The organism is Pseudomonas rhizoryzae (assembly GCF_005250615.1).
Taxonomy (GTDB): Bacteria; Pseudomonadota; Gammaproteobacteria; order Pseudomonadales; family Pseudomonadaceae; genus Chryseomonas; species Chryseomonas rhizoryzae.
Map to the genome: position 1 here is coordinate 1 of NZ_SULM01000007.1, position 230,686 is coordinate 230,686.

The 230,686-nt window shown below is 65.2% G+C and carries 201 protein-coding genes, 1 tRNA gene, 1 other RNA gene and 1 pseudogene (1 of these 204 cut by a window edge); 108 read left to right on the forward strand and 96 right to left on the reverse strand.

The genetic code is table 11. The features are described from left to right. Positions 1-359: 359 nt before the first annotated feature. The 4 genes from pssA to FAZ11_RS12400 all read right to left on the reverse strand — a co-directional run bounded on the left by pssA (position 360) and on the right by FAZ11_RS12400 (position 4,641). Positions 360-1,214, reverse strand: coding sequence for a CDP-diacylglycerol--serine O-phosphatidyltransferase (gene pssA, locus FAZ11_RS12385; protein WP_058763259.1), 855 nt, complete (start codon positions 1,212-1,214; stop codon positions 360-362). Positions 1,215-1,379: 165 nt separating this feature from the next. Continuing rightward, on the reverse strand, positions 1,380-2,396 hold the full coding sequence (gene ilvC / locus FAZ11_RS12390) for a ketol-acid reductoisomerase (protein ID WP_058769148.1): 1,017 nt from the start codon (positions 2,394-2,396) through the stop codon (positions 1,380-1,382). Between the two features lie 26 nt (positions 2,397-2,422). Next, a complete protein-coding gene (gene ilvN, locus FAZ11_RS12395) occupies positions 2,423-2,914 on the reverse strand; it encodes an acetolactate synthase small subunit (RefSeq protein WP_007159690.1) in 492 nt (163 codons plus the stop codon). 2 nt (positions 2,915-2,916) lie between these two features. Further along, positions 2,917-4,641, reverse strand: a complete 1,725-nt coding sequence (locus tag FAZ11_RS12400) for an acetolactate synthase 3 large subunit (protein WP_058763263.1) — start codon at positions 4,639-4,641, stop codon at positions 2,917-2,919. Positions 4,642-5,037: 396 nt separating this feature from the next. Here FAZ11_RS12400 and FAZ11_RS12405 point away from each other — a divergent pair, with 396 nt between their 5' ends. Continuing rightward, positions 5,038-5,502: a DUF4124 domain-containing protein gene (locus FAZ11_RS12405; protein ID WP_058772609.1), complete on the forward strand. Its 465-nt coding sequence runs from the start codon at positions 5,038-5,040 to the stop codon at positions 5,500-5,502. A 1-nt stretch (position 5,503) separates the two neighbouring features. Here FAZ11_RS12405 and FAZ11_RS12410 read toward each other — a convergent pair whose 3' ends face one another. Genes FAZ11_RS12410 through mrcB form a run of 3 tightly spaced genes read right to left on the reverse strand, consistent with a single transcriptional unit; the run spans position 5,504 to position 8,951 of the window. Then, entirely contained in the window at positions 5,504-5,830 is a 327-nt protein-coding gene (locus FAZ11_RS12410) for a YqcC family protein (protein ID WP_058763267.1), read from the reverse strand. Beyond that, positions 5,830-6,597 (reverse strand): hypothetical protein, encoded by a 768-nt coding sequence (locus FAZ11_RS12415; RefSeq protein WP_058772610.1) that lies wholly within the window; start codon positions 6,595-6,597, stop codon positions 5,830-5,832. Before FAZ11_RS12415 ends, FAZ11_RS12410 begins: the two co-directional genes overlap by 1 nt. 11 nt (positions 6,598-6,608) lie before the next feature. Then, positions 6,609-8,951, reverse strand: a complete 2,343-nt coding sequence (gene mrcB / locus FAZ11_RS12420) for a penicillin-binding protein 1B (protein ID WP_058772611.1) — start codon at positions 8,949-8,951, stop codon at positions 6,609-6,611. A 153-nt stretch (positions 8,952-9,104) separates the two neighbouring features. Here mrcB and FAZ11_RS12425 point away from each other — a divergent pair, with 153 nt between their 5' ends. After that, the gene (locus FAZ11_RS12425) at positions 9,105-10,652 is read left to right on the forward strand and encodes a bifunctional aminoglycoside phosphotransferase/ATP-binding protein (protein ID WP_058772612.1); all 1,548 of its coding nucleotides are present in this window, start codon (positions 9,105-9,107) and stop codon (positions 10,650-10,652) included. A gap of 131 nt (positions 10,653-10,783) precedes the next feature. Then, positions 10,784-11,596 (forward strand): cyclic nucleotide-binding domain-containing protein, encoded by an 813-nt coding sequence (locus tag FAZ11_RS12430; protein WP_058772613.1) that lies wholly within the window; start codon positions 10,784-10,786, stop codon positions 11,594-11,596. A 179-nt stretch (positions 11,597-11,775) separates the two neighbouring features. On the opposite strand, the gene deoA is transcribed toward FAZ11_RS12430, so the two are convergent. The 6 genes from deoA to FAZ11_RS12460 all read right to left on the reverse strand — a co-directional run bounded on the left by deoA (position 11,776) and on the right by FAZ11_RS12460 (position 17,911). After that, positions 11,776-13,086 carry a thymidine phosphorylase gene (deoA, locus tag FAZ11_RS12435; RefSeq protein WP_058772614.1) on the reverse strand — a complete coding sequence of 437 codons (1,311 nt, stop codon included), beginning with the start codon at positions 13,084-13,086 and terminating at the stop codon, positions 11,776-11,778. Between the two features lie 11 nt (positions 13,087-13,097). Beyond that, positions 13,098-13,511: a cytidine deaminase gene (locus FAZ11_RS12440; RefSeq protein ID WP_058772615.1), complete on the reverse strand. Its 414-nt coding sequence runs from the start codon at positions 13,509-13,511 to the stop codon at positions 13,098-13,100. A gap of 13 nt (positions 13,512-13,524) precedes the next feature. Next, a complete protein-coding gene (locus FAZ11_RS12445) occupies positions 13,525-14,448 on the reverse strand; it encodes a nucleoside-specific channel-forming protein Tsx (RefSeq protein WP_058772616.1) in 924 nt (307 codons plus the stop codon). Between the two features lie 213 nt (positions 14,449-14,661). Next, positions 14,662-15,924 (reverse strand): NupC/NupG family nucleoside CNT transporter, encoded by a 1,263-nt coding sequence (locus tag FAZ11_RS12450; protein ID WP_058772617.1) that lies wholly within the window; start codon positions 15,922-15,924, stop codon positions 14,662-14,664. 107 nt (positions 15,925-16,031) lie between these two features. After that, positions 16,032-16,739, reverse strand: coding sequence for a DNA/RNA nuclease SfsA (sfsA, locus tag FAZ11_RS12455; RefSeq protein WP_058772618.1), 708 nt, complete (start codon positions 16,737-16,739; stop codon positions 16,032-16,034). Beyond that, positions 16,736-17,911: a pyridoxal phosphate-dependent aminotransferase gene (locus FAZ11_RS12460; protein WP_058772619.1), complete on the reverse strand. Its 1,176-nt coding sequence runs from the start codon at positions 17,909-17,911 to the stop codon at positions 16,736-16,738. Before FAZ11_RS12460 ends, sfsA begins: the two co-directional genes overlap by 4 nt. Positions 17,912-18,201: 290 nt before the next feature. Here FAZ11_RS12460 and dksA point away from each other — a divergent pair, with 290 nt between their 5' ends. Together dksA and gluQRS are read left to right on the forward strand one after the other, a co-directional pair. Further along, the gene (dksA, locus tag FAZ11_RS12465) at positions 18,202-18,645 is read left to right on the forward strand and encodes an RNA polymerase-binding protein DksA (RefSeq protein ID WP_058763290.1); all 444 of its coding nucleotides are present in this window, start codon (positions 18,202-18,204) and stop codon (positions 18,643-18,645) included. A 68-nt stretch (positions 18,646-18,713) separates the two neighbouring features. Further along, entirely contained in the window at positions 18,714-19,604 is an 891-nt protein-coding gene (gluQRS, locus tag FAZ11_RS12470; protein ID WP_058772620.1) for a tRNA glutamyl-Q(34) synthetase GluQRS, read from the forward strand. Here gluQRS and FAZ11_RS12475 read toward each other — a convergent pair. Continuing rightward, complete coding sequence (locus FAZ11_RS12475; protein ID WP_058772621.1) at positions 19,601-20,017, reverse strand: VOC family protein; 417 nt, start codon at positions 20,015-20,017, stop codon at positions 19,601-19,603. The two genes, gluQRS and FAZ11_RS12475, sit on opposite strands and share 4 nt — an antisense overlap. A gap of 103 nt (positions 20,018-20,120) precedes the next feature. On the opposite strand from FAZ11_RS12475, the gene FAZ11_RS12480 reads away from it, so the two are divergent. The 9 genes from FAZ11_RS12480 (at position 20,121) to acs (ending at position 33,186) form a co-directional block, all read left to right on the forward strand. Continuing rightward, positions 20,121-20,297, forward strand: a complete 177-nt coding sequence (locus tag FAZ11_RS12480; RefSeq protein ID WP_007159707.1) for a hypothetical protein — start codon at positions 20,121-20,123, stop codon at positions 20,295-20,297. Then, a complete protein-coding gene (locus FAZ11_RS12485) occupies positions 20,281-23,229 on the forward strand; it encodes a sensor histidine kinase (RefSeq protein ID WP_058763297.1) in 2,949 nt (982 codons plus the stop codon). Before FAZ11_RS12480 ends, FAZ11_RS12485 begins: the two co-directional genes overlap by 17 nt. Before the next feature lie 115 nt (positions 23,230-23,344). Then, positions 23,345-24,760 (forward strand): sigma-54-dependent transcriptional regulator, encoded by a 1,416-nt coding sequence (locus FAZ11_RS12490; RefSeq protein ID WP_058769137.1) that lies wholly within the window; start codon positions 23,345-23,347, stop codon positions 24,758-24,760. Between the two features lie 844 nt (positions 24,761-25,604). Beyond that, a complete protein-coding gene (locus FAZ11_RS12495) occupies positions 25,605-26,996 on the forward strand; it encodes a polynucleotide adenylyltransferase PcnB (protein ID WP_058772622.1) in 1,392 nt (463 codons plus the stop codon). Then, the gene (gene folK, locus FAZ11_RS12500) at positions 26,993-27,496 is read left to right on the forward strand and encodes a 2-amino-4-hydroxy-6-hydroxymethyldihydropteridine diphosphokinase (RefSeq protein ID WP_058769135.1); all 504 of its coding nucleotides are present in this window, start codon (positions 26,993-26,995) and stop codon (positions 27,494-27,496) included. Before FAZ11_RS12495 ends, folK (FAZ11_RS12500) begins: the two co-directional genes overlap by 4 nt. Before the next feature lie 132 nt (positions 27,497-27,628). Next, positions 27,629-28,429 (forward strand): 3-methyl-2-oxobutanoate hydroxymethyltransferase, encoded by an 801-nt coding sequence (gene panB, locus FAZ11_RS12505; RefSeq protein WP_058772623.1) that lies wholly within the window; start codon positions 27,629-27,631, stop codon positions 28,427-28,429. Then, a complete protein-coding gene (gene panC / locus FAZ11_RS12510) occupies positions 28,426-29,277 on the forward strand; it encodes a pantoate--beta-alanine ligase (RefSeq protein WP_058772624.1) in 852 nt (283 codons plus the stop codon). Before panB ends, panC begins: the two co-directional genes overlap by 4 nt. A gap of 175 nt (positions 29,278-29,452) precedes the next feature. Then, positions 29,453-31,117: a glucose-6-phosphate isomerase gene (pgi, locus tag FAZ11_RS12515; RefSeq protein WP_058772625.1), complete on the forward strand. Its 1,665-nt coding sequence runs from the start codon at positions 29,453-29,455 to the stop codon at positions 31,115-31,117. A 125-nt stretch (positions 31,118-31,242) separates the two neighbouring features. Then, positions 31,243-33,186, forward strand: coding sequence for an acetate--CoA ligase (acs, locus tag FAZ11_RS12520; protein WP_058772626.1), 1,944 nt, complete (start codon positions 31,243-31,245; stop codon positions 33,184-33,186). Positions 33,187-33,239: 53 nt separating this feature from the next. On the opposite strand, the gene FAZ11_RS12525 is transcribed toward acs, so the two are convergent. Beyond that, the gene (locus FAZ11_RS12525; protein WP_058765422.1) at positions 33,240-33,692 is read right to left on the reverse strand and encodes a PA2169 family four-helix-bundle protein; all 453 of its coding nucleotides are present in this window, start codon (positions 33,690-33,692) and stop codon (positions 33,240-33,242) included. Between the two features lie 58 nt (positions 33,693-33,750). Next, positions 33,751-34,110 carry a BON domain-containing protein gene (locus FAZ11_RS12530; RefSeq protein WP_058765424.1) on the reverse strand — a complete coding sequence of 120 codons (360 nt, stop codon included), beginning with the start codon at positions 34,108-34,110 and terminating at the stop codon, positions 33,751-33,753. 370 nt (positions 34,111-34,480) lie between these two features. Between FAZ11_RS12530 and FAZ11_RS12535 the strand changes: the two genes are divergently transcribed. The 3 genes from FAZ11_RS12535 (at position 34,481) to FAZ11_RS12545 (ending at position 39,720) form a co-directional block, all read left to right on the forward strand. Then, a complete protein-coding gene (locus FAZ11_RS12535; RefSeq protein WP_058772627.1) occupies positions 34,481-37,987 on the forward strand; it encodes a bifunctional diguanylate cyclase/phosphodiesterase in 3,507 nt (1,168 codons plus the stop codon). Positions 37,988-38,073: 86 nt separating this feature from the next. Then, complete coding sequence (locus FAZ11_RS12540) at positions 38,074-38,265, forward strand: hypothetical protein (protein ID WP_058772628.1); 192 nt, start codon at positions 38,074-38,076, stop codon at positions 38,263-38,265. 195 nt (positions 38,266-38,460) lie between these two features. Continuing rightward, on the forward strand, positions 38,461-39,720 hold the full coding sequence (locus FAZ11_RS12545) for a cation:proton antiporter (RefSeq protein ID WP_058765431.1): 1,260 nt from the start codon (positions 38,461-38,463) through the stop codon (positions 39,718-39,720). Positions 39,721-39,774: 54 nt separating this feature from the next. Here FAZ11_RS12545 and speD read toward each other — a convergent pair whose 3' ends face one another. Then, positions 39,775-40,569 carry an adenosylmethionine decarboxylase gene (speD, locus tag FAZ11_RS12550; RefSeq protein ID WP_058769149.1) on the reverse strand — a complete coding sequence of 265 codons (795 nt, stop codon included), beginning with the start codon at positions 40,567-40,569 and terminating at the stop codon, positions 39,775-39,777. Positions 40,570-40,867: 298 nt separating this feature from the next. After that, positions 40,868-41,290 carry an OsmC family protein gene (locus tag FAZ11_RS12555; protein WP_058769129.1) on the reverse strand — a complete coding sequence of 141 codons (423 nt, stop codon included), beginning with the start codon at positions 41,288-41,290 and terminating at the stop codon, positions 40,868-40,870. 207 nt (positions 41,291-41,497) lie between these two features. Between FAZ11_RS12555 and crp the strand changes: the two genes are divergently transcribed. After that, on the forward strand, positions 41,498-42,142 hold the full coding sequence (gene crp, locus FAZ11_RS12560; protein ID WP_027597530.1) for a cAMP-activated global transcriptional regulator CRP: 645 nt from the start codon (positions 41,498-41,500) through the stop codon (positions 42,140-42,142). Between the two features lie 56 nt (positions 42,143-42,198). On the opposite strand, the gene FAZ11_RS12565 is transcribed toward crp, so the two are convergent. The 5 genes from FAZ11_RS12565 to FAZ11_RS12585 all read right to left on the reverse strand — a co-directional run bounded on the left by FAZ11_RS12565 (position 42,199) and on the right by FAZ11_RS12585 (position 47,618). Further along, positions 42,199-43,974, reverse strand: a complete 1,776-nt coding sequence (locus FAZ11_RS12565) for a BCCT family transporter (protein WP_058772629.1) — start codon at positions 43,972-43,974, stop codon at positions 42,199-42,201. A gap of 257 nt (positions 43,975-44,231) precedes the next feature. Then, on the reverse strand, positions 44,232-45,056 hold the full coding sequence (gene trpC / locus FAZ11_RS12570; RefSeq protein ID WP_058772630.1) for an indole-3-glycerol phosphate synthase TrpC: 825 nt from the start codon (positions 45,054-45,056) through the stop codon (positions 44,232-44,234). Then, entirely contained in the window at positions 45,053-46,102 is a 1,050-nt protein-coding gene (gene trpD / locus FAZ11_RS12575) for an anthranilate phosphoribosyltransferase (protein ID WP_058765439.1), read from the reverse strand. The genes trpC and trpD overlap by 4 nt, the downstream gene beginning before the upstream one ends. Beyond that, positions 46,103-46,696, reverse strand: coding sequence for an anthranilate synthase component II (locus tag FAZ11_RS12580; protein WP_058772631.1), 594 nt, complete (start codon positions 46,694-46,696; stop codon positions 46,103-46,105). 259 nt (positions 46,697-46,955) lie between these two features. Continuing rightward, complete coding sequence (locus FAZ11_RS12585; RefSeq protein ID WP_058772632.1) at positions 46,956-47,618, reverse strand: GntR family transcriptional regulator; 663 nt, start codon at positions 47,616-47,618, stop codon at positions 46,956-46,958. A 255-nt stretch (positions 47,619-47,873) separates the two neighbouring features. On the opposite strand from FAZ11_RS12585, the gene FAZ11_RS12590 reads away from it, so the two are divergent. The 5 genes from FAZ11_RS12590 to FAZ11_RS12610 are packed head-to-tail and all read left to right on the forward strand — an operon-like array spanning position 47,874 to position 54,044. Beyond that, positions 47,874-49,115: an NRAMP family divalent metal transporter gene (locus tag FAZ11_RS12590; protein ID WP_058769124.1), complete on the forward strand. Its 1,242-nt coding sequence runs from the start codon at positions 47,874-47,876 to the stop codon at positions 49,113-49,115. A gap of 20 nt (positions 49,116-49,135) precedes the next feature. Next, positions 49,136-49,906 (forward strand): LamB/YcsF family protein, encoded by a 771-nt coding sequence (locus tag FAZ11_RS12595; RefSeq protein ID WP_058772633.1) that lies wholly within the window; start codon positions 49,136-49,138, stop codon positions 49,904-49,906. Continuing rightward, complete coding sequence (locus FAZ11_RS12600; RefSeq protein WP_058772634.1) at positions 49,903-50,709, forward strand: putative hydro-lyase; 807 nt, start codon at positions 49,903-49,905, stop codon at positions 50,707-50,709. The genes FAZ11_RS12595 and FAZ11_RS12600 overlap by 4 nt, the downstream gene beginning before the upstream one ends. 9 nt (positions 50,710-50,718) lie before the next feature. Then, complete coding sequence (locus FAZ11_RS12605; RefSeq protein WP_058772635.1) at positions 50,719-52,323, forward strand: 5-oxoprolinase subunit B/C family protein; 1,605 nt, start codon at positions 50,719-50,721, stop codon at positions 52,321-52,323. After that, on the forward strand, positions 52,320-54,044 hold the full coding sequence (locus tag FAZ11_RS12610; protein WP_058772636.1) for an acetyl/propionyl/methylcrotonyl-CoA carboxylase subunit alpha: 1,725 nt from the start codon (positions 52,320-52,322) through the stop codon (positions 54,042-54,044). The genes FAZ11_RS12605 and FAZ11_RS12610 overlap by 4 nt, the downstream gene beginning before the upstream one ends. A gap of 124 nt (positions 54,045-54,168) precedes the next feature. Here FAZ11_RS12610 and FAZ11_RS12615 read toward each other — a convergent pair whose 3' ends face one another. From FAZ11_RS12615 to rpe, 4 genes are all read right to left on the reverse strand, one after another. Continuing rightward, positions 54,169-54,693, reverse strand: coding sequence for a hypothetical protein (locus FAZ11_RS12615; RefSeq protein ID WP_058772637.1), 525 nt, complete (start codon positions 54,691-54,693; stop codon positions 54,169-54,171). Between the two features lie 185 nt (positions 54,694-54,878). Then, on the reverse strand, positions 54,879-56,357 hold the full coding sequence (gene trpE, locus FAZ11_RS12620) for an anthranilate synthase component I (RefSeq protein WP_058765592.1): 1,479 nt from the start codon (positions 56,355-56,357) through the stop codon (positions 54,879-54,881). A gap of 234 nt (positions 56,358-56,591) precedes the next feature. Then, positions 56,592-57,272, reverse strand: a complete 681-nt coding sequence (locus tag FAZ11_RS12625; protein ID WP_058772638.1) for a phosphoglycolate phosphatase — start codon at positions 57,270-57,272, stop codon at positions 56,592-56,594. Continuing rightward, positions 57,269-57,946: a ribulose-phosphate 3-epimerase gene (gene rpe / locus FAZ11_RS12630; protein ID WP_058772639.1), complete on the reverse strand. Its 678-nt coding sequence runs from the start codon at positions 57,944-57,946 to the stop codon at positions 57,269-57,271. Before rpe ends, FAZ11_RS12625 begins: the two co-directional genes overlap by 4 nt. 154 nt (positions 57,947-58,100) lie before the next feature. On the opposite strand from rpe, the gene FAZ11_RS12635 reads away from it, so the two are divergent. Then, positions 58,101-59,129: a DUF3530 family protein gene (locus FAZ11_RS12635; RefSeq protein WP_137279286.1), complete on the forward strand. Its 1,029-nt coding sequence runs from the start codon at positions 58,101-58,103 to the stop codon at positions 59,127-59,129. Here the strand turns inward: FAZ11_RS12635 and FAZ11_RS12640 are convergent. From FAZ11_RS12640 to FAZ11_RS12650, 3 genes are read right to left on the reverse strand one after another with little or no spacing between them, the layout of a single operon-like run. Further along, entirely contained in the window at positions 59,104-59,868 is a 765-nt protein-coding gene (locus FAZ11_RS12640; protein WP_058774457.1) for a DnaJ domain-containing protein, read from the reverse strand. The two genes, FAZ11_RS12635 and FAZ11_RS12640, sit on opposite strands and share 26 nt — an antisense overlap. After that, the gene (gene murU, locus FAZ11_RS12645; RefSeq protein ID WP_058774458.1) at positions 59,865-60,530 is read right to left on the reverse strand and encodes an N-acetylmuramate alpha-1-phosphate uridylyltransferase MurU; all 666 of its coding nucleotides are present in this window, start codon (positions 60,528-60,530) and stop codon (positions 59,865-59,867) included. Before murU ends, FAZ11_RS12640 begins: the two co-directional genes overlap by 4 nt. Further along, complete coding sequence (locus FAZ11_RS12650) at positions 60,527-61,549, reverse strand: aminoglycoside phosphotransferase family protein (protein ID WP_058774459.1); 1,023 nt, start codon at positions 61,547-61,549, stop codon at positions 60,527-60,529. The genes murU and FAZ11_RS12650 overlap by 4 nt, the downstream gene beginning before the upstream one ends. 119 nt (positions 61,550-61,668) lie before the next feature. Between FAZ11_RS12650 and FAZ11_RS12655 the strand changes: the two genes are divergently transcribed. The 11 genes from FAZ11_RS12655 to FAZ11_RS12705 all read left to right on the forward strand — a co-directional run bounded on the left by FAZ11_RS12655 (position 61,669) and on the right by FAZ11_RS12705 (position 75,643). Further along, positions 61,669-64,473, forward strand: a complete 2,805-nt coding sequence (locus FAZ11_RS12655) for an LPS-assembly protein LptD (protein WP_058774460.1) — start codon at positions 61,669-61,671, stop codon at positions 64,471-64,473. After that, the gene (surA, locus tag FAZ11_RS12660) at positions 64,454-65,749 is read left to right on the forward strand and encodes a peptidylprolyl isomerase SurA (RefSeq protein ID WP_058768485.1); all 1,296 of its coding nucleotides are present in this window, start codon (positions 64,454-64,456) and stop codon (positions 65,747-65,749) included. The genes FAZ11_RS12655 and surA overlap by 20 nt, the downstream gene beginning before the upstream one ends. 50 nt (positions 65,750-65,799) lie before the next feature. Then, positions 65,800-66,795, forward strand: coding sequence for a 4-hydroxythreonine-4-phosphate dehydrogenase PdxA (gene pdxA / locus FAZ11_RS12665; RefSeq protein WP_058779389.1), 996 nt, complete (start codon positions 65,800-65,802; stop codon positions 66,793-66,795). Between the two features lie 87 nt (positions 66,796-66,882). Then, positions 66,883-67,674 carry a 16S rRNA (adenine(1518)-N(6)/adenine(1519)-N(6))-dimethyltransferase RsmA gene (rsmA, locus tag FAZ11_RS12670; RefSeq protein WP_058768483.1) on the forward strand — a complete coding sequence of 264 codons (792 nt, stop codon included), beginning with the start codon at positions 66,883-66,885 and terminating at the stop codon, positions 67,672-67,674. Between the two features lie 37 nt (positions 67,675-67,711). Further along, a complete protein-coding gene (apaG, locus tag FAZ11_RS12675; protein ID WP_058760257.1) occupies positions 67,712-68,098 on the forward strand; it encodes a Co2+/Mg2+ efflux protein ApaG in 387 nt (128 codons plus the stop codon). An 8-nt stretch (positions 68,099-68,106) separates the two neighbouring features. Next, the gene (locus tag FAZ11_RS12680) at positions 68,107-68,928 is read left to right on the forward strand and encodes a symmetrical bis(5'-nucleosyl)-tetraphosphatase (protein ID WP_137279287.1); all 822 of its coding nucleotides are present in this window, start codon (positions 68,107-68,109) and stop codon (positions 68,926-68,928) included. Beyond that, the gene (gene glpE / locus FAZ11_RS12685; protein WP_058768482.1) at positions 68,925-69,251 is read left to right on the forward strand and encodes a thiosulfate sulfurtransferase GlpE; all 327 of its coding nucleotides are present in this window, start codon (positions 68,925-68,927) and stop codon (positions 69,249-69,251) included. The genes FAZ11_RS12680 and glpE overlap by 4 nt, the downstream gene beginning before the upstream one ends. Positions 69,252-69,656: 405 nt before the next feature. Next, complete coding sequence (locus FAZ11_RS12690) at positions 69,657-71,579, forward strand: PrkA family serine protein kinase (RefSeq protein WP_058760260.1); 1,923 nt, start codon at positions 69,657-69,659, stop codon at positions 71,577-71,579. A gap of 76 nt (positions 71,580-71,655) precedes the next feature. After that, positions 71,656-72,927, forward strand: a complete 1,272-nt coding sequence (locus FAZ11_RS12695) for a YeaH/YhbH family protein (protein WP_058760261.1) — start codon at positions 71,656-71,658, stop codon at positions 72,925-72,927. Continuing rightward, positions 72,924-74,465, forward strand: coding sequence for a SpoVR family protein (locus tag FAZ11_RS12700; protein ID WP_058760262.1), 1,542 nt, complete (start codon positions 72,924-72,926; stop codon positions 74,463-74,465). The genes FAZ11_RS12695 and FAZ11_RS12700 overlap by 4 nt, the downstream gene beginning before the upstream one ends. Positions 74,466-74,515: 50 nt before the next feature. Then, on the forward strand, positions 74,516-75,643 hold the full coding sequence (locus FAZ11_RS12705; protein WP_058774464.1) for a multifunctional CCA addition/repair protein: 1,128 nt from the start codon (positions 74,516-74,518) through the stop codon (positions 75,641-75,643). Between the two features lie 211 nt (positions 75,644-75,854). On the opposite strand, the gene folK (FAZ11_RS12710) is transcribed toward FAZ11_RS12705, so the two are convergent. Further along, complete coding sequence (gene folK, locus FAZ11_RS12710) at positions 75,855-76,388, reverse strand: 2-amino-4-hydroxy-6-hydroxymethyldihydropteridine diphosphokinase (protein WP_058774465.1); 534 nt, start codon at positions 76,386-76,388, stop codon at positions 75,855-75,857. After that, positions 76,385-76,738 (reverse strand): dihydroneopterin aldolase, encoded by a 354-nt coding sequence (gene folB, locus FAZ11_RS12715; protein WP_058768023.1) that lies wholly within the window; start codon positions 76,736-76,738, stop codon positions 76,385-76,387. The genes folK (FAZ11_RS12710) and folB overlap by 4 nt, the downstream gene beginning before the upstream one ends. 102 nt (positions 76,739-76,840) lie before the next feature. On the opposite strand from folB, the gene plsY reads away from it, so the two are divergent. After that, positions 76,841-77,410, forward strand: a complete 570-nt coding sequence (plsY, locus tag FAZ11_RS12720; RefSeq protein ID WP_058774466.1) for a glycerol-3-phosphate 1-O-acyltransferase PlsY — start codon at positions 76,841-76,843, stop codon at positions 77,408-77,410. A gap of 45 nt (positions 77,411-77,455) precedes the next feature. On the opposite strand, the gene tsaD is transcribed toward plsY, so the two are convergent. Then, complete coding sequence (gene tsaD / locus FAZ11_RS12725) at positions 77,456-78,481, reverse strand: tRNA (adenosine(37)-N6)-threonylcarbamoyltransferase complex transferase subunit TsaD (RefSeq protein ID WP_058768025.1); 1,026 nt, start codon at positions 78,479-78,481, stop codon at positions 77,456-77,458. A gap of 206 nt (positions 78,482-78,687) precedes the next feature. Here tsaD and rpsU point away from each other — a divergent pair, with 206 nt between their 5' ends. From rpsU to FAZ11_RS12745, 4 genes are all read left to right on the forward strand, one after another. Then, a complete protein-coding gene (gene rpsU, locus FAZ11_RS12730) occupies positions 78,688-78,903 on the forward strand; it encodes a 30S ribosomal protein S21 (protein ID WP_007159750.1) in 216 nt (71 codons plus the stop codon). A 163-nt stretch (positions 78,904-79,066) separates the two neighbouring features. Beyond that, positions 79,067-80,980: a DNA primase gene (dnaG, locus tag FAZ11_RS12735; RefSeq protein ID WP_058774467.1), complete on the forward strand. Its 1,914-nt coding sequence runs from the start codon at positions 79,067-79,069 to the stop codon at positions 80,978-80,980. 76 nt (positions 80,981-81,056) lie between these two features. Then, positions 81,057-82,913 (forward strand): RNA polymerase sigma factor RpoD, encoded by a 1,857-nt coding sequence (gene rpoD / locus FAZ11_RS12740; RefSeq protein WP_058760269.1) that lies wholly within the window; start codon positions 81,057-81,059, stop codon positions 82,911-82,913. 104 nt (positions 82,914-83,017) lie between these two features. Continuing rightward, positions 83,018-83,094, forward strand: a tRNA-Ile gene (locus tag FAZ11_RS12745). 80 nt (positions 83,095-83,174) lie between these two features. Here the strand turns inward: FAZ11_RS12745 and FAZ11_RS12750 are convergent. The 15 genes from FAZ11_RS12750 to FAZ11_RS12825 form a co-directional block, all read right to left on the reverse strand. Beyond that, positions 83,175-84,362 carry a type II toxin-antitoxin system HipA family toxin gene (locus FAZ11_RS12750; RefSeq protein ID WP_058774468.1) on the reverse strand — a complete coding sequence of 396 codons (1,188 nt, stop codon included), beginning with the start codon at positions 84,360-84,362 and terminating at the stop codon, positions 83,175-83,177. Further along, positions 84,362-84,613 (reverse strand): helix-turn-helix transcriptional regulator, encoded by a 252-nt coding sequence (locus tag FAZ11_RS12755; RefSeq protein ID WP_058774469.1) that lies wholly within the window; start codon positions 84,611-84,613, stop codon positions 84,362-84,364. The genes FAZ11_RS12750 and FAZ11_RS12755 overlap by 1 nt, the downstream gene beginning before the upstream one ends. A gap of 137 nt (positions 84,614-84,750) precedes the next feature. Beyond that, a complete protein-coding gene (locus FAZ11_RS12760; protein WP_058774528.1) occupies positions 84,751-85,332 on the reverse strand; it encodes a DUF4337 domain-containing protein in 582 nt (193 codons plus the stop codon). Positions 85,333-85,541: 209 nt separating this feature from the next. After that, positions 85,542-86,714, reverse strand: a complete 1,173-nt coding sequence (locus FAZ11_RS12770) for a Fic family protein (protein WP_058772247.1) — start codon at positions 86,712-86,714, stop codon at positions 85,542-85,544. A 76-nt stretch (positions 86,715-86,790) separates the two neighbouring features. Continuing rightward, positions 86,791-88,050, reverse strand: a complete 1,260-nt coding sequence (locus tag FAZ11_RS12775) for an acyltransferase family protein (RefSeq protein WP_193557153.1) — start codon at positions 88,048-88,050, stop codon at positions 86,791-86,793. Positions 88,051-88,222: 172 nt separating this feature from the next. Further along, positions 88,223-89,101: an SMP-30/gluconolactonase/LRE family protein gene (locus FAZ11_RS12780; RefSeq protein WP_058772249.1), complete on the reverse strand. Its 879-nt coding sequence runs from the start codon at positions 89,099-89,101 to the stop codon at positions 88,223-88,225. A 10-nt stretch (positions 89,102-89,111) separates the two neighbouring features. Continuing rightward, positions 89,112-89,930: an NAD-dependent epimerase/dehydratase family protein gene (locus tag FAZ11_RS12785; RefSeq protein ID WP_058772250.1), complete on the reverse strand. Its 819-nt coding sequence runs from the start codon at positions 89,928-89,930 to the stop codon at positions 89,112-89,114. Positions 89,931-90,022: 92 nt separating this feature from the next. Continuing rightward, positions 90,023-91,219, reverse strand: coding sequence for a hybrid sensor histidine kinase/response regulator (locus FAZ11_RS12790; protein ID WP_058772251.1), 1,197 nt, complete (start codon positions 91,217-91,219; stop codon positions 90,023-90,025). Beyond that, positions 91,212-91,799, reverse strand: coding sequence for a chemotaxis protein CheB (locus FAZ11_RS12795; protein ID WP_058772252.1), 588 nt, complete (start codon positions 91,797-91,799; stop codon positions 91,212-91,214). Before FAZ11_RS12795 ends, FAZ11_RS12790 begins: the two co-directional genes overlap by 8 nt. A 1-nt stretch (position 91,800) precedes the next feature. Then, positions 91,801-92,619: a CheR family methyltransferase gene (locus tag FAZ11_RS12800; protein WP_058760278.1), complete on the reverse strand. Its 819-nt coding sequence runs from the start codon at positions 92,617-92,619 to the stop codon at positions 91,801-91,803. 3 nt (positions 92,620-92,622) lie between these two features. Further along, positions 92,623-96,159 carry a response regulator gene (locus FAZ11_RS12805; protein ID WP_058772253.1) on the reverse strand — a complete coding sequence of 1,179 codons (3,537 nt, stop codon included), beginning with the start codon at positions 96,157-96,159 and terminating at the stop codon, positions 92,623-92,625. A gap of 232 nt (positions 96,160-96,391) precedes the next feature. Further along, on the reverse strand, positions 96,392-96,550 hold the full coding sequence (locus FAZ11_RS12810) for a YqaE/Pmp3 family membrane protein (RefSeq protein WP_007159763.1): 159 nt from the start codon (positions 96,548-96,550) through the stop codon (positions 96,392-96,394). 359 nt (positions 96,551-96,909) lie between these two features. Continuing rightward, complete coding sequence (locus FAZ11_RS12815) at positions 96,910-98,679, reverse strand: acyl-CoA dehydrogenase C-terminal domain-containing protein (protein ID WP_058760280.1); 1,770 nt, start codon at positions 98,677-98,679, stop codon at positions 96,910-96,912. Between the two features lie 166 nt (positions 98,680-98,845). Beyond that, complete coding sequence (locus tag FAZ11_RS12820) at positions 98,846-100,651, reverse strand: phenylacyl-CoA dehydrogenase (RefSeq protein WP_058772254.1); 1,806 nt, start codon at positions 100,649-100,651, stop codon at positions 98,846-98,848. 133 nt (positions 100,652-100,784) lie between these two features. Continuing rightward, the gene (locus FAZ11_RS12825) at positions 100,785-101,108 is read right to left on the reverse strand and encodes a thioredoxin family protein (RefSeq protein ID WP_058772255.1); all 324 of its coding nucleotides are present in this window, start codon (positions 101,106-101,108) and stop codon (positions 100,785-100,787) included. Positions 101,109-101,271: 163 nt separating this feature from the next. Here FAZ11_RS12825 and FAZ11_RS12830 point away from each other — a divergent pair, with 163 nt between their 5' ends. Further along, complete coding sequence (locus FAZ11_RS12830) at positions 101,272-102,606, forward strand: MFS transporter (protein ID WP_058772256.1); 1,335 nt, start codon at positions 101,272-101,274, stop codon at positions 102,604-102,606. 71 nt (positions 102,607-102,677) lie between these two features. Then, positions 102,678-103,100, forward strand: a complete 423-nt coding sequence (locus FAZ11_RS12835; protein WP_058772257.1) for a DUF1810 domain-containing protein — start codon at positions 102,678-102,680, stop codon at positions 103,098-103,100. On the opposite strand, the gene FAZ11_RS12840 is transcribed toward FAZ11_RS12835, so the two are convergent. Then, the gene (locus FAZ11_RS12840; protein ID WP_081319968.1) at positions 103,097-103,684 is read right to left on the reverse strand and encodes a cupin domain-containing protein; all 588 of its coding nucleotides are present in this window, start codon (positions 103,682-103,684) and stop codon (positions 103,097-103,099) included. The two genes, FAZ11_RS12835 and FAZ11_RS12840, sit on opposite strands and share 4 nt — an antisense overlap. Positions 103,685-103,755: 71 nt before the next feature. Continuing rightward, the gene (locus tag FAZ11_RS12845; RefSeq protein WP_058772258.1) at positions 103,756-104,457 is read right to left on the reverse strand and encodes an alpha/beta fold hydrolase; all 702 of its coding nucleotides are present in this window, start codon (positions 104,455-104,457) and stop codon (positions 103,756-103,758) included. A 113-nt stretch (positions 104,458-104,570) separates the two neighbouring features. On the opposite strand from FAZ11_RS12845, the gene FAZ11_RS12850 reads away from it, so the two are divergent. The 4 genes from FAZ11_RS12850 (at position 104,571) to FAZ11_RS12865 (ending at position 108,703) form a co-directional block, all read left to right on the forward strand. Beyond that, a complete protein-coding gene (locus FAZ11_RS12850) occupies positions 104,571-104,867 on the forward strand; it encodes a hypothetical protein (protein ID WP_058760287.1) in 297 nt (98 codons plus the stop codon). 58 nt (positions 104,868-104,925) lie between these two features. After that, positions 104,926-105,663, forward strand: a complete 738-nt coding sequence (locus FAZ11_RS12855; RefSeq protein WP_058772259.1) for a ComF family protein — start codon at positions 104,926-104,928, stop codon at positions 105,661-105,663. A gap of 65 nt (positions 105,664-105,728) precedes the next feature. Then, complete coding sequence (locus FAZ11_RS12860) at positions 105,729-107,618, forward strand: PhoX family protein (protein WP_058772260.1); 1,890 nt, start codon at positions 105,729-105,731, stop codon at positions 107,616-107,618. A gap of 110 nt (positions 107,619-107,728) precedes the next feature. Beyond that, the gene (locus FAZ11_RS12865; RefSeq protein WP_058772261.1) at positions 107,729-108,703 is read left to right on the forward strand and encodes a serine/threonine protein kinase; all 975 of its coding nucleotides are present in this window, start codon (positions 107,729-107,731) and stop codon (positions 108,701-108,703) included. A gap of 196 nt (positions 108,704-108,899) precedes the next feature. Here the strand turns inward: FAZ11_RS12865 and putA are convergent, their stop codons facing one another. After that, positions 108,900-112,868: a trifunctional transcriptional regulator/proline dehydrogenase/L-glutamate gamma-semialdehyde dehydrogenase gene (gene putA / locus FAZ11_RS12870; RefSeq protein WP_058772262.1), complete on the reverse strand. Its 3,969-nt coding sequence runs from the start codon at positions 112,866-112,868 to the stop codon at positions 108,900-108,902. Between the two features lie 291 nt (positions 112,869-113,159). After that, positions 113,160-114,149, reverse strand: a complete 990-nt coding sequence (locus FAZ11_RS12875; protein WP_058772263.1) for an LLM class oxidoreductase — start codon at positions 114,147-114,149, stop codon at positions 113,160-113,162. Between the two features lie 427 nt (positions 114,150-114,576). Between FAZ11_RS12875 and FAZ11_RS25495 the strand changes: the two are divergent. Then, a pseudogene (locus FAZ11_RS25495) lies at positions 114,577-115,611 on the forward strand (methyl-accepting chemotaxis protein); the annotation flags it as partial. Positions 115,612-115,752: 141 nt separating this feature from the next. Continuing rightward, a complete protein-coding gene (locus tag FAZ11_RS25500) occupies positions 115,753-116,469 on the forward strand; it encodes a methyl-accepting chemotaxis protein (RefSeq protein ID WP_420849648.1) in 717 nt (238 codons plus the stop codon). A gap of 176 nt (positions 116,470-116,645) precedes the next feature. Here the strand turns inward: FAZ11_RS25500 and FAZ11_RS12885 are convergent, their stop codons facing one another. From FAZ11_RS12885 to yrfG, 4 genes are all read right to left on the reverse strand, one after another. After that, on the reverse strand, positions 116,646-118,970 hold the full coding sequence (locus FAZ11_RS12885) for an FdhF/YdeP family oxidoreductase (protein WP_058760297.1): 2,325 nt from the start codon (positions 118,968-118,970) through the stop codon (positions 116,646-116,648). A 16-nt stretch (positions 118,971-118,986) separates the two neighbouring features. Then, positions 118,987-119,802 carry a formate dehydrogenase accessory sulfurtransferase FdhD gene (fdhD, locus tag FAZ11_RS12890; protein WP_058772265.1) on the reverse strand — a complete coding sequence of 272 codons (816 nt, stop codon included), beginning with the start codon at positions 119,800-119,802 and terminating at the stop codon, positions 118,987-118,989. Positions 119,803-119,896: 94 nt separating this feature from the next. After that, on the reverse strand, positions 119,897-120,790 hold the full coding sequence (locus FAZ11_RS12895) for a LysR family transcriptional regulator (RefSeq protein ID WP_058772266.1): 894 nt from the start codon (positions 120,788-120,790) through the stop codon (positions 119,897-119,899). 69 nt (positions 120,791-120,859) lie between these two features. After that, positions 120,860-121,519 carry a GMP/IMP nucleotidase gene (gene yrfG / locus FAZ11_RS12900; RefSeq protein ID WP_058772267.1) on the reverse strand — a complete coding sequence of 220 codons (660 nt, stop codon included), beginning with the start codon at positions 121,517-121,519 and terminating at the stop codon, positions 120,860-120,862. Between the two features lie 63 nt (positions 121,520-121,582). Between yrfG and nudE the strand changes: the two genes are divergently transcribed. Then, the gene (gene nudE / locus FAZ11_RS12905) at positions 121,583-122,149 is read left to right on the forward strand and encodes an ADP compounds hydrolase NudE (RefSeq protein WP_058760301.1); all 567 of its coding nucleotides are present in this window, start codon (positions 121,583-121,585) and stop codon (positions 122,147-122,149) included. Further along, complete coding sequence (cysQ, locus tag FAZ11_RS12910; RefSeq protein ID WP_058760302.1) at positions 122,146-122,988, forward strand: 3'(2'),5'-bisphosphate nucleotidase CysQ; 843 nt, start codon at positions 122,146-122,148, stop codon at positions 122,986-122,988. Before nudE ends, cysQ begins: the two co-directional genes overlap by 4 nt. Before the next feature lie 5 nt (positions 122,989-122,993). Here the strand turns inward: cysQ and FAZ11_RS12915 are convergent, their stop codons facing one another. From FAZ11_RS12915 to FAZ11_RS12930, 4 genes are read right to left on the reverse strand one after another with little or no spacing between them, the layout of a single operon-like run. Next, positions 122,994-124,223: a 2-octaprenyl-3-methyl-6-methoxy-1,4-benzoquinol hydroxylase gene (locus FAZ11_RS12915; RefSeq protein ID WP_058768054.1), complete on the reverse strand. Its 1,230-nt coding sequence runs from the start codon at positions 124,221-124,223 to the stop codon at positions 122,994-122,996. Between the two features lie 19 nt (positions 124,224-124,242). Further along, positions 124,243-125,424 carry a 2-octaprenyl-6-methoxyphenyl hydroxylase gene (ubiH, locus tag FAZ11_RS12920; RefSeq protein WP_058772268.1) on the reverse strand — a complete coding sequence of 394 codons (1,182 nt, stop codon included), beginning with the start codon at positions 125,422-125,424 and terminating at the stop codon, positions 124,243-124,245. Continuing rightward, a complete protein-coding gene (gene pepP / locus FAZ11_RS12925) occupies positions 125,411-126,760 on the reverse strand; it encodes a Xaa-Pro aminopeptidase (protein ID WP_058760305.1) in 1,350 nt (449 codons plus the stop codon). Before pepP ends, ubiH begins: the two co-directional genes overlap by 14 nt. Before the next feature lie 6 nt (positions 126,761-126,766). After that, positions 126,767-127,321 (reverse strand): UPF0149 family protein, encoded by a 555-nt coding sequence (locus FAZ11_RS12930; RefSeq protein WP_058760306.1) that lies wholly within the window; start codon positions 127,319-127,321, stop codon positions 126,767-126,769. Between the two features lie 98 nt (positions 127,322-127,419). Between FAZ11_RS12930 and FAZ11_RS12935 the strand changes: the two genes are divergently transcribed. From FAZ11_RS12935 to FAZ11_RS12950, 4 genes are all read left to right on the forward strand, one after another. After that, positions 127,420-127,650, forward strand: coding sequence for a TIGR02449 family protein (locus FAZ11_RS12935; protein ID WP_058760307.1), 231 nt, complete (start codon positions 127,420-127,422; stop codon positions 127,648-127,650). Beyond that, positions 127,647-127,955 (forward strand): cell division protein ZapA, encoded by a 309-nt coding sequence (locus FAZ11_RS12940; protein ID WP_058760308.1) that lies wholly within the window; start codon positions 127,647-127,649, stop codon positions 127,953-127,955. Before FAZ11_RS12935 ends, FAZ11_RS12940 begins: the two co-directional genes overlap by 4 nt. Positions 127,956-128,034: 79 nt before the next feature. Further along, positions 128,035-128,212, forward strand: a non-coding RNA gene (ssrS, locus tag FAZ11_RS12945) — 6S RNA. A gap of 10 nt (positions 128,213-128,222) precedes the next feature. After that, positions 128,223-128,837 carry a 5-formyltetrahydrofolate cyclo-ligase gene (locus tag FAZ11_RS12950; protein ID WP_058760309.1) on the forward strand — a complete coding sequence of 205 codons (615 nt, stop codon included), beginning with the start codon at positions 128,223-128,225 and terminating at the stop codon, positions 128,835-128,837. 5 nt (positions 128,838-128,842) lie between these two features. Here FAZ11_RS12950 and FAZ11_RS24775 read toward each other — a convergent pair whose 3' ends face one another. Continuing rightward, entirely contained in the window at positions 128,843-128,992 is a 150-nt protein-coding gene (locus FAZ11_RS24775) for a hypothetical protein (protein ID WP_167371460.1), read from the reverse strand. Between the two features lie 182 nt (positions 128,993-129,174). Between FAZ11_RS24775 and FAZ11_RS12955 the strand changes: the two genes are divergently transcribed. After that, on the forward strand, positions 129,175-129,630 hold the full coding sequence (locus tag FAZ11_RS12955; RefSeq protein ID WP_058760310.1) for an EVE domain-containing protein: 456 nt from the start codon (positions 129,175-129,177) through the stop codon (positions 129,628-129,630). A 9-nt stretch (positions 129,631-129,639) separates the two neighbouring features. Here FAZ11_RS12955 and FAZ11_RS12960 read toward each other — a convergent pair whose 3' ends face one another. Continuing rightward, a complete protein-coding gene (locus FAZ11_RS12960) occupies positions 129,640-130,047 on the reverse strand; it encodes a flagellar basal body-associated protein FliL (RefSeq protein ID WP_058760311.1) in 408 nt (135 codons plus the stop codon). Between the two features lie 44 nt (positions 130,048-130,091). After that, the gene (locus FAZ11_RS12965) at positions 130,092-131,117 is read right to left on the reverse strand and encodes a DUF5924 family protein (protein WP_058772269.1); all 1,026 of its coding nucleotides are present in this window, start codon (positions 131,115-131,117) and stop codon (positions 130,092-130,094) included. Between the two features lie 193 nt (positions 131,118-131,310). Here FAZ11_RS12965 and glpT point away from each other — a divergent pair, with 193 nt between their 5' ends. Further along, positions 131,311-132,651 (forward strand): glycerol-3-phosphate transporter, encoded by a 1,341-nt coding sequence (gene glpT, locus FAZ11_RS12970; protein ID WP_058772270.1) that lies wholly within the window; start codon positions 131,311-131,313, stop codon positions 132,649-132,651. A 114-nt stretch (positions 132,652-132,765) separates the two neighbouring features. On the opposite strand, the gene FAZ11_RS12975 is transcribed toward glpT, so the two are convergent. From FAZ11_RS12975 to FAZ11_RS12995, 5 genes are all read right to left on the reverse strand, one after another. Beyond that, on the reverse strand, positions 132,766-133,734 hold the full coding sequence (locus FAZ11_RS12975; protein WP_058772271.1) for a CDP-6-deoxy-delta-3,4-glucoseen reductase: 969 nt from the start codon (positions 133,732-133,734) through the stop codon (positions 132,766-132,768). An 11-nt stretch (positions 133,735-133,745) separates the two neighbouring features. Then, complete coding sequence (ubiD, locus tag FAZ11_RS12980; protein WP_058765998.1) at positions 133,746-135,212, reverse strand: 4-hydroxy-3-polyprenylbenzoate decarboxylase; 1,467 nt, start codon at positions 135,210-135,212, stop codon at positions 133,746-133,748. Between the two features lie 119 nt (positions 135,213-135,331). After that, the gene (gene rho, locus FAZ11_RS12985; RefSeq protein WP_058760316.1) at positions 135,332-136,594 is read right to left on the reverse strand and encodes a transcription termination factor Rho; all 1,263 of its coding nucleotides are present in this window, start codon (positions 136,592-136,594) and stop codon (positions 135,332-135,334) included. Between the two features lie 226 nt (positions 136,595-136,820). Further along, on the reverse strand, positions 136,821-137,147 hold the full coding sequence (trxA, locus tag FAZ11_RS12990; protein ID WP_058760317.1) for a thioredoxin TrxA: 327 nt from the start codon (positions 137,145-137,147) through the stop codon (positions 136,821-136,823). 250 nt (positions 137,148-137,397) lie between these two features. Then, positions 137,398-138,093, reverse strand: coding sequence for a FadR/GntR family transcriptional regulator (locus FAZ11_RS12995; RefSeq protein ID WP_058760318.1), 696 nt, complete (start codon positions 138,091-138,093; stop codon positions 137,398-137,400). Between the two features lie 264 nt (positions 138,094-138,357). Between FAZ11_RS12995 and FAZ11_RS13000 the strand changes: the two genes are divergently transcribed. From FAZ11_RS13000 to ppx, 5 genes are all read left to right on the forward strand, one after another. After that, positions 138,358-139,140, forward strand: coding sequence for a transporter substrate-binding domain-containing protein (locus tag FAZ11_RS13000; protein ID WP_058765999.1), 783 nt, complete (start codon positions 138,358-138,360; stop codon positions 139,138-139,140). A gap of 13 nt (positions 139,141-139,153) precedes the next feature. Then, positions 139,154-139,819, forward strand: a complete 666-nt coding sequence (locus FAZ11_RS13005) for an amino acid ABC transporter permease (protein ID WP_058766000.1) — start codon at positions 139,154-139,156, stop codon at positions 139,817-139,819. Then, positions 139,816-140,466 (forward strand): amino acid ABC transporter permease, encoded by a 651-nt coding sequence (locus tag FAZ11_RS13010; protein WP_193557156.1) that lies wholly within the window; start codon positions 139,816-139,818, stop codon positions 140,464-140,466. Before FAZ11_RS13005 ends, FAZ11_RS13010 begins: the two co-directional genes overlap by 4 nt. After that, positions 140,453-141,184 (forward strand): amino acid ABC transporter ATP-binding protein, encoded by a 732-nt coding sequence (locus FAZ11_RS13015; RefSeq protein WP_058766001.1) that lies wholly within the window; start codon positions 140,453-140,455, stop codon positions 141,182-141,184. The genes FAZ11_RS13010 and FAZ11_RS13015 overlap by 14 nt, the downstream gene beginning before the upstream one ends. Before the next feature lie 112 nt (positions 141,185-141,296). Further along, positions 141,297-142,796 carry an exopolyphosphatase gene (gene ppx / locus FAZ11_RS13020; protein WP_058760456.1) on the forward strand — a complete coding sequence of 500 codons (1,500 nt, stop codon included), beginning with the start codon at positions 141,297-141,299 and terminating at the stop codon, positions 142,794-142,796. A gap of 864 nt (positions 142,797-143,660) precedes the next feature. Here ppx and ppk1 read toward each other — a convergent pair. Together ppk1 and hemB are read right to left on the reverse strand one after the other, a co-directional pair. After that, positions 143,661-145,889, reverse strand: coding sequence for a polyphosphate kinase 1 (gene ppk1, locus FAZ11_RS13025; protein WP_081049661.1), 2,229 nt, complete (start codon positions 145,887-145,889; stop codon positions 143,661-143,663). Positions 145,890-145,898: 9 nt separating this feature from the next. Next, entirely contained in the window at positions 145,899-146,921 is a 1,023-nt protein-coding gene (gene hemB / locus FAZ11_RS13030) for a porphobilinogen synthase (protein ID WP_058760323.1), read from the reverse strand. A 262-nt stretch (positions 146,922-147,183) separates the two neighbouring features. Here hemB and FAZ11_RS13035 point away from each other — a divergent pair, with 262 nt between their 5' ends. Together FAZ11_RS13035 and FAZ11_RS13040 are read left to right on the forward strand one after the other, a co-directional pair. Beyond that, positions 147,184-147,738 (forward strand): DedA family protein, encoded by a 555-nt coding sequence (locus FAZ11_RS13035; RefSeq protein ID WP_058772273.1) that lies wholly within the window; start codon positions 147,184-147,186, stop codon positions 147,736-147,738. A 294-nt stretch (positions 147,739-148,032) separates the two neighbouring features. After that, positions 148,033-150,156 carry a putative bifunctional diguanylate cyclase/phosphodiesterase gene (locus FAZ11_RS13040; protein ID WP_058760325.1) on the forward strand — a complete coding sequence of 708 codons (2,124 nt, stop codon included), beginning with the start codon at positions 148,033-148,035 and terminating at the stop codon, positions 150,154-150,156. Here FAZ11_RS13040 and FAZ11_RS13045 read toward each other — a convergent pair. Continuing rightward, a complete protein-coding gene (locus tag FAZ11_RS13045) occupies positions 150,144-150,614 on the reverse strand; it encodes a YaiI/YqxD family protein (RefSeq protein ID WP_058766003.1) in 471 nt (156 codons plus the stop codon). The two genes, FAZ11_RS13040 and FAZ11_RS13045, sit on opposite strands and share 13 nt — an antisense overlap. Before the next feature lie 100 nt (positions 150,615-150,714). On the opposite strand from FAZ11_RS13045, the gene FAZ11_RS13050 reads away from it, so the two are divergent. Continuing rightward, positions 150,715-151,479: an SDR family NAD(P)-dependent oxidoreductase gene (locus tag FAZ11_RS13050; RefSeq protein ID WP_058772274.1), complete on the forward strand. Its 765-nt coding sequence runs from the start codon at positions 150,715-150,717 to the stop codon at positions 151,477-151,479. Between the two features lie 5 nt (positions 151,480-151,484). Here FAZ11_RS13050 and FAZ11_RS13055 read toward each other — a convergent pair whose 3' ends face one another. Genes FAZ11_RS13055 through FAZ11_RS13065 form a run of 3 tightly spaced genes read right to left on the reverse strand, consistent with a single transcriptional unit; the run spans position 151,485 to position 154,616 of the window. Further along, positions 151,485-152,120 carry a LysE family transporter gene (locus FAZ11_RS13055; RefSeq protein WP_058772275.1) on the reverse strand — a complete coding sequence of 212 codons (636 nt, stop codon included), beginning with the start codon at positions 152,118-152,120 and terminating at the stop codon, positions 151,485-151,487. A 4-nt stretch (positions 152,121-152,124) separates the two neighbouring features. Next, positions 152,125-152,703: a mechanosensitive ion channel family protein gene (locus FAZ11_RS13060; RefSeq protein WP_058760329.1), complete on the reverse strand. Its 579-nt coding sequence runs from the start codon at positions 152,701-152,703 to the stop codon at positions 152,125-152,127. Beyond that, a complete protein-coding gene (locus tag FAZ11_RS13065; protein WP_058772276.1) occupies positions 152,703-154,616 on the reverse strand; it encodes an ATP-binding cassette domain-containing protein in 1,914 nt (637 codons plus the stop codon). Before FAZ11_RS13065 ends, FAZ11_RS13060 begins: the two co-directional genes overlap by 1 nt. 47 nt (positions 154,617-154,663) lie before the next feature. Between FAZ11_RS13065 and FAZ11_RS13070 the strand changes: the two genes are divergently transcribed. After that, the gene (locus FAZ11_RS13070) at positions 154,664-155,128 is read left to right on the forward strand and encodes a TIGR02444 family protein (protein ID WP_058772277.1); all 465 of its coding nucleotides are present in this window, start codon (positions 154,664-154,666) and stop codon (positions 155,126-155,128) included. On the opposite strand, the gene FAZ11_RS13075 is transcribed toward FAZ11_RS13070, so the two are convergent. The 8 genes from FAZ11_RS13075 to FAZ11_RS13110 form a co-directional block, all read right to left on the reverse strand. Then, positions 155,125-155,601, reverse strand: a complete 477-nt coding sequence (locus FAZ11_RS13075; protein WP_058760332.1) for an Rsd/AlgQ family anti-sigma factor — start codon at positions 155,599-155,601, stop codon at positions 155,125-155,127. The two genes, FAZ11_RS13070 and FAZ11_RS13075, sit on opposite strands and share 4 nt — an antisense overlap. Positions 155,602-155,874: 273 nt before the next feature. Then, positions 155,875-156,360: a disulfide bond formation protein B gene (locus tag FAZ11_RS13080; protein WP_074529120.1), complete on the reverse strand. Its 486-nt coding sequence runs from the start codon at positions 156,358-156,360 to the stop codon at positions 155,875-155,877. Positions 156,361-156,447: 87 nt separating this feature from the next. Beyond that, entirely contained in the window at positions 156,448-157,656 is a 1,209-nt protein-coding gene (locus FAZ11_RS13085; protein ID WP_058766008.1) for a heme biosynthesis HemY N-terminal domain-containing protein, read from the reverse strand. Next, entirely contained in the window at positions 157,653-158,828 is a 1,176-nt protein-coding gene (locus FAZ11_RS13090; RefSeq protein ID WP_058772278.1) for a uroporphyrinogen-III C-methyltransferase, read from the reverse strand. Before FAZ11_RS13090 ends, FAZ11_RS13085 begins: the two co-directional genes overlap by 4 nt. A gap of 17 nt (positions 158,829-158,845) precedes the next feature. Beyond that, positions 158,846-159,604, reverse strand: a complete 759-nt coding sequence (locus tag FAZ11_RS13095; protein ID WP_058772279.1) for a uroporphyrinogen-III synthase — start codon at positions 159,602-159,604, stop codon at positions 158,846-158,848. After that, a complete protein-coding gene (gene hemC / locus FAZ11_RS13100) occupies positions 159,601-160,539 on the reverse strand; it encodes a hydroxymethylbilane synthase (protein ID WP_058760336.1) in 939 nt (312 codons plus the stop codon). The genes FAZ11_RS13095 and hemC overlap by 4 nt, the downstream gene beginning before the upstream one ends. Before the next feature lie 93 nt (positions 160,540-160,632). Further along, positions 160,633-161,379: a LytR/AlgR family response regulator transcription factor gene (locus FAZ11_RS13105; RefSeq protein ID WP_007161369.1), complete on the reverse strand. Its 747-nt coding sequence runs from the start codon at positions 161,377-161,379 to the stop codon at positions 160,633-160,635. 4 nt (positions 161,380-161,383) lie between these two features. Beyond that, the gene (locus FAZ11_RS13110; protein WP_058760337.1) at positions 161,384-162,460 is read right to left on the reverse strand and encodes a sensor histidine kinase; all 1,077 of its coding nucleotides are present in this window, start codon (positions 162,458-162,460) and stop codon (positions 161,384-161,386) included. Between the two features lie 128 nt (positions 162,461-162,588). On the opposite strand from FAZ11_RS13110, the gene argH reads away from it, so the two are divergent. Both argH and FAZ11_RS13120 read left to right on the forward strand, forming a co-directional pair. Beyond that, positions 162,589-163,983 carry an argininosuccinate lyase gene (gene argH / locus FAZ11_RS13115; RefSeq protein ID WP_058772280.1) on the forward strand — a complete coding sequence of 465 codons (1,395 nt, stop codon included), beginning with the start codon at positions 162,589-162,591 and terminating at the stop codon, positions 163,981-163,983. Between the two features lie 342 nt (positions 163,984-164,325). Then, a complete protein-coding gene (locus tag FAZ11_RS13120; protein ID WP_240043584.1) occupies positions 164,326-165,090 on the forward strand; it encodes an endo alpha-1,4 polygalactosaminidase in 765 nt (254 codons plus the stop codon). Between the two features lie 36 nt (positions 165,091-165,126). On the opposite strand, the gene FAZ11_RS13125 is transcribed toward FAZ11_RS13120, so the two are convergent. Together FAZ11_RS13125 and FAZ11_RS13130 are read right to left on the reverse strand one after the other, a co-directional pair. Next, the gene (locus tag FAZ11_RS13125; protein ID WP_058772281.1) at positions 165,127-166,002 is read right to left on the reverse strand and encodes an NAD(P)-dependent oxidoreductase; all 876 of its coding nucleotides are present in this window, start codon (positions 166,000-166,002) and stop codon (positions 165,127-165,129) included. A gap of 36 nt (positions 166,003-166,038) precedes the next feature. Then, positions 166,039-167,025, reverse strand: a complete 987-nt coding sequence (locus FAZ11_RS13130) for a magnesium transporter CorA family protein (protein ID WP_058760340.1) — start codon at positions 167,023-167,025, stop codon at positions 166,039-166,041. Positions 167,026-167,222: 197 nt separating this feature from the next. On the opposite strand from FAZ11_RS13130, the gene FAZ11_RS13135 reads away from it, so the two are divergent. Beyond that, positions 167,223-167,510: a hypothetical protein gene (locus FAZ11_RS13135; protein WP_058760341.1), complete on the forward strand. Its 288-nt coding sequence runs from the start codon at positions 167,223-167,225 to the stop codon at positions 167,508-167,510. Here FAZ11_RS13135 and rnk read toward each other — a convergent pair. Together rnk and cyaY are read right to left on the reverse strand one after the other, a co-directional pair. Continuing rightward, a complete protein-coding gene (rnk, locus tag FAZ11_RS13140; protein ID WP_058760342.1) occupies positions 167,507-167,890 on the reverse strand; it encodes a nucleoside diphosphate kinase regulator in 384 nt (127 codons plus the stop codon). The two genes, FAZ11_RS13135 and rnk, sit on opposite strands and share 4 nt — an antisense overlap. 192 nt (positions 167,891-168,082) lie before the next feature. Next, a complete protein-coding gene (gene cyaY, locus FAZ11_RS13145; protein ID WP_058772282.1) occupies positions 168,083-168,412 on the reverse strand; it encodes an iron donor protein CyaY in 330 nt (109 codons plus the stop codon). A 171-nt stretch (positions 168,413-168,583) separates the two neighbouring features. Here cyaY and lptM point away from each other — a divergent pair, with 171 nt between their 5' ends. From lptM to FAZ11_RS13225, 16 genes are all read left to right on the forward strand, one after another. Then, positions 168,584-168,709: an LPS translocon maturation chaperone LptM gene (gene lptM / locus FAZ11_RS13150; protein WP_007161378.1), complete on the forward strand. Its 126-nt coding sequence runs from the start codon at positions 168,584-168,586 to the stop codon at positions 168,707-168,709. A 9-nt stretch (positions 168,710-168,718) separates the two neighbouring features. Then, positions 168,719-169,966 carry a diaminopimelate decarboxylase gene (gene lysA, locus FAZ11_RS13155; protein WP_058782849.1) on the forward strand — a complete coding sequence of 416 codons (1,248 nt, stop codon included), beginning with the start codon at positions 168,719-168,721 and terminating at the stop codon, positions 169,964-169,966. Between the two features lie 12 nt (positions 169,967-169,978). Next, the gene (gene dapF, locus FAZ11_RS13160; RefSeq protein ID WP_058782850.1) at positions 169,979-170,809 is read left to right on the forward strand and encodes a diaminopimelate epimerase; all 831 of its coding nucleotides are present in this window, start codon (positions 169,979-169,981) and stop codon (positions 170,807-170,809) included. Further along, positions 170,806-171,492, forward strand: a complete 687-nt coding sequence (locus FAZ11_RS13165) for a DUF484 family protein (RefSeq protein ID WP_058766016.1) — start codon at positions 170,806-170,808, stop codon at positions 171,490-171,492. Before dapF ends, FAZ11_RS13165 begins: the two co-directional genes overlap by 4 nt. Positions 171,493-171,507: 15 nt before the next feature. Further along, positions 171,508-172,401, forward strand: coding sequence for a tyrosine recombinase XerC (gene xerC / locus FAZ11_RS13170; RefSeq protein ID WP_058772285.1), 894 nt, complete (start codon positions 171,508-171,510; stop codon positions 172,399-172,401). Further along, a complete protein-coding gene (locus FAZ11_RS13175) occupies positions 172,398-173,108 on the forward strand; it encodes an HAD family hydrolase (RefSeq protein ID WP_058766018.1) in 711 nt (236 codons plus the stop codon). The genes xerC and FAZ11_RS13175 overlap by 4 nt, the downstream gene beginning before the upstream one ends. Positions 173,109-174,094: 986 nt before the next feature. Next, entirely contained in the window at positions 174,095-175,399 is a 1,305-nt protein-coding gene (locus FAZ11_RS13180; RefSeq protein ID WP_240043585.1) for a pyridine nucleotide-disulfide oxidoreductase, read from the forward strand. A gap of 44 nt (positions 175,400-175,443) precedes the next feature. Continuing rightward, the gene (locus FAZ11_RS13185) at positions 175,444-176,616 is read left to right on the forward strand and encodes a DegT/DnrJ/EryC1/StrS family aminotransferase (RefSeq protein ID WP_058782851.1); all 1,173 of its coding nucleotides are present in this window, start codon (positions 175,444-175,446) and stop codon (positions 176,614-176,616) included. A gap of 19 nt (positions 176,617-176,635) precedes the next feature. Further along, a complete protein-coding gene (locus FAZ11_RS13190) occupies positions 176,636-178,171 on the forward strand; it encodes a lipopolysaccharide biosynthesis protein (RefSeq protein WP_058782852.1) in 1,536 nt (511 codons plus the stop codon). A 1-nt stretch (position 178,172) separates the two neighbouring features. Next, on the forward strand, positions 178,173-179,108 hold the full coding sequence (locus FAZ11_RS13195) for a glycosyltransferase family 2 protein (protein WP_058782853.1): 936 nt from the start codon (positions 178,173-178,175) through the stop codon (positions 179,106-179,108). Positions 179,109-179,164: 56 nt separating this feature from the next. Then, positions 179,165-181,378, forward strand: coding sequence for a polysaccharide biosynthesis tyrosine autokinase (locus FAZ11_RS13200; RefSeq protein WP_058782854.1), 2,214 nt, complete (start codon positions 179,165-179,167; stop codon positions 181,376-181,378). A 44-nt stretch (positions 181,379-181,422) separates the two neighbouring features. After that, the gene (gene rfaH / locus FAZ11_RS13205; protein WP_058772289.1) at positions 181,423-181,953 is read left to right on the forward strand and encodes a transcription/translation regulatory transformer protein RfaH; all 531 of its coding nucleotides are present in this window, start codon (positions 181,423-181,425) and stop codon (positions 181,951-181,953) included. A 27-nt stretch (positions 181,954-181,980) separates the two neighbouring features. Further along, complete coding sequence (locus tag FAZ11_RS13210) at positions 181,981-182,979, forward strand: glycosyltransferase (protein ID WP_058772290.1); 999 nt, start codon at positions 181,981-181,983, stop codon at positions 182,977-182,979. Further along, positions 182,976-184,223 (forward strand): glycosyltransferase family 4 protein, encoded by a 1,248-nt coding sequence (locus tag FAZ11_RS13215; protein ID WP_058772291.1) that lies wholly within the window; start codon positions 182,976-182,978, stop codon positions 184,221-184,223. Before FAZ11_RS13210 ends, FAZ11_RS13215 begins: the two co-directional genes overlap by 4 nt. Positions 184,224-184,252: 29 nt before the next feature. After that, entirely contained in the window at positions 184,253-185,341 is a 1,089-nt protein-coding gene (locus FAZ11_RS13220; RefSeq protein WP_058772292.1) for a glycosyltransferase family 4 protein, read from the forward strand. 319 nt (positions 185,342-185,660) lie between these two features. Next, positions 185,661-186,860 carry a glycosyltransferase family 4 protein gene (locus FAZ11_RS13225; RefSeq protein WP_058760358.1) on the forward strand — a complete coding sequence of 400 codons (1,200 nt, stop codon included), beginning with the start codon at positions 185,661-185,663 and terminating at the stop codon, positions 186,858-186,860. A 3-nt stretch (positions 186,861-186,863) separates the two neighbouring features. On the opposite strand, the gene FAZ11_RS13230 is transcribed toward FAZ11_RS13225, so the two are convergent. Beyond that, on the reverse strand, positions 186,864-187,727 hold the full coding sequence (locus FAZ11_RS13230; RefSeq protein WP_058760359.1) for an isocitrate lyase/PEP mutase family protein: 864 nt from the start codon (positions 187,725-187,727) through the stop codon (positions 186,864-186,866). Between the two features lie 354 nt (positions 187,728-188,081). On the opposite strand from FAZ11_RS13230, the gene FAZ11_RS13235 reads away from it, so the two are divergent. From FAZ11_RS13235 to FAZ11_RS13330, 20 genes are all read left to right on the forward strand, one after another. Further along, positions 188,082-189,290 carry a methyltransferase gene (locus tag FAZ11_RS13235; RefSeq protein ID WP_058772293.1) on the forward strand — a complete coding sequence of 403 codons (1,209 nt, stop codon included), beginning with the start codon at positions 188,082-188,084 and terminating at the stop codon, positions 189,288-189,290. A gap of 136 nt (positions 189,291-189,426) precedes the next feature. Continuing rightward, positions 189,427-189,639: a hypothetical protein gene (locus tag FAZ11_RS13240; protein ID WP_058760361.1), complete on the forward strand. Its 213-nt coding sequence runs from the start codon at positions 189,427-189,429 to the stop codon at positions 189,637-189,639. Positions 189,640-190,106: 467 nt separating this feature from the next. Beyond that, positions 190,107-191,516 (forward strand): undecaprenyl-phosphate glucose phosphotransferase, encoded by a 1,410-nt coding sequence (locus FAZ11_RS13245; RefSeq protein WP_058760362.1) that lies wholly within the window; start codon positions 190,107-190,109, stop codon positions 191,514-191,516. Positions 191,517-191,673: 157 nt separating this feature from the next. Further along, a complete protein-coding gene (locus FAZ11_RS13250) occupies positions 191,674-192,111 on the forward strand; it encodes a low molecular weight protein-tyrosine-phosphatase (protein ID WP_074529110.1) in 438 nt (145 codons plus the stop codon). A gap of 15 nt (positions 192,112-192,126) precedes the next feature. After that, positions 192,127-194,343, forward strand: a complete 2,217-nt coding sequence (locus tag FAZ11_RS13255; RefSeq protein WP_058760364.1) for a polysaccharide biosynthesis tyrosine autokinase — start codon at positions 192,127-192,129, stop codon at positions 194,341-194,343. Between the two features lie 204 nt (positions 194,344-194,547). Continuing rightward, the gene (locus FAZ11_RS13260; protein WP_058766029.1) at positions 194,548-195,423 is read left to right on the forward strand and encodes a glycosyltransferase family 2 protein; all 876 of its coding nucleotides are present in this window, start codon (positions 194,548-194,550) and stop codon (positions 195,421-195,423) included. After that, entirely contained in the window at positions 195,416-196,156 is a 741-nt protein-coding gene (locus FAZ11_RS13265) for a WecB/TagA/CpsF family glycosyltransferase (RefSeq protein WP_058760366.1), read from the forward strand. Before FAZ11_RS13260 ends, FAZ11_RS13265 begins: the two co-directional genes overlap by 8 nt. An 84-nt stretch (positions 196,157-196,240) precedes the next feature. After that, positions 196,241-197,518, forward strand: a complete 1,278-nt coding sequence (locus FAZ11_RS13270) for a hypothetical protein (protein ID WP_058760367.1) — start codon at positions 196,241-196,243, stop codon at positions 197,516-197,518. A 70-nt stretch (positions 197,519-197,588) separates the two neighbouring features. Beyond that, positions 197,589-198,854: a flippase gene (locus tag FAZ11_RS13275; protein ID WP_240043586.1), complete on the forward strand. Its 1,266-nt coding sequence runs from the start codon at positions 197,589-197,591 to the stop codon at positions 198,852-198,854. Between the two features lie 28 nt (positions 198,855-198,882). Continuing rightward, on the forward strand, positions 198,883-199,917 hold the full coding sequence (locus FAZ11_RS13280) for a glycoside hydrolase family 5 protein (RefSeq protein ID WP_058772295.1): 1,035 nt from the start codon (positions 198,883-198,885) through the stop codon (positions 199,915-199,917). Between the two features lie 286 nt (positions 199,918-200,203). Next, entirely contained in the window at positions 200,204-201,316 is a 1,113-nt protein-coding gene (locus tag FAZ11_RS13285; RefSeq protein ID WP_058760370.1) for a polysaccharide biosynthesis/export family protein, read from the forward strand. Between the two features lie 363 nt (positions 201,317-201,679). Further along, positions 201,680-204,403, forward strand: coding sequence for a bifunctional glycoside hydrolase/polysaccharide deacetylase family protein (locus FAZ11_RS13290; protein WP_058772296.1), 2,724 nt, complete (start codon positions 201,680-201,682; stop codon positions 204,401-204,403). After that, the gene (locus FAZ11_RS13295) at positions 204,384-207,980 is read left to right on the forward strand and encodes a tetratricopeptide repeat protein (RefSeq protein WP_137279288.1); all 3,597 of its coding nucleotides are present in this window, start codon (positions 204,384-204,386) and stop codon (positions 207,978-207,980) included. The genes FAZ11_RS13290 and FAZ11_RS13295 overlap by 20 nt, the downstream gene beginning before the upstream one ends. Positions 207,981-208,002: 22 nt before the next feature. After that, entirely contained in the window at positions 208,003-208,518 is a 516-nt protein-coding gene (locus tag FAZ11_RS13300; protein ID WP_058772298.1) for a hypothetical protein, read from the forward strand. Next, positions 208,518-209,891 carry a PelD GGDEF domain-containing protein gene (locus FAZ11_RS13305; protein ID WP_058772299.1) on the forward strand — a complete coding sequence of 458 codons (1,374 nt, stop codon included), beginning with the start codon at positions 208,518-208,520 and terminating at the stop codon, positions 209,889-209,891. The genes FAZ11_RS13300 and FAZ11_RS13305 overlap by 1 nt, the downstream gene beginning before the upstream one ends. Then, positions 209,869-210,858, forward strand: coding sequence for a tetratricopeptide repeat protein (locus tag FAZ11_RS13310; RefSeq protein ID WP_058772300.1), 990 nt, complete (start codon positions 209,869-209,871; stop codon positions 210,856-210,858). Before FAZ11_RS13305 ends, FAZ11_RS13310 begins: the two co-directional genes overlap by 23 nt. After that, entirely contained in the window at positions 210,855-212,378 is a 1,524-nt protein-coding gene (gene pelF / locus FAZ11_RS13315; protein ID WP_058760376.1) for a GT4 family glycosyltransferase PelF, read from the forward strand. Before FAZ11_RS13310 ends, pelF begins: the two co-directional genes overlap by 4 nt. A gap of 1 nt (position 212,379) precedes the next feature. Then, positions 212,380-213,750 carry an exopolysaccharide Pel transporter PelG gene (gene pelG, locus FAZ11_RS13320; RefSeq protein ID WP_058760377.1) on the forward strand — a complete coding sequence of 457 codons (1,371 nt, stop codon included), beginning with the start codon at positions 212,380-212,382 and terminating at the stop codon, positions 213,748-213,750. 80 nt (positions 213,751-213,830) lie between these two features. Next, positions 213,831-214,427, forward strand: coding sequence for a hypothetical protein (locus FAZ11_RS13325; RefSeq protein ID WP_137279289.1), 597 nt, complete (start codon positions 213,831-213,833; stop codon positions 214,425-214,427). 120 nt (positions 214,428-214,547) lie between these two features. Continuing rightward, positions 214,548-216,041, forward strand: coding sequence for an aldehyde dehydrogenase (locus tag FAZ11_RS13330; protein ID WP_058772302.1), 1,494 nt, complete (start codon positions 214,548-214,550; stop codon positions 216,039-216,041). Positions 216,042-216,083: 42 nt separating this feature from the next. Here FAZ11_RS13330 and FAZ11_RS13335 read toward each other — a convergent pair whose 3' ends face one another. From FAZ11_RS13335 to FAZ11_RS13345, 3 genes are all read right to left on the reverse strand, one after another. Next, positions 216,084-217,136 carry a hypothetical protein gene (locus tag FAZ11_RS13335; protein WP_058772303.1) on the reverse strand — a complete coding sequence of 351 codons (1,053 nt, stop codon included), beginning with the start codon at positions 217,134-217,136 and terminating at the stop codon, positions 216,084-216,086. A gap of 195 nt (positions 217,137-217,331) precedes the next feature. Beyond that, positions 217,332-217,952: a guanylate kinase gene (gmk, locus tag FAZ11_RS13340; protein ID WP_058760382.1), complete on the reverse strand. Its 621-nt coding sequence runs from the start codon at positions 217,950-217,952 to the stop codon at positions 217,332-217,334. A 10-nt stretch (positions 217,953-217,962) separates the two neighbouring features. Then, positions 217,963-218,823 carry a YicC/YloC family endoribonuclease gene (locus FAZ11_RS13345; RefSeq protein ID WP_058772304.1) on the reverse strand — a complete coding sequence of 287 codons (861 nt, stop codon included), beginning with the start codon at positions 218,821-218,823 and terminating at the stop codon, positions 217,963-217,965. A gap of 171 nt (positions 218,824-218,994) precedes the next feature. On the opposite strand from FAZ11_RS13345, the gene rph reads away from it, so the two are divergent. The 3 genes from rph to FAZ11_RS13360 all read left to right on the forward strand — a co-directional run bounded on the left by rph (position 218,995) and on the right by FAZ11_RS13360 (position 221,815). Beyond that, positions 218,995-219,717 carry a ribonuclease PH gene (rph, locus tag FAZ11_RS13350; protein WP_058760384.1) on the forward strand — a complete coding sequence of 241 codons (723 nt, stop codon included), beginning with the start codon at positions 218,995-218,997 and terminating at the stop codon, positions 219,715-219,717. A 155-nt stretch (positions 219,718-219,872) separates the two neighbouring features. Beyond that, on the forward strand, positions 219,873-220,235 hold the full coding sequence (locus FAZ11_RS13355; protein ID WP_058760385.1) for a DUF4870 domain-containing protein: 363 nt from the start codon (positions 219,873-219,875) through the stop codon (positions 220,233-220,235). Between the two features lie 287 nt (positions 220,236-220,522). Continuing rightward, positions 220,523-221,815, forward strand: a complete 1,293-nt coding sequence (locus FAZ11_RS13360) for a hypothetical protein (RefSeq protein ID WP_058760460.1) — start codon at positions 220,523-220,525, stop codon at positions 221,813-221,815. Between the two features lie 68 nt (positions 221,816-221,883). Here the strand turns inward: FAZ11_RS13360 and garD are convergent, their stop codons facing one another. After that, the gene (garD, locus tag FAZ11_RS13365; RefSeq protein ID WP_058772305.1) at positions 221,884-223,440 is read right to left on the reverse strand and encodes a galactarate dehydratase; all 1,557 of its coding nucleotides are present in this window, start codon (positions 223,438-223,440) and stop codon (positions 221,884-221,886) included. A 403-nt stretch (positions 223,441-223,843) separates the two neighbouring features. Beyond that, the gene (locus tag FAZ11_RS13370) at positions 223,844-224,881 is read right to left on the reverse strand and encodes a LacI family DNA-binding transcriptional regulator (protein WP_058772306.1); all 1,038 of its coding nucleotides are present in this window, start codon (positions 224,879-224,881) and stop codon (positions 223,844-223,846) included. A gap of 412 nt (positions 224,882-225,293) precedes the next feature. Here FAZ11_RS13370 and FAZ11_RS13375 point away from each other — a divergent pair, with 412 nt between their 5' ends. Then, entirely contained in the window at positions 225,294-226,118 is an 825-nt protein-coding gene (locus FAZ11_RS13375; RefSeq protein ID WP_240043587.1) for a class I SAM-dependent methyltransferase, read from the forward strand. A 365-nt stretch (positions 226,119-226,483) separates the two neighbouring features. On the opposite strand, the gene FAZ11_RS13380 is transcribed toward FAZ11_RS13375, so the two are convergent. From FAZ11_RS13380 to FAZ11_RS13390, 4 genes are all read right to left on the reverse strand, one after another. After that, a complete protein-coding gene (locus FAZ11_RS13380; protein ID WP_058772307.1) occupies positions 226,484-227,524 on the reverse strand; it encodes a threonine aldolase family protein in 1,041 nt (346 codons plus the stop codon). Continuing rightward, entirely contained in the window at positions 227,521-229,332 is a 1,812-nt protein-coding gene (locus FAZ11_RS13385) for an aminopeptidase P family protein (protein ID WP_058772308.1), read from the reverse strand. The genes FAZ11_RS13380 and FAZ11_RS13385 overlap by 4 nt, the downstream gene beginning before the upstream one ends. Before the next feature lie 119 nt (positions 229,333-229,451). Further along, positions 229,452-229,616 (reverse strand): hypothetical protein, encoded by a 165-nt coding sequence (locus tag FAZ11_RS24780; RefSeq protein ID WP_167371459.1) that lies wholly within the window; start codon positions 229,614-229,616, stop codon positions 229,452-229,454. Between the two features lie 406 nt (positions 229,617-230,022). Further along, positions 230,023-230,686, reverse strand: partial view of a LysR family transcriptional regulator gene (locus FAZ11_RS13390; protein WP_058766051.1) — the 3' portion only. 278 nt of this gene lie beyond the right edge of the window; 664 of the gene's 942 nt are visible here — the last part of the coding sequence; its start codon lies beyond the right edge, outside the window; the stop codon is at positions 230,023-230,025.

Consider the following 230,686-nt stretch of genomic DNA (forward strand, 5'->3'; position numbering starts at 1 on the left):
ATTCTACGCTAGCCTCACATCCTGTCAAGCGTTGATTTGAACTTTTTCGTTTCAACTCAACCACTTGCACCGCCGTGACCAGATCAACCGATCGCGGCAGCGGGAGGCGAATCCTACAGCATCCTAAGACGCTGTCAACCCCTCCCCTTCACTTCATCATCGCCCTGAGGCGTTGACCAAGCAGCGAGGACTCCATAGACCCCTCGCCCGACTCAGACCTAAGTGCTTGATTTTCAAGCCCTTCAGCGTCTGCGCCGGAAGTGGGGCGCATTATAGGGGAGTTTCGGAGGGCGTCAACAGGTTATTTTTCAAAAAGGCAAAAAAGAAGGGGCTGCTCGCGCAGCCCCTTCTTTAGCTACTTAGGCTCGGCTAGTGCGACGGCCGCGCCAAAGGGTCATGACAGGGCCGGAGACGGCATAGGCCAGGAAGCCCAGCAGCAGGACGCGTGGCGGATCGGTGAAGATCACGGCGAAGATGAGTACGGCGATCAGGATGACCACAAAAGGTACCCGCCCTTTGAGACCGAGAGTCTTGAAGCTCCAATACTTGAAGTTGCTGACCATGAGCATGCCAGCAGCAGCCACCATCAGGGCAACGAGCAAGGACAGCTTGGAGCCCAGAATGCCGAAATCGCTGAAGCACCAGACGGTACCGGCTACCAGGGCCGCGGCCGAAGGACTGGCCAGGCCAATGAAGTAGCGCTTGTCCACCGAGCCGATCTGGGTATTGAAGCGCGCTAGACGCAGGGCAGCGCCAGCTACATAGATGAAGGCGACGGCCCAGCCGACATTGCCCAGGCCGCTGAGCGCCCATTGGTAGGCCAGGATCGCCGGAGCGACACCGAAGGCGACCATGTCAGACAGCGAATCGTATTGTTCGCCGAAGGCGCTCTGGGTGTTGGTCATACGGGCGACACGCCCATCCAGTCCATCCAGGACCATGGCGATGAAGATCGCGGCGGCGGCAGCCGAGAAGCTTGCCGAGGCGACTTCATATTGCCCCTGGGTAAAGGCGGTCTGGGCCGCCACACCCTTGATGATCGAATAGAGGCCGGCGAATAGTGCGGCTGTAGTGAAGAGATTGGGCAGCAGGTACACGCCACGGCGCCTGATCTTGCGCCCCTGGGCGTCTTGCGTCTCTTCGATGTGCTCATCCACGGGGAGGATGCCGTCGGTGGTGGTGTTGGACGGATTTTCTTCGGGATGCTCGCTCATGGATTTTCCTTGGGCATTACCTGACGGATTGGACTGACCCCATGCGGGCAGGGTTCAGCCTAACCTCCCATGCTAAGGCATTGCCGAGGGCATGGGCAGTGCAATAAAAAACGCGGCCGAGGCCGCGTCCTTTACCGTTCGTTACAGGGCAGGCGCCCTGCCCGATCAGTTCTTGGTCTTGTCGACGATCTTGTTCGACGCGATCCAAGGCATCATGGCGCGCAGCTTCTCGCCCACCTGCTCGATGGGGTGAGCAGCGTTGTTGCGGCGGTAGGCGGTCATGGAGGCGTAGTTGGAAGCGCCTTCAGCCACGAACATCTTGGCGTATTCGCCGTTCTGGATGCGCTTGAGCGCATTCTTCATGGCAGCGCGGGACTCGGCGTTGATGACTTCGGGGCCAGTCACGTACTCGCCGTACTCGGCGTTGTTGGAGATCGAGTAGTTCATGTTGGCGATGCCGCCTTCGTACATGAGGTCGACGATCAGCTTCAGCTCGTGCAGGCACTCGAAGTAGGCCATTTCCGGCGCGTAGCCAGCTTCGACCAGGGTTTCGAAACCGGCCTTGACCAGCTCGACCGCACCGCCGCACAGAACGGCCTGCTCACCGAACAGGTCGGTTTCGGTCTCGTCCTTGAAGGTGGTTTCGATGATGCCGGTACGGCCGCCGCCAACGCCACAGGCGTAGGACAGGGCCACGTTCTTGGCGTTGCCGGAAGCGTCCTGGTGAACGGCGACCAGATCAGGAATGCCGCCGCCTTTGACGAATTCGGAGCGCACGGTGTGGCCCGGGGCCTTGGGGGCGATCATGATGACGTCCAGGTCAGCGCGGGGCACGACCTGGTTGTAGTGGATGGCGAAACCGTGAGCGAAGGCCAGGGTGGCGCCCTGCTTCAGGTTCGGCTCGATCTCGTCCTTGTACAGCTTGGACTGGAATTCGTCGGGGGTCAGGATCATGACCACGTCGGCGGAGGCAACGGCATCCTTCACCGGCTTGACGGTCAGGCCATGGGCCTCGGCCTTGGCCACGGTGGCGGAGCCGGTGCGCAGACCGACGATGACGTCGACGCCGGAGTCCTTCAGGTTGCAGGCGTGGGCGTGGCCCTGGGAGCCGTAGCCGATGATGGCGACCTTCTTGCCCTGGATGATGGAAAGGTCACAGTCTTTATCGTAGTAAACGCGCATTGCAGGTTCTCCTGGAAAAGGGGGTATCAGATGCTCAGGGCTTTGTCGCCACGGGATATTCCGGTCACGCCGCTACGTACCACCTCGAGGATGGACGCGGCGCCGATCGCCTGGATGAAGCTGTCGATCTTCTCGCTGGTGCCGGCCAGCTGAATGGTATACACGCTGCTGCCGACGTCCACGATCTGGCCGCGGAAGATGTCGGTGGTGCGCTTGACCTCGGCGCGCTGGGCACCGGTGGCCTTGACCTTAATCAGCAGGAGTTCGCGCTCGATATGGGCGCTCTCGGACAGGTTGACCAGTTTCACCACCTCGATGAGCTTGTTGAGGTTCTTGGTGATCTGCTCGACCGTCTCTTCCTGGCCGATGGTGGTCAGGGTCAGGCGCGACAGGGTCGGGTCCTCGGTCGCGGCGACCGTGAGGCTTTCGATGTTGTAGTTGCGCTGGGAGAACAGGCCGACCACACGGGACAGGGCACCGGGCTCGTTTTCCAGCAGCAGGGAGATGATGTGTCTCATGTTCAGGTCCGCTCCGTCTTGCTCAGCCACATGTCGCGCATCGCGCCATCCTTGATCTGCATCGGGTAGACGTGTTCGGTGTTGTCCACGGCGATGTCGAGGAAGACCAGGCGATCCTTCATGGCGAAAGCCTCGGCCATCATCGGCTTGAGGTCTTCCAGACGCTGGATGCGCATGCCGACGTGGCCATAGGCCTCGGCCAGCTTGACGAAGTCCGGCAGGGATTCCATGTAGGAGTGGGAGTAACGGCTGCTGTACTGCATGTCCTGCCACTGGCGAACCATGCCCAGGGCACCGTTGTTGAGGCAGACGATCTTCACCGGCAGGTCGTACTGCATGCAGGTGGAGAGTTCCTGGATGTTCATCTGCACGCTGCCTTCGCCGGTGACGCAGGCGACGTCGGCATCGGGGAAGTTGAGCTTGACGCCCATGGCCGCCGGGAAGCCGAAGCCCATGGTGCCGAGACCACCGGAGTTGATCCAGCGATTGGGCTTGTCGTACAGGTAGTACTGGGCGGCGAACATCTGGTGCTGGCCGACATCGGAGGTGATGTAGGCATCGCCCGCAGTGACGTCGTACAGGGTCTCGATGACGGTCTGCGGCTTGATGATGCTGCCGTCGCCCTTGTTGTAGGGGAACAGGCCGCGATTGCCGCGCCACTCCTCGATCTGCTTCCACCAGGTGGCCTGGCTTTCGGCATGGGGCTTCTCGTTCAGCTCACGGACGACGGCGACCATCTCGGCGAGGACGCTGTCCACTGGACCGACGATGGGCACGTCGGCCTTGATGGTCTTGGAGATGGAGGCCGGATCGATGTCGACGTGGATGATCTTGGCGTTGGGGCAGAAGCGCTTGGCGCCGTTGATGACGCGGTCATCGAAGCGCGCACCCACGGCGAGGATGACGTCGCTGTGGTGCATGGCCAGGTTGGCCGGGTAGCTGCCGTGCATGCCGAGCATGCCGAGGAACTGGCGATCGCTGCCCGGATAGGCGCCGAGGCCCATCAGCGTATTGGTGACCGGCAGGTTGAGCAGGCGGGCCAGCTCGGTGAGAGCGCCCGAGGCACCGCCGAGGATGACGCCACCGCCCGCGTAGAGGATCGGGCGCTTGGCGGCCACGAGCATCTCGACGGCCTTGCGGATCTGGCCGGAATGGCCCCGTTGCGCCGGGTTATAGGAGCGCAGCTTGACCTTCTTCGGATAGACGTATTCGTACTTCTTGGTCGGATCGCCCATGTCCTTGGGAATGTCCACCACGACCGGGCCGGGACGACCGGATTCGGCGAGGTAGAAGGCCTTCTTGAGGACCTCGGGGATCTCGGAGGGATGCTTGATGATGAAGCTGTGTTTCACGATCGGCCGGGAGATACCGACCATGTCGGTTTCCTGGAAGGCGTCGGTACCCACCATGTTGCTCGGCACCTGGCCGGACAGGACCACCATGGGGATGGAGTCCATGTAGGCCGTGGCGATACCGGTAATGGCATTGGTCGCGCCGGGGCCGGAGGTCACCAGCACCACACCGGCCTTGCCGGTGGCGCGGGCATAGCCGTCAGCCATGTGGGTCGCGGCCTGCTCGTGGCGAACCAGGATGTGGTTGAGCGCCGGTTCCTTGAACAGGGCGTCGTAGATGTGCAGCAGGGCACCGCCCGGGTACCCGTAGATGTGTTTCACGCCCTCGTCGCGCAAGAAGCGGACGACCATCTCAGCGCCAGTTAATAGCTCCACGTATCACCTCATTCCACGCGTGGCGAACGCCCATCAGGGACGTTCAAGGTTCGGTTGACTGCAAGGCAGAGCACGGGCGACGGTGATCACCGACGATTCAGCTGCCTAGAAAGCCTTGTTGGAAGGTTCCGATGAATGCTGGAGCTTCCACCCGACGCGAGGTAACGCGGTGCAGGGTATTTGACTGTGGCGGCGCGGGTAGGCACCTCATGGTCTGCCGAGGAGTCAGCTTTGGGCCGATTCGCTACAGCGAACTTTGGATTGTTCGCATTCGACCGGCGCAAGTCAAGCCGAAAGGTGTGGCAGCACACAATCGGCTACGGGTAGTCGGCGCGGATGAAAAGGTCGACGCCACCTCTTATAGTGAGGTCTTGTCCTTTCGCCTCCAGGATTCCCATGCGTCCGATCTTCTGGCTTTCCGCCCTTGCCCTTGCCTGCGGCCTGTCCGTGCAGGCCGCTCAAGTCTACAAGTGGACCGACGACAAGGGCGTCACCCATTTCAGTGCCCAGCCGCCCGACGGCCAGAAGGCCAACGAGGTGGACGTGAAGGTGGCGCCGCAGATCAACGGCGGTGGCAGCGCGCCCACTTACAAGATGCCCAATGGCGCCCAGCAGCCGTCGGTCTCCAACGATGCCCAGCAGCAGGAGCTGGATCGCAAGGTCAAGGCCCAGGTGCGCGAAGATCAGGCCAAGCTCAAGGCGCAGTGTGATCAGGCGCGCCAGAATCTGGCGCAGCTGAGAAACAATCCGCGCATCCTGGTGCAGTCGGGACGTGGCGAGACCCGTCGCCTGACCGAGGAAGAACGCCAGCAGCGGCTGGCCGAGACCCAACTATCGATCGAGCAGAACTGCGGCAAGTAGCTCAGGCGCTCTCGATGATCCGGTCGAATTCGGCCAGGGTAGCGAGCAGCGGCAGCACGGGATCGAGGTTGCCTTGATAGACGACCTCGGCCATCGGCCTTATCCCCGAGCGCGCGGGCAGCGCCGCGTCGCTTTCGATGATCAGCTTCATCCGCGGCAGGAAGATCCACTGCAGCCATTGGGCGAAGCTCAGGGTATCCACGCAGAAGGGCTCCTGACTGGCCAGGGCTTCGGCGCTGGGGGCTTGCGCCGACCACCAGCCGAGCAGCCGCAGCTCACGCTCGATCTGCAGCAGTTGATCGGCCAGCGCCGGCAGGCGCCCGTCCATCAGGTGCCCACCTGGGCTTTCTGCCGGGCCAGGGCGGCACCTGATGCATCGCCCTGGGCCTCCCGGGCCTGGCCGATCAGTTGCCAGAGACTGGCCTGCAGTGCGGGCCGACCGCTGGCATAGGTCAGCGCACGGCGCGCCAGTTGCTCGCCCTGAGCGGGATCGTTCTGTGCCAGACGCACCTGGGCCAGGCGATAGAGCACCTGGGGCTCGCGTGGCGCGATGCGCATGGCCCGCTCCAGACTCGAGGAGGCGCCATTGAGGTCACCACCGGTCTGCTGTTGCTGCGCCGTGGTCAGCAGGGCCAGCACCGGACCGTCGAGCTGTTCGTCGGCCGCCAGACCACTACCGTTAGAGGTATTCGTCGACGGAATGCCGGTAGGCGCCGTGCTGGGCGCGGTGTAGCCACCCTGGTTGGCCGGCGGATAGACCGGCTGCGAATAGCTCGGCTGCACCGCTGCCTGGGTAGCGGGTGCGCTGGAGCTGGACGAGGTGATCAGGGGCGTGGAGGCGGCAGGAGCGGCATAGGTTTGCAGCGGCGCGGAATCGCCCTTCGGCACCATGACGGTCACGCCGGAGTCCGCCGGGGCGGTCGCCACGGCTGCCTGACGCTGGACCGGCACGGGACGATTGTTGCCCTGGCGATAGAGTTCGCCGTTGGAGACGGGAGCACCGGAATCGACCACGGGGATGGCACCACGCTGGGGCGCGGCGCAACCGGCGAGAAGAACGCCGGCGATGAGGACCGGCCAAACTGCTTTCGTCACCTTGCGACCTCTCAATTCAACCAACCCTTGACCCAATCCATGACCGGATTACCGCCCTTGCCATTGCCGTCGGCGGCCGGTGCGGCAGGCGCACCACAGGAGGCCCCCGGCGGGGGCTCACTGCCGCGAATATAAGGCATCTGTACGGCATTGGGACACGAGGGATCCGTGCCCCGACCCGTGGTGGCATCCACCCAGGCCTGGACCACGTTGTCGGGTACCGGCATGTCCAGCGAAACCGGATCGGCGCGACGCATGAAGTTGGTCCACACCTGCAGGGCGCCGGTGGCGCCGGTCAGGGGGGTCTTGCCGTTGTCGTCACGACCGAGCCAGACCACCGAGAGCAGATCCTGGCTGAAGCCGGCGAACCAGCTGTCGCGGGAGTCGTTGGTGGTACCGGTCTTGCCCGCCAGGTTGATGCTGGCCGGGATCTGGTTGTAGACCGAACGCCCGGTGCCCTCGCGCATGACCCGCTGCATGGCGTACTGCAGCAGGTAGATGGCGCCGGAATCGAAGCGTTGCTCGATCTGGAAGGGATAACGCTTGAGCGGCTCGCCATTGGCGGCGAGCACACTGCGGATGCTGCGCAGCGGGGTGTTGAAGCCGCCGTTGGCGATGGTCTGGTACATGGTGCTCACTTCCATCGGCGTGAGGGCACCGGCGCCGAGCAGCACGGCGGGATAGGGTGGCAGCTCGCGACTCACGCCCAGGCGCTGGACGGTCTTGAGCACCTCGGGCACACCCAGGTCCAGACCCAGCCGGGCGGTGGACAGGTTGTAGGAATGCGCCAGCCCCTGATAGAGGAAGATGGTGCCGTGGGCCTTGTGCTCGTAGTTCTGCGGTCGCCAGACCTGGCCGTCAGCGCCCTTGACCGAGAAGGGTTCGTCCTGGATTAGGGTGGTCAGGGTGTACTTGCTGGGTCGTTCCAGGGCGGTGAGGTACACCGCGGGCTTGATCAGCGAGCCGACTTGGCGGACCGCGTCGAGGGCCCGGTTGTAGCCGGCGAAGCGGGGATCGCGGCCACCGAGCAGGGCCTGGACCTCGCCGGTTTCCGGATTGCTCACCACCATGGCCGCCTCGACGTTCTCCGCACCCTTGCGCCCGTCGATGCGCTTCATGGCCTCGGCCATGGCCGCTTCGGCCTTGGTCTGCAGGATGGGATCGAAGCTGGTGAAGATGCGCAGGCCTTCTTCGGTGAGGTCTTCGTCGCGGTAGTCCTGCTTGAGCTGGCGCTTGACCAGATCGACGAAGGCCGGGAAGGAGCTGTTGGTCAGGCTGCCGGCCTTGGTGATGCCCAGCGGCTTGGCCTTGGCGGCCTCGGCCTCGGTGGGGGTGATGACACCCTGCTCGGCCATGACGTCGAGCACCAGGTTGCGGCGGGCCAGGGCGCGTTCGGGATAACGCCGCGGGTTGTAGTAGGACGGCCCCTTCACCAGGCCGACCAGCAGGGCGACCTGCTGCAGTTTCAGCTCACTGAAGGGCTGACCGAAGAAGTACTGGGCGGCCAGACCGAAGCCGTGGATGGCGCGCGAGCCATCCTGACCGAGGAACACCTCGTTGAGGTAGGCCTCGAGGATTTCCTGCTTGCTGTAGTGCAATTCCAGGAGCAACGCCATGAGGGCTTCGGTGCCCTTACGGGTGATGCTGCGCTCGTTGGTGAGATAGAAGTTCTTGACCAACTGCTGGGTCAGGGTACTGCCGCCCTGGCGCACCTGGCCGCTGGTGGCATTGACCCAGATGGCCCGGGCAATGGACTTGGGCGAGACGCCGTGGTGATGCCAGAACTCGCGATCCTCGACCGCGACCAGGCCATCGATCAGGTACGGGGGCGCCTGATCGAGTTTGATCAGAATGCGGTCTTCATTGTGCGCCGGGTAGATGCCGCCGATCATCAGGGGTTCGAGGCGGGCCACGGCGATGTTGTGGCCGTCCAGGGAGGTGACGCTGGAGACGGTGCTGCCGGCGAAGCGCACACGGATCGCCCGCGGCGGCTCCATGCCTTCATAGAACTGGAAACCCCGGGTATCCAGATCGACCGTGGACGCACCCACGGAGACGCTACCCGGACCATCCAGGGTCTTCTCGCGGCGATAGCCGAGGGCATCGAGTTCGGTGAGGAAGTCGTCACGGCTGAGCTTGACGCCGTTGAACAATTCCAGCGGTCGGGCATAGACCTTGGCCGGAATGGTCCAGCGCTTGCCGGAGAATTTTTCCTGGACCACGGCATCGAGATAGATGCACAGGCCTGCCAGGGCTACCAGCGCAACCAGACCGAGCTTGACTGCCCAGCCGGACAGGCGGCGCCAGTCGAAGGTCTTGCGCTTGCGGGAACGAGAGGATCGGGGTCGCTTCATGGCGGCGCATTATACGCAGGTTGCCCAGCGTCGACACCGGCCAACCAGCGCTTCGTCAGCGCTCATTCAACGCGGATTCAGCCCAGGATGGCCGCTTGCATGGGCAGCCCCGGCAGCGATAATGCCGGCATCCATTCCCTATAAGGATCGCCCGTGAGCCAGCTCCTGATTTCCGCCCTGCAGAACCCGGCGCTCTACCCCCATCCGACGTCGGCGATCAGGGTCATCGAAACCCATATTTCCTGGGTCGTGCTGACCGGCGACGTCGCCTACAAGATCAAGAAGCCGGTGAATTTCGGCTTCCTGGATTTCACCGATCTGGAAGCGCGTGGACATTTCTGCCGGGAGGAGCTGCGGCTCAATCAACGCCTGACGCGCGATCTCTATCAGGACGTGGTAGCCATCACGGGTAGCGAGAGCGCACCGCAACTGGGGGGCGAGGGACCGGTAATCGAGTACGCCCTGCGCATGCGTGAATTCCCGCAGAGCCAGTTGCTCAGCGAACTCCAGAAGCGCGGCGACTTGAGCGCCGCTCACATCGATGCCCTGGCCGAACAGATCGCGCGCTTCCATCTGGCGGCGCCACGGGTCGCCACCGATCATCCGCTGTGTACGCCGGATGCCGCCATGGCGCCGGTACGGCAGAACTTCGAACAGATCCGCGCCATGCTGAGCGAGCCAGCCGACTTCAAACAGTTGGCGCAACTCGAAGCCTGGGCCGAGGCCAGCTATGCCCGCCTGCTGCCGTTGTTCGAGGCACGCTGCCGCGACGGCTACATCCGCGAGTGCCACGGTGACATCCATCTGGCCAACGCCACCCTGCTCGACGGCGAGGTGGTGCTGTTCGATTGCATCGAATTCAACGAGCCCTTCCGCCTGACCGATACCCTGGGCGATGCCGGTTTCCTGGCCATGGATCTGGAGGATCGTGGCCTCAAGGCGCTGAGCCATAGATTCGTCAACGCCTACTTCGAGGCCACCGGCGACTACGCTGGACTCGCGCTGCTGGACTTCTACAAGGCCTACCGCGCCATGGTGCGGGCCAAGATCGCCCTCTTCCGCCTGGGCCAGGCCGAGGAGCCTGAGCTGCGTGCCGAGATCCTGGCGAGCTATCGCAGCTATACCGCCTTGGCCGAGGGCTATACCCAGGTCCCGCAGCCGTTCGTGGCGGTGATGCACGGGGTATCGGGCATCGGCAAGAGCACCGTGGCCTTGGAACTGGTCGAGGCGCTCGGCGCCATCCGCCTGAGGTCCGACGTCGAGCGCCAGCGACTCTATGCCGACAGCGACGAGGCGGTGCGCTACAGCGCTGCTGCGGGTGAGGCCACCTATGCCCGTCTGCATGAATTGGGTGCCCAGGTATTGGCGGCCGGCTATGCGCTGGCGCTCGATGCCACCTATCTCAAGCAGGCGCAGCGCCAGGCCGCCCTGGCCCTGGCCGAGGCCCAGGGCGCACCGCTGCTGATCATCGACTGCCAGGCGGATGACGAACTGATCGCCCAATGGCTGCAGGAGCGCCAGGCCCAGGGTACCGATCCGTCCGAGGCGACGCTTGCGGTGGTGGCGGCGCAGCGTCAGGCGCAGGACCCCTTGGAACCTGCCGAGCAGAATCGCGCGCTGATCGTAGAGCTGGGACGTGCCGGACAGCTCGAGGCGCTGCCCGCTCGAATCGCCCACCGCCTGGGTCGCCCGGCGAAATGACTCCCGACCTCTCGGGGTCAAGAACAAGCGTTCCGTCACAGCTCATGGCGTTGTGGATTTACGGTTGCCGACGAGCGGCTTATCGTGCGACCCACGTCACAACCTCTGCGTAACAAGAAGGAATTGGCACCATGTACCTCATCGGCGACCAGCCTCCCTATGTCGATCAGTTGCGCCAGGCGTTGCAGGCCATTCCCGCGCAATTGCTCAGTGGCGTATCGCCGAGCCGGCCATCGTTGCAGCTAAGCGCTGCAGAATTCTCGCAAAATTGGATGCGCGATGATGAGGTCTATCTGATCCAGCAGGGCCCGCTGCGGGTGGTGCTGGACCAGCGGGCGCTGTTCGTGCTCGGCGACGGCGATCTGATCGGCCTGGGCCAGGCGCTCGACCTGCCCCCGCTCGCCTATGAAGGCGATGCCGACATCCTGGTGCAGCCCTATGGCCGGGAAGCCTTCCTCAATGCGGCGACCGCCACCCCCGCCCTGCGCGATGCCCTGCTGCGCTATCTGCTCGGCCAGCAGGCCCTGCTGGCCGATGCCCTGACCCGCCTCAAGCCGCCGGTGACCCAGCCGGCGACCGGCTTCCAACGCTACGCCGCCGGCGAAGAGATCATTCGCCAGGGCGACTCCGCCGAGCATGTGTTCGTCATCACCGAGGGACATGCCGAAGCCTGGGTGGACGGCTGCAAGGTCGGCGAGGTCTGCCAGGACGAGATCGTCGGAGCGCTGGCGGTCTTCAGCCATACGCCCCGTACCGCCAGCGTGATCGCCAAGACCGCTTGCACGGTGCTGGTGATTCCGCAGGACCAGTTCGTGCAACTGATGGAGTCCACCCCGCGCATTGCCCATAGCCTGATCGAGAACATGGCCCGCCATATCGATTCGCTGAACAAGGAAGTCACCCGCTTGCGCGGGGCCCCGGAGCGCTCCCCAGCCAGTAATTAAGAAATATTCTCGAATACGCTTGACGATGGAATGAGAATTGTTATTATTCAACTCAGCCGGTCGCGAGACTGGTCGATAACTGAAGGTCCAGCAGTTGGTCTTTCGGGTTATCTCCTCATCAGGCTAATCACGGTTTTGGACCCGGCTCTGCCGGGTCTTTTTTTGTCCGGAATTCGGGCCTAACGCCACGCGACCACCGGCTCCGCACTAGCGTGGGCAATGCCATCACCGATCTCATAGGCCGCCCGTAGCGCTACCGCGGCCCACTCCGCCGCGGCGGCATCACGGGCATGGATCAGGCCCAGCGGCCGCAACTCGTCCACCCGCTCGCCCGGCAGCGCCAACCCGGCCAGCCCCACCGCAGGGTCTATGACGTCTTCCGGTCGTTGCCGACCGCCGCCCAGCCTGACCACCAGCAGGCCGAGCGCCCGGGTGTCGACACGCTGTACCCAGCCAGGCCTCAGCGGAGCGATGGCACGGACGACTGGCGCCCGCGGCAGATGCTGCCAGGGCTGGGCAGTCAGCTCGGCGGGACCGCCCAGCGCCTGGTTCATGGCGGCGAAGCGCTGCAGCGCCGCGCCACTGTGCCAGGCGTCCAGCACCAGGCCCCTGGCCGTGGCGGCATCGCAGGCCAAGCCGGCCAGTTGCAGCGCCTCTTCAGCCAGGGCCTGGACCACCTGCCAGAGGCGCTCGCTACGCACCTCGCCCGCCAGCAGGGCGATGGCCTCTTCCACCTCCAAGGCATTGCCGGCCGAACGCGCCAGGGGCTGGTCCATGTCGGTGACCAGGGCTCGCGTGCGCACGCCCGCGGCCTCGGCGACCTCGACGATGCTGTCGGCCAGGCGGAGGGCGTCCCCCTCCTCCGCCATGAAGGCACCACCGCCGGTCTTGACGTCCATGACCAGCACAGCGAGGCCAGCGGCGAGTTTCTTCGCCAGGATGGAGGCGGTGATCAGGTCCAGGGATTCCACCGTGGCGGTGACGTCACGGATGGCGTAGAGCCGGCGATCGGCCGGGGCGAGATCGGCGTCGGGACCGACGATGGCACACCCCACCTCGGCCACCACCTGGCGAAAGCGCGCCAGTCCGGGACGGATGCGATAGCCGGGAATGCTTTCCAGCTTGTCCAGGGTGCCGCCCGTGTGACCCAGGCCGCGACCGGAGATCATGGGTACATGGCAACCGCAGGCAGCGAGCAACGGCGCCAGCACCAGGCTGGTGAGGTCACCCACGCCACCGGTGGAGTGTTTGTCCACCACCGGCCCGGGCAGGTCCCAGTGCAGCACCTGGCCGCTGTCACGCATGGCCAGGGTCAGGGCGGTGCGTTCGGCGGGCGTCATGCCACGCAGCAGGGTGGCCATGGCGAAGGCGGCGATCTGGCCTTCACTGATGCTGTCGTCGGCGATGCCTTGGACGAAGCGCTGGAGATCCGCCGCCGACAGCTCCAGGCCATCGCGCTTCTGGCGGATCACTTCCTGGGCGAGCCACATGGGCGGACTCCTTAGAAGTCGTCGAAGGCGCCGGGCAGCAGTTCGGCGAGGGTCCAGGTGCGGGTCAGCCCCGGCTCGCTGCCGCTGCAGACGATGGTCGCGTCGGGCGCCATCAGCTCCAGCAGCACCTGGCGACAGGCGCCGCAGGGGCTGATCAGGGGCACGCCCGGCGCATGGATGGCCATGGCGGTGAAGCTGCGTGGTGGCAGGCCCTGGCTGATGGCAGCGAACAGGGCGCTGCGCTCGGCGCAGTTGGTCAGGCCGTAGGAGATGTTTTCCACGTTGCAGCCGTGGACGACCGCGCCCTCGGCGGTCAGCAGGGCAGCGCCCACGGGAAACTCGGAGTGCGGGCAGTAGGCGCGCTGGGCGGCGGCGACCGCTTCCGGAAGGAGCGCAGCGAGATGCGCGGGCAAATGGGTACTCATGACAATCTCCAGATCAGAATTGATAGCCCACCCCCGCATAGTAGCCCCAGCCGTTGGAGCGCCCCTCGAAGGAGCCCTCGCCGAAGTTCAGCTCGGTGCCGTCGCGCCAGTTGCCGCCATTGTGGAAGTGGCGCGCGGCGAACATGAAGCGCAGGTGGGTGAAGGCATACAGCAGCACGTTGGTGGACACGGTGGCGTTGGCCGTGCGACCCGGTTCGTCGCCCAGCTTGGAGCCGAAATCGAAGTTGGTGAAGCCAACGTAGGTCAGAGAGGCGCCATTGTCGAACTTGCCCAGCGGCCAGATGTACTTGAGCTGCGCCCGATAGCCATCCCAGGAGTCCTCGTTGGCGGCGCCATAGTTGTCCCACTGGCGGCGGCCGTAGAGGTTGGCCGAAAGCAATACCGGGGTATGGGTCTCGATATCGGTCCCGAAGCCGGCATAGAGGGTGTTCTGCCGGCTGGCCCGGCTGCTGCCATGGTCGTAGATCCAGTCGAAGGCCAGGTACCACTCCTTGAACGGCCCGAAGGCCAGCGAGCGGCCCGTTAGCTGATCGAGGGAAATCCGTGGCTCGTGCTCCATGAACAGCGGCGAGCCGCGATCCCAGACGCCGGAGTCATGGCTGTTGCCGATGCCCAGCACCTTGGGCACATCGACGTAGCCATAGAGTTCGAAGGGACCCTTGCGGCCGAAGTACTCGTATTCCAGATAGACGTCGTCCACCGGCTGCGGGCCGAAGCTGATGTCCTTGCTACCGATCAGCGTCAGGTCCTGGTTGTACCAGGACGATAGGTAAGGCGAGCGATTGGTCGTCGGCTGGGCGGCGGTACTGGCGGTTTCCCCCTGGGCGCTGTCTTCCGGCGGCGTGTCGGCAAAGCAGAGGTGGGCGGCGAGCAGGGCCAGGCAACCTGGGAGGCAACGGTAGAAAAACGAAGGCATGACAACTCCTGTTGATAGGGACGGCAGTGGGGCGGGAGCGGGTCAGCAGAGGTTGTGCCAACTGAAGCCCTGGGCGGGAATGGAGCGGTGCGCCGGTCGCAGAGCCCGCCATCGCGGTCTTTGCGGTATCCCTTTGGCGCACGCTGTGGATGATTTGCACCGAATCGGACCATTCACACCCGAGCAGACCGAATGGTTCGAAGATGCTCCCGACTACAGACTGATGAAGAAGCCCGCCAGGGCCGCGCTCATCAGATTGGCCAGGGTGCCGCCCAGCATGGCGCGCAGCCCCAGCTGGGCCAGCTCGTGACGGCGCTGGGGCGCGATACCGCCCAGGCCGCCGAGTTGAATGGCGATGGATGACAGGTTGGCGAAGCCACAGAGGGCGAAGGTGACGATGACCTGGGTATGCGCCGAGAGTGGCTGGACACCGGCGGCCGCCGCCTTGACGGGGTTTAGGTAGGCTGACAGATCGGCATAGGCGACGAATTCGTTGAGCACCAGCTTCTGGCCGATGAAGCCACCGGCCTGCACCGCCTCGCTCCAGGGCACGCCGATGAGGAAGGCGACCGGTGCCAGCAGGTAGCCCAGCACCAGTTGCATGCTCAGTTGCGGCATGCCGAACCAGGCGCCGCACCAGCCAAGGATGCCATTGAGCAAGGCGATCAGGGCGATGAAGGCCAGCAGCATGGCGCCGACCGCCAGGGCGATACGCAAGCCGACCTGGGCACCTTCGGCTGCGGCGTCTATGACGTTGGCCGGGCGTTCCTCGCCCTCTCCCAGGGTCTTCATGGCCTGGTCGCGCGGCTGCTCGGTTTCCGGCTCCATCAGCTTGGCCATCAGCAGGCCACCCGGGGCGGCCATGAAGCTGGCGGCGATCAGGTATTTCAGCTCCACGCCCATGCCGGCGTAGCCCAGCAGCACCGAACCGGCCACCGCCGCGAAACCGCCGACCATGATGGCGAACAGCTCCGAGCGGGTGAGATCGGCGATGAAGGGGCGCACCACCAGCGGCATTTCCGACTGGCCAAGGAACAGGGTAGCGGTCACCGTGGTGGACTCCACGCGGCTTGTGCCGAGCAAGGCGTGCAGCGCGCCGCCGACCAGGCGGATGATCCAGCCCATGATGCCCAGGTAATAGAGCACCGCGATCAGGCTGCCGAAGAAGACGATCAGGGGCAGCACCCGCACGGCGAAGACGAAGCCGCCGTTACCGAAGTACTCGAACATCTTCGGCCCGGCGAGGCCGCCGAAGAGGAATTCGATGCCCTTGTCGGCATAGAGCTGCAGCGAAGAGACGGCGCCGGAGACGCTGCCGAGCACCTGCTGGCCCCAAGGGATGTAGAGCACCAGCAGACCCAGGCCGGCCTGCAACAGGAAGGCCGCGAGCACGGTACGCACCCGAATGGCGCGCCGCTGACGCGAGAAGAGGATGGCGATCGCCACCAGAGACAGCATGCCCAGCACAGAGATCATCGACGGATTCCTCACAGGATCGCCTGATAGCGGCGACCAATGGGCGACAAGCGCAAGCAAAGCGCCTGCCAGATCCTGTCCGAACGATCAGCTTCAGGGATGACCCGTCAGTCAGCCAGGCGCAGCGGCCGGTCCAACTGCAATCCCGCAGGCGAGAGCCTGGCGCCGTAGGCCAGCACCTGCACCCCGTGCCGGCGTGCCTCGCCCAGGGCCAGGGCATAGGCGGCATCGATCTCCGTAGCGGGGCGCACCGCCTCGATTCCGTCGAGCAGCACGCAATAGAGCAGCACCGCCCGCTCACCCGCCGCGGCCAGGGCTGCCAGCTCACGCAGATGACGGGCGCCGCGGGTGGTGACCGCATCGGGGAAGGCGGCGACCGTGGTGCCGGCGAACCCAAGGGTGACGCTCTTCACCTCCAGGTACAGCGGCCCCTCTGGATACTCCAGACGGAAATCGGCACGGCTGTTTTCCAGGCCGTAGGCCACCTCCCGACGCAGGGCGGTGAAGCCCGCTAGTTCCTGGATGCCGCCAGCCAGCAGGGTTTCCTCCACCAGTCGATTGGCCCGGGCGGTATTGATGCAGGCCAGGCGTCCGTGATCCGTCTCCACCAACTCCCAGGTGCCGGGCAGCTTGCGCTTGGGCCCGCTGGCCCGGCTGAACCACACCCGCGCCCCGGCTGGCTGGCAGTTGAGCATGGACCCGGTGTTGGGGCAGTGCAGGGTCAGCACCTCGCCACTGGCGGTCTCGATGTCGGCGAGAAAGCGTTTATAGCGGCGCAGCAGCCGACCTTCTTCCAGCGGTGGATCAAATTTCACTGGGCACTCCAGCGCTGCAGGCCCTGGGCGATGCGGGCGACGGCCTCTTCCAGGCGCGGCAGCGACTGGGTATAGGCGAAGCGCACATGGGTGTCGGCACGGTGGCGACCGAAATCCAGCCCCGGGGTGATGGCCACGTGCTCGGTCTCCAGCAGGAACTGGCAGAAGGCGTAGGCGTCGCCACCAAAGGCCGAGATGTCGGCATACAGATAGAAGGCCCCCTGGGGCTCGACGGCGATCCCGAAGCCCAGCCCGCGCAGCGCTGGCAGCAGATAATCGCGGCGCCGGGCGAATTCGGCGCGACGCGCTTCGAAGATGGCCATGGCTTCCGGCGTGAAACAGGCCAGCGCAGCCTGCTGGGCCACGGTGGAGGCGCTGATGTAGAGATTCTGCGCCAGCTTTTCCAGCTCCGGCACGGCGGCGCGCGGCGCCACCAGCCAGCCGAGTCGCCAGCCGGTCATGCCGAAGTACTTGGAGAAGCTGTTGAGCACGAAAGCCGAGTCGTCCACCTCGAGCACGCTGGGGGCATTCAGGCCGTAGGTCAGGCCGTGGTAGATCTCATCCACCACCAGATGGCCGCCACGCGCCTGGAGGCTGGCCGACAGGGCCGCGAGTTCGTCGCGATCGAGCAGGGTCCCGGTCGGATTGGCCGGTGAGGCTACCAGGGCCCCCACGCTGGCCGGCTGCCAATGCCGCTCGATCAGATCCGGGGTGAGTTGGTAGCGGGTATCGGCACCGACCGGAATCAACTGGGCCGCCCCTTCCACCAGCCGCAGGAAATGACGATTACAGGGGTAGCCGGGATCGGCCAGCAACCAGTGGCGGCCGGGATCGACCAGCAGGGCACTGGCCAGCAACAGGGCGCCGGAGCCACCGGGGGTGATCAAGACGCGCTCCGGGTCCAGGTCGACACCATAGCGTTCGCCATAAAAGGACGCGATGGCGCGGCGCAGTTCCGGCAGGCCACGGGCGGCGGTGTAGCGGGTCTGGCCCGCGGCCAGCGCGGCCTGGCCAGCGGCGACCACGGGGGCGGCGGTGGTGAAGTCGGGCTCGCCGATTTCCAGGTGGATGACGTCGTGCCCGGCGGCCTGTAGCTGGTTGGCGCGCTCCAGCAGGGCCATCACATGGAAGGGCTCGATGGCTTGGCTGCGTGCGCTGTAGGAATTGGACATGGACGGGGTCCGAACTTGTGGCGAAGGCGGGATTCTAACCAAGGCTTCGCAGGCCGGCACCCGCCGTGTCCGACGGAGCGGGGGCCCGGTAGTAGCGCCCCCAGGAAGCTTCTGGTAAGTTCGCCGGCTTGCATCCGCAGGGCGACTGGCCAGTCGAGAACATATTCAGCCTGGCGTCGGCATTGCGCGGGACGCCATCGGCAGCCACAGACCCCGGGCGTTCCATCATGGAGAGGCCTGGAAACGCATCCAGCCTGTGGACAGGATCAGCGAAAGTGAGAGGGTCAATCATGCCCAGCGAAGCAAATCAGCAGAACAATCATCTGGCCCGTGGCTACGAACCCTATGAGCCCACCAAGGGCGAGGAATACATGAGTGAGCGCATGCGCGCCCACTTCACCGCCATCCTCAACAAGTGGAAGCAGGAACTGCGCGAAGAAGTCGATCGCACCGTGCACCACATGAAGGAAGAGGCAGCCAACTTCGCCGATCCGGCCGATCGCGCCACCCAGGAAGAGGAATTCAGCCTGGAACTGCGTGCCCGCGACCGCGAGCGCAAGCTGATCAAGAAGATCGACGAAACCCTGCAGCTGATCGAAGACAACGAATACGGCTGGTGCGACTCCTGCGGCGTGGAAATCGGTATCCGTCGCCTGGAAGCCCGCCCGACCGCCAGTCTGTGCATCGATTGCAAGACGCTGGCCGAGATCCGCGAAAAGCAGACCGGGACCTGAGTCCTACTGCCTCTTCGACGAGGGCGCTACGGCGCCCTTTGTTCTATCCGGCATTCACAGGATGAGCTATGTCCAGGCGCCCCTATGTCGGCCGTTTCGCCCCCACCCCCAGCGGCTATCTGCATTTCGGCTCCCTGGTCGCTGCCCTTGCCTCCTACCTGGACGCCCGCGCCGCGGGTGGCCGCTGGCTGGTGCGGATGGAAGACCTGGACCCGCCCCGTGAGGTGCCCGGCGCCCAGGCCGCCATCCTCCAGACCCTGGAAGCCTATGGCTTCGAGTGGGACGGCCCGGTGCTGCGCCAGAGCGAGCGCCTGGAGGCCTATCGAGCGATCATCGGGCAGTGGCTGGCCAGTGGCCTGGCCTACGCCTGCGATTGCTCGCGCAAACAGCTCGAAGGCAGCGGCGGTCTCTATCCTGGGCACTGTCGCAATCGCGGCTTGCCGGGTGACGACGCCGCCATCCGCATCCGGGTACCGGAGCTGGAATACCGCTTCGTCGACCGGGTACAGGGCGAATTCCGCCAGCACCTGGGCCGCGAGGTGGGCGATTTCGTCATCCAGCGGCGTGACGGCCTGATCGCCTATCAACTCGCCGTGGTGATGGACGATGCCCTGCAGGGCATGACCGACGTGGTGCGCGGCGCCGACCTGCTGGACTCGACGCCGCGCCAGCTCTATCTGCAGGAACTGCTCGGCTATCCGGCGCCACGCTATCTGCACGTGCCCCTGCTGATCCAACCCGACGGCCACAAACTGGGCAAGAGCTATCGCTCGCCACCGCTGCCGCCCGAGCAGGCCGGGGCGCTGCTGGTGCGCGCCCTGCGTACCCTGGGCCAGCCGATCCATCAGGAGCTGGCCCAAGAGCCTCCAGCCAGCGTCCTCGCCTGGGGCGTCGCCCACTGGGATGCCGCCTTGATCCCACGGGTGCTCCACCTGGCCGAGGCGCAGCTACCGGGCTAGTAGTTGGGCCACAGCCCCGGCGTGGCCAACTCCAGCAGATGCCCATCCGGATCGCGGAAATACAGACTGACCGCGCCGCGCGGCCACTGGGTACGCGCCTCGATGGGCACCCCGGCGTTGGCCAGATGCGTCGCCCATAGGTCCAGCTCAGCCGCCGTGATCGCCAGGGCCAGGTGCTGGCAGCCCTGGGCGCCATGGGCTGGAATGCTGCCGCCCGGCAGCCTGACCGGCTGCTCGGTAGTGCCCCGCTGGAACAACAACAGCACGCTGGCACCCACGTCGTAGGCGGCCAGGCGCGCGTCGGCGAACATCGGCGCAAGGCCCAGCACCTCCTCGTAGAAGCGCCTGGCCCTGCCCAGGTCGGCGACGTAGAGGGCGGTTTCCAGCACGGCAGCGAGGCGGGGCCTGGGCATCGGCGATCTCCAGCGGCGAGGAAGCCTTCACGGTAGGACCGTCGCCCTCCGAGGTACAGCGCTTTTGCTTTACCATGGCGCCATCGTCGCTCGGGAACCGCGCATGTACATCTACCGGTTGGTCCTGCTCCTCGTGGTAGGCATCTATCTGTTCTCCCCCGCCATCATGGATTGGTGGATCGCCCCCAGCGGCGCCTGGTATCGCCCCTACCTGCTGTGGCTCATCCTCATCGTGGTGACTTTCATCCTGCAGAGCCAACGCGATGCCGACGAGCTTTAGCCTGTCCCAACTGGTGCTGATCAGCGCCGGCTACCTGCTGATCTTCTTCGGCGTCGCCTGGATGACCGAGAAGGGCTGGGTGCCGCGCCGACTGGTACGCCATCCGCTGATCTACACCCTGTCGCTAGGGGTCTATGCCAGCGCCTGGGCCTTCTATGGCACCGTGGGCCTGGCCTACGACTACGGCTACGGTTTTCTTGCCTACTACCTGGGGCTGTGCGGTGCCTTCCTGCTGGCGCCGGTGCTGCTCTATCCCATCCTGCGGCTGACCCGCGCCTACCAGCTCGCGTCCCTGGCCGATCTGTTCGCCTTCCGCTTCCGTAGCACCTGGGCCGGCGCCCTTACCAGTCTGGGCATGCTGATCGCGGTGCTGCCGCTCCTGGCCTTGCAGATCCAGGCAGTGGCCACCAGCGCCGGCATCCTGGTACAGGCCCGCGCCCAGGATGCCCCGGCGCTGGGCTTCTGCCTGCTCATCACCCTGTTCGCCATGCTCTTCGGCGCACGCCAGATCAATTCCAAGGAGCGCCATGAAGGCCTGGTGGTAGCCATCGCCTTCGAGTCCCTGGTCAAGCTGCTGGCCCTGGGCATCGTCGGCGGCGTCACCCTCTATACGGTATTCGGCGGGCCCAATGGCCTGGAAACCTGGCTGCAACAGAACCAGAGCGCCCTCTCCACCCTGCACACCCCGTTGCAGGAAGGTCCGTGGCGAATCCTGCTGCTGGTGTTTTTCGCCGCGGCCATCGTCACCCCGCACATGTACCACATGGCCTTCACCGAGAACCTCAGCCCCCAGGCGCTGGTCAGCGCCAGCTGGGGGCTGCCGCTGTTCCTGCTGCTGATCAGCCTGGCGGTGCCACCGATCCTCTGGGGCGGCCTGGCGCTGGGCTCGCCGACGCCGCCGGAGTACTTCACCCTGGGCGTGGGTCTGGCGCTGGACAATCCGCTGCTGGCGCTGGTGGCCTTCGTCGGCGGCCTGTCGGCGGCCAGCGGCCTGATCATCGTGGTGACCATGGCCTTGTCGGGCATGCTGCTCAACCACATCGTGCTGCCGCTCTACCAGCCGCCCACCGACGGCAACATCTATCGCTGGCTGCGCACGACGCGGCGGATGCTGATCGCCGCCATCATCCTCGGCAGCTACGGTTTCTATCGCCTGCTGCATAGTCATGGCGACCTCTCCAGCCTGGGCATCGTCTCCTTCGTCGCCACCGTGCAGTTCCTGCCCGGCGCGCTCTCGGTGCTCTACTGGCAGACCGCCAACCGCAAGGGCTTCATCGCCGGCCTGCTCTGCGGCCTGGGCCTCTGGTTCCTGAGCATGCTGATGCCGCTGGTGGCCGACATCAATCCGCTGCAGATCGGCGCCTTCGGCTATCGCATCAGCGCCAGCAACTGGCACCTCGCCGCCGTGGCCTCGCTGACCGTCAACGTGCTGGTGTTCGCCCTGGTCTCGCTGTTCACCGAGGCCAGCGAAGAGGAAAAAAGCGCCGCCGAAGCTTGCGCCGTGGATAACGTGCGCCGACCGCAGCGTCGCGAACTGGCGGCGGCCTCGCCCCAGGACTTCGCCGCCCAGCTGTCCAAGCCGCTCGGCGCCAAGACCGCGCAGAAGGAGGTCGAACGCGCCCTGGCCGACCTGCTGTTGCCCTACGACGAGCGCCGGCCCTATGCCCTGCGCCGCTTGCGCGACCGCATCGAGGCCAACCTCTCCGGCCTGATGGGCCCGCGGGTCGCCCAGGACATCGTCGAGACCTTCCTGCCGTTCAAGGCGGAAAGCGAAGCCTATGCCACCGAAGACATCCACTTCATCGAGAACCGCCTGGAAGACTACCAGTCGCGCCTAACGGGTCTTGCCGCCGAGCTGGACGCCCTGCGCCGCTATCACCGGCAGACCTTGCAGGAGCTGCCCATGGGCGTCTGCTCCCTGGCCCGCGACCGCGAGATCCTGATGTGGAACCGCGCCATGGAGGAGCTCACCGGCATCGACGGCGCGCGGGTGGTAGGGTCGCGCCTCAATGCCCTGCCCGATCCCTGGCAGGACCTGTTCGAGCGCTTTCTCGCCGAGCCGGCGCAGCAGCACCTCTACAAGCAGCGCCTGCCCCAGGAACATGAGCAACGCTGGCTCAACCTGCACAAGGCGACCATCGACGAACCCCTGGCAGTGGGTAGCAACGGTACGGTACTGGTGGTGGAAGACATCAGCGAGACCCAGTTGCTGGAGGATCGCCTGATCCACTCCGAGCGCCTGGCCTCCATTGGTCGACTGGCCGCGGGCGTGGCCCACGAGATCGGCAATCCGGTCACCGGCATCGCCTGCCTGGCGCAGAATCTGCGCGAAGAACGCGAGGCGGATGAAGAGATCGACGAGATCAGCAGCCAGATCATCGAGCAGACCCGGCGCATCACCCGCATCGTCCAGTCGCTGATGAGCTTCGCCCACGCCGGCGGTCGCCAGCAGGCCCACGAGGCGGTGTGCGTTGCCGAGGCGGCACAGGAGGCCATCGCCCTGCTCTCGCTCAACCGCCAGAGCGTGGACGTCGATTTCTTCAACCTCTGCGATCCCGAGCACTTCGTCCAGGGCGATCCGCAGCGGCTGGTGCAGGTCATGATCAACCTGCTGTCCAACGCCCGCGATGCCTCGCCACCCGGCGCGCCGATCCGGGTCCGCAGCGAGGCCCAGGCGCAAACCGTGACCCTGAGCGTCGAGGACGAAGGCAGCGGCATCCCCAAGGCCATCGTCAGCCGCCTGTTCGAACCCTTCTTCACCACCAAGGACCCGGGCAAGGGGACGGGGCTCGGCTTGGCTCTGGTCTATTCGATCGTAGAAGAGCATTATGGTCAGATAATGATCGATAGTCCTACCGACCCCGTGACCGGCCAGGGTACCCGCATTCGGGTGCTGCTACCGCGCTATCTCGGGTTGTCGGAGGCGCCGTGACGGAGTCATCCGCCTGCTGGGTGACTCTGCTAAAGCATTCGGAAGCCCAGACGACCGCGACAAGACACGCTGCCTGGCGTGGGTCGGCCTGCCTTCCCGTAAGAGAGCGCACTTGATGGCCCATATTCTGATTGTCGAAGACGAGAAGATCATCCGCTCGGCGCTGCGCCGCCTGCTCGAGCGCAACCAGTTCCGCGTCAGTGAAGCCGGCTCCGTCCAGGAAGCCCAGGATCTCTACGACGTCGCGAGCTTCGATCTCGTCATCAGCGATCTCCGCCTGCCCGGTGCGCCCGGCACCGAGATGATCGATCTCGCCAAGGGCAAACCGGTGCTGATCATGACCAGCTACGCGAGCCTGAGATCGGCGGTCGACTCCATGAAGCAGGGCGCGGTGGATTACATCGCCAAGCCCTTCGACCACGACGAGATGCTGCAAGCCGTGGCCCGCATCCTGGTGGAGCGCGAACAGCGCGCGCCCGCTGCCGTCGAGGAAAGCGCCGCGCCGCCGCCCGCCACTGGCGAGATCGGCATCATCGGCAATTGCGCGCCGATGCAGGATCTGTTCGGCAAGATCCGCAAGGTGGCGCCCACCGATTCCACCGTGCTCATCCAGGGCGAATCGGGCACCGGCAAGGAGTTGGTGGCACGGGCGCTGCACAACCTGTCACGCCGGGCCAAGGCGCCGCTGATCTCGGTCAACTGCGCGGCCATTCCCGAAACCCTGATCGAATCCGAATTGTTCGGCCATGAGAAGGGCGCCTTCACCGGTGCCAGCGCCAGCCGTACCGGCCTGGTGGAAGCGGCCGATGGCGGCACCCTGTTCCTCGACGAGATCGGCGAATTGCCCCTGGAAGCCCAGGCGCGGCTCTTGCGCGTGCTGCAGGAAGGCGAGATCCGCCGGGTCGGCTCGGTGCAGTCGCAAAAGGTCGATGTACGCCTGATCGCGGCGACCCACCGCGATCTCAAGGGCTTGTCCAAGATTGGCCAGTTCCGCGAAGACCTGTTCTATCGCCTCAATGTCATTTCCCTGCGCCTGCCGGCCCTGCGCGAGCGCGGCGGTGACGTCATGGAGATCGCCCGGGTATTCCTCGCCCGGCAATCCGCGCGCATGAGTCGCCCGGGGCTCAAGTTCGGCGCCGAGGCCGAAGCCGCCATCCGTCACTACAGCTGGCCGGGCAACGTCCGCGAGCTGGAAAACGCCATCGAGCGCGCGGTCATCCTCAGTGAAGGCCAGGAAATCAATGCCGACCAACTGGGTATCGACGTCGAACTCGGCGAACTCGATCTGGCCGACAGCTACCTCGATCCCCTGCCCGCGACCGGCCTGGGTAACGGCAACGGTGCTCACGAGCCCACCGAGGATCTGTCCCTGGAAGACTACTTCCAGCACTTCGTCCTCGAGCACCAGGACCACATGACCGAAACCGAGCTCGCCCGCAAGCTTGGCGTCAGCCGCAAGTGCCTGTGGGAGCGCCGTCAGCGCCTAGGCATTCCACGCCGCAAGGCCAGTGCCAGCAGCGACGCCTCCTGAGGTCCTTAGAGCCTGTTCAAAATCTTGCGAGCTAGAGCCAAACAAGGCGAAAACGCCTGAGGAAGCGGAGTTTACGAGTGGTAAATGAGCATTCCGAAGGCGTTTTCAACGCAGTTTGACCGACGCGCAGCAGATTATGAACAGGCTCTTACAGGAGCGCGGGAACCTCTTCGCGCTCCTGCGGTAACCCCTCTCTCCCACCCGCCCCATCCTTTGCAATGTGTTACCGCCGTAACAGGAAGCGGGTTCAGCGGTAACGAAATCTTGCCTGTAGCCCCCTCACGAAAAGGCTACATTTTTCGTAAACCACTGAAATTAAAGGATTTTTAAAAACTGGCACGGCATCTGCTTTATGTTTTGGTACAAGAACAATAAAAACGTACCCACTCCATAACAAAAACAAGACGCAGCGGCTCCAGCACAATAAGAACAAGCAGGCGGAGGCGTAGCTAACTGATCATTTTGGAGAAGAGTCGTCTTGCGGGATGGTCCCGCGATGTCAGGACAGAGAACAACAAAACTGCCCCGAGGCAGCACCCGTACCAGGCAGAGCAGGAATGATCCTGACGGCATCAGCTTCCAAAGTAATCCGTTTGCTCTTGGCTCTAGACTTCAGAGCCTTCCCGGCGGCCGGTATCCGCACGGGACAGACCACACAAGAAAAACAAGAGGTCTGGATCAACAATAAAAACAAAGCACGTACCACTTTGGGGGGGAGCTTCGGCTCCCCCAGTGCCTTTGACAGCCTCCCCTCCCTCGTTCAAGATCCCCTCCTTATCTATTGCGCAATGGCCCAAGCTATGGTCCAGGTTGCGTATAGCCGTCTTCCCGAACAGAAACTCGCATGCTGAAGAAGCTGATCCAGACCCTGCGCTCGCCCCTGCGACGTACCCCGCCCGCCCCTGCCTTGCCCATTGAACTGCCGCGCAGTCAGCATGCTCTGGAACGAGAGCGGATCAGTCGCAACGCCCTCGGCGTGGTCGACCGGCTGGAGAAGGCCGGCTACCAGGCCTATCTGGTCGGCGGTTGCGTACGGGATCTGCTGCTGGGCTTCACCCCCAAGGATTTCGACGTGGCCACCAGCGCCACGCCTGAACAGGTCCGCGCCGAATTCCGTAATGCCCGCGTGATCGGCCGGCGCTTCAAGCTGGTCCATGTGCACTTCGGCCGCGAAATCATCGAGGTCGCCACCTTCCGCGCCAACCATCCGACGGGCGATGCCGAGGATGATGCCCAGGGTTCGCGCCACGAGAGCGGCCGGATCCTGCGTGACAACATCTACGGCAACCAGGAACAGGATGCCCAGCGCCGCGACTTCACCATCAACGCGCTCTACTACGATGCCAGTGGCGAACGCATCCTCGACTACGCCAATGGCGCCCAGGACATCCGCCTGCGGCAGATCCGCCTGATCGGCGATCCCGAGCAACGTTACCTGGAAGATCCGGTACGGATGCTGCGCGCCGTGCGCTTCGCCGCCAAGCTGGACTTCCAGATCGAAGCCGCCACCGCCGAACCCATCGTCCGTCTGGCGCCGCTGCTACGGGACATCCCGGCCCCCCGGCTGTTCGACGAAGTGATCAAGCTGCTGCTCGGCGGCAAGGCCGAGCGCACCTTCGAGTTGCTCTGCCAATACGGCCTGTTCGCGCCGCTGTTCCCCGCCAGTGGCGAGGCCCTGGAGCGCGATCCCGAGTACGCCGGTAGCCTGATCCGCCAGGCGCTGGCCAACACCGATGCGCGCATCCGCGAAGGCAAGCCGGTCACCCCGGCTTTCCTGTTCGCCGCGCTGCTCTGGCCGGCGCTGCCCGAGCGCGTTCGCTATCACCAGGAGCGTGGCCTGCCGCCCATTCCGGCCATGCAGGAAGCCGCCCATGACCTGACGCAGCAGCAGTGCCAACGGACCGCCGTACCCAAGCGCTTCACCCTGCCCATGCGGGAGATCTGGGACATGCAGGAGCGCCTGCCGCGCCGCCAGGGCAAGCGCGCCGATCAATTGCTGGAGAATCCGCGCTTTCGCGCCGGCTACGACTTCCTGCTGCTGCGCGAGAGCGCCGGCGAGGAAACCGGCGGCCTGGGTGAATGGTGGACCCGCTACCAGGAAGTCGGCGACAGCCAGCGGCGCGAGATGATCAAGAACCTGAGCCGCGAAGAAGGTGCCCCTGCCAAGCGTCGTCGCCGCGGCGGCAGCAGTCGCAAGCGGCGCACCTCCGATGCGCCCTCGTCCGGCGACGAATGATGGAGCGGGTCTATCTCGGGCTGGGCAGTAATCTGGCCGAGCCCCGGCGCCAATTGGACGCCGCCCTGGACGCCCTGGCCGCCCTGCCAGACAGCCGCCTGGTCGCGGTCTCCGCCTTCTACGCCAGCGATCCCCTGGGACCGCCCGACCAGCCGCGCTACGTCAATGCCGTGGCAGCCCTGGATACCGCCCTCGCCCCCCTGGACCTGCTCGACGCCACCCAGGCCATCGAGCAGCAGCAGGGCCGGGTGCGCAAGGACGAGCGCTGGGGGCCACGCACCCTGGACATCGACATCCTGCTGTTCGGCGAGCGGCTGATCGACGAGCCCCGCCTGCAGGTGCCGCATTACCACCTGCACGCCCGCGCCTTCGTGCTCTATCCGCTGGCCGACCTGGCACCCGAGCTGCGCCTGCCCGACGGTCGCAGCCTGCCCAACCTGCTATCCGCCTGCCCTTTCGAAGGGCTGGAGCGACTGGTACCGTCGTTACCCACCCGGTAACACGGCGGTAACAACGGTCATTGACTTGTGCCGGATGCGCCGGGACTATAGCAGCCGTTTTTTGCGCGGTGCGAAACCGCGCGCGCGGCGCCAGACAATAACCATAGCGCCGTCCCACGAGGACCCTTTTGCATGCCTGATATCAGCCTCACGACCCTTCAGGGCCTCAAGCAGCGTGGCGAGAAGATCGCCATGCTGACGGCCTACGATGCCACCTTCGCCCAGGCCGCCAGCCAGGCCGGCGTCGAGATGCTGCTCATCGGCGATTCGCTGGGCATGGTGCTGCAGGGCCATGACAGTACCCTGCCGGTGACCCTCGACGACATGGTCTACCACACCGCCTGCGTCAAACGCGGCCATGCCGGGGCCTTCATCGTCGCCGACCTCTCGTTCATGACCTACGCCACCCTGGAGCAGACCCTGACCAGCGCCGGCCGCCTGATGCAGGCGGGCGCGCAGATGGTCAAGCTCGAAGGCGATGGCTGGCTGGCCGAGCCGATCCGCCGCCTGGCGGCCAATGGCGTGCCGGTCTGCGCCCACCTGGGCCTGACGCCCCAATCGGTCAACGTCTTCGGCGGCTTCAAGGTGCAGGGGCGCGATCCGCTCCGCGCCCAGCAACTGCGCGAGGCAGCCAAGGAACTGGAAGACGCGGGCGCCGCCATGCTGTTGCTCGAATGCGTGCCCTCGGCGCTGGCCGAAGAGATCACTCGCGCCGCCCGGGTGCCGGTGATCGGCATCGGCGCCGGCGCCGCCACCGATGGCCAGGTACTGGTGCTGCACGACATGCTCGGCCTGGCGCTACGCGGCCGTACGCCCAAGTTCGTGCGTAACTTCATGGCCGGCCAGGACAGCATCCAGGCTGCCCTGGCCGCCTACGTGGCCGCCGTCAAGGACGGCAGTTTTCCCGCTCCCGAGCATGGATTTTCCGCATGAAGACGGTGCATACCGTACGTGAACTACGCGCCGCCGTGGCCGCCGCGCGCCGCCAGGGCCTGCGCATCGGCCTGGTGCCCACCATGGGCAATCTCCACGCTGGCCATATCGCCCTGGTGGAGACCGCCCGGCGTCACGCCGATTTCGTGGTGGCGAGCATCTTCGTCAACCCGCTGCAATTCGGCCCGAGCGAGGACCTGGACAAATATCCGCGCACCCTCGCCGAAGACAGCCGCCAGCTCAGTGAGGCCCATTGCGACCTGCTCTTCGCCCCTGCGGTAGCGGAGATGTATCCGCACGGCATGGACGGCCTGACCCGGGTCAACGTACCCCTGGTGTCCGAGGGTCTGTGCGGCGCTCGGCGCCCGGGCCATTTCGAGGGCGTGGCGACGGTGGTCACCAAGCTGTTCCAGATGGCGCAACCGGACGTGGCGGTCTTCGGCGAGAAGGACTATCAGCAGTTGGCAGTGATCCGCAAACTGGTCCAGGACCTGGACATGCCCATCGAGATCGTCGCCCAGCCCACGGTGCGGGCGACCGATGGCCTGGCGCTGTCGTCGCGCAATGGCTATCTGGACGACGGTCAACGCGCCAGCGCGCCCTGCTTGTACAGCCTGCTCAAGCGGCTCGCCGATCAACTCGGCACAGGCGCGGCGGCCGAGCCGACCCTGGCCGCCGGCGTCACCGAATTGCAAGCGCTTGGGCTTAAAGTCGACTATCTGGAGCTGCGTCGACAGTTTAGTCTGCAACCCGCCAGCGCGGAGGATCGCGACCTGGTCTTGCTGGTAGCCGCCTATCTGGGCCAGACCCGCCTGATCGACAATCTGAGCTTTCGCCGCAGGACGTGACTGTGACGCAACCGATGGTTAGCGCACCCCAGCCTGCTCGCACTCTGGAAGCCCGGAACATACCGGGCTTTTTCATGCTCGAAGCGCAGCGCTGCGCCACGTCCGATTTTCCCTTGCAAGCCGCCGGCTTGTGGGGCACAACAGCAAACAAGAGCCACCAAGGAAAAGCCGACCCATGGAGTACTATCAACAGCCTCTCGATGTGACCCAGCTCGCCTCCTGGAAAGCGCTGCAGGATCACCGCAAGGCCATGCAGAACTTCCGTATGCGCGATGCCTTCGCCGCCGATCCGCAGCGCTTCAAGCATTTCTCCCTGAGCACCAGCGGTCTGTTCCTCGACTACTCCAAGAACCTCATCACCGAGCAGACCCGTGAGCTGCTGGTAAATCTGGCCCGTGAAGCGGGTCTCGAAGGGGCCATCCACACCCTGTTCAGTGGCGCCTACGTCAACTCGTCCGAGCATCGTCCGGCCCTGCACACCGCACTGCGCCGTCCGGTGGGCGACAGCGTGCAGATCGATGGCCAGGACATCATGCCCGAGGTACACCGGGTCCTGAACCAGATGACCGAGCTGGTCACCCGCATCCATAACGGCCTCTGGCGCGGCTACACCGAGAAGCCCATCACCGACGTGGTCAACATCGGCATCGGTGGCTCCTTCCTCGGTCCGCAACTGGTGTCCGAGGCGCTGGTGCCCTTCACCCAGCGCGGCGTGCGTTGCCATTACCTGGCCAACATCGACGGCAGCGAATTCCGCGAGGTGACCTCCAAGCTGGCCGCCGACACCACCCTGTTCATCGTCTCCTCCAAGTCCTTCGGCACCCTGGAGACCCTGAAGAACGCCCAGGCCGCGCGCGCCTGGTGCCTGGCCCAGGGCTGCCCGGAGCCGGAGCTGCACAAGCACTTCATCGCCGTCTCCAGCAACGTCAAGATGGCGGTGGAATTCGGCATCGCCGAAGAGAACATCTTCCCCATGTGGGATTGGGTCGGCGGGCGCTATTCACTGTGGTCGGCCATCGGTCTGCCCATCGCCCTGGCCATCGGCATGTCCAACTTCAAGGACCTGCTGGCCGGCGCCTACGCCATGGACCAGCACTTCACCAGCGCCCCCTTCGAAGAGAACATGCCGGTGCTACTGGGCCTGCTCGGGGTCTGGTACGGCAACTTCTGGGGTGCCACCAGCCACGCGATCCTGCCCTACGACCACCACCTGCGTAACTTCGTGAAGCACCTGCAGCAGTTGGACATGGAGTCCAACGGCAAGAGCGTGCGCCAGGACGGCTCGCCGGTGAGTCTGGAGACCGGCCCGGTAATCTGGGGCGGCGTCGGCTGCAACGGTCAGCACGCCTACCACCAGTTGCTGCACCAGGGCACCCAGCTGATCCCCGGCGACTTCATCGTGCCGGTGGTGAGCCATAACCCGGTGGCCGATCACCAGCAGTGGCTCTATGCCAACTGCCTGTCGCAGAGCCAGGCGCTGATGCTGGGCAAGACCCGCGAGGAAGCCGAGGCCGAGCTGCGCGAGAAGGGCATGGGCGACGCCGAGATCGCCAAGCTGGCGCCGCACAAGGTGATCCCGGGCAACCGCCCGAGCAACACCCTGGTGCTGGAACGCATCTCGCCGCGGCGCCTGGGTGCGCTGGTGGCCCTGTACGAGCACAAGGTGTTCGTGCAGAGCGTCATCTGGGGCATCAACTGCTTCGACCAGTGGGGTGTGGAGTTGGGCAAGGAGCTGGGCAAGGACGTCTACCAGCACATCATCGGTCGCGCCGACGGCAAGGCCGACGATGGTTCCACCCAGGGGCTGATTGATTACTTCCGCGGTCGCCACCGCGGCTGATCGCCGTTCTCGCCCCCAAAAGCGCCGCTCTGCGGCGCTTTTTTCGTTTTGTTGCCCGACTGAACCCCGCTTCGGCTTTCACGGCCTAAACTGGTGAGCACAACAACACCAAGAAGGAGCCGGCCATGAGCCAACGCTACCCCGTGCCCGAGAGCCTGGGCGCCCGCGCCCATCTCGATGAAGCCCGTTATCGCGAACTCTATCAGCGCTCGGTGGAACAGCCGGAGCGCTTCTGGAGCGAACAGGCCAGTGCCCTGCTCGACTGGTTCCGCACCTGGGACGAGGTCCACAGCGGCGATATGCGCCAGGGCCGCACCCGTTGGTTCAGCGGTGGCCAGCTCAACGTCGCCTACAACTGCATCGATCGCCACCTGGGCGCGCGGGGCGACCAGACCGCCATCCTCTGGGAAGGCGACGATCCCGCCGACAGCCAGGCCATCACCTACCGGCAGTTGCACGAACAGGTCTGCCGGCTGGCCAATGTGCTCAAGGATCGCGGCGTGCAGAAGGGTGACCGCGTCTGCCTGTACCTGCCGATGATTCCCGAGGCGGCCTACGCCATGCTGGCCTGCGCGCGCATCGGCGCCGTGCATTCGGTGGTCTTTGGCGGCTTTTCGCCCGAGGCGCTACGTGATCGCATCCTCGACGCGGATTGCCGGGTGGTGATCACCGCCGACGAAGGCGTGCGCGGCGGCAAGCGCATCCCGCTCAAGGCCAATGTCGACAAGGCCCTGGCCAAGTGCCCGGACGTCCACACCGTGCTGCTGGTCGAGCGGACCGGCGCCGCCGTGGCCCGTCAGGAGGGACGTGACCTGCCCTACGCCCAGGCCGTGGCCGCCGCTTCGCCCGACTGCCCGGCGGAGCCCATGGACGCCGAGGACCCGCTGTTCATCCTCTACACCTCCGGCTCCACCGGCAAACCCAAGGGGGTGCTGCACACCACCGGCGGCTATCTGCTGGGCGCCACCCTGAGCTTCAAGTATCTGTTCGACTACCACGAAGGCCAGGTCTTCTGGTGTACCGCCGACGTTGGCTGGGTGACCGGGCACAGCTACATCGTCTACGGCCCGCTGGCCAACGGCGCCACCACCCTGATGTTCGAGGGGGTACCGAGCTATCCCGATGCCAGTCGCCTGTGGCAGGTGGTGGACAAGCACCAGGTCAATATCTTCTACACCGCCCCGACCGCCCTGCGCGCCCTGATGCGCGAAGGCGACGCCCCGGTGCAGCGGACCTCGCGGCAGAGCCTGCGCCTGCTGGGCAGCGTCGGCGAGCCGATCAACCCGGAGGCCTGGGAGTGGTATCACCGGGTGGTGGGCGAAGGGCGCTGCCCCATCGTCGACACCTGGTGGCAGACCGAGACCGGCAGCATCCTCATCGCCCCGCCGCCGGGCGCCCTGGCGCTGAAGCCCGGCTCGGCCACCCTGCCCTTCTTCGGCGTACAACCGGTACTGCTGGACGAACAGGGCCAGGAGATCGAGGGACCCGGCAGCGGCGTGCTGGCGATCAAGGCCAGCTGGCCCAGCCAGATCCGTACCGTCTATGGCGATCACCAGCGGCTGATCGATACTTATTTCAGTGCCTATCCGGGCTATTACTTCACCGGTGACGGCGCGCGCCGGGACGAGGACGGCTATTACTGGATCACCGGGCGGGTCGACGATGTGCTGAACGTCTCCGGTCATCGGATCGGTACCGCCGAGGTGGAAAGCGTGCTCACCGAGCACCCGGACGTGGCCGAAGCGGCGGTGGTGGGTTGCCCCCATGAGGTCAAGGGCCAGGCGGTCTATGCCTTCGTCACCACCAAGGGTGGGGTGACGCCGAGCGATGAACTCAAGGCGCAGCTGCGCCAGCAGGTAGCCGACCAGATCGGCAGCTTCGCCAAGCCGGAATTCCTGCAATGGGCACCGGCGCTGCCCAAGACCCGCTCGGGCAAGATCATGAGACGCATCCTGCGCAAGATCGCCTGCGACGAGCTGGATAGCCTGGGCGATACCTCGACCCTGGCCGACCCCTCGGTGGTCGACAGCCTGATCGAGGCCCGGCTCAATCGGGCGGCCAAGAGCTGAATCCGGGCTCATGAAAAAGCCCCGCTGAGCGGGGCTTTTTCTTACCGATCGCCTTAGTGGGCGGCCTGCATGCGATGCTTGAGATCACGCATGCGATCATGGGTCGCCCTGGCCTTTTCCAGCTGGCTGCGCAGAGTGGTCTGGGCATCCGGCGTCACGTGTTCGTTCACGGCGCGTTCCAGCGCGTGCAGCAGGCGGTCTTCCTGCTCTTCCAATTCGCTGACGTAGGTGACTTCTTCCTTCTCCTTGCTGGCGAAGGAGGTTTTGACGTCGGTGTAGTACTTGCGGAAGCTGCCGGCAAAGGTGCCTTGCTCGGCAGGCTTCTCGCCCGCAGCCTTTACCTGGCTGCTCAACGAGCTGATGATTTCCGCCTTGCTCTGGGCGATTTCGGTGAACAGCGCCTTCAGCTCGGGGTTCTTCACTTCGGTGAGGGCGTGTTCATAGAAATTCTTGCCATCACGGGCGATCTCGATCAGATCGTTGAGGGTTTCGGTCGTGTCGGTCATCAGAGTTCTCCGGGGTGAAGGGCGATGGCAGCGACTGGCGCTGCCATCGTGCTCAGGGTTACTGAGCCGCTTTCAGAGCATCGGCCGAGACGGCCTTGACGCCCTTGATGGCCTTGGCCTCTTTGATGGCCAGGTCGCGCTGGGCCTCGGTGGCCACGGTGCCGGACAGGGAGACGACGCCCTTGTTGGTCTCGACCTTGATGGCGGTGCCCTTGATGTGTTCGTCAGCCAGGAAGGACGCCTTCACCTTGCTGGTGATCCAGGTGTCGGACGCGGCTTCTTCGGTCTTGGCCATGGTGTCGTTGGCGGCCAGGGTCATGTTCTGGCTGGTGGCCGCGAAGGCGCCGCCGGCCAGCGGCAGGCTCAGTACGGAAGCGGTGACGGCAGCGAGGGCAAAGGTACCGAAAGTCTTTTTCATGAGATGACTCCTGTTTTCCTTGGTTGTACTGCGCCTAAGTCCTGGCAGCAGCGACTTTTATGTAGAGCGCAGCGCTCGCGCCGAATTCCAGAGCTTTTTAAATTCATTAAAAATCAATTACTTAAACTAAAATACCGGGCATGCGTAGCGGGCAAAATGCAATCTTCCGGCAAAAATGCTGGCAAATTGCACGAAGTCAGACAACAACACTGCCAGCCTCTGGAGCGGTGCTTTCACTGTTGCGGTGGCCCTCTCGCCGACGATGAGATTCCGTACTTTTCTCGCAGGTGAAACCAGAACTGCCGCACGTTTGGCGGGTCAATGCTGGATTGAACCCGACACCCAAGCTCGGGGCCCTTGAGGATCCGGGATGCGGCTTCCCTCACCTGCGCGCATTGCCCTGATATATCTGTTACTGAGCGCCCTTTGGGTGATCGGCAGCGACGCGCTATTGCAGGCGCTGGTTGGCGAGTCCGCCAGCCACTATCCCTGGCAGACCTTCAAGGGACTCGGCTTCGTCAGTCTGGTGGCGCTGGTCCTGTATGGCCTGATGCGGCGGCAGCTCAAGCACCGCGAAGACGTCATCAAAGCCCTGCAGGCACAACGCGCGACCCAGGATTTCGTCCAGCGGCTGACCAACACCGGTGACTGGCAATTGCTCTCCGATGGCCGCCTGCTCTGTTCCGAGCGCACGCTGGTGATGCTGCGCCAGCCCAACACCGGCGAGCCGCTGGAAGTCGCCACCATCGCCTCCTGCGCCCGGGCCGACGATCGCGACCATGTACGCAGCATGCTCGAGCGCCTGCAGCATATGCAGGGACCCTTGAATTTTTCGGCCCATTTCGACGATGGCGCGGGCAGCTGGCGTTGGCTCAACTGGCAGAGCGATTTCGACGAAGCCGGCATCACCCGCGGGGCCCTGGTCGACATCACCAGCCACAAGCTCGCCGAGCAGGCCCTGCAGGACAGCCAGCGGCGTTATCGCGAGTTGGTCCAGCATCTGCCGCTGGTGGTATTCGCCAGCGATCACCGTGGCCGTTGGAAATTCCTCAATCCGGCCTGGGAAAATCTGACCGGACAATCCCCGACCCAGTCGCTCAACCAGCCGTTGGATCAGGCCTTCCATCCACAGGACGGCGCCAAGCTGCGCCAATTGGTGGCGGACTTCGCCGCCGGCCAGCGGCTGCACTGGAGTGGCGTGGTCCGTTTGCGGCTGTCGGTGGAGAGCCATCGCTGGATGCAGATGGAATTGCGCGCAGGTCTGGACGGCGAGATCCAGGGCACCCTGACCGACATCCACCACGACTACCAGGCGCAACAGCTGCAGCAGGCCCGTAGCGACGTGCTCGACGACCTGCTCAGCGGCCTGCCCTTGGCGGAAATCCAGCTGGGCATCGCCCAACGGCTGGAACGCATCTATCCCGAGATGCGTGTGGCTCTGCTGCTGGACGACCAGGGCGAGCACCTGCGGGTGGCGGCCGCGCCCAGCCTGCCGCCCGCCTTCCAGGCCGCCTTGGAAAGCGTGCCCCGTCAGCGACACGACCAGGGCTGCTGCACCGCGGTCACCACCCGGGCGCCGGTATTCACCGTCGATATCGAACTGGACCCGGCCTGGCAGCCGCTACTGCACGCCGCCCTCGCGGCTGGTATTCGCGGTGCCTGGGCCTTACCCCTGCAGGATGAACAGCAGCGCGCCGTCGGCGCCCTGGGGATCTACTACGGCGAGGCGCGCCTGCCCGAGGCCGAGACCCAGGCGCTGATCACCGAATTCACCCGCCTGGCGGTGCTGGCCATCCGGCAACAGCGCGTCGTCCAGGCTCAGCGCGCCAGCGAGGCGCGCTATCGGGGCATCTTCGAGCAAGCCTACACCGGCATCATGCTCAGCGACCTGGATGGGCACTGGCTCAGCGCCAACCATCACTTCTGCCAGATGCTCGGCTATTCACAACCGGAATTGCTGCAGCGCGATACGGCCTCGGTCACCCATCCGGACGAGCGCGACCTGGGCGCCGCCCTGAGGCAGCAACTGGTCGACACCGGCCAGGACCGCTTTACCCTGGAAAAACGCTATCTGCACCGCAACGGCCAGTCGGTCTGGGCCAATGTCACCACCCGCCTGATTCGCGACGACCAAGGCGTGCCGCTGTACTTCATCAGTACCGCCCAGGACATCACCCTGCGCAAGCAGCAGGAAGAAAGCCTGCGCCAGGCCGCGGCCATGTTCCAGAACAGCCGCGATGGCCTGCTGCTGCTGGACGAACGCCGCTGGATCCTGGCGGTGAATCCGGCCTTCGCCCGACTGCTGGGTACCCAGGAAGCGACCCTGCTCGGCCAGCGCCTGGGTCTGCCCGGTGGTGGGCGGCAGGATCAGCGCTTCTATCGTGAGCTGTGGCGTACGGTCCGCCGCGAAGGACGCTGGGAAGGCGAACTGCTGTGGCCGCGGGTCGATGGCAACACCTTCCCCGCCTGGACCACCATCGACACCCTCTACCCGCAGGATCGCCGCCAGTACACCGTGACGGTCAGCGATACCACCCGCCTGCGGGAAAGCGAAGCGCGCCTGAGCCACCTGGCCCATCACGATCCGTTGACCGACCTGCCCAACCGGCTATTGGCCCGCACTCACCTCGAACACGCTTTGGCCTTGGCCGAACCCCAGGAATATCTGGTGGCGGTGCTGATCCTCGATTTCGACCACTTCCGCACCGTCAACGAAGGCCATGGCCATGCCCTGGGCGACGAGTTGCTGGTGGAGTTTTCCGCCCGCCTGCGTGCCCTGCTCAGCGAAGACATCACCCTGGCGCGCATCGGTGGTGACGAGTACCTGATCATCGTCGAGCGTATCGACCGCCCGGAATTCGCCGCCCAGATCGCCCAGGCGATGCTCGCCAAGCTCGAACAACCCTTTCATCTCGCTGACCATGACATCTATCTCAGCGCCAGCATCGGCATCAGCCTCTATCCCGACGACGGCACCAGCGCCGATGAACTCATCCGCAATGCCGACACGGCCATGCACCAGGCCAAGGACCAGGGGCGCGATACGTTCCGCTTCTATACCCAGGCGCTCACCGAGCAATCGCGGCGGCGCCTGAATCTCGAATCGCGCCTACGCACGGCGCTCAAGCGTGGCGACTTCGTGCTGCACTACCAGCCACTGATGAGCGTGAGCACGGCGCAGACGATCGGCGTGGAAGCCCTGGTCCGCTGGCAGGACCCGGAACTGGGCCTGATCCCACCCAACGAATTCATTCCCCTGGCCGAGGAAACCGGGCTGATCGTGCCCCTGGGCGACTGGATCATCGAGACCGCCTGCCAACAGATGCACAACTGGCTCGCCCTCGGACTGGAACTCCATACCCTGGCCATCAACATCTCGCCGCGGCAATTCGCCAAGCGCGATCTGGCCAGCACCATCTCCCGCGCCCTGGCCCGCAGCCGGTTGCCGGCCGAACACCTGGAGCTGGAGATCACCGAAGGCACCCTGATGAGCAATGTCGAAGAGGCACTGATGTCGCTGGCCACCCTCAAGACCCTGGGCGTGCGCATCGCGGTGGACGACTTCGGTACCGGTTATTCCTCGCTGGCCTACCTGCGCCGCTTTCCGCTGGACAAGCTCAAGATCGACCAGAGCTTCATGCACGAATTGCGCAGCGATAGCGGGACCCACAGCAGCCAGGCGATCGCCGCGGCCATCGTCGCCCTGGGCCAGGGCCTGGATCTGGACGTCCTCGCCGAAGGGGTGGAAACCACCGAGCAGTGGGACATCCTGCGCAAGCTGGGCTGCCAACAGTGCCAGGGTTTCCTGTTCAGTACCCCACTGCCGCCGCAGGAGTTCGAGGCCTGGTACGCCGAACGACAGCGGGAGCGCGCCTAGCACGGGCCGACGAACGTAATCTTTCGGTAAGCAAAACAGCTCTAGAATCGGACCTCCACCTTTCGTCTGTTCCCGAGGGCATCAGCATGAAGATCGTGGTCCGTCCGTTGCGCAAGTCCACTACCAGTGCCTGGCAAGTCTGTCTCGATAAGCAGGCCATCACCTTCCTCAACGAAGCCGACGCCCGCAGTTATGTGGCCACCTTGGAGGCGCGCATCGCCGCGCCGCATCCGCTGCCCATTCGCGACGCCATGCCTGCGGTAGCCACGCCGCTCTGACACCCGCCTGTTTCTCTCCCAGGTGCAGCCCTGTTCTGGCCTAGCAGCCATGGATCAGGGCTTGCGCCCTGGCCTCCTTTAGCCATTCGTTTAGATAGCTGACTATTAATTATGTAACTTTTACGGCTTTCGCCCCATCCTAGTTCTGGGTCCCGCCTTCGCGGGGGTCTCGTTGTCTGATGGATCTGGAACGCCATGCTCGAACTCGCCGCTGCCTTCATCTGCTTCACCTCCTTGCTCACCTATCTCAATTACCGCTTCGTCGGCCTGCCGCCCACCATCGGTGTCATGGTCATCGCACTGATCTTCTCGGTCGGCCTGCAAGGCCTCTCCTGGCTGGGTTTTCCCGACCTGGAACGGCACATCGGCGAACTGCTCGGGCAGGTCGACTTCAACGACCTGCTGATGAACTGGATGCTCGGCTTCCTGCTGTTCGCCGGCGCCCTGCACGTCAGCCTCAAGGATCTGCGCGACTACAAGTGGGCCATCGGCAGCCTGGCCACCTTCGGCGTGCTCGTTTCCACGGTGCTGATCGGCTACTTCACCTATTGGATCTTCGACTGGCTGGGCTGGCACGTCAGCCTGCTCTACTGCCTGATCTTCGGCGCCCTGATCTCGCCCACCGACCCCATCGCCGTGCTCGGCATCCTGCGCTCGGCCGGCGCGCCCAAGTCGCTGGAAACCACCATCGTCGGCGAGGCGCTGTTCAACGATGGCGTGGCCGTGGTGGTCTATTCGGTGCTGCTGGGGGTGATCCAGCTGGGCGAGGCGCCCACCGTCCATGCGGCGCTCTGGCTGTTCCTCGAAGAGGCCGGCGGCGGCATCCTGTTCGGTCTGCTGATCGGCTTCGTCTGCTACTGGCTGATGCTCAGCATCGAGCAGCACCAGATCGAGGTGATGCTGTCCCTGGCGCTGGTCATCGGTGGCTCGACCCTGGCCAGCCACCTGCATGTCTCGGGTCCCATCGCCATGGTGGTGGCCGGCCTGATCATCGGCAACCTGGGCCGCACCAAGGCCATGAACAACTTCACCCGGCGCTACCTGGATGGCTTCTGGGAGCTGATCGACGAGATCCTCAACGCCCTGCTGTTCGCCCTGATCGGCATGGAACTGCTGGTGCTGCCGTTCACCTGGACCCACCTGGGCGCCGCCCTGCTGGTGACCCTGGCGATCCTCTTCGCGCGCTGGATCAGCGTGGTCCCGGTGGTGCTGCTCAGCCCGCACTGGCGCAACATGACCCGCGGCACCGCGCGCATCCTCACCTGGGGCGCCCTGCGCGGTGGCGTCTCGGTGGCCCTGGCGCTGAGCCTGCCGCCCGGGCCGGAGCGCAACCTGATCCTGGCGCTGACCTACATCGTGGTACTGGTCTCCATCCTCGGTCAGGGTCTGACCATCGGCCGGGTGGTCAAGGGCGTCACCGGTGGCGCGCCGGTCGCCCCCAAGGACCCTCACTGAGCCCCCGAAACGCAAGAACCCCGCCGTGGCGGGGTTCTTGTCGTGGCGCAGTCTTCAGCGCGGCAGGTTGCGCCCGGAGAAGATCTCGCGCATCTCGTGCTTGAGACGCTGGGTGATCTGCTGGCGCTGTTCCGCCGAGAGGCTGCGGGAGGCGTCGCCGAACAGGTAGTTGTCCAGCTCGAACTCCTTGAGCAGCATCTTGGTGTGGAACAGGTTGTCCTGGTACACGTTCACGTCGGTCATCTGGTAGGCCGCGCGGGTGTCCTCGGACAGGTAGTTCTGGATCGAATTGATCTCGTGGTCGATGAAGTGCTTGCGCCCCTCGACGTCGCGGGTGAAGCCGCGCACCCGATAGTCCACGGTGACGATGTCCGAGTCGAACTGGTGGATCAGGTAGTTCAGCGCCTTGAGCGGGGAGATCACGCCACAGGTGGAGACGTCGATGTCGACGCGGAAGGTGGCGATGCCGTCGTCCGGATGGATCTCCGGATAGGTGTGCACCGTGATGTGACTCTTGTCCAGATGGCCGAGGATGGTCTCGCGCAGCGGGCCGGGCGACTCCTCGATCTGGCTCTCGGTCGGCTCGACCGGTTGCTCGGAGATCAGGATGGTCACGCTGGCACCCTGGGGATCGTAGTCCTGGCGGGCGATGTTGAGGATGTTGGCCCCGATGATGTCGACCACGTCGGTCAGGATCTGGGTCAGACGCTCGGCGTCGTATTCCTCGTCGATGTACTGGACATAGGCCTGTTGATCTTCCGACGTCTCGGCGTAGCAGATGTCGTAGATATTGAAGCTCAAGGTCTTGGTCAGGTTGTTGAACCCATGGAGCCTGAGTTTGCTTTTCACGGTGGTAAAGCTCCCGTCGTGCGGTCTCTGACCGCGGTCCTGAATGCCCGTCAGTTGCGGATTGCGCAAGCTGCGTAGGGCGGCGAACACCTCTTCGCGATGGCGATTGGCTGTACTTGTCGGGGGCTTGCCCCTTAAGAGCGGCGCATTATGCAGATCGGCAGCGGCTGGGGCCAGAGTCTGCCGGGCGCAGGTGATGAATTGATGTCGGCTGGGGACACGCCAATGGCGCTGGCACGGGCGCTGGGCCTTCCATCCGAGCTGGCGACGCCCGAACGGGCGTCGCGCGCAGGGCGACTCAGGCGAGTTCGACGAGCTCGTAGCTGTGGCTGATCTCGACCCCGGCCCGGCCGAGCATGATCGACGCCGAGCAATACTTTTCCGCCGACAATTCGATGGCGCGCTTGACCTGGGCGTCCTTGAGGCCACGGCCCTTGACCACGAACTTCAGGTGGATCTTGGTGAATACCTTGGGCTCGGTCTCGGCGCGCTCGGCCTCGAGGAAGGCCTCGCAGCTCTCCACCGGCTGCCGCGCCTTGCGCAGGATGCTGACCACGTCGTAGCTCGCGCAGCCACCCAGGCCGATCAACACGGTTTCCATCGGGCGGACGCCGAGGTTGCGACCACCGCTTTCCGGCGGGCCATCCATGACTACCACATGGCCGCTGCCGGATTCACCGAGGAACATGGCCTCGCCGGCCCACTGAATACGCGCTTTCATCGATTTTGTCCTACTTAATATGCAAATGGTGATCAGCTTAACATGTTGGATGTCATAAACTGGCTGGCGGTGCGGGGTTATTCAGCTCGCATTTAAGCTACGCATGTTCTTATCCGGTCCTTGAATCGGAACCGGCGCAGCTTATGCATGTACCGGTTCGGACATCGGTGCCCCGACTCAGGTTAGCTTTCAACCTCAGGAATCAGCATGGCCGCTATCATCCCTCCCGCGAAGTTACAGCACATCGACAAGTTGCTCGCGCACTGCTCGCGTCGCCGCTACACGGCAAAAACCACCATCATCTACGCTGGCGACAACAGCGAAAGCCTGTTCTTCATCCTCAAGGGATCGGTCACCATCCTCATCGAGGACGATGAAGGCCGCGAAATGATCATCGCCTATCTCAATGCCGGCGACTTCTTCGGCGAGATGGGTCTGTTTTCCAAGGAAGGCAGCGAGCCCGAGCGCAGTGCCTGGGTCCGTGCCCGCACCGAATGCGAAGTCGCCGAGATCAGCTACAGCCAGTTCCGCGAACTGAGCCAGCAGGACCCGGACATGTTGTTCTCCCTGGGCCGCCAGATGGCCGAGCGGCTGCGCCAGACCACCCGCAAGGTCGGCGACCTGGCCTTCCTCGACGTCACCGGCCGCGTGGCCCGCACCCTGCTCGACCTGTGCAAGCAGCCCGACGCCATGACCCACCCGGATGGCATGCAGATCAAGATCACCCGCCAAGAAATCGGCCGCATCGTCGGCTGCTCGCGCGAGATGGTCGGCCGCGTACTGAAGTCGCTCGAAGAGCAGGGTCTGGTCCACGTCAAGGGCAAGACCATGGTGGTGTTCGGCACCCGCTGACGCCGCCCTCGCCCTCCCCTGCCAGACGGCGGGGGAGCGCGCTCCCCACCGCGGTCTCAGACCCCGGTTCTCTGCTCCAGGGTCTTCTTCTCGACCCGCACCCTGTCGCTGGTGCCCTCGCCCTTCGCCGACTTCGGCTCGCCCACCACGAAATGGAATTCTTCGCCGTGCTTGGCCGCGCCATAGAGCACCGCCTTCTCGATCAACTCGGTCCCGCGCAGGTGGCGCAGCATCAGCGGATCGCTGCGCAGATCGCGGTAGAGCGCCAGGCACAGCAGGGCCATCACCACCACGAAGGGCAAGGCGACGACGATGGTCAGATTCTGCAGGCCGTTGAGCGCCTCGCCCGGATTGCTCGGATCGCCGATGGCCAGCATGATCGCCGCCACGGCGCCGGTCAGGGCGCCCCAGAAGATCACCGTGCGCCGGGAGGGCTCGGTGGTGCCGCGCTCGGACAGCGTACCCATCACCAGGGAGGCGGCGTCCGCACCGGAGACGAAGAAGATCGCCACCAGCACCATCACCAGCACCGAGGTCACCGCGGCCCAGGGATAGCTGGCCAGCAGGTCATAGAGGGCGAAGTTGCTGTTCACCGTGCCATCGACCAGGGTGAAGGCGCCGACCCGCACGGCATCGATCGCCGCGCCACCGAAGATGACGAACCAGACCACGCTGACCAGGCTGGGCACCAGCAGTACGCCGGTGACGAACTGGCGGATGGTGCGACCGCGACTGATGCGGGCGATGAACATGCCGACGAAGGGCGTCCAGGAGATCCACCAGGCCCAGTAGAACACCGTCCAGCTGGCCAACCAGTTGCCCATGGCCTCACCGCCGCTGGCACTGGTGCGCGCCATCATCTCCGGCAGCAGGTTGATGTAGTCGCCGATGGCGGTGGGCAGCAGGTTGAGCATCAGCAGGGTCGGACCGACGATGAAGACGAACAGCGCCAGGGCCACCGCCAGCACCATGTTGGTGTTGGACAGCCACTGGATACCCTTCTCCACGCCGGACACCGCCGAGATGACGAAGGCGACGGTCAGCACCGTGATGATGCCGATGTAGAGCAGCTTGCCGGGATGCTCGATCCAGCCGTTGTGCTCGAGGCCACCGGCGATCTGCAGGGCGCCCAGGCCTAGGGAGGCCGCCGAGCCGAACAGGGTGGCGAAGATCGCCATCATGTCGATGACCCGGCCGAGGGGGCCGTTGGCGTGCCTGCCGATCAACGGGCGGAAGGCCACCGAGATCAGCTGGCAACGGCCACGGCGATAGGTGCCATAGGCGATGGCCAGGCCGACCACGGCGTAGGTGGCCCAGGGATGCAGCGTCCAGTGGAACAGCGTGGTGGCCATGGCCACCTGCAGCGCGGCGCTGGTCTGCCCCGCTGCGCCGCCCGGCGGCGGGTTGAGATAGTGCGACAGCGGCTCGGCCACGCCGAAGAACATCAGGCCGATGCCCATGCCGGCGCTGAACATCATCGCCACCCAGGACAGGGTACGGAATTCCGGTTGCTCATCGTCCCGGCCCAGGGGAATCCGCCCATAGCGACTGGCGGCCAGCCAGATGACGAAGACCACGAAACCGGTGGACGTCAGGACGAACAGCCAGCCGAAGCGCGTGATGACCCAGTTCTGGGCGATGGAGGCGCTGGTGGCGAGACTCGCCTGGCTGACGAAGCCCCAGATCACGAAGGCGAGCGCGGCGATGCTGGTGACGCCGAAGACGACCCAGTCGGTGGTACCGGCCAGGCGCCGATCGCGCCGGGCCTCCTCGGTGCAGGAGGGATCGGTGATGCTGATGTCGAGCGTTGCGCTCTTTTCTTCCGTTGCCATGGTTCTACCTTGCCCCAGTCTTGGATGGCTGCTGCGCGGGAGCGACAGCCAAACTGCTCCGTATTCGCCACGGTTCAGCGAATCGGATGCCATTAACCGGGTTTAGGCATACGGAAAAAAACCCCTGCGTCGGCTGTGGACACACCGAGGTCGCTCCCGCCGTGCGGCATGCGCAGGAGTCGACCTGGGTCACGGCAGCACCAAGCAAAAGGCCCCGGTGTCATCCACCGGGGCCTGGTGCACCTCGCCGCTGAGGCTTAGGCATCGAGCGGGAAGCTGCGCCCCGGAAAGAACAGCCGCTGCAGCTCCTGGCCGGGCTCGTCGGCACGCATGAAGGCCTCGCCGACCAGGAAGGCGCGCACCTCGTTGGCCTCCATCACTTCCACGTCGGCGCGCTTGAGGATGCCGCTCTCGGTGATCACCAGGCGGTCCGCCGGAATCCGTGGCAAGAGCTCCAGGGTGTGGTCCAGACTCACTTCGAAGGTGTGCAGGTTGCGGTTGTTGATACCCACCAGCGGGGTATCCAGCACCTTGAGCGCGCGCTCGAGTTCGTCACCATCGTGCACCTCGACCAGCACGTCCAGGCCGACGTCCTTGGCCACGGCGGCCAACTCGCCCATCTGGCCGTCTTCCAGGGCCGCGACGATCAGCAGGATGCAGTCGGCCCCGATGGCGCGGGCCTCCACCACCTGGTGGGGATCGATGAGGAAGTCCTTGCGGATCACCGGCAACTGGCAGGCGGCGCGCGCCTGCTGCAGATAGGCGTTGCCGCCCTGGAAGAAGTCCACGTCGGTGAGCACGCTCAGGCAGGTGGCCCCGCCCTGGGCATAGCTGTGGGCGATCTCGGCCGGCACGAAGTGTTCGCGGATCACGCCCTTGCTCGGCGACGCCTTCTTCACCTCGGCGATGACCGCCGCTTGTTTACGCGCCACCTGGGCCTGCAGGGCGCGGGCGAAGCCACGTGGGGCATCGGCGGCGCGGGCCAGCGCCTCGAGTTCGGCCAGGGTGGTACGGGCCTTGAGTTGGGTGATTTCCTCGGCCTTGCGGGCCAGGATCTTCTGCAACACGGTGGGCACGGTCACGCGCGATTCTCCTCTCGATAGACGGACGTGAAATGGGCCAGCTCCTCGAGTTTTTCCCGAGCCAGACCACTGTAGAGCGCATCGTGGGCGAGTAGAACCCCTTCATGCAGGCTGTGGGCGAGATCGGCGGCGTAGAGCGCGGCACCGGCGTTGAGCACGATCATGTCGGCGGCCTTCTGCCCGGCCTCGGTCTTGCGCCGGCCCAGGGCGTCGCGGATCAGCGCCAGGGAGGCCTCGGGGCCATCCACGCTGAGGCCGACCAGGGTCTGGCTCTTGATCCCCAGGTCCTCGGGCAGCACCTCGTACTCGCTGATGCTGCCGTCCTTGAGTTCGGCGACCTGGGTCGCGGCCGCCAGGCTGAATTCGTCCAGGCCATCGCGGGAATGCACCACCAGCACATGCTGGCTACCCAGGCGCTGCAACACCTCGGCCAACGGCCGGCAGAGGGCGGCGTTGAACACCCCGACCACCTGGTGCCGCACACCGGCCGGGTTGGTCAGCGGACCGAGCATGTTGAACAGGGTGCGCAGCCCCAGCGAGCGCCGCGGACCAGCGGCGTGGCGCATGGCGCTGTGGTGCGCCTGGGCGAACATGAAGCCGACGCCCACCTGCTCGACACAGCGGGCGATCTGCTCGGGAGTCAGTTGCAGGTAGATACCGGCGGCTTCCAGCAGATCGGCGCTGCCGCTCTTGCCGGATACCGCACGATTACCGTGCTTGGCGACCTTGCCACCGGCCGCCGCCACCACGAACACCGAGGCCGAGGAGACGTTGAAGATATTGGCGCCGTCGCCCCCGGTACCGACCACGTCGACGACGTGGTCAAGATTGGGCAGCACCACCGGCGTCGCCAGTTCACGCATCACGCTCACCGCGCCGCAGATCTCATCGATGGTCTCGCTCTTGATGCGCATGCCCATGAGGAAGGCGCCGATCTGCGCCTCGTCGGCACCGCCGGTCATGATCTGGCGCATCACCGCCTGCATCTCGGCCACGCTCAGGTCGAGTTGCCCACTGATGCGGTTCAAGGCCTGCTTGATGTCCATCTAGCGGCGCCCTCCCTGCTGCTTGAGGAAGTTGGCCAGCAGGTCGTGGCCATGCTCGGTGAGGATGGACTCGGGGTGGAATTGCACGCCCTCGATCATGAATTCTCGGTGCCGCAGCCCCATGATCTCGTCGATGCTGCCGTCCGGATGCTGGGTCCAGGCGGTGATCTCCAGGCAGTCGGGCAGGGTCTCGCGCTTGACCACCAGCGAGTGGTAGCGGGTCACGGTGAAGGGATTGGGCAGGCCGGCGAAGACGCCTTCGCCATTGTGGTAGACCGGACTGGTCTTGCCGTGCATCGGCTCGCGCGCCCGCACCACCTCGCCACCGAAGGCCTGGCCCAGGCTCTGGTGACCCAGGCAGACGCCCAGCACCGGCAGCTTGCCGGCGAAGCGCTCCAGGGTGGCGAGGGAGATGCCCGCCTCGTTGGGCGTGCAGGGACCGGGGGAGACGACGATGCGCTCCGGCGCCAGGTCTTCGAGCGCCTCGACCGGCACCTCGTCGTTGCGGACCACCTTGACCTCGGCGCCCAGTTCACCCAGGTACTGGACCAGGTTGTAGGTAAAGGAATCGTAGTTATCGAGCATCAGCAGCATGGCGGATCACCCTTGGAATCGATTGCGGCTGTTGAAAAGGACTCAGCTTCGCCACGGCACCGAGAGCAGTGACCGGGGGCTGGAACAAGCAAGGCGGGCCGGACGTACCGGCAGGGGGATGTCAGGCGCGCCAGCGCCAACGGGCGTGGGCCTTGAAGAGAGGCATCGAGAGGGCGGCGCTGCGGGTCACGGGATGGATTCCGACGTGGTTCTCTCCGCACAGTAGCCCAGCCCGCCGCCCGGCGCAACCGCTGGCGGCTCAGGGCTTGAGTCGACCGTAGGCCGCCAGCACCGTCCGCTCGGACTGCACCAGGTAGCTTTCCAGGGCGGCCGTGGCCTCGGCGGGCTTGCCTTCCTCCAGCAGCTCGACGATGGCGACGTTCATCTCCAGGTAAGGAGCATGGAGGAATTCCGGATCGTTGAGCAGGCCGAAGGCCAGGCGCAACTCGGCGGAAAGCTGGTCATAGAAGGCCGACAGCCGCGGGCTGTCGGCCAGTTCGACGATGGCGGTGTGGAAGGCCATGTTGCCGGTGCCCACCGCCACCCAGTCCTGGGCCGCGCGGGCGCGCTGCGCCGCCGTCACCGCTTCGCGCATGCGCAGCGCGCCCGGATGCCGCGGATAGGCCTTGGCCAGGGCCTGGCATTCGATGAAGCGCCGCACCCGGTAGATGTCGATGATCGAGGCCATGTCGGGCACGCAGACGAACACCCCGCGATTGGGCTCGTGCTTGAGCAGACCCTCCTGGGTCAGCACCCGGAAGGCCTCGCGCAGGGTATTGCGGGAGATCTCCAGGCGCTCCGCCAGCGCCGCCTCGGACAGGCGCTGGCCGGGCTTGAGCTCGCCCTCCACCAATTGACGGCGGATCTCGGCGGTCACGGATTCACCGAGGGTACGGGCATTGTCGAGCACGGGGTTCTTCATGGATGTTCCAGAGCAGGCAGTCGCGCTGCCGATGGTGTCCGAGGGCGCGGGCTTAGGCAAGGAAACCCGGCAACTGTGCACCAGCAGGTAGCACCCCTGAGTAGATGAGTAACAAAATGGTGCAAATGAAAGAACTGTGACTATATTTTTGTTGAACAATAAGTTTCGGTAAAACCTACAAATAATGATTTTTGGTCGATAGTGGCACAGAGGTTGCGTTAGCCGGGCCATGCCTTCCCCACCAGGACCGCCACCGTGACCCAGACCGCTACTGCCGCCAACGCTTTTGCCAAGGACCGCCGAGCTTCACTGATCGCCGCCATCTTCCTGATGGCTACCTCGGCCATCGGCCCCGCCTTCCTCACCCAGACCGCTACCTTCACCGCCACCCTGGGCGCCGCCTTCGCCTTCGGCATCCTCGCCTCCATCCTCATCGACTTCGTGGTGCAGCTGAATGTCTGGCGCATCGTCGCCCTGACCCGCATGCGCGCCTCGGATATCGCCAACGCCGCCGTTCCCGGTAGCGGTTATCTGCTCGCCCTATTGGTGATCTCCGGCGGCCTGGTGTTCAGCCTGGGCAATATCGCCGGCGCCGGCCTGGGCCTGAACGCCCTGCTCGGCCTGGACCCGGCCTGGGGCGGTGCCCTCAGCGCCCTGATAGCGATCGGGATCTTCCTGTCGCACCGCGCCGGGGTGGCCATGGATCGCATCATGGTGGTGCTCGGCGTGCTCAAGGTGACGCTGATCGTGATCGCCTGCTTCGCCTCTCACCCGCCGCTGGGCGAGGCGCTGCGCCAGACGGTTTTCCCCGACGTCATCAGCTTCGCCGCCATCACCACCATCGTCGGTGGCACCGTGGGTGGCTATATCACCTATGCTGGTGCCCACCGTCTGCTGGATCGCGGCACCGTCGGGGTGGAAAACCTCGAGGCCGTGTCCAAGGCCGCACTCAGCGGCATCCTGGTCACCGGGATCGCCCGCTACGTGCTGTTCCTGGCCATCCTCGGGGTGGTCGCCAGCGGGGTGGTGATCGACGTCTCCGGCCAGGCCGCCAACCCGGCGGCCCAGGCCTTCGACGCCAGTCTCGGCGAATACGGCCTGCGGGTGTTCGGCCTGATCCTCTGGGCCGCCGGCATCAGCAGCACCATCGGCGCCGCCTACACCTCCACCACCTTCATCACGGTATTCTCGCAACGAATCAGCGAGCGCGGACGCAACCTCTTCACCGTAGTCTTCGTGCTGATCGCCCTGGCCATCTATCTATTGATCGGCAAACCGCCGGCCGCCCTGCTGGTGTTCGCCGGTGGCTTCAACGGCTTGATCCTGCCGCTCGGCCTGACGCTGTTCATGTACGTGGGCTGGCGCCGCTCCGACCTCATGGAGGGCTACCATTACCCCCGTTGGCTGCTGGTGCTCGGCGGGCTCACCTGCCTGCTGTCGTGGTACCTGGCGGTCAAGTCCGCCGGTCCCATCTTCCACCTGCTCAACGCCGCCTGATCACCTCACGGGAGCCCCCTATGCCAACCATCGATCTGAACAGCGACCTGGGCGAAAGCTTCGGCCAGTGGCGGATGGGTGACGATGCCGCCATGCTCGACATCGTCACCAGTGCCAACGTCGCCTGCGGTTTCCACGCCGGCGATCCGGCCGGCATCCTGCGTACCCTGCAGGCCGCCGCCGCCAAGGGCGTGGCGGTGGGCGCCCACGTCGCCTACCCCGACCTGGTGGGCTTCGGCCGGCGCAACCTGGACATCGCCAGCGACGAGCTGACCGCCGATGTGCTCTACCAGATCGGCGCCCTGCAGGCCCTGGCCCGCGCCGCCGGGACGCGGGTGACCTACGTCAAGCCGCACGGTGCCCTGTACAACACCATCGCCCAGGACCCCCGCCAGGCGCAGGCGGTGATCGCCGCCCTGCGCCAGCTGGACCAAGGCCTGGTGCTGGTCTGCCTGGCCGGCTCGCCGCTGCTCGGCTGGGCACGGGAGGCCGGCCTGAGCTGCGTCGCCGAGGCCTTCGCCGATCGCGCCTACACGCCCGAGGGCACCCTGGTCTCGCGGCGCCTACCCGGCGCGGTGCTGCACGATGCCGAACTCGTCGCCCAACGCATGCTGCGCCTGGTGCAGGACGGCGTGGTGGAAGCCATCGACGGCAGCCTGACACCCATCGAGGCCGAGTCCATCTGCGTGCACGGCGACAGCCCCGGCGCGGTGGACATGGCCCGTGCCCTACGGCGCCATCTCGAACTCGCCGGGGTGACGCCTCGCGCCTTCACGGAGGTCCCCACATGAATCCGCTCAAAGCCGCCCAGGACGCCGCCATCGCCGCCGCCCGCGAGGCCCGCGCCCGCTACCGCGACGGCCTGCTCGCCCCCAGTGCCGGGGTCGCTCCCGGCATGACCCAGGCCAATCTCATCGCCCTGCCGCGCGACTGGGCCTACGACTTCCTGCTCTATGCCCAGCGCAACCCCCAGGCCTGCCCGGTGCTGGACGTCACCGACGCCGGCAGCTACGCCACGCCGCTGGCCGAGGGCGCTGACCTGCGCACCGACCTGCCGCTGTATCGCGTCTGGCGCGATGGCGTGCTGGCGGAAGAAGTGGCCGATGGCCGCGCCGCCTGGGCCGAGCATGCGGACCTGGTGACCTTCCTGATCGGCTGCAGCTTCACCTTCGAGACCGGCCTGCTGGAAGCCGGCATCGAGATCCGCCACATCACCGACGGCTGCAACGTGCCCATGTACCGCACCAACCGCGCCTGCCGTCCGGCGGGCCGCCTGCATGGCGAGATGGTGGTGTCCATGCGCCCCATTCCCGCCGAGCGGGTCGCCGAGGCGGCCACCATCACCGCGCGCTATCCGGCGGTGCATGGCGCCCCGGTACATATCGGCGAGCCGGCGCGGCTGGGCATCGCCGACCTGGCGCGGCCGGACTTCGGTGATGCGGTGCGCGTCGAGCCGGGCGAGATCCCGGTGTTCTGGGGCTGCGGCGTCACCCCCCAGGCGGCGGTCATGGCCTCCAAGGTGCCCTTCGCCATCACCCATGCGCCCGGCCACATGTTCATCACCGACGTGCCCGATCGCACCTATCACGTCTAGGAGAAGCCCTTGCGTTTTCTGCCCGTCAACCTGGATGCGCTGCTGGTGGAGCTGGCCGATCTCGACGAGACCCTGGCCCTGTTCGACGCCATGCAGGCGCGGCCGCTGCCCGGGATCGAGGAGATCGTCCCGGCGGCCCGCACCCTGCTGGTCCAGTTCCGCCCCAGTGCCCTGAAAGCGGCCGACCTGGTCGACCATATCGCCGCCCTGCCCCTCGACGGCGGTGGCCGTGAAGCCGGCAAATTGGTCGAGATCCCGGTGCACTACAACGGCGAAGACCTGGACGAGGTGGCCCGGCTGCTCGGCCTGAGCGTGGCCGAGGTGATCCGTCGCCATACCGGCAGCGACTACCAGGTGGCCTTCTGCGGCTTCGCCCCGGGCTTCGGCTATCTCAGCGGCGGACCGGGCTTCCAGGTGCCGCGGCGCAGTTCACCGCGTACCCGGGTGCCGGCCGGCTCGGTGGCCATCGCCGGGGGGTTCGCCGCCGTCTATCCCCAGGCCAGTCCCGGTGGTTGGCAACTGCTGGGGGTAACGCCCCTGCATCTCTGGGACCTGACGCGCCCGGAGCCGGCGCTGCTGCGCCCCGGCTACCGGGTACGCTTCCGCGATGCCGGCCCGCTGCCGGCAGGCGGCCTACCCGAGGCGCCGGTCTCGGCGCCTGCCGCTCCGGCCACGGCCGACTATCTGGAAATCCTCAGCCCCGGCCTGCGTACCCTGCTGCAGGACCTCGGCCGCCCGGGCCAGACCGGCCAGGGCGTCTCCGCCTCCGGCGCCCTGGACCGCGGCGCGCTGCGCGCGGCCAATCGCGCGGTGGGCAATGCGCCTGACAGCGGCTGCCTGGAAATCCTCCTGGGCGGCTTCAACTGCGTCTGCCACGGCCAGGCCCTGGTCGCCGTCACCGGCGCCCCGGCGCCGCTGGAGGTGCTGACCCGCGCCGGACGGCGGTTGCAGCCCGCGCCCTACCAGCCCTTCCTCCTGGAAGACGGCGACCGCCTGAGCCTGGGCAGTCCGCCCACCGGCCTGCGCAGCTACCTGGCACTGCGTGGCGGCTTCGCCGTGGCCCCGGTGCTGGGCAGCCTGGCGTTCGATACCCTGGCCAACGTCGGCCCGGCGCCCCTGGCCACTGGCGACCGCCTGGGCTTTTACCCCGCGGTCGGTGGCGCTGCCGTGTCCTGCAGCGAAGCCGCTCCCCTGGCGCTGCCCAGCGCCGACCAGGAGGTGGTGCTCGACGTGGTCCTCGGCCCGCGCAGCGACTGGTTCACCGCCGCCGCCCTGGAGACCTTGGCCGCACAGACTTGGCGCGTCACCCCCCAGTCCGACCGGGTCGGTATCCGCCTGGCCGGCGAGACGCCACTGGAACGCCAGGTGGCCGGCGAGCTGCCCAGCGAAGGCACCGCCCTGGGCGCCATCCAGGTACCGCCCAACGGCCAGCCGGTGCTGTTCCTCGCCGACCATCCGCTCACCGGCGGCTATCCGGTGATCGGCGCCGTCGCCAGCCACCACCTGGACCTGGCCGGGCAGATTCCGGTCGGTGCCCGTATCCGCTTCAATCCGCTGGGCCCCTTCGCTGAACTGCGCCCCAGCGCTTCTCCTGCTGCCGAGAACACCCCATGAAAAAAGTCCTGATCGCCAACCGCGGCGAGATCGCCGTCCGTATCGTCCGCGCCTGCCGTGACTACGGTGTGGCCTCGGTAGCCGTCTACGCCGACGCCGACTTCGATGCCCTGCACGTGCACCTGGCCGACGAGGCCTATGGCCTGGATGGCCAGCGCCCAGCCGAGACCTACCTGGACATCGCCAAGTTGCTGGACGTGGCCCGCCGCGCCGGTGCCGATGCCGTCCACCCCGGCTACGGCTTCCTCTCCGAGCGCGCCGACTTCGCCCGGGCGGTGCAGGCGGCCGGCCTGACCTGGATCGGCCCGAACCCGGACACCATCGATGCCCTGGGCGACAAGGTGCAGGCCCGGCGCATCGCCCTCGGCGTCGGTGCACCGCTGGTGGCCGGCACCGAGGACCCGGTCAGCGGCGCCGCCGAGGTGCTGGCCTTCGCCGAGGAGCACGGCCTGCCCATCGCCATCAAGGCGGCCTTCGGCGGCGGCGGACGTGGCCTCAAGGTGGCCTGGCGCCTGGACGAGGTGGCCGAGTTGTACGAATCGGCGGTCCGCGAGGCCACTGCCGCCTTCGGCCGCGGCGAATGCTTCGTCGAGCGCTTCCTCGACCGTCCGCGGCACATCGAAGCCCAGGTCCTGGCCGACCGCCATGGCCGGGTCGAGGTGGTGGGTACCCGCGACTGCTCGCTGCAGCGGCGCAACCAGAAACTGGTGGAAGAGGCGCCCGCGCCCTTCCTCGACGACGCCCTGCGCCAGCGCATCCACGCCGCCGCCCGCGACATCTGCGCCGCCGCCGGCTACGTCGGTGCCGGCACCGTGGAATTCCTGCTGAGCCAGGATGGCACCCTGTCCTTCCTGGAGGTCAACACCCGCCTGCAGGTGGAGCATCCGGTCACCGAGGAAACCAGCGGCCTGGACCTGGTGGTCGAGCAATTGCGCATCGCCGACGGCCTGCCGCTGTCCTTCAGCGAGGTCCCGGCGCCGCGCGGGCACAGCTTCGAATTCCGCATCAACGCCGAGGACCCTGGTCGCGGCTTCCTGCCCACCCCGGGGCCCATCACCGCCTTCCGCGCCCCCAGCGGTCCCGGTATCCGCCTGGACAGCGGCGTGGCAGCCGGCTCCCAGGTGGCGCCCAATTTCGACTCCATGGTCGCCAAGCTGATCGTCACCGGCGCCACCCGCGAGCAGGCCATCGCCCGCGCCCGCCGTGCCCTGGCCGAATTCAGTGTGGAAGGCGTGGCCACGGTGCTGCCCTTCCACCAGGCGGTAATGGCCCATGCCGACTTCACCGGCACGGCCTTCGCCGTGCACACCCGCTGGATCGAGACGGTATTCGCCGAGCAGATCGCCCTGGCGCCACGCAGCGAGCCGACGGACGACGGCGTGCTACGCACCTTCGTCGAGATCGACGGCCGCCGCCACGCCCTCGGCCTGCCCAGCGCCCTGCTGCGCGGCCTGGCGGTGAGCGCCCCGGCCGGCGAAGCGGTAGCGCCCGCACCTGCGGCGGACGCCAATGCCCTCACCACCCCGGTGGCGGGCAACCTGCACGCCTGGACGGTCGAGGACGGCGCCACGGTCGCAGCCGGTCAGGTGGTCGCGGTGATGGAAGCGATGAAGATGGAAACCCAGGTCCTCGCCCCCCGCGGCGGACGTCTGGCAATCACCCAGGCGGCCGGAGACTACCTGGCGGCCGGGACGGTTCTGGGGCGGATCGAGGACGTTTAGGCGGAAGTGTCTTTATCGCGTGGCCATGGCGGGTCACCGTAGGTTGGGTTGAGCGCAGCGAAGCCCAACATTGCGCCGGGGCTGGCCATGTTGGGCTTCGACGACAGAACCGTCTCAACCCAACCTAGGATCTGATCGCGCTCTTGCCGGGACCGATGGAGATGAACACCTGCTCGGCCAGTTCCCTCTCCCCACGGGAGAGGGTTGGGGTGAGGGGCCCGGCGCCACGAAGCCCAGTGGAAAAGGCTGCGCCGTTTTCCACGCTACGGCGCTTGCCAGGACTGATAGAGATGAACGCCTGCTCGGCTAGCCCCCTCTCCCCACGGGAGAGCGTTGGGGTGAGGGGCCCGGCGCTACGAAGTCCAGTGGAAAAGGCTGCGCCGTTTTCCACGCTACGGCGCTTGCCGGGACTGATAGAGATGAGCGCCTGCTCGATCAGCCCCCTCTCCCTAAGGGAGAGGGTTGGGGTGAGGGGCCCGGCGCCACGAAGTCCAGTGGAAAAGGCTGCGCCGTTTTCCACGCTACGGCGCTTGCCGGGACTGATAGAGATGAGCACCTGCTCGATCAGCCCCCTCTCCCTAAGGGAGAGGGTTGGGGTGACGAGCCCGGCCTCACGAAGTCCAGTGGAAAAGGCTGCGCCGTTTTCCACGCTACGGCGCTTGCCGGGACTGATAGAGAGGAGCGCCTGCTCGATCAGCCCCCTCTCCCTAAGGGAGAGGGTTGGGGTGAGGGTGGCCTCGCGCCACGAAGTCCAGTGGAAAAGGCTGCGCCGTTTTCCACGCTACGGCGCTATCGCGGCCATGGCTGCGATCACCCGAGGCAGGCTTGAAAGGCCTAAACCTTCCCTTCCGCCAACTTCACCGCGCGGAACATGGCGCGTCTCTTGTTGAGGGTCTCTTCCCACTCCGCGGCCGGCTGGGAATCGGCGACGATGCCGCCGCCCGCCTGGACGTGCAGCTCGCCGTCCTTGATCACCGCGGTGCGGATGGCGATGGCGGTATCCATGTTGCCGTTCCAGGCCAGGTAGCCCACGGCGCCGCCATAGATACCGCGCTTGACCGGCTCCAGTTCGTCGATGATCTCCATGGCGCGGATCTTCGGCGCGCCGGACAGGGTGCCGGCCGGCAGGATAGCGCGCAGGGCGTCCATGGCGGAGAGCTCGGGCTTGAGCCGGCCGGTGACGTTGCTGACGATGTGCATCACGTTGGAATAGCGCTCGATGACCATCTTCTCGGTCAGGGTCACGCTGCCGGTGGCGGAGACCCGACCGACGTCGTTGCGGCCCAGGTCGATCAGCATCAGGTGCTCGGCCAGCTCCTTGGCGTCGGCCAGCAGGTCGCGTTCCAGCGCCAGATCGGCCTCTTCGGTGGCCCCGCGCGGGCGGGTACCGGCGATGGGGCGGACGGTGATCTCGCCGTCCTCCACCCGTACCAGTACCTCGGGCGAGCTGCCGACCACATGGAAGTCACCGAAGTTGAAGAAGTACATGTAGGGCGTGGGGTTGAAGCAGCGCAGCGCCCGGTAGAGATCGATGGGCGCGGCCTTAAAATCGATGGTCATGCGTTGCGAAGGCACCACCTGCATGCAGTCGCCGGCCAGGATGTAGTCCTTGATCCGGCCTACGGCATTCTCGTAGTCGTCACGGCTGTAGCTGGAGCGGAACGCCGGCTCGCCGGGCACCTGCATGGCATTGAAGTCCAAGCCCAGACGCGGGGCGATGGGTTGGCGGATGCGCTCGCGCAACGCGGCCAGACGCGCCTGGCCCTGTTCATAGGCCTCCGGCTGGGCGGGGTCCACCAGCACGATGCAGTGCAGCTTGCCGGCGAGGTTGTCGAACACCACCACCTCGTCCGACACCATCAGCAGGATGTCCGGCGTGCCCAGCGGATCGGGATTGGGCGAGGCACCCAGGCGCTTTTCCACGTAACGCACGCAGTCATAGCCGAAGTAACCCACCAGACCGCCATCGAACTTGGGCAGGTTGGGCACCGCTGGCACGCGATAGCGGGTCTTGAACGCCTCGACGAAGGCCAGCGGGTCCTCGACGGTGCAGGCTTCGAGCTGCTGCTCGCCCTCATGCACGGTAACCTCGTAGCCATGCACCCGTAGCAGCGTCCGGCACGGCAGCCCGATGATCGAATAGCGCCCCCACTTCTCGCCGCCCTGCACCGACTCCAGCAGATAGGAGTTGGGCGCATCGGCCAGCTTCAGATAAAGGGAGAGGGGGGTGTCGAAGTCGGCCAGGGTTTCGAAGGCCAGGGGAATGCGGTTATAGCCTTGAGCGGCCAGGCGCAGAAAGTCGTCGCGGGTCATGATCAGCCTCGTGGCGAGGAAAACGAAAGGTCGGGTGCACAGCGCGCCGGTCTACTACCGGCCAAGACGAAATCAGGCGCGCCAGCGCCAACGGGCCAGGGCCTTGATGACTTTCATCCATGCTCGCGAGGAGCCTGTGCGGGTGACCACCACGATGCGATCTCTTGCTCTTGGGGTGAAGGGCCACGTTAGCCTAGCCGGCGCGGCAAGGCAACCGGCCGGCCATGCCTGACGCTAGATGAACAGCTCGCGCAGATCGTCGACCACCAGGTCGGGTTGCTCGTTGGCGATGGGCTCTCCGTGGTTGTAGCCGTAGCTCAGCGCCACGCAGCGTACCCCAGCGGCGCGGGCCGCCCGAATGTCGTTGCGCGAGTCGCCAATGAACAGGGCCTGCTCGGCAGACACGCCGGCCTTGTCCATCACCAGCAACAGGCCCGCCGGATCGGGCTTCTGCTGCGGCAGGGTATCGCCGCCGACGATCCAGTCGAAGTCACCCAGGCCCATGTCGGCCAGCAGCGGCGCGACGAAGCGCTCCGGCTTGTTGGTGATCACCGCCAGGCGCACGCCCAGGGTGCGCAGCAGCGCCAGGCTGTCCAGCACGCCCGGATAGACCCGGGTCAGGGCGTGGCTGCCGCCATAGAGTTCCATGAACAGCGCCAGGGCGCGGTCGGCCGCGGCATCGTCCACGGCGTCGTGCTGCATGTCATCGGCCAGGGCACGGCGTACCAACACCCGGGCGCCGTTGCCGATCCACAGGCGCACCTTGTCCAGCCCCGCCGGCGCGCGGCCCAGCCGTTCGAGCATGGCGTCCACCGCCGCGGCGAGGTCCGGCGCGGAATCCAGCAGGGTGCCATCGAGGTCGAACATCACCAGTTCGGGCGGATGCCCGCCGCCGAGCCGCACCAGGGCACTCATACCGACTGGGCCTTGGCCAGCTCGGCGCGCATCGCCTGGATCACCGCGGCGTAGTCCGCCTGGCCGAAGATGGCCGAGCCGGCGACGAAGGTATCGGCACCGGCGCGGGCGATCTCGCAGATGTTCTTGACGTTGACGCCGCCATCGATCTCCAGGCGGATCGGCCGCCCCGAGGCGTCGATCAGGGCGCGCGCCTCGCGCAGCTTGTCGAGGGTGCCGGGGATGAACTTCTGGCCACCGAAGCCGGGGTTGACGCTCATCAGCAGCACCATGTCGATCTTGTCCATCACGTACTTGAGGGCGTCCAGCGAGGTGGCCGGGTTGAACACCAGGCCGGCGCGGCAGCCGCCGTCCTTGATCAGTTGCAGCGAGCGATCGATATGCTCGGAGGCTTCCGGGTGGAAGGTGATGTCGGTGGCGCCAGCCTCGATGAAGTCGCCGATGATGCGATCCACCGGCTTGACCATCAAGTGCACGTCGATGGGGGCGGTCACCCCATAGTTGCGCAGCGCCTTGCAGACCATGGGCCCGATGGTGAGATTGGGCACATAGTGGTTGTCCATCACGTCGAAATGGACCATGTCGGCACCGGCGGCGAGGACCTTGTCGACTTCCTCGCCGAGACGGGCGAAATCGGCGGACAGGATCGAAGGAGCGATGGCGAAGGGTTGCATGAGGAAGAGCCTCGGCTGGGGTGAGTGGCGGCATTGTAACGAAGATCCGCGGGATGCCGCCGCGTTCCCGCTGCCCAGCCGGCCTGAACGGCGGTAGGCTCCTCGGGGTCCATCGCTGACCCCTGCCGTCCATCCGTTCGAGGAAGTCCATTCGATGTCATCGTCATCCCCGCGGCTGCGCGCCGGAGCCTTGCTCCTGCTCGCCCTGGCCGCCTCCGTGCAGGCCGAAGAGGCGCCGCCGGCTGCGGAAGCCGCCCCGCCCGCCCAGACGGCCACCCTCGCCCCCGCCCCGACGCGCAGCGCCGAACAGCAGCAGGCCTTGGCACGCGAGCTGCCGGCCGAGCAGCAGAAGCAACTGCGCGCCGGCGACGAGAGCTTTCTGGCGCTGCTGCGCCCGTCGGTCCCGGCCAAGGCCCGCGGCATGCTGATCCTGATACCGGGCGACGGCGAATCCGCCGATTGGCCGAATGTGGTGGCGCCGCTGCGCAACGACCTGCCCACCTATGGCTGGGACACCCTCAGCCTCAGCCTGCCCGATCCCTACGACCCCCTGGCCGCGCTACGTCGCACCACCGCCCCGGCGGACAGCGACGCCCAGGCCAATGCCGAGCAGACGGCGCCGCCGGTGACTGGCGGCAGCGGTGCGGCGCCGACACCCCAGACCCAGGCCGAAGCCGGTTCCGGCGAACCGGCCCAGGCGGCCACCGCGCCGGTCGATCCGGAAGCCCTGGCCAACGCCCATGCCGAGCAGGTCCTGGCCCGCGTTGCCGCCGGCATCGATTTCGCCCTGCAACAGGGCGTCAAGCCCATCATCCTGGTCGGCCACGGCACCGGCGCCTACTGGGCCGCGCGTTACCTGGCGGAAAAGGAACCGAGCGAGGTCCGTCAACTGGTGCTCATCGACGGTAGCGAGCCACAGGGCATGCCGCCGCGCCTGGTCGCCACCATGGGCAAGAAAGATCTGCAGATCGCCGACCTGGTGCGCCATCCGGACGTGGCGGCCGCCGTGAATCGCAAGGACCGCGCCTCGCAGAAGGCCAACAAGAACTACCGCCAGATCGAACTGCCAGTGCACTTCGGTGACCGCGCCGACGAACAGCAGCAGATCATGCGCCGCCTGCGTGGCTGGCTCGACCACCTGCCTGCCGCCCCCGCGGCTAGCGAAAGCCCCGCCGGGTCTTGATCAACTGGTAGGCGGCGTGCAGCTCGGCGGTACGCTGGGCCGCGGCATAGACCGCCGACTGGCCCGCCCCGGCTCCGGCCTTCTTGTCGGGATGGTGACGGCTGAGCAGTCGCCGATAGGCCTGCTTCACCGTGGCCGCATCGGCATCGTCGGTGACGCCGAGCAGTTGCAGGGCCTGGCGATAGCTTTCCTCCTTGCTGGGCTGCCGCGGGGCGGTCTGTGCCGGTGGCTGCAGGGCCAGCACCTGGGCTTCGGCGAAACCCATCGCCTGGCCCCAGCCAAGAATCTCGTCGCGATCACCGGGTCTGACGCTGCCGCTGATCCAGACCATGCGCCAGCAGGCTCTCAGGATGTTCTCGCCACGCTCGCTGAGTCGCTGCAATTCGTCCGTCGATGGCAGCGTGCCGCCCTTGCCCTGCTCGAAGGCGGCGATGGCGCGCTTGCGGTCGTCTGCACTCAGGCCCAGGCGCTCGATTTCCCCCTCGGCCTGGCGGATATGCGCGGTGAGCACCCGGCCACCACGTTTGGCCAGCCGCCCGAGCAGCTGGAATTGCGCCTGGTGCTCGAACCGGCCGGGGCGGCGCTGCCAACGCGCCTTCCAGCCGGCCAGAGAGGTCAGCCCCAGCTTGCGCTCCGCCGCATGGGCGAGCAGCGCCACCAGCAGCGCCCCGGGAATGCTGGCCACCGTCCAGCCAGCCAGGAAACCCAGCAGCGTCAGCGGCCAGAACCAGAGTCTCACGGGGCGGTCCCGAACAGCAGCTCCGCCTCGGCCAGGCGCTCCAGGGTGCCCACGTCCACCCAACGCCCGTGCAGTCGCTCACCGGATACCCGCCCGGCCGCGATGGCCGGCCGCAGCACGTCGACCAATTTGAAGGCTCCGGCCGTATAGCCTTCGAATAACTGCGGATGCAGCACGGCGATACCGCTGTAGGTGAGCTTGGTCGTGGCCTCCGAGGTGATCCGGCCACCCACCAGACCAAAATCGCCGACCGGGTGATGGACGGGATTGTCGACCAGCACCAGATGCGCCAGGCAGCCAGCTGGCAGGGCCAGGTCGGCGAAGTCGAAATCGGTGCGGATATCGCCATTGACCAGCACGAAGGGCTCGCTGCCGAGCAACGGTAACGCCTGGAAAATGCCCCCACCGGTCTCCAGCGGCTCCCCCTCGGCGGAGAAACGGATGCTAACCCCGAACCGGCTGCCATCGCCCAGGGCGGCTTCCAGTTGCGCACCTAGCCAGGCATGGTTGATCACCAACTCGGTAATACCCACCGCGGCCAGCGCCTGGATGTGATGCTCGATGAGCGGGCGACCGTTCACCTCGATCAGCGGCTTGGGCAGGCTCAGGGTTAGCGGCCGCATCCGCTCGCCCTTGCCCGCCGCCAGGATCATGGCCTTCATGGCTCAACTCGCTCGGCGTGCAATTCGTCGAGCAGCCGGCCCAGGTCGGCCAGCTCCGGCCGCCGCGCCACCACGGTGCGGATATAGACGAGAAAGCGCGGGGTATCGGCGACATAGCGTGGCTTGCCATCGCGATGCCAGATACGGGCGAAGATGCCCATCACCTTGAGATGGCGCTGCACGCCCATCAGATCCGAGGCGCGCTGGAAGTCGGCGAAGTCGGCCTGTACCGGCACCCCGGCATTACGCGCCTGCTCCCAGTAACCCAGCAACCAGCGCTGCACCAGCGGTTCCGGCCAGCTCAGGAAGGCATCCTTGAACAGGCTGGTGATGTCGTAGGTCACCGGGCCGATGACCGCGTCCTGGAAGTCCAGCACGCCCGGATTGGGCGTGCTCAGCATCAGATTGCGCGGCATGAAGTCCCGATGGACCAGCACCTGCGGCTGCGCCAACGCACTGTCGATCAATAGCTCGCAGATGGCCTGCCAACGCTCGAGTTGCGTGGCACTGAAGGTCCGCTCCAATTCACGACCGACATACCACTCCGGAAACAGGCTCAACTCACGTGCCAGCAAAGGCCTATCGTAGAGCGGCAGACTGCCGTTCGTCGGTTGTTTGGTCTGAAAGGCCAGCAGCGCCTCGATGGCGGCCTGGAAGTAATCGTCGGCGTTCGTCGCGTTGATCACCTCCAGGTAGGTCAGGGTGCCCAGGTCACTCAGGAGCAGGAACCCGCGCTCCAGATCCTGCGCCAGGATGCGCGGCACATGCACCCCGGCAGCCGCCAGCAGACCGGCCACCTGCACGAACGGACGGCAGTCCTCCTGCGGCGGCGGGGCATCCATCACGATCAGGCTGCGTCCCTCCCCCGCCCAGCGGAAATAGCGGCGAAAGCTGGCATCGCTACTGGCCGCGGTCAGGCTGCCGACCGGCACCTCGCCCCAGGCCTGCTCTCGGAAAATTTCCGGCAAAACGCTGGTCAGCCAGTCTTCTATCTGGTTTAAGCGAACATCTTCAGTCATTTACAGCGGATCCCCCGGCCCTAGCCGATGCGCAGGTCATGTTTTATTATCCGCTATCTTTTTGAGCCCATCGAGAGGCCGCGGCCCCTTAATGGCCGGCGTGCAGGACGACTTTAAGGATGGCCGTGAAAACCCCCGCGTTTCGCAGAAAATTTCCCCTCTTGGTAACCGGCAGCCTGCTCGCCATGCAGCCCGTCACCGCCCTCATCGCCGCGCCCGCCGAACAGTTCAACTGTACTGCCGGTGCCGGTGGTGGCTGGTCATGCGGCACCCTGGCGCCGACGACGGCTCTGCCGCCCCGTCCCAGCAAGGGCGAGACCCAAGGTGTCGCGGCTCAGCCGGCCGCTCGCAAGGGCGACGACGCCGTGCTGGTCACCGAGAGCAAGGGCCGCGCCCTGAAGTCCCGCAGCGCCGACTACAGCCATCTGGACTGGGTCCCGCGTGACCAGCTCACGCCGGCCCAGCTGGCCGAGACCGCTCCCTACTGCAGCGGCGCCTATGTCGAGCCGCAGCGCCCGGGCATGTACGACAACACCCCGACCTCCAAGGCCCCGACCTACATCTCCGCCAAGGCCTCACGCTACGAGCAGGAGCAGCAGGTCGCCACCCTCGCCGGTGACGTGGTGCTGCGTCAGGGCGGCATGCAGGTGGAATCCCAGGAAGCCAACCTGCATCAGCTGGAAAATCGCGGCGAGCTCAAGGGCAACGTCAAATTCCGCGACAACGGCGTACTGATGGTGGGCGACAAGGCCGACCTGCAGCTGGACAACGGCCAGGTCCAGATCGACAACGCCGAATTCGTCATGCACCAGAACCATGCCCGTGGCAGCGCGCTCTACGCCAAGCGCGGCGACGACGCCATCATCCGCCTCAAGGATGGTACCTACACCACCTGCGAACCGGGCAGCAACGCCTGGCAGCTCAAGGGCAACACCGTTACGCTGAACCCGGCGACGGGCCTGGGCTATGCGACCAATGCCACCCTGAGAGTCAAGGACATCCCGGTCCTCTATACGCCGTTCATCTATTTCCCCATCGATGACCGCCGCCAGTCCGGTTTCCTAGCGCCCTCGATCAGCACCTCCAGCGACACCGGCTTCGCGATCACCACGCCCTACTACTTCAACCTAGCGCCCAACTACGACGCCACCCTCTATCCGCGCTACATGGCCAAGCACGGCCTGCAGACCGAGGGTGAGTTCCGCTACCTGACCCACAGCAGCGAAGGCCAGGTGTACGGCTCCTACCTCAAGGACAGCGATCCCGAGCACCAGGGCGAACCGGAAGCCACCGACAACCGCTGGCTGTACGGCTGGAAGAACCGCAGTGGCCTGGATTCGCGCCTGATGGCCGAGGTGGACTACACCCGCATCAGCGATCCCTACTACTTCCAGGACCTGGACACCGACCTCGGCATCAACAAGCCGACCTACGTGAACCAGCAGGGTCGCCTGACCTATCGTGGCGATAACTTCGTGGCCGGCCTCAACGCCCAGGCCTATCAACTGGCGACCGTCTCCGACGTGACACCCTACGACCGCCTACCGCAGCTAACCCTGACCGGCGCCCTGCCCTACAACCCGGGCGGCCTGGACTTCACCTACGATACCGAGGCGGTGCGCTTCACCCGCAGCTTCGACGACAACACCTATTTCGACCTGGACGACAACGGCAACCGCACCAATGTCCGCAACCGTCCCGACGTCAACCTGTTCGGTCTAACCCGAGCCGAAGGCGAGCGCTACCACGTCGAGCCGGGTATTTCGCGACCCATGACCGAGTCCTGGGGCTTCCTGACGCCGTCGTTGCGCTATGCCTACACCCGCTACGATCTGGATCTGGACAGCACCGGCCAAAGCGACCTGGCTTCGCCGCTGACTGGCGGTGGTCGTCGCGCCGCGGCTGGCTCCAGCGTGACCAGCTTCAACGACAGCCCGACCCGCTCCATCCCGATCTTCAGCCTCGATGGCGGCCTGTACTTCGACCGCGCCTCGAACCTGTTCGGCGAAGGCGGCAAGCAGACCCTGGAACCCCGCGCCAAGTACCTCTACGTGCCCTATCGCGACCAGGACGATCTGCCGGTGTTCGACACCGGCGAATACACCTTCAGCTACAGCTCGCTGTGGCGCGACAACCGTTTCACCGGTCGCGACCGCATCGGCGATGCCAACCAGTTGGCCCTGGGCGCCACCAGCCGCTTCATCGAGCCCAACGGCTTCGAGCGAGCCAACGTGAGCTTCGGCGAGCTGTTCTACTTCCGTGACCGCGATGTGCAGCTGCCCGGCCTGACCAAGGACGACCTGGCCTACTCGCGCAGCCTCGGTCAGAACATCGACAATCCCCAGGCCACCACCTCGCGCTCGCCCTATGCCCTGGCCGGCATGTATCGCTTCAACCGCGACTGGCGCGTGAATGGCGAGTACAACTGGGATCCGGTGCTGCACCAGACCGACTCCGGTAGCCTGATGTTCCACTATCAGCCGGAAGCCCAGCCAGGCAAGATCCTGAACGTCGGCTATCGCTATCGTGACAACGTCCGGGTGTTCGATCCGAACTTCGGTCGCTTCACCTACAACAGCGACGACTACAAGATCGACCAGCACGACATCTCCTTCATCTGGCCCATCGTGCCCCAGTGGTCAGCCATCGCCCGCTGGCAATTCGACTACAACAAGAGCCGTACCCTGGAAGCCTTCGGTGGCTTCGAGTACGACAACTGCTGCTGGAAACTGCGTCTGATCAGCCGCTACTGGCTCAAGAGCGAAGACGACGTCTACTACACATCGCAGAGCTCCGAAGCCGACCGCGGGATCTTCCTGCAGATCGTGCTCAAGGGACTCGGCAACGTCTTCGGCGGCAAGACCGAAGGTTTCCTGGACAGAGGCATTCAAGGCTATCGTGAACGTGAAGACCAAGCTATGTAACGCCCTGCGCCCGCTCGCCCTGGGCGCGGCGCTCGCTCTTACCCCTCTGGCTCAGGCTGCCGTGGTACCGCTGGACAAGGTCGTGGCCATCGTCGACAACGACGTGGTCATGCAGAGCCAGCTCGATCAGCGTCTCAACGAGGTCAAGCAGAACATCACTCGCCGCGGCGCTGCGGCGCCGCCGGACAGCGAACTGCGTCAACAGGTGCTTGAGCGCCTGATCCTGGAAGACATCCAGCTGCAGCTGGCGCAGCGCATGGGCGTGAAGATCTCCGACGAGGAGCTCAACCAAGCCGTCGCCACCATCGCCCAGCGCAATGGCCTGAGCGTGGCCGAATTCCGCCAGGCCCTGGCCCGTGACGGTCTCTCCTACGACGCCGCCCGCGAGCAGGTGCGCCGCGAGATGATGATCAGCCGGGTACGCCAGCGCCAGGTCGGCCAACGCGTCCAGGTCACCCAGCAGGAAGTGCAGAACTTCCTCGCTTCGGACCTGGGCAAGCTGCAGCTGTCCGAAGAGTATCGCCTGGCCAATATCCTGATCCCGGTGGCCGACAACGCCGGTACCGCCGGCCTGGACGCTGCCGCACGGCAGGCCCAGGATATGTACAACAAATTGCGCCAGGGCGCCGACTTCAACCAGTTGGCCATCGCCCATTCGGCCGGTGACAACGCCCTGGACGGCGGTGAGATCGGCTGGCGTAAGGCCGCCCAATTGCCGCCTCCCTTCGACCGCCTGATCGGCAGCGTCGGCGTCGGCGGCATTACCCAGCCCGTCCGCGTACCTGGCGGCTTCGTGATCCTCAAGGTGGAAGAGAAGCGCGGTGGCGAGGCCAGCATCGTCGACGAAGTCCACGTTCGTCACATCCTGCTCAAGCCCAACGCCGTGCGGAGCGACGAGGAAACCCAGCGTCTGGCCGCGCGCCTGCGCGAACGCATCCTGAATGGTGAAAGCTTCGCCACCCTGGCCAAGAGCTTCTCGGAAGATCCGGGTTCCGCGCTCAGTGGCGGCGACCTGGGCTGGATCAATCCGGAATCCCTGGTCCCGGAATTCCGCGAGGTCATGAACAACTCGCCGGTCAACCAGATTTCGCAGCCGTTCCGTACCTCGTTCGGCTGGCACATCCTGGAAGTCCTGGGGCGTCGGGCGACGGACAACACCCAACAGGCCCGCGAACAACAGGCGCTCAATCTCTTGCGTAACCGCAAGTACGACCAGGAGCTCCAGACCTGGTTGCGCCAGATCCGCGACGAAGCCTACGTCGAGATCAAGCAGTAATCCCCAGGCCGCAGGCATCCCCTGCGGCCTTTCTGTTTCAGGAGCTGTGCATGGTCCTGCGCTTCGCCCTCACCCCTGGTGAGCCCGCCGGTATCGGTCCCGATCTCTGCCTGCTACTCGCCCGAGACGCCCAACCCCACGCCCTGATCGCCATCGCCAGTCGCGAGTTGCTGGCCGCGCGTGCCGGCGAGCTGGGACTGACCATCGAGTTGATCGGCGTGGGGCCAGAAGCCTGGCCGGATGGTCCGGCGCCGGCAGGTGCGCTCTATGTCTGGGATACCCCGCTGGGCGCGTCTGTTGTCACCGGCCAGCTCGACAAGGCCAATGCCGCCTACGTCCTGGAAACCCTGACCCGCGCCGGCCGGGGCTGCCTCGACGACACCTTCGCCGGCATGATCACCGCCCCGGTGCACAAGGGCGTGATCAACGACGGTGGTGTGGCCTTCTCCGGCCATACCGAATTTCTCGCCGAACTGACCGGCACTCCGCAGGTGGTGATGCTGCTGGCGACCGCGGGCCTGAGGGTCGCCCTGGTCACCACCCACCTGCCGCTGCGCGACGTGGCCGACGCCATCGACCGCAAGACGCTGCTGGACGTGACCCGCATCCTCGACGGCGACCTGCGCCGCTATTTCGGCATCGAGCGGCCGCGCATCCTGGTCTGCGGACTCAATCCCCATGCCGGCGAAGGTGGGCATCTGGGGCGCGAAGAGATCGAGATCATCGAACCGGCCCTGGCGACGCTACGTGAAGAAGGCCTCGAGCTCATCGGCCCCCTGCCGGCCGACACCCTCTTCACCCCCAAGCATCTCGACCACTGCGATGCGGTGCTGGCCATGTATCACGACCAGGGTCTGCCGGTACTCAAGCACAAGGGCTTCGGCGCCGCGGTCAACGTGACCCTGGGCCTGCCGATCATCCGTACCTCGGTCGACCATGGTACCGCCCTGGACCTGGCCGGCAGCGGACGGATTGACACGGGCAGCCTCAAGGTCGCCCTCGATACCGCCTACAGCATGGCAGCCCATCGCCGCTCGGTGACCTGAGCGCTCCGGTGGCAGCCCAGGGTCTGCTAGACTGGTGAGTCTTTGCCGTCTTGAAATCGCAGGCCCGCGCCTGCGCCGGAGCACCCGATGACCGAGCTCTACCAACACCGTGCCCGCAAGAGGTTCGGCCAGAATTTCCTGCACGACGCCGGGGTGATCCACCGTATCCTGCGCGCCATCCACGCGCGCCCCGGCGAGCGACTGCTGGAGATCGGCCCGGGCCAGGGCGCCCTGACCGAGGGCTTGCTGAGCAGTGGCGCGCACCTCGACGTCATCGAGCTGGACCAGGACCTGATCCCCCTGCTCAAGCTCAAGTTCGGCCTCAACCCGCTGTTCACCCTGCACCAGGGTGACGCCATGAAGTACGACCTCGCCAGCATCGCCGGCAGCGACCGGCTGCGCGTCGTGGGCAACCTGCCCTATAACATCTCTACCCCGCTGATCTTCCACCTGCTCAGCTTCGCCGACGTCATCGCCGACATGCACTTCATGCTGCAGAAGGAAGTGGTGGAGCGCCTGGCCGCGGTGCCCGGCAATGGCGACTGGGGAAGGCTGTCGATCATGGTGCAGTACCACTGCCGGGTGGAGCACCTGTTCAACGTCGGCCCCGGGGCCTTCAATCCGCCGCCCAAGGTGGATTCGGCCATCGTGCGCCTGGTACCCCATACCGAGCGGCCCCACGTGGCCCGCGATCCGGCGCTGCTCGAACGCGTCGTCCGCGAGGCCTTCGGCCAGCGCCGCAAGACGCTCAGGAATACCCTCAAAGGCACCCTGGACAGCGCCGCCATCGAAGCGGCCGATGTCGATCCTGGACTGCGTCCTGAACAGCTGGACCTGGCAGCCTATGTGCGCCTGGCCAATCAGCTAGCATCCCACTGAGCCCTTTCCATCTCGCCTCACCGTAGAGACACTTTTCGTGACCGAGTCCGATCCGCGCTACCTCATCACCGTGCAGGTCACCACCCGCTACCTGCCCGAACAATCCAGCACCAGCCAGGAACGCTATGCCTTCGCCTACGACGTGAGCATCCGCAACGACGGCAGCCTGCCGGCGCAGTTGCTCAGCCGCCATTGGATCATCACCGACGGCAACGGCGAGGTGCAGGAAGTCCGCGGGCCGGGCGTGGTGGGTGAGCAACCGTTGATCGCGCCGGGCGAGACCCATAGCTACTCCAGCGGCACCCTGATGCCGACCCAGGTGGGCAGCATGAGCGGCAGCTACCAGATGGTCGCCAGTGACGGCCATGGCTTCGAAGCCGCCATCCCCACCTTCCGCCTGGCCGTACCCGGCTCGTTACACTAGGACTGCTGATGACGCTGTACGCCGTGGGCGACCTCCAAGGCTGCCTGGATCCGCTGAAATGTCTCCTCGACGAGGTCCGCTTCGACCCCACGCAGGACCGTCTCTGGTTGGTGGGTGATCTGGTCAATCGCGGGCCGCAGTCGCTGGAAACCCTGAGATACCTCTACGCCCTGCGCGACTCGGTGGTCAGCGTCCTGGGCAATCACGACCTGCACCTGCTGGCAGTAGCCTTCGGCGGCGCCAAGCTGAAGAAACAGGACACCCTGGCCGACATCCTCGCCGCACCGGATCGCGACGAACTGCTGCATTGGCTGCGCCATCTGCCCCTGATCCAGCACGATGCCGAGCGCAACTGCGTGCTGGTCCACTCCGGCCTGCCGCCACAATGGACGCTGGCCCAGGCGCTGAGCCTGGCCGGCGAAGTGGAAGCCGTGCTGCGCGATGACCAGGCCCATGTGCCCTTTCTCGAACAGATGTATGGCAACGAACCGGCGCTCTGGCAAGATGAACTGCAAGGGCAGGAGCGCCTGCGCCTGATCACCAATTACCTGACGCGCATGAGATTCTGCAGCCCGGAAGGTCGCCTGGAATTCAAGAGCAAGGAAGGCCTGGACAGCGCCCCGGTCGGTTTCGCCCCCTGGTTCAGCCACGAGCATCGGCTGACCCGCGACGTGCGGATCCTCTTCGGCCACTGGGCCGCGCTCAAGGGTCGCTGCGCAGCGCCCAATGTCGAGGCGCTCGACAGCGGCTGTGTCTGGGGTGGCGACATGACCCTGCTCGACGTCGACGGCAATCGCCGTCATCTCTGCAGTTGCAAGGAGAAGAAATGAGCGAATTCACCTGTATCTCCCCCGAACGGGCCCTGGAACTGCGTAGCCAGGGCGCGCGGATCGTCGACATTCGCGATCCGCACAGCTATGCCACCCTGCACGTCGCCGGAGCGCAACGCGTCGATAACCAGAACATCCACGACTTCATCGCCGCGGCCGATCTCGACGCGCCGCTGCTGGTGTTCTGCTACCACGGCCACTCCAGCCAGAGCGCCGCGGCCTTTTTCGCCGGCCAGGGCTTCAGCCAGGTCTACAGCGTCGACGGCGGCTTCGAAAACTGGCGCACCCAATATCCCGACGAGACCGCCAGCGGTCAGGCCTGAGCGCCCGCTCAACGGCCGCTGACCACGCGAGCCGCGCCATTAACACAGACGATTGACGCTGTGGTTACAAGAATAAACCGAATTGGCTCTTCCACATCTCGCAGATAGGACTATTCTGGAATCAGGCCCGCCGGAAACGGTGGGCTCGATAACCGGCTTTGGACCATCGGTGTAACCACTGGAGATTCGGGGGAATTCCAGGGGGACCGTCTCCATCGGTCTCCTTCGTGCGTCTCTCGAAACCCAACCCTACTGCAGGCTATAAGGATCGATTAGGCAAGACGACAGCGAAGGTAGTGCAGACGTTATCGTTCGTCGCCCGGCGTGACCGCTCCCCACCGGCAGCAAGGCAAGGCTCCAGGCATCGATTCCAAGCTGGTCCAGGGTATCCAGCGAGGAGACGTCATGAGCATTTTCAGTCACTTCCAGGAGCGTTTCGAAGCGACTCGTCAGGAAGAGTATTCCCTTCAGGAATACCTTGAGATCTGCAAGAAGGATCGTACCGCCTTTGCCAGTGCCGCCGAGCGCATGCTCATGGCCATCGGCGAACCCGAACTGGTGGACACCACCAGCGACTCACGTCTATCGCGCATCTTTTCCAACAAGGTCATTCGCCGCTACCCGGCTTTTGCCGACTTCCATGGCATGGAAGACTGCATCGAGCAGATCGTGTCCTACTTCCGTCATGCGGCGCAGGGCCTGGAAGAGAAGAAGCAGATCCTCTATCTGCTCGGCCCGGTGGGTGGCGGCAAGTCGTCCCTCGCGGAGAAACTCAAGCACCTGATCGAGAAGGTCCCCTTCTACGCCATCAAGGGCTCGCCGGTGTTCGAATCGCCCCTCGGGCTGTTCAATCCGGACGAGGACGGCCAGATCCTCGAAGAGGACTACGGCATCCCCCGCCACTACTTGCGCAGCATCATGTCGCCCTGGGCGGCCAAGCGCCTGCAGGAATTCGGCGGTGACATCAGCAAGTTCAAGGTGGTCAAGCTCTACCCCTCCATCCTCAACCAGGTCGCCATCGCCAAGACCGAGCCGGGCGACGAGAACAACCAGGACATCTCCGCCCTGGTGGGCAAGGTGGACATCCGCAAGCTGGAGGAATACCCGCAGAACGATGCGGACGCCTACAGCTATTCCGGCGCCTTGTGCCGGGCCAACCAGGGCCTGATGGAATTCGTGGAGATGTTCAAGGCCCCGATCAAGGTCCTGCACCCCTTGCTGACCGCGACCCAGGAAGGCAACTACAACAGCACCGAAGGCCTCGGCGCCCTGCCCTACAGCGGCATCATCCTGGCCCACTCCAACGAATCCGAGTGGCACACCTTCCGCAACAACAAGAACAACGAGGCCTTCATCGACCGGATCTACATCGTCAAGGTGCCCTACTGCCTGCGCGTCTCCGACGAGATCCACATCTACGACAAGCTACTGGTCAACAGCTCCCTGGCCAACGCCCATTGCGCCCCGGATACCCTGAAGATGCTGGCCCAGTTCTCGGTGCTCTCGCGCCTCAAGGAACCGGAAAACTCCAACATCTACTCGAAGATGCGCGTCTACGACGGCGAAAACCTCAAGGACACCGATCCCAAGGCCAAGTCGATCCAGGAGTACCGTGACAGCGCTGGCGTCGACGAGGGCATGAACGGCCTGTCGACTCGTTTCGCCTTCAAGATCCTCTCACGGGTGTTCAACTTCGACGCCAACGAGGTGGCGGCCAACCCGGTGCACCTGCTCTATGTGCTGGAACAGCAGATCGAAGCCGAGCAATTCCCGGCCGAGACCCGCGAGCGCTACATGAGATTCATCAAGGAATACCTGGCGCCGCGCTACGTGGAATTCATCGGCAAGGAGATCCAGACCGCCTACCTCGAGTCCTACAGCGAATACGGCCAGAACATCTTCGACCGCTATGTGCTCTATGCGGACTTCTGGATCCAGGACCAGGAATACCGCGATCCGGAAACCGGCGAGATCCTCAATCGCGCCTCCCTCAACGAGGAGCTGGAGAAGATCGAGAAACCGGCCGGCATCAGCAATCCGAAGGATTTCCGCAATGAAATCGTCAACTTCGTGTTGCGCGCCCGTGCCAACAATAACGGCAAGAATCCGAGCTGGCTGTCCTACGAGAAGCTGCGCGCGGTGATCGAGAAGAAGATGTTCTCCAACACCGAGGAGCTGTTGCCGGTCATCAGCTTCAACGCCAAGGCCAGCAAGGAAGACCAGCAGAAGCACAGCGACTTCGTCACCCGCATGGTCCAGCGCGGGTACACCGAGAAGCAGGTACGACTGTTGTCCGAGTGGTATTCACGGGTACGCAAGTCGCAGTAAGGCAGCCTGAGGCTGAACCCGCGACGGCGCGCCAGACGCGTCGTCGCGGCGTCCTGCAATAGCCCGGAGGGCCTGTATGAGTTATGTCATCGACCGGCGTCTAAACGGCAAGAACAAGAGCACGGTGAACCGCACCCGCTTCCTGCGGCGGTATCGTGAGCACATCAAGAAGGCGGTCGAGGAAGCCGTGAGCCGGCGCTCCATCACCGATATGGAACACGGCGAGCAGATCAGCATTCCTGCCCGCGACATCGACGAGCCCGCCCTCTACCAAGGCAAGGGTGGACGCCAGACCATCGTCCATCCGGGCAACAAGGAATTCGTCAGCGGCGAACGCATCCCCCGTCCCCAGGGCGGCGGTGGCGGCCAAGGCCAGGGCAAGGCCAGCAACAGCGGCGAAGGCATGGACGAATTCGCCTTCCAGATCACCCAGGATGAGTTCCTCGACTTCATGTTCGAGGACCTGGAGCTGCCCAACCTGGTCAAGAAGCAGCTGACCGGCACCGACACCTTCAAGACGGTGCGTGCCGGCATCAGCAACGAGGGCAATCCCGCCCGCATCAACATCATCCGCACCCTGCGCGCCTCCCACGCCCGCCGTATCGCCCTCTCGGGCGGCAGTCGCAACAAGCTGCGCGAAGCCAAGGCGGAACTGGCCCGGTTGCGCGTGGAGGAGCCCGATAACCTCGGCGATATCCAGGCTCTCGAAACCGAGATCGAGCGGCTGCGCGCCCGCATCGACAAGGTGCCCTTCCTCGACACCTTCGACCTCAAGTACAACCTACTCTCCAAGCAGCCCAGCCCCAGCTCCAAGGCGGTGATGTTCTGCCTGATGGACGTCTCCGGCTCCATGACCCAGGCCACCAAGGACATCGCCAAGCGCTTCTACATCCTGCTCTACCTGTTCCTCAAGCGGAACTACGAACGCATCGAGGTGGTGTTCATCCGCCATCACACCAGCGCCAAGGAAGTGGACGAGGAGGAGTTCTTCTACTCCCGCGAAACCGGCGGCACCATCGTCTCCAGCGCCCTCAAGCTGATGCAGGAGGTCATGGCCGAGCGCTATCCGGTCAACGAGTGGAATCTCTATGCCGCCCAGGCTTCCGACGGCGACAACTGGAACGACGACTCGCCCATCTGCCGGGAGATCCTGACCAAGCAGATCCTGCCGTTCATGCAGTACTACACCTACGTGGAGATCACCCCGCGCGAGCATCAGGCACTGTGGTACGAATACGAGAGCGTCCGCGGCAGTTTCCCGGATTCCTTCTCGCAGCAGCAGATCGTCTCGGCGGGGGATATCTATCCCGTATTCCGCGAACTGTTCCAGCGGAGACTCGTGTCATGAAACGTGAGCCCATCTCCACCGGCTCGGAGTGGACCTTCGAGCTGATCCAGACCTACGACCGGGAGATCGCCCGGATCGCCAAGCGCTATGCGCTGGACACCTACCCCAACCAGATCGAGGTGATCACCGCCGAGCAGATGATGGATGCCTATGCCTCCGTCGGCATGCCCATCGGCTACAACCACTGGTCCTACGGCAAGCACTTCCTGCACACCGAGAAGCACTACAGCCGCGGGCAGATGGGGTTGGCCTACGAGATAGTGATCAACTCCGATCCCTGCATCGCCTATCTCATGGAAGAGAACACCGTGACCATGCAGGCGCTGGTGATCGCCCACGCCTGCTATGGCCACAACAGCTTCTTCAAAGGCAACTACCTGTTCCGCACCTGGACCGATGCCAGCTCCATCATCGACTACCTGGTATTCGCCAAGCAGTACATAACCCAGTGCGAAGAGCGCCATGGCATCGATGCCGTGGAAGACCTGCTGGACTCCTGCCACGCCCTGATGAACTACGGCGTGGACCGTTACAAAAGGCCCTACCCCATCTCCGCCGCCGAGGAACGCCAGCGGCAGAAAGAGCGTGAGGAGCAGTTGCAACGCCAGGTCAACGACCTCTGGCGCACCATTCCCAAGTTGCCGGGCAAGGAAGCGCTGGATGAAGGGACACGCTTCCCCGCCGAACCCCAGGAAAACATCCTCTATTTCCTGGAAAAGCACGCGCCCCTACTGGAGCCCTGGCAGCGCGAAGTGATCCGCATCGTGCGCAAGATCGCCCAGTACTTCTACCCCCAGCGCCAGACCCAGGTGATGAACGAGGGCTGGGCCACCTTCTGGCACTACACCCTGCTCAACGACCTCTACGACGAGGGCCTGGTCACCGACGGCTTCATGTTCGAATTCCTGCAATCCCACGCCGGGGTGATCTATCAGCCAGGTTTCGACAGTCCCTACTACAGCGGCATCAATCCCTACACCCTGGGTTTCGCCATGTTCCGCGACATCCGCCGGATCTGCGAAAACCCCACGGAAGAGGACCGTCGCTGGTTCCCCGACATAGCCGGCAGCGACTGGCTGGCCACCGTCACCTTCGCCATGAAGAGCTTCAAGGATGAAAGCTTCATCCTGCAGTACCTCTCGCCCAAGGTGATCCGCGACCTCAAGCTGTTCAGCATCCTCGATGACGACCAGCGCGATGAACTGGAAGTGGCGGCCATCCACGACGACGGCGGCTATCGCCTGATCCGCGAGCAACTCGCCGCTCAGTACAACCTGGGTAACCGCGAGCCCAACGTGCAGATCTGGAACGTCGACCGCCGCGGCGATCGCTCCCTCACCCTCCGTCACTTCCAGCACGACCGCAAGCCGCTGGGGAACTCGACGGAAGAGGTGCTGCGCCACCTGCACCGGCTGTGGGGCTTCGACATCCGCCTGGAAAGCATGAGGGGCGAAGACGTCGCCCAAAGCTTCCACGTCCCACCGCGTCACGAGAGCCGCGAGCATGACCGGCGCCTGGATCTGGCCTCACCGATCTGAGCCGTGATCGTCTTTCCGCTATCCTAGACCTCCGCAAGGAGGTCTTTTTTATGCAAATCTTCAAGGTGGGTGGCGCCGTACGCGATCGCCTGCTCGGCCGACCAGTCACCGAGGTCGACTGGGTCGTGGTCGGTGCCAGCGCCGAGGCCCTCGCCGCCCTGGGTTATCGCCCGGTAGGGGCGGACTTCCCGGTGTTCCTGCATCCCCAGACCGGCGAGGAATACGCCCTGGCCCGCACCGAGCGCAAGAGCGGGCGCGGCTATGGCGGTTTCACCTTTCATGCCGCACCGGACGTCACCCTCGAACAGGACCTGATCCGCCGCGACCTCACCATCAACGCCATGGCCGAGGACGATCACGGTAACGTCATAGATCCCTATGGCGGTCGTGCCGATCTCGACGCGCGGCTGTTGCGCCACGTATCCCCGGCCTTCGCCGAAGATCCGCTGCGAGTGCTGCGCGTCGCCCGCTTCGCCGCCCGCTACAGCGCCTTGGGCTTCACGGTCGCACCCGAGACCCTCCGGTTGATGCAGGAAATGGTCGCCAGCGGCGAACTCGATGCTCTGACCGCCGAGCGGATGTGGAAGGAAATTTCCCGTGCCCTGCTCGAAGACCGCCCGGATGTCTTCATCCAGGTCCTGCACGACTGCGGCGCCCTGGCCGTGCTCTTGCCGGAATTGACGGCAAGCTTCGAAACAGACTCGTCCGAGCCAGGCGCGCGGCTCTATGCCCCCCTGCGCCAGACCGCCGAGGTCCAGGCCTCGCTGAATGTGCGCTGGGCCTGCCTGCTCCTGGACGTACCGGAAGAGCGACACGCCGCCATCACGGCTCGCCTCAAGGTCCCCCGCGAACCCGCCGAGCTGGCGCTCTTGCTGGCCCGCCATTGGCCCACGGCCCTGCGGGCACAGCAGTTGACGGCGGAGGACTGGTTTGAATTACTGCAGAGTTTCGACGTGCTGCGTAGACCCGCGCGCTTCGACGAATTCCTCCAGGCCTGCGCCTGTGCAGCGGCCGCCCGACCGGACGAGGACGAGCCACCGCGGACTCTGCTCAGCCTGGCAGCCGAGGTATTGCGCGGGGTGGCGGTCGAGCCCCTAATCGCCCAGGGCTTCAAAGGCGCAGCCTTGGGAGAAGCGCTCAAGCAAGCCCGTATCGACGCCCTGGCACGCCTCTCGTAGGTTGGGTTGAGCGCAGCGAAGCCCAACATTGCCCAAGGTTGAACCTTCTGGTTGGGCTTCGACGATGGAGCCGTCTCAACCCAACCTACAGCAGTAGACTGAGGCCAAGCTCCTTGCACCTGAGCCCCTCACCCCAGCCCTCTTCCAAAGGGAGAGAGGGAAGAGTTCCCGTAGGTTGGCACTGAGCACAGCGAAGCCCAACACCATCGCGCTACGCCAGGTCGGCGCCGAGCAACGTCGCCGGGGTAAGATCCATCCCCTTCCAACTGAAGGACACGGGCCGCAGCACCTGGGTCGTCTGGCCGCGCATTTCTTGCCATAGCTCGTTGAGGCTACGGCCATTGCCTGGATGCCGTCGCTCCCCAGCAAGCAGCGCCAACGGCCAGAGCACGAAGGCGTTGCGCAGGATCTCGGCTCGCGGCAAGGTCAGGCCGGCGATCTCGCCGGTCAGTTCACCATAGAGCAGGATGTCGATATCCAGTGGCAGACCCTGGCGATCCGGCGCATAGCGTCCGCTGCGGGTTTCGATGGCCTTGAGCTGCTGGCTCAACATCGCGGGATCGAGCTCGGTCTCGCCGCCCACTACCAGATTGAGGAAGGGCGCGCTGCGGATACCCACAGCCTCGCTTTCGAACACTGGCGAGCAGTGCAGATCGGTCAGCAGCGCCGCGAGTTCGTCCAGGGCCATACCCAGGTGGCGTTCGCGCTGAATGTTGCTGCCCAGTCCGAGATAGACCCTGGTCACGCCTGCCCCCGCTCGATCTCCACGCCCACGCCGCGGGCGGTCGGCACCGCGCCGGGCTTGGTGATGCGCAGGCGTAGCCAGGGCAAGGCGAATTCCGCCTGCAGCAACGCAGCCAGGCGCTCGGCGAAGGTTTCGACCAGCTCGAAAGAGGTTTCGTGGGCGAAGGTGGTGATCCGCTCGGCCACTGCTGCGTAGTTCAGGGTGTGCTCGAGTTCGTCGTTCTCGGCAGCGGCACGGATGTCCCAGCCCATGGTGAGATCGATGCGCAGGCACTGGCGGATGTCACGCTCCCAGTCGTACACCCCTATCACGGTGTCGACCTCGAGCCCTTCGATGAAAACCTTGTCCACTGCCTTCGCCTCGCACCTTCGTGCCTTGTTGATCGTCGCCGCCTATCGTCAAGCGGCGGGCTATCGGTAGAATCGAACCATATCCTGGCGCGGAACCCTACCATGTTCTGGCTGCTGCTCCTGCTGGCCTATCTGCTGGGCTCGCTATCCTTCGCCGTGTTGCTCAGTCGCCTGTTCGGTACCCGTGATCCGCGTCACGACGGCTCCGGCAATCCCGGCGCCAGCAACATGTTGCGCCTGGCTGGACGCAAGCTGGCGCTGCTGACCCTGGCCGGTGACCTCGCCAAGAGCCTTATCCCGGTATTGATCGCCCACCAGTTGGGACTCACTCCCCTGCAGCAGGCCTGGATCGGCCTTGCCGCCGTGGTCGGCCATCTCTATCCCCTGTACTTTCATTTCAGGGGCGGCAAGGGCGTCGCCACCGCGGCCGGCCTGCTCTTGGGGCTCTATCCACCCGCCGCCCTGCTGGGGCTGCTGCTCTGGGCCGCGGTGTTCGCCAGCCTGCGCATCGCCTCTTTGGCCTCCCTGGTCGCCGTGCTCGGCATCCTGCCGCTGTTCGCCTGGCAGCGCCCGGATCTGCTGGCACCGATGCTGCTACTCGCCGCCCTCATCCTGATCCGCCATAGACACAATCTGCGTGCCCTGCGCCAGGGTACCGAGCGTCATTTTTGACCCTGGCGTCCTGCTGGGATTGTCCGGTGACGTCGCCCGCCCGTCTCAGAGCGCCGCCAGCTGCTCCATGGGCCAGCGCGCCTTGACGGCGATGGCCGGGCCTTCCTGCTGACCGGCCAACAGCCGCTGGCAACCGGCGTAGGCGATCATGGCGCCGTTGTCGGTACAGAAGCGCGGACGGGCATAGAAGACATGGCCGCCCAGCTCGCCGAGCATCTGCTCCAGCGTCTCGCGCAGAGCGCGGTTGGCGCTGACGCCGCCGGCGATCACCAACGACTTGAGACCGGCCTGCTTCAAGGCCCTCTTGCACTTGATCGCCAGGGTCTCGACCACCGCCGTCTGGAACGCCAGGGCGATATCGCAACGGGTCTGCTCGCTGTCGTCCCCGGCCGCCTGGCAGCGCTGCCAGGTGGTGAGGGTGAAGGTCTTCAGACCGCTGAAACTGAATTCCAGCCCTGGCCGATCGGTCATGGGGCGCGGGAAGACGAAGCGACCCGGCACGCCGCGCTCGGCCAGGCGGGCGATTTCCGGTCCACCGGGATAGCTCAGGCCCAGCAGCTTGGCGGTCTTGTCGAAGGCCTCGCCAGCGGCATCGTCCAGGGACTCGCCCAGCACGGTGTAGCGGCCGATGCCATCGACCTGCACCAGCTGGGTGTGACCTCCGGAGACCAGCAGGGCGACGAAGGGAAACTGCGGCGGCGTCTCTTCGAGCATGGGCGCTAGCAGATGGCCTTCCATATGGTGCACGCCCAGGGCCGGCACGCCCCAGGCCAGGGCCAGCGCCTGCGCGCAGGCCGCGCCCACCAGCAGGGCGCCGACCAGACCGGGACCGGCGGTGTAGGCGATGGCGTCCACTTCGTCGGGACGGCTGCCCGCCGCGTCCAGCACTTCGCGGATCAAGGGCAGCATGCGTTTGACGTGATCGCGCGAGGCCAGCTCCGGCACCACGCCGCCATAGACGCGGTGCAGATCGATCTGGCTGAACAGCGCATCGGCCAGCAGGCCGCGTTCGCTGTCATAGAGCGCGACGCCGGTTTCATCGCAGGACGTTTCCAGTCCCAGAACACGCATGGAGATAAGCCTTCGAGGGTATAAGATGTCAGGCCGCGCATGATAAGCCCCGCTTCCGGCACCGGCCAGCGCTTTTCGTCCAGCGGGGCTTGGCAGCGGGGTGGTTGAGGCGTTACTATCCGCAACCCTTAAAAACCGACGCTTCCCGTGCCCTTTTGCCGCTAGCGTTGGATTAAACCACGGTAAATTTTGAAGGTACGACCTGGATGCCCAACGTCAAAGTCAAAGAAAACGAACCCTTCGACGTAGCGCTGCGTCGTTTCAAGCGTTCTTGCGAGAAGGCCGGTGTACTGGCCGAAGTTCGTAGCCGCGAGTTCTACGAAAAGCCCACCGCCGAGCGCAAGCGTAAAGCTGCCGCCGCGGTCAAGCGCCACGCCAAGAAAGTACAGCGCGAACAGCGCCGTCGCGAGCGCCTGTACTGAGTTACAGCGCTCTCCTGGCGTCATCAAACAACCCGACCTCTGGTCGGGTTGTTCGTTTCTGACACTCCTGCTTCGCCCAGCCGCCCTCTGGCGCTAGACTGCCCTCCTGGCCACCCGGCCTGCTCCATCTTCCGCTGCTTGCCTTCCTATCCAGACGCTGACCATGGCCGGACTCATCCCGCAAGGCTTCATCGACGACCTGATCAATCGCACCGACATCGTCGAGGTGGTGGGCGCGCGGGTGAAGCTGAAAAAGGCCGGCAAGAACTGGATGGCCTGCTGTCCCTTCCATAACGAGAAGACGCCCTCCTTCAGCGTCAGCCCCGACAAGCAGTTCTACTACTGCTTCGGCTGCGGCGCCGGCGGCAACGCCCTCGGCTTCATCATGGACCACGACAACCTCGAGTTTCCCGAGGCGGTCGAGGAGCTGGCCAAAAAGGCCGGCGTGGACGTGCCGCGCGAGGAAAGCGGTGGCCGGCGCAAGCCACGGCAACCCACGGATTCCCCGCTCTATCCACTGCTGGCCGCTGCTGCCGAATACTATCGTCTGGCGCTGCGCAACCATCCCAAGCGCCAGGCCGCGGTGGACTACCTGAAGAAACGTGGCCTTACCGGTGAGATCGCCCGCGACTTCGGCCTGGGCTTCGCCCCGCCGGGGTGGGACAATCTGGGCAAGCACCTGGGTGGCGATGATCTGCAGCAGAAAGCCATGCTCGACGCCGGCCTGCTGGTGGAGAACGCCGAGAGCGGCAAGAGATACGATCGCTTTCGCGACCGGGTGATCTTCCCGATCCGCGACAGCCGCGGCCGAGTCATCGCCTTCGGCGGCCGGGTACTGGGCGACGACAAGCCCAAGTACCTCAACTCGCCGGAAACCCCGGTGTTCCACAAGGGCCAGGAACTCTATGGCCTGTTCGAGGCACGCAAGCACAACCGCGACCTGGACGAAATTCTCGTCGTGGAAGGCTACATGGACGTCATCGCTCTGGCTCAGCAAGGCATCCGCAATGCCGTGGCCACCCTGGGCACCGCTACCAGCGAGGAGCATATCAAGCGGCTGTTCCGCATCGTGCCGAGCATCCTGTTCTGCTTCGACGGCGACCAGGCCGGCCGCAGCGCCGCCTGGCGCGCCCTGGAGTCGGCCCTGCCGGTGCTCAAGGACGGCTTCCGTGTGCGCTTCCTGTTCCTGCCCGAAGGCGAAGACCCGGATAGCCTGGTCCGCGCCGAGGGCGCGGACGCCTTCCAGGCCCGCTTCGTCCAGCAGGCCCAGCCGCTGGCCGAGTATTTCTTCCAGCAACTGATGATCGAGGCCGACCCGGCCACCCTGGAAGGCAAGGCGCACCTGGCTACCCTGGCCGCGCCGCTGATCGAGAAGATTCCCGGCAACAACCTGCGCCTGCTGATGCGCCAGCGCCTGAGCGAACTCACCGGCCTGGGTAACGACGCCCTGAGCCAGCTGGCACCGCCCGCCCCCGGGCCGGCGCAGGACGCCCCGCCGATGGACTATGGCGACTACGCCTATGCCTACACCGAGGAAGCGCCGGCGCAGCAGCAATGGACGCCACGCCGTGAGGGCAAAGGCGGGCGCGACGGCAAGGGTTGGAAAAAAGACTTCAATGGCAAGGGCGGCGGCGAACGTATCCCGCGCCAACCGCCGGTCAAGGTAGAGACCCCGGTGCTGGCGGCGCTACGCAGCCTGCTGCATCACCCAACCCTGGCCCAAGCGGTGCAGGATGCCCGCAACCTCGCCGAGGAAAGCGATCAGTACGCCCAACTGCTGGTCGCCCTGGTCGAGGCGCTGCAGAAGAAACCGGGGCAGACCACCCTGCAACTCATCGCTCGCTGGCACGGCACCGAGCAGGGACGCCTGTTGCGCGCCCTGGCGGAAAAAGAATGGTTGATTGCCGGCGACAACCTTGAACAACAGTTTTTCGACACCATAACGAGGTTAGCCGCCAGCCAGCGTGATCGCTCGCTGGAGCAACTCCTACGCAAGGCGCGACAGAGCGAACTGAGCTCCGAAGACAAGGACCGCCTACGCGAACTCCTCAGCCGTCCGACGGGCACCGTGACCTAACTGGCACGACCAGCGTCTAACCGGCTATAATGTTCAGCTATTTTTGCCCGCCTAAGCCTTCAGTGGAAGGGTACCTATGTCCGGAAAAGCGCAACAGCAATCCCGTCTGAAAGAATTGATCGCCCGTGGTCGTGAGCAGGGTTACCTGACTTACGCGGAGGTCAATGACCACCTACCGGAGGATATTTCAGATCCGGAACAGGTGGAAGACATCATCCGCATGATCAATGACATGGGGATCAACGTATTCGAGACCGCGCCGGACGCTGATGCCCTGCTGCTGGCGGAGACCGATACCGACGAAGCCGCCGCCGAAGAAGCCGCCGCCGCCCTGGCCGCGGTGGAAAGCGATGTCGGCCGCACCACCGACCCGGTGCGCATGTACATGCGCGAAATGGGTACCGTGGAACTCCTGACCCGCGAAGGCGAGATCGAAATCGCCAAGCGCATCGAGGAAGGCATCCGCGAAGTCATGGGCGCCATCGCCCAGTTCCCGGGCACCGTCGACTACATCCTCAGCGAATACAACCGCGTCACCACCGAAGGCGGTCGCCTGTCCGACGTCCTGGCCGGCTACATCGATCCCGACGACGGCACCCTGCCGAACGAGAGCGATGACCTGCCCGTCCCGAACAAGGCAACCGATGCCAAGGCCGTCGATGACGAGAAGGACGACGAGGAAGAAAGCGACGGCGACGATGCCGAGGAAGAAGGCGACGGCGGTCCGGACCCGGAAGAAGCCCGCCTGCGCTTCGGCGCCGTGGCCGAGCAGCTGGAAAAGACCCAGAAGGCCCTGAAGAAGCACGGCCGCGACGATGATCGCGCCGTGGAAGAATTCGTCGCCCTGGCCGTGCTGTTCTCGCCGATCAAGCTGGTGCCCAAGCAGTACGAAGCCCTGGTGACCCGCGTCCGTGAAGCCCTGGACCGCGTCCGTGGCCTCGAACGCGCCATCATGCAACTGGCTGTGCGCGATGCGCGCATGCCGCGTGCCGACTTCCTGCGCCACTTCCCCGGCAACGAGACCAACACCGAATGGACCGCCGGCCTGCTCAAGGGCAAGCCCAAGTACGCCGAAGGTCTCGAGCGTTTCCAGGCCGATATCCAGGCCAAGCAGGCCCAGCTGGCCGAGCTGGAGCGTGACTACGAGCTGAAAGTCGCCCAGATCAAGGACATCAACCGCGCCATGTCCATCGGCGAGGCCAAGGCCCGCCGCGCCAAGAAGGAAATGGTCGAGGCCAACCTGCGTTTGGTGATCTCCATCGCCAAGAAGTACACCAACCGCGGTCTGCAGTTCCTCGATCTGATCCAGGAAGGCAACATCGGTCTGATGAAGGCGGTGGACAAGTTCGAATACCGCCGTGGCTACAAGTTCTCCACCTACGCCACCTGGTGGATTCGCCAGGCCATCACCCGCTCCATCGCCGACCAGGCGCGCACCATCCGGATTCCGGTGCACATGATCGAGACGATCAACAAGCTGAACCGGATCTCCCGCCAGATGCTGCAGGAGATGGGCCGCGAGCCGACTCCGGAAGAGCTGGGCGAGCGCATGGAGATGCCCGAGGACAAGATCCGCAAGGTGCTCAAGATCGCCAAGGAACCGATCTCCATGGAGACGCCCATCGGCGACGACGAGGATTCGCACCTGGGCGATTTCATCGAGGACAGCACCATGCAGTCCCCGATCGAAGTGGCCACCAGCGAAAGCCTCAAGGAAGCCACCCGCGACGTGCTCTCCGGCCTCACCGCGCGTGAAGCCAAGGTCCTGCGCATGAGATTCGGCATCGACATGAACACCGACCACACCCTCGAGGAAGTGGGCAAGCAGTTCGACGTCACCCGCGAGCGTATCCGCCAGATCGAAGCCAAGGCCCTGCGCAAGCTGCGCCACCCTTCCCGCAGCGAACACCTGCGCTCCTTCCTCGACGAGTAAGGCGCAACCGCTGCATCAAAAACCGGAGCCCAGGCTCCGGTTTTTTTATGCCCGACAAGGGTTTGGCGATCTTCCCCCACCCCGGTATACTCCACCGCGCTATAGGGCCTATAGCTCAGTTGGTTAGAGCAGAGGACTCATAATCCTTTGGTCCACGGTTCGAGTCCGTGTGGGCCCACCAGGTTTTGAAAGCCGCGCACCGCGCGGCTTTTTCATGCCTGGGATCTGGGCTTTTGCTCTGCCTTCCCTAGTCCTACTGCTTTAGCCGAACGTCTGAACGAAGGGCGCTGCGCAATGCCGGATGGCAGCGACGACCTGGGGCGCCTGGCTGCAAAGCTCCGTCGAACGCTGCAGTACCCGTTCCAGCGCCTCCAGCTGGGCGCGGATCACCTCAGCCGGTCGCTCAACGTCGCAGACTTGCGCAAAATCCAACAAACCCTGGCGCGAGGCGAACAGCGACTTGTTGCCCATCAACTCCAGCGCAAGCACATCCTCGGGAAGGTAGGCGGTGGTGTTGACGATGTCATAGGCGGGCGCCAGCCGAGCATCACGCTGGGTAGGGTCGGCATAGAGCAATCCGAAGTTCTTCAGATGCGCATCGCCATTGCCGAGGATGCAGCTCAGGCTCACCGTGGCGAAGAGTTGCGCTAACGAGGCGCGGACGTGTTCGGGCGCGCAGAACAGGCGGATGGCCTTGGCGATGGCCGAGTAGCTCTTGCTGTATTTCTGCTCCGCCGCCAAGCCCATCAGCGCGGCCATGTCTTCGAAACCTATAGGTTCGAGATGTTCATCGCGGTCGAAACGGCGCATGACGAAGAGCTTGGCGTTGCTGGAAAGATGGAACTCCGGCACCGGGATACCCGCCTCTCGCGCGACGGACATACAGAGGTATTCGTTGATCGCCAGGCCCGGAAACTCGTCTCGACCGCTCTTGATGATCAGCTCGGCGGTTCTTGAGGTGAAGCGGGCATCCTCTCGCTCGGGCACCAACACCTTGGGCTGTACGCCGGAGATACCGGCGCGCAGGATGTAGCGATCCACCAATTCGACGAACAGGTCCTCCGTACCATCCCAGGCGAGGATCTCGCTGAGCCGCTCGCCTGGAAAGCGTTGGCGCTCCAGCAGTGTATCGATCTCGGGAGAGGCCACCGTCACACGGCCAATAGGCGAGCTGCTGCCAGTCAGTGCTAGTAGGGCCATGGAATCCAGAGAGACCAGCTTGGCCAGCCGGTTTCTTAGCTGTTCCAGCACGTAGCCTTCCGGCAGATTCATCTGGAAGATCGGATGCAGCTCGCGGCGGCGATAGTCATCCAGGCGCACCGGCATCAGCAAACTGATGGCGGCCTGCGTAGAGGCTTCATCTTGGTAACGGAATAGGTAGTCGCCATCCTGAGCCACGAGCGCTCCGCTCTCGCCTGACGGGGTTGCGACGCGCAGTCGGGTCTTCATCAGTTGAACACCCCCTGGATCTCGTCCAGTGTCGGCAATGCGGCGGGGACTACTGCCAGCTCGCAGTCCAAGGCTGCGAGTGCTCGTGCATAGGCTGCCATACCGACACGAGGGTCTCCTCGCTCCACGGCAATGATTTTCTGGCGGGTAAGCCCTGCCAGCGCGGCAAGGTTCGCTTGAGTCAGGCCTCGATTGAGGCGACGCTGGCGGAGTTGGCTACCGAGACGCTGGCTGATCAGCTCGCTATCCATGTTCTACATACGTAACAAAGCCGATGATTTGTTACGTATACGAAACTCTATAAATCCAGTAAAGCTAATTCTATGGCCGGAGAAGGCTATACCATCGAGAGCAACCTGATGGTCACTCTCTAGCAACGCCCTGATAGCTAGACGTGCAGCAGCGCCAATACCCCAACCACCACTCCTCCCCCCGCCACCCCATACACCGCCGCCTGCAACCAACGCCGCCGGGTCAGCAGGGTGATAGCGGCCAGGGAGATGGCGACTTGCATGAGCATGGTGGCCTGGGCCCAGCGGTGGTGGCGGTGGAGTTGGGTTTCGCTCAGGGCTTCGTTGGCCATGACCTTTTCTTCCAGGGCTTCGGCCTTGGTGCGGATTTCCACCTTTTGCTGGGCGTAGCGTTGGCTGTCCTGGGTGAAGCGTTGGATGGTGTCGGGATTGGTAGCGAGAGCCGCGCCCAGGTCGGCGAGGTTCTGTTTTTCGCCCTTGGCCTGGTAGTAGCCCCATTGATTGGCGGCTTCGGTCTTGGCGATGGCTTCTTCGTTCTTGTAGTAGAGCGCCAGGCTCTCGGCGTTGCCGCCCTGGTAGGCGCAGAGGGCGCCTAGCGTCGCGAGGATGGCGGTGGTGACGGCGATACGACCGGTGAGGCTATCGCGGCGATGGCCGCCGTGGGCGGCGTGCTCCACCTCGTGGTCGTGGGGGCCGTGGACTTCGTATTCGCTGGACAAGGCTCAGCTCCGCTGCGGATTCCTGCGGCGAGGCTAGCGGGGGCGGCTTAAGGCCTTCTTAAGGTGTTAGGCTCTGTACGAAAAGTCGCCGAGCGACGGTCAGGCGAGGCGGAAAAGGCTGAGGAAGCGGAGTTTACGAGTGGTAAATGAGCATTCCGAAGCCTTTTTCAACGAAGCATCACCGAGCGCAGGCATTTTTCGTATAGAGCCTAGTTCTGGCTCAGCCTATCGAGTAACTCCCGAGCATGGTAGACCCGATGGCGACGCTGCGCCGGTTCGCTGAGGATGCCGCAATTGATAAGAGTCTCCAGCGCCTTGTTGGCCGTGGGGAAGGACACGCCGAGCCATAGCTGTACCTGGCGCACGGTAACGACCGGCTGGGCCAGTAATAGACGAGGCAGCTTGAGCGCCGCGGCATCACTGCGTAACCCAAGCGCTTCGAGTTGCCTTTGCCAGCGCTGCTCCAGCGCCGTCATATCCTGGGCGATGGTGACGGCGGAGCGGCAGGCATGGGTGACCGCCTCGGCCAGGAAGGTGCACCAGGGAGACCAATCGCCGCGAAGCTGCGTAGCCGCCAGGGTATCGTAGTAGTCCCGCCGATTGCGTAGCAGAAAGCCCGAGAGATACAGCGGTGGATAGCCCTCGGTAGCCAGCATTAGCGGTAGCAGCAGGCGCCCCACCCGACCATTACCGTCGACGAAGGGGTGGATGGTCTCGAACTGGGCGTGTGCCAGCGCCAACTGAGCAACGATGGAGAGCTCGCCCTGCTCGTCCTCGCCTGGCGTGTACTGCAGCACGTCGCGGACGAAGGCGGCCATGCACTCCGGTAGGTATTCAGGCGGCGGCGGGACGAAGGTGGCGTCCTCGATCCGGCGACTCTGACCGATCCAGGCCTGGGTGAGACGGTATTCACCTGGTCGATAGGCTTCTCCCGCGTCATGCATCAATTCTGCATGCAGCTGCTTGACCAGAGGCTCATCCAACGCCGCTCGGCTGCCCTGTTGGCGATAGCTGGCAAGCCCGAACTCCAGCGCCTGCACATAGCGCCGGGTGATGCCTGCATCGGCGGGCAAGCCTTCGCCTCCCGTCACTTCATACTCGAAGAGTTCAGGAAGTTGCGTGCGAGTGCCTTCGATCTGCGAACTGTGCACCGCCTCGCGACGCGCCAGGGTACGGGTGATCAGGTCGTGGTTCGGCAGCAATTGGCTAGAGGCCTTGAGCATGCCCAGGGCCTCATGGGCGTTCCGTAAGGCACTGCTCAACTCGGCCCCGCCAGGTAGCCGCCGCGGCACGGGCGGTGGCACCAGTGCATAGCAATGGGGATAGTCTGGACAACGAACCAGGCAAGCCTGGCGCTCGGGACTCAGATCCTGCTTTCGCATGCGCTATCCATTAATAGGCGGCCGAATTATTAAAGGATAACCCATCAAACCTTAATAAGCCCTTGTCCTATGTAAGTTAAAGCTTGGGCAGGCGCGCCTGCAGCCAACGTCGCAACGGACCGGCTACCCAGCGTTGCAGGGCCAGGCCGAGGAGGACGATGAGCGCCAGGTGCAGCGGCAGCATCCAGCCGGGAATGGGGATAGGTAGGGCCAGTACCTCGCCGACGTCTTCGGCCAGGTCTTCGAGGCTGTCGCCGGCCAGGTGCAACCAGCCCAGCAGGGTGCGCGTCCAGGGTTCGAGGACGCCGATCAGCGGGGTGTGGACGGCGAAGATGCACAACGAGGCCTCGCCGAGGCGCTGGGCCAGGCGGCGTACGCCGGCGCGGGCGGGTTCGCCGAAGGTGGCGCAGGCCAGCAGCAGCGCGGCCTGGAAGGGTGTCAGCAGACCGTTGTGGACCAGGTAGAACCAGCGGCGACCATCGCCCTCCAGCAGCAGGGCGCCCAGCCAGAGGCCGGTGAGGCCGAACAGCAGTAGCGGCAGGCGCAGGCGCTGGGTCGTCTCGGCCACCCAGGGCTCCTGCACGGCGCGATAGAGCAGGATGCCGAGCAGGAATTCCGGCAGGCGGATCAGCGGATTGCGGTGGATGACGCCCACGGTGACGGTATCGAAGGCCTGGGCCCAGGTGGCCAGCAGCGGACCGAGCAGATAGAGCCCCCAGAGAACGGCGGCGGCCACGGCCCAGCGGCGCAGGCGCATCAGCCGCGGGCCGAGCAGCGGGAACAGCAGATAGAAGAACAGCAGCGCCGAGATCGACCAGGCGGCGCCGTTGAGCCAGAGAAAGCGCGGCTCCCAGGATTGCAGCAGGAGCAGTTGCAGGAGCACATGAGTGGTGGCGGCCAGCCAGGACAGCGGCAGCAATTCATCCAGCTCGCTGCCCTCCTCCAACTGCAGATAGGGATGCTGGTTGTAGTAGACCGGCACCCCGTGTTCCAGCCAGGAATCCTGTGACAGCCCATAGGCCAGGCCCAAGGCCACCAGCAGGGTGAGCAGATGGATGGGATAGAGATTGCACAGGCGACGCAGCACGAAGCCGCGCGAGCTGCCCTTGAGTGTGCCCTGGCGATCCAGGCTGACGTGGGCCAGCAGGAAGCCGGAGAGCAGGAAGAAGGTACTGGTGGCGAAGAAGCCCATGCCGGCCAGGCGGCGGAAGGCGTCCGGCAGATCGCTGTAGAGCCCGCCCAGGTGGTAGACGACCATGTACAGCGCCATGAGGAATCTCAGCCATTCCAGACCGTAGTAACGGGCCGTGGGGCGCAGTGCAGACGAGGTGGTCATGGCAGCGGATGTACGACAGCTAAAGGCTTATTGTAAGTCGCTCAAACGCTGCCTTTGACCTTAAATATGACGAAAACGTGACAACGAGTGTCGCGGCATACCAGGCACTGCCCAGTGCACTAGTGAGCCGATCTCTGGAATATCCCGCCACGCCGAGATGCAGCGGGCTTATTTAACCCGCGAACATGGGCTCCGGCAGCCCCTGCACCCCGGGATCGAGGGCGAACAGCCCGCCCGCCAGCGGCTGGTCGCTCAGGTCTCCCCCCGGACGGATGGAGGTGACGAACAGGGTGTCCAGGTTGCGCCCACCGAAGGCGCACATGGCGGGCTTCTTGACCGGTACGGCCAGGGAGCGATCCAGGCGGCCGTCGGGGGTGAAGCGGTGGATAAGGCCGGCGTCGTTGCCACAGATCCAGTAGCAGCCGTCGACGTCCACCGCAGCGCCATCGGGACGGCCGGGATGGGCGTTCATGTCGACGAACAGCCGTCGGTTGGTCGGCGTGCCTGTGTCCAAGTCGTAGTCGAAGGCCCAGATCAGTTGGCGACTCGGATGGGAATCGGAGAGGTAGAGGGTACGGCCATCGGGGCTCAGCGCCAGGCCGTTGGGGACGATGAGGTCGTCCAGCAGCAGCCGAGCGCCCTCGCCTGCCGTGTGGCTGTAGAGACGCCCAGCCGGCACGCCCTGGGCCATGTCCTGCACCATGGTCCCCACCAGGAAGCGCCCCTGGCGATCGCAGCGACCGTCGTTGCATCTCATGGCCGGCTGGGTGTGGTCGAGGGTGACCAGGCGCTCGCCACTCAGCTCGCCGGAGGCTTGGGGCTGCAAGGCGAAAAGTCCTGTTTCCAGGCCAGCGAGCCAACCACCACCTGCGCGGGCGGCGATGCAGGCGAGCATTTCCGGCGCGCTCCAGCTGTCCAGCGCGCCGCCCGGGGTCCAGCGGTGCAGGCGCTGGGCGGGGATATCGACCCAGTAGAGCGCCTGCTCGGCGACATGCCAGACCGGGCACTCGCCGGTGGCGTTGCGGGCATCGACCAGTAGTTCAGCACTCATGGCCAGCCTCTCAGTCGTCGAAGGGGCCGGTGGCGACGAAGGCGCCGCCCTGGTAGACCCGCGACGGATCGTCCGCCGCTGGCAGGGGCTGGGCCTCGACCTTGGCGCGGAACTGTTCGGAGCTGTCCTTGGGCTGGAAGCCCAGGTGCGCGGCCAGACGGTTGTCCCACCAGCTGTCGCGGTTGTTGGAGGCGCCGTAGACGATGGTATGGCCGACGTCCGGGGTGGTCAGGCTGCGCAGGATGAGGTCGGTCAGGTCCTCGTAGCTCAGCCAGGTGGCGAGCATGCGGCGGTTCTGCGCCTCGGGGAAGGAGGAGCCGATGCGGATGCTCACCGTCTCGATGCCATGGCGGTCGAAATAGAAGCTGGCCAGGTCTTCGCCGAAGGCCTTGGACAGGCCGTAGTAGCTGTCCGGGCGCTGGGGCACGCTGGCGTCGATGCGCTGGTCCTGGCGGTAGAAGCCGATGACGTGGTTGGAGCTGGCGAAGACGATACGCTTCACCCCATGGCGCCGTGCCGCTTCATAGAGGTTGAAGGTGCCGCGGATGTTGGCTTCGAGGATGGGTTCGAAGGCATGTTCGGTGGAGATGCCGCCGAAGTGCAGGATGGCATCGACGCCTTCGACGAGGGCATGGACGCCGGCCTTGTCCGCCAGGTCGCAGGTCACCACCTCTTCCGCCGCGTCTTGAGCGGGCTCCATCGGGGCGATGTCGGACAGCCGCAGGATCTCGGCATGGGGCTTGAGCCGCTGGCGCAGCTCCTTGCCCAGACCGCCGGCAGCGCCGGTCAGCAGCAGACGATGGAAGGGAGAGGTACGGACTTCGGACATGAGCAGGCGCCTTCTTATCGAGTTATCTGGCTAGAGGTACGACATCCCACCTCTTTCTTCGATTCTCGCGGGCGCCTTGAGCCCTGTCAATGCTAGCTAGGCAGACAGGGCAGCCGCAGGCGGAAGGTCGCGCCCTGCCCCGCGATGCTTTCCACGTGCAGGCTACCGCTGTGCGCCTTGACGATCTGGTCGGCGATGTAGAGGCCCAGGCCCAGGCCGGCGATGTTCTCGGTGCCGCTGGCGCGCTCGAACTGGCGGAAGATCAGTGCCTGGTGTTCCACCGGAATGCCGATGCCATGGTCCTTGACGCTGAGCTCCACCTCGGCGCCGTCGCCACGCAGGGTGATTTCCACCGGGCGGCCGGCGCCGTATCTCATGGCGTTGGTCAGCAGGTTGGTGATCACCTGCTCGATGCGGAATTCATCCCAGTAGCCCGGCGCCGGACTTTCCGCGTGCAATTGCACCGGGCAACCGGCCGCGGCGAATTGCGAGGCGAAGCTGTCCACCACGGTGTTGACCAGGATGGCGAGATCGCACTGCGAGGGGCGGATGGACAGCTTGCCGGTACGGATACGCGAGATGTCGAGCATGTCGTCGATCAGGTGCACCAGCCGCTGGATCTGGCGCTCGTCGCGCTCGGCCATGCCGGCCAGCTTGTCCGGCGTGAAGGCCTCCAGCTTGCCCTTGTCCAGATACATGCGCCGCAACTGGGCTTCGAGCATCAGGGTATTGAGCGGCGTCTTGAGTTCATGGGAGACCATGGACATGAAGTCGTCGCGGGTACGTACCGCCTGCTGCAACTCCACCTGGGTCTGGCGCAGCTCGGCGAGCAGGACTTCCTGCTCCTGGCGACTCTGCTCCAGGGCCACCAGCTGCTCGGCCAGGCGCTTGCGGTGCCAGTAGAGGTCGACGAACACCCGGGTCTTGCTCTTCACCGCATGGACATCGAGGGGCTTGTGCAGGAAGTCCACCGCACCGCTCTCGTAGCCCTTGAAGGCATAGTTCAGATCACGGCCGGCGGCGCTGACGAAGACGATGGGGATGTGCCGGGTCTTTTCCAGACCGCGCATCATCTCCGCCAGCTCGAAGCCGTTCATGCCCGGCATCTGCACGTCGAGGATCGCCAGGGCGAATTCGTGCATCAGCAAGAGCTCTAGCGCCGCCTCGGCGGAGCTAGCCTGGAAGATTTCCAACTCCTCGCTGCGCAGCAAGGCTTCCAGTGCCAGGAGATTCTCCGGCAGGTCGTCTACGAGCAGGATCTTCGCCTGCTCGACGGGTACATCAGCCATGGTCGCGTTCCAGCTCGGTGAGCAATAGATGGATGCCCGGCACATCCAGCACGAAATCCGGGTCGAATTTCTTCAGCGCCGCCTCGGGCATGGTCGGCACCTCGGCCGAGCGCGGGCACTGGACGACCGTGACGCCACCGTTCTGGCTCAAGGTATGCAATCCACTGGCGCCATCGTGGTTGGCACCGGTCAGCAGGATGCCGCAGACCTGCTCGCCCAAGGCGTCGGCCGCGCTTTCGAACAGCACGTCGATGGACGGCCGGGAAAACTGCACCGGCTCGTCGCGCGAGAGCGAGAAGCTGAAGTCATCCTCCACCAGCAGGTGATAGCCCGGCGGCGCGAAATACAGGGTACCCGGCAGTATAGCGTCCTTGTCTTCAGCCTCGCGGACCCTCAGGGCCAGACGGTTCTGGAACAACTCGGCCAGTCGCGAGGTGCGGTCGTCCGGCAGGTGCAGCACCACCGCCAGCGGCAGCCGGAAACTGGCCGGCAGCGCCGACAGCAGACGCAGCAGCACCTGCAGCCCGCCGGCTGAAGCTCCGATGACGATGAGGCGCAAGGGTTTCACGGGCGGGAACATGCTAGAGCCTGCGGAACAGTCGTTCCTGCTTCACCACCGGCTCGAAGTGGTTGGCATAGGCGGAGAAGTCCAGCGACTCCTTGCTGCCCAGGCCGAGAAAGCCGCGGTGACTCAGGGACTCGTGGAACAACCCGAGCGCCCGATTCTGCAGATTCTTGTTGAAGTAGATGAGCACGTTACGGCAGGACACCAGCTGGGTCTCGGAAAAGACGCTGTCGGTAGCCAGACTGTGATCGGCGAAGGTCACGTTGGCGATCAGCGACTTGTCGAACAGCGCGCCATCGTAGGCCGCGGTGTAGTAGTCGGAGAAGGCCCGGGTGCCGCCGGCCTTCTGGTAGCTGGCGGTATAGGCGCGCATCCGCTCCAGCGGAAAGATGCCCTGGCGAGCCTTCTCGATGGAGCGTGGATTGATGTCAGTGGCATAGAACAGGGTGCGGTCGAGCAGCCCTTCTTCCTGGAACAGGATGGCCATCGAAAAGACTTCCTCGCCGGTGCTGCAGCCGGCGATCCACACCTTGAGCGAGGGATAGGTACGCAGCACCGGCACCACCTGCTGGCGCAGGGCGAGGAAGTAGCCCGGATCGCGAAACATCTCGCTCACCGGGATGGTGATGAATTGCAGCAGCTCGGCGAACAGTGCCGGATCACGCAGCACCCGCTCCTGCAGCGCCGAGATGCTCGGGCAGTCGAAGCGGGTCAGCGCCTGGAGTACCCGGCGCTTGAGCGAGGCCTTGGAGTAATTGCGGAAATCGTGGCTGTACCTCAGGAAGATGCCTTCCAGCAGCAACCTCAGCTCGATGTCCTGCAGCCGTTCGCTCATGACCTACAGGCGCTCCAGCGACGGCATCCAGACGCGGATCAGTGAGAACAACCGATCCAGGTCGATGGGCTTGGCCAGATAGTCGCTGGCGCCGGCGGCGAGGCAGCGCTCCTGGTCGTCCTTCATGGCCTTGGCGGTGATGGCGATGATCGGCAGCTTCTTCATGTGCGGCCGCTTGCGGATCTCACGCATGGCTTCGTAGCCGTCCATCATCGGCATCATGATGTCCATCAGCACCAGGTCGATGGTGTCGCTGTTGTCGAGCTTCTCCAAGGCTTCCAGGCCGTTGCGGGCGATCTCCACCTTGGCGCCCTTCTGCTCCAGGGCGCTGGTGAGGGCGAAGATGTTGCGCACGTCGTCATCCACCAGCAACAGAGTGCGGCCGTCGAAAGCCTTCTCACGGCTGCGGGCGCTCTCCAGCATGCGCTGGCGATCGATCGGCATGTCGGCCTCGATCTTGTGCAGGAACAGCGTCACCTCGTCGAGCAGGCGCTCCGGTGAACGGGCACCCTTGATGATGATGGAGCGCGAATACTTGAGCAGGGAGGCTTCTTCGTCACGCGACAGGCTGCGGCCGGTATAGACGATCACCGGCGGGAAGGAGCAGATGTCCTCGCTGGCCATGCGTTCGAGCAACTCACCGCCTTCCATGTCCGGCAGCTTGAGGTCGATGACCATGCAGTCGTAGACCTCGTCGCGCAGCAGGGCCAGCGCCTGGCTGCCCATCTCCACCGCGGTGATTTCCACGTCCACGTCGCCGATCAGCTTGGCGATGCTGTCGCGCTGAAGGGCGTCGTCTTCCACCAGCAGCACCCGCTTGATGCCGGCGGCGAACTTGGCTTCCAGGCGGCCGAAGGCCTCCTTGAGTTCATCACGGGTGGTGGGCTTGATGGCATAGCCGACCGCGCCCATGTGCATGGCGGTCTCGATGCGATCCGAGGCCGAGACCACGTGCACCGGAATGTGCCGGGTCAGCGGATTTTCCTTGAGCCGCTCCAGCACCGTCAGGCCGGAATGGTCGGGTAGCCCCATGTCCAGCAGGATGGCGTCGGGGCGATACTCCAGGGCGGCGGCGAAGCCTTCTTCGGCGCGATGGGCCACCAGGCAGCTGTATTTCAGCTCATGGGCGAGATCGAAGAGGATCTGCGCGAAGGGCACTTCGTCTTCGATCACCAGCACCCGGCGATCCGGATAGGGCCAGTTGTCCCGGTCGTCGGCGAAGGCTGCCCCCACGGGAGCCGCCGCCTCGGTGACCGGCGGCGCCGCTGGCGGTCGCGGGGTCGCGGCCAGCGCCGGCAGCGATGCGGGTGCCGCGGTCGGAGCGGAGATCGCGGTCGGGGCGGTGACCGGAGTGATGGGCAGCTCGGGCGCAGCGGCTTCCTGGTACTCCAGCGGCAGGCGCAGGGTGAAGGTACTGCCCTCCCCAGGCTGGCTGGTGACGGTCAGGGTGCCACCCAGCAAGAGCGCCAGATCACGGGAGATCGACAGCCCCAGGCCGGTGCCACCGTAGCGACGGGTGATGGCACCATCCGCCTGGCGGAAGGCCTCGAAGATCAACTCCTGCTGTTCCGGGGCGATGCCGATACCGGTGTCACTGACCGCAAAGCTGGGCTGGCCGTCTTCCAAGGACAGCCGCAGGCTGACCTGGCCGTGCTCGGTGAACTTGAAGGCGTTGGACAGCAGATTCTTGAGGATCTGTTCGATCCGCTGGCGATCGCTGAAGAAGGCCGGTGGCATCCGTGCATCCAGCTCCACCACGAAGGCGACGCCCTTGTTCTGGGCAATCGGCTCGAAGGCGGTCTTGAGGCTTTCCACCAGGCGCCGCAGGGAGACCTGCTCGGGGCGGATCTCCAGCATCCCAGCCTCGACCTTGGAGATGTCGAGGATGTCGTTGATCAGGGTGAGCAGATCGTTGCCCGCCGAGTAGATGGATTCGGCATAGCGCACCTGCTCATCGCTCAGGTTGCCGGCGGGATTGTCCGCCAGCAGCTTGGACAGGATCAGCGAGCTGTTCAGCGGCGTGCGCAATTCGTGGGACATGTTCGCCAGGAATTCGGACTTGTACTGGCTGGCGCGCTCCAGCTCACGGGCGCGCTCTTCCAGCATCTGCTGGGCTTCGTTGAGGCGATTGTTGCGGTCGTCCAGCACGTCGCGCTGCTGCAGGAGTTCCTGGGCTTGCTCGGACAGTTGCTCGTTGGTCTGCTCCAACTCCGCCTGTTGCTGCTCCAGGTGCACCTGGGATTCCTTGAGCGCCTGGGACTGTTCCTCCAGCTCCTCATTGGCGGTGCGCAGCTCTTCCTGCTGGACCTGCAACTCTTCGTTGAGCTGCTGGGTTTCCGCCAGCACCTGCTGCAGGCGCTGGCGATAACGCGCGGCCTCCACCGAAGAGCCGATGGAATCGGCGATCAGCGTCATCAACTCTTCGTCCTGCGGCCGCAGGGCGCGCAGGAAGCCCAGCTCCACTACGCCATTCACCCGGCCGTCATTCTCGATGGGCACGATGAGGGCAGCGCTGGCTTCGCGCTCGCCCAAGGTGGAATTGACCTTGAGGTAGTCGGCCGGCAGCTGATCCAGCGCCAAGCTGCGGCCTTCCAGCACGACTTGCCCAGCCAGGCCTTCGCCCGGCGCCAGGCGCTGGCGGCGGCGTCGACCGTCGTCGTCCAGGGCGTAATCGGCGACCCGTTCGAGGCTGCCATCGTCGAGTCTCACATAGAGGGCCCCGGCAGCAGCGCCCAGATAGCGCGCCAGGAATTGCAGGATGCTTTGCCCCAGGGGGGCGAGCGCGGCCTGGCCGATGACCGCCTCGGACAGCTGATTCTGCCCCGAGCGGAACCAGCTCTGCCGCTCCAGGTTTTCGGTGTGATCGGCCTGCTGATCGAGCAGCCGGGTGTAGGTCGCCGAAAGCCGCATGAGTTCACGACGACCGAAGAAGGCCATGATAGCCGACAGCAGCAGGCTGACGATAAGGAAGGCGGCGACGAAGATCACCGTCATGCGGCTGGCGGTCTCGGTCCGCTCGGCGCGCATCTGCTCTTCGTAGGCGATGAAGTCGGTGTAGTCGCGACGGATGCTGTCGATGCGATTCTTGCCCTGGCCGTCGTTCAGGGGCGTCTGGAAATCGCCGCCCAGCCGGCGGGCCTCGATCACTCGGCTCGCATAGTCACGCCACTCGCGGTGCACCGCTTCGATCCGCTCGAGCCGACGGACCTGCACGGCGCTATCGCTGACCAGAGTCTTGAGCTCGTCGAGCTGCGGCTCGAAATCGGGCAGGGCACGCTCATAGGGCTGCAGGAAGTTGGTATTGCCGCTTAGCAGGTAGCCGCGCATACCGGTTTCCAGATCGACCACCAGGCGGAAATTGGCATTGGCGGTACTGATGACGCGGTCGGTGTGCTCGACCCACTGGGTGACCCGCAGCAGGTAATAGATGATGGCGATGAAGAAGATCGCGCTGAAGACGCCGATGCTCAGAGGCAGCGAGAGATTGCGTTTGAGGATCTGGCTGAAATGCTTCTGATCGAGGGGCGACTCGCGATTCATGGGTCTGAAAGCCTTGTACAGAACGATACGGTCGGCGACGGCTAGGCCCCCACCTGCAGGAGTGTGCCGTCACCGACCGCTACGCGGTCGAAGACCGCTCGACGAACCTGCCACGCCCGGCCAGCTAACCTTGAAAGGGCCGCGAAGACGCCTTTACCTTGCGTAAATTCGGCTTCCCAAGCGCTTTCACCGCAGCCGGCGCTACGCGCGCAAAGCGCGTTGGCGCATCACATCAACGACGGGCAATCACCCAGACGGCATGGATGATACCCGGAATGTAGCCCAGCAACGTCAGCAGGATGTTCAGCCAAAAGGCGCCGCCGAAGCCGACCTGCAGGAAAACACCCACCGGAGGCAGGATGATGGCGAAGATGAGGCGGATGAGGTCCATTTCAGACTCCAGTACAGGGCAGGCAAGAAGATCCTGCTAAGACTGGCGCCTGCGGAATCAGGTTCCGGCAGGCAATAAAAAACCCCGCCGAAGCGGGGTTTCGTAGACTTAACCCGACATCCTTGTCGGGCCGCCAATCCTTGGCCATCTATCCCTGAGAGTCTCTGCCCGACATCCTTGCCGGGGGGCCATCCTGGCCACATTTCCTTGAAATCATCTGGAGCGCTGGGCACATCCTGTACCGCGATCCGATGGGTGTAGATTACGCAGCCGCAGGCCCCTAGGCGATGGCGTATCACGGCGACGTCGTGTAAGCCTTGGCTTACACGGATGCGCTTTTTACCTTGTCGCTCAAAGATTTAGAAAGCTTCCTCGGCCAGGGCGTAGAGCGGTTGCGCACCACTGCGTACGGCCGCTGCCAGGCTCAGGGTGCGCGGCAGCAGGCGGGCGAAATAGAAACGCGCCGTGGCGAGCTTGGCCTCGGCGAAGGATGCCTCCTGTTCCGCCGCCGCTGCGGCGGCACGCGCCCAGAGGTAGCCATAGGCGACATAGCCGAACAGGTGCAGGTAATCCACCGAAGCCGCGCCGAGTTGCAGGGGATCGGCGGCACCGGCCTGCAGCAGCCACTCGGTCACCCCGTCCAGTTCATCCAGCGCCTGGCGCAGGGGCGCAGCGAATTCGCTGTCCGCCGGGAGGCCGGCCAGGTATTGATGGACCTCTTCGCTGAAGGGGCGATAGAGCGCGCCACGGCTGCCGGCCAGCTTGCGACCCACCAGGTCCAACGCCTGGATGCCGTTGGTACCTTCGTAGATCTGGGTGATGCGCACGTCGCGCACCAGTTGCTCCTGGCCCCATTCGCGGATGTAGCCATGGCCGCCGAATATTTGCTGGCCATGCACGCACAGCTCCAGGCCGAGATCGGTGAGAAAGCCCTTGGCTACCGGAGTGAGTAGTGCCACCAGGGCCTCGGCGCGTTCGCGCTCGGCGGGCTCGGGGCTGTACTTGGCGGTGTCCAGTTGCAGGGCGACATAGCTGGAGAACAGCCGGCCACCTTCGTTGAGGGCCTTCATGGTCAGCAGCATGCGACGGACATCGGGGTGGACGATGATCGGATCGGCACTCTTGGCCGCCTGCTGGACGCCGGCCGGTGAGCGGCTCTGAAGGCGTTCGCGAGCGTAGGCCAAGGCATTCTGGTAGGAGCGTTCGCTGGAGCCCAGGCCCTGGATTCCGACGCCCAGGCGCTCGTAGTTCATCATGGTGAACATGGCGGCCAGGCCCTTGTTGACCTCGCCCACCAGGTAACCGACAGCGCCGTCGAAGTTCATCACGCAGGTGGCGGCGCCCTTGATGCCCATCTTGTGCTCCAGGGAGCCACAGGCCACGGCGTTGCGCTCCCCCAGGTTGCCCGCCTCGTCCACCTGGATCTTGGGCACCAGAAACAGCGAGATACCCTTGGAGCCGGCCGGTGCATCGGGCAGCTTGGCCAGCACCAGGTGGATGATGTTCTCGGTGAGGTCATGCTCGCCGGCGGTGATGAAGATCTTGGTGCCGGTCACGCGGTAGCTGCCATCGGCCTGGGGCTCGGCGCGGGTGCGGATCAGGCCCAGATCGGTGCCGGCGTGGGGCTCGGTCAGGCACATGGAGCCGGACCACTGGCCGCTGTAGAGATTGGGCAGATAGGCCTGCTTGAGTTCCTCACTGCCATGGGCATGCAGGGCCAGGCAGGCTCCGGCGCTGAGCATTGGATAGAGGCCGAAGGCCAGGCAGCTGGCGTGCATCATTTCCTCGACCTGGGCGGTGAGCACCTTGGGCATGCCCATGCCGCCGTATTCGGGATCGCCACCGACACCGACCCAGCCACCCTCGGCGAAGGCCTGGTAGGCCTGGCGGAAGCCCTGGGGTGTGGTCACCTCGCCGTTCTGCCAGTGGCAACCTTCTTCATCGGAATTGCGATTGAGCGGCGCCAGCTCCTGGGCGCACAGCTTGCCGGCTTCTTCGAGGATGGCATCGGCGGTCTCGCCGTCGACCACCTCGGCCAGCGCGGGCCACTGGCTCCAGCGGTCCTTGACCTTGAGGACGGCATCCAGCACGAAGCGGATATCACGAAGCGGCGGGGTGTAGTCGGCCATGTCGAGTCTCCTCGGAAGGTGTTCTTGTCGGTATGACCCGAGTGTAAGACCGAACCGGAAGGGAGACATAGGTTCATGTTCTGACTTGGCGGTCAGCTGATCGGAGGTCATCCAGAAAGACAAAAACCCCGCCTTAGCGGGGTTTCTGCAAGGGTACCGCGGCGGATCAGTAACCCAGGGCGAAGTCTTCCTCGGCCAGGGCCATCAGGCTGCCGGCACCGGCCAGCAGCGCCTCGGCATGGGCGCGGGTACGGGGCAGCAGGCGCTGGTAGTAGAAGCGCGCGGTGGCCAGCTTGGCCTGGTAGAAGGCGGCTTCGTCGGTCCCGGCGGCCAGCTTCTCGGCGGCGACCCGAGCCATGTCGGCCCAGAAGTAGGCCAGGCAGCAATAGCCGGAGTACATCAGGTAGTCGACGGCGGCGGCCCCTACTTCCTCGCGATCCTTCATGGCGGCCATGCCGACCTTGAGGGTGATCTCGCCCCACTCCTTGTTCAGCTTGGCCAGCGGCTCGACGAAGGCCTTGAGTTCGGCGTTCTCGGCGTTGGCCTGGCAGAACTTGTGCACCACCTTGGTGAAGGCCTTGAGCGATTCACCCTGGGTCATCAGCACCTTGCGGCCGAGCAGGTCGATGGCCTGGATGCCGGTGGTGCCCTCGTAGAGCATGGCGATACGGGCATCGCGCAGGTTCTGCTCCATGCCCCATTCGGCGATATAGCCGTGGCCGCCATAGATCTGCACGCCGTGACTGGCCGCCTCGAAGCCCACCTCGGTCATGAAGGCCTTGGCGATGGGAGTGAGGAAGGCCAGTTGGGTCTCGACCTGCTGCTTCTGCTCCTCGTCCTGGCTGTACTTGAGGATGTCCACCAGCTTGGCGGTGTAGTAGATCATCGCCCGGCTGCCTTCGGCGAAGGCCTTCATGGTCAGCAGCATGCGCCGCACATCGGGGTGCACGATGATGGGATCGGCGGGCTTCTCCGGGGCCTTGGGACCGGTCAGGGAGCGCATTTGCAAGCGCTCACGGGCGTACTTCAGGCCGCCCTGGAAGGCCACCTCGGCATGGGCCAGGCCCTGCAGGGCGGTGCCGATACGGGCGAAGTTCATGAAGGTGAACATGCAGTTCAGGCCACGGTTCGGCGGGCCGATCAGGAAGCCGGTGGCACCGTCGAAGTTCATCACGCAGGTGGCGTTGCCGTGGATGCCCATCTTGTGTTCGAGGGAACCGCAATGCACGGCGTTGCGCTCACCGGCCGCGCCGTTGGCGTCGGGCAGGCGCTTGGGCACGATGAACAGCGAAATGCCCTTGGTGCCGGCGGGGGCGTCGGGCAGGCGGGCCAGCACGATATGGACGATGTTCTCGGCCATGTCGTGCTCACCGGCGGAGATGAAGATCTTGGTGCCGGTGATGGCGTAGCTGCCGTCCGGACGCGGCTCGGCCTTGGTGCGCAGCATGCCCAGGTCGGAGCCGCAGTGCGGCTCGGTCAGGCACATGGTGCCGGTCCACTCACCGGTCACCAGCTTTTCCAGGTAGGTGTGCTTCTGCTCGTCGGTGCCGTGCTGTTCCAGGGTGTTCATGGCGCCATGGGACAGGCCGGGGTACATGCCCCAGGACCAGTTGGCCTGGCCGACCATTTCCGACAGGGAGATGCCGAGGGATTCGGGCAGCCCCTGACCGCCGTGGGCGGGGCTGTGCGCCAGGCTCGGCCAGCCGCCTTCGACGAACTGGGCATAGGCTTCCTTGAAGCCGTCCGGCGTCTTCACGCCCTCCTCGCTCCAGGTACAGCCCTGCTGGTCGCCGATGCGATTGAGCGGAGCCAGCACCTGCTCGCAGAACTTGGCGCCTTCTTCGAGGATGGCGGCGACCATGTCGGGGGTGGCATCACCGCAGCCAGGCAGGCTCTGGTAGTGCGCGTCATAGCCCAGCAGTTCGTCGCGAACGAAGCGGATGTCCCGCAGGGGAGCCTTGTATTCGGGCATGACTGTTACCTCTTTGCGAATGCTTGTTGTCGAGGAAGGCGGGCCGCTGCCCGCGGGCGTTTAAACAGTTGTTTGAAACTTATGTTCTAGCCCTTGCCTTGTCAAGCATGGCGGAGACGAGCGGAACGACCGGTCAGTCCGCCAGAGCCAGGGCCTCGGTCAGCGCTACCAGCGTATTCGGGCGCACCAGTCGCGCCAGTTCCTGGCCGTCCTTGAGCAGGATCAGCGTGGGCCAGAGCTTGACGCGGAAGGAGCGACCAAGACGTCGCCCGGAGCCATCTTCGATCTTGAGATGGCGCACGGTGGGGTACTCCCCCAGCGCCGTGGCGAGCAGCGGCTGGGCAGCGCGGCAATAGCCGCACCAGGGCGCACCGAACTCGACGAGGGTCACGCCGGGCAAGGCATCGACGTCGGCCCGAGCGGGCTCCTGGGCGGCATAGTCGGAGGTCATGGGCATTGGACAGCTCCTGAAGTCGGTTCCAACGGTGGACAAGTCGTTGCGGGGACTGCTCGGTCACGCGAAAAGGGCTAGCGTCGATCCTGCGGTACGCCCCGATCCCACAACCATAACAAGGCGCCTCCCTTCTGCCTCCGTCTCCTTTCTTCTCCTGAGGCCCGCCATGAGCCAGACAGCGACTCCTGTTTCACCCGCCACCCTGCGCAAGGTCATCTCCGCCGCCTCCATCGGCAATTTCGTCGAATGGTTCGATTTCGCCCTCTACGGCTTTCTCGCCACCCTGCTCGCGGCGCATTTCTTCCCCAGTGGCGATGCGACCGCCGGCTTGCTCAAGACCTTCGCCGTGTTCGCCGTGGCCTTCGCCTTCCGCCCCCTGGGCGGCATCGTCTTCGGTCTGCTCGGGGATCGCATCGGCCGTAAGCGCACCCTGGCGCTGACCATCCTGATCATGGCCGGCGCCACCGCCCTGATCGGTATCCTGCCCAGCTACGCCACCATCGGCATCTGGGCGCCGATCCTGCTGACGGCGATCCGTTGCGCCCAGGGCTTTTCCGCTGGTGGTGAATACGCCGGTGCCTGCGCCTACGTGATGGAGCATTCGCCGCGTGATCGGCGTGGGCGCTACGGCAGCTTCGTGCCGGTCTCCACCTTCCTGGCCTTCGCCAGCGCGGCCCTGACCGCCTGGGGCCTGGACCTATTGCTGGGCTCCGCCGCCATGGCCGACTGGGGCTGGCGCATCCCCTTCCTGGCCGCCGCCCCGCTGGGCCTGATCGGCCTCTACCTGCGCCTCAAACTCGACGAGACGCCGGCCTTCCAGGCGCTGGAGTCCGAGCATGAGGTCAGCCATTCGCCTCTAGGCGAGACGCTACGGCTGCAGGGTCGCTCCATTCTGCGTCTGGGCGCCTTCATCTCGCTGACGGCCCTGTCCTTCTACATGTTCACCACCTACTTCTCCACCTACTTGCAGGTGGCCGGCGGCTTCAACCGCGCCGCGGCGCTGGCCATCAGCCTGATCAGTCTGTTCGCCGCCGCGGCTGCCTGCCCGCTGCTCGGGCGCGTCACCGACCGCATCGGGCGTCGCCTGACTACCGTGCTGGCCAGCCTGGTGCTGGCGGTGGGCGTCTATCCGGCGCTGCTGCTGGCCAGCAGCGGCCAGTTCGGTAGCGCTCTGCTGGGTTGCCTGCTGCTGGGCGCCGGTGCGGTGCTGTGCAACGTGGTGACGGCACCGCTGCTCAGCGAGGTCTTTCCAACCCGCACCCGCTACACCGCCGGCGCCATCACCTACAACCTGGCCTACACCATCTTCGGCGGCACCGCCCCGCTGATGGCCACCTGGCTGATCGGCGCCACCGGCAGCAACCTCTCGCCAGCGCTCTATCTGATCCTGATCGCCCTGCTCGGCCTGGTCGGCGGCCTGAGCCTGCCGGAAACCTCGCGGGTCGATCTGGACGAGATCGCCGAGGGCGGCGAGACCGGCTACCGCGCGGTGCGCGGCTAGACCGCTCGTCTCATCGCCGGCACTTCCTCCGGGCCGGCCTGCCGATAGGCAAAAGGCCCGGAGTTTCCCCCATGCCCGCCTCCCCCGATCTACAACGCTTCATCGATGCCCAGGCGACCACCTATGCCACCGCCCTGGCGGAGATCCGTGCCGGCCGCAAGCGCAGCCACTGGATGTGGTTCGTCTTTCCACAGATCGCCGGGCTCGGTCGTAGCGAGACGGCGCAGCGCTACGCCATCGCCTCTCGCGACGAGGCCAGCGCCTACCTGGCGCACCCCGTCCTGGGCCCGCGCCTGCGCGAGATCACTGCCGCGGCGCTGGAACATCCAGAGTTGTCCGCCACGGCCCTGTTCGGGCCGCCGGACGATCTCAAGTTCCATTCCAGCCTTACCCTCTTCGCCGCCGTGGCCGAAGATCCCGAACCCTTTCGCCAGGCGCTGAAGACCTTTTTCGCCGGCCAGCCGGACGAGGCCGCCCTGACACGGCTTTGTTAGCGCCAGAGTTCGGGTAGCGCGCCATCACGACCAGTCACCGGATCGGTCGTCGGCAAGGGTACCTGGGCGATCAGCTCCAGCGCGCGGGCATGGGCCGCGGGATCGGCGCGCTGGGTGATGAAGTCTTCCTGGCCCGGTGGATAGGCGCCCACTACCAGAAAGTCCTTACTGGCTTCCAGGCTGCGGTGACCGGTGCCCGCCGGCAGTACCACCACATCGCCAGCCGCCACGGTCACGTCCTGACCCTGTTCACCGCCCAGCCGCAAGGTCGCCTGGCCCTGTGCCACGCCGAGTACCTCGTGGGCATTGGGGTGATAGTGATGGTAATCGTAGACGCCATAGCGCCACTGCGGTGGCCAGTCATGGTCGGCGAACAGCCGCTCCAGGGCCGCCGCGCGGTCGGCACCATCCAGGGGCACCTGGCGGTAGAGCAGCACCGGCAGGCGACTGTTGGGGATGACCCCGTCATCGGTGAAGTGCAGTTGCTCGGGCTGGCCATGGCCCGCTGGCGCGGCCAGAGCGACGGCCGTGGGGGCGAGGCCCAGCAACAGGGACAGGATGGACAGGGGTGGGCGACGAGGCATGGCGCGCTGCTCCAGGGCTTTGCCAATGGAGGCCCGCCTGGCGGCAGGGTTCACCCACCCCGACCAGGTGACTAGGCCAACCACTCCCGCAACAGCGCCGTGGTCCGCTCCGGTAGCTCCAGCGGCGGCAGGTGACCGCAGTCGTCCAGCACCACCAGGCGCGAGCCCTGGATGCCCTGGTGCATCAACTCGGCCTCGGCGGGCGGGGTGAGCTGATCCTGGGCGCCGACGACGATGAGGGTGGGCACCTGGATCTGCGCCAGGGTCGGCCGCGAATCGACGCGGTCGATGATCGCCTGTTGCTGGCGCAGGAAGGCGTCCTTACCCACCGCCTTGCCCATGGCCAGGACGGTATCGGCCACCGGGGTGCCCAGCCGCGAGGCATGGATCAAGCGGGGCAGGAGCTGCGGGCTGATGCCGAGGAAGCGCCCGCGCTCGGCCAGTTCGAGCATGGCGCGGCGTTGGGCGGCGCGCGTCTCGCCATCGGGACTGGCCATGGTGTCGAACAGGGCCAGCCGCGCCACCCGCGCCGGGGCCTGGCGCAGGATCTCGAAGGCGACATAACCGCCCATGGACAGGGCGCCCAGGGCGAAGCGCGGCGGCGCCTCGGCCAGCACTCGCTGGGCCATGGCGGCGATGCTGGCGTCACGGGTGAGGTCGGGGATAGACACGGAACAGGTAGCGGCGAGGTCGGCCGCCTGGGTGGTCCAGAGACGGTCGTCGCACAGCAGGCCGGGGAGCAGAACCAGAGGCAAGGCGGGGGTGGCTGTCATTTCGCAGAGACTTGAAGGGCGAGGCGGAAAACGCGCAGTGTAGCGTGGATCGCTGGCGAACCCGGCGGGCTTTGCAGGTTCCAAGGGACATTGCCAAGGACTCGGAAACATCCATGCGTACTGAAGGTTTCTTCGACTGGCTCGGCGCGGCGCTCGGCCAAGTCATCCGTTTCATCATCGACCTGTTCGGCTCGGTCCTGGGCGGTATCGCCGATGCCGTGCACGACTTTCTCCATGGCATGGCCCGCTCCATCGGCATGGACGACTCCTACATCAGCTTCGTGGTCCTGGCCATCGGCCTGTTGCTGCTCTACGCCGCGGTACGGGCCTTCATGGCGCGCTCGGTGGTGGGCGGCATCATCTGGCTGATCCTCGGCCTGATGGTGATGAGCTGGCTGATCCGCGGTTGACTGGTAGCCCAGGCCTTGGCCTGGCACAGTAGGGACTCTTCACGGCACGGATGCCGGCATGTCCAACCCCGTCTACCGCTATCTCCAGCGCCACTGGCAGCGTCTGCGCCCCGGAACGGCCTGCACCCTGTGCGGCGCTTGGCTACCGCCTGGGCTCGCCCTATGCGAAGGCTGCGAAAGCGAGCTGCCCTGGCTCGGGTCGCACTGCCAGTGCTGCGCCCTGCCACTGCCGGTGGACGGACTTATCTGCGGCGGCTGCCTGGCCGAACCGCCGGCCTTCGACCAGGTGCTGGCGCCCTGGCGCTATGCCTTTCCGGTCGACAGCCTGATCAACGGCTTCAAGCATCGCGACCGCGGCAGTCACGGCCGCCTGGCCGGGGCACTGCTAGCGCGGCATCTGCAGCACCTGTTCGACGAAGGCCAGCCGCGCCCGGAGTTGTTGCTGCCGGTTCCGCTGTCGCCCCAGCGCCTGCGTCAGCGCGGCTTCAACCAGGCCGCCCTGCTGGCCGGCTGGCTCGCCAAGCCCCTGCACCTGCCGGTGAACGCGAAGATGTTACAGCGTGTGCAGGAACAGCACAGCCAGCAGGGCCTGACCGCTGGCGAACGTCGGCGTAATCTCAAGCAGGCGTTCGCCCTGTTGGATGAGGCCGAGCTGGCCGGTCGCCACGTGGCGTTGGTGGACGACGTCCTGACTACCGGGGCCACCGCGGATAGCCTGGCGCGCCTGCTCAAGCGTGCCGGTGTCCGGCGGGTCGATGTCTATTGCCTGGCCCGGACGCCGCCACCCGGCGAGTAGCGGTGTCACCAAAACGTCACTCAGTCTGACTAGGCTCGCCTGCACCCCTTAAGGAAACCTTAAGCATGCACAGCGAACAGACCGATCTCGAACGCCTCGTCCATCTCAGTCGCCGCCGCTTCATCGGCGCCGGAGCCCTGGCAGGGGCTGCGCTGTTCCTCGGCGGCGGCCTGCTCGGCCGTAGCGCCCTCGCCGACGCGGTGAGTGCAGCCAATGGCGACCCGCTGATCGGCTTCGCCAACCTCCCGGCTTCCACCGCCGACACCCTGGTGGTACCGCCCGGCTATCGCGCTAGCGTACTCATCAGCTGGGGCCAGCCGCTGCACACCGACGGCCCGGCCTTCCGCCCCGACGGCAGCCCGAGCGCTGCCGACCAGGAAGTCCAATTCGGCGATAACAACGACGGCATGGCCTTCTTTCCCTTCCCGGACGATCCGGAGCGGGCGCTGATGGCGATCAACAACGAATACACCAACTATCGCTATCTGCTCAGCCATGGCACGCCGCCCAAATCGCTGGAAGATACCCGCAAGGCCCAGGCCGCCGAGGGTGTCTCGGTGATCGAGGTACGTCGCAAGGACGGCCAGTGGCATTTCGTCCAGGGCTCGCCCTATAACAGACGCATCCACGGCAATACCCCCATCGCCGTCAGCGGTCCGGCTGCCGGCCACGACCTGCTCAAGACTACCGCCGACCCGGCTGGACGCGAGGTGCTGGGCACCTTCCAGAATTGCTCCAGCGGCGCCACGCCCTGGCACACCTACCTGACCTGCGAAGAGAACTTCACCGACGTCTTCGGCAGTCGCGACGCCAACCTGAAATTCGACGCCGCCCAGAAGCGCTACAGCGTCAAGCACGCCAGCGTGGAGAACGACTGGCACCTGCACGACGATCGCTTCGATCTGGCGCAGAATCCCAACGAACTCAATCGCCACGGCTGGATCACCGAGATCGACCCCTTCGACCCCGAGGGCAAGCCGGTCAAGCGCACCGCGCTGGGGCGCTTCAAGCACGAGAACGCCGCGGTCACCCGCACCCGTGACGGTCGCGTGGTGGTCTACATGGGCGACGACGAGCGCGGCGAGTTCATCTACAAATTCGTCAGCCGCGATCGCCTCCAGAACGACCCCAAGGCCGATCGCAACCTGCTCGACCACGGCACCCTCTATGTCGCTCGCTTCGACGAGGGCGACCATGACCCGAACCGCCCCAAGGGCCGCGGCCAATGGTTGCCGCTAGTGCACGGCGAGAACGGCCTGACCGCCGCCAATGGCTTCGCCAGCCAAGCCGAGGTGCTCATCCATGCCCGCCAGGCCGGCAGCCAGGTCGGCGCCACGCGCATGGACCGGCCCGAGTGGATCGCGGTCAGCCCCAAGGACGGCCAGGTCTACTGCACCCTGACCAACAACACCAAGCGCGGCGAGGACGGCATGCCGGTAGGCGGCCCCAACCCCCGCGCCAACAATCTTTATGGCCAGATCGTGCGCTGGCGGGAAGACGGCGACGATGCCGCTTCCCAGGCCTTCGACTGGGACCTCTTCGTCATCGCCGGCAACCCCAAGGTACACCCGGGCAAGCCGGAGGCCGGCTCCCAGCAGATCAATGCCGAGAACATGTTCAACAGCCCCGATGGCCTGGGCTTCGACGCCGCTGGCCGGCTGTGGGTGCTTACCGACGGCAAGTACAGCAACAAGGGCGACTACGAGGGCATGGGCAACAACCAGATGCTCTGCGCCGATCCGCGCAACGGCGAGATGCGCCGTTTCATGGTCGGCCCGGTGGGTTGCGAGGTCACCGGCCTGGCCTTCTCGCCGGACTACAAGACGATGTTCGTCGGCATCCAGCATCCGGGAGAGGAAGGGGGGTCCCAGTTCCCGGAACAACAGCCGAACGGCCAGCCACGCTCGTCGGTGATGGTCATCACCCGCGAAGACGGCGGGGTGATCGGCGCCTGACCGGCGGGCAGATAGTGCCCGAGCCTTCGCCATGGGGTTCGGGCATGCGCTAGCATCTCCCGGATGTAGGGTGGCAATCGCCATCGTCCCCCGTGACCGAGGAGCGCGCCATGTCTCATCCGTTCGAAAATCTGAGCCCCGACCTCGTCATCGACGCCGTCGAAAGCCTGGGCTATCTCAGCGATGCCCGGGTCCTGGCGCTCAACAGCTATGAAAACCGCGTCTATCAGATCGGTATCGAAGGCGAGACCCCGCTGATCGCCAAGTTCTATCGGCCGGATCGCTGGAGCGACGCGGCCATTCTCGAGGAGCATGCCTTTTCCGCTGAACTCGAAGAGCACGAGGTACCGGTGGTCGCCCCGTTGCAGCGCGATGGCCAGACACTGTTCAACCACGCCGGCTTTCGCTTCGCGCTCTTCCCCCGCCGCGGCGGCCGGGCGCCCGAGCCGGGCGATCTCAACCAGTTGCACCGGCTCGGCCAGTTACTCGGTCGCCTGCATGCCGTAGGTGCCAGCCGCCCCTTCCAGCACCGCGAAACGCTGGATGTGCAGGGCTACGGCCATGCCTCCCTGGATACGCTGCTGACTGGCGATTTCATTCCCAAGAGCCTGCTGCCCGCCTATGAATCGGTGGCGCGCGACCTACTGCTGCGGCTCGACGAACTCTTCGAGGGCGTCAGCTACGACCTCATCCGCCTGCACGGCGACTGCCACCCGGGCAACCTGCTCTGTCGCGACGACGCCTACCACATCGTCGACCTCGACGACTGCCGCCACGGCCCGGCCATGCAGGATCTGTGGATGCTCCTGGCCGGCGACCGTCAGGAGCGCCTGACGCAGCTCTCCGAATTGATGGACGGCTACGAGGAATTCCACGACTTCCAACCGCGCGAGCTAGCGCTGATCGAGGGCCTGCGCACCCTGCGCCTGATGCACTATAGCGCCTGGCTGGCACGCCGCTGGGACGATCCAGCCTTTCCCAAGAGCTTTCCCTGGTTCGGCAGCGAACGCTACTGGGGCGACCAGATCCTCACCCTGCGCGAGCAGCGCGCCGCGCTGGACGAGGCGCCGCTCAGGTTGTTCTAGGGTCTGCCTGTTCCTGGGCAGACGCGTGGAAAAGGCTACGAGGCCAAGGTTGAACATCTGTCGCGGCCATGGACCGCTCCTACAGGCACGGATGCCGCCGTAGGAGCGGTCGCTACGGCGCACCGGCATGGCCGCGATCCGCCACGTAGGTTGGGCTGAAACGGCTCCATCGTCGCAGCCCAACAGAGCCGTACTCTTAACCGATAGTCATCAGGCTCGCGTTGCCTCCCGCCGCCGCGGTGTTCACGCTCAGGGCGCGTTCGATGAGCAGGCGCTCCAGCGGGATGGCGGTTTCGCCGCGGGCCAGGCCCTGGACGCCGACGATGGGACCGTTGCGCTTGGCCACCTGCTGGCAGACCTGGCGCAACTGGTCGGAATCACCGTGGTGCAGGACGGCTTCGAAGGCAACCTCGTCCTTGCGCCAGTCGGCTGCCACCTGCACTCGCGCCCGTACCGCCTGCGGCAGGCGATTGAGGGTGGCCTTGTGGCCCTCCTCGACCAGGGCGGTGCTGCCCACGGCCATGACCGCCGCCAGTTGCAGTAGCAGATCGCTTTCGTCCGCCGCCAGGCACAGCACCCGGCTGCGCGGCAGCAGGCTGTAGCTGTTGCGCTCGCCGGTCGGGCCGGGCAGCAGGCGGGTCAGGCCGCTCAGGGATTCTTCCGCGAAGCGGCTGCAGGCTTGCTCCAATTCGCTCAGCCCCTGCTGCTTGGCCCAGTCCTGCAGCGCCGCGAGCGGGTTGCCGGCCTGCTGGCGCAGTGTCTCGCGCACCTGCCATTCGGTCTCGCCGGTGCTGCCCTTGGCCAGGGCCACGGCGGGGTCACCGTCGGGACGGGTACTCAATAGACGATAGAGGTACAGCGGACCACCCGCCTTGGGGCCGGTGCCCGAGAGGCCTTCGCCACCGAAGGGTTGCACCCCGACCACCGCGCCGACCATGTTGCGGTTGACGTAGAGGTTGCCGGCATGGGCGCGCTCCACCACCTTGGCGATGGTCTCGTCGATGCGGGTATGGACGCCGAAGGTCAGGCCGTAACCGGTGGCGTTGATCTGGTCGATGACCTTGTCCAAGTCCTTGCGAGCGTAGCGCACCACGTGCAGCACCGGACCGAAGACCTCGCGACCCAGCTCGGCCAGGCTCTCCAGCTCGATCAGGGTGGGCATGACGAAGGTGCCGCGGTGGATGGCATCGCCTTCCACGCGACCGCCTTGGTGTACCCGCCGGCCTTTGCCTTTCAGGGTCTGGATATGTTTGTCGATGGTGGCCTTGGCCTCGCCGTCGATCACCGGGCCGATGTCGATGGCCAGGTTCTCCGGGTTGCCCAGCCGGCATTCGGCCATGGCGCCCTTGAGCATTTCCAGCACGCGATCGGCCACGTCGTCCTGCACGCAGAGCACGCGCAGGGCCGAGCAACGCTGGCCGGCGCTATCGAAGGCGGAGGCGACCACATCGGTGACCACCTGCTCGGCCAGCGCCGAGGAGTCGACGATCATGGCGTTCTGGCCGCCGGTCTCGGCGATCAGCGGAATCGGCCGGCCCTGGGCGTCCAGGCGGCCGGCGATGTTGCGCGCCAGTATCTGCGCCACCTCGGTGGAGCCAGTGAACATCACGCCCTTGACCCGCACGTCGTTGACCAGAGCGGCGCCGATGGTCCCGCCCTCGCCCGGCAGCAGTTGCAGCACGCCTTCGGGAATACCGGCTTCCAGCAGCAGGCGCACGGCCTGAGCGGCGATCAGCGGGGTCTGCTCGGCCGGCTTGGCCAGCACGGTATTGCCAGCGGCCAGGGCCGCAGCGATCTGGCCGCTGAAGATGGCCAGGGGGAAGTTCCAGGGGCTGATGCAGACCACCGGCCCCAGCGGGCGGTGGCTGTCGTTGGCGAAGTCGCGACGCACCAGGGCGGCGTAGTAGCGCAGGAAGTCCACCGCCTCGCGCACCTCGGCGATGGCGTTGGCGTAGGTCTTGCCGGCTTCGCGGACCAGCAGGCCCATCAGCGGCTGGATCTGCGCCTCCATCAGCTCGGCGGCGCGATCCAGGGCGGCGGCGCGCTGCTCGGGCGGCGTGGACTGCCAAATCGGCGCGGCGGCCAGGGCTTCTTCCAGGGCGATATCGACGTCGGCACGGGTGGCGTTGCTCACCTGGCCAACGCGGTCGCGGCGATCCGCCGGATTGAGCACCGGCTGGGGAATCGCCGGCTCACTGGCCCGGCCCAGCAGCGGACGGGCTTCCCAGGCGGTGTTGCCACTGGCCAGCAGGGCGGCGGACAGCGAGCCCAGGCGGTGTTCGCTGGACAGGTCCAGGCCGCTGGAATTGCGGCGCTCGGCACCGTACAGGGCGCTCGGATGAGGAATGCGCGGATGCGGCAGACCGATACCACCTTCGCTGGTGGACTGCTGCTCGATCTGCACCACCGGATCGGCCACCAGCTCGTCCAGCGAGATGGAATGGTCGGCGATACGGTTGACGAAGGAGGTGTTGGCGCCGTTTTCCAGGAGACGGCGGACCAGGTAGGCCAGCAGCGTCTCGTGGGTGCCCACCGGGGCGTAGATACGGCACGGCCGCGCCAGCTTGCCGTCCTTGACGCTGCCCACCACCTGCTCGTACAGCGGCTCGCCCATGCCGTGCAGGCACTGGAATTCGTATTGGCCGGGATAGTAGTTCTGCCCGCCCATTTGATAGATGGCCGCCAGGGTATGGGCATTGTGGGTGGCGAATTGCGGATAGATGGATTCCGGCGCCGCCAGCAGCTTGCGCGCGCAGGCGAGGTAGGCCACGTCGGTGTAGACCTTGCGGGTATAGACCGGATAGCCCTCCAGGCCTTCCACCTGGGCACGCTTGATCTCGCTGTCCCAGTAGGCGCCCTTGACCAGGCGGATCATCAGCCGGCGCCGGCTGCGCTTGGCCAGGTCGATCAGGTAGTCGATCACCAGCGGGCAGCGCTTCTGATAGGCCTGGATGACGAAGCCGATGCCGTTCCAACCGGCCAGTTGCGGCTCGAAGGACAGTCGCTCCAGCAGGTCCAGGGAGATTTCCAGGCGATCGGCTTCCTCGGCGTCGATGTTCAGGCCGATGTCGTAACGCTTGGCCAGCAGGGTCAGCTCCAGCAGGCGCGGGTACAACTCGCTCATCACCCGGTCGTACTGGGCGCGGCTGTAGCGCGGATGCAGCGCCGAGAGCTTGATGGAGATGCCGGGGCCTTCGTAGATGCCACGGCCGTGGGAAGCCTTGCCGATGGAGTGGATGGCCTGCTCGTAGGAGGCCAGGTAGCGGCGGGCATCGGCTTCGGTCAGGGCCGCCTCGCCGAGCATGTCGTAGCTGTAGCGGAAGCCCTTCGCCTCGAACTTGCTGGCGTTGGCCAGGGCCTCGGCGATGGTCTCGCCGGTGACGAATTGCTCGCCCATCAGGCGCATGGCCATGTCCACGCCCTTGCGGATCACCGGCTCGCCGCTCTTGCCGATGAGGCGATTGAGCGAGCTGGTGAGGCCGGCCTCGTTGTGGGTCGACACCAGGCGGCCGGTCAGCAGCAGGCCCCAGGTAGCGGCGTTGACGAACAGCGAGGGGCTGTTGCCCAGGTGCGGTTGCCAGTTGCCGGTGCTGATCTTGTCGCGGATCAGGGCATCGCGGGTGCCCTTGTCGGGGATGCGCAGCAAGGCCTCGGCCAGGCACATCAGGGCGACGCCCTCCTGGGACGACAGCGAGAACTCGCGGAGCAGACTCTGCACCATCCCGGAGCGCCCGGTTGCACCCTTGGCGTTACGCAGCTTCTCGGCGATGCGGTGGGCCAGCTCATGGGTGGCCTTGGCCTGGGCCGCGGGCAGGCGCGCCTGCTCCAACAGCAGCGGCAGCAGCTCTTCTTCCGGACGGCGATAGGCCGCGGTGATGGCCGAGCGCAGCACCGACTGCGGCAGGATGCTCTCGGCGAATTCCAGGAACGGCTGGTAGACCGGATCGGCCAGTGCCTCGACGGCTTCGTTGTCACCCTCGGCCAGGCGTTGGGCGATGCCCTGCAGATCGGCCAGGGTCGCGCCGCTTTCCAGGGTTTCCAGGTAGGTGAAGATGGCCTGCTTGATCAGCCAGTGGGGCGTCCGGTCGATACGACGAGCCGCTTCCTTGAGGCGATCGCGGGTGGCTTCGTCGAGCTTTACGCCCAGGGTGGTAGTGGTGGCCATGCGCAGATCCTCAAGCAAGAAGGCGTCGAATTCGGCGCAGCTTAGCGCCGCCCGAAAGAAAAGTGCAACCAGGTGCAACCCATGGAGTTCTACCGCCGATCAGGTTGCACTAGAGCCGGAGTAACAGATCGCAAAACTATGCAGAGATCAGGCCAGGGTTGCGACGGGGTCCAACCGCGCCTCGCAGTGTGCCGTCTGAAGACATCGCGGCGGCGTGAAATCGTTAGCCAGGCAAGTGTTACCTCACTTCACACCGAACCGGCAGCGAGCCAAGGCGCCCCGGTGGATTGTTCATCCCAATGAAGGGAAATGCGGCAGGACGAATTCGCCCAGCTCCTGGACGATCTCACTGACCGGCCGGCGCGATGGCCTCAGGTTGAGGGCCAGGTGATTGACCCCCGCCTCCTGCAACTGACCGAGATAGTCCACCAGCGCCCGGCGACCACAGGAGAGCCCGGCATGGATCGGCCGCGGTGGCTGAGCCGGGTCGCTGGCCAGTTCGAAGAACAAGCCTTGGGCGAAGGGCTTGAACAGCTCACGTCCGCCGATCTCGTCGAGCGCCTCGCGCCACACCCGGGTCAGCGCCGGTACGTGCTCGGCGGGCACGAAGTAGTAGAACCAGCCATCGGCCTTGGCGGCGATCCAGTCCACCGTCTGCCGGCTGCGCCCGGTCACCAGCGCCGGGATACGGCCGTGCACCGGCTTGGGCACCAGGTCGGCCACGCCCTGCAGATCACCGAAACGGCGGAATTCACCCAGCGGGAAGTTGGTCTCGCCCGCCAGGCGAAACATCTCGAAGGCGTCACGAAAGCGCTCGCCACGCCGCTCGAACTCGCTTTCCAGGCCGAAGGCCGGATATTCCACCGGCCGATCGCCGGACGCCACCCCCAGCACCAGACGCCCGTCACTGAGCTGGTCGACTGAGGCCGCCATCTTGGCCAGGTGCAGCGGATGCCGCAGGGTGATGACGGCGCTGCCGGTGGCCAGGGTGATGTCCTGGGTAATGGCCGCGAGATAACCGAGATAGGTAAAGGGATCGAACACCTGCCCGGCATCGTTGAAGCCCGGATCGTAGAAGGGTACGTCGCGTGCCCAGAGCGCGGCGAAGCCCAACTGATCGGCCAGTCGCGCCAGGCGGGCATGGTCGCGCAGGGTCGGCATGGGATCGTCGGGATAGCCTTCCAGCGGCAGCAGGAAACCCAGAGTCAGGCGCCCTGGCGCGAACAGGCGGGAGAAGCCCGGATGCTGGAAAAAGGCGCGGCGACGCTCCGTGGTGGACATGGGGATTCCTTGCGGAAGGGATACGGGGCTTCTCTATGGAGTCTAGCCCCACTACCGGGTTCGATTGGTTACCTGACTAGTCAGCACTGTCAACTTTCGACTCATACACGACACGACGGAGCATCAAGCGGCCTATCAGACCTTTGCATAAGCCGCCATTAGCCGACAGCAGCTTCTCATTCCCTATTTAGTAATACTTAAAAAAATCCCCAAAAAATTAGGTAAATCAAAAAAACATCTAAAACATTGTAATCAATGAAATTACTCCAAACGCGACACTTGAGTTCTACGGAAATCTCGCCTTAAAAACACGCTAATAAAAAAGCAAGTCGATATTTATTGACACGGTTCACAATTATCCTATCTATTCAAAGATCACTGTTGAATCAATTCTTACCGACTGCGGTATTGCAGCCAGGGTTTTCTAATGCGCTTCAGAAATATAAGTGTCCGCTCGAAGCTGTTCGCCGGTTTTGCCTTGCTCATCATTCCTACGCTGCTCGTCGCCTACAGTGGCTGGAGTGGACTCGATTCCCTGAACCGGCGCAGTTCGCGTATCGAGACGATCGACCTGCTGGGTTTCTACAGTCGGGACATGCGCATCCAAAGCCAGGCATTCATCCTGGACGACACCCCGGAGCAGGCTGCCCAGTGGCTGAAGGCCTCGGACCGCCTGGCCAACGAACTGCAGAGCGTCGCCGCGGCGTCGAGATCACCGCGCAACCAGGAACTCACCCGGCAAGCGCAAGAGCTGCTCAAGCGTTACCGGGTTGTGCAACAGGATCGGGTAGCGCTCTCGGTAGAGCAGCGCAAGAGTCGCGAAGCAGGAACCCAGATCGGCGATGAACTCACGGAACGGCTCAAGACCCTGATGGGTACTCAGAGCGATGCAGAACATCCGGGAAGCCAGCAGCAACTCAGCGAACTCTTCGCGGCCAGCCAGCGGATGCGCCTGGAGCTGCGCTCTTACCGGACCAGCCCCGGCGCCACTCAGGAGAAGCGCGTCAGGCAGAGCCTCGACCAAGCCCAGACTGAGCTGAAGGATCTGGATAGCTTGCTACCCGCGGAGCAGGTCGCGACGCTGAGGAGCGGAATCCAAGGTTACTCCCAATACTTTGATCGGCAGGTCGAACTGCAGACCAAGGCGACCGAAGCGCGCGACACGCTCGATCAGACCATCGAGAAGCTGTTAGGTATTACCGACGAGCTCAAGACCTACCAAAGCGAACTCCGCAAGGGCGACATGAGCAGCGCTCAATATTCGCTGCTGGGTTGGCTGCTCGCCATCATCACCCTCAGCCTGGCCACGGCCTGGATCATCACCCGCTCCATCGTCCTGCCCTTGCGCGAGACGATCCGTCTGGCCGAACAGGTCGCCAGCGGTGATCTGACCGCCCAGGTCACGGTTACCCGCCAGGACGAGCTCGGCGTGCTCCAGAGCGCCATGCAGCGCATGACCGGCAATCTACGCGAGCTGATCCGCGAACTCCGCGACGGCGTGGTGCAGATGGCCAGCGCCGCCGAGGAGCTTTCCGCCATCACCGAGCAGACCCGTGCCGGCGCCACGGCGCAGAAGGTCGAGACCGAGCAGATCGCCACCGCCATGCATCAGATGAGCACCACCATCGGCGAGGTGGCGCGCAACGCCGGCCAGGCCTCGACGGCTGCGCGCGAGGCGGCGCTCAAGACCCGCGAGGGCAACCTGACGGTCGGCCAGGTGGTCGGCCAGATCGAGGATCTGGCCCAGGAGGTAGACACGACCCAGATCACCATGGAGTCACTGAAGCAGGACGCCGACCGCATCGGCGGGGTGCTGGACGTGATCAAGGCCGTCGCCGACCAGACCAACCTGTTGGCGCTCAACGCCGCCATCGAAGCTGCCCGCGCCGGCGAAGCGGGCCGGGGCTTCGCCGTAGTGGCCGACGAGGTTCGCGGCCTGGCACAGCGGACCCGCTCCTCTACCGACGAGATCGCCACCCTGATCGGCAGCCTTCACGACAGCACCGATCGGATGAGCACGGCCCTCGAGCGCAACATCCAATTGACCGCCAGCAGCGTCGACCTGAGCCGCCAGGCCGGCGTCATGCTCGGCAGCGTCAGCAACGCGGTGGACGAGATCCAGTCCATGAACGAACAGATCGCCGCCGCGGTCGAGCAACAGAGTTCAGCCGGGGAAGACATCAGTCGCAGCGTGGTCAAGGTTCATGAGGTAACCGACCAGACCGCGGCCGCCAGCGCGGAAACCGCCCGCTCCAGCAGCGAGCTGGCGCGCCTGAGCCTGCAACTGCAGGAGTTGGCGTCGCGCTTCAAGGTCGCCTAGATTCAGCCAGCGACCGCGGTCAGGGCGCTTGTACCTGCAACCGCGGCCAGCCAGGCGTCCAATGGTTTCCGTCCAGCCAGGATGGCGAGGGGTCGGCAACGCGCCGGTTCCTCGCCGAATGAGGTATCGATACGCTGCATGGCTGCCCTCCCCATCGAGAGTGCAGCCCACCCCGGTCAGGCCACCGAGGCGATACGGTTGCCGGCGCTGGCCTTCTCGACCTTGATGGCGACGAACTTGGAGGTGGGCGTGAAGCTGCCCTCGCCGTAGCTCTCCAGGGGCACCAGCGGATTGGTCTCTGGGTAGTAGCCGGCAGCCTGGCCGACCGGGATGTCGAACGGCAGGGCGGTGAAGCCGCGCACTCGCCGCTCCACGCCGTCGTCCCACAGCGCCACCAGATCGACCTTTTCGCCCGCTGCCACGCCCAGCCGATCCAGATCGGCCTGGTTGACGAAGACCACGTCGCGCTGGCCCTTCACGCCGCGATAGCGGTCATCCAGGCTGTAGACGGTGGTGTTGTACTGGTCGTGGGATCTCATGGTCTGCAGGATCAGGTCCGGCTTGACGCCCTGGCGACGGACCGCCTCCGGCAAGAGGTCATGCAGCAGCGCATTGGCGGCGAAGTTGGCCTTGCCGCTGGCGGTGTTCCACTCGCGGCGTCCGGCCTTGTTGCCCAGGTAGAAGCCACCGGGAGCCTGCAGCCGGGCGTTGAAGTCCTGGAAGCCGGGAATGACGTCGGCGATCAGCTCGCGAATGCGGTCGTAATCCTCGATCAGCCAGTCCCAGTCCACCGGATGATTACCCAGGGTGGCCTTGGCGATGCCAGCGACGATGGCCGGCTCGGATTTCATCTGCGACGACAGCGGCTTCAGGATGCCGGCCGAGGCGTGCACCATGCTGAAGCTGTCTTCCACGGTGATGGCCTGCTTGCCGCCCTTCTGCACGTCCAGCTCGGTACGCCCCAGGCAGGGCAAGATCAGCGCCTGGCGGCCGGTCACCAGGTGGCTGCGGTTGAGCTTGGTGGCGATGTGCACGGTCAGGTTGCACTTGCGCAGCGCCTTGTGGGTGCGCGGCGTGTCCGGGGTGGCCTGGGCGAAGTTGCCACCCAGCCCGATGAAGACCTTGGCCTGGCCCTGCTCCATGGCGGCGATGGCCTCCACGGTGTTGTGGCCGCGGTTGCGCGGCGGCTCGAAGGCGAAGCGCTTGGCCAGGGCGTCGCTGAGCCAGGCCGGGGCCTTCTCGTCGATGCCCATGGTGCGGTCACCCTGGACGTTGCTGTGGCCGCGCACCGGGCAGAGACCGGCACCGGGCCGACCGATATGACCGCAGAGCAGTTGCAGGTTGGCGATCTCCTGCACCGTGGCCACCGAGTGGCGGTGCTGGGTGACGCCCATGGCCCAGCAGATGATGACCTTCTCGGCCTTCACGTACATGCGCGCGGCCTGCTCGATCTCGTGCAGCGACAACCCCGACTGGCGCTCGATCAACTCCCAGGAGGTGGCGTCCACCTGGGCCAGGTAGTCGTCCACGCCGAGGGTATGGGCGGCGATGAAATCGTGATCGAAGACGCGCTTGGCGCCCTTGGCCGCCGCTTCGCGCTCCCACTGCAGCAGGTACTTGGCGATGCCGCGCAGGGCGGCCATGTCGCCACCCAGGGCCGGGCGGAAATAGGCGGTGTTGGTCGGCCGCGAGTCGTTGGTGAGCATCTCCAGCGGGCTCTGCGGATGCTGGAAGCGCTCCAGGCCGCGCTCCTTGAGCGGGTTGAAGCAGACCACCTGGGCGCCCCGCTTCACCGCGTTGCGCAGGGTCTCGATCATGCGCGGGTGGTTGGTGCCGGGATTCTGGCCGATGACGAAGATGGCGTCGGCCTCGTCCAGGTCGTGATAGGTCACGGTGCCCTTGCCGACGCCGATGCTGCGGCCCAGACCCACGCCGCTGGCCTCGTGGCACATGTTCGAGCAATCTGGGAAGTTGTTGGTGCCATAGGCGCGCACGAACAGCTGATAGAGGAAGGCGGCCTCGTTGCTGGCACGCCCCGAGGTGTAGAACTCGGCTTCATCCGGGCTGGCCAGCGCCTTGAGCTCCTTGGCGATGAGGGCGAAGGCCTCCTCCCAGGCGATGGGCACGTAGCGATCGGTGGCGGCGTTGTAGCGCAGCGGCTCGGTGAGCCGGCCCTGGTATTCGAGCCAATAGTCGCTCTGCTCCAGCAGCGAGGTCACGCTGTGGCGGGCGAAGAAGGAGGCATCGACGCGGCGCTTGGTGGCCTCCCAGTTGACCGCCTTGGCGCCGTTCTCGCAGAACTTCACCAGGCCGTTTTCCGGCGCCTCGCCCCAGGCACAGCCGGGGCAGTCGAAGCCGTGGTCCTGGTTGGTCTTGAGCAGCGTACGCAGATTCTTGAAGGCGTTACCGCTGTCGAGCCAGAAGTGCACCACGCTCTTCAGGGCGCCCCAGCCGGCGGCGGGGCCTTGATAGGGTTTGAAGGACTGCTGAGGTTTGTTCATGGCGATTCCCGTGGGATCAAGGGGCCACCGGTGCCGGGGCATAGACCCGCGGCGGCGACCGGTGTGGCAGATGGATCAGGTTGAGACGATGGCGGCGCGCCCATTCCACGGCCAGCCCGGTGGGAGCCGACAGGGTGATGAGGGTGGCGAGCCCGGCGCGCACCGCCTTGTGGATGAGTTCGAGACTGCAGCGACTGGTGACCACCACACAGCCTTCGCGCACCGGTTGGCGCTGGCGCAGCAGGGCGCCGATGAGCTTGTCCAGGGCGTTGTGCCGGCCGATGTCCTCGCGGCAAAGGGTCAGTTCGCCCTGGCCGTCGATGAACAATGCGGCATGCACCGCGCCACTGCGCTGGCCCAGGTCCTGGGCGGCATCGATGCGCTGACGCAGGTCGTGCAGGTGGGCGGCCGGTGGCAGCGGCACCTTGCGCAGCCGATCCAGCTGCGGCAGCGCCTGCTCCAGGGCCTCGACCCCGCACAGCCCGCAGCCGCTGGTACCGGCCAGTTGGCGGCGCTGCTGCTTGAGCGCCCAGAAGGTGCGGCTGCTGATCTCGACGTCGACATTCAAGGCTTCACCAACCCGGCGCACCTGGATGCCATAGATGTCGTCGATGGCATCGACGATACCGGCGCTGAGGCTGAAACCGACCACGTAGTCTTCCACGTCGGCCGGGGTCGCCATCATCACCGCATGGCTGATGCCGTTGTAGGCGATGGCCAGCGCCACTTCCTCGGCCAGCGGCTGCTCGCCACGCACGGCGGGCTGCTCCAGCTCGGCGAAGGCATAGCCGGCGGGCAGCGGGGCGACGGGATCTGGCGAATCCTGGGACATGGCGGAAAACGACCTGCGGCGGTTTGACACAGATCAAAGATTAACCAGCGGACCCCAGGGCGTCTAATCGCTATGCCCAATGCCTTGATAAGCCCTATCTATCACTCTCGGCATAGAGCGCCTTGATCGCCTGGAAGCAGGCGTCGGCGACCGCCAGTCGGGGTTCGGTCCGACGAATGAGCAGGCCCAGCGGCGTCAGGGTACGGGCCGTATCGATGGGGATCAGCCGCGCATGGGGCGTCAGGCGGTCGAAACCACCGGCCAGGGGCACCACGGCGCAGCACAGCCCGGCGTTGACCGCCTGCAGCAGCAGATAGACGGCATCGGTCTCCAGCACCGGTTGCGGCGTCAGTCCGAGGCTGCGAAAGCCATGGTCCACCGACTGACGGAAATGCATGGCGCCGGTCAGCAATCCGAGCGGCAGCCCGGCCACCGCCTGCCAATCCAGCGCCGTCTGGTCGAAGGTGAAATGGCGCTCGTCATAGAGCAGTCCCATGCGGGTTTCGGTCAGGGTGAGGCTGTCGAAGCGGGCCGGGTCCAGGTGCTCCAGGTAGGAGATGCCCAGTTCCAGGCGATTGCTGGCCACCGCTTCGAGGATGCGCTCGGTACTCAGCACCTGCAGCTGGAAATGCAGCTTGGGGTGCAGTTGGCGCAGGTGCTGCAGCAGCGGCATGGGATCGAAGCTGGCCAGGGGCACCAGGCCGACCCGCAGCGTACCCACCAACTGTCCCTGGAAGGCCTGGGCCTCGGCATAGAGCCCATCGTGGGCGGCCATCAGGGTCCGCGCCCAGGCGAGGATGCGCTGACCAGCCTCGGTGAAGCCCTCGAAGCGCTGGCCACGGCGCACTAGCTCGACGCCCAGTTCGTCCTCCAGGCCGCGCAGACGCATGGACAGGGTCGGCTGGGTCACATGGCAGCGCGCCGCCGCCTGGCCGAAGTGACGCGTCTCGTCCAGGGCGATGAGAAAGCGCAGTTGCTTGATATCCACCGATCTACTCCACGCTCGCCTGCTGTACCCCCTCTCCCCCTGGGAGAGGGCCGGGGTGAGGGTCTTTCTTCAAGCGGGCAGTATCTCCCGATAATCCCGCACCGCGTCGAACTCCTCGCTGTCCTTGGGCCCGCGGCGGCTGTCCGGCTCATGGATCGCCAGCAGGTGAGCGACGCCATAATCACGGGCGCTGCGCAGGATCGGCAGGTTGTCGTCGATGAACAGGGTGCGCGCCGGATCGAAGGCAAAGTCGGCCTGCAGGGCGTGCCAGAATTGCTGCTCTTCCTTGGGGAAGCCGTAGTCGTGGGAGCTGATCAGGCGATCGAAATAGGGCGCCAGCTCGATACGCTCCAGCTTCAGCGACAGGGAATCGCGGTGGGCGTTGGTGATCAGCGCCACGCGCTTGCCGGCACGCTGCAGCGCGGCCAGGAAGGTATCGGCGTCCGGTCGCAGGGCGATCAGGTGGGCGATCTCTTCCTTGAGCTCACGCATGGAAAAGCCCAGCTCGGCACTCCAGAAGTCCAGGCAGTACCAGGTCAACTTGCCCTGGTGGCTGCGAAACAACGGCTCCAGCTCGGCCTTGGCCAGCGCCAGGGACTGGCCGTGCCGCTCGGCATAACGCTGCGGCAGGTACTCCAGCCAGAAATGATTGTCGAAGTGCAGGTCGAGCAAGGTGCCGTCCATGTCCAGCAACACGGTGTCGATACGGCTCCAGTCGAGAGGGGTCATGGTGACTCCGGATCATATAACAGGCGGGTTATCATACCCGTCCGCCCAGCCCAGGAGCCGTCCATGCGCCAGAAACCCACTGTCCTCGCCCGGCAGATCGTGGCCAAAAGCCGTCTGTTCACCGTCGAGGAGATGCAGCTGCGCTTCGCCAACGGCGAGGAGCGCACCTACGAGCGCCTGGCCAACAAGGGCACCGGCCATGGCGCGGTGATGGTGGTGGCCATGCCGGACGCCCACCGCGCCCTGCTCATCGAGGAATACTGCGGCGGCGTGGAAGACTACGAATTGTCCCTGCCCAAGGGGCTGGTGGAGCCGGGTGAAGAGATCCTCGACGCCGCCAATCGCGAACTCAAGGAAGAAGCCGGCTTCGGCGCCCATAAGCTGGAATACCTTACCGCCCTGTCGCTGAGCCCCGGTTACATGAGCCAGCGCATCCATGTGGTACTGGCTCGCGATCTCTATCCCGAGCGCCTGCCGGGCGATGAGCCCGAACCCATCGAGGTCAGCAGCGTCGACCTGCGCGAACTGTCGCAACTGGTGCAGAATCCGCGCTTTTCCGAAGGCCGCGCCTTGGCCGCCCTCTATCTGGTGCGCGACCTGCTCACCCAACGCGGAGAATTGCCGGCATGATGGCTCCCGTTTCCATCACCGCGCCCCTGGTGCTCAACGTCATCGATCTGGTACGCCAGGCCGGCGCGGCCATCCTGCCGCATTGGCGCCAGGGCGTGGCGGTGCGGCAGAAGAGCGACGACTCGCCGGTGACCGCCGCCGACCTCGCCGCTCACCGCGTGCTGGCCGAGGGCCTGGCGCGCCTGACGCCGGACGTGCCGGTGCTGTCTGAAGAGGCCTGCGACATCCCCTTCGCGGTGCGCAGTGCCTGGGACGTCTGGTGGGTGGTCGATCCCCTGGACGGCACCAAGGAATTCATCGACGGCAGCGAGGAATTCACCGTCAACGTCGCCCTGGTCGAACGGGGTCAGGTGATCTTCGGCGTAGTCGGCATTCCCACCCGCGACGTCTGCTTCAGCGGCGGCCGCGAACTGGGCGCCTTCCGCATCCAGGGCGAGGACGGCATCGAGATCGGTGTGCGCAACCAGCCGGAAGAGGCCTTCACCGTGGTCGCCAGTCGCCGTCACAGCAGCCCGACCCAGCAACGTCTGCTCGATGAATTGGGCAACACGGTGGGCGAACCCACGCTGGTCAGCGTCGGCAGCTCGCTCAAGTTCTGCCTCCTGGCCGAGGGCAAGGCCGACTTCTATCCGCGCCTCGCCCCCACCTCCCAGTGGGACACCGCCGCCGCCCAGGGGGTACTGGAAGGCGCCGGCGGCGAGGTGCTGACCCTGGACGGCCAGCCCCTCACCTACGAAATGCGCGAATCCTTCCTCAACCCGCACTTCCTCGCCCTGCCCCGCGAGGCCGCCTGGCGGCAGCAAGTGCTGAAGCTAGCCGGGTCCTTGGGCGAGGCCTGAGGCCGCTAGGCCACCACCTTGGCCAGCTCCGGCACATCGCCGGACAACCCCAGGGCGCGGCGCACGAACAGCGCCTTGGCCTCGAAATGGCGATCGACCTGCTTGAGCGCGGCGTTGCGCAGCCAGCGCAGCGGCAGGCGATCGTCCTGGAACAGCCGCTGGAAGCCCTCCATGGCCGCCATCATCGCCAGGTTGTGCGGCATACGCCGACGCTCGTAGCGTTCCAGCACCCGTTGTTCGGCGATGGCTTCACCGCGCGCCTGGGCATGGCGCAGTTCTTCGGCCAGCACCGCGGCATCGAGAAAACCCAGGTTGACGCCCTGCCCAGCCAGTGGATGGATGACGTGGGCGGCATCGCCGATCAGCGCCAGGCCCGGTTCCACATAACGCTTGGCGTGCCGCTGGCGCAGCGGGATGCACAGCCGCGTATCGCTGCATTCCACCTCTCCCAGCCGATGCTCGAAGGCCTCGCCCAGGGCCTGGCAGAAGGCCGCATCGTCCAGCGCCATCAGCCGCTCGCCCTGCTTGGGCGTGCAGGACCAGACGATGGAGCACCACTGGGTGTCGCCACCGCGATCCAGCGGCAGGAAGGCCAGGGGGCCATCGTCGGTGAATCTCTGCCAGGCGGTGCGCTGGTGCGACTCGGCGCAGCGCACGCTGGTGACGATGGCATGGTGCAGATAGTCCCACTCGCGGGTTTCCAGCCCGGCCAGACGGCGCACCGCCGAGGTGGCGCCATCGGCGGCCACCACCAGCGGGGCACGAATCTGGCGGTCGCCAGCCAGTTGCACCAGCCACTGATCGCCCGAGCGACGCAGCAATTCCAGCCGTGCCTCGGGCAACAGCAGGACGTTGGCCTCGGCCAGACGTTCGAGCAGGGCATCCTGCACCACACGATTCTCGACGATATGGCCGAGCACCTCGGCATGCACGCTGGCCGCATCGAAATGCACGGCGCCGGTGCCGGAGCCGTCCCAGACGTGCATCGCCTGGTAGGGACTGACGCGGCGCGCCAGGATGCCATCCCAGGCGCCGAGGCGCTGGAGGATGCGCTGGCTGGCCAGCGACAGGGCGCTGACCCGGGGTTCGAAGGGCAGATCGCTTTCGACCGCCCCGGGCTTGAGCGGGCCGCGGTCGAGCAGCACCACCGACAGGCCGCTGTCGGCCAGGGCCAGGGCCAGGGCGCTGCCGACCATGCCGGCACCGACGATCACCAGATCCGCATGGGTCAGCATGCTCGTTTCTCCTCGCAGGTCAGGGACGGGTACCCAGGCCCATGGCCTGGCGGGCGAAGGCACTCTTGGCCGGTGGGCACAACTCCAGGCCAACCAGGCCCAGGTTGCGTCCGGCACTGAGCCAGGGCCGGCTGTTGGAGAACAGCCGGGTGATGCGATCGGAAAAGCCGATGGTCAGTTGCTGGTCCAGGCGCTGACGCTGCAGGTATTCCTGCAGGACGGCGAAGTCGCCGGGGGCCGTGCTGCTCTCCAGCAGGCACTCGGCCAGGCTGTCCACATCGCGCAAGGACAGGTTGAAACCCTGGCCGGCGATGGGGTGCAGGCTGTGGGCAGCATTGCCCAGCACCACCAGGTGTGGCCGCACCTGCTCATTGGCTTCCAAGAGCGTCAGCGGATAGGCATGGCGGGTACCGACCTGGGTGAAGCTGCCCAGGCGATAGCCCACGGCGCGTTGCAGTTCGGCGAGGAAGACTGCCTGCGGCGCCTGCTGCAGTCGCAGGGCCTCGCTGTCCGGCTGGGTCCAGACCAGGGCGCTACGCTGGCCCGGCAGCGGCAGCAGCGCCAGGGGGCCATGGGGGGTGAAGCGCTCGAAGGCGCGCCCACCATGGCCGAGATTGGTGGAGACGTTGGCGATCAGCGCGGTCTGCTCGTACACCGTCCGCCGCACCTCGATACCGAGGGCCTCGCGCAGCGCCGAGCGTCCGCCATCGGCCAGCACCACCAGGCCACACTCCAGCGTCGCGCCGTCGTCCAGTTCCAGGCGATAGCCGTCGGGGATGGCGGTGAGCCGGCGCACCTCGGCCGGGCAGCGCCAGTCCACCACCTCGCGATCCAGCGCCTGCCACAGCACCTGGCCGATCCAGGCGTTTTCCACCACGTAGCCCAGCGCCGGCAGGTTCTCGTCGCGGGCGAGCAACTGGGTCACGCCGAAGCGGCCCTGATCGGAGACCTGGATCTCGCGGATCGCCTCGGCATGCTCAGCCAGGGCGTCCCAGACACCCAGGCGCTGGTAGATCAGCCGCGAGCCGTAGGACAGCGCCGAGGAACGGGCGTCGTAGCTGGGCTGGTAGGTATCGCCGGGGGCGAAGGGCTCCACCAGCAGGATGCGCCAACCGCGCGCCTTGGCGCCGGCCTGCAGGGCCAGAGCCAGGCTGGCGCCGACCAGGCCGCCGCCGATGATGGCGATATCAGGACGTTGCATGAGCGTTCTCCCGGCGGTCGCGCGCGGCCGCCATCAAGCCTTCGATCTCCGCGGCCGCCTTGGGCAGGCCGGCGGTCAGCACCTCGCAACCCTGGCGCGTCACCAGTACCTCGTCCTCGATACGGATACCGAGGCCCCGCCATTTGCGCGGCACCTCGGCATCCGTCGGGATATACAGGCCGGGCTCCACGGTCAGCACCATGCCCGGTTCCAGCATCCGCCACTGGTCGCCGATACGGTATTCGCCGACGTCGTGCACATCCAACCCCAGCCAGTGGCCGGCGCGATGCATGTAGAAGTCACGACAGGCGCCGGTTTCGATCAGTTCATCCAGTTCGCCGGCGAGCAGGCCCAGAGCCAACAGCCCCGCGGTGATCACCCTGACCGTGGCCTCGTGGGGTTCGTTCCAGTGGCGTCCAGGCGCCACGCAGGCGATGGCGGCCTGGTTGGCCTCCAGCACGATGTCGTACAGCTGCCGCTGCTCCGGCGAGAAGCGCCCGTTGACCGGAAAGGTGCGGGTCACGTCGCTGGCATAGCAGTCCAGCTCGCAGCCGGCATCGATCAGCACCAGCTCGCCGTCGCGTAACGCGGCATCGTTGGCCTGGTAATGCATGATGCAGGCATTGGCACCGGACGCGACGATGGAGCCATAGGCCGCCAGCCGCGCCCCACCCTGGCGGAAGCAGTAGTCCAACTCCGCCTCCAGATGATACTCGCGCAGCCCCGGTCGACAGGCCTGCATGGCCCGCAGGTGGGCGGCGCAGGTCAACTCGGCGGCGGCCTTGAGCAGCCGCACCTCGGCGGCCGACTTGTACAGCCGGCTATCGTGCAACAGGGTATCCAGCGCCAGCAGCTCCCGCGGCGGCGAGGCGCCCTGGTCGGCCTTGGCGCGGATCAGTTCGATCCAGTTGAGCAGTTGCCGCTCGAATTCCGGGTGGGCGCCCATGGCGTAGTAGACCCGCTCGCGACCTTCCAAGAGGCCCGGCAGGATGTCGTCCAGATCGCCGATGGGGAAGGCATCGTCCGCGCCATAGTCGGCCAGTGCCCCTTCCTGGCCGGCGCGCCGGCCTTCCCAACGCTCCAGCTCCGCGTCCCGCTCACGGCAGAACAGCAGGTACTCGCCGTGGGCGCGGCCTGGAATCAGCACGGCCAGGGCTTCGGGCTCGGGAAAGCCGGTGAGGTACTGGAAATCGCTGTCCTGGCGGTAAGGCTGCTCGATGTCGCGATTGCGCAGGCACACCGGCGCGGCCGGCAGCAAGGCGATGCCGCCACTGCCGATCTCGGCCATCAGCGCACGTCGGCGCCGGGCGAATTCAGCCTTGTGGATCCGCGGCATGGCCGCTCAGTGCACCACGGGAGCCGGTTCGGGAATGGGGCCGCGACCGTACTCGCCGTAGAGCAGCAAGGGCGCCACGCGCAGGTACTCGGTCACTTCCATGAAGTCGTTCTCGCCCTCTTCACCTTCCTCGGCCGGCTCCTGGATCTGAGCAATGGCGGCCAGATCCTCGAGTACCTCGCGGGCCTCCCCGGAGACCTCGCCAGTACGCCCCGATAGGCCGAAGCCGGCCAGGAAGCCCTGGCACCACTGGCCCAGGGCCGCGGTACGCTCGGCCAGCGGCGTCTCGTCCGGTGGCAGCAGCAGCACCAGGGCCACCTGCTGGCCGGCGAATTCCTGCTGCACCATGCCGAGCAGACCCGACAGCGCCGCCTGCAGGCGCTCGCTCGGGGCGCCCCCGAGCAGTTCACTGGCCGCAGCTAGCCAGTCATTCTCATCGAAGCCCGCACCGCCGCAGACCCGTCCGAGCAGGTGACCATGGAGTTCGGCGGGCGAGACCGGCAGGGCAGCCTCGGCGAGCAGGGTGGCGAAGGCGGCGTAGGCGGATGCTGAGCTGGACATGGCGTCGAGGTGAGGTGCTGGCTAGAATGAAGCCTTATCCTACGCGCTGACCCCGCCGGCGGCCAATCTCGTTGCACCCTTCTGGAGCTGTAGCCCTCATGCGCGAGTCTCGCGACACGCCTCTCGACGCCGATCTGGATGCCCTCGGTGACCGTGTGGAGCGGCTGCTCCTGCGTCTCGAGGAACTCCAGCAGCAGAATCGACAACTGCGCCACAGCGAGCGCCACTGGCGTCAGGAGCGCGCCGAGTTGATCGAGAAGAACGAATTGGCCAGGTCGAAGGTCGAAGCGATGATTTTACGCCTGAAAGCTTTGGAGCAGGACTCATGAGCAGCGAGACCGTGACCGTCCAGATTCTGGAAAAGGAATATCGCATCAGTTGCCCCGCCGACGAGCGTGCCAACCTGGAGAGCACCGCCCGTTACCTGGACGGCAAGATGCGCGAGATCCGCGCCAGCGGCAAGGTCATCGGCGCCGACCGCGTGGCCGTGATGGCCGCCCTCAACATCACCCACGAACTGCTGCACCGCCAGGACGATGTCAGCCTGGAAGTCAGTAGCACCCGCGAGCGGGTACGCGACCTGCTGGACCGGGTCGACCGCGCCCTGATCACCGAACACGACACCACCGCCTGACCAGTCGGCCTGGCGGCTGCTGGCCTCTGCCGGGATAGGCGGGGGTTTGCATCTCGGCCCAGGGGCGTATACTGAAGGCCACTCTCTGGTGTGTGCGCCAGTCGGTCATGTCCCCGAGCCGATAAGCAACACCCCGGGGGTTGCTCGTAAGACTGGTGTGCATGTCCGCCACGGCGGAAAGCCTAAAGGTCTACGACTTCTCCCACCTTGAACCAAGGGTTCAAGGGCTACACCGGCAGCGGCATTCCGGAGAGCTCATCGATTTCCATGACCACCCCTCCCTCCCCCGACCTCAGTCGCCCCGCACTGCGCAAATTGCTGCGCCAGCGCCGCCGTGCCCTTACCCCCGTCCAGCAACGCCAGGCCGCTCGCCAGCTCTATCGGCAACTCGCGCAGCATCCGCTGTTTCGGCGCGCCCGCCATATCGCCTTCTATCTGCCCAGCGATGGCGAGATCGATCCGCGCCCGTTGTTCGAAGAAGCCCAGCGCCGCGGCAAGGCCACCTATCTACCGGTGCTCTCCCGCTGGCCGCGCACGGCGATGATCTTTCAGCGAGTCGGGCGCGGCGAGCCCTGGGTACGCAATCGTTTCGGCATTGCCGAACCGCGCCCGGATCGACGGCTGGGCCGGCCGACCTGGGCGTTGGATCTCATCCTGATGCCGCTAGTGGGCTTCGATCCCCAAGGCGGGCGCCTGGGCATGGGCAAGGGCTTCTATGACCGCAACCTGGCCTATCTCGCGCGCAGGCAGCATTGGCGCAGCCCGCGTTTGATCGGTTGCGCCCATGAATGTCAGAAGGTGGAGCGACTGGCTCTGGCGGCCTGGGACGTGCCCATGGCGGCCGTGGTCAGCGATGGCGGCTGGTACGGCCAATCGGATTGACGAACCTAGCGCGCTGGCGGCGTTTCGCTGACGTAGCGGGCATACTGCTGCTGGCTCTGGCGCTGCTCCCAGAAGCTCTGCGTGTAACCGGTGGTGACGACACCCAGGGTGAAGATCAGGACCAGTACCCATAACAGATCAGGTTTACGTTTCATCGAGCTGGGCCACCCCCTTGCTGGCACCTTTGGGCAGGACACGACGTCGCCCTGGTATGCTCAGCGCGTACGATCAGACTTCATCTGGAATGCGCGGCATTCTGCGACAAGCGGTCGCCCCTTGCAATCGACCAGCCCCTTTCCGTTAAGCTCCCGAGCTTCCATTCGTCAGGAGACGAACCGTGGCCTTCTGGCTGTTGAAATCCGAGCCCGATGAGTTCTCGCTAAGCGACCTGCAACGCCTGGGCGAAGGCCGCTGGGACGGCGTGCGTAACTACCAGGCCCGCAACTTCCTGCGCGCCATGGCACCCGACGAGCTGTTCCTCTTCCATCATTCGAGCTGCGCCGAACCTGGCATTGCTGGTATCGGCCGGATCCTTGGTGAAGCCTTTGCCGACCCTACCGCGCTGGATCCGCAGAGCCCCTATCACGCGCCCAAGGCTACGGCGGAGAACAACCCCTGGACGGCGCGCCAGGTGGCCTTCGTCGAGGCCTTTCCACGGGTGCTGACCCTGCCGCGCCTGCGCGAGCTGCCGGCACTCGCCGACTTCGCCTTGCTGCGCAAGGGCAATCGACTCTCGGTGATGCCGGTCAGCCCGGCGGAATGGGCGGCGATCCTCGCCGCTGGTCGAGGCTGAGCCTTCGTCTCAGGGCTGGACGATCAGGTTGTTGAACAAAAGATCCTCCACCAGCGGCTTACCCTCTTCCTGGGTAAGCACACTCTGCACCTGCTTGAGGGCTTCCTGGCGCAGTTTCTCACGCGCCTCGACGCCACTCATGGACTCATCGGTCTGCTGGGCGAACAGCATCACCAGCTGATTGCGGATCAGCGGCTCGTGGAATTCCACCCGCTCCTTGGCTTCCTTGCCGGTCATCATCAGGGCGATGTCGGCCTTGTAGTACTTGAGCTTGGAGCCACTGCCATAGTTGCCGACCAGTGCCGGGGTCAGGTTGTAGAACTCGGTCTTGGGGGCTTCCCCTTCTTTCTTCCCTTCGCTAGCCCAGACATTCAACGCCAGGCAGAAGGACAACAAAATGGCGGCGACAGCTTTCACGATGGATCCTCATGGGTGGATGGCTGCAGCATAGCCAGCGGGGCTCAAGGGGTCACCTCGAACCTGAGGGTTCCGATCACCTGGCCGACGTCCGTTACCACTTGCACCTGCCAACGGCCGGTCACGTCACCGGCGAAGTTCTGCTTGTGGGTCCAGGCGCGATAGCCGGCCTCGCGACCGCCGCTGATATCCAGAGGAATACGATCCACTTCTTTACCGGCGTGGCGCCAGACGTGGTAGATGCGCTCGTTCAGACCTCGTGGCGCATTGATGGCGGTGAAGGCGTAGAGCCCCTGGGCCCGCAGCTGGGCGGCGCTAAGGCTCTTCACCGCCTCACCCGGCTCGCGCTTGAGACTGTCGAAGTCGGTGCTCATACCCATGTCGGTCAGCCACAGGGTGGCCGGCGGTACCCAGGCGCGCCCCACCCAACCGAAGGCGCCGATGGCCAGGCACAGCCCCAGCAGACCCAGCCAGCGCCACCCCAGCCGCACCCTGAAGGCGACCGCCAGACTGGGAAAGGACAGCAACACGGCGACGCCCAGGGCCAGCTCGTAGCTCTGGGTGGTGGTCAGGTGCAGGATGATCGGCAGGGCCGTGAGCAGCACCGCGAACAACGTCAGGGTGTGGTAGCTGAGGAACACCCAGCGCCGCGGGGCCAGGGCCTTGTAGTAGAGCGGATCGATGATGGACACCAGCGCCGCCGCGCCAAGCAGCCCGGTGAACAGCGCCTGGCCGCTGTTCCAGGCGGTGGTGATGGCGAAGAACGGCAGGCAGAAGAACAGGCTTTCCTGGTGGATCAACTGGGTGGCATAGCGCAGCAGCGGCGGTGGCAGCTCCCAGCCGAAGCGGCGGCTGACCCAGCCACGGAGCACGTTTTCCAGCATCAACCAGACCCAGCTCGCCAGCATCACCACCGCCATCACCGGGGCGAAGCCCTTCTGCCGGTCGACCAGCAGAAAGCTGCAGATCCCCGAGATGAAACCAGCGAGGGCGATCAGCCGCGGATAGCGCTCGAACAGCGCGGTGATCAGGGTCAGGACACGGGAATACAGGACTTTCCAGGCAGGCATAACGACTCGCGAAAAACGACGACGGCATAGAGGCGCAACCCTAGGCGCGCCGCCCTTCCAGATCAAGCGGCAACCCCCGGTCAGTTGCCACAGAGCGGAAAAGCCTGGTCACGCTGTAATATCATTGTAATATTCGAAAACGAACCAGGAATGTTCGATTTCGCTTAACACCTATAACAATACCGAGGCACTCATGCTTGGAATCTTCGCCCCTGCGGCTCATCGCCCGCCCCTGCCCGCCGATCGCATCGACCCCACCTATCGCCGCCTGCGCTGGCAGATCTTCGCCGGGATCTTCATCGGCTACGCGGGCTACTACCTGCTGCGCAAGAACTTCTCCCTGGCCATGCCATCACTGGTGGAACAAGGCTACAGCCGGGGCGAACTGGGCGTGGCGCTCTCCGCGGTGGCCATCGCCTACGGGCTGTCCAAGTTCCTCATGGGGCTGGTCTCGGATCGCTCCAATCCGCGCTACTTTCTGCCCGCCGGCCTGGCGCTGTCAGCCCTGGTGATGCTGTTGTTCGGATTCGCACCCTGGGCCACTGCCAGCGTCAGCACCATGTTCGTCCTGCTGTTCCTCAACGGCTGGTTCCAGGGCATGGGCTGGCCGCCCAGCGGTCGCACCATGGTGCACTGGTGGTCGCAGAAGGAGCGTGGCGGCGTGGTCTCGGTATGGAACGTCGCCCACAATGTCGGCGGCGGTCTGATCGGCCCGCTGTTCCTGCTCGGTCTGTTCCTGTTCGACGATTGGCGCTCGGCCTTCTATGTCCCGGCGGTGGTGGCCCTGGCAGTGGCCGTGTTCGCCTTCATTACCATGAGAGACACCCCGCAATCCTGCGGCCTGCCATCCGTGGAGCAATGGAAGCAGGACTTTCCCGAGGGCTATAGCGAAGGCCACGAGCGCGAGTTCTCCACCAAGGAGATCTTCGTCGAATACGTGCTGAAAAATCGCCTGCTCTGGTACATCGCCTTCGCCAACGTCTTCGTCTATCTGCTGCGCTATGGCGTGCTGGACTGGGCGCCCACCTACCTCAAGGAAGCCAAGCACTTTTCGGTGGAAAAGACCTCCTGGGCCTATTTCTTTTACGAATGGGCCGGGATTCCCGGCACCCTGCTCTGCGGCTGGCTCTCGGACAAGCTGTTCCGCGGCAATCGTGGCGCTACCGGCGTGGTGTTCATGCTCGGCGTGATGGTCGCCACCCTGGTCTACTGGCTCAACCCAGAAGGCAACCCCGGCGTCGACCTGGCGGCCCTGGTCTGCATCGGCTTCCTGATCTACGGCCCGGTGATGCTGATCGGCCTACAGGCGCTGGAGCTGGTCCCCAAGAAGGCCGCTGGTACCGCTGCGGGCTTCACCGGCCTGTTCGGCTACCTGGGTGGTTCGGTGGCCGCCAATGCCCTGGTGGGCTACACCGTGGATCTCTACGGCTGGGACGGCGGCTTCATGCTGCTGATCGGCGCTTGTGTGCTGGCCATCGTTTTCCTGGCAATGACGCTGAGACACACAGGAATGGTGGCCAAGGCGGCGCGCTGAGTCTGAACATGATCCCGTAGCGTGGATGACGGCGTAGCCTCATCCACTGGGGCTCAAGGTGGAAAACGCTACGCGGTTTTCCACCCTACGGATGCATTTATCGCGACCATGGGGCTAGCTCCGCGGCGCGTAGGCGAAGACGTCGGCGCGCATCTGGTGGGCGTCCATGCCGGCTTCCACCAGGGCATCCAGGGTGGCGTAGACCATCGCTGGCGAGCCGCTGGCATAGACATGCAGACCGCTCAGATCGGCGAAGTCGGCGCGTACCACCTCGTGCAGCAGGCCACAGCGGCCTTCCCAGCCGCAGGCATCGCTCACCACCCGGTTCAAGACCAGATTGGGCAGGCTTGCCCAGGCGTCCCAGGCCTCGATGGCGTAGAAGTCCTCGGACGTACGGACGCCCCAGTACAGATGCACGGGATGGGCGAAGCCACGGGTGCGGGCGTCTTCGATCAGGCTGTGCATCTGCGCCATGCCGGTGCCGGCGGCGATGAGCACCAGGGGACCATCGGGCAACTCAGCCAGGTGCGCATCGCCGTAGGGCAGCTCGACCTGGGCCATGCCCTTGCGCTCGAGTTGCGCCAACAGCGCCTGACTGCTGGCCTCGCGGGCCAGCACGTGCAACTCAAGCTCGCGCCCCTGGTGCGGCGCCGAAGCCAGGGAGAACGCCGACTGCTTGCCGTCGTCACGAGCGATCATCAGGTACTGACCGGCGTGATAGCGCGGTGGCCGTCCGGCCGGGGCGCGCAACCGCACGCGGCGCACGTCGCCACCCACGTCATCTAGCGCCACCACCTGGCAGGCCAGGCTGCGCACCGGCAACTCGCCCGGCGCCAGCACCCCGTCCCATTGCAGCAGGCAATCGCTCAGGGGCACGGCCACGCAGACGTAGATCTCGCCGTGGTCGGCGGTCTGGCCGCGCTGGTCGACCTGGCCTTCCACCAGCAGGGCGGCACAGAGCTGGCAATTGCCATTGCGGCAGCTGTGCGGCCCGCTGTAGCCGAGCCGCTGCGCCGCCGCCAGGATCGCCTCCCCGGGCAGGGTTTCCAGTACCGCGCCCGAGGGCTGCAGGGTGACCTTCATCGTCGTCTCCGTTAATCGATCCCGAGACTGGACCACATCTCGTCCACCCGTTTGACCACCGCTTCGTCCTTGACGATCGCCCGCCCCCACTCCCGCGTGGTCTCGCCCGGCCACTTGTGGGTGGCGTCCAGGCCCATCTTCGAGCCCAGGCCGGAGATCGGCGAGGCGAAGTCCAGGTAGTCGATGGGGGTATTGTCGATCATCACGGTGTCGCGCTTGGGATCCATGCGCGTGGTGATCGCCCAGATGACGTCGTTCCAGTCACGCGCATTGATGTCGTCATCGGTGACGATAACGAACTTGGTGTACATGAACTGTCGCAGGAACGACCAGACGCCCAGCATCACGCGCTTGGCGTGGCCGGGGTACTGCTTCTTGATGGTCACCACCGCCATGCGGTAGGAGCAGCCTTCCGGCGGCAGATAGAAGTCGACGATCTCCGGAAACTGCTTTTGCAGGATGGGCACGAAGACTTCGTTGAGCGCCACGCCGAGGATGGCCGGCTCGTCCGGCGGTCGCCCGGTGTAGGTGCTGTGGTAGATGGGCTCGCGACGCCGGGTGATGCGCTCCACGGTGAACACCGGGAAGGTATCGACCTCGTTGTAGTAGCCGGTATGGTCGCCATAGGGCCCTTCCGGCGCCGTCTCGCCCGGATGGATGACGCCTTCCAGCACGATCTCGGCGCTGGCCGGTACCTGCAGGTCATTGCCCACGCACTTGACCAGTTCGCTGCGACTGCCGCGCAAGAGGCCGGCGAAGGCATACTCGGACAGGGTATCGGGCACCGGGGTGACCGCGCCGAGGATGGTTGCCGGATCGGCGCCGAGGGCCACGGCCACCGGATAGGGTTGGCCGGGATGCTTCTGGCACCACTCGCGAAAATCCAGGGCACCGCCACGATGGCTCAGCCAACGCATGATCAGCTTGTTGCGGCCGATCACCTGCTGGCGATAGATGCCCAGGTTCTGGCGTTCCTTGTTCGGCCCGCGGGTGACGGTCAGGCCCCAGGTGATCAACGGCGCCACGTCACCCGGCCAGCAGTGCTGGATCGGCAACTTGCCCAGATCGACCGCCTCGCCCTCTTCGATCACCTCCTGGCAGGGCGCGTCCTTGAGCACCTTGGGCGCCATGCTGATGACCTTCTTGTAGATCGGCAGCTTCGACCAGGCGTCTTTCAAGCCCTTGGGCGGCTCGGGCTCCTTGAGGAAGGCCAGGAGCTTGCCGATCTCACGCAGGGCGCCGACGTCCTCGGCGCCCATACCCAGGGCCACGCGCTGGGGCGTACCGAACAGGTTGCCGAGCACGGGCATGGAGAAACCCACGGGATTCTCGAACAGCAGCGCCGGGCCTTGCTTGCGCAGGGTCCGATCGCAGATTTCGGTCATCTCGAGGATCGGCGAGACCGGGGCGGTCACGCGCTTCAGTTCACCACGCTGCTCCAGGCTGCGGATGAAGTCACGCAGATCTCGGTATTGCATGCGGCCTCTTGGCGCTGGGGAAAGTCTGGCAGTCTACCGCCTGAGTCGCGGATCGAGAAAGCTTGGCGCCAGAAACGCGAAAGGCCGGGAAGTCCCGGCCTTTCGCAAGCGACTACGCCTTATTTGGCGCGCTTCATCGAATCGAAGAACTCGTTGTTGGTCTTGGTCTGACGCAACTTGTCGAGCAGGAATTCGATGCCGGCGATCTCGTCCATCGGATGCAGGATCTTGCGCAGGATCCACATGCGCGACAGCTCTTCCTCGTCGGTGAGCAGTTCTTCGCGGCGGGTACCCGACTTGTTGATGTTGATGGCCGGGAAGACGCGCTTCTCGGCGATGCGACGATCCAGGGGCAGCTCCATGTTGCCGGTGCCCTTGAATTCCTCGTAGATCACCTCGTCCATCTTCGAGCCGGTTTCCACCAGCGCGGTAGCGATGATGGTCAGGCTGCCGCCTTCCTCGATGTTACGGGCGGCGCCGAAGAAGCGCTTGGGCTTCTCCAGGGCATGGGCATCGACACCACCGGTGAGCACCTTGCCGGAGCTGGGGATCACGGTGTTGTAGGCACGCGCCAGACGAGTGATGGAGTCCAGCAGGATGACCACGTCCTTCTTATGCTCGACCAGGCGCTTGGCCTTCTCGATCACCATGTCGGCAACCTGCACGTGGCGGGTCGGCGGCTCGTCGAAGGTGGAGGCTACTACTTCACCGCGCACGGTGCGCTGCATCTCGGTCACTTCCTCGGGACGCTCGTCGATGAGCAGCACGATGAGGTAGCACTCGGGATTGTTGCGGGTGATGTTGGCCGCGATGTTCTGCAGCATGATGGTCTTGCCGGCCTTGGGCGGCGCGACGATCAGACCGCGCTGACCCTTGCCGATGGGGGCGCAGAGGTCGATGACCCGACCGGTGAGGTCTTCGGTGGAGCCGTTGCCGGCTTCCATGGTCAGGCGCTTGTTGGGGAACAGGGGCGTGAGGTTCTCGAACAGCACCTTGTTCTTGGCGTTTTCCGGACGGTCGAAGTTGATGGTGTCGACCTTGAGCAGCGCGAAATAGCGCTCGCCCTCTTTCGGCGGGCGGATCTTGCCGATGATGGTGTCGCCGGTGCGCAGGTTGAAGCGACGGATCTGGCTGGGAGAAACGTAGATGTCGTCGGGGCCGGCCAGGTAGGAGGAATCGGCACTACGCAGGAAACCGAAGCCATCCTGCAGGATCTCCAGGACGCCGTCGCCGGAAATCTCGTCGCCACCTTTCGAATGTTTCTTCAGCAGGGCGAAGATGATGTCCTGCTTGCGGGACCGGGCCATGTTTTCCAAGCCCGCGGCATCCGCCATTTCCAACAGTTCCGTAATGGGCTTTTGCTTGAGTTCGGTCAGATTCATAGACGTATGTTGACGTGAGAAGAGGCGAAGGAGGGATTCGAGCTGAGCGGCCGGATGCGAGATTAGCGTCGCGAGATGTGTTCTGAAGAGGAGAACTGACGGCTACAGCAGATGAGAAGACGACCCGCTAGCAGGGGTCGTGGGCTGGAATCTAGCACCTAGCTCGGTGCGCGTCCAGCCGTTCAGTCATAAAAAAGCCCCGCAGAGCGGGGCTTTCGACCTAACCTCAGACGTTGGCGTCGAGGAAGGCGGCCAGCTGCGACTTCGACAGGGCGCCGACCTTGGTGGCCTCGACCGCACCGTTCTTGAACAGCATCAGGGTCGGGATGCCACGCACGCCGTACTTGGGCGGGGTGTCCTGGTTTTCGTCGATGTTCAGCTTGCAGACCTTGAGCTTGCCCTGGTAGTCCTTGGCGATCTCGTCCAGCACGGGGGCGATCATCTTGCAGGGACCGCACCATTCGGCCCAGTAGTCGACCAGCACGGGGCTTTCGGACTTCAGCACGTCCTGCTCGAAGCTGGCGTCGCTGACGTTGGTGATGTATTCGCTCATTGACTCTCTCCGAATTCGGGTGCGACTTGAAGTGCGGCCATCATAGCCCTGCTGCCGCCACTTCGAAAGCACTCGAACATTGATGGTGGCTATGACGGATATTGATACTGAAAGCTATTCACGATCTGGCGAGCTAGAGACAAACAAGGCGAGAAGGCCTGAGGAAGCGGAGTTTACGTGCGGTAAATGAGCATTCCGAAAGCCTTTTCAACGCAGTTTGGCCGACGCGCAGCCGATTGTGGATAGCTTTTTAGACAGCGGGCACCGGGAAAGGTGTTCCACTGCGCAGCGCCGCATTGCGGATATGTTCGCGCATGGCTTTCTGGGCCGCCACCGGAGAACGCCGGGCCAGGGCACGCAGGATGCGGCGATGTTCCTGCCAGGTCTCCAGCGCCCGCTCCGGGCGGACGAAGGGCAGCTTCTGGCTTTCGTGGAAGCGCTCGGGGCTGGTGGTGATCACCGCGAGCATGGCCGGATTGTCCGCCGCCAGCAGCAATTGGCGGTGGAAGTCGAAGTCCAGGGCAGCGGCCTGCTCCAATTCGTTCGTCCGTAGCGCCCCGTGCAGGGCACCGAGATTGTCCTCCAGCCGATCCAGCTCGTCGGGCGTGAGGGTCACCGCGGCGAGGCCAGCAGCGAAGCCCTCCAGGGCGAAACGCAACTGGAAGACATGCGCCGCACTGACCTCGCCCGCGAAAGGCCAGAGGCCGTCCGCCTCAGGGGTCGCTTCCTGCACATAGACCCCACGCCCGGGCTGGACGCTGACCAGGCCCAGGGCACTCAAGGTGGACAGCGCCTCGCGCAGGGAGGCACGACTGACGCCCAGCCGCTCGGCCAGCTCGCGTTGCGCCGGCAAGGCCGCACCCGGTGCATAGCCTTCGGTCTCGATCAGTCGGCGAATGGCGTCGACGGCATATTGGGGTACGGCACGGTTGGCAGCGAGGGGCATGGCGTGGTCAGGCCAGTCAGTCCGGAAGCTCGCCTTTTATGCTCAATTTCCGCTCAGTTCAAGTGCAGCCCCAAGGCGGGGCACAGGGCGACAAGCGCGCACCAAAGCGGCTCACGGCACATAGCGCGGCGCCACCGAGGCACAGCCAACTGTTCAGACCAGTAAGACCAATCCTCAGGCGTGACGCCCGTTGTAGCCAGCCGGCGAAGCGCTGGCACATGAAATGCACTGCGCTGGGCCACCCTTCCTATTCGGAGTTTCGTCATGCTCAAGCGCTGGACCGCCCTTTCCCTGTTCGCCCTGGGCCTGACTGCCCTGCACGCCCCTGCCCAGGCCGATCAACTGGCCGATATCCAACAACGCGGCGTCCTGCGCGTAGCCGTACCCCAGGACTTCCCGCCCTTCGGCTCGATCGGACCGGACCTCAAGCCGCGCGGCCTGGATATCGATACGGCCCAGCTGATGGCGGACAAGCTGCACGTGAAGCTGGAAGTCACTCCGGTCAACAGCACCAACCGTATCCCCTTCCTGACCACCGGCAAGGTCGATCTGGTCGTCTCCAGCCTAGGCAAGAATCCCGACCGGGAAAAGGTCATCGACTTCAGCAAGGCCTACGCGCCCTTCTATCTCGGCGTGTTCGGGCCCAAGGACGCCGCCATCAGCACTCCCGAGCAACTGGCCGGCAAGACGATCTCGGTGACCCGCGGCTCCATCGAGGACCTGGCGCTGACCGACGTGGCGCCCAAGGACGCCACCATCAAGAGATTCGAGGACAACAACTCCACCATCGCCGCCTACCTGGCCGGCCAGTCCGACCTGATCGCCAGCGGTAGCGTGGTGATGAAGGTGATCGGCGCGCGCAATCCGGCCAAGGAGCCGGTGCTCAAGGTCAAGCTCAAGGACTCGCCGGTCTACATTGGCGTCAACAAGAACGAGCCGGCATTGAAGGCCAAGGTCGACGCCATCCTCGACGAGGCCCGGGCCGACGGCACCCTGAGCAAGAACTCCGAGAAATGGCTGGGCGATCCCCTGCCGAAGGACCTCTGAGGATAGCCGCGCCATGGCGTATCAGTTCGATTTCCAACCGGTGCTCGCCCACGGCGACCTGCTGCTCAAGGGTGCCCTCTATACCCTTGAGCTGACCGCGGTCGGTGGCTTCTTCGGCATCCTCATCGGTATCGTCGGTGCGACCTGCCGGGCCTGGCGCCTGCGGCCTTTCGCCCAGTTGTTCGGGGTCTACGTCGAGCTGATCCGCAACACGCCCTTCCTTATCCAGCTGTTCTTCATCTTCTTCGGCCTACCCTCCATCGGCGTTCGCATCGAAGCCGGGCAGGCGGCGGTGCTGGCCATGGTGATCAACCTCGGCGCCTATTCCACCGAGATCATCCGCGCCGGCATCCAGGCGATCCCGCGCGGCCAGCTGGAAGCGGCCGCCGCCCTGGCCATGACCCGTTTCGAGACCTTGCGCTACGTGATCCTGCGTCCGGCACTGGCCAAGGTCTGGCCGGCATTGTCGAGCCAGGTGGTGATCGTGATGCTGGGTTCGGCGGTGTGCTCGCAGATTTCCACCGAAGAGCTGACCTTCGCCGCCAACTTCATCCAGTCGCGCAACTTCCGCGCCTTCGAGACCTACCTGATTACCACCCTGATCTATCTGCTCATGGCCATTGGTGTCCGCCAGGCATTGCACTGGCTGGGCGTCTTCTTCATCGTCAGGAGGCGCTGATGGACTTCACCCTTGCCGATATCCTCCGCAGCCTGGTCAGCGGCGCTGGCCTGACCCTGGTGCTGTCGCTGGCGACCTTCCTGTTCGGCGGCCTGGCCAGCATCCTGATCCTGCTGGCCCGCACCTCCACCCGGCGCCCGTTGCGCCTGCTGGCCAAGGGCTACATCGAATTGTTCCAGGGCACCCCGCTGCTGATGCAGCTGTTCCTGACCTTCTTCGGGCTGTCGCTGCTGGGCCTGGAAGTACCCGCCTGGCTCGCCGCCGGGCTGGCCCTGACACTGTTCACCAGCGCCTATCTCGCCGAAATCTGGCGCGGCTGCGTCGAGGCCATTCCCCACGGTCAGTGGGAAGCCTCGGAAAGCCTGGCCATGACCCGCTTCGAACAACTGCGCCATGTGATCCTGCCCCAGGCGCTGCGCATCGCCGTGGCGCCCACCGTCGGTTTCTCGGTACAGGTGGTCAAGGGCACGGCGGTGACCTCCATCATCGGCTTCACCGAGCTGACCAAGATCGGCGGCATGCTCGCCAACGCCACCTATCAGCCCTTCACCGTCTACGGCCTTGCCGCACTGGGCTATTTCATCCTCTGCTACCCGCTGTCGCTGGCCGCTCGCTGGCTGGAAAGGAGACTGCATGCCGCTGCTTAGAGTGACCGCCCTGCACAAGTATTACGGGGATCACCACGTCCTCAAGGGTATCGACCTGACCGTGGAAGAAGGCCAGGTGGTGGCCATCATCGGCAAGAGCGGCTCGGGCAAGAGCACCCTGCTGCGCACCCTCAACGGCCTGGAGTCGATCAACGACGGCGTGATCGAGGTCGATGGCGAATACCTCGACGCCGCCCGTGCCAACCTGCGTTCGCTCCGGCAGAAGGTCGGCATGGTCTTCCAGCAGTTCAATCTCTTTCCCCACCTCACCGTGGGCGAGAACGTCATGCTGGCGCCCCAGGTGGTGAAGAAGACCAACAAGGACGAGGCGCGCAGCCTGGCCCGGCAGATGCTCGACCGGGTCGGCCTGGCCGAGAAGTTCGACAGCTATCCGGATCGTCTGTCTGGCGGCCAGCAGCAGCGGGTGGCCATCGCCCGCGCCCTGGCGATGTCACCCAAGGTGCTGCTGTGCGACGAGATCACCTCGGCGCTGGACCCGGAATTGGTCAACGAGGTGCTGGCCGTGGTCAAGCAACTGGCCAGCGAGGGCATGACGCTGATCATGGTGACCCACGAGATGAGATTCGCCCGTGAAGTGGGCGATAAGCTGGTGTTCATGCACCAGGGCAAGGTGCATGAAAGTGGCCATCCCCAGGAGCTGTTCGCCAGGCCACAGACGCCGGAACTGGCCCAATTCATTGGGCAGGTGGCCTCCTGATTCGGAAAAACCCTATTTTTTCTGCCACTTTGCGCAACCGTAACCGCTGTGCGCTTGAAGCCGTCACCGGCTAGCTGGCACGATGGCGCGGTTTATCGCCGAGAGCCTCCAGATGCAGCCTTCGCCAGCCGAGCCCCATGAACTGATCGCCGCCATCGACCTGGGTTCTAACAGCTTCCATATCGTTCGGGCCCGCAACTCCCATGGGGAGATCCGCATCCTCGAGCGGTTGGGCGAAAAGATCCAGCTGGCCGCCGGCCTGGACGAGTCGCGCCTGCTCAGCGAGGAAGCCATCCAGCGGGGCCTGGACTGCCTGCGTCGCTTCGCCCAACTGATCGCCGGCATGCCGCGTGGCGCCGTGCGGGTGGTGGGCACTAACGCCCTGCGCGAAGCGCGCAACCGCGCCGAATTCATCCAGCGCGCCGAAGCCGTGCTCGGCCATGCGGTGGAAGTCATCTCCGGCCGCGAAGAGGCCCGTCTCATCTATCTGGGCGTGTCCCACTCCATGCCCGACGTACCCGGCCGTCGCTTGGTGACCGACATCGGCGGCGGCAGCACCGAATTCATCATCGGCCAGCGCTTCGAGACCCTGCAGCGCGAGAGCCTGCAGATGGGTTGCGTCAGCTACACCAAGAGGTTCTTCGCCGACGGCAAGATCACCGCGGCCCAGTACGCCCGCGCCTACACCGCCGCCCGCCTGGAACTGATGAACATTGACCAGGGCCTGCGCGAAATGGGCTGGCATCAAGCCCTGGGCGCCTCCGGCACCATCCGCGCGGTGGCCTTGGCGATCCAGGCCTCCGGCCGCGGTAACGGCGAGATCACCCCGGACGGCATCGAGTGGCTCAAGCGCAAGCTGCTCAAGCAGGGCGACATCAACCTGCTCACCATCGACGGTGTGAAGCCTGATCGCCGCGCCATCCTGCCCGGTGGCCTGGCCATCCTCGAAGCCCTTTTCAAGGCCCTGGAACTGCAGGAGATGCATCTCTCCGAAGGCGCCCTGCGCGAAGGGGTGCTCTACGACATGATCGGCCGCCACAGCCACGAGGACGTCCGCGAGCGCACCCTCAAGGCCCTGGCCGAGCGCTATCACGTGGACCAGCGCCATGCCGAGCGCGTGGAGAAGCGCGCGCTGAAATCCCTGGCCCAGGTAGCCGATGCCTGGAGCCTGACCGACGAGAACCACGCCGAACTGCTGCGCTGGGCGGCGCGCCTGCACGGGGTGGGCCTGGACATCGCCCACTACCAGTATCACAAGCACGGCGCCTACCTGATCGAACACTCGGACCTGCCCGGCTTCTCCCGCCGCGACCAGCAGGCCCTGGCGCTGTTGGTGCGCGGCCATCGCCGCAACATTCCGGTGGAGCGTCTGCAGGAACTGGGCGCGGAAGGCGAACCGCTGCTGCGTCTGACGCTGCTGCTGCGCTTCGCCATCCTCTTCCATCACATCCGCCACAAGAGCATCCCGGACGTCCAGCTCAGCGCCGGTGAGCGCAGCCTGGACGTGCAATTCCCCGATGGCTGGCTGGCGGAGAATCCCCTGACCCAGGCGGATTTCGAGCTGGAGGCCCAGTGGTTGGAGCGGGTTGGGTATCAGTTGAGTGTGCGCTGAGGGGAGTTTTCGTAGGCTGGGTTGAGCGGGAGCGAAGACCAGCGCTTTGAGCTATTGGTGCACTAGCTGGTTACCGAGTTTTGCTGGCACTTCTTGTTTCGCTCTCCCGAGCGAGTCACTTTTGCCAGTCGCGGCTGCGCGCCCCGGACAAAAGTAACCAAAAACGCTTGCCCCGACCATCCGGCCCTCCGCTGCGCTACGGGTCCGCTCACGCCAGCGCCGCTCCGGGGTCGGCCTACACGGGCCGTCCATGGCCCGTTAGGCCTCTCGCCGCATCCATGCGGCTCGACCCACTCCACGACACTGGCGTTCGCCCTCCTGAACGGGGCGATTCGCTAGCCTGAAAGTGTTGGTTGAAGAGCCGTAAGCGGTCGTAGCGTGGACAACGGCGCAGCCTTGTCCACAGGGAGCGACGTTACGCGCCAGTGGAAAACGCTTCGCGGTTTTCCACGCTACGAATCACTCTGGCTCTGCCTGTAAACACCACAGCCTCAGGCTGGCGTTCGTCCCCGTCAGTGAGGCCGAGTGCAGGTGTTGCGGAGGGGGATGCGAGGCAGGACGCCGAGCAAGGCGCGAGGGGCAGGAGGCCCCTTCGTGCCGTGCCCCCGGAGCGGCACCGGAGCGAGGGGACCCGGAGCGTAGAGCGGAGGGCCGAAACGTGGGGACAGCGTTTTTGGTTACTTTTGTCCGGGGCGCGCAGCCGCGACTGGCAAAAGTGACTCGCCCGGGTGGGCGAAACACGAGGTACCGGCGAAATTTAATGAATAGCTAGGGCACCAATCACCCACACCGTTGGGCTTCGCTGGTGCTCAACCCAACCTACGAAACCGATCAGGGCCCATGGCGATATGGGCCCGCCGCCCCTCAGCGCGTATTCACCACCGGACTGGCCAACCGCTCCAGCAGTGTTGCCTGCACGCTCCGGGCATTCTGGTTGCCCGTGGGCGACTGCCGCACGTAGCTACCGTCCTCCTGCAGCACCCAGGCCTGGGTGTTGTCGGTGAGGTAGCCTTCCAGCTCCTTCTTGACCCGGCCGATGAGTTTCTTGCCCTCCACCGGGAAGCAGGTCTCGACGCGCATGTCGAGGTTGCGCTCCATCCAGTCGGCGCTGGAGAGGTAGAGCTTTTCGTCGCCGCCGTTGAGGAAGTAGTAGATGCGGCTGTGCTCCAGGAAGCGGCCGATGATGGAGCGCACCTGGATGTTGTGCGACACGCCCGGCACACCCGGACGCAGGCAGCACATGCCGCGCACCACCAGGTCGATCTTCACCCCGGCCTGGCTGGCCTTGTAGAGCGCGCGGATGACCTTGGGATCGGTGAGGCCGTTGATCTTGGCCATGATCTGCGCCGGACGCCCTTCGCTGGCGGCCACCGCCTCGCGGTTGATCATCTCCAGCAGGTTCTTTTTCAGGGTGAAGGGTGCGTGCAGCAGCTTCTTCATGCGCAGGGTCTTGCCCATGCCGATGAGCTGGCTGAACAGCTTCTGTACGTCCTCGGTGAGGGCCACATCGGCGGTCAGCAGACTGTAGTCGGTGTACAGCTTGGCGTTGCCGGCGTGGTAGTTGCCGGTGCCCAGGTGAGCATAACGGCGTAATTCGCCGTTTTCGCGACGCAGGATGAGCATCATCTTGGCGTGGGTCTTGAAGCCCACCACGCCATAGATGACCACGGCGCCAGCTTGCTGCAGACGACTGGCCAGTTGCAGGTTGGACTCTTCGTCGAAGCGCGCGCGCAATTCGATGACCGCGGTCACCTCCTTACCGCTGCGCGCCGCGTCCACCAGGGCGTCGACGATCTCGGAATTGGCACCGCTGCGATAGAGCGTCTGCTTGATCGCCAGGACGTTGGGGTCCTTGGCCGCCTGGCGCATCAGGTCGATCACCGGGGTGAAGGACTCGAAGGGATGCAGCAGCAGCACGTCGAGCTTGCCCAACACGTTGAAGAGGTTTTCCTTCTTCTGCAGCAGCTTGGGGATGGTCGGCGTGAAGGGCGCGTTCTGTAGCTCCGGATGGCTATCCAGCCCGGTGATGGAGAACAGCCGGGTCAGGTTGACCGGGCCGTTGACCTTGTACAACTCGCTATCGCCCAGACCGAACTGCTTGAGCAGATAGTCGGTGAGGTGTTTCGGGCAGATGTCCACCACCTCGAGCCGCACGGCATCGCCGTAGCGGCGCGAGAAGAGTTCGCCGCGCAGCGCGCGGGCCAGGTCCTCGACGTCTTCGGTGTCCACCGAGAGGTCGGCGTTACGGGTCAGGCGGAACTGGAAGCAACCCTTGACCTTCATGCCGGGGAAGAGGTCGTCGGCATGGGCATGGATCATCGACGACAGGAAGACATAGTTGTCCCCGGACCCGGCGACTTCCTCCGGTACCCGGATGACCCGCGGCAGCAGGCGCGGCGCCGGGATGATGGCGAGACCCGAGTCGCGGCCGAAGGCGTCCATGCCCTCCAGCTCGACGATGAAGTTGAGGCTCTTGTTCACCAGCAGCGGGAAGGGGTGGGTCGGATCCAGGCCGATGGGGGTGATGATGGGCGCGATCTCGTCGCGGAAGAATTTGCGCACCCAGGCCTTGATCTTGGTGTCCCAGTAGCGCCGGCGGATGAAGCGGATCTGCTGTTCGGCCAGGGCCGGCAGCAGCACGTCGTTGAGGATGGCGTACTGCCGCTCCACCTGGCCATGGACGATGTCGCTGATCCGCGCCAGCGCCTGGTGCGGCAGCAGGCCGTCGGCGCCGGCCTGTTCGCGGGCGAAGGCGATCTGCTTCTTGAGACCCGCCACGCGGATCTCGAAGAACTCGTCCAGGTTGCTGGAGAAGATCAGCAGGAACTTGAGCCGCTCGAGCAGCGGATAGGATTCGTCGAGGGCCTGCTCCAGCACCCGGATGTTGAACTGCAGCTGCGACAGCTCGCGATGGATATAGAGGCTGCTGTCATCCACGTTGGCGGCCGGGACGGCAGGTGCGGCAGGCGCCTCCACCACCGGCGCGGGCTGCTGCGCCTCGCCGTCCAGCGCGACCGTTTCCTGGGCATCGCCCAGGGATTCGGCGCTGACGGGCTGTTGCAGATCGGTTTCGACGAAACCCTGGCTACTCATTGAAGCTCCTTAGGAACGCGAAGGCCCCTGGCGAAGTTGTTGGGCGGCGCGCTTGGCGAAATAGGTGAGAATGCCGTTGGCCCCGGCGCGCTTGAAGGCCAAGAGCGATTCGAGGATGACGGCGTCGGACAGCCAGCCGTTCTGGATCGCGGCCATGTGCATGGCGTACTCGCCACTCACCTGGTACACGAAGGTCGGCACGCGAAATTCCTCGCGCACCCGGCGGACGATGTCCAGGTAGGGCATGCCCGGCTTGACCATCACCGAGTCGGCACCCTCGGCCAGGTCACCGGCGATCTCGTGCAGGGCCTCGTCGCTGTTGCCCGGATCCATCTGGTAAGTGGCCTTGTTGCCCTTGCCCAGATTGGCGGCCGAACCGACGGCATCGCGGAAAGGCCCATAGTAGGCGCTGGCGTACTTGGCCGAGTAGGCCATGATCTGCACATTGTGATAGCCGGCGTCTTCCAGGGCGGCGCGGATGGCACCGATGCGACCGTCCATCATGTCCGACGGCGCGACCACCTGGGCCCCCGCCGCGGCATGGGACAGCGCCTGCTTGACCAGCACCTCGACCGAGACATCGTTGAGCACGTAGCCGCGCTCGTCGAGGATGCCGTCCTGACCGTGGGTGGTGAAGGGGTCCAGGGCGACGTCGGTGATCACCCCCAGCTCGGGGAAGTGCTCACGCAGGGCGCGGGTGGCGCGCTGGGCGATGCCGTCGGGGTTGTAGGCCTCGGCGCCATCCAGGGATTTACGCTCGGCGGGGGTAACCGGAAACAGGGCGACGGCGGGAATGCCCAGGGCGACCAGCTCGGCGGCCTCTTCCAGCAACAGATCGATGGACAGCCGCTCGACACCGGGCATCGAGGGGATGGCCTCGCGGCGGCCTTCGCCGTCCAGCACGAAAACCGGCAGGATCAGGTCATCCACCGTCAGCACATGCTCGCGCATCAAACGACGGGAAAAGTCGTCACGGCGCTGGCGGCGCATGCGAGTGGCGGGGTAGCTGCGGCTGATGGGGGTAAAACTCACGATCGACTCCCAGACCCGGATCACGGGTCAGTGTGATGGGTTATAGGCCACAATCATGACCGATTGGTAACAGCAGATGACAATATGGCGTGCCTATAGCTCCTATCCAAGGCAGACGCCGGCTGGAGTCGGCGTGACACAGGGTCGCAGCGAATTCTGCTCACGACCGTCTGGCATCCGGCGGACGGAAGCCCGTCACACTTTCTTTCCAGACGGCAACCGGGGTAGGCTGCGCCATCTCTTCCACCTCGTGTAGCGCCGAATGCTCCAACAATTCCTCCACGATTTCGGCTATTTCGCCCTCTTTCTCGGCACCTTCTTCGAAGGCGAAACCATTCTGGTGCTGGCCGGTTTTCTCGCCTTCCGCGACTACATGAACATCCAGACCGTCATCCTGGTGGCCTTCTGCGGCAGCTACGCCGGCGACCAACTGTGGTACTTCCTCGGGCGCCGCCATGGCCGCAAGCTGCTGGCGCGCAAGCCCAAGTGGGAAGCGGCGGGGGAAAAGGCGCTGGCGCACATCCGGCGCCATCCCGATCTCTGGGTGCTGAGCTTTCGCTTCGTCTATGGCCTGCGTACCGTCATGCCGGTGGCGATCGGCCTGTCGGGGTATCCCCCGGCGCGCTATCTGATTCTCAACGGTATCGGCGCCATCGTCTGGGCGACGGTGCTGGGCTATGCGGCCTATCACTTCGGCGCCGTCCTCGAGGGCGTGCTGGGTAATCTCAAGCGTTACGAGCTGATGGTGCTGGGCGGCTTCGTGATGATCGGACTGCTGCTTTGGCTATGGCGGCGCAGTCGTGCGCCCAAGGTCTAAAGTAAGTCTGGCCTGAAAGCGTCTGCGCATCGGCGACCCGCCGCTGAAAATCGGTTGGACGGCCCCGTCGGAAGGCTCCTTTAACCCTTCGTACACTCGAACGCGAGTCCGGCTGGCTTCCTGGTTGGGTTTGCCTTGCCACTCTTCGCTCGGCAACTTTTTCAAAAACCTCTAGAACGCTGGATTCCCGAGCACCTACGTCCGTCGGTAGAATTAAAGCCTGAGTTATTTCTGCCGATGTTCTGAGCAACCTCTCCCTTTTTCGCGCCTCGTACGGCAAGCTGGCGATAGAGCATGCTGAATTTCTCCACCTTGCTTCCTCCCGGCCATCAGGTATTCGTTGCCAACGACTACGAAGGATTGCTCGTGATCCTCTCGTACCTGGTCGCCAGCGCCGCCGGCTACACGGCCCTGGCCATGGCGGACTGGGTGACCACCAGCCGTTCCCGACGCGGCAGCGAACTGGCCAAGCTGATCGGCGCCGTCGCCCTGGGTGGTGGCATCTGGTCGATGCATTTCCTCGCCATGCTGTCGTTCAAGATCGGCATCCATGTGCACTACGATCCCCTGCAGACCCTCGTCTCGCTGTTGATCGCCATCGCGGTGTCCTACACCGTGATGCACCTGATCGGGCGCGAATCCCTCACCGCCCCCCAGTATCTGCTCGCCTCCCTGGCCGCTGGCGTGGGCATCGCGGCCATGCATTACACCGGCATGCTGGCCATGCACTCGATCGCCATCCAGCTCTATGATCCGCTGCTGGTGGCGGTATCCGTGGTGGTCGCCAGCCTGGCGTCGCTGGCGGCGCTGCTGCTGGCCTTCCGCCTGCGTGGCCGGACCGGGCTCAGGACCATCTGGCTGCGCCTGCTGGGCAGCCTGGGACTCGGCTTCGCCATCGTCTCTATGCACTTCACCGGCATGGCCGCCCTGACGCTGGCGGTACCCATCGGCTTCGAGCCGAACAACATGAAGGAAGTGACCCAGCATCTGGAGCTGGGCATGGCCGTCGCGCTCGGCACCCTGTTCATCATCTTGGTCGGTCTCCTCGCCGCCTGGGCTGGAGAGCGCTTCCATGCCCAGCGTCTGCGTCTGGAGCGGGTATCCACCACCCTCGATCAGATCAGTCTGCACGATCCGCTCACCCACCTGCTCAATGGTTCGAGCTTCATCCAGACCGTAGACCGGGCCGTGAGCCAGGCGCGCAGTGGCGAGCAATTCGCCCTGCTGATACTGGATGTCGATCACTTCAAGCGCATCAACGATAGCCTCGGTCATGCCCTGGGCGATGAATTGCTGGTACAGGTGGCGCAGCGGATCCGCGCGGTGCTGGACGACGACCTGCCACTGGCGCGCTATGCCGGCGATGAATTCAGCCTGCTGCTGCCGCTTGGCACCCGGGGGGACAGCCAGCCCCTGACCCTGCGCTTGCTTGAGCAGTTGCGCCCGCCCTTCGAGCTTGCCGGGCAGCGCTTCGCCATGACCTTCAGCCTGGGTATCGCCCACTATCCCCAGGATGGCGCCGACGCCGGCCAGCTGTTGCGCAGTGCCGGGCTGGCGGTTGGTCACTGCAAGCGCAGCGGACGCAATCGCAGCCTGAGATTCGCCAACGAATTCCAACGCGAAGCCGACGACCTGCTCAGCCTGGAGATGGATCTGCGCCACGCCCTCAGCCAAGGTGGCCTGCACCTGGCCTATCAGCCCATCGTCGATCCCGCTGGCCACCCCGTGGCCCTGGAAGCCCTGGTGCGCTGGCAGCACCCGACGCTGGGCGCCCTGAGCCCGGAGCGTTTCGTCCGCGTCGCCGAGCAGACCGGTCTGATCGCCGACCTGGATGGCTGGGTCATGCGCCAGGCTTGCGCCGATCTCGCCCAGTTGCACCGTGAGGGTTATGCGGAGCTGAGGGTCTCGGTGAATTGTTCGGCCCTGAACCTGAGCGATCGCCTGCTGCCCCAGGCCATCGCCCGCGCTTTGCAGGCCGAGGATCTACCGCCCTCGGCGCTGATCATCGAGGTGACCGAGAACGCCCTGATGCACAGTCTCAACGTGGCCATCGAGCTGCTCGGCGAAATCCGCAGCCTGGGGGTGCGGGTGTCCATCGACGACTTCGGCAGTGGCTATTCATCCCTGGCCTATCTGAGTCGACTACCGGTGGACTCGCTCAAGGTGGACCGCGCCTTCGTCCGTACCATTCCCAACCAGGACAACGATATGGCCATCGCCTCGGCGATCATCGCCATGGCGCACAAGCTGGGACTGAAGGTAGTGGCCGAAGGGGTGGAGACCGCCGAGCAGCGGCACTTCCTGCACAGCAACGACTGCGATTTCATGCAGGGCTATCTATTCAGCCGTCCGGTACCGCTGCCGCAACTCAGAAGCTGGCTGGAACAGCGGGCGCTCGCCGCAACTCAGCCGGCCTGACCGGCGACACCACGCTGGAGCCGGGTGATCAGGCGATCCAGGGCGTTGGCGAAGGCCTGGCGATCCCGCTCACCGTAACCCGCCTGTCCCCCGCCCATCTGGCCCTGATCGCGCAGATCGGCCATCAGGTTGCGCATGGCCAGGCGCTGGCCCATGTTGCGTTCGTCGAACTCCTGGCCACGCGGATCGAGCGCGGCCACGCCCTTCTTGACCAACCGATCGGCCAGCGGGATGTCGCTGCAGATCACCAGGTCACCCGGCTGGGCCTGCTCGACCAGATGATCGTCGGCGGCGTCCGGCCCGCTGGGTACCACCACCAGGCGCACGCAGGCGAACGGTGGCTTGATCTGCGGCTGGCCGGCCACCAGGACCACTTCCAGCTTGCGTTTCAGGGCGAATTTGCAGACCAGCTCCTTGGCGGCACGCGGACAGGCATCGGCATCGATCCACAGGATCACGGGACTTCTCCGGCAAAAGCCCAGGATACCGCGCCCTGCCGGCGCACCCCAGCGCAGTGGCGTGGTCGGACAGGGATAGCGAACCGACCGGAGCCCGCCCATGACCTTCTGGCAACGCCTGGAGCACCCCGCCCATGCCTTGGTGTACGGCGCCAGCGGCGGACTCGGCCTGGCCCTGTGCGAACAGTTGCTGGCGCGTGACGAGATCGCGTTGGTCTGGGCGTGCGCCCGCCAGGCAGAGGCCCATGAGGAGCTGGCGGAACTCGAACGGCGCCATGGTCCTCGCCTGCGGCGACTCGACGTCGACGTCCTGAACGGGACCGATCTGGCGGCGCGACTGGCGGACGTCACGCCGCGCCTGGACCTGCTGCTGTGCGCGTCGGGCCTGCTGCAGGGCGAGCAGGCGCGCGCCGAGAAGAGCCTGGCCCAGGTAACCCAGGCCGGCCTGCTGGAAAGCTATCTGGCCAATGCCGCCTTGCCGATCCTGTTGATCAAGCAGCTGACCCCGCTGCTCAAGGGGCACCATCCCTGCCAGATCGCGGCGCTCTCGGCCCGGGTCGGCTCCATCGGCGACAACCGCCTGGGTGGCTGGTACGGCTACCGCATGGCCAAGGCTGCGCTCAACCAGGGCCTGCGCTGCGCCAGCATCGAATTGGCCCGCCTGAATCCGGAAAGCTGCGTGCTGGCATTGCATCCCGGCACCACCGACACGGCGCTGTCACGGCCGTTCCAGTCCAGGGTACCCGCCGACAAGCTGTTCACCACCGACTATGCGGCCGCGCGGTTGCTGGAGGTGCTCGCCGCGCGTACACCGGCCGAGACCGGCAGTTTCTGGGATTGGCAGGGCCAGCCGGTGGACTGGTAGCCGTCTCAGACCGCGGCGCGGCGCACGGTGGACAGCAGCGCCGCCGCGGCGAGGAACAGGCTGGCGAAGACGCGGTTGGTGATGCGCTGCTGCCGCGGCGTACGCAGCAAGGTCAACACCCGCGCGGCGAGGCCGGTATAACCCGCCATCACGATCAGATCGACGGTGACCATGGTCACGCCGATGATCAGGTATTGCGCGGTCAGCGGCGCCTGGGGATCGACGAATTGCGGCAATACCGCGAGCATGAAGACCAGCGCCTTGGGGTTGCTGACGTTGACCAAGAAACCGCGCAGCACCAGGGCACCAATGCGCGGCGGGGCGCGCTCGTCGGCCACCTGGGCGCCCAGATCCATGGGCGCCGCGCGCCACTGACGGATGGCCAGGTAGGCGAGATAGGCCACGCCGAAACTCTTGATGAGCGTGAAGGCCAATTGGGAGGTCGCCAGCAGGGCGCCTACGCCGACCGCGACGATGGCGATCTGCAGCGCCAGCCCCAGTTGCAAGCCGATGGCCGTCCAGTAACCGCGACGAAAGCCCAGGGTCACGCCAGCGCTCATGGAGGCGATGGCGCCCGCTCCGGGCGAGAGGCTGATCATCCAGCAGGCAATGAAGAAACCGGTCCAGACCTGCAGACTCATGCACTCACCTGTCGAGATGGAAATCGAAGGACCCGTCAGCATCGCGCCAGCGGCGGACCGATTTCTGGAAGAATTGGGTGTTGGGAATCTGCACCAGGGCACCTTCCTGACTGTCGTCCAACTCCTGCAGGGTCACGAAGAGCATGTTGATGGCCACCACCCGGCCCTTGATGCCGGGCTTGTCGGAGGCATCCAGCACCTCGATGCGATCGCCCAGGCGGAACGGGCCGACGGTGAAGATCAGTACCGCGCAGAACAGATTGGAGAGCACGCTCCAGATGGCGAAGAAGGCCACCGCGGCTACCGCGACGAAGCCGGAAATGGCCGTCCAGAGCACCGCGGCGGACACCCCGAAGCGCTCCAGGGCCATGAGGATGGCGCTGCCCATGATCAACCAGCGCAGGGTGCCACGCAGGCCGAGGACGATCTGCGGCGGCAGCGGATAGCGCTCGCCCAGGCCGGTGACAGCGCGCGCCACGATGCGCTGCAGCACGTAGCCGATGAGCAGCACCAGGGCGACCTGGCCGGCTACCAGCAGGTAGGCGCTCCAGCCCGGCAGCCAGGTCTGCAGCCATTCCCTCATCAGGCCCCCTCGAGCTCGGCTTGCAGGCTTTCCAGCCGTTCCAGGGCCTCCAGCCACTGTTCTTCCAGTTCGGCTTCACGGGTCTTGGCGGCGGCCTGATCGGCCAGCGCCTGGCGCAGTTCCTCCTTGCGCGCGGCGTCGTAGAGACCGCTGTCGCCCAACCGCGCTTCCAGGGCGGCGAGCTTTTCCTGCACCTTGCCCAGCTCCGTCTCCAGCTTGTCGGCGGCCTTCTTGAGGGGCGCCAGTTGCTGGCGCAGGGCAGCAGCGGCCTGGCGCTGGGCCTTGCGGTCGGTCTTGTCGACCGCCGCGCTATCGCCCGGCGTGGTGCTGGGCTCCTGACGGGCGCGGAAGTCCACCAGCCAGCGGCTGTAGTCGTCCAGATCGCCATCGAAGGCCTGCACCTTGCCATCGGCCACCAGCAGGAATTCGTCGGTGGTGCTCTTGAGCAGGTGACGGTCGTGGGAGACCACCAGCACCGCGCCAGCGAATTCCTGCAGGGCCAGGGTCAGGGCCAGGCGCATGTCCAGGTCCAGGTGGTTGGTGGGTTCGTCCAGCAGCAGCAGGTTGGGCTTCTGCCAGGCGATCAGCGCCAGCGCCAGCCGCGCCTTCTCGCCACCGGAGAAATTCAGCACCACCTCGTCGCAACGGGGGCCGCGGAAGTCGAAACCGCCGAGGAAGTCGCGCAGGCTCTGCTCGCGCTCGCCGGGGGCGATGCGCTGCAGGTGCAGCAGCGGACTGGCCTTGGCGTCCAGGGAGTCGAGCTGGTGCTGGGCGAAGTAGCCGATGGCGAGGTTCTCGCCCCGCTGCAGGCGGCCGCCGAGGGGTTCCAGCTCACCCGCCAGGGTCTTGATCAGGGTCGACTTGCCGGCGCCGTTGGGGCCGAGCAGGCCGATGCGCGCACCGGGTGCCAGTTGCAGCTTGACCGGGTGCAGGATGGTGGTCTCGCCATAGCCGAGGCGGCCTTCGGCGAGATCCAGCAGCGGGCTGGACAGCTTGTCCGCCTCGCGGAAGGCGAATTCGAAGGGCGAATCGACATGGGCTGGCGCCAGTTCTTCCAGGCGCTCCAGGGCCTTGATCCGGCTCTGCGCCTGGCGCGCCTTGGTGGCCTGGGCCTTGAAGCGGGCGATGTACTTCTCCATGTGGGCGCGCTGGGCCTGCTGCTTGTCGTAGGCCTGCTGCTGCTGCGCCAGGCGTTCGGCGCGGGTACGCTCGAAGCTGGAATAGCCGCCGCGATAGAGGGTGAGCTTCTGCTGTTCCAGATGCACCACGTGATCGACCACCGCATCGAGGAAGTCGCGGTCGTGGGAGATCAGGATCAGGGTGCCGGGATAGCCCTTGAGCCAGTCTTCCAGCCAGAGGATGGCGTCCAGATCCAGGTGGTTGGTGGGTTCGTCCAGCAGCAGCAGGTCCGAAGGGCACATCAGCGCCTGGGCCAGATTCAGGCGCATCCGCCAGCCACCGGAGAAATCGCCGACGCGGCGCTCCATCTGCGCCGCGGTGAAGCCCAGCCCGGCCAGCAGCTTGCGCGCCCGGGCATCGGCGGTATAGCCGTCGGCCGCCTCGAAGTCGGCGTGCAGCCGGCCCAGGGCATTGCCGTCCTGGGCCGCTTCGGCGGCGGCCAGTTCGCGCTGGATGCGGCGCAGGTCGACGTCGCCGTCCAGCACGTAGTCCACCGCCTGGCGTTCCAGGGTGTCCACTTCCTGGCGCATGTGGGCGATCCGCCAGGCGGCCGGAATGTGGCAATCGCCCGCATCGGCGCCGAGTTGGCCACGCAGCAAGGCGAAGAGACTGGATTTGCCGGCACCGTTGGCACCGATCAGGCCGGCTTTCTGGCCGGGATGCAGGGTCAGGTCGGCGCTTTCGAGCAGGCGCTGCGGACCGCGCTGTAGGGTAAGGTTCTGTAGTCGGATCATGGCGGCGGAGTGTAGCAGCTCCACCACCCACGAATGGGGAGGCGGATATGCAAGAGGACCTGTGGGAATTCGCGTTGGCAGTATACGCCCGGCCTGGCGTGGAGGGTGCCTGTTTGCGTGTGCAGGAGGCTGGAGCCGATGTCTGCCTGGTGCTCACGGCGCTCTGGCTCGACCGGCGCGGCTGCGCCCTGGAGGCCAGGGGCCTCGGTCGGCTACGGGCCGCCGCGACGCACTGGCAGGAAACGGTGGTGCGGCCCTTGCGTCAGCTGCGGCAGGCCTGGAAGGTTCCGGCTGGAGAGGACGAGGATCTGGCGGCGCTCCGCGAGCAGCTCAAGGGTCTGGAGCTTTCGGCGGAGCGCGAACAACTCGCGCGCCTGGCACGACTCGCGGCGCATTGGCCCTGTCGGACCATTGGCGACACCTGTGCCTGGCTCGGGGCCGTGGCCCCGCAGACGGCGACCGCCGCCGATCTGGGTCTGCTGACCGAGGCGGCGCGAGCGGTGCGTCCCTAGACCGACGCCAGCCGCGGTTGCTGGTGGGCGGTGTGCAGCACCTCGATCAGGCAATCTTCCAGCTCGAACCGCTCGCGCAGGGTTTCGCCCAGCAGCTTGAGTTCGATGGTCAACAGGCCAGGATCCTTGTAGGCCCCGCGCTCGAATCTGTCATTGAAGTTGAGCGCCGCGTCGGTGAGCGCCTGCAGGCGTGGGTAGAGGCTGTCGGAGAACTCGATGGCGCGCTCGTCCTGGAATTCCCGGGCTTCGGCCACCAGTTGCTCGTAGATCTCGAAATGCGCGGTGGACATGTAGTCGACCAGCAGGTCGCAAAGGCGCTCCAGCTCGCTCACCTCATGTATCGGAGCCAGCAGAGGTTGCAGGTCCAGGGTTTCGTAGGCGGTCACCAACTCGCGGCGGGCGATCAGCCAGCGGTCGATCAGCTGGTGGACCCCACCCCAGCGTTCCTGGGCATTGCGGCAGGTTTCTAGCATGACGGCAGCTCTCTATACGGGCGAGACGGTCCGGGCGCAGGCGCCCGGGTGTTATCAGGAACTATACCGACATCGCCTCGCCACGCGAGTGCCGTTGCTCGGAGAAAGGCCTAATGTGGTGTTTCAGAAGTTACCTACACAATTTTGGCGGCGCTTTTTGTCCATGGACGTCGTTGCCCCTCCTCGCCATAGCCCTGCTATGACTCGTCCCGGCGCCTAGCCCATGAACAAAAATCACTCGCCAATTCTTGCGCGAACTTCAGAAACACCACACTAGCGACGGCGGAAGATCTTGACCAGGCTCAAGGCCATGAGCAGGACGAAGGCCAGCAGGCTCCATTCGGGGATGCTCAGGCCGAATAGCGTCCAGTTGACCTCGGCGCAATCGGCGGTGCCGTGCAGCACCAGGCGGATGATCTCCTGGAAGGGCAGCGCCTGCATCATGTAGTCCAGGCTCGGCAGGCAGGCCGCCAGCTCTTCCGCCGGGACCGTCTGCAGATAGACCTGGCGGCCGGCGGTGGCAGCGCCGCCAATGGCCAGCAGTAGCAGGATCACGCCATAGACGCGCCCGCCGCGTTTTCCCGGCGCCTGGATGCCGGCGATCAGGGCAACCACGCCGACCAGGATGAAGAAGATCCGCTGCACCACGCACAGTGGACAGGGCTCGAGGCCGACTACGTGTTCGAGATAGAGACCGACAGCCATGAGCATCGCGCAGATCGCGGTCATGAACAGAAAGATGAAGCGGGGACTAGTCACGGACGCGCCGTCTCCAATAGGGAATTGGGACGTTACGGTAGTGAAAGCCCGGGCTCCTTTCAAGGACCCGGGCTGGACAGCGTCGTCTTAAACGCGCGTGGCCGGCAGCGAGCCAGGTGCTTGCTCACGCCATTGGCTCTGCAAGAGCTGCTGGCTGCGGGTGACGTCGCCCAGTTGCATGGCTACCCGCGCCAGTTCGCCGGCAGTAACGGCGGAAGGCCGCTGGGCCAGGCTGGTTTCCAGGTACTCGCGGGCCTTGCCCCACAGTTGGTTGCTCATGCACAGCCGCCCCAGCGCCAGCAGCAGCACCGGATCCTGGGGGCGGTCCCGGAGCCAGCCTTCGGCGTGATGCAGCGGTCGGCTGGCATCGCGCGGGCGCAGCTGCCCATAGAGTTCGACCAGCCGCTCATCCCACTGCCGGTTGAGGGTGATGTGCAGCACCTCCTCGGCCAGGTCGTCACGGCCGATGGCGCGCAATTGGCGGGCATAGGCCAGCACCACCGAGGAATCACCCTTGAGCGCCGTGGGCACCTGCTGCCATTGCGCATCCAAAGCGGACTCGGCGCCCTGCGCAGGCACCTCGTCCAGAGTAGCGATCCATACCTTGCGCTCCAGGTCATCCTGCTCCTGGGGCCGCAGCACCTGCTGCTTGCGCAATTGCGGTAGCAGAGCGATCAGCGCCGGCCAGTCACGCAGGGTCACCTGCAGGCGCTGCAGTTGGAGCAATACCTCGCCGTTCTTCGGGTACTTGGCCTGCAGCGGCGCCAGGCTGTCGCGGGCTTCCAGGTACTGGCCACGGTCGATCTGCAGGCGAGCTTGCTGGAGACCGATGGCCAGCTCAGCGTGGGGCTCGCGCTCACGCGCCTGGCGCAACAGCCGGTCGCGCTCTTCGAGGTCGCCCAGTTCATTGGCTGCCCGGGCGGCGCCCAAGAGTACGAACAGCGGCTGATCGGCGTGTTCGGCAGCGCTTTTCAGGTGTTTGAGGGCGCTGCTCCAGTTGCCTTCGGCGAGTTCCAGCTGGCCCTTATGGCGAGCCTGCTCCAGGCGCCGCTGGCGATTGTGCCGCGACCAGGGATTGAGCACCTTGCCGGTCAGCCCCAGGGCATTCAGCACCAGCTTGAGGATGTAGAGCGCCAGCCAGACGGCCACCAGCAGCGCCAGGAAGGCCCAGAGGCTCGATTCGTAGCGGAAGTTGCTATAGGAGAGCAGCACGTAGCCCGGCTCCTTGGCCAGCACCACGGCGACGCCCAGGCCGACGAGCAGGGCGAACAGGAACAGCAGGTACAGGCGCTTCATGGGCGATTCTCCTGAGCCGCGCCGGCGGCATTGTTCGACTGGATGTTCGGCTGGATTTGCTGGCGTTGCGCGATGTAGGCCTGCAGCGCGGTCAGCGCCGGGGTCAGATCGGGCGCCTCGAAGGTCACCGGCCGCTCGGCCAGCTCTTGCAGGCGCAACTTGACCGCACGGCTATCGGGATTCTGGTTGTTGAAGTAGCCCGCGAGGATGTCTTCGGCCTGTTCGATGGAGAGGCGATAGACCTCCTGGTTGCCGTTGAGCACCGCCCACTGCGCCTGCTCCAAAGCCAAACTCATGGCCAGGCGGACTTGGGCGAGGGATTCCTCGGCCAGCAGCGGCCGGATCGGCTGGTCGGCGGAGAAATCGATACGGAAGTAGCTGGAGATGCGCTGCCGGAAGCTCTGCCACCACTGCTGCAGGGCATTGCTCGGCGGCAGCGCGGGTTTCTCGACGCCCGGCTGATCGGCCACCGTGGCGGAGAAACGCGGCGGTAGCGGTTCGAGGCTTTGTACCTGGTTACGCAGCGAAGCCAACTGGACGAACAGCCCAGTGCGATCCAGGTCGGGCAATTGGCGCAGCGTCTGCTGGGCATCGGCGATCTGTTGCCGAGCCGCGAAGGCGGCCGGGTCGTTCTGGGCCTTGAGGATGTCATCGACGCCCTGCAACAGATTCTGGGCGCTGGGCACGTCCTGCAGCGCGGTCATGCGCAGAGTAGCCATGCGCAGCAGGTGCTCGGCTTCGGTCAGGCGCCAGGCCTGGCGGCTCTGGCCAACCACTTCCTTGAACTGCTCCGCGAGATGCTGCTGATCGCCCTGCAGGGCGGCCAGTTGGCGGCGGCGCTCTTCCAACTCGCTGGCCGAGGGCAGGCGGGCCAGATCGGCACTCAACGCCTGGTTGCGCGTTTCCAGCTGACGGAGCTGACTGCGCAGATCCTCGGCCTGGGCGGCGCTGCTCTGTTCGTTCTGGCGCACCTGCTGCAGTTGCCAGACGCTCCAGCCACCCAGCCCCAGACCACCCGCGGCCACCAGCAGGGCCAGCAGCGCCAGACCGGATGCCTTGCCCGAGCCCTTGCGGCGCACGCTGGCGGGAGGCGACGCCGGCGGGGGCGTGGCGGCGGTCACGACAGGATCGGGAGAGACGTCGTCGGCGCGGGGGGCTTGAGTTTCGCTCACGGGAATTCCTTGTAGGGTCAATCCGGATGGTGGTGGGCTAGCGCGGCGGCGAGGGCGCCGGCATTGGCGCCCTCGCACTCGATCACGCGGTGGCAGCCGCTCGCGCGGGCCAGCTCGGCCACGCGGGCGCTGGGTACCAGCAGGGGATAACGGCGCAACTCGGGCCAATCCGCACCCGCACAGGCCTGCAGATGCGCGAAACCCTGCCCACTGCTGACCATGATGGCATTCAGGCGTTCCGCTGTCAGAGTCTCTAGGATCAGCCCCGCAGGGTAATCCGGGCACTGGCGGCGATAGAGTTCGAGTACCTCGACCTGGGCACCACGGGCGGTCAGGGTCTCGACCAAGAGCTCGCGTCCGCCCTCGCCACGCAGCAACAATACCTGAGGATCGGGACGTTGCAGGGCTTCGTCCAGCGCCGGCAGTGCCAGCAGGCCTTCGCTGTCTTCGCGCTCGGGGTAATGCACCGGCAGGCCATAGTCGTCGAGCACCGCGGCGGTAGCCGCGCCCACGGCGAACCAGGCCTGCAGCGGCGGCTGCGGCCAGTAGCGATCCAGGGCGGCGAGTCCGAGGCGGGCGGCTGGCTTGCTCACCACCAGCACGGCGGCGTAGCGGTCGAGATCGAGCCAGAGCGAGCGCTGTTCAGGGGTTTCCGCCAGGGGCTGCAGTTCCAGCAGCGGCAGGCTGGCCGTGGCGATGCCCACCGTCTCCAGGGCGGCGGCCAGGGGTGGATTCTCCTCCGCCGGCCGGGTCAGCAGCAGTCGCCAGGCGCTCATGATGCGCCGGAGGCCCCATAGACGGTATCGAGAATGCCCTGGGCGCCCTGGGCCAGCAGGTCTTCGGCCACCGTCACGCCCAGCCCGGCCGGGTCGTTCAGTGGGCCGCGGGCTTCGGCGCGCAGCAGCAGGCCACCATCGGGCTGGCCGACCAGGCCGCGCAGCCAGAGCAGTTCGCCTTCCTGCACCGCATAGCAGGCGATAGGCACCTGGCAGCCGCCATTGAGACGCCGATTCAGGGCGCGCTCGGCGGCGACGCGGCGTTCGGTGTCGACATGGTGCAGGGGTTCGAGCAGGGCATGGATCTCGGCATCGTCGGTGCGGCACTCGATGCCCACGGCGCCTTGGCCACCGGCGGGCAGACTGTCCTCGACGCTGAGGGACTCGCGGATGCGCGCGGCGAAGCCTAGACGGATCAGACCGGCTGCGGCGAGGATGATGGCGTCGTAGTCATCGGCATCGAGCTTGGCCAGGCGGGTATTGACGTTGCCGCGCAGAAAGCGGATTTCGAGATCCGGGCGCAGGGCCAGCAACTGGGCCTGGCGCCTCAGGCTGGAGGTACCCACCACGCTGCCCTGGGGCAGATCGGCGAGCCGGGCATAGCGGTTGGAGACGAAGGCATCGCGCGGGTCTTCACGCTCGCAGATGGCGTACAGCCCGAGGCCCTGCGGAAACTCCATGGGCACGTCTTTCATGGAGTGCACGGCGATATCGGCGCTGCCGTCGAGCAGGGCATTTTCCAGCTCCTTGACGAACAATCCCTTGCCGCCGATTTTGGCCAGGGGCGCGTCCAGCAGCTTGTCGCCACGACTGGTCATGGGCAGCAGGCTCACCCGCAATCCTGGATGCGCCGCTTCGAGGCGGGCTTTCACATAGTCGGCTTGCCACAGCGCCAGGGCACTCTGGCGCGTAGCGATACGAATTTCGCGGAGCATGGACATTACCGGCACGTCAGATTGCCGGCCATCATAGCAGGTCGACCGGCGCCTCTCCCCCGCTGCGCGCCGGTCATCGACGTGGCAGCGACGTCAGATGCTGTGCATCAGGCGGCGCACGCCGGCGACGTGACGGCGGCTGACGGTCAGCGCATCGCCGTTCATGCCCTTGAGGAACAGCTGGAAGTGCCCCAACGGCGTGCGTTGCAGTCGCTCGATGCGCTCGCGGGAGACCAGGGCATTGCGGTGAATCCGCACGAAGCGCTCGCCGAATTCGTCTTCCAGCGCCTTGAGCGGCTCGTCCAGCAACACCTCGCCCCCGGAGTGTCTCAGGGTCACGTACTTGTGGTCGGCGATGAAGTAGACCACGTCGTCCAGCGGAATCAGCTCGATCCCCTTGCGGGTGCGGGCACTGATGTGGCTACGCGGCCCCGGACCGCCGCTGGCTGGCGGCTTGGTCAGCGCAGCCAGTTGCATGCGGTTGGGGCGCTGGGCCTTGCTCAGGGCCGCGGCCAGATCTTCCTGGCGGACCGGCTTGACCAGATAGCCCACGGCGCTCACCTGGAAGGCGTCGAGCGCGTATTCGTCGTGGGCGGTGACGAAGATCACTGCGGGCGGCGATTCGCGCTCACAGAGCCGCGCCGCCACCTGCAAGCCGTCCAGACCCGGCATGCGGATGTCGAGCAGGACGATGTCTGGTTTGAGGTTTTCAACCAAAGCGAGGGCTTCCTCACCGTTGGTGGCTGTCGGCTCCAGGGCGGTATAACCGTCCAGTTGCCCCACCAGACGGGCCAGACGCTCGCGCGCCAAGGGTTCGTCATCGACGATCAGGACATTCATAAGCTCAGGCTTCCCGCATGAGTCGCTCGCATGGATAGCGAAGAGACGTTGTATGCCGCTGGTCGCGGCGTTCGATTTTGAGACTCGCAGCTGGTCCGAAAAGTGCCGTCAACCGCGCTTCGATATTGCTCAAAGCTTGACGAGTGCCCTTGGGTGGACGCGGCTGCTGCTCGACCTCAGGGTCGTAGGGGTTGCTGATGACCAGTTCGAATACCCCATCCAGATAGTTGGCGTAGATGGTGACCAGCCCGCCTTCGATGCGCGGCGCGACACCGTAGATCAAGGCATTTTCCAGCAGTGGCTGGAGGGTCAGCTGGGGGATCGGCAGGTCGGCCGGCACCCCGTCGACGTCCCATTGCAGCTTCAGCCGGTCGCCCAGGCGCAGCCGTTCGATTTCCAGGTAACGCCGCGACAGCTCCAGTTCTTCCACCCAGCGCACCCTGGTACCGGGCTGGGCCAGGCTGGCGCGGAACAGTGCCGACAGGTCCAGCACTGCGCGCTCGGCCTTGTCGGCATCCAGGGCGACCAGGCTGGCGATGCTGTTCAGGCTGTTGAACAGGAAGTGCGGGCGGATGCGCGCCTGCAAGGATTCGATGCGCGCCTGCAATTCGGCCTGCTGCTGGCGACGCCACTGGCTCTGCAGCCAGAAGTAGCGCAGCAGCAGCATGGACATGATGAAGGCGATCAGCGCGTGCCTCATGTACAGCCGTACCTCGCCCACCCGCTGTAGCGGACCGGCCAGTTGCAGCCAGTCGGCCACCAGGGTGCAACCCAGCGTCAGCGCCACCACGATGGCGCAGCAGAGACCGCCGGCCACCACTGGCCGATGCCGCGCGAGCCAAGGCCGCAGACGGCAGAGCAGCGCCGCCGACAGCAGCACGATCCACTGCACGAACAACGACACCAGCGCCAGGCGGATCCAGTTGAACTGCAGGGTGAAGGGCTCGGCCAGCACCAGGACCAGCACCAGCAACTCCGCCAGCACCACCAGGACGAGCAGCGCCTCCGGCTCGCACAGGGCCGGGACGAAGAAGTCATCGACCTTCACCGGCCGAGGGGTTTTGCGGCGTTCGAGCATCATGAGCCGCAGTGTGGTTCAGATACCGCTCGTCGGCAAGCCGCCTCCGTTGATTCCGGCAGCAAGGCGCTCAGGACTGTTATCATCGGCACCCTTCAACTCCACCGATAAGCCCAGCAGCAGGCCGATCCATGAGCAGCGAAAAAACCAACCAGTCCTGGGGCGGACGCTTCAGCGAGCCCGTCGACGCCTTCGTCGCCCGCTTCACCGCTTCGGTGGACTTCGACAAGCGCCTCTACCGCCACGACATCCTCGGCAGCCAGGCCCATGCCCGCATGCTGGCCCAGGCCGGGGTGCTCAGCACAGCCGAACGCGACGCCATCGTCGCCGGCCTGGACGAGATCCGCGGCGAAATCGAGGCCGGCACCTTCGAGTGGCGCGTCGATCTGGAAGACGTGCACATGAACATCGAGGCGCGCCTGACCGAGCGCCTGGGCGTGGTCGGCAAGAAGCTGCACACCGGTCGCAGCCGTAATGACCAGGTGGCCACCGACATCCGCCTCTGGCTGCGCGACGAGATCGACGCCATCCTCGCCGAGCTGAATCGCCTGCAAGAAGGCCTGCTGCAACTGGCGGAGGCCGAAGCCGACACCATCATGCCCGGCTTCACCCACCTGCAGACCGCCCAGCCGGTGACCTTCGGCCACCACCTGCTGGCCTGGTTCGAGATGCTTTCTCGCGACCATGAGCGCCTGGTGGACTGTCGCAAGCGCGTCAACCGCATGCCCCTGGGCAGTGCGGCGCTGGCTGGCACCACCTATCCCATCCAGCGCCAGGTCACCTGCGAACTGCTGGGTTTCGAGGCCATTGGCGGCAATTCCCTGGACGGCGTCTCGGATCGCGACTTCGCCATCGAATTCTGCGCCGCGGCGTCCCTGGCGATGATGCACCTGTCGCGCTTTTCCGAAGAGCTGGTGCTCTGGACCAGCGCCCAGTTCCAGTTCATCGACCTGCCCGATCGCTTCTGCACCGGCTCCTCGATCATGCCGCAGAAGAAGAATCCCGACGTCCCCGAACTGGTGCGCGGCAAGACCGGCCGGGTGTTTGGCGCCCTCACTGGTCTGCTGACCCTGATGAAGGGCCAGCCACTGGCGTACAACAAGGACAACCAGGAAGACAAGGAACCGCTGTTCGACGCCGCGGATACCCTGCGCGACTCCCTGCGCGCCTTCGCCGACATGGTTCCGGCCATCAAGCCCAAGCGCGAGATCATGCGCGAGGCCGCGCGCCGTGGCTTCTCCACCGCCACGGACCTGGCCGACTACTTGGTGCGCAAGGGCCTGCCCTTCCGCGATTGCCACGAGATCGTCGGCCACGCGGTGAAGTACGGCGTCGATAGCGGCAAGGACCTGGCCGAAATGAGCCTGGACGAACTGCGTCGCTTCAGCGACCAGATCGAGCAAGACGTCTTCGCGGTCCTGACCCTGGAAGGTTCGGTCAACGCCCGCGACCACATCGGCGGTACCGCGCCGGCCCAGGTCCGCGCCGCCGTGGCTCGCGGTCGCGAGTTGCTGGCCCAGCGCTGAGAGCCAGCACGCTCCCTGCGGCCGCCGCTTCCAGAGGGTGGCCTGCTTGGGAGCGGGCAGACTAGCCTGGCACCTGTTCGGCGTTAGGCTAGTGCCCCCTCGGGCGCTGGATGCGCCATACCGTCTATCGGCAGCACCAGCGGGCGAAAAAAGCAGGCCGCAGGCCCAAAACGGCGCCTGATGTGTCGGCAACCGCTCTACGACGGGGGGCTCTTTGACCGAGCGCTCCGGACACCCCAGAGCGGACGCCGCCCACCCGCGAATAGGTACGACGACTGGCACTCAGGCCTCCGGAAAGCCGGCCGATACTGAGGACTTGACCAGCCTTTCGAGTCAAGCCTCATGCGCCTTTCAGCTTGTTCCATCCTGCTTTGCGGACTGTTCGCCGCTGCCTCCAGTCACGCGACCCTGCCCGCACCGTTGCCCCAGACCCTCACCTGGCACGTCCAACTGAACGGCGTGTTGCAGAAGCCCAACCGGACCTTCTACGACATCGACCTCTACGACACCAGCAAGGCGGTGATCGCCAATCTGAAGGGCAATGGCAAGACGGTGATCTGCTATTTCAGCGCTGGCACCTGGGAAGACTGGCGTCCGGATGCCGCCCTCTACCCCAAGGCTGCCCTGGGCAAGGCGCTGGATGCCTGGCCGGGTGAGCGCTGGCTGGACATCCGCCGTGCTGATGTCCGCACCCTGTTGGCCAAGCGCCTGGACCTGGCCGTGCAGAAGGGCTGCCAGGGCGTGGACCCGGACAACGTCGACGGCTACACCAACCCGAACGGCCTCAAGCTGACCAAGGCCCAGCAGCTGGACTTCCTCAACTGGCTGGCCGACGAAGCCCACAAGCGCTCGCTGCTGGTAGGCCTGAAGAATGCCATCGAGCTGATCCCCAGCGTCTACGGCAAGTTCGACTTCGCTCTCAACGAGAGCTGCTACGACTACGCCGAGTGCAATGCCTACAGCTACTTCCGCACCCAGAAGAAGCCGGTGATGATCATCGACTACGGTCCCTACAGCACCAAGCGCTGCAGCCAGGCCAAGACCTCCGGCTACAACCTGCAGTTCTATCCGCTGTCGCTGGCGGCCCTGGGCACGGCCTGCAAGTAGCCAAGGCGCGGGGCCTGGCTACTGACTACAGCCGTCTCAGTCGAGGCCGGCCTTCTTGTGTGACCTCTGCCCCAGCGCCACCCAGTCCAGCTCGCCCTCGCCCTGGGCGACGGCCTCCAGCAGGTTGTCTCTCAGGACGCTGGCGAAGGGTAGCGGCACCGCCTTCTCCTGCCCCGCGGCCAGTGCCAGACCGACATCCTTCAGGCCCAGACTGAGCTTGAAGGCGGCGGGCGAGAATTGCCGCTCGGTCAGCAGGCGGCCGTAGTTCTGGTACACCGGGGCGGCGAACAGGGTGCTGGTGAGGATCTCCAGCAACGCGGCCGGCTCCACCCCATAGCTGCGCGCCAGCGCAGTGCTCTCGCCCATGGTCTCGATGGCACTGGCGATCATGAAATTGCCGGCGATCTTCACCACGTTGGCCTGACGTGGCTCCTGGCCCACCGGCCAGGTCTTGCGCCCGAGCACGTCGAGCAGCGGCTGGACGCGCTCGATGGCCGCCGGATCACCCGCCACCACGATGTTGAGCTGGCCACTGGCGGCCACATCGGTGCGCCCGAACACCGGCGCGGCCACATAGCCCACCCCCGCCTCGGCATGGCGCGCCACCAGTTCGTCGACCAGGGCGACCGACAGGGTGGCCATGCTGACGTGGATCAGCCCGGCTCGTGCGCTCCGCAGGGCACCGCTGTCGAGGATTACCTCGCGGGTGGCGGCGTCATTGGCCAGGATGCTGAACAGCACCTCGCTGTCGAAGGCCTCCGCTGGCGTCGCCGCGGCGATCGCGCCCTGGCCGACCAGCGCCGCCACCGGCGCCTGGGAGCGGTTCCAGAGCACCACCTCGTGCCCGGCCTTGAGCAGATTGGCCGCCATGCCCTGCCCCATGCCACCCAGGCCTATGAATCCAACGCGCATTGCTGTGTCCTCTCGTGCAGTGATAGCTAATGCCGGCTAGAGCCAGCGGCGAAACTTGAACCAGCCATAGGGAATCAGCGCCGAGACCACCATGGCACCCAGTGCCAGCGGATAGCCGAAATGCCAATCCAGCTCCGGCATGACCTTGAAGTTCATGCCGTAGATGGTCCCCACCAGGGTCGGCGGCAGAAACAGCACCGAGGCAATGGTGAAGACCTTGACGATGTTGTTCTGCTCCACGCTGATCAACCCCAGCGTGGCATCGAGCAGGAAGCCGATTTCGCCGTTCATCTTCGCCTGGTAATCGCTGAGCGAGCGCACATCGCGCTCCAGCGTCTTGAACCAGGTCTTGGCCGTACCGGAGACCCAGGTAGCGCCCGTGCGCCTTAGATAGGAGACGATACGGTTGATGCCCAGCAGGCTCTCGCTGAGCTGGGCCAGCAACTGATTGGTGCGCCCCAGTTGCTTGACGATGGATTGCAGGTCCGTCTTCGGCTGGTGCTTTTCCTGGGGGGAATCGACAGGCTCGCGAAATACCGCCTGGGCCAGGCGATTGAGATGCGCCTGGACCGACTCGAGGATGTCGGCTACCCGGTCCACCAGGCTGTCCAGCAGCGAGGCGAAGATCACGTCGCTCCGGCAGTGCTGGCGAGCCTCTTGCCGGGCCTTGCCAAGAAAGGTCTTGAAGGCGGCCAGTTCGGCGTAGCGCACCGTCACCAGCCACTCGGGGGTGAGCACGAAATTCACCACCGTCGCCTTGGGCTGGTGCTCGCTGAAGCCACTGACCACCGTGGTGGTGAGGTGCAGGGCCTGGTCGGTCTGGTAGAGTCGCGACGATTCCTCGATCTCGGCGATTTCTTCGCGCGTGGGGATGTCCATCGCCAGGGTCTGTTCGAGATAGCGCTCCTCCTCCTCGCTGGGATCGAGCAAGTCCACCCAGACCAGATCCTCGGGCAGAGCGTCTCCCGGCGACAGCGGCTGCGCGACCAGCTCGTTGGCGGACAGGCGATAGCAGGTGATCATTCGATAGACTCCAGGCCAAATCAGGGGTCGGACTGTAGGTTCTGTACGAAAAATGCCTGCGCTCGGTGATGCTTCGTTGAAAAAGGCTTCGGAATGCTCATTTACCGCTCGTAAACTCCGCTTCCTCAGCCTTTTTCGCCTCGCCTGACCTTCGCTCGGCGTTTTTTCGTACAGAACGTAACAAAGGATATCCAGACATGATTGACCACGACGACGACGAAGAATCCTTCGTTTCCTCCCATCTCATCGAAGCGGTGGAGAACCAGCTCGCCGCGGGCGAACCCGTCTACGTCCAGGCTGTGCTCAACAAGCTCACCCTGGTCGGCTACGAGCGCGACGATGCGATCCTGCTCATGGCCCAGGCGCTGGCCTACGAGATCGAGGCCATGCTGAACGCCGAGCGGCCCTTCGACAGTGCCCATTACGAGCAGTTGCTGCGCGCCCTGCCGGAGCTGCCGGAACGACCAGAAGCCGACACGGACTAGCTTGCGGCCGGCTCCAATGCCAGCAATTCCACCTGCTGCTCCTTGCCCCCTGGCACCGGCCAGCTCAGGCGTTCACCGGGCGTGGCGCCGAGTAGCGCGCTGCCCGCCGGCGCCAGCACCGATACCCGCCCCGCTTCGCCGGCATCCTCTGGATACACCAGCACCACCTGATATTCCTTGCCCGTGTCGGTTTCGCGGCAGCGCACGCGCGAATTCATGGTGACCACCGACCCTATATCCTCGGGCGCCACGACCTGGGCCCGTGCCAGCTCTTCGTCGAGGGCGGCGGCCACGGGGCCGAACTCCGGCAAGTCGTCGAGCAGGCGTTCGAGGCGGGGCAGATCGGCGGCGGAAACGGTGATGGGCGATGCATGACGCATGGCGGACTCCTGGAAGACGAGACGACGCGGCCCCTGTCGCCAAGCGCGATGGACCTGCGGGAAGACGGGCGGCAAGAGCCCTGCGAGAGGCCGCAACGGGGCGGCAAAAGAAAACGGCGCTCGAAAGGCGCCGTCAGGTCACGCTAGCACAGGACGCTCGGCGCGGGTCAAGCCGCACCGACCACAGGTAGGCTACAACCCGGGGAACGTCACGCTCTCGCCGGTCTGCTCCAGGGTCACCCGTACCAGCAGGGCGCCGAGGGTCTCCGGTCGGCTGTCGCACACCCAGTTCTGGCCGTCCCAGTCGAAGTGATAGCCCCCCGAGCGCGCCGCCACCCAGAGCTGCACCAGCGGCGGCTGACGGCTGAGGATGACCTGGCTGCCGTTGTCGAACTTGACGGTCAACACGCCACCGGCGTTTTCCAGATCGAGGTCCAGGCCACTGTCGTCGTAGGCGTCCTCGACCTGACGCTGGGTCTGGTCGACGAGGTGGTGGAATTGCGCTTCGCTGAGCCGGCTCATGACGATCCTCGAAAGAAGGGAAACAATCGGCGCACGGTAGCGGGCCGCCCAGATGGCGTCCAGTCGCGGCTTTCGCCAGCGCGTGTGCCGCAGCCCATCCGGGCGTGTCAAAGAGTCGCTTAACCTCGGTATACTCGGTGCAATATCATCTTTTCGTATAGGTTTAGCGTCATGAAGCGCCTGTCCCTCCTCTTCATCGCCTGCGCCTGCCTGCTGGCAGGCTGTGGTCAGAAAGGCCCGCTGTACCTGCCCGACGACCAGAAAGCCGCCAAAGAACATCGCCACGACGTGTTCTAAGGAGCCAGCATGGAAGTCTTCGCTGTCCGTGCAGGTGAACTGCATGCGGAAGGGGTTGCCCTGAGCGCCGTGGCGCAGCAATTCGGCACCCCCACCTACGTCTATTCCCGGGCCCACATCGAGGGCCAGTACCGCGCCTATACCGATGCGCTGGCTGGCCTGCCGCACCTGGTCTGCTTCGCCGTCAAGGCCAACTCCAACCTCGGCGTGCTCAATGCCCTGGCGCGCCTCGGTGCCGGCTTCGACATCGTCTCCCGCGGCGAGCTGGAGCGTGTGCTGGCCGCCGGTGGCGATCCGCACAAGGTGGTGTTCTCCGGGGTCGGCAAGACCCGCGACGACATGCGCCGCGCCCTGGAAGTGGGCGTGCACTGCTTCAACGTCGAATCCACCGACGAATTGGAGCGGCTGCAACAGGTGGCCGCCGAGCTGGGCGTGGTCGCGCCGATCTCGCTGCGGGTCAATCCCGACGTCGACGCCGGTACCCACCCCTACATCTCCACCGGTCTCAAGGAAAACAAGTTCGGCATCGACATCGCCGACGCCGAGGCGGTCTACGCCCGCGCCGCCGAGTTGCCGAATCTCGAGATCCTCGGGGTGGACTGCCACATCGGCTCCCAGCTCACCAGCCTGCCGCCCTTCCTCGATGCACTCGACCGCCTGCTGGCACTGATCGACCGCCTCGCCGAACGTGGCATCGTGCTGCGCCACCTGGATCTCGGTGGCGGCCTGGGCGTGCGCTATCGCGACGAGCAGCCGCCACTGGCCGGTGACTACATCCAGGCCATCCGCGAACGTATCGAAGGGCGCCAACTGACCCTGGTGTTCGAACCCGGCCGCTTCATCGTGGCCAACGGCGGCGTGCTGCTGACCCGCGTGGAATACCTCAAGCACACCGCGCACAAGGATTTCGCCATCGTCGACGCGGCGATGAACGATCTCATCCGCCCGGCCCTCTACCAGGCCTGGATGGCGGTGGAGCCGGTCGCCGCGCGCCAGGGCGAAGCCCGCCGCTACGATCTGGTCGGCCCCATCTGCGAGACCGGCGACTTCCTCGCCAAGGATCGCGAGCTGGTGCTGGCCGAAGGCGATCTGCTGGCCATCCGCTCTGCTGGAGCCTATGGCTTCACCATGAGTTCCAACTACAACACCCGTGGCCGCGCGGCCGAGGTGATGGTGGATGGCGACCAGGCCCATCTGGTGCGTCGGCGTGAAACGCTGGAAGAACTCTTCGCGGGCGAAAGCCGGCTGCCAAGCTGAGGGGAGCGCTCCATGCAACTGCGCTTCACCAAGATGCACGGGCTGGGCAACGACTTCATGGTCCTCGACCTGATCAGCCAGCACGCGCACATCCAGCCCAAGCACGTCCGCCAGTGGGGGGACCGCAATACCGGCATCGGCTTCGACCAGCTGTTGATCGTCGAAACCCCGACCAAGCCGGACGTGGACTTTCGCTATCGCATCTTCAATGCCGACGGCTCCGAGGTGGAGCAGTGCGGCAATGGTGCCCGCTGCTTCGCCCGCTTCGTCTTCGACAAGCGCCTGACGGTCAAGAAGCAGATCCGCGTCGAGACCAAGAGCGGCATCATCGAGCTGCTGCTCAAGGGTGACGGCCTGGTCCGCGTCGACATGGGCGCCCCGCGCCTGCAGGCGGCCGAGATCCCCTTCGTCACCGAGACGGAGGCCTCGAGCCACGCCGTGCAGGTGGACGGCGAAACGGTCGAACTCTCGGTGGTTTCCATGGGCAACCCCCATGGGGTGCTGCGCGTCGCCGACGTCGACCAGGCCCCGGTCCTCACCCTGGGGCCCAAGCTGGAATGCCATCCGCGCTTTCCGCAAAAGGCCAACATCGGCTTCCTGCAGGTCATCGATGCCCAGCGCGCGCGCCTGCGGGTCTGGGAGCGTGGCGTCGGCGAAACCCGCGCCTGCGGCACCGGCGCCTGCGCCGCCGCGGTGGCCGGTATCCGCCAGGGCTGGCTGACCTCGCCGGTCAGCATCGAACTGCCGGGCGGCCTGCTCAACATCGAGTGGGACGGCGTCGGCCAGCCGGTACTCATGACCGGTCCGGCCACCCGCGTCTACGAGGGCCAGGTGAGAGTATGAGCGACACCCCCGAACTGACCCCGGACCAGGTCGCCGACTGGCTGCTGGACCATCCGCACTTCTTCGCCGACCGCGAAGAGCTGCTGGCGGAAATGCGCGTGCCCCATCAGCGAGGGACCGCCATTTCCCTGGTCGAGCGGCAACTCGGGTTGCTGCGCGACCGCAACGGCGAGATGCGCCAGCGCCTGGCCCACCTGATGGACGTGGCGCGGGACAACGACCGGCTGTTCGACAAGACCCGCCGGCTGATCATCGGCCTGCTCGATGCCAACAGCCTCGAAGAGGTGATCGGCACGGTCGAAGACAGCCTGCGCCATGAATTCAAGGTGCCCTACGTCGGCCTCATCCTGTTCCACGAGCATCCCCTGCCAGTGGGCCGCAGCGTGACCCATGCCGAGGCGCAAAAGGTCATCGGCGGTCTGCTGGGCGGCGAGAAGACCACCAGCGGTGTGCTGCGCGCCCATGAACTGGCCTTCCTGTTCGGTGATTCGGCCAAGGAAGAAGTCGGCTCCGCCGCCGTCGCCGCGCTCTCCCACCAGGGTTTGCATGGCGTCCTGGCGATCGGCAGCCCCGATCCCCAGCACTACCGCAGCAGCCTCGGCACCCTGTTCCTCAGCCATGTGGCGGAAGTCCTCGCCCGCGTGCTGCCGCGCTTCCCCGTCCCCCTGCGTACGGTGCGCTGAGCCGAGGAGCGGAGCATGCAGGTCCAGCTCGACGCCTATCTCGATCACCTGCGCCTGGAGCGCCAGGTGTCGCCCCACACCCTCGACGGCTATCGCCGCGATCTGCGCAAGCTGCTGGCCTTCGCCGAAGCCGAAGGCCTTGCCGATTGGGGCGCGCTCGACGGTCGACGGCTGCGCGCCCTGATCGCTCAGTTGCACCGGGCCGGCGCCTCCAGTCGCAGCCTTGCCCGGCTGCTGTCCGCCTGCCGCGGCTTCTATCTCTATCTGATCCGCGAGGGCTTCTGCAGCCAGGACCCGGCGCACGGGCTGTCGCCGCCCAAGGCGCAGAAGCCGCTGCCCAAGGTGCTCGACGTCGACCGCTCCATGCAGTTGCTCGATGGCGCCGTGGAAGACGATTTTCTCGGCCTGCGCGACCAAGCCCTGCTGGAGCTGTTCTACAGTTCCGGCCTGCGCCTGTCCGAGCTGGTCGGCCTGGACCTGGCGGATGTGGATCTGGCCCAGGGCCTGGTGCAGGTGCGCGGCAAGGGCAACAAGGAACGGGTGCTGCCCATCGGCAGCAAGGCACGCGAGGCCCTGGACACCTGGCTCAAGGTCAGACCCCAGGCGGCACCGCGCGACGACGCCCTGTTCATCGGCCAGCGCGGCCTGCGGCTGACACCCCGCGCGGTGCAACTGCGGGTCCGCGAGGCCGGCGTCCGCGAACTGGGCCAGCACCTGCATCCGCACATGCTCAGGCACAGCTTCGCCAGCCACATGCTCAGTGCCTCGGGTGATCTGCGCGCCGTGCAGGAGCTGCTCGGCCATGCCGATATCGCCACCACCCAGATCTATACCCACCTGGATTTCGGCCAGCTCGCCGAGGTCTACGACAAAGCCCACCCCCGCGCCAAGCGCAAGGCCAGCCAATGACGATTCGCCTCGTGACCTTCGATCTCGACGATACCCTCTGGGAAATCGCCCCGGTCATCCACTCCGCCGAGGCCTTGCTGCGCGACTGGTTCGCCGAGTCGGCACCGCGCCTGGGGAGTGTCCCGGTCGAACACCTCTGGGCAATCCGCGACCGACTCTTACAGCAGGACGCCGGTCTCAAGCACCGCGTCAGCGAACTGCGTCGGCGCGTCATTCACCAGGCGCTGCTGGATGCCGGCTATGTGGAGCCCGAGGCGGCCCAACTGGCCGAGGCCGGTTTCGCCGTCTACCTGGCGGCCCGTCAGCAGGTGACCCTGTTCGAAGACGTCCACCCGACGCTGGAACAGCTCGCCGACCGCTACACCCTGGGCGTGCTGACCAATGGCAATGCGGATGTCCAGACCATTGGCCTGGCCGACTACTTCCGCTTCGCCCTGAATGCCGAGCAACTGGGCATCGGCAAGCCCGATCCCACGCCCTTTAGAGAAGCCTTGCGCCTAACGGGGATAGCGGCGTCCGAGACGGTTCACGTAGGCGACAACCCCGTGGATGACGTCCAGGGCGCGCAGCGCGCCGGCATCCGCGCAGTCTGGTTCAATCCCTTGCAAAACGCCTGGCAGGGCGCGGGCCAGCCGGATGCGGAAATCCGTTCGTTGAGTGAGTTGCCCGCGCTGCTCGCGACCTGGTCCACCTATGAAAACAAATAGGTCAGCCGGTCTCTGGACGGTCTTGCCAGCCGTCCGCTCAGCTCGACAATTCCGTTAACCAATCGCCAAAATATTCGTCACACTTCTTTTAAATTTCCAGCCGTTATTTGCGATGCCCTTCACTAAAAGATCGATAGCCAGGCAGGTTTTTGCCAAGCAAGCCGCATTTACCCCCTGGTTCATTAAGTACGGGATCAGCAATAGCCGTCTCGCCTGACAAATACCCTGGTCCGACCTCGCGTTGACAGTACAAAACCTTTTGACAATCATTGCCCCTGACTCGTGGTAGCGCTGGGATTGCGCGCTGAGTCTGCTGCCGTATAGGTCAGGGAAGATGCAATAACTCCCCTCCTCTGCGTCTCGCCGATGTTCGTTCAAATGCCTGTTATTCATCTCGTCAGGCCTTGATATCGGTAACTCAACTTCCGTTTCACACAGTCCAGGTGCAAACCCGTGCGGTAGCCATGTCTTGCGAATGGCTTGCCCCTCCAACACGGTAAACCTGTGCGGTAGCCATGTCTGAACGGCGTCCAATGATCGAGCTTTAACCAGCCAAACGAGCACTTGCAGGAGCACACGGATGTCAGCCAGCGCCCTTTCAGCCTTTTGTAGCTCAAACCTCTCGTTTTCCAGTGACGTGAAGCTGTAGACCTTGCGTCATGACCGGAACGCGGCTGCTCGCGATCAACAATAAAAAACATCCTCCATTCAGTCTTGACGCAAGCGCTTTGCCATAACGGCCACAGGTCGCGCTGTTAGTCCTGCCCAATCGACCGGCAGCCAAAGTTCGGCTTCTTAATTAGATACGTCTAACTAGCAACTCTTGGCTTTTATTTATCACTGCCGGGCACCAAGAACTTAGTTTTAACTTTCAACTCGCGCTTCGATAGCGCACACAGAGGATGGGCCCGATGGCACGGAATGATCTATCGGAATCGACATTGGGATGTTTGATTGGTGGCGCAGGCCCGGCTGGCCTGGGATTTTTGTTCAATGCCATCAAGCGGGGCGCAGTGGCGCAACTCGCCCAGGCCGGCACCATCATCGTCGATGCCGGCACCGAGTTGGGGGCTGGCAAGCTGGGCGACTACCAGATCATCGCCAACTCGGTGAGCGATGTCTTTCTCGACTGTCTACGAGATCCGCTGCTGGCCCCCATCCTGGCGCCCCTCCACGCCTCGCCCACCTACAGGCACCTCAAGCTGAATGCCCAGGAGGCACCGGCGCTGCCCATCGTCGGCCAGCTCTTCCAGCAGGCCGCCGCCCTGGTGCTGCCGTGGCTTGAACGTCAGTACGGCATTCCCACCTGGCGCCAGACGCGCATCACCGAAGTCACCTGCGAAGGGTCGAGCTATGTGGTCTGGCTCGAACAGGCGGGAGCCATCAGACGCGTGCGGACCTCCAGCCTGGTGCTGAATCTGGGGGGCAAGCAGACGCGGCAGAGCTTCGCCGAAGGCACCCAGGCCATGGGCCTGCAGCTACCCCAGAGCGCGCCGATCGACAGCTCGGACAACCTGCTGCGCCTGCAACCCGAAGCCCTGCGCCAGCGCTATCGCGCCCACCTCAAGGATGGCGGCCCCATCTGCGTGGTCGGTGGCTCCCACAGCGCCTTCTCGGCGCTGGACAATCTGGCCAGCGCCCTGCATCACGACGGCTTGCGCGAGTTGACGCTGGTCCATCGCTCGCCGATCCGGCTGTTCTACGAGACAGCGGCCGAGGCCCTGGCCGCCGGCTATGAATTCGATCCAATGCAGGACATCTGCCCCATCTCCAAGCGGGTCAACCGCTCCGGCGGCCTGCGCTACCGGGCCCAGGAGATCGGCCGCCAAGTCCTCGCCGGTCAGTGCATCGGCGGTACCCCGGTCAGGGTCAACACCCTGCAACTGGATGGCAGCCCCGAACAGCTGGCGCGCGCACAACAGCTATTCGATCACGCCGCCCTGCTGGTGCAAGGCCTGGGCTACCAACCGATCCTGCCCGAACTGCGCTGCCAGGACGGCCGTCCGCTGACGCTGCGCACCCTGCGCGGCGGCCTGGACTCCGACGCCGCCGGCTGCCCCCTGGACCAGCATGGCCAGCGCCTCAAGGGCCTGCATCTCTTCGGGCTCGGCTCGGGCCTGGCGGTGGATCCGCGGCTGGGCAGCGAGGCGTCCTTTTCCGGGCGCATCTATGGGGTTTGGCAGTTCCACAACGATGCCAGTCGCGAGGCCCTCGAATCTGTGCTCGACCGCCTGGACAAGCCCGGCGCGACCTTCCGGCAAGCGGGCGATGCGGTCGTCGAACACGCCTGACCGCACCGACACCTATCAAGGACTCGATAAGCAGGTACCGGATCATGATCAATGTGACCAAGCCCTATCTGGGCGACAAGGAACGTTTCAAGGCGTACATCGACAAGATCTACGCCAACAACTGGATCACCAATCAGGGTCCGCTGCACGCCCAGCTCGAAGAGCGCCTGCGCGACTATCTGGGGGTCAGGAACATCATCCTGGTCAACAACGGCACCCTGGCGCTGCAGGTCGCCTATCGCGCGCTCGGGCTGACCGGCAGCGCCATCACCACGCCCTTCAGCTTCGTCGCCACCACCAGCACCCTGCATTGGGAAAGGATCCGGCCGATCTTCGCCGACATCCACCCGGAAACCTGGAACCTGGACCCGGCGAACGTCGAGGCGGTCATCGAGCCCGATACCTCGGCCATCGTCGCCACCCATGTGTTCGGCAACCCCTGCGATGTCCAGGGTTTGCAGCAGGTCGCCCAGCGCCACGGCCTGAAGGTGGTCTATGACGGCGCCCATGCCTTCGGCACCCGCTACGAAGGCCGCTCGGTGCTGCAGTGGGGCGACATCACCACGGTCAGCTTCCACGCCACCAAGCTGTTCCACACCATCGAGGGCGGCGCGATCATCACCGAGGACGACGAGCTGGCCGAGCGCGTCCGCCGCATGATCAATTTCGGCATCGTCGATGCCGAGCGCATCGAAGGTCTGGGCATCAACGCCAAGCTCAACGAGGTATCCGCCGCCATGGGGCTGTGCATCCTCGATGAGCTGGAAGACATCCTGGCTCGCCGCGCCAGCATCGGCCGGTACTATGAGGCGCGCCTGCAAGGCACCTTCGACCTGCAGCGGCCGACCTACAGCAGCCAGCTGAACTACAGCTACTTCCCGGTGGCCCTGCGCGACGAGACGGCGCTGCTGGACACCAAGCAGGCGCTGAACGCCGTCGGCATCAATCCACGCCGCTACTTCTATCCATCGCTGGAGACGCTGGACTACCTGCAACCCCAGGCGATCAAGCTGATCTCGCGCAAGCTGAGCCAACGCATCCTCTGCGTGCCCATCTATCCCGATCTGCCCGAGACCACCCAGGACCTGCTGCTCGAGACCCTGCTCTCGGTACAGCAGAAAAAGACCAGCCTGGAATCCCTGCGGGCGCTCATCACGCCGGCACAGCTATTGCCGAGCTGGGACTTTCCCGGCGACTCCTCTCCCGCTCTAACCTGATCCTGGCCGACCATCTCCCATGACCCGTCCCGCGAAAGTGTCGGTGCTGCGCAACACCCTGATCAACTATGCCGGTCAGGCCTATGCGCTGCTGATCGGCATCCTGATCCAGCCGCTGTACCTCGGCCATCTGGGCGCTGAAACCTACGGCCTGATCGGCTTCTTCGCCGTGCTGCAGACCTGGCTGCAACTGCTCGATGTCGGCATTTCCGCCTCCCTGGTGCGGGATGTCGCCCATGGCCGTGGCCAGACGGGCGCCGGGCGTACCCGTGGCCAGTTGCTGCGGTCGCTGGAATTCGTCTTCATTCCGCTGGCGACCCTGGCCTTCGTCGCTATCGAGCTGAACTCGGCGTGGATGGCGGGACATTGGCTGAATGTCCAGGGACTGCCCGAGGCAACCGTGGCCCACTGCATCGGCTTGATGGGGCTGATGATCGCCTTCCGCCTGCTGTCGACGCTGTACAAGAGCGGTGTCCAGGGCGTCGAGCTGCATGGCTGGCTGAACCTGGTCAACGTGCTGATCGCCACGGTGCGCTATTTCGGCGGCCTGATCCTGGTGATGTGGATTTCCCAGGAGCCGCTGGACTTCTTCGTGTTCCAGGCCTTCGTCGCCGTGTTCGAGATGCTGGTCTATGCGCTCAAGGCCTATCGGCTGCTGCCCAACCCCTCCTGGTGGAGCGGCTTCGACTGGCAACGGGTCAAGCCCATCGTGCCCTTCGCGGCCAGCATGTCCTTCACCTCGATCCTGTGGATCGCCCTGACCCAGCTCGACAAGCTGGTGCTGTCCAAGGCGCTGCCGCTCGCCGAATACGGCTACTTCAGCCTGGTGGCGCTGATCTCCACCGGCATCGTCACCCTGACCAACCCCTTGGTGCAGGCCCTACTGCCGCGCATGACGGTGCTGGTCTCCCAGGGCCAGGCGCTGGAACTGGAACGGCTCTACCGCAACGCCGCCCGCTTCGCCTTCGCCATCCTGCTGCCCCTGGCGGCCATGGTGGCCTTCCATGGCGAGGCGCTGGTCTATGCCTGGACCGGCGACCAGGTCTCCGCCCACTGGAGCGAGCCGATCCTGTTCTGGTACGCCCTGGGCGCGGCGCTGCTGGCGCTCAGCCAGTTCCAGTTCTACCTGCAGTACGCCTACGGCAAGTTGCGCCTGCACGTCTGGTACAGCCTGGTCTCGGCGGTCATCTCGGTGCCCATCGTGATCCTGGTGGTCCTGCATTACGGCGCCTATGGCGCGGCGCTGGCCTGGTTCTGCATGCGCCTGATCCCCTTCGTGATCTGGCCGGCGATCATCCACGGCCGCTTCGCGCCGAATCTGCAGCGCTACTGGAACCAGGATCTGCTGGTGGCCGTGGTGGTGACCGCCCTCGGCGTGGGCCTGAGCAAGTTGCTGTACCAACAGATTCAACCGCAGGAGCGGTTCGCCATCCTGGCCACCCTCGCCCTGAGCGGGGGCCTGACCCTGATGCTGGTGGCGCTGGGTTACGTGCTCTGTTCACCGAAACAGACCCGTACGCGCCTGTTTTCCCACCTCTACAAAGCAGGTATCTGACATGGACGCTCGGACCGAAACAGACATCATGAAACTCTGGCCGACCGACACCACTCGGCCCGTCCTCAGCATCGTCTGCCTGACCTTCAATCACCGCGACTACATCGCCCAGGCCATCGACGGCTTCCTGCGCCAGCAGACCAACTTTCCCTTCGAGATCATCATCAACGACGATGTCTCGACCGACGGTACCCGGGACATCCTCAGGGACTACGCGCAGCGCTATCCCCGGCTGATCCGCCTGATCCTGCAAGAGGAAAACCAGTACAGCCAGGGCAAGCCCTATGGCATGCCGGTGTTCCAGCAGGCCCGTGGCGACTACATCGCCTATTGCGAGGGCGACGACTACTGGAACGATCCGCGCAAGCTGCAACTGCAGGTGGACTTCCTGGAGGCCAACCGCGACTACGCCCTGACCTTCCATGCCTCCTACGCCTTCAACAGCCAGGGCATCGTCAATCCCCAGCGTTTCGACGGTCGCGATCACTTCGACCGCAGCGAAACCGACCTGAAGAAGGCGCTGCCGCTGTCCACCCTGACGGCCTGCTTTCGCAACGTACTGCGCGAATTGCCGCCGGAACTGCAGACCGCCGCGCTCATGGACATCGTCTGGTGGTCGCTGCTGGGTGCCCACGGCAAGGGCAAGTTCATGGCCGACATCCGTCCGGCCGCCTACCGCGTCCATGAAGGCGGGATCTTTTCCATGCGGGCCAGCCAGAAGCGCCTGCAGATGGATCTGCACACCCAGTATTGCCTGGCCAACTACTACTACCGGCTGGGCGAGCGGGACCTGCACATCTTCTTCCTGCGCCAGGTGCTCAGCCTGTCGCTGTCCTCGATTCCGCCAGCACAGAAGCTCAAGGCGCTGGCGCGGGCGGTGTGCAACATCGCGGTCAACACCGGCCGCCGCTTCGCCCCCAAACGCGTCACCTACTGAATCAACCCATAGCAGTTTTCCTACTGCGACGTATCCAGCCACTAGGAAGGGACCCCATGACCGCCATGCAGCGATCTTCGTTCGAACAACACGAAGAACAACACCTGGACCTCAAGACAATGGCGCTCACGCTGCTAGATCACAAGAAGCTGATCGCGGGCATCACCGGGGGCTTCCTGGCCCTGGGCATCGCCTATGCCGTGCTGTCCACCCCGCAATACGTCGCCGGGGCCATGATCCAGATCGAACCCAAGAAGAACGCCCTTACCGCCGTCGCGGAAACCGTGGTGCGGCCCAACTCGGCGTCGCCGGCGGTGGCCGAGATCGAATTGCTCAAGTCGCGCGCGGTGCTCGCCAAGACCGTGGAGAACCTGCGCCTGGACATCGAGGCCAAGCCGCGCTTCTTCCCGCTGATCGGCCATTATCTCTGGCGCACCTACGATGCCGACCATCCGGGCCAACTGGCGGACAGCTGGCCGCAACTGCGCCGCTTCGCCTGGGGTGGCGAGAAGATCGACGTCTTCCAGCTCGACGTGCCGGACGAGATGTACGGCGAGCCCCTGACGGTAGTAGCCGGCAGCAACGGTCGCTATCGCCTGCTGGACAAGGACAAGCAAGCGGTCCTGGAAGGCCAGGTCGGCCAGCTGGCGACCGGCAACGGCTATCGCGTGCAGATCAAGACCCTGACGGCGCGCGCCGGCACCGAATTCAAGGTGACGCGCAACCGCGTCATCACCACCGCGCAGCTCTACCAGAACCGCATCAAGACCAGTGAGGCCGGCAAGGAGTCGGGCATCATCTACCTGTCCCTGGCGGACGAGAATCCGGACCTCGCCAAGAGCGTGCTGGCCGAGATCAGCCGCCTGTACGTCCTGCAGAACGTCGAGCGCAGCTCGGCGGAAGCGGCGCAGCGCCTGGACTTCCTGCGCAGCCAGCTACCGGGGGTACGCAAGGACCTGGAAAGCGCCGAGGCCGCACTGAACAACTACCAGACCAACAGCCGCTCGGTGGACATCAGCCTGGAAACCAAGGCGGTGCTGGACAAGATCGTCGCCCTCGACACCTCCATCTCCCAGCTCAAGCTCAAGCAGGCCGAATACGACCGCCTCTACACCCGCGATCACCCGACCTACAAGACCCTGCTGAACCAGCTCGAACAACTCGAGGTGGAGAAGCGCAGCCTGCAGCGCAAGGTGGAAGCCCTGCCCAGCACCCAGCAGGAGCTGCTGCGCCTGAACCGGGACATGAAGGTCACCAACCAGACCTACCAGTTGCTGCTCAACCAGGCCCAGGAACAGGACATCATCCGCGCCGGCACCATCGGCAACGTCCGCCTGGTCGACAACGCCGACGTCAACCTCGACGAGCCGGCCACCAACCGCAAGATCGCGCTGATCCTGTCGCTGCTGCTGGGCCTGGTGACCTCGGTCATCGTGGTCTTCGTCCGCCAGGCCTTCCAGAAAGGCATCGAGAATCCCGATACCGTCGAGCAGATCGGTCTGCCGGTCTATTCCACCCTGCCCTTCACCAAGGACCAGGAGCGGCTGAACCGGCGCCTGAAGAAGAAGACCCGCAACGGCGAACCCCTGCTGCTGAGCGTGGTGCAACCCGCCAACCTGGCGGTGGAGTCCCTGCGCAGCCTCAGATCCAGCCTGCACTTCGCCATGCTGGAAGCCAAGAACCGGGTGATCATGATCTCCAGCCCGACCCCGGGCGTGGGCAAATCCTTCGTCTCCAGCAACCTCGCCACGGTGGTCGCCCAGTCCGGCCAGCGCGTCCTGTTGATCGACGCCGACATGCGCAAGGGCTATCTGCACCGGGTGTTCGGCCTGCAGCCGCAGGCGGGGCTGTCCGAAGTCCTCACCGGGCGCAGCAAGCTGCGCGACGCCATCCTGCCGAGCGGCGTGGCCCAGCTGGACATCATCGGGTGCGGCCAGGCGGCGCCGAATCCTTCCGAGTTGCTGATGCACGCCAATTTCTCCCGCCTGCTGGACGAAGTGGGCAGCCTCTACGACCTGGTGATCGTCGATACGCCGCCGATCCTGGCGGTAACGGACGCCGCCCTGGTGGGCCGCCTCGCCGGTACCACCCTGCTGGTCACCCGCTTCGGCCAGAGCACCCTCAAGGCGGTGGAGAACTCGCGGCGCCGCTTCGCCCAGAACGGCATCACCATCAAGGGCGCCATCTTGAACGGCGTCCAGCGCAAGGCCTCGATGGCCATCGAAGACGATGGCGCCTACGGCTACTACGAATACGGCCCCCGTACCTGACGTACCGCCCTGCCCCCTGGCCCCACAGAGAAGGACCTCAGCCCATGACGCTCGCCCCCCACTCCAGCCACTGGTACCTGGTGCAAACCAAGCCCAATCAGGAAGTCCGGGCCGAAGAGAACCTGAGCCGCCAAGGCTTCGTCTGCTTCCGGCCCCAGCGTGAGCGCCAGGCCGCGGGCCGAAGCCGCGTCGCCACCCAGGAATCGCTGTTTCCGGGCTACCTCTTCATTCATCTCAATGACGTGAACGACAACTGGTACCCGATTCGCTCGACCCGCGGCGTCAATCGGATCGTCAGCTTCGGCGCCCAACCGACCGCCGTGGGCGAGGACATCATCGACGCCATCCGCCAGCGGCTCGCCACCCCGGTCGAGGCGCCGCCGGCGCACCAGCCAGGCGCGGCAGTCCGCGTCCAGTACAGCCCGGAGCTGGAAATGGACGCCGTCTTCCTCAGCCCCGATGGCAACGAGCGGGCCATCATCCTGCTGCGCATCCTGCAGCGCGAGCAGCGGGTCAGCGTTGCCCTCGATCAACTGTCGGCGGCCACCCCCGCCCACCAACGGCTACGCGCCTGACCGTAAGGCTTCTCGGAGGACTTTCCCATGCACTGCAAAACCACGGTCGTTACCGTCACCTACGGCAATCGTCTCTGCTACCTGGAGCAACTCATCACCCGAGCCCTGGCCGAGCGCTGCGTCCACCAGGTCATCGTCGTCAGCAACGCGGCGACGGTCGCGCTGGACAGCCTGGAGGCCCGCTGGCCCGGCCAGGTCAAGGTCATCGCCCTGAGCGAGAACACCGGCTCCGCCAATGGCTACGCCGTGGCCCTGGAAGCCGCCCTGGCCAGCGAGACCACCCACATCTGGATGATGGACGACGACAACGCGCCCCTGGGCGACGCCCTGGACGTGCTGCATCGGCAGTTGGAGGCTCTCGCCACCCGCTATGGCCAGGACAAGGTCGCCGTGCTTGGCTATCGGCCCACCCAGCAGGCCGACATCGCCCAGTGCATTCCCACCAGGATGATCACCCAGCCGCGGTCGAGCTATTTCGGCTTCCACGTGGCGCGCATCCCCTACAAGATCTGGCGCCGCCTGCCCTGGGGCCGGCCACGTGGGGGCACCCCGGCCGCCCTGGTGGAACTGCCCTTCGCGCCCTACGGCGGCATGCTCGCCCACCGCAGCCTGTACGAGCGCATCGGTCTGCCGCTGCGCGAGCTGGTGCTCTACTCCGACGACACCGAGTACACCTATCGCATCACCCAGGCCGGCGGAAAGCTGTTCATGGTCACCGGCGCCGAACTCGAAGAACTCGAGCACTCCTGGAACATCAAGGAAAACACCAGCAACGTCTACCAGAACTACCTGAAGGCCGGTTCGGACTTCCGCGCCTACTATGCCGCGCGCAACCAGGCCTGGTTCGACAAGAACGTCTGGGCTCACTCGCGCCCCATGTACCGCCTCAACCGCTACGTCTTCCATACCCTGCTCAAGCTGTTCGCCCGCGATGAGCAAAGTCGCCAGCGCCTGGCCCTGATCCGCCAGGCGGTGCAGGACGGCGAGACCGGGGCGCTGGGTATCAACCGTAGCTATCCGCTATGAAACTGCTCTTTCTCAACAGCTTCTATCCGCCCCATGTGGGCGGTGGTGCGGAGCTCATCCTGCAACGCAGCGTGGAAGGCTTCCAGCAGCGCGGCCATGAGGTCTGCGTGCTGGTCACCGGGCCCGCAGCGGGCCTCGTGCAGGAGCAGGTGAATGGCGTGCGGGTCTATCGCGCCGGTCTGAAGAATCTCTATTGGCCTCTGACCCAGCAGCGGCCCGGTCCGCTGGCGCGCTTCGGCTGGCACTTCCGCGACCAATACAACAAATCCATGCGCACGCCCCTGCGGGAGGTGCTGCAACGGGAACGGCCGGACCTGGTGGTGTGCCACAACCTGTCCGGCTGGTCGGTGTCGGCCTGGGACGAAATCCGCGCCAGCGGCACGCCCCTGGTGCAGGTGCTGCACGACATGTACCTGCTGTGCCCGAAGAACACCCTGTTCAAGAAGGGCCAGAGCTGCCAGAAGCTCTGCGGCAGTTGCGCGGCCTTGCGCCGGCCCCACGCCGCGCACTCCGCCCAGGTGGATGCGGTGGTCGGCGTCAGCCGCTACCTGCTGGAAACGATCCGGGACAAGGGCTACTTCCAGGGCGTCCCGGCCCAGGTCATCCATAACAGCAGCCTCATCGACGGCAATCATGAGGCGCGGCCGCCGTCTCCCGCGGGCAACCCCCTGCGCTTCGGCTACCTGGGCACCCTGTCGGAAAACAAGGGCGTGGGCTGGCTGATCGAGCAGTTCCAGCGCCTGTCGCTCAACGCCACCCTGACCATCGCCGGCAAGGGCCAGCTCGCCTACGAAGAGCAACTCAAGGCCATGGCCGATCCCAGCAGGGTCAGCTTCGTCGGCTATCAGCGGCCCCAGGATTTCTTCAACAGCATCGACGTCTTCGTGGTGCCCTCGCTGTGGGCCGAGCCCTTCGGCATGGTCGCCGTCGAGGCCTGCGCCTTCCAGAAACCGGTCATCGCCAGCCGCATGGGCGGCTTGCCGGAAATCGTCCGGGACGGCGTGAACGGCCTGCTGTGCAACCCCGCGGACCGGGATTCCCTGGGCCGGGCCCTGCAGCGTCTCCACGACGACGCCGAACTGCGGCAACGCCTGAGCCTGCTCAGCCGCAGCGCGGTGGCGCCGCTGCTGAGCCTGGAACCCATGCTCGATGACTATCACCGCCTGTTCGAACAGGTACTGGGCCAGGCCCGGCACGGCGCCGCCTGCACCCTTCACCCCGCACAGACGCAGCTTTCCAACTGAGCCACAGGTTCAAGGCCACGGGCAGAATCATGATCATCGTCAATTCCCGCTTCATCACCCAGGACCTTCGCGGCGTGCAGCGCTTCGCCGAATGCCTCTCGCTGGAGTTGGCGAAGCTGAGAGGCGACCTGCGTTTCGTCGCCCCGCCGGGCAGCGTGCGGCCGGAGGTCGCCAAGCGCCTGAACATCGAGGTCATCGGCACCCACCAGGGTCAGCGCTGGGAACAATGGGACCTGCCGAATTGGCTGCGCACCCAGGGCAATCCCCTGCTGCTCTCGCTGTGCAGCACGGCGCCGCTGCTCTACGCCAACCAGATCGCCACCCACCACGACATCAACTACGTGCGCTTCCCGGAAAGCTACTCCTGGAAATTCCGCACCGCCTATCGCTGCCTGATTCCGCTGCTGCTCAGGCGCACGCGCTCGCTGATCACCGTGAGTGAATTTTCCAAGGCGGAAATCTCGCGCTTCTATCGGTATCCAGGTGACTCGATCAGCGTCGTGCCCAACGCCGTCGCCGAGGCCTTCACCCTGGATGGCCCGGTTGCCGCGGCGGGCAAGCCCTATCTGCTGGCCGTCTCCTCGCCCAGCTATCACAAGAACTTCGCGCGGATGCTGGCAGCCTTCGCCGCGCTGCCGGAGGGCCTCGACGTCGAATTACGCATCGTCGGCGACAGCCACGCCGTCTTCGGCCAGAGCGATCTGGCGACCCTGGCGGCCCGCGATCGCCGGGTCAAGCTGCTCGGCAGGATCGACGACCAGGCGCTCGCGCAGCAATACCGCCACGCCACGGCCTTCGTCTTTCCCTCGCTCTACGAGGGCTTCGGCATTCCGCCACTGGAAGCCCAGGCCTGCGGTTGCCCAGTGATCTCGGCCAATACCGCCTCCATGCCGGAAGTCCTGCAGGACAGCGCCCTCTATTTCGATCCCTACGAGGCATCGAGCATCACCCAGGCGATGCTGACCATCCTGCGCGACCCGGGGCTCCGAGCGACGCTCATCGCCAAGGGCCTGGCCAACACCCAGCGCTTCAGCTGGAAAACCTCCGCCGGGAAGGTCTCCGAACTCCTGGATACGGCCCTGGCCGCAGCACCGAAAACCGCGGCCAAGGCCGCCTGATACGACCGGCTCGACGCCGCCCGCGATGAGGGAGCGCGCGCTCGATTTCACTCCACCCCCAGAACCCATAGCCCTCATGGAAGAGACACGCACAGCCAGGGTAGATCAAGACGTCCCCTCTGCGGAGCTGACCACCGAAACCTCGGCAGGCGCGCCCGAGCCTGCCCACCACCCAGACATCCCGTCGCCCCCACTCGACCGCACGCTGGACGGCATCGAGATCACCCGGCTGCCCTGGGGCTATGCCGTGACCAGAACAACCAGCACCTCATGAATCAGCACCAGCCGTTGATTTCATTTCTCGCGTAAGGAAGACGACATGAAAATCGCCATCGTCCACGATTGGTTGGTAACCTTTGCTGGCGCCGAGCGCGTGCTCGCCGAGCTGTTCGAGATCTGGCCAGAGGCCGACCTGTTCAGCGTGATCGACTTCCTGTCGGAGGAAGATCGGGCCCACCTCAAGGGCAAGCACGCCACCACGACCTTCATCCAGCGACTTCCGCAAGCCAAGAAGCGCTATCAGACCTATCTGCCGCTCATGCCCCACGCCATCGAGCAACTGGACCTGTCGGGCTACGACCTGATCATCTCCAGCAGCCATGCCGTGGCCAAGGGTGTCCTGACCGGACCGGACCAGCTGCACATCAGCTACGTCCATTCGCCGATCCGCTACGCCTGGGATCTGCAGCACCAGTACCTCAAGGAAGCCGGCCTCAACACTGGGCTGAAGGGCAAGCTGGCGCGCATCATCCTCCACTACGTGCGCATCTGGGATCAGCGCACCGCCGCGGGGGTGGATGCCTTCGTGGCCAACTCCCACTTCATCGCCCGGCGGATCAGCAAGGCCTATCGCCGCGAGGCCAAGGTCATCTATCCCCCGGTCGACATCAGCCGCTTCACCCCGGCTGGTGACAAGGACGACTTCTACCTCACCGCCTCACGCATGGTGCCCTACAAGCGGATGCCCATGATCGTCGAAGCCTTCAGCGCCATGCCCGACAAGAAGCTGGTGGTGATAGGTGCCGGCCCCGAATTCGAGAAGGCCAAGGAGGTCGCCGGTCCCAACGTCACCCTGCTCGGCTATCAGGATTTCGATTGTCTCCTCGATCACATGAGGAGAGCCCGGGCGTTCGTCTTCGCGGCGGAGGAAGATTTCGGCATCACGCCCATCGAAGCCCAGGCGTGCGGTACGCCCGTCATCGCCTTCGGTCGCGGCGGGGTGCTGGAAACCGTCCGGGGGCTGGATGTGCAACATCCCACGGGAGTCTTCTATCCGGAACAGAGTGTGGCGTCTTTGTGTGCGGCCGTGCGCCAATTCGAGGCACTGGAAACGCCCATCAGCCAGCAGGCCTGCCGCCACAACGCCGAACGCTTCGCCATCAAGCGTTTCCGCCAGGAGATGCGCACCTTCGTCGAAGCCCGCGTGGCCGCCCTGCACCTGCCCACCGACCTGGATCTCGACATCGTCACCCCCTTCCCGAGCAAGGGGTTGCAGCCGAGCTCGCTGAATACCGCCTGATCGCTACTCCTTCACATCCATGAAGTCCCGCGCCCAGGCGCGATATTCCTGCAAGGTCGAGTACTTGGTGGACAACTCGGAAGCGGACAGGTCGGAGGCGTTGATGTGTCTTTGCTCGCGCAGGCAATCGTAGGTGGCCTTGATCGCGGCGAAGTAGGCGGCATGGCCGTTCACCACCACCCGTACCCCGGCGTTCGCCAGACGGGCGTTGTCCCGCAACTGAGGATTGCCGTAGGTCACCAGCATCACCGGCACGTTCAGGTGCTGGGTGATTTCTTCCAGATGGTCGAAGTCCCGGATACCGACCATGCAAATGCCATCCGCGCCCGCCGCCTCGTAGGCCTTGGCCCGCGCGATGACATCCTCGGTGCTCAGCTCGGTGGCGTTGGTCCGGGCGAAGATGCTCAGGGCCTCGTCGATACGGGCTTCCAGCGCACCCTTGATCTTGCCGATGCCCTCCTCGACGCTCACCAGGTCGGTGGACTTGCGCCCGTAGCCCGCGGGCAACACGGTGTCCTCGATGGTCAGCGCCGCCACGCCCGCGCGCTCCAGCTCGGTGATGGTGCGCATCACGTTGAGGGCATTGCCGTAGCCATGGTCGGCATCGGCGATGATCGGCAGCCGCGCGACCCGACCGATGCGGGTGGCCTGCTCGACGAATTCACTCAGGGTGATCAAGGCGAAATCCGGCGCCGCCAGCACCTGCAAGGAGGCCACCGACCCGCCCAGGATACCCATCTCGAAGCCCAGGTCGTTGGCGATACGGGCCGACATGGGATCGAACACGGAGGCCGTGTGATAGCAGCTTTCCGATTTCAGCAGGGCTCTGAATGCTAGACGCAGCTTGTGCGGGGAGGTTGGCTTCATGAAATTTTCCTTCAGGGATATACCGGACCGGCAATGTTAGCGCGACAAGTAGAGGTCACACGACCGGATGTCCGGCTTTAAGATAAATCGATTCACCCATCCGACTCTCGATCGACGGAAAGATCGGCCCCAGGCTACCGGCTTGATATTACCTTTGCCTGAAGCTGGCGGATTCGTTTGCGCCTTGCCAGCCACTCGCCTGGGTGTCGATCAACAGGCAAGCACCGGGCCATTCAAGCCCTGGCACAGGGCACCGGTCGCTGGGGAAATTTCGATATCCACGGATGCCCGGGTCCAGCGACAATAGGAGGACAAATTCCGCTTCACCGCTCCCTCGCCACTGCCACCGTCATCATGCAAGCCGACGCCTTCATAGATCGTTTCCGCGCCCTGGATCTCTTTCTTACCGAGCATCAGGACCTGTGGCGCCCAAGACCCTTCGTCGAACTGCAACTGCCATGGGAGGCGACCTATCCGGAGCTGGCCGCCTGGTTACGCGCCCGCAGCCTGGCGGATGCCGAAGCGGTGCACACGGCGCCCCACACCCTCGCCGCGCCCGAACCCTTTGCTTCTCTAGCGCAAGCCGCCTGGGCCTTGACCCAGGTCGCTGAACTCGCGGAGATCGTCATGCCTCCGCCGCGGGAGCGACAGGATGTCGCCGTTCCCGGGCGGAAATGGCAGCAGATCGAGGCCTTTGGCAGCAAACTGAATTTCCAGCGACCCGTGCAGCGCTGGGTCGACTGGTGCGCGGGCAAGGGCCACCTGGCCCGGCGCTTGGCGCAACCCGACACGCCCGCCCTCTGCCTGGAAGTGGATGACGCCCTCGTCAGCGCTGGCGCGCAACTCAGCCAGAAAGTCCGCGCCCCGGTGAGTCACCAGCAGGCGGATGTACTCGAGCCCCTGTCGACCGTGCAGCTCGATACCCACGATACTCCAGTCGCCCTGCATGCCTGTGGCGATCTACACCGGCAGTTGCTGCAGGTGACGGCCGAGCGGGAATGCCGGCAACTCGCACTGGTACCCTGCTGCTACGACCGCATCGCCGCGCCCCGGTATGGCCCCCTGTCCGACATCGCCCGGGAATCGCCCCTGCAGCTGGAGCGCGAGGACCTGCGCCTGGCCCTGTGCGAAACCGTCACCGGCGGCCAGCGCGTCCGCCGTGATCGGGACCTGTCCATGGCCCGGCGGCTGGGCTTCGACCTGTTGCAGCGCGAGGTGACCCAGCGCGATGCCTACCTCAACACCCCACCGCTGCCGGTGCAGTGGCTGCGGCAACCCTTCGCGGCCTTCGGGCAAGAACTGGCTCGCCTCAAGGGCCTCACACTGCCGCGAGACGTCGACTGGCCCCACTGGGAAGCGCAAGGCTTCCGGCGCCTGGCACAGGTTCGTAACCTGGAACTGGTAAGGGGCCTGTTCCGGCGTCCGCTGGAACTCTGGTTGGTGCTGGACCAGGCGCTATTCCTGCAACAGCACGGTTATGCCGTACGTTTGGGGACCTTTTGCGCAACTGACCTGACACCACGAAATCTAATGTTGCTGGCCGAAAAACCCACCCGGACATGACAGAACAGCCGCTCTAGGCTGCGCGTTTGTCGGAATTTGGCCCGCGAGACGAAAAAAATGGCTTTTGGTGATGGACTTCTCACAAAGTCTGCACAATAGTTAGGTTGCAATCTCGCAATAAGCAGGAATAACAAAAATGCGCTACTACCTGCCCGTTTGGACCGGCGTCGCCGGTTGCCTCGCCTTCGCCCAAGCTCAGTTGCCCTGGCTTGCGGTTGCCTCCCTCCTCGTCAGCTGGTCTTTCTTGCTGTTCTCGCATGACAACTCGAGAAACTCGGCCTGGCATTCCAAGATCTCCACCCTCCCTGTCGATCCCCGTTTCAGCTTCCAGTCCCATCAGCGTCATTGAGTCGCTCTGCAGGCCAAGGACTGGCCTCTAAGACGCTAAGCCTCTGAGCTGTCTCATTGTTTGGTGATGCACTCCACAGATTCCGCATCCTATTTTAGGACCCGACGGAACGTTTCGAGTGCTCGCGCTGCCCGGATTTGCCGTTCGTCCCGTCAAAACGCCGCAGAAGTGTGCCTCTCGTCCGCTCGCAGTGTGACGCAGTCTGCTCTTCTCGCCCGCTTCTCCCCTCCCGCAGTTCGTCTGGCGTGCTATTTGCCCTGATTTGGGCTGGCTCGACAGCACTTTCCCGCCTTCTCTACCGTGTGAACCTCTCAATCGGTGCCGAGTCCTAACGACGCTACAGCCATCATGGCACTTGGCAATCGGCGGCCAACCGTCACCCCAAGCGCCATAGTGAACATTCAAACGCTGGTAGCAGCTTGCCCAGTTGAAAGTTCGTGCATCGGTATAGGCACAAGGATGGAACCATGAATTTGAAAGAACGCGGCATTTTGCATACGAACTCCTCGGCAATATCGCTCGCGCACCGCTTGCTCGACTTGGCCGTAATCACCCTGAGCGCCTACGTGGCCGGTACCTGGGCGTCCGAACATGGTATGCGCCCCGAGCATTGGGTCATCATCTTCCTGTCCTTGCTGATCTTTCATTTCCTCACAGAACTGAACCACGTCTATGGCTCCTGGCGTGGCGAGCGAGTGACCGATGAACTGCTCAAGATCGCGACCTATTGGGTGCTGACGTTCGCCACGGTGTTCATGGTCGACTACTTCTTCTTCGACCAATCCTATCTCTCGCCCGGCGTGATGCAGACCTGGCTCGGCCTCACCCTGGGCACCCTGTGCGGCTATCGCGTCCTGCTGCGTTCGCTCATGCATTCGCTGCGCAAAGCCGGCATCAATACCCGCAACGTGGCCATCGCCGGTAACGGCATGGTGGCCCAGCGCCTGGCGCACACCATCAGCAAGGCGCCCTGGATGGGCCTGCATATCGCCGGCTTCTACAGCGATAACCAGGACACCGGCGAAGAAGGCGTGCCCAGCCCCGCCCTGAACGGCGATCTCGATCGCCTGATGCAGGACGTCCGCTCCGGTCGGGTCGACAAGGTGTACATCACCCTGGGCATGGCCGATCAGAACAAGATCAACTGGTTGGTGCAGGAGTTGAGCGATACCACCGCCTCCGTCTACATCATCCCGGACATCTTCATGTTCCACCTGCTGCACGCCCGCAGCGAAAGCCTGGATGGCCTGCCCAGCATCAGCATCTTCGATACCCCGATGGATGGCGCCAGCCATATCGTCAAGCGCATCGAGGACATCGTGCTGGCCACCATCATCCTGGCCATGATTTCCCTGCCCATGCTGGCCATCGCCATCGGCATCAAGATCACCTCGCCTGGCCCGATCTTCTTCAAGCAGAAGCGCTATGGCATGGACGGCAAGCCGATCGAGGTGTGGAAATTCCGCAGCATGAAGGTCATGGAAAACGGGGCCAAGGTCACGCAGGCGACCAAGAATGACTCCCGGATCACCCCGTTCGGTGCGTTTTTACGACGTACTTCTCTCGATGAATTGCCTCAATTCATTAATGTACTCCGCGGCGAGATGTCCATCGTCGGTCCCCGCCCCCACGCCGTCGCTCACAACGAGCAATACCGCAAGCTGGTGCAGGGCTACATGCTCCGCCACAAGATGAAACCCGGCATTACCGGCTGGGCTCAGGTAAATGGCTGGCGCGGCGAGACCGATACGCTGGACAAGATGCAGAAGCGGGTCGAGTTCGATCTGGACTATATCCACCACTGGTCTTTCTGGTGGGACGTCAAGATCATCTTCCTTACGCTGTTCAAAGGCTTCATCAATAAGAACGCATACTGAGATCGACGGGGTTTAACTGCCCCTCCCTCAGGACGACGATCTGGAGCCGAGACTCCTGAATTTAATGACACCGGCAGGAAGCGATCCTGAGGACCAGGTATTGCTTGAACATCTGCCGTCAATACCTGTTGTCCGGGCAACAGGAAGGTTTTGAAGAATGATCAAGTCGATATTGGTTGTATGCGAAGGGAACATATGCCGCAGCCCAGTCGCGGAAGCACTACTGGCCAAGGCACTGGAAGGTCGTGACGTCGAGGTCGGCTCCGCCGGCATCCGTGCGCTCGTCGGCCATGGCATCGAGAAGACCGCTCAGGAGGTATTGCGCGAGAACGGCATTGATTTCACTACCCACAAAGCTCGCCAAGCGGATGCAGAGATGCTGCGCAAGGCAGATTTGATTTTGACCATGGAAGAGTTTCACTCACGCTCCGTCGAAAGTATTGCTCCTGAAGTCAGGGGTAAGGTTTTTCTGATCGGGAAATGGTTGAGCAATCAAGAAGTACCAGACCCTTATCGCCTTTCTAAAGAGATGTTCCAAAATGTACACATACTTTTGACGCGCTGTGTAAACAGTTGGCTTCCATACATCAAATAGGGAAGAAGGAATTTCATGACCACGATGCCTCGCTTTACTCCCGAACTTAAGAACGAGTCGGACATCAACTTCTCCGCACTCTTCGGCATGCTCATCGATTACAAATGGCAACTGCTGTCGGTAATCGGTATTTTCGCTGCGCTCGGTATCGGCTATGCCGTCCTGGCGACACCGATGTATTCGTCGAACGCCATGATCCAGATCGAAATGGAAAAGAAGGGCGTGACCCGCCTGACCGACCAGACCTCTGGCATGCCGCCGCCCATGCCCGAAGCGGTGACCGAGATCGAGCTGCTCAAGTCGCGCTCGGTGATCGGCAAGGCGATCGAAAACCTCAAGCTGGATATCGTCGTCAAGCCGCGCTACTTCCCGATCTTCGGCAACTTCGTCGCCCGTCGCTTCCAGCCGCAGAACGACACCGACGTCGCCTCTCCCCTGCTGGGCCTGAACAGCTTTGCCTGGGGTGGCGAGAAGCTGGTCATCGACCAGCTGGAAGTGCCTGACAGCAACCTCGACAAGCCAATGAAGCTGAAGGTCGAGGACAACCAGAACTTCACCGTCTTCAACAACGATGACGAAGTGGTGCTGCACGGCAGCCTCGGCCAGCCGGTGAGCAACGCCGGGTACCAGATCCAGGTATCGACCCTGCAGGCTCGCCCGGGTACCGAATTCACCATCATGAAGCAGCGCTTCTCCAAGACCATCCAGGAATACCAGGGTCGTCTGGTGGCCGGTGAGCGCGGCAAGATGTCGGGCATCATCGGCATCGGCATCCAGGATTCCGATCCGCTGCGTGCCCAGGCCATCGTGCAGGAAGTGGCGGACATCTATGTTCAGCAGAACATCGACCGCAACGCCGCCGAATCCACCCAGAGCCTGGAATTCCTGCGCGCGCAGATCCCGGTGGTGAAATCCGATCTGGAAAAGGCCCAGTCCGCGCTGAACTACTATCAGACCAACAAGAAGTCGGTCGATATCGACAGCGAGACCAAGGGCGTGCTGGAACAGTCCGTGGCCCTGGACAACCAGATCTCCGAGCTGAACCTCAAGCGTACCGAGATGGATCGCAAGTTCACCCGTCAGCACCCGGCCTACCAGGCGCTGATGAGCCAGCTGGGCCAGCTGCAGGCTGAACGCGCCAAGCTGCAGAAGCGCGTCGAAGTCCTGCCGGAAACCCAACAGGAACTGCTGCGCCTGAACCGCGACATCGAAGTGACCAGCCAGACCTATGCGCTGATGCTGAACAAGGCGCAGGAGCTGGAAGTCATTCGCGCCGGTACCGTGGGTAGCGTGCGCATCATCGACAACGCCAACGCCAACGTCGATGACCCGTCCGCCCCCAACAAGCCGCTGATCATCGCCGTCGCCATCATCCTGGGCGGCATCGTCGGCCTGGCCATCGTCTATACCCGCCATACCCTGCGTCGCGGCGTCGAAACCCCTGAGGCCATCGAGCAGATCGGTCTGCCGGTCTATGCCTCGATCCCCTTCAGCAAGAACCAGGCGGATGCCGCCAAGGGGCTGGGCACCAAGAAGCCGGGCGAGTCCTCGCTGACCGCTCTCACCCATCCCACCGACCTGAGCACCGAAGCGCTGCGCAGCCTGCGTACCAGTCTGCACTTCGCGATGATCGAGGCGAAGAACAACATCCTGATGATCTCCGGTCCGAGCCCGGGCGTCGGTAAGTCCTTCGTGTCCTCGAACCTGGCGGCGGTGATCGCCGAATCCGGCCAGCGCGTGCTGCTGATCGACGGCGACATGCGCAAGGGCTACCTGCACAAGCTGATGAACACCAAGCAGCAGGATGGTCTGTCCGACCTGCTGAGCGGTCGCATCGCGCTGAACGACGCCATCAAGAAGACCGAAGTCGGCAGCCTGGATTTCGTCTCCTGCGGTCAGTTCCCGCCGAATCCGTCGGAACTGCTCATGAGCCTGAGATTCACCACCGTGCTGAAGAAGTTCAGCGAGCTGTACGACATCGTGATCATCGATACCCCGCCGATCCTGGCGGTGACCGAGGCCGGCATCATCGGCAGCCATGCCGGTACCAGCCTGATCGTCGCCCGCTTTGGCGTGAACAGTGTCAAGGAGCTGGAAGCGACCAAGCGCCGCTTCGATCTCAACGGCATTCCGCTCAAGGGCGTGATCTTCAACGCCGTGGAACGCAAGGCCAGCAACTACGGCTCCTACGGCAACTACCACTACTCCTACGAGCAGGGTAGCAAGAGCTGAGGAAACATCCTGGTTGGGCGGCCGGCGGGCCGTCCAACCCGTCCCTTCAGGGATCGCGGCAGTATTCGTACAGACGTATCGAACGACAAGAAACTACCTCACACAGCGATTTCGAAGGGCTCGACCTAGAGCCCGGCCACGCTTGGCAGCCTTGGATCTCGACGCTGTACCGGATTGATGATTCTGAAGAATAGGAACATGCCAATGAACGTAGTCATGGTGCTCAACTACAAGGCTCCCAACGAAACCATCAGTTGCGTGGAGAGCATCCTCAAGCACTGCCCTTCCATCGATCATGCGGTGGTGGTGGACAACGACTCCCAAGACGGCTCCAGCGAGGTCCTGCAGCGCTGGCAGGCTGACAACGGCCTGCGCCAGGTCACCGTCCTCGCCAGTCCGCGTAACGATGGCTATGCCGGCGGCAACAACTACGGCATGCGCTGGGCGCTGGACAACCTGCCGGTGCAGCATTTCTGGGTCGTGAACAACGATGCCTACGTCAAGGACGATGCCTTCGCCCCGTTGCTGGCCGAGCTGCAGCGCGCGCCCAAGACCATCGTCGGCTCGGTGATCCTGAGCTCCCAGACCGGTCGGCTGGAGTGCTATGGCGGCGGCATCCTCTATCCGCTGCTGGGCAAGTCCAAGCTGCTCGGCAAGGACATCGACGTCGCCGACATCGCCAAGCTGGAACGCGAGCCGGACTACATCATGGGCTGCAGCATGGCGTTCTGCGCCAGCCTGCTCACCGACATCGGCTTCATGGACGAGGCCTACTTCATGTACTCGGAAGAGGTGGACTGGCAACACCAGGCCAAGCGCAAGGGCGTGGCACTCAAGGTGTCCCGTCAGAGCCACCTCTACCACTACGGCTCCATGAGTTCGGGTGGTCGCAGCGCCTTCTATCACTACTTCCGCAACCGTGCGGCGACCCGCTTCAACCGCAAATTCCATGGGACCCCTTATGCCCTGGTGTCCGCGGTGCTGCTGTCGGGTATCACCGTGCTCAAGGAATTCAAGAATCCAAAGCTGGCCTGGTCCGGCGTCAAGGGAGCCTTCAAGGGAGCGACGATGCATGTCTAACCTACGCACCCAAGCCTTCGGCATCGACTTCTTCACCGGTACCAAGGCCGAGTTGTTGAATGCGCTCGACCAGGACATCCATCGGCCGTACAGCTACATCGTCACGCCGAACATCGACCATGTGGTGCAGTTGCAGAGCAACGCCGACATGCGCGAGTCCTACCAGCGCGCGGGCAAGCGCATCTGCGATAGCCGGATCCTGCTGCCCATCCTCAAGTCGCTGGGCGTCGCCGTGCCCGAGGTCATCACCGGCAGCGATCTCACCCTGAGTGTCCTGCGCAAGGCCAACGACGAGCGCCTGTCCGTCGTCCTGATCGGCTCCAGCGAGAATGACGTGGGCAAGCTGCGGCGGATGTATCCGCACATGCAGCTGGCGCACTACAACCCGCCGATGGGCTTCATCAACGATCCGCTGGAAACGCAGAAATGCGTGGACTTCGTGATGCAGAACCCTTCCGAGTTCATCCTCTACGCCGTGGGTGCTCCGCGACAGGAAAAGCTGGCGCGGCAGATCGACAGCAGCCAGCGCACCGGCGTCGGTCTGTGCATCGGCGCCTCCATCCTGTTCGCCGTCGGCACGGTCAAGCGCGCTCCGCGCTGGATGCAGAAGGCCAAGCTGGAGTGGTTGCACCGGATGTGTTCGGAACCCAAGCGCCTGGCCAAGCGTTACGTGCACGATGCCCTGAGCATCCTGCCCATCTACCTCAAGGAACGCAGCAGTCGCCGTACCTGAGGCGTTGCCGCGCAACGCCTTGGGCAACAAGGAAGATGACCACCGGGCGCCTGGCCCGGTGATCCCGTCTGGATGGGTAGGTCTATGAGCATTCTCCGTAAAAGTACCGTTTCCTTCGTTCTGTTGATCCCGTTGTTGATCCTGCACCTGGACGTGTTCGGCGAAAGCCCGCACAACCCGGTCGGCATCCTCTATCTGAACGAGCTGTACCTGGCCATCTGCATGGCCTTCACCTTTTTCTACCTGCTGACCAGCATTGGCACCCAGCAGCGCGAATTCAAGATCCTGATGACCTACGCCGTCTATTCATCGGTCGTGTTCATCGGGCTGCCGGCGATCTTTTCCTTCCTCTTCTACGGTCAGCCGCTGATCTACGGCCTGATCGAGGAACGCCGGATCCTGTTCAGCTTCGGCTTCGCCACCCTGATGTTCCTGGGGCGCAACATGAGCGCCTCCCAGTTCGAGAAGGCGCTGCTGATCACCGCCCTGCTGGCGGCGGTCATGGCCTGGATGTTCAAGTTCGGCGTACTGCCCGACCTGCGCGACAAGCAGTCCTCCTTCGACCGCCCGGACCGTTCGTCCATCGGTGCGCCGGCGCTGTGCCTGGCCTACTTCTACTGCATCCAGACCTGGAACAAGGGCATCTCGCCGATCGATGGCTCGGCGCGCAGCAAGACCATCCATATCGTGCTGGCCATGTTCTTCCTGCTGACCCTGGTGTTCGGTACCCAGACCCGCCAGCTGATCGTGCTGGCGCTGTGCTTCACCGTGTTCTGCCTGAAGAGCAAGTCGATCGTCTGGATCTGCGTGGCCGGGCTGTTGGTGTCGCCATTCTTCATCTTCCCCGACCTGATGAAGGTGCTGGGACTGAATCTGGACTTCTACGCCCAATCGGTGCAGGACGGCCCCACCGACGGAGTGCGCGAGCAGACCCTCGGCTACATCTTCTCCCACCTCAGCCAGAATCACTGGCTGCCCAGCGGCTCGCTGTCGCTGATGTGGAACAACGGCTTCATCCCCTATTTCGGCGAGTACTTCTTCCTCTCCGACGTGGGCGTGTTCGGCACCCTGTTCCGCTTCGGCTTCCTGGCCTTCATCATCATCCCGGTCTCGCTGTTCCTCTACTACCGCTGGGCGAAGATGCTGCATCCCGATACCGGCTTCGTGGTCACGGCGGTGCTGGCGCAACTGGTGATCTGGCCGCTGGCCGGCTTCTTCGAATACATCCAGGCCACCATCTGCTACCTGATGGTCATCCAAGCCCTGCGCGCCCTGCATGACTATCGCGCTGCGCCCGCCCAGGAAACCTACGTCAGCAGACCTTACCCGCGTTCGAGCAGCCCGCTGCCGCGCCCGGCCTGATCCCTCGCGCGGCCCGGCGATCATCCCCGCGATGATCGCTGGGTGGCCCTACGGAGTTTTCACCCTAAAGATGTCGATGATCAAAAACAGCACCTGGAACATCCTGGGTGTCGTCATCCCCAGTGCCATCGCGCTACCCACCATGGGTGTGCTGTCGCGGCTGCTCGGCATCGAGCAGTTCGGCCTCTTCACCCTGGCCTTCGCCATCGTCGGTTACGCGACGCTGTTCGATGCCGGCCTGTCGCGCGCGGTGATCCGTGCCGTCGCCATGAACCATGGCGACAAGGCACTCAATCGCCTGGTCATGGGCACGGCCACCGGCGCCGTGATCGGCCTGAGCCTGCTGGCCACCCTGCTGCTCTGGTTCGGCGCGGGCAAGGTGGTGAGCCTGCTGCACGTCTCACCCGAGCATTTCGACAACGCCGTGGCCGGCTTTCGCTGGCTGAGCCTGTGCGTGCCGCCCTTCCTGCTGGCGACGGTATGGTTCGCCTACCTGGAAGGCAACGAGCGCTTCGGTGAATTCAACGTCCTGCGAACCTGCTCCAACAGCCTGCTCGCCATCGCGCCGCTGATCGCGGTGCTGATCGAGCCCAGCTTCTCCGCCACGGTGATCGGCCTGGTAGTGGCCCGGGTCGTGTCGATGGCGCTGGCCTACTGGCCGCTGTACAAGGACTTCCCCGAGGGCATCCGGACCTTCAAGGTCCTGGTGTTCAAGGAGCTGCTGAAATTCGGCAGCTGGATGACGGTGAGCAACATCATCAGTCCGCTGATGGTGTATTTCGACCGCTTCGTGCTGTCGCACATGGTCGGTGCCGGACGGGTGTCCTTCTATACCGCCCCCGCCGAAGCCGTGTCGCGGATGCTGATCATCCCCAATGCCGTGGCCCGGGTGGTCTTCCCGCTGCTGAGCAAGAGCGGCGAAGACGCTGCCCGCCAGGCCAACAAGGCCTTCTGGGGCCTGCTGCTCATCAGCCTGGCGATGGTGTTGCCGATCCTTATCCTCGCGCCCTGGATCATGACCGTGTGGATGGGTCCCGAATACGGCGGTGAGGCGGCGCAGATCCTGCGCATCCTGGTCGTCGGCTTCATCTTCAACGCCCTGGCGCAGATTCCCTTCGCCAAGATCCAGGCCCGCGGCCATTCGCGTACCACGGCGATGATCCACCTGGCCGAACTGCTGCCCTACCTGGGCCTGCTGGTGGTCTGCATCCAGCACTTCTCCATCCTGGGCGCCGCCATCGCCTGGACGATCCGGGTGACCGTGGACTACCTGGCCTTGGAGTACTTCGCCCGGCGCACGCCGCCGCTGCCAACCCCCGTTTACCAGAGCCCTTGAACAGATAGAGGTGCTGTCCGTGTCCCGAGTGAAACGTCGTATCGGTCGTAGCCTGCTGGCTACCGCATTACTTTCCGCGGCGCTTTATGGAAATGTCCAGGCAGCGCCGGCGGCCGCCAAGGTGGACCTCATCGGCATCAACATGTCCGCTGCCGGTTTCGCCGGCCAGGTGCTGCCGGGCGTGGAAGGCACCAACTACTTCTATCCCACCGAGGATTATTTCCGCCGCTACAGCGCCAAGGGTATCCGGTTCATCCGCTTCCCCTTCCTCTGGGAACGCGTGCAACCGCAACTCGGCGGCGAGCTGGACCAGGCGCAGGTCGCCCTGCTCAAACGCACCCTCGACTTCGCCGACCAGTACGGGATGCGCGTGATCCTGGACATGCATAACTACGCGCGCTATCGCGGCCAGCTGATCGGCTCCTACCAGGTGCCCTATACCCGCTACGCCGATGCCTGGAAGCGCCTGGCGACGACGTTCAAGGACCATCCGGCGCTGTACGGCTACGACATCATGAACGAGCCCCATGATACCCAGGGCCTCTGGCCCAAGGCCGCGCAGACGGCGGTGGACAGCATCCGCACCGTCGACATGCAGACCCCGATCTTCATCGAAGGCGACAGCTGGGCCAGCGCCCACCGCTGGCCGCAGGTGAACGGCAATCTGCTGATCAAGGATCCGGCGGACAACCTGATCTACGAGGCGCACATCTACTTCGATGCGGATTCCACCGGCAACTACGCGACCGGCCTGAGGGGCGCCCACCCCATGATCGGCGTGGAACGCACGCGCCCCTTCATCGACTGGCTGAAGCAGCACAATTTGCGCGGTTTCATTGGCGAATATGGGATACCTGCACAGCCGCAGTGGCTGGAAGCCATGGACAATCTGCTCAGCTACCTGGGCGAGCAGTGCGTGCCGAGCGCCTATTGGTCGGCAGGCCCGGGCTGGGGTGATTACCCCCTGTCCCTCGAACCCAAGGGTGGCCTGGAAAAACCCCAGATCGCCTTGCTGGAAAAACACCTGAAGAAAGCTGACTGCGAAGTCATCGGACCTCGTTAGTGGAATTACGACAGATTTCGAACGGCATCACCTTTTTGCGGCGTGGACGTCCTGAACTCGATGGCTAAGGGCCAGTCTCAGACCAGCAGACTTCAGTGCTCGTACAACCTCCCGAGGGAGGCTTCGAGTTCACCCGTACACAAGACATGCTCGCCGCATGGAACCCGGTCCGCTACCAAGGGCCGCCACGTCTTGCGAAGGAACACCATGAACAACCGGCTCGTCGCATCTGCCTTGCGTTTTACCCCTCTCGCTCTCACTCCATCAGCAATCAAGGACGAATGACATGAAAACCAAATTTACCGCTCTGGCTTTGCTGTCTGGCATCGTCCTGCAGGGTTGTGCCTATTCCCCCGGTCAGTACCTGGACCAGGACGATCTCAAGAACGATCCGAGCATCCAGGGCACCAAGGTCCAGCTGATCCCCATCACCAGCTCGCTGCTGATGAGCCAGGACTCCGCCGCCCTGTCCAAGGCTCCCGACCTCAAGCCCCTGCTGGACTACAAGCCGCAGGCTTACCGCGTCGGTGCGAGCGACCTGCTCTACATCACCGTCTGGGATCACCCCGAGCTGACCGCCCCCTCCGGCGCCCAGCAGCAACTGGAAGCCAACGGTCGTCTGGTGCGCCCGGACGGCACCCTGTTCTACCCCTACGTAGGCACCGTCAAGGCCGCCGGCAAGACCCTCGAAGAGATTCGCTCCGACATCTCCCGCCGCCTGGCCACCTTCATCGACAATCCCCAGGTCGACGTGAGCGTGCTCAAGTTCGGTAGCCAGAAGGTCACTATTTCCGGCGCCGTGAACAAGGGCGACGCCATCCCGCTGACCACCAAGCCCATCACCCTGGTGGAAGCCCTGGGCCAGGTCGGCGTGGCCAACACCGGCGGTGCCGACCTGACCGGCGTGACCCTGGTCCGTGACGGCAAGGAATACCGCCTGGATACCGACAGCCTGAACCGCAAGGATTCCAAGCTGTACGGCATCTACCTGAAGGACGGCGACAGCATCCACCTGCCCTACAACGATGCGCGCAAGGTCTATGTGGTCGGTGAAGTCCGTGCCCCGGCAGCGGTCAGCTACAAGATCACCAACCTGAACCTGATGGAAGCCCTGAGCCAGGCCGGTGGCATCCAGCAGGAAACCGCCAACGCCGATGCCGTCTACGTCATCCGCGGTCCGGAAGATCTGAAGGCCCCGGGTGCCACCGCCCAGGTCTTCCACCTGGCCGCCAAGAACCCCACCGCCTATGTGCTGGCGCAGAACTTCCATCTGCAGCCGCAAGACGTGGTCTTCGTCGGCCCGGCCGGTATCACCCGCTGGAACCGCTTCGTCAGCCAGCTGCTGGGCTCGACCAACATCCTCTCCACCAGCGCCAACCTGAACAGCAGCTTCAAGTAACGGCACTGCCTCGCCGTCATGCCGGTGACGACCGCGCATGACGGCAATTACTCTTACTTTTTGCTCATCCCGCCTAATTCTCCCGCCTCACCAGACCGCGCCCTGCAAGGACTGAAAGCAGCTAGCTAGACGGCTTCGCTTAAAAAAAGCTCTTAGCCCAATAACTATTGGTCTTGTTATTACTGCCGCTCGGCTTGGAACTGTCAGTTTTTCATCACGTTCTTGCGTAACCTAGCTAACCTGTTGAGGGAGTCAGACACGCGTTAAGGACTGGGTGTGGCGTCAGGTAAGGCAACAAGAGCAATCTCCACCTCAGGCTGGTGGCGCAAGCTGACTGTCTGGCTAGTTGGCTATTTTTCCTTGATGGGAACGGCCTTGGCCGCGCCTGCCAGCGTGGCCTTCTGGTATGCGGAAAAACCGCCGATCCCCGAACTTTCCCAGTTCGACTGGGTGGTCCTCGAACCTGGCCATGCCAGCGCCGCCGATGTCCACAGTCTGCGCCAGGCCGGGGCCGAACCCTTCGCCTATCTCTCCATCGGCGAGTTCGCCGGCGATGCCGCGGCGCTGAAGCAGGCTGGCCTCAGTGCTGCGGCCAGCCCCGTCGCCAACAAGGCCTGGGGCAGCCAGGTCATGGACCTGGCCTCGCCAGTCTGGCGCCGGCACCTGCTCGAGCGCGCCGCGGAGCTGGCCAAGGCCGGCTACACCGGTTTGTTCCTGGACACCCTGGACAGCTTTCAACTGGTGGCCAAAGACCAGCAGGAAACCCAGCGCCTGGCGCTGAAGAGCCTGCTCGCCGAACTGCATCGCAGCCAGCCGTCACTCAAGCTGTTCTTCAACCGCGGCTTCGAAGTGCAACCGGAGCTGCCAGGGGTCGCGGCGGCCATGGCGGTCGAGTCGATCTATGCCGGCTGGGATGCCGGCAAGAAGAGCTACCGCCCCGTCAGCGAGCAGGATCGGGAGTGGCTCAAACCCCGCATCGAGGCCGCCCGCAGCGCCGGTATCCCGGTGATCGCCATCGAGTACCTGCCGCCGGCGCGACGCGAAGAAGCCAAGCGATTGGTCAAGCGGCTGCGCGAAGAAGGCTACGTCCCCTACATCACCACCCCCGACCTCAATACCCTGGGCATCAGCTCGGTGGAGTTGCAGCCGCGGCGGCTGGCGCTGCTCTACGACGGTCGTGAAGGCGCCCTGCGGCAATCGGCGGTGCATCGCTTCCTGGGTAGCGTGCTCGAATACCAGGGCTATCGCCTGGACTACTTCGATGCCGCCAAGCCCTTGCCCGAGGCCTGGCCCAGTGCGCTCTATGCCGGTGTGGTGGTCTGGATGACCAGCGGACCGCCGCCCAACGCCCGCAGTTTCAATGACTGGCTCGGCCAACGCCTGGACGAAAAAACGCCGCTGCTGATCCTGGGTGGCCTGCCACTGGATAACGACGCCCTGCTCAAGCGCCTGGGTCTTGGTATCAGCCGCAAACCACTGCCGGACAATCTGACGCTCAAGGTGCTCGATCCGGCCCTGGCGGGCAGCTTCGAGGCGCCGGCCAAGCTACGCACCCGCGGCCTGCCCGGCGTGCAGGTCCTGCCAGGCGGTCCGACGCCGGTGGTGTCCCTCGCCGGCCCAAGCGAGAGCTATACCCCCGTCGGGGTGGCCAGTTGGGGCGGCTTCGCCTTCAGCCCCTACCTGATGGAGGACGGTCCCGAAGCCAGTCGCTGGATCGTCGAGCCCTTCGCCTTCACCGCCAAGACGTTACGCCTGCCGCCCCTACCCGTACCCGATCCGACGACCGAAAATGGCCGCCGCATCGCCACGGTGCATATCGATGGCGACGCCTTCGTCTCCAAGGCCGAGGTGCCCGGCGCCCCCTACGCCGGCCAGATGGTGCTGGAACACTTCATCCAGCCCAATCCCTTCCTGACCTCGGTCTCGATCATCGAAGGCGAGGTCGGGCCCAAGGGCCGCTATCCGGAGCTGACCGCGCAACTCGAACCCATCGCCCGCCGGCTGTTCGCCGACCCCAAGGTGGAGGTGGCGACCCACACCTTCAGCCATCCCTTCTTCTGGCAGCCGGCGGTCTCCGAGCAGAGCGAGAACTTCGAAGCCCAATACGGCTACATGATGCAGATCCCCGGCTACGACAAGGTGGACTACACCCGGGAGGTGGTGGGCTCGACGCGCTACATCAACGAACGGCTGACCACTGCGCAGAAACCGGTGAAGCTGATCTTCTGGTCCGGTGATGCCCAGCCGGACGCCGCCACGCTCAAGCTCGCCTATGACAACAACCTGCTGAACGTGAATGGCGGCAACTCGCACATCACCCGTTCGCAGCCTTCGGTGAGCGGTCTCTACCCCTTCATTCGCCCCACGCCCGGTGGGCTGCAGTACTACGCGCCCATCATCAACGAGAACGTCTACACCAATCTCTGGCGCGGCCCCTATTACGGTTTCCGCGACCTGATCTACACCTTCGACCGCACCGAAAACCCCCGGCGGCTGCGCGGTCTGAATCTCTACTATCACTTCTATTCCGCCACCAAGCAGGCCTCGCTGAAGGTGATGGACGAGATCTACCGCAGCATGGCCGCCGAGCGGCCGCTGTCGTTGTGGATGAGCGACTACCTCAAGCGGCTGCATGGTTTCTATACCGCCAGTCTCGCCCGAGCTGACGACGGCAGTTGGTCGATCAAGGCGCTCGACGGCCTGCGGACCCTGCGCCTGGATCCGCGCCTGGGCTGGCCCGACCTGCAGCGCTCCCAGGGCATCGCCGGTGTACGCGACCTGCCGCAGGGCCGCTATGTGCATCTCGCCGACGATCATGTGCGGCTGGTCCTGCGCGACAGCCGCGACGGCTCACCAGCCCTCGAAGAGGCCAACATCCCGCTGCAACGCTGGGAATACCTGTCACCGACGCGGATCCGCTTCGCTTTCGCCGGTCAGTTCCCGCTGGAGATGACCGTGCGGGCGGCCTCGGCTTGCGAGGTCCGGGTCGGTCGCGACCGCTACAAGGGCCAAGCGGGACAGGCGGGACTCTGGACGTTCAAACTTCCGCTAACACGAGTGAGTGACGGTGAGATCGTCTGCGGCTAAGAAAACCCGCCTCCTGAGTGGCTGGACCCTGCTGTGGGTCACGCTCATCGCTGCGCTGGTGATGGTGCTGACCTTTCATGGCAAGAACGTGTTCATGCCCGGCGAAGAACCGGCGGACCAGGTGTCCATCAGCTATGCCCAGGTGCTGCTCAAGGCGACGCCGGAGGACACCGAGCTGCGCATGAAGCTGATCGATCAGCTGATCGCCCTGGGCCGACTCGATGAAGCACGGCACCAACTCGAGCTACTGCCGCAGCCCCTGGCATCGACGCCTTTCTATGCGCTGGAGCTGGACATCCTGCAGGCGGAGGCGCGTCCGCAAGGCCTGGCCGACGCTGATCGCGACCATCTGGCGCGACGGCTGGACGCGCTGGACATGCAGACCCTGAGCGTTCCTCGGTTGCAACGGGTGGCCGAACGTGCCCTGCAACTGGCCGCCCCGGGTATAGCAGCGCGCTATTACGTCGAACTGGCCCGGCGCGATACCCCTCGCCAACAGCAATGGCTGCAACAGGCGGCACGCTGGAGTCTCGCCAGCGGCCAGCAGCAGGAGGCGGCACGTCTCTTCATGCGCCTGGCCGAACTCGCCACGACCGACGCGCAGCGCCAGGCCTATCGGCATCAGGCGTTCGATGCCTGGCTGGCGGCGGGTCAGGGAGCCGAAGCCGCGGCCTTGGTGGAGCAGGAGTTGCCCAGGCTGCAGCCCGACCCCGCAGGTCTGGCCTGGCTGAAGGCCGGCGTCGCCGCGGCCCAGGGTAGTGGGCGCATGGATTTGGCGCAGCGGCTCATCGAGCGCTGGCGGCAATGGGAACCGGACAATCCCGCCCCTCTAGAGGCCGCCTTCCGCCTGGCCCTGGCGAACGGAGATACGCAGACCGCCTGGACGGATGGTCAGCAGTTGCTGGCCCTGCGACCGGACGATGACGAACTGCTGGCGCAAATGGCGCAATTGGGCGAATGGAGCGGCCATGTGGACGAGGCGCTCGACCTCTGGCTGCGCCTGCTCGCCCGCCAAGACGATCCCGCCCGGCGCGACCACGCCTGGAAACTGGCCGCCCGCGCCTTTCGCTTCGACGCGGTAGTGGAACTGCTGGGCGGCACCTCCCAGGCTCGCCAATTGGATAAAACCGAGCTGGACTCGCTGATCTTCGCCTATGAATCCCTTGGCGATCCCGTGGCGGAAGAGCGCTGGCTACGCGGCTATATCAAACGCCAGCCGAAGCAGCGCCTGGCCTGGGAACGCCTGCAACACCTGCTGAGCCGCACTGAACAAGGCGAGGCTTCGGCCGAGTTTTGGGCCGTGTTCAGCAAGAATTTTTCCTTGAGCACCGAGGAATACCTGACCTGGGCCCAGACCCTGCTGCAGATCTTCAAGCCGGAGGAGGCCTGGGCACTGCTCGAACGCATGCCCGCCAAACAGCGGCAAGGCGACGACTACTGGCGGCTGCGAGCGGATCTGGCCTGGGAGCTGGAGCGCGATACCGAGGCCCAGCAGGCGCTCGAACGCCTGGCGGCGAGCAGCAAGGGGCTGACCAGAACCGACGAGGAACGGCTGCTGGAACTCTATCAGCGGACCGCGCCGCAGAAGGCACTCGCCCTGCTGGAAAAGAGCTGGGAGAAAAGCAAGGACCAGAATCGCCTGACCCAGGCCCTGCAATGGGCCGAGCAACTCAAGGACAGCGCGGCCCTGGAGCGGCTGCTGGCCAGCGCCGCCCGCGTGCCCGCTTCCGCCGACAATCCCGCGGTCTGGCTGGCGCGCGCGGGCCTCGACTTCCAGCGCGGCCGCATCAGTCAGGCCGAAGCCGGCTATCGGCAGGCCCTGGAGCGCTTCCCGGACGACGACAGATTCCGCGAACGCCTGCTGTGGCTGCTCATCGACCAGAATCGCCAGGTCGAGCTGGCTACTCTGTTGCGCGACTGGAAAGGCCGCGCCCGTGACAGCGACGTACTCTGGCTGCCCTTCGGTAGTGGCCTGGTGCTGCTGGGTCAAGCCGAGGAAGCCCTCACCTGGTATCGCCGCTATCTCGAGGCCCATCCCCAGGACTGGCTGGTGCAGGCCGCCTATGCCGATGCCCTGGACGCCGCCGGGCACCAGGATGCGGCCCTGCGCCTGCGTAAGGCGGTAACCCCGCATCTGGCTGGCGACGAGGTCGCGGCCACCCCCGAGCGTTACGCCACCTACCTGCGCCTGCTCAGCAGCCTGCGCGGGCCCCAGGCGGCCCTGGCCCAGGCCCGCGCCTGGCAGGATGGCTCGCCGAGCATGCTGCAACTCTGGTTCGACCAGTGGCTGGAGGCCCTCAGCCAGAACAACGATGACGGCCTCAAGGGCGAGTGGCTGGCCTGGGCCAAGAGTCGCGGCCTGAAGATTCGTCAGTACGAGCAATTGCAGGAAGTGCTGCGCCGGCAGAATCGTGGCGAGCTGGAGAAGCTGCTGGCGGCGGGCGACCTGGACCCGGCGCAGCGCGTCGAGGTGCTGCAGCGTCTCGGCCATGCCGGCGACGCCCAGGCGGCGGCCCTGACGGCAGCCGGCGACGAGCCACCGGAGGTCATCCAGCGACAGTTGCTGCGCCAGGCCACCGAGCAGGCCGAACGCACGCCCAACGGGGTACAGGCCGGCTGGGAACGCCGTGACTACGGCGGCCTGGTCGAGCAGGGCACGGAAGTCCGCGCGGCCCGCCGTCTCACCGATGACGTCTATGCCGATGTCCAGCTCAAGCAGGACCGGGTGACGAGCAACGGCCTGCAATCCGATGCCCTGGGCAACGAACACCAGATGCTGCTCAAGGTGCTCAAGAACCTGGCCGACGGCGGTCTGGAGACCACCGTGGATGCCAGCCAGCGCAGCGATAGCCAGCGTGTCGGCCTGGGCGTGGCCCGTACCTGGCGGCTGGACAGCAATACCGAGATCGAGGCGGCCCTGGAATGGCACCGACAGCCGGACGAAAGCGGCTATCTGCGCGCCCTCGGTCGCCGCGACAGCGTCAGTCTGGCGGGTCGTCACAACCTGACCCCGCGTGACCAACTGAGCTGGAAGGCAGCGCACAACCGCTATTCAAGTCGCGATGGCGATGCCCTGGGCAGTGGCTTCGCCTTCAACCTGGAGCTCAGCCACCTGCTCTTCTTCGAAGGCCCTACCTGGCAGGTGCGCAGCGGCGTGACCTACCAGCAGAACAAGGCCCGCAGCAACCTGCCCGACAGCGTGACCCGCTACCTGCAGCCGCTGGTCGGCAGCGGCGAGAACGGCGAGATCACCGCGGCGGACCTGGAAGCGCTGCGCGGGACCCAACTGCTGCAGGATCGCTATGGCCAGCTCTATGTCGGCAGCAGCTGGCGGCGCGGCGTTCCCGGTTCGCTCAACCGCACCCATCCCCAGTACACCTGGCTGGTGGACACCCTGGTCGGCTGGCAGTGGACCGAACGCGAATTCAACTACGGTTTGAATGTCGGCCTGGGCATGGCAGTGCTCGGCGACGACGAACTGGCGTTCACCGCCGGCTACCAGTCCGCCCCCCAGGGCAGCGGCGGTCAGGCCGGCAGCACCCTGGGCATTCAATACAGCAACAGAATCGGTCGCTAGGTCGTTTCAAGGGAGAGAGTTCATGAATATCACGCGTTTGCTCGCCGCCAGTGTCGCCACCCTGCTCCTGGTCGGCTGTTCGAGCTTTACCCGCCCCAGCGGCGAGACCCTGCCCAAGGATGCCCGCTGGGGTCTGGTGCCCCTGGCCAACTATGCCCAGGCGCCCATGGCCGGCGATCGCGCGGCGCAGATCCTGGCCAGCGTGCTCGGCGAGCGCGGCATACACCCCCAGGTCTATGACGACAGCCAGGCCGGCAATCCCGGCGACGACGAAAAAGCCCGCCAGCGCGCGGCCCTGGACTGGGCGCGTCAGCAAAATCTGCAATACGTGCTGACCGGCAGCGTGGACGAATGGCAATACAAGAATGGCCTGGACGGCGAGCCGGCGGTGGGCGTGACCCTGCAGGTGCTGGATCCAGCCAGCGGTAAGGTGCTGTGGAGCAATAGCGGAGCGCGCTCCGGCTGGTCGCGCGAGAGCCTGGCGGCCACCGCGCAGAAGGTCCTGCGCGGCACCTTCGACGAGCTGCGGCTGAACTGATGGCCCTGCAATCCGTCCACAAGGACTTCACCCTGGCGCCCCGCGCCAGCAGCCGCCTGTCCTGGCTGGAGACCCTGCTGGTCACGGCGGCGGCCCTGGGCCTGGGTTTCTGGCTGGTGCCGGAAGACCCCCTGATGGTGGGCCTGGCCTTTCCCTGGGTGGTGTTCGCGCCCATCCTCATGGGGGTGCGCTATGGCTTCCTGCGTGGGCTGGTGAGCGCCAGCCTGCTGGTGGCGACGCTGCTCTATCTGCATCGTCAGGGCTATCCGGCCTATGCGGACATGCCGCCGTCCTTCATCGTCGGCGTGCTGCTCAGCGCCATGCTGGTAGGTGAATTCCGCGATCTCTGGGACCGCCGCCTGGAGCGCCTGGACCTGGCCAACGACTACCGCCAGCTGCGCCTGGACGAATTCACCCGTGCGCATCACCTGCTGCGGATCTCCCACGACCGCCTGGAGCAGCGCGTCGCCGGCAATGACCTGAGCCTGCGCAGTTCGCTGCTGGATCTGCGCCGGCAACTGCGCGAAGTGCCCCGCGAGCAGGATGCCCTGCAAGCCCTGGCTGAGCCCATCGTCGGCTTGCTGACCCAATACGGCTCACTGCGGGTGGCGGGCCTGTACCGGGTGCTGGCGGATGGCAAGGTGGATCGCCGCGCCCTGGCTAGCCAAGGCGAGATGCCCGGCATCGATCCCGACGACCTGCTGGTACGCCTGACCCTGGAGCGCGGCGAGACCCTGAGCATCCGCCAGGCCCTGCTGGAACGCGGCGAGACCCAGCATTCGGCGCTGCAGGCCTGCGTACCCCTGCTGGACACCGAGGAGCGCCTGCTGGCGGTGCTGGCCATCGAGCAGATGCCGTTCTTCTCCTTCAACGAGCGCACCCTCAACCTGCTGACCATCCTCGCCGGCCACATCGCCGACCTGCTGGGCAGCGACCCCCAGGCCCTGACCCTGGCCGACGACGACGCCCAGCAGTTCTCCCAGCACCTCAAGCGCTCGCTGCGCGATGCCCAGCAGCATGCCCTGCCCGCCTGCCTGTTCTGCTTCGAGATGACCGAGGCCGCGGGTGCCGAACGCGCCCTGGCGCTGCTGGAGGGCAGCCGTCGCGGTCTCGACCTGCAACTGCGCCTGACCAATCAGGCCGGTCATGCCTGTCTGCTGGTGCTCTTGCCGCTGACTTCGTCCGATGGCCTGGAAGGCTATCGCCGCCGCCTGCGTCAGCTGCTGGCCGAGCGCCATGGCCAGGACAGCACCCTGGAGAGCCTGGGCGTGCGCAGCCACGAGCACGAGTTGCTGCCCAAGACCCGCGCCCAGGAATTGCGCGTCTTCCTGTTCAACGAGTGTGGCCTGCATGACCAGCAAGTGGCTGTTTAGCGGCGCCTTCGCCTTCATCACCAGCAGTTGGGCGCTGCTGTTCGCCAATTTGCCGATCGCCGTGGCGGCGCTGGCTTTCGCCACCACCCATGCCGCCGGCAGCGCCCTGCTGGCTGGTGGCGTCTGGTTGCTGCTGCCGCGCCGCTATCAGCGCCCCTTGCCCTGGAGTCCGCTGTTTCTCTTCGCCCTGGCCTTCTTCATTCCCCTGGTAGGGGCGGCCGGAGTGATCGCCGCGGTCTTTCCGGCGCTCTACCTGCCACGCAAGAGACGCGAGGTCGCCTGGGAGGCGCGCAGCGTACCCAACCTGCCGTTCCGCCCGCTGGAGCGCCGCGAAGAGATGCTGTTCAGCGATGGCGGCCTGCAGGACGTCTTGCGCCACGCGCCCAGCACCGACAAGCGCCTGACCGCGCTGTTCGCTACCCGCCGCATGCCGGGGCGCGACGCCATCCCCATCCTCAAGCTGGCCCTGCGCGATCCGGCCGACGACGTGCGCCTGCTCGCCTATTCGATGCTCGACCAGCAGGAAAGCCAGATCAACCAGCGTATCGAGACCCAACTCGGCGAGCTGGCCAGTACCCCGGCCGACCGCCAGCCGGCGCTGCACGGCACCCTGGCCCGCGGCTACTGGGAACTGGCCTACCTGGGCCTGGCCCAGGGCAGCGTGCTGCGCCACGTACTCGGTCAGGCCCGCGAGCACATCGAGCTGGCCCTGGCCGGCGAAGAGAATGACGAGCTGCGCATCCTGGCCGGCCGCATCGCCCTGGAACAGGGCGAGCCCGAACGGGCCCTGGAGTTCTTCCAGGCGGCCGAGGCGGCCGGCGTGCCACCGGCCCAGTTGGCGCCCTTCCGCGCCGAGATCGCCTTCCTGCGCCGCGATTACACGATCATCCCGGCGCTGCTCGACAGCCTGCCGGCGGATCTGAAGAGGCGGCCGCCGTTCGCCGCCCTGGTGAAGTACTGGTTATGAAAGACACCCCTGCCGCGACCGTCACGCCCGATGTCTGCCTGCTGCTGGAGGGCACCTGGCCCTATGTGCGCGGCGGGGTATCGAGCTGGGTCAACCAGCTGATCCTCGGCCTGCCCGAGCTGACCTTCTCGGTGTTCTTCATCGGCGGTCAGCGCGAGAACTACGAGAAGCGCCACTACGCCATCCCGCCCAACGTGGTGCATATCGAGGAACACTTCCTCGCCGGCTCCTGGGTGCCCAAGAGCGCGCCCATCAGCCCGCGACGGCAGGCGCCGGTGCAGTTGCTGCGCGACCTGCACGCCTTCCTGCACCACCCCGACGAACCCAGTGCCGCCCAGGGCGACGCCCTGGTGGATGCCTTCGCCCAGGGCAGCGTGACCCTGGACGACTTCATGTACAGCCGCGCCAGCTGGGAGGCCATCACCGAAGGCTACGAGCGCTATTGCACCGATCCCTCCTTCGTCGACTACCTCTGGACCCTGCGCGCCATGCAGGCGCCCTTGCTGATGCTGGCCGAAGCCGCGCGCCGCCTGCCCAGGCCGCGGATGATCCACTCCATCTCCACCGGCTATGCCGGCATGCTCGGCGCCGTCCTGCAACGGCGCTGGGGCTGCAATTTCCTGCTCAGCGAGCACGGCATCTACACCAAGGAACGCAAGATCGACCTGGCCCAGGCCAAGTGGATCGCGGAAGGGCCGGACGAGGCCCTGCGCACCGGCCTGGACGTGGACGTCAGCTACATCCGCCGGCTGTGGATCCGCTTCTTCGAGCGCATCGGCCTGCTCACCTACAAGGCCGCCAACCCGATCATCTCGCTCTACGACGGCAACCGCCGCCGGCAGATCCAGGACGGCGCCGATCCCGCGCGCTGCCGGGTGATCCCCAACGGCATCAGCCTCACCCAGTGGCAAGACGCCCTGGAGCGGCGCCCCGAGGGCGTGCCGCCGGTGGTCGGGCTGCTCGGCCGGGTAGTGCCGATCAAGGACGTCAAGACCTTCATCCGCGCCATGCGCGGGGTGATCAGCGCCATGCCCGAGGCCGAGGCCTGGGTGGTCGGCCCCGAGGACGAAGACGAGGAATACGCCGCCGAATGCCACAGCCTGGTCACCAGCCTGGGCCTGGACGGCAAGGTGAAATTCCTCGGTTTCCAGAAGATCGGCGACATCCTGCCCCAGCTCGGGCTGATGGTGCTGACCTCCATCAGCGAGGCCCAGCCACTGGTGATCCTCGAAGGCTGGGCCGCCGGGGTGCCGGTGGTGAGCAGCGACGTGGGCTCCTGCCGCGAACTCATCGAGGGCTCCACGCCCGAGGATCGCGCCCTGGGCACCGGCGGCAGCGTGGTCGCCATCGCCGATCCCCAGGCCACCGCCCGCGCCATCCTCGCCCTGCTGCGCAACCCTGGCCGCTGGCAGGCCGCGCAGCGCACTGGCCTCGCCCGGGTCAATCGCTACTACACCGAGCCGCTGATGCTGGAACGCTATCGCGAGCTCTACCAAGACGCCATCGGGAGGGTCGTCTGACATGGCCGGCATTGGCTTCGAACTGCGCAAGATCCTCGCCCGCGACTCCTACACCGCCACCCTGCGCGCCTATGTCTACGCCGGCCTGATCAGCTCCGGGCCCTGGGTGCTGTCGATCATCAGCGTCATGCTGATCGGCGTGCTGGCCACCGGCATCGTCACCCCCAGCGTGCTGATCCGGCAGTTCCTGGTCACCGTGACCTACCTCATGGCCAGCTCGCTGATCCTCACCGGCGGCCTGCAGCTGTACTTCACCCGCTTCGTCTCGGACCGGCTGTTCGAGGAGAAGCAGGCCAGCATCCTGCCCAACCTGGTGGGTATCCTGCTCTTGGTCACCCTGGTGGCCGGGGCGCTGGGCCTGGTGCTGCTGGCGACGCTGTTCAGCCAGCCCTTCGCCTATCGCCTGCTGGTGCTGGCCAACTTCGTCACCCTCTGCGACCTCTGGCTGGTGATCATCTTCCTGTCCGGGATGAAGGCCTACAACCGCATCCTGGTGGTCATGGTACTGGGCTACAGCATCATGATCGCCGCGGCCTTCGTGCTGCGCTTCCTCGGCATGAACGGCCTGCTGATGGCCTTGCTGCTGGGCCACGCCGCCCTGCTGTTCATCTTTCTCTACGACATCATCCGCGAGTACCCGGCCGAGCGCCTGGTGGCCTTCGACTTCCTCGACCGCAAGCAGATCTTCCTCAGCCTGCTGGTGACCGGCTTCTTCTACAACCTGGGCATCTGGGTCGACAAATTCATCTTCTGGTTCGACCCCCTGACCTCCGACGCCGTCATCGGCCCGCTGCGCGCCTCCATCCTCTACGACCTGCCGATCTTTCTCGCCTACCTCGCCATCATTCCCGGCATGGCGGTGTTCCTGGTGCGCATCGAGACCGACTTCGCCGAGTGGTACGAGCGGGTGTTCAACGCGGTGCGCGGCGGCCAGACGCTGCAGCACATCGGCCAGCTCAAGGAGCAGATGATCCTGGCCATCCGCCAGGGCCTGCTGGAGATCTGCAAGGTCCAGGGCCTGACCCTGGTGCTGGTGTTCCTCCTGGCGCCGCAACTGCTGGCCTGGCTGGGCATGTCGCACTACTACCTGCCGCTGTTCTACATCGACGTGGTGGGGGTGAGCATCCAGGTGGTGTTCATGGCGTTGCTCAACGTCTTCTTCTACCTGGACCGGCGTGACACGGTGCTGATGCTCTGCTCCCTCTTCCTCGGCCTCAACCTGGCGCTGACCCTGCTGAGCATCGAGCTGGGCCCGAGCTTCTTCGGCTACGGCTTCACCGTCTCCCTGGCCTGCTGCGTGCTGCTCGGCCTGCACCGGCTGGACCGGGTGCTGGACGACCTGGAATACGACACCTTCATGCTCCGCCACTGACGGTAGCCGACACCGGACGAACGGTGTGACCCGGCTCAAGCACGGGCGTCCAAAGCAGCTCACCCCTGCAGGACCCTGCCATGAATACCGCCGCCTTGCGCCTCGTGATCCAGACTACCCAGGTGCGGGCCCGGGACAGTGGCGAGGCCAGCCGCACCTATGCCGACCAGGCGGCGCGCAACGCGACCGACGGTGCCAGCCGTGGCCCGGCGCTGGAGCGCTTCGCCAGCGCCTATGTCGAGCGCGTGCCCGATGCACTGGATGCCCTGCTGCATCAGGCGCGGGCCGTGGCCTTCGAAGCACCCCTGGCGCGCGTGCTGGAACGGGCCCTGGCCGGCTTCGCGCCCGCCGCGCTGGCCCAGGCGCCCTCGGCCAGCCTGGCGCTGCTCGCCGCGGCCTATCGCTTCCATCGCCTGCTCGAAGGCCTGCATGACCGCCTGGCCGCCTGGTGGGGGGCGGCCTGTGCGCCGGCGGCGCCCAGCCTGGGCAATCTCATCGCCCACCAGGTGCTGGGCCAACTCACCGTCGCGGCGCTGGAGGATGCGGTGGATGGCTGGCTCGACGACCTGGACGCCAGCGTCGAGCCCCGGCTGACGCGCCAGTGCTTCCAGCCGCGGCAGCGGCGTGGCGTCCTCGTGACCCTGCCCAGCGCCCTGACCCGTAGCCGCCAGCGGTAACGCAGCGTTCGATAAAACGCACGTTTCGGCGCTTTCGACGGCCGAGTGTCAAATATATTGATAACCCTTCCGACCCTGGTTTAGGGTGGCTGCTCACCGCCATTAGCGAGGAGTCACTCCATGAGCTTGCCCAGCCGCGCCGAGTGGGAGCAGCGCTTCCAAGGTCTCACCCTGGAAGGCCGCGCCTTCATCGACGGCGCCTATGTCGACGCCGCCTCCGGTGCCACCTTCGATTGCCTGAGTCCGGTGGACGGACGTTTCCTCGCCAAGGTCGCCAGCTGTGACGCCGCCGACGCCGACCGCGCCGTGGCCGCCGCCCGCGCCGCCTTCCAGAAAGGCACCTGGGCGCACCTGGCACCGGCCCAGCGCAAGCGCGTGCTGATCCGCTTCGCCGATCTGCTCCTGGCCAACGCCGAGGAACTGGCGCTGCTGGAAACCCTGGACATGGGCAAGCCCATCGCCGACTCCTTCGGCATCGACGTGCCCGGCTCGGCCAACGCCATCCGCTGGAGCGCCGAGGCCATCGACAAGCTCTACGACGAGGTCGCCCCCACGCCCCACGACCAACTGGGCCTGGTCACCCGCGAGCCGGTCGGCGTGGTCGCCGCCGTGGTGCCCTGGAACTTCCCGCTGATGATGGCCTGCTGGAAACTCGGCCCGGCCCTGGCCACCGGCAACTCGGTGGTGCTCAAGCCCTCGGAGAAGTCGCCGCTGACCGCCATCCGCGTCGCCCAGCTGGCGCAGCAGGCCGGCATTCCCGCCGGCGTGTTCAACGTGCTGCCGGGCTACGGCCATAACGTCGGCAAGGCCCTGGGCCTGCACCCCGACGTCGACACCATCGTCTTCACCGGCTCCACCCGGGTCGCCAAGCAACTGCTGGCCTACTCCGGCGAATCCAACATGAAGCGCGTCTGGCTGGAGGCGGGCGGCAAGAGCCCCAACATCGTCTTCGCCGACGCCCCCGATCTCAAGGACGCCGCGGCGGCCGCCGCCAGCGGTATCGCCTTCAACCAGGGCGAGGTCTGCACCGCCGGCTCGCGCCTGCTGGTGGAGCGCTCCATCAAGGACCAATTCCTGCCGCTGGTGATCGAGGCCCTCAAGGGCTGGAAACCCGGCCACGCCCTGGAGCCCGAGACCAATGTCGGCGCCCTGGTGGACACCACCCAGCTGGAAACCGTGCTGCGCTACATCGAGGCCGGCCATGCCGAAGGCGCCACCCTGGTGGCCGGCGGCAAGCGCACCCTGGAAGAGACCGGCGGTGTCTACGTCGAGCCCACCATCTTCGACGGCGTGAGCAACGCCATGAAGATCGCCCAGGAAGAGATCTTCGGCCCGGTGCTCTCGGTGATCACCTTCGACACCGCCGAAGAAGCCATCCAGATCGCCAACGACACCCAATACGGCCTGGCCGCCGCGGTCTGGACCCGCGACATCTCCAAAGCCCACAAGACCGCCCGCGCCCTGCGCGCCGGCAGCGTCTGGGTCAACCAGTACGACGGCGGCGACATGACCGCGCCCTTCGGCGGCTTCAAGCAATCCGGCAACGGCCGCGACAAGTCGCTGCACGCCTTCGACAAGTACACCGAACTCAAGGCGACCTGGATCAAGCTGTAAGCCCTCGCCAGGCTGGCCCGGCCGGGGCCAGCCTGGCGCCGTTCAGCGCTGGTAGACCGTTGCCTGGTTGCCGAAGCCGCTCTGGTTGATCCGCGCAGTGGAACCCACCTGGTCGATCACCGCCGAGTTGGAATCGCCGGTCTGGCCGATGAAGGCGCTGGCGCCGGTGAAGGTATCCGGCACCGTGTTCTGGGTGATGGACGCCAGGTTGCCATTGCCCTGCTGCTGGATTTCGGCGCCTACCTCGAAGCCGTCCTGCACGAAGATAGCCCGGTTGCTGTCGCCCGTGCTGGTGCCGGCGATCCGCGCCTCCAGTCCGCTCTGGGTGGCGCCCAGCTCGTTGTCATTGCCCTGCTGGGTGAAGGTCAGGTCGCTGAAGCCGGCGCGCTGCAACAGGCTCGCCTGGTTGCCGTTCCCCGCCTGGATCAGCGCCAGCGCACTACGGTAGCGACTGGTCTCCTGCTCCGCCGCCGCGCTGTTGCCATCGCCACGCTGCTGCAAGCTGGCCGTGCCCCCGGCGAAGGAGACGTTCTGGGTCAGCTGCAAGGCGTTACCGTTGCCGACCTGCACCACCTCCGCCAGCCCGCCACTGCGCTGCTCCACCGTCAGGCGGTTGGCATCGCCCGTGGTGGTCGCGCGCAACTCGTTGCCACCGAAACCCAGCTGGCGCACGCTGTAGAAGTTGAGATCGCCCGACTGGCTCAGATAGGCCGAGGCCGCATTGCCCGACTGCTCCAGTTCCAGGGTATTACCGGCGCCGCCACCGGTCTGCACGATGTCGGCGAGATGGTTGCCATTGTCCAGTTGGCTCACCCTGACCTGCTGGCCACTGCCCTCCTGAAGGATCTGCAGGCTATTGCCGCTGGACACCTGCTCGATCCGCGTCTGGGCGCCGAACGCCTGGCGTTGCTCGACGCTGGCGCGATTGCCAGCGCCACTCTGCACCTGTTCGATGGTACTGGCGCGCCCGCCGCTCTGATTCAGGGTGGCTTGGTTGTCGCTGCCGGTCTGGGTCAGGGTGGTGGTTTGCTCGACGGCCAAGGCCGGCAGGGCGAGGCCGGCGAGCACGGCCGCCAGCAGGGTATGGGTCTTCATGACAGTCTTCCGCTCCGGTGGCTGCTACCGAGCGCAGGGCGACTACTCGCGAACCCGGCTGGAGACCGGCGTCGACCGCACTGCAACGAAAGAGCCGCGCGAATGCGGCTCAGCCTCGGAGTGTGGTGAGCCGGCGAGAGATTGCCATCCATCCAAGGAGCGGTTTCGACGAGCGCCCCAATGGATGGTCAAGGCTTATCCCAGCAGATCCACCAACAGATCGTCATGGCGTCGCTGCTGCCGATCCAGGCGCAGTTGGCGGGTGCGGAAGATCGACTTGAGGTCTTCCAGGGCCTTGGCGAAGTCGTCGTTGATGATCAGGTAGTCGTACTCGACGTAGTGGCTCATCTCGCTCACCGCCTCGCGCATGCGCCGCTCGATGATCTCGGCGCTGTCCTGGCCACGGTTGTCCAGGCGCTGGCGCAGGGCGGCCTGGCTCGGCGGCAGGATGAAGATCGACTGGGCATGGGGTAGCTTGCGGCGGACCTGCTGGGCGCCCTGCCAGTCGATCTCCAGGATCAGGTCGTGGCCTTCGGCAAGGGTGCGCTCCAGCGCCGCCTGGGAGGTGCCGTAATAGTTGCCGAACACCTCGGCGTGCTCGAGGAAATCCCCGTGTTCGAGCAGGCTGGTGAAGGTCGCGCAGTCGACGAAGTGATAGTTCACCCCATCCGCTTCACCTGGCCGCATGGCGCGGGTGGTGTGGGAGATCGACACGCGCACCTCGGGCAGGGCGTCCAGCAAGGCCTTGACCAGGCTGGTCTTGCCGGCGCCGGAGGGCGCGGAAACGATGTAAAGGGTGCCGGGAAGGGCTGTCATGGAAGTCCGCCTATTCGATGTTCTGCACTTGCTCGCGCATCTGTTCGATGAGCACCTTGAGATTGATGGCCGCCTGGGAGGCGCGGGCATCGATGGCCTTGGAGCCGAGGGTGTTGGCCTCGCGATTGAGTTCCTGCATGAGGAAGTCCAGGCGCCGGCCCGCCGCGCCGCTGCCGGCCAGGACCCGCCGCACCTCGGCCACGTGGGTCTCCAGGCGGTCCAGCTCTTCGGCCACGTCGCTCTTTTGCGCCAGCAGCACCAGCTCCTGCTCCAGCCGCGCCGGCTCGAACTCGACACCCGCCTCGGCGCAGCGCTCGAGGATACGCCGCCGCTGCAGCGCCAGCAGCTCCGGCAACAACGCCCGTAGCGTCGCCACTTCCGCCAGCACCTGGACCAGCCGCTCCTCGATCAGGAGGCTCAACTCCCGGCCCTCACGCAGGCGACTGTCCAGCAACTCGTCCAGCGCCGCGTCGAACAGCGCCAGCACCTGCGCCTTGCGTTCGGCGTCATCCACCTCGGCCCCGACCAGCACGCCGGGCCAGGCCAGCACGGCCAGGGGATCGAGCTTGGCCGGCCGGGCGATCAGCGCCGCGACGTCTTCGGCGGCCGACACCAACTGCGCCGCCCGCCGGGCGTCGACACGCAGGGCCACGGCCTCGTCGCGCTCTTCGCGCAGTACGCACTCCACCTTGCCGCGCGACAGCCGTCGGCGCAGCGCGTCACGCACCCCGGGTTCGGCGTCACGACAGGTCTCGGGCAGGCGCAGGTGCGGTTCCAGATAGCGGTGGTTGACGGAGCGCAGCTCCCAACTCAGGGTGCCCTGGGGCCCCGGTCGCTCGACCCGGGCGAACGCCGTCATGCTGTGCACCATGGCAGGATCCTCGTCTGGCGATGCGCGGAGGACCAGGCAATCCGGCCGCTCCCCGCACGTAAAACGCACGATTCTAACGCACCTGATCGGGGCGCCCAATGCATCCGTGTGCACGAACCGGGCGCTCCCTATACTATGGGCCAGATTTCTACGCCTTACAGGAAGCCCGCAATGAAGCGTCCCAGTGGCCGCGCCGCCGATCAGCTGCGCCCCATCCGCATCACCCGCAACTACACCAAGCACGCCGAAGGCTCGGTCCTGGTGGAGTTCGGCGACACCAAGGTGATCTGCACCGCCAGCGTCGAGGCCGGGGTGCCGCGCTTTCTCAAAGGCAAGGGCCAAGGCTGGCTCACCGCCGAATACGGCATGCTGCCGCGCGCCACTGGCGAGCGGAACCAGCGCGAAGCCGCCAAGGGCAAGCAGGGTGGCCGCACGCTGGAGATCCAGCGACTGATCGGGCGCTCGCTGCGCGCCGCCGTGGACCTGTCCAAGCTGGGCGAGAACACCATCTATATCGACTGCGACGTGATCCAGGCCGATGGCGGTACCCGTACCGCCTCGGTGACCGGTGCCTGCGTGGCCCTGGTCGATGCCCTGGGCGCGCTCAAGCGCCGCGGCAACCTCAAGGGCAATCCGCTCAAGCAGATGGTGGCCGCCATCTCCGTGGGCATCTACCAGGGCACCCCGGTGCTCGACCTGGACTACCTGGAAGACTCCGCCGCCGAGACCGATCTCAACGTGATCATGACCGATGCCGGTGGTTTCATCGAAGTCCAGGGTACCGCCGAAGGTGCGCCCTTCCAGCCGGCCGAACTCAACGCCATGCTCGAATTGGCGCAGACCGGCCTGCGCGACCTGTTCGAAATCCAGCAAGCCGCCCTGCGCGGCGAGTAAGAGCCTAGTTAAAGGCTCGCGAGCTAGAGTCAAACAAGGCGAAAATGGCTGAGGAAGCGGAGTTTACAACCAGTAAATGAGCATTCCGAAGCCATTTTCAACGCCGTTTGGCCGACGCGCAGCAGCCTTTGGATAGGCTCTAAGGGAGACTAGCCATGCACGACCTCATCCCCGCCCCCAGCGCCGACGCCCGGCGCTGGGCCATGCTCTGCCACTACGCGGCCTTCCTCGGTTTCGTGGTGCCTTTCATCGGCAACGTCATAGGTCCGCTGGTGGTCTGGCAGCTCAAGCGCGAGGACGATCCCTTCATCGATCGCCAGGGCAAGGAAGCGCTGAACTTCCAGCTCACCGTCACCCTGGTGCACATGATCTGCGCGCTGCTGGCGTGGGTGCTGATCGGTATTCCGCTGATGCTGCTAGTCGCTTGCGTGGCCTTCGTGCTGACGGTGATCGCCGGTATCAAGGCCAACCAGGGCCGCGATTACCGCTATCCGCTGAGCTGGCGGATGGTCAACTAGGGCCTTATTTGTGGCCTGCTTCCGATTCCCGCGCTGAGGATTTCCGCTAGCGCCGGCGCCGTTTGACAGGCGCCGGAAGCCCTCCGCTATCATCCCTTCAGCTGACTTCTTTCACGCTGCTGCAGCGCCCCTTTCTTGCGGTCGCTGGCGGTAGCGTGCCCGCCTTTTACGCTTCGCCTCTGCAGTCCGTCGATAACGCCAAGCTGGCGTGTCGCCGGTGCGCCTCGCTTCTCACGTCAGGACTGGTGGCTCACGACGCCATCGGCAGCACAACAGGGATGATCATCATGACGGTTGCCACCGCCCCCTCTTCCGCCTTCCAGCGCGTGCTCGAATGGCGCTATTCCACCCTGATGGTGTGGACGGCCATCGGCCTGCTGTTCGTCGAGACCTTTTCCGGCTTTCTGCGCTACGCCCTGGACATGGTCGGCGCCTCGGCGCTGGTCTATCTGCCCAAGATCGCCTGCCTGGCGCTCTTCGCCCTGCAGCTGGTCACGGTCAAGATACCCAAGGTGATCTGGGTCGGGCTGCTCGCCGGCCTGGCCTATGCCGCCCTCGCCCTGCTGCATGGCGGCACCTTCAACAACGTGCTGTTCTCGCTGTTCGTCTACAGCCCGCTGCTGTTCGGCCTGCTTTGCGGTCGCGAGCTGCTCAAGCAGCGCCGGCTGCTGGCGCGGGCCATGTTCCTGCTGCTGATCGCCTGCCTGATCGGCATCGCCCTGGACAAGTTCACCGCGGTGCCCTGGAAGGGCTACAGCTACAACCTGGGCGGCAACGACATCGCCGGCAATACCCAGTGGGTCGCCGGTGAAGAGGACCGCATCGCCGGTTTCGCCCGGGTCTCCAACGTGCTGGCGGCACTGATCGCCGTCTACTGCCTGTTCCTGGCGCAATTCGCCCGCTCCAAGGCGCTCTGGCTGGTGGTCGCCCTGATCGGCTTCTTCGGCATCCTGCTCACCACCAGCAAGGCGCCCGCCGCGGCCTTTGCCTTCACCCTGCTGCTGATGATGACCCGCCGCTTCCAGTGGCCGACCTACGCCCTGATCCTGCTCGCCGTGGTCGGCGGCATGCTGCTGCCGGTGCTCGGCCTGATCCGCGACTTCGATCCGTTGGTGGTGATGAGCGACAGCGGCCTGGCCTCCTTCTACGATCGCCTGGTCAACACCTGGCCCAACGTCGTCGCGGAGATGAGCCGCCACGGCTGGACGGTCGAGGGTGCCGGCTTCGGCCTGTTCGGCAGCTCCATGGCCGCCTTCCCCGTCCCGGGGATCGACCTCTTCGTCACCAGCGATAGCAGCGTGGTCTATCTCTGGTGCGTGTTCGGGGTCGTCGGCATCCTGGGCTATGCCCTGCAGCTGCCGGTGTTCATCCGCCTGCACACCGCGCCCGACCGTCTGAGTCACACCCTGCTGGCCATCGCCTTCTGCCTCTGCCTGATCGGCTGGACCACCGACCTCTTCGATATCGGCGTCGGCAACCTCTTCGTCGGCATCATCCTCGGCTACGTGCTGATGCGCGATGCGGAAGACGACGAGCAGCAGCGGCTGCGACCGGTCAGCGGCAGCGCCCTGGCCGACTGAGACCTAGCGGCTGACGAAAAAAAGGGCCGATCCCGCGAGGGATCGGCCCTTTTTTATGGGCGCACGCCTCAGGTCACCGGCGCCGGATTGAACAGCGCCAGGTCGTTGTGCAGGCGATGGCGCTCGGCCCAGGTCTGCCGCCGGCCGCTGGCCACGTCCAGGTAGCACTGGAAGATTTCCCAGCCCATCTCCTCCAACGACAAGCGTCCGCTCACCACCCGTCCGGCATCGATGTCGATCAGATCGGGCCAGCGCTCGGCCAGTTGGGTGCGGGTCGAGACCTTGATCACCGGCACCATGGACAGTCCATAGGGGGTGCCACGACCGGTGGTGAAGATGTGCAGGTTCATGCCCGCCGCCAGTTGCAGGGTGCCGCAGATGAAGTCGCTGGCCGGGGTGGCAGCGAAGTACAGGCCCTTGCCCTTGATCTTCTCGCCAGGCGCTATGACCCCGGCGATGGGGCTGGTGCCGGACTTGGCTATGGAGCCCATGGCCTTTTCGACGATGTTGTTCAACCCGCCCTTCTTGTTGCCAGGGGTGGTATTAGCGCTGCGGTCGGCCATGCCCCGCTCCAGGTAGCGGTCGTACCAGTCCATCTCGCGGATCAGGGCGTCGGCCACTTCGGGGGTGGCGGCGCGGGGGGTCAGCAGGTGGATGCCGTCGCGCACCTCGGTGTTCTCGGAGAACATCACCGTGGCCCCGGCCCGCACCAGCAGATCGGCGGCCACGCCCAGGGCCGGGTTGGCGGTGATGCCGGAGAAGGCGTCGCTGCCGCCGCACTGCATGCCCACCACCAGCTCGGACGCCGGCACCGTCTCGCGGCGGCGCCCATTGAGCAGCTCCAGGCGCACCTCGATCAGCCCCATGATCTGCTCGACCATGCCGGCGAAGCCGTTGGCCGAATCCTGCAGGCGGAACAGCCAGGCCTCTTCATCCTGCCCGGCGGTGAGGTCGTCGCCCGGCATCAACTGGCTGGCCTGCAACTTCTCGCAACCCAGGCCGATGACCAGCGCCTGGCCGCCGAAATTGGGGTTGCGGCTGATGTTGTGCAGGGTGCGGATCGGGATAACTGCATCGGGGGCATTGATGGCCACGCCGCAGCCGTAGCTGTGGGACAGCGGCACCACGTCGTCGACGTTGGGATAGCGCGGCAGGATCTCCTTGCGCACCCGCTCCACGCAATGGTCCAGCACCCCCACCACGCACTGCACGGTGGTGGTCACCGCGAGGATGTTGCGGGTGCCGACGCTACCGTCCGGATTGCGGAAGCCCTCGAAGGTATAGCCCTCCAGCGGTTCGCCGACCTGGCCAGGGGCGGTGGCCTTGGGCAGGTTGTCCAGCGCCGGCGGTTCCGGCATGCGCAGCAGGGCCTCGGTGATCCAGCTGCCGGCGGGAATGTCCTGCAGGGCGTAGCCGATGACCTCGCCATAGCGCACCACCTTGGCACCGGCGGTCAGGGCTACCAGGGAAACCTTGTGACTCTGGGGAATGGCCTCGACGGTGGTCAGGCCATCGGCGAAGGCGGTGCCAGCGGCCACGCCGGGTTCGTTGACCACCACCCCGACGTTGTCCTGGGGATGGAGCTTGATGTAGCGCGGCGAATCTCGGTGATCGATCAGGTGCATGGTCTTGTTCTCCGTCGGGATCAAGCCCGGACTGGGTCAGGCTGAGGGGCACCCAGGAACTCGCCGCGGGAGGTACGCCGTTCGACGCGTGGGATGCAAACGACGCGAGGCAGGGTAAGGGGTGCCAGGATCATGAAATCCACCATCCTCGAGTCTGGCGGACCTCCGGACTGCTGGCGGCCACCGCGAAAGGCAGCGACAGGGTGCGCCTACAGATAGGTCTTGCGGCATCCACAACGGAGCCCTCCCGCCTGATTGTTGTTATCGAGCGCGGCCTGGCTGCAGCGTGATTGCGCAATCATCACGAGACGCAATCAACCGGCGCAGCCCGCGCGCTTGGCCCAAGACTAGCCATGATTGCGCAATCAAACAAGTACGATGTCTAACGACGCTAGGCCGCCAGTCAGGTCGTGGCGCGGTCGATGATGTGGAAGCCGGTATCGAGGCGGACGGGCTGCCGGGGCTGCTCACCCCCGCCAAGACGCTGCAGCAGTGCCTCCGCCGCCAGGGTGCCCATGCGCTCCCCCGCCACGCTGACCGATGACAGCGGCGGATGCATCTGGGCCGCGCTGGAGAGATTGCCGAAGCCCAGCACCGCCAGCTCCTCGGGCACGCCTAGACCGCGACTCGCGGCTTCCGCCATCACGCCCTGGGCGACGGTATCGGAACTGCAGACCACCACGTCGTAGGGCTCACCTCGGGCTAGCAACCGCTGCAGCCCGATCCGTCCGGACTCCACCAGGGCGGGTGCCGGCAGGATTTCCACCGCGGGCTCCGCCAATCCCAGCTCGGCCAGGCGGGCGACCAGACTCTGGCAGCGACGCAGGGCGCGGGGATCGTCCACCGACACCACCGCGAAGCGGCGATAACCGCGGGCATACAGGTGCTCGGCCTGGGCCCGGCCCACGGCTTCGTGGGAGAAGCCCACCTGCATGTCCAGCGGCGCCTCGCTCAGGTCCCAGGACTCCACCACCGGAATGCCGGCCTGCGCCAGGCGCTCGCGGCTGGCCGCGGTGTGCAGGGTGCCGGTCAGCACGATGCCATCGGGCCGGCGCCCCAGCACGGCGGCCAGCAGCTGTTCCTCCTGTTCGGCACTGTAGCCGGTCAGGCCCAGCAGGGTCTGGTAGCCGGCCTGGGCCAGGCGATCCATCAGCGCCTGCACCGTCTCGGCGAAGATGGAGTGGACGATGGTCGGCACGAACAACGCCACCAGGCGACTGCGCTTGGACGCCAGGCCGCCGGCCAGCAGATTGGGGACGTAGCCGGTGGCCTGCACCGCCGCCAGCACCTTGGTGCGCGCCGCCTCGCTGACGATCTCCGGCCGGTTCAATGCCCGCGAAACGGTGATCGGCGACACCCCGGCCACCCGCGCCACGTCGATGAGCGTGGGGGCAGCGGGGTTGAGCGAGGATGGGGAGGTTTTGCCGGACGTCTTGGCCATGGATTGCCAAAGATGGTGAAGGGAGGCGTCATGGTAACGGTTGGGACGGGTGGCGTCCCCGCGAACAGCGTCGCTGTGGAAAACCGCGGAGCGTTTTCCACTGGGAATGGATACCGATAGAGCATCGAATCACGTGGGAGCGGCCGCATCGGCGGACCGCTATGGCCGCGACACACCCTACGCCAGGTCTGATGGCGGCCATGGGCCGTTCTGACAGAATCGAGTACGCTTTAAGAGTGACCGTATCGCCCTAGCCTTACAACCTAACTGCCATCGTCGTGCAGATATCTGCCGCTAGCTCAAGGAACTCCCGCGTCAGCTCGGAAAGCTGCAGGAACACCGAGCTGCCTGCCCTGGGAACATGAAGTCCGCGCTAGGTACATCACGTACCCGCTCGGCCAGCAGCTGGACTATGCGCGTCAAAGGTGTACTCATGCCGCACTCAACTCCCTCGATACCTAATGTCCTTGCGCACAACCAAGCGGTTTGGGACACGCTTGCCGAGCAAGAGTGTGAATGGTCTCGCCCGGTTTCTTCGGAGGTCATTGAGGCCGCTCGCCAAGGACAGTGGTCCGTCAAACTGATACCCAGCGATCTACCCGAACACTGGCTGAATCACGTCGCGGGTCTGGATATCCTTTGCCTTGCTTCTGCGGGGGGCCAGCAAGCTCCTGTTCTAGCGGCGGCAGGTGCTAAGGTGACTGTCTTCGATGCTTCCGAGAAACAGTTAGCGCAGGATCGACACGTCGCTGAGCGGGATGGCTTGGATCTGCTCACCGTTCAGGGTGACATGCGCGATCTTTCAGCCTTTGCCGACCATTCGTTCGACGTCATCTTCCACCCAATTTCCAACCTCTATATACCTAACGTTCGACCTGTCTGGAGAGAGTGCTACCGCACCCTCCGTAGCGGAGGGCGTTTGCTGGCAAGCTTCTATAATCCAGTCGTTTTCGTGGAGGATCGCGCTCCCGAGCTGCGCAAACAAAAAACAATTCGCCCGCGTTACAGCATTCCCTATGCCGACACGAGGGATCTGGAACCCGGACAGCTCGAAAGCAAGATTGCACACGGCGAAGCCCTAGTCTTCGGGCATAGCCTCGGTGATCAGATCGGAGGCCAGATCGAGGCGGGCTTTAGCATCGAGGGATTCCTCGAAACCCATCAACCGACTCCACGCTTCGTGATTGATGAATTCCTACCGACGTTCATTGCTACATTAGCTGTGAAACGTAGATGAGCAGGAGGCGCCGAGGGTGAGCGCCACAATAGAGGCTTTACTGGACATCACAATGAACAGCGTAGCGTGGAAAACGGCGCAGCCTTTTCCACTAGGGACTTAGTGCCTAGGGGGTCCCTCACCCCAACCCTCTCCCAAGGGGAGAGGGATTTATCCAGGCAGGCGTTCAGCGCCCCCCTTTGCGGCAAGATCGCGATCAACCGTCGTGTCCCCGCCCGTAGTAGGAATCAGGTACCGGTGGATAGGTTAGGCCTTCCCGCCCTGGCATCGCCTTACCGCGGCTATGGCGGTCCGACGATGCGGCCGCTCCTACAGGGAGTGATGCTTCCGTAGGAGCGGGCGGAACGCCCTGGCCACGACACGCCCTACCCCCCCATCGCCATCCGAATGTCCGCCGCCAGTTCCAGCACCCGGGCTTCCTCGGTGTCCCAGGAACACATGAAGCGCGCCCCGCCGCTGCCGATGAAGGTGTAAAAGCGCCAGCCGCGACTGCGCAGGAACTCCAGCGCCGGTTCCGAGAGTTGCAGGAACACCGAATTGGCCTCCACCGGGAACATGAAGTCCACCCCGGGTACCTCGCGCACCCGCTCGGCGAGCAGTTGCGCCATGCCGTTGGCGTGGCGGGCATGGCGCAGCCAGGTGTCGTTCTCCAGCACGCCGAGCCAGGGCGCGGAGAGGAATCTCATCTTGGAGGCCAGTTGGCCGGCTTGCTTGCAGCGGTATTCGAAGTCCTCGGCCAGATCGCGGTTGAAGAAGAGGATGGCCTCCCCCACCGCCATGCCGCTCTTGGTGCCGCCGAAGCAGAGCACGTCGACGCCGGCTTTCCAGGTCACCTCGGCTGGGGTACAGCCCAGGCTGGCCACCGCATTGGAGAACCGCGAGCCGTCCATGTGCAGGTGCAGGCCGAGGTCGCGGCAGGTGGCGCTGATGGCCTGCAGCTCGTGCAGACCATAGAGGGTGCCCACCTCGGTAACCTGGGTGACGGTCACCGCCCGCGGCTTGGGAAAGTGGATGTCGGCGCGCTTGGTGGCGATCTGCTGGATGGCGCCCGGCGTCAGCTTGCCCTGGTGCGCCGGTGCCAGCAGCAGCTTGGAGCCGTTGGAGAAGAATTCCGGGGCGCCGCATTCGTCGGTCTCGACGTGGGCGGTGTCGGCGCAGATCACGCTGTGATAGCTCTGGCACAGCGCGGCCAGGGCCAGGGAGTTGGCCGCCGTGCCATTGAAGGCGAAGAACACCTCGCAGTCGGTCTCGAACAGTTGGCGAAAGCGATCGGCGGCGCGCGCCGTCCAGCTGTCGTTGCCATAGGCGGTCTCATGACCGACGTTGGCTGCCGCCATGGCCGCCCAGGCCTCCGGGCAGATGCCGGAGTAGTTGTCACTGGCGAATTGCTGGGCATTGTTGCTCATGGAGCGGTCCTCGCGACGGGTTCGGTACGGGCGAGCAACCAATCGCGGGCGGCGCCTTCCACCAGCGGCAGCACACGGCGGCGGACCTCGGCGTGATAGCCGTCCAGCCAGTCCAGCTCGTCGGCGCGCAGCAGCGCGAGGTCCAGGCAGCGGGTGTCCAGCGGGCAGAGGGTCAGGGTTTCGAAGGCCAGGAAGTCGCCGAACTCGGTGCTCTCCGCGCGGGTGCACAGCAGCAGGTTCTCGAGACGCACGCCCCACTGTCCGGGGCGATAGATGCCCGGTTCGTTGGAGGTGATCATGCCCTCGCGCAACTCATGGTGCGGCGTGATGGTGGCATAGAAGGAAATCGACTGCGGCCCCTCGTGCACATTGAGGAAGTAGCCCACGCCATGCCCGGTGCCATGGCCATAGTCGATGCCGGCGGCCCAGATCGGCTCGCGCGCCAGGGCATCGAGCATGGGCGCGGCGACCCCGGCGGGGAAGCGCGCCCGCGACAGCGCCAGCATGCCCTTGAGCACCAGGGTGAAGTCACGCTTCTGCGCCGCATTGGGCGTGCCTATGGGTACTACCCGGGTGATGTCGGTGGTGCCGCCCAGGTACTGGCCGCCGCTGTCGATCAGCAGCAGGCCGTCGCCCTGGAGTTCGGCATGGGCTTCTTCGGTGGCGCGGTAGTGCGGCAGGGCACCACCGGCGTTGAAGCCGGCGATGGTGGCGAAGCTCAGGGAGACGAAATTCGGCCGGGCGGCGCGCGCCTCGGTCAGCCAGTCGTCCACGGTCAACTCGGTGAGGCGTTCGCCGCGGGCCAGGGCCGCTTCGAAGCGGGCGAAGAAGACGCACAGCGCCGCGCCATCCTCTTCCATGGCCGTGCGCACCTGGGCCGCCTCCTCGGCGGTCTTGCAGGCCTTGAGCAAGGTGGAGGGGTTTATCTGCTCCAGGCGCTTGACGCCCTGGGCCGTGGCTTCGGCCAGGCCCAGGGTCACGCGGGCCGGATCCACCAGCAGGCAGCTGCCCGCGGGCAGGCGCGCCAATTCCGCAGCCGCTTGATCGTAGTCGACCAGGGTCACGCCATCGGCCACCAGGGCGGCGCGGATCTCGGCCGAGACCTTGGCCGGATCGATGAACAGCCGACAGCTGTCCTGGCCCAGCAGCAGGTGAGCGAGGAACACCGGGTTGTAAGGTACGTCGGCGCCGCGCAGGTTGAGCAGCCAGGCGATGTCGTCCAGCGAGGAGATGAAGTGCCACGCCGCGCCTGCCTCGGCCATGGCCTGGCGGACCTGGGCGAACTTGGCAGTGCGCGGCTGGGGCGCAAAGGGCGGGGCATGCACGAAGACCGGCGCAGCCGGCAGCTCCGGCCGCTCGCTCCAGATCGCCGCCAGGGGATCGCGATCGGTGCGCAGCTGGATGTTCTTGGGCTCCAGCGCCTGGCGTAGCGCGGCAGCGGCGCCCAGGGACAGCACCTGGCCATCCACCAGCACCGTACCGCCCGCGGGAACCTGAGCGGCCAGCCAGTGCAGATGGGCCTGGGGCTGGCCGGCGACCTGTTTCATCAGCTCGATGCCGCTGCCGGCCAATTCACGGGCGGCCTGCTCCCAGTAGCGACTGTCGGTCCAGACGCCGGCGGCATCGCGGGTGACCAGCAGCAGGCCGGCGGAGCCGGTGAAGCCGGACAGCCAGGCGCGTCCCTGCCAGTATTCGGGCAGGTACTCGGACAGATGGGGATCGGCGCTGGGGATCAGGCAGGCGTCGGCGCCCTGCTCGGCCAGGAAGGCGCGCAGGCGGGCAAGTCGTTGAGCGGGAGTGGCGGTCATGAACACCTCGACAAAGTCAGGGGCTCAGTGTGCCGCAGATATAAAAAAGCCGCACCCAAGGGTGCGGCGGAGAAAGACCAAAGGAGCAAAGAGGGGTGGTCTTTCGAAAGCGGGGTGACTCAGCGACGCGCGTCGGCGGCGGACTGGTCTTGATAGTGCTGCATGGCCGCTTGATTCTGATTGACCAGCTTGTAACGCAGGCTGGGATTCTCGTCGGCGAAGGCGAACTGAGCGGAAGACAGGGCAGCGACAGCAAGGAAGAGAGCAGCCAGAGAACGTTTCATATCGAACTCCTTATAGGGACGTGTTCATCAAGGTACGAGTCCATTCTAGGAAACGTTCGCAAACTTATAAATAGCATGCTAACTAAATAAGTATTGCGAAATCTGCAACAACCGCTCTAGCGAGAGTCTTGGCAGGTCTCTGCAGAATAGAGGCGCGCCCCTAGGTATGAACCAGCCGCCACGATGAGCCGCGGCAACGCGGCCGCCAACCCTTACCGCTCAGCCGGCTGAGCGGCGCAACACCTTGCTAGGCTCTGTACGAAAAATCGCCGAGCGAAGGTCAGGCGAGGCGAAAAGCGCTGAGGAAGCGGACCGGGCTCGCGAACGAGTTTACGAGTGGTAAATGAGCATTCCGAAGCGTTTTTCAACGAAGCATCACCGAGCGCAGGCATTTTTCGTACAGAGCCTAGTCCTTGGCCCAGTAGCGCTGATCCTCAATCACCCGATTCTCCAGTTGCAGGCGTGCGGGGATTTCTTCCTTGAGGAAGTCGATCCAGGTCTTGATCTTGGCGTCGAGGAAACGCCGGGAGGGATAGAGCGCATGGATGTTGCGCTCGCGCAGGCGAAAGTGGGGCAGCAACCGTACCAGGCTGCCGTCGCGCAGGTAATTGACGGCAATGTAGCTGGGTAGCAGGCAGATACCCATGCCCTGGCTCGCGACCCTGGCCAGGGCCTCGGCGACATTGACCTGGAAGACGTAGCGCGGCGCCACCTGCAGCTCGCCCTCTTCGCCGGCGAAGACCCAGCGTTCGGAAAAGTTCGGATCGAGCAGGCGCAGGCAATCGTGCTCGGCGAGATCGGCCGGCACCTGGGGCGCCGGGTGCTTGGCCAGGTAGCTGGGCGCGGCGCAGACCACGCTGTAGACGCCACCGAGACGCTGGGCGACGAAGTCCGAATCGGCCAGCTCGGTGTCCAGGGTGATGGCGATGTCATGCCCGTCCTCCAGCAGCGCCGGATGGTTCTGCGACAGACTCATGACGATCTCCACCTGGGGATAGCGCGCGCAAAAGCTCGACACCAGTGGTGCCAGCAATTGGGTCCCGAGCCCGGTCATAGAGTGGATACGCAGA

Coding starts and splice junctions, on each gene's coding strand:
- pssA (WP_058763259.1), bottom strand. CDS start 1,214: ATGAGCGAGCATCCCGAAGAAAATCCGTCCAACACCACCACCGACGGC.
- ilvC (WP_058769148.1), bottom strand. CDS start 2,396: ATGCGCGTTTACTACGATAAAGACTGTGACCTTTCCATCATCCAGGGC.
- ilvN (WP_007159690.1), bottom strand. CDS start 2,914: ATGAGACACATCATCTCCCTGCTGCTGGAAAACGAGCCCGGTGCCCTG.
- FAZ11_RS12405 (WP_058772609.1), top strand. CDS start 5,038: ATGCGTCCGATCTTCTGGCTTTCCGCCCTTGCCCTTGCCTGCGGCCTG.
- FAZ11_RS12410 (WP_058763267.1), bottom strand. CDS start 5,830: ATGGACGGGCGCCTGCCGGCGCTGGCCGATCAACTGCTGCAGATCGAG.
- mrcB (WP_058772611.1), bottom strand. CDS start 8,951: ATGAAGCGACCCCGATCCTCTCGTTCCCGCAAGCGCAAGACCTTCGAC.
- FAZ11_RS12430 (WP_058772613.1), top strand. CDS start 10,784: ATGTACCTCATCGGCGACCAGCCTCCCTATGTCGATCAGTTGCGCCAG.
- deoA (WP_058772614.1), bottom strand. CDS start 13,086: ATGTGGCTCGCCCAGGAAGTGATCCGCCAGAAGCGCGATGGCCTGGAG.
- FAZ11_RS12440 (WP_058772615.1), bottom strand. CDS start 13,511: ATGAGTACCCATTTGCCCGCGCATCTCGCTGCGCTCCTTCCGGAAGCG.
- FAZ11_RS12445 (WP_058772616.1), bottom strand. CDS start 14,448: ATGCCTTCGTTTTTCTACCGTTGCCTCCCAGGTTGCCTGGCCCTGCTC.
- FAZ11_RS12450 (WP_058772617.1), bottom strand. CDS start 15,924: ATGATCTCTGTGCTGGGCATGCTGTCTCTGGTGGCGATCGCCATCCTC.
- FAZ11_RS12460 (WP_058772619.1), bottom strand. CDS start 17,911: ATGTCCAATTCCTACAGCGCACGCAGCCAAGCCATCGAGCCCTTCCAT.
- dksA (WP_058763290.1), top strand. CDS start 18,202: ATGCCCAGCGAAGCAAATCAGCAGAACAATCATCTGGCCCGTGGCTAC.
- gluQRS (WP_058772620.1), top strand. CDS start 18,714: ATGTCCAGGCGCCCCTATGTCGGCCGTTTCGCCCCCACCCCCAGCGGC.
- FAZ11_RS12475 (WP_058772621.1), bottom strand. CDS start 20,017: ATGCCCAGGCCCCGCCTCGCTGCCGTGCTGGAAACCGCCCTCTACGTC.
- FAZ11_RS12480 (WP_007159707.1), top strand. CDS start 20,121: ATGTACATCTACCGGTTGGTCCTGCTCCTCGTGGTAGGCATCTATCTG.
- FAZ11_RS12485 (WP_058763297.1), top strand. CDS start 20,281: ATGCCGACGAGCTTTAGCCTGTCCCAACTGGTGCTGATCAGCGCCGGC.
- FAZ11_RS12490 (WP_058769137.1), top strand. CDS start 23,345: ATGGCCCATATTCTGATTGTCGAAGACGAGAAGATCATCCGCTCGGCG.
- FAZ11_RS12495 (WP_058772622.1), top strand. CDS start 25,605: ATGCTGAAGAAGCTGATCCAGACCCTGCGCTCGCCCCTGCGACGTACC.
- folK (WP_058769135.1), top strand. CDS start 26,993: ATGATGGAGCGGGTCTATCTCGGGCTGGGCAGTAATCTGGCCGAGCCC.
- panB (WP_058772623.1), top strand. CDS start 27,629: ATGCCTGATATCAGCCTCACGACCCTTCAGGGCCTCAAGCAGCGTGGC.
- panC (WP_058772624.1), top strand. CDS start 28,426: ATGAAGACGGTGCATACCGTACGTGAACTACGCGCCGCCGTGGCCGCC.
- pgi (WP_058772625.1), top strand. CDS start 29,453: ATGGAGTACTATCAACAGCCTCTCGATGTGACCCAGCTCGCCTCCTGG.
- acs (WP_058772626.1), top strand. CDS start 31,243: ATGAGCCAACGCTACCCCGTGCCCGAGAGCCTGGGCGCCCGCGCCCAT.
- FAZ11_RS12525 (WP_058765422.1), bottom strand. CDS start 33,692: ATGACCGACACGACCGAAACCCTCAACGATCTGATCGAGATCGCCCGT.
- FAZ11_RS12530 (WP_058765424.1), bottom strand. CDS start 34,110: ATGAAAAAGACTTTCGGTACCTTTGCCCTCGCTGCCGTCACCGCTTCC.
- FAZ11_RS12535 (WP_058772627.1), top strand. CDS start 34,481: ATGCGGCTTCCCTCACCTGCGCGCATTGCCCTGATATATCTGTTACTG.
- FAZ11_RS12540 (WP_058772628.1), top strand. CDS start 38,074: ATGAAGATCGTGGTCCGTCCGTTGCGCAAGTCCACTACCAGTGCCTGG.
- FAZ11_RS12545 (WP_058765431.1), top strand. CDS start 38,461: ATGCTCGAACTCGCCGCTGCCTTCATCTGCTTCACCTCCTTGCTCACC.
- FAZ11_RS12555 (WP_058769129.1), bottom strand. CDS start 41,290: ATGAAAGCGCGTATTCAGTGGGCCGGCGAGGCCATGTTCCTCGGTGAA.
- crp (WP_027597530.1), top strand. CDS start 41,498: ATGGCCGCTATCATCCCTCCCGCGAAGTTACAGCACATCGACAAGTTG.
- FAZ11_RS12565 (WP_058772629.1), bottom strand. CDS start 43,974: ATGGCAACGGAAGAAAAGAGCGCAACGCTCGACATCAGCATCACCGAT.
- trpD (WP_058765439.1), bottom strand. CDS start 46,102: ATGGACATCAAGCAGGCCTTGAACCGCATCAGTGGGCAACTCGACCTG.
- FAZ11_RS12580 (WP_058772631.1), bottom strand. CDS start 46,696: ATGCTGCTGATGCTCGATAACTACGATTCCTTTACCTACAACCTGGTC.
- FAZ11_RS12585 (WP_058772632.1), bottom strand. CDS start 47,618: ATGAAGAACCCCGTGCTCGACAATGCCCGTACCCTCGGTGAATCCGTG.
- FAZ11_RS12595 (WP_058772633.1), top strand. CDS start 49,136: ATGCCAACCATCGATCTGAACAGCGACCTGGGCGAAAGCTTCGGCCAG.
- FAZ11_RS12600 (WP_058772634.1), top strand. CDS start 49,903: ATGAATCCGCTCAAAGCCGCCCAGGACGCCGCCATCGCCGCCGCCCGC.
- FAZ11_RS12610 (WP_058772636.1), top strand. CDS start 52,320: ATGAAAAAAGTCCTGATCGCCAACCGCGGCGAGATCGCCGTCCGTATC.
- trpE (WP_058765592.1), bottom strand. CDS start 56,357: ATGACCCGCGACGACTTTCTGCGCCTGGCCGCTCAAGGCTATAACCGC.
- FAZ11_RS12625 (WP_058772638.1), bottom strand. CDS start 57,272: ATGAGTGCCCTGGTGCGGCTCGGCGGCGGGCATCCGCCCGAACTGGTG.
- rpe (WP_058772639.1), bottom strand. CDS start 57,946: ATGCAACCCTTCGCCATCGCTCCTTCGATCCTGTCCGCCGATTTCGCC.
- FAZ11_RS12635 (WP_137279286.1), top strand. CDS start 58,101: ATGTCATCGTCATCCCCGCGGCTGCGCGCCGGAGCCTTGCTCCTGCTC.
- murU (WP_058774458.1), bottom strand. CDS start 60,530: ATGAAGGCCATGATCCTGGCGGCGGGCAAGGGCGAGCGGATGCGGCCG.
- FAZ11_RS12650 (WP_058774459.1), bottom strand. CDS start 61,549: ATGACTGAAGATGTTCGCTTAAACCAGATAGAAGACTGGCTGACCAGC.
- FAZ11_RS12655 (WP_058774460.1), top strand. CDS start 61,669: ATGGCCGTGAAAACCCCCGCGTTTCGCAGAAAATTTCCCCTCTTGGTA.
- pdxA (WP_058779389.1), top strand. CDS start 65,800: ATGGTCCTGCGCTTCGCCCTCACCCCTGGTGAGCCCGCCGGTATCGGT.
- rsmA (WP_058768483.1), top strand. CDS start 66,883: ATGACCGAGCTCTACCAACACCGTGCCCGCAAGAGGTTCGGCCAGAAT.
- FAZ11_RS12680 (WP_137279287.1), top strand. CDS start 68,107: ATGACGCTGTACGCCGTGGGCGACCTCCAAGGCTGCCTGGATCCGCTG.
- glpE (WP_058768482.1), top strand. CDS start 68,925: ATGAGCGAATTCACCTGTATCTCCCCCGAACGGGCCCTGGAACTGCGT.
- FAZ11_RS12690 (WP_058760260.1), top strand. CDS start 69,657: ATGAGCATTTTCAGTCACTTCCAGGAGCGTTTCGAAGCGACTCGTCAG.
- FAZ11_RS12695 (WP_058760261.1), top strand. CDS start 71,656: ATGAGTTATGTCATCGACCGGCGTCTAAACGGCAAGAACAAGAGCACG.
- FAZ11_RS12700 (WP_058760262.1), top strand. CDS start 72,924: ATGAAACGTGAGCCCATCTCCACCGGCTCGGAGTGGACCTTCGAGCTG.
- FAZ11_RS12705 (WP_058774464.1), top strand. CDS start 74,516: ATGCAAATCTTCAAGGTGGGTGGCGCCGTACGCGATCGCCTGCTCGGC.
- plsY (WP_058774466.1), top strand. CDS start 76,841: ATGTTCTGGCTGCTGCTCCTGCTGGCCTATCTGCTGGGCTCGCTATCC.
- tsaD (WP_058768025.1), bottom strand. CDS start 78,481: ATGCGTGTTCTGGGACTGGAAACGTCCTGCGATGAAACCGGCGTCGCG.
- rpsU (WP_007159750.1), top strand. CDS start 78,688: ATGCCCAACGTCAAAGTCAAAGAAAACGAACCCTTCGACGTAGCGCTG.
- dnaG (WP_058774467.1), top strand. CDS start 79,067: ATGGCCGGACTCATCCCGCAAGGCTTCATCGACGACCTGATCAATCGC.
- rpoD (WP_058760269.1), top strand. CDS start 81,057: ATGTCCGGAAAAGCGCAACAGCAATCCCGTCTGAAAGAATTGATCGCC.
- FAZ11_RS12750 (WP_058774468.1), bottom strand. CDS start 84,362: ATGAAGACCCGACTGCGCGTCGCAACCCCGTCAGGCGAGAGCGGAGCG.
- FAZ11_RS12755 (WP_058774469.1), bottom strand. CDS start 84,613: ATGGATAGCGAGCTGATCAGCCAGCGTCTCGGTAGCCAACTCCGCCAG.
- FAZ11_RS12770 (WP_058772247.1), bottom strand. CDS start 86,714: ATGCGAAAGCAGGATCTGAGTCCCGAGCGCCAGGCTTGCCTGGTTCGT.
- FAZ11_RS12775 (WP_193557153.1), bottom strand. CDS start 88,050: ATGACCACCTCGTCTGCACTGCGCCCCACGGCCCGTTACTACGGTCTG.
- FAZ11_RS12780 (WP_058772249.1), bottom strand. CDS start 89,101: ATGAGTGCTGAACTACTGGTCGATGCCCGCAACGCCACCGGCGAGTGC.
- FAZ11_RS12785 (WP_058772250.1), bottom strand. CDS start 89,930: ATGTCCGAAGTCCGTACCTCTCCCTTCCATCGTCTGCTGCTGACCGGC.
- FAZ11_RS12790 (WP_058772251.1), bottom strand. CDS start 91,219: ATGGCTGATGTACCCGTCGAGCAGGCGAAGATCCTGCTCGTAGACGAC.
- FAZ11_RS12795 (WP_058772252.1), bottom strand. CDS start 91,799: ATGTTCCCGCCCGTGAAACCCTTGCGCCTCATCGTCATCGGAGCTTCA.
- FAZ11_RS12800 (WP_058760278.1), bottom strand. CDS start 92,619: ATGAGCGAACGGCTGCAGGACATCGAGCTGAGGTTGCTGCTGGAAGGC.
- FAZ11_RS12805 (WP_058772253.1), bottom strand. CDS start 96,159: ATGAATCGCGAGTCGCCCCTCGATCAGAAGCATTTCAGCCAGATCCTC.
- FAZ11_RS12810 (WP_007159763.1), bottom strand. CDS start 96,550: ATGGACCTCATCCGCCTCATCTTCGCCATCATCCTGCCTCCGGTGGGT.
- FAZ11_RS12815 (WP_058760280.1), bottom strand. CDS start 98,679: ATGGCCGACTACACCCCGCCGCTTCGTGATATCCGCTTCGTGCTGGAT.
- FAZ11_RS12820 (WP_058772254.1), bottom strand. CDS start 100,651: ATGCCCGAATACAAGGCTCCCCTGCGGGACATCCGCTTCGTTCGCGAC.
- FAZ11_RS12825 (WP_058772255.1), bottom strand. CDS start 101,108: ATGCCCATGACCTCCGACTATGCCGCCCAGGAGCCCGCTCGGGCCGAC.
- FAZ11_RS12830 (WP_058772256.1), top strand. CDS start 101,272: ATGAGCCAGACAGCGACTCCTGTTTCACCCGCCACCCTGCGCAAGGTC.
- FAZ11_RS12835 (WP_058772257.1), top strand. CDS start 102,678: ATGCCCGCCTCCCCCGATCTACAACGCTTCATCGATGCCCAGGCGACC.
- FAZ11_RS12840 (WP_081319968.1), bottom strand. CDS start 103,684: ATGCCTCGTCGCCCACCCCTGTCCATCCTGTCCCTGTTGCTGGGCCTC.
- FAZ11_RS12845 (WP_058772258.1), bottom strand. CDS start 104,457: ATGACAGCCACCCCCGCCTTGCCTCTGGTTCTGCTCCCCGGCCTGCTG.
- FAZ11_RS12850 (WP_058760287.1), top strand. CDS start 104,571: ATGCGTACTGAAGGTTTCTTCGACTGGCTCGGCGCGGCGCTCGGCCAA.
- FAZ11_RS12855 (WP_058772259.1), top strand. CDS start 104,926: ATGTCCAACCCCGTCTACCGCTATCTCCAGCGCCACTGGCAGCGTCTG.
- FAZ11_RS12860 (WP_058772260.1), top strand. CDS start 105,729: ATGCACAGCGAACAGACCGATCTCGAACGCCTCGTCCATCTCAGTCGC.
- FAZ11_RS12865 (WP_058772261.1), top strand. CDS start 107,729: ATGTCTCATCCGTTCGAAAATCTGAGCCCCGACCTCGTCATCGACGCC.
- putA (WP_058772262.1), bottom strand. CDS start 112,868: ATGGCCACCACTACCACCCTGGGCGTAAAGCTCGACGAAGCCACCCGC.
- FAZ11_RS12875 (WP_058772263.1), bottom strand. CDS start 114,149: ATGTCCACCACGGAGCGTCGCCGCGCCTTTTTCCAGCATCCGGGCTTC.
- FAZ11_RS25500 (WP_420849648.1), top strand. CDS start 115,753: ATGCATCAGATGAGCACCACCATCGGCGAGGTGGCGCGCAACGCCGGC.
- FAZ11_RS12885 (WP_058760297.1), bottom strand. CDS start 118,970: ATGAACAAACCTCAGCAGTCCTTCAAACCCTATCAAGGCCCCGCCGCC.
- fdhD (WP_058772265.1), bottom strand. CDS start 119,802: ATGTCCCAGGATTCGCCAGATCCCGTCGCCCCGCTGCCCGCCGGCTAT.
- yrfG (WP_058772267.1), bottom strand. CDS start 121,519: ATGACCCCTCTCGACTGGAGCCGTATCGACACCGTGTTGCTGGACATG.
- nudE (WP_058760301.1), top strand. CDS start 121,583: ATGCGCCAGAAACCCACTGTCCTCGCCCGGCAGATCGTGGCCAAAAGC.
- cysQ (WP_058760302.1), top strand. CDS start 122,146: ATGATGGCTCCCGTTTCCATCACCGCGCCCCTGGTGCTCAACGTCATC.
- FAZ11_RS12915 (WP_058768054.1), bottom strand. CDS start 124,223: ATGCTGACCCATGCGGATCTGGTGATCGTCGGTGCCGGCATGGTCGGC.
- ubiH (WP_058772268.1), bottom strand. CDS start 125,424: ATGCAACGTCCTGATATCGCCATCATCGGCGGCGGCCTGGTCGGCGCC.
- pepP (WP_058760305.1), bottom strand. CDS start 126,760: ATGCCGCGGATCCACAAGGCTGAATTCGCCCGGCGCCGACGTGCGCTG.
- FAZ11_RS12930 (WP_058760306.1), bottom strand. CDS start 127,321: ATGTCCAGCTCAGCATCCGCCTACGCCGCCTTCGCCACCCTGCTCGCC.
- FAZ11_RS12935 (WP_058760307.1), top strand. CDS start 127,420: ATGCGCGAGTCTCGCGACACGCCTCTCGACGCCGATCTGGATGCCCTC.
- FAZ11_RS12940 (WP_058760308.1), top strand. CDS start 127,647: ATGAGCAGCGAGACCGTGACCGTCCAGATTCTGGAAAAGGAATATCGC.
- FAZ11_RS12950 (WP_058760309.1), top strand. CDS start 128,223: ATGACCACCCCTCCCTCCCCCGACCTCAGTCGCCCCGCACTGCGCAAA.
- FAZ11_RS24775 (WP_167371460.1), bottom strand. CDS start 128,992: ATGAAACGTAAACCTGATCTGTTATGGGTACTGGTCCTGATCTTCACC.
- FAZ11_RS12965 (WP_058772269.1), bottom strand. CDS start 131,117: ATGCCTGCCTGGAAAGTCCTGTATTCCCGTGTCCTGACCCTGATCACC.
- glpT (WP_058772270.1), top strand. CDS start 131,311: ATGCTTGGAATCTTCGCCCCTGCGGCTCATCGCCCGCCCCTGCCCGCC.
- FAZ11_RS12975 (WP_058772271.1), bottom strand. CDS start 133,734: ATGAAGGTCACCCTGCAGCCCTCGGGCGCGGTACTGGAAACCCTGCCC.
- ubiD (WP_058765998.1), bottom strand. CDS start 135,212: ATGCAATACCGAGATCTGCGTGACTTCATCCGCAGCCTGGAGCAGCGT.
- rho (WP_058760316.1), bottom strand. CDS start 136,594: ATGAATCTGACCGAACTCAAGCAAAAGCCCATTACGGAACTGTTGGAA.
- trxA (WP_058760317.1), bottom strand. CDS start 137,147: ATGAGCGAATACATCACCAACGTCAGCGACGCCAGCTTCGAGCAGGAC.
- FAZ11_RS12995 (WP_058760318.1), bottom strand. CDS start 138,093: ATGCCCCTCGCTGCCAACCGTGCCGTACCCCAATATGCCGTCGACGCC.
- FAZ11_RS13000 (WP_058765999.1), top strand. CDS start 138,358: ATGCTCAAGCGCTGGACCGCCCTTTCCCTGTTCGCCCTGGGCCTGACT.
- FAZ11_RS13005 (WP_058766000.1), top strand. CDS start 139,154: ATGGCGTATCAGTTCGATTTCCAACCGGTGCTCGCCCACGGCGACCTG.
- FAZ11_RS13015 (WP_058766001.1), top strand. CDS start 140,453: ATGCCGCTGCTTAGAGTGACCGCCCTGCACAAGTATTACGGGGATCAC.
- ppx (WP_058760456.1), top strand. CDS start 141,297: ATGCAGCCTTCGCCAGCCGAGCCCCATGAACTGATCGCCGCCATCGAC.
- ppk1 (WP_081049661.1), bottom strand. CDS start 145,889: ATGAGTAGCCAGGGTTTCGTCGAAACCGATCTGCAACAGCCCGTCAGC.
- FAZ11_RS13035 (WP_058772273.1), top strand. CDS start 147,184: ATGCTCCAACAATTCCTCCACGATTTCGGCTATTTCGCCCTCTTTCTC.
- FAZ11_RS13040 (WP_058760325.1), top strand. CDS start 148,033: ATGCTGAATTTCTCCACCTTGCTTCCTCCCGGCCATCAGGTATTCGTT.
- FAZ11_RS13050 (WP_058772274.1), top strand. CDS start 150,715: ATGACCTTCTGGCAACGCCTGGAGCACCCCGCCCATGCCTTGGTGTAC.
- FAZ11_RS13055 (WP_058772275.1), bottom strand. CDS start 152,120: ATGAGTCTGCAGGTCTGGACCGGTTTCTTCATTGCCTGCTGGATGATC.
- FAZ11_RS13060 (WP_058760329.1), bottom strand. CDS start 152,703: ATGAGGGAATGGCTGCAGACCTGGCTGCCGGGCTGGAGCGCCTACCTG.
- FAZ11_RS13065 (WP_058772276.1), bottom strand. CDS start 154,616: ATGATCCGACTACAGAACCTTACCCTACAGCGCGGTCCGCAGCGCCTG.
- FAZ11_RS13070 (WP_058772277.1), top strand. CDS start 154,664: ATGCAAGAGGACCTGTGGGAATTCGCGTTGGCAGTATACGCCCGGCCT.
- FAZ11_RS13075 (WP_058760332.1), bottom strand. CDS start 155,601: ATGCTAGAAACCTGCCGCAATGCCCAGGAACGCTGGGGTGGGGTCCAC.
- FAZ11_RS13085 (WP_058766008.1), bottom strand. CDS start 157,656: ATGAAGCGCCTGTACCTGCTGTTCCTGTTCGCCCTGCTCGTCGGCCTG.
- FAZ11_RS13095 (WP_058772279.1), bottom strand. CDS start 159,604: ATGAGCGCCTGGCGACTGCTGCTGACCCGGCCGGCGGAGGAGAATCCA.
- hemC (WP_058760336.1), bottom strand. CDS start 160,539: ATGCTCCGCGAAATTCGTATCGCTACGCGCCAGAGTGCCCTGGCGCTG.
- FAZ11_RS13105 (WP_007161369.1), bottom strand. CDS start 161,379: ATGAATGTCCTGATCGTCGATGACGAACCCTTGGCGCGCGAGCGTCTG.
- FAZ11_RS13110 (WP_058760337.1), bottom strand. CDS start 162,460: ATGATGCTCGAACGCCGCAAAACCCCTCGGCCGGTGAAGGTCGATGAC.
- argH (WP_058772280.1), top strand. CDS start 162,589: ATGAGCAGCGAAAAAACCAACCAGTCCTGGGGCGGACGCTTCAGCGAG.
- FAZ11_RS13120 (WP_240043584.1), top strand. CDS start 164,326: ATGCGCCTTTCAGCTTGTTCCATCCTGCTTTGCGGACTGTTCGCCGCT.
- FAZ11_RS13125 (WP_058772281.1), bottom strand. CDS start 166,002: ATGCGCGTTGGATTCATAGGCCTGGGTGGCATGGGGCAGGGCATGGCG.
- FAZ11_RS13130 (WP_058760340.1), bottom strand. CDS start 167,025: ATGATCACCTGCTATCGCCTGTCCGCCAACGAGCTGGTCGCGCAGCCG.
- FAZ11_RS13135 (WP_058760341.1), top strand. CDS start 167,223: ATGATTGACCACGACGACGACGAAGAATCCTTCGTTTCCTCCCATCTC.
- rnk (WP_058760342.1), bottom strand. CDS start 167,890: ATGCGTCATGCATCGCCCATCACCGTTTCCGCCGCCGATCTGCCCCGC.
- cyaY (WP_058772282.1), bottom strand. CDS start 168,412: ATGAGCCGGCTCAGCGAAGCGCAATTCCACCACCTCGTCGACCAGACC.
- lptM (WP_007161378.1), top strand. CDS start 168,584: ATGAAGCGCCTGTCCCTCCTCTTCATCGCCTGCGCCTGCCTGCTGGCA.
- lysA (WP_058782849.1), top strand. CDS start 168,719: ATGGAAGTCTTCGCTGTCCGTGCAGGTGAACTGCATGCGGAAGGGGTT.
- dapF (WP_058782850.1), top strand. CDS start 169,979: ATGCAACTGCGCTTCACCAAGATGCACGGGCTGGGCAACGACTTCATG.
- FAZ11_RS13165 (WP_058766016.1), top strand. CDS start 170,806: ATGAGCGACACCCCCGAACTGACCCCGGACCAGGTCGCCGACTGGCTG.
- xerC (WP_058772285.1), top strand. CDS start 171,508: ATGCAGGTCCAGCTCGACGCCTATCTCGATCACCTGCGCCTGGAGCGC.
- FAZ11_RS13175 (WP_058766018.1), top strand. CDS start 172,398: ATGACGATTCGCCTCGTGACCTTCGATCTCGACGATACCCTCTGGGAA.
- FAZ11_RS13185 (WP_058782851.1), top strand. CDS start 175,444: ATGATCAATGTGACCAAGCCCTATCTGGGCGACAAGGAACGTTTCAAG.
- FAZ11_RS13190 (WP_058782852.1), top strand. CDS start 176,636: ATGACCCGTCCCGCGAAAGTGTCGGTGCTGCGCAACACCCTGATCAAC.
- FAZ11_RS13195 (WP_058782853.1), top strand. CDS start 178,173: ATGGACGCTCGGACCGAAACAGACATCATGAAACTCTGGCCGACCGAC.
- FAZ11_RS13200 (WP_058782854.1), top strand. CDS start 179,165: ATGACCGCCATGCAGCGATCTTCGTTCGAACAACACGAAGAACAACAC.
- rfaH (WP_058772289.1), top strand. CDS start 181,423: ATGACGCTCGCCCCCCACTCCAGCCACTGGTACCTGGTGCAAACCAAG.
- FAZ11_RS13210 (WP_058772290.1), top strand. CDS start 181,981: ATGCACTGCAAAACCACGGTCGTTACCGTCACCTACGGCAATCGTCTC.
- FAZ11_RS13215 (WP_058772291.1), top strand. CDS start 182,976: ATGAAACTGCTCTTTCTCAACAGCTTCTATCCGCCCCATGTGGGCGGT.
- FAZ11_RS13220 (WP_058772292.1), top strand. CDS start 184,253: ATGATCATCGTCAATTCCCGCTTCATCACCCAGGACCTTCGCGGCGTG.
- FAZ11_RS13225 (WP_058760358.1), top strand. CDS start 185,661: ATGAAAATCGCCATCGTCCACGATTGGTTGGTAACCTTTGCTGGCGCC.
- FAZ11_RS13230 (WP_058760359.1), bottom strand. CDS start 187,727: ATGAAGCCAACCTCCCCGCACAAGCTGCGTCTAGCATTCAGAGCCCTG.
- FAZ11_RS13235 (WP_058772293.1), top strand. CDS start 188,082: ATGCAAGCCGACGCCTTCATAGATCGTTTCCGCGCCCTGGATCTCTTT.
- FAZ11_RS13240 (WP_058760361.1), top strand. CDS start 189,427: ATGCGCTACTACCTGCCCGTTTGGACCGGCGTCGCCGGTTGCCTCGCC.
- FAZ11_RS13245 (WP_058760362.1), top strand. CDS start 190,107: ATGAATTTGAAAGAACGCGGCATTTTGCATACGAACTCCTCGGCAATA.
- FAZ11_RS13250 (WP_074529110.1), top strand. CDS start 191,674: ATGATCAAGTCGATATTGGTTGTATGCGAAGGGAACATATGCCGCAGC.
- FAZ11_RS13255 (WP_058760364.1), top strand. CDS start 192,127: ATGACCACGATGCCTCGCTTTACTCCCGAACTTAAGAACGAGTCGGAC.
- FAZ11_RS13260 (WP_058766029.1), top strand. CDS start 194,548: ATGAACGTAGTCATGGTGCTCAACTACAAGGCTCCCAACGAAACCATC.
- FAZ11_RS13265 (WP_058760366.1), top strand. CDS start 195,416: ATGTCTAACCTACGCACCCAAGCCTTCGGCATCGACTTCTTCACCGGT.
- FAZ11_RS13270 (WP_058760367.1), top strand. CDS start 196,241: ATGAGCATTCTCCGTAAAAGTACCGTTTCCTTCGTTCTGTTGATCCCG.
- FAZ11_RS13275 (WP_240043586.1), top strand. CDS start 197,589: ATGTCGATGATCAAAAACAGCACCTGGAACATCCTGGGTGTCGTCATC.
- FAZ11_RS13285 (WP_058760370.1), top strand. CDS start 200,204: ATGAAAACCAAATTTACCGCTCTGGCTTTGCTGTCTGGCATCGTCCTG.
- FAZ11_RS13290 (WP_058772296.1), top strand. CDS start 201,680: ATGGGAACGGCCTTGGCCGCGCCTGCCAGCGTGGCCTTCTGGTATGCG.
- FAZ11_RS13300 (WP_058772298.1), top strand. CDS start 208,003: ATGAATATCACGCGTTTGCTCGCCGCCAGTGTCGCCACCCTGCTCCTG.
- FAZ11_RS13305 (WP_058772299.1), top strand. CDS start 208,518: ATGGCCCTGCAATCCGTCCACAAGGACTTCACCCTGGCGCCCCGCGCC.
- FAZ11_RS13310 (WP_058772300.1), top strand. CDS start 209,869: ATGACCAGCAAGTGGCTGTTTAGCGGCGCCTTCGCCTTCATCACCAGC.
- pelF (WP_058760376.1), top strand. CDS start 210,855: ATGAAAGACACCCCTGCCGCGACCGTCACGCCCGATGTCTGCCTGCTG.
- pelG (WP_058760377.1), top strand. CDS start 212,380: ATGGCCGGCATTGGCTTCGAACTGCGCAAGATCCTCGCCCGCGACTCC.
- FAZ11_RS13325 (WP_137279289.1), top strand. CDS start 213,831: ATGAATACCGCCGCCTTGCGCCTCGTGATCCAGACTACCCAGGTGCGG.
- FAZ11_RS13330 (WP_058772302.1), top strand. CDS start 214,548: ATGAGCTTGCCCAGCCGCGCCGAGTGGGAGCAGCGCTTCCAAGGTCTC.
- FAZ11_RS13335 (WP_058772303.1), bottom strand. CDS start 217,136: ATGAAGACCCATACCCTGCTGGCGGCCGTGCTCGCCGGCCTCGCCCTG.
- gmk (WP_058760382.1), bottom strand. CDS start 217,952: ATGACAGCCCTTCCCGGCACCCTTTACATCGTTTCCGCGCCCTCCGGC.
- FAZ11_RS13345 (WP_058772304.1), bottom strand. CDS start 218,823: ATGGTGCACAGCATGACGGCGTTCGCCCGGGTCGAGCGACCGGGGCCC.
- rph (WP_058760384.1), top strand. CDS start 218,995: ATGAAGCGTCCCAGTGGCCGCGCCGCCGATCAGCTGCGCCCCATCCGC.
- FAZ11_RS13355 (WP_058760385.1), top strand. CDS start 219,873: ATGCACGACCTCATCCCCGCCCCCAGCGCCGACGCCCGGCGCTGGGCC.
- FAZ11_RS13360 (WP_058760460.1), top strand. CDS start 220,523: ATGACGGTTGCCACCGCCCCCTCTTCCGCCTTCCAGCGCGTGCTCGAA.
- garD (WP_058772305.1), bottom strand. CDS start 223,440: ATGCACCTGATCGATCACCGAGATTCGCCGCGCTACATCAAGCTCCAT.
- FAZ11_RS13370 (WP_058772306.1), bottom strand. CDS start 224,881: ATGGCCAAGACGTCCGGCAAAACCTCCCCATCCTCGCTCAACCCCGCT.
- FAZ11_RS13375 (WP_240043587.1), top strand. CDS start 225,294: ATGCGCGTCAAAGGTGTACTCATGCCGCACTCAACTCCCTCGATACCT.
- FAZ11_RS13380 (WP_058772307.1), bottom strand. CDS start 227,524: ATGAGCAACAATGCCCAGCAATTCGCCAGTGACAACTACTCCGGCATC.
- FAZ11_RS13385 (WP_058772308.1), bottom strand. CDS start 229,332: ATGACCGCCACTCCCGCTCAACGACTTGCCCGCCTGCGCGCCTTCCTG.
- FAZ11_RS24780 (WP_167371459.1), bottom strand. CDS start 229,616: ATGAAACGTTCTCTGGCTGCTCTCTTCCTTGCTGTCGCTGCCCTGTCT.